General features: G+C 67.9%; 199 protein-coding genes, 3 tRNA genes, 4 pseudogenes and 3 riboswitches. Of the genes and pseudogenes, 84 read left to right on the top strand and 122 right to left on the bottom strand.

Annotated features, from left to right (window positions below; genetic code table 11):
* Positions 1–32 precede the first annotated feature (32 nt).
* Positions 33–956: an RluA family pseudouridine synthase gene (locus tag H9L17_RS15175; RefSeq protein ID WP_425507364.1), complete on the bottom strand. Its 924-nt coding sequence runs from the start codon at positions 954–956 to the stop codon at positions 33–35.
* Between the two features lie 504 nt (positions 957–1,460).
* On the opposite strand from H9L17_RS15175, the gene H9L17_RS15170 reads away from it, so the two are divergent.
* Positions 1,461–4,526: an Rne/Rng family ribonuclease gene (locus H9L17_RS15170; protein WP_187570245.1), complete on the top strand. Its 3,066-nt coding sequence runs from the start codon at positions 1,461–1,463 to the stop codon at positions 4,524–4,526.
* A 162-nt stretch (positions 4,527–4,688) separates the two neighbouring features.
* Here H9L17_RS15170 and H9L17_RS15165 read toward each other — a convergent pair whose 3' ends face one another.
* The 3 genes from H9L17_RS15165 to H9L17_RS15155 all read right to left on the bottom strand — a co-directional run bounded on the left by H9L17_RS15165 (position 4,689) and on the right by H9L17_RS15155 (position 11,198).
* A complete protein-coding gene (locus H9L17_RS15165; RefSeq protein WP_187570244.1) occupies positions 4,689–5,342 on the bottom strand; it encodes a response regulator in 654 nt (217 codons plus the stop codon).
* Between the two features lie 78 nt (positions 5,343–5,420).
* Positions 5,421–8,822, bottom strand: a complete 3,402-nt coding sequence (locus H9L17_RS15160) for a PAS-domain containing protein (protein WP_187570243.1) — start codon at positions 8,820–8,822, stop codon at positions 5,421–5,423.
* Between the two features lie 117 nt (positions 8,823–8,939).
* On the bottom strand, positions 8,940–11,198 hold the full coding sequence (locus tag H9L17_RS15155; protein ID WP_187570242.1) for a TonB-dependent receptor: 2,259 nt from the start codon (positions 11,196–11,198) through the stop codon (positions 8,940–8,942).
* Between the two features lie 155 nt (positions 11,199–11,353).
* On the opposite strand from H9L17_RS15155, the gene H9L17_RS15150 reads away from it, so the two are divergent.
* The 4 genes from H9L17_RS15150 to dinB all read left to right on the top strand — a co-directional run bounded on the left by H9L17_RS15150 (position 11,354) and on the right by dinB (position 17,057).
* Positions 11,354–12,757, top strand: a complete 1,404-nt coding sequence (locus H9L17_RS15150; RefSeq protein WP_187570241.1) for a GntP family permease — start codon at positions 11,354–11,356, stop codon at positions 12,755–12,757.
* A 140-nt stretch (positions 12,758–12,897) separates the two neighbouring features.
* Positions 12,898–14,559: a Na+/H+ antiporter gene (locus H9L17_RS15145; protein ID WP_187570240.1), complete on the top strand. Its 1,662-nt coding sequence runs from the start codon at positions 12,898–12,900 to the stop codon at positions 14,557–14,559.
* Positions 14,560–14,635: 76 nt separating this feature from the next.
* Positions 14,636–15,919: a hypothetical protein gene (locus tag H9L17_RS15140; protein WP_187570239.1), complete on the top strand. Its 1,284-nt coding sequence runs from the start codon at positions 14,636–14,638 to the stop codon at positions 15,917–15,919.
* Between the two features lie 70 nt (positions 15,920–15,989).
* Positions 15,990–17,057 carry a DNA polymerase IV gene (gene dinB / locus H9L17_RS15135; RefSeq protein ID WP_187571997.1) on the top strand — a complete coding sequence of 356 codons (1,068 nt, stop codon included), beginning with the start codon at positions 15,990–15,992 and terminating at the stop codon, positions 17,055–17,057.
* 207 nt (positions 17,058–17,264) lie between these two features.
* Here the strand turns inward: dinB and H9L17_RS15130 are convergent, their stop codons facing one another.
* Positions 17,265–19,202, bottom strand: a complete 1,938-nt coding sequence (locus H9L17_RS15130) for a CocE/NonD family hydrolase (protein ID WP_187570238.1) — start codon at positions 19,200–19,202, stop codon at positions 17,265–17,267.
* Positions 19,203–19,312: 110 nt separating this feature from the next.
* Between H9L17_RS15130 and H9L17_RS15125 the strand changes: the two genes are divergently transcribed.
* The 7 genes and pseudogenes from H9L17_RS15125 (at position 19,313) to siaD (ending at position 27,312) form a co-directional block, all read left to right on the top strand.
* Positions 19,313–20,587 carry an MFS transporter gene (locus H9L17_RS15125; RefSeq protein ID WP_187570237.1) on the top strand — a complete coding sequence of 425 codons (1,275 nt, stop codon included), beginning with the start codon at positions 19,313–19,315 and terminating at the stop codon, positions 20,585–20,587.
* Complete coding sequence (locus H9L17_RS15120; RefSeq protein WP_187570236.1) at positions 20,571–21,062, top strand: hypothetical protein; 492 nt, start codon at positions 20,571–20,573, stop codon at positions 21,060–21,062. The genes H9L17_RS15125 and H9L17_RS15120 overlap by 17 nt, the downstream gene beginning before the upstream one ends.
* A 97-nt stretch (positions 21,063–21,159) precedes the next feature.
* Positions 21,160–23,422 (top strand): annotated as a pseudogene (locus H9L17_RS15115) (Tex family protein); the annotation flags it as partial.
* Positions 23,423–23,553: 131 nt separating this feature from the next.
* A complete protein-coding gene (siaA, locus tag H9L17_RS15110) occupies positions 23,554–25,542 on the top strand; it encodes a biofilm regulation protein phosphatase SiaA (protein ID WP_187570234.1) in 1,989 nt (662 codons plus the stop codon).
* A 25-nt stretch (positions 25,543–25,567) separates the two neighbouring features.
* A complete protein-coding gene (gene siaB / locus H9L17_RS15105; protein WP_187570233.1) occupies positions 25,568–26,110 on the top strand; it encodes a biofilm regulation protein kinase SiaB in 543 nt (180 codons plus the stop codon).
* 21 nt (positions 26,111–26,131) lie between these two features.
* A complete protein-coding gene (siaC, locus tag H9L17_RS15100; protein WP_187570232.1) occupies positions 26,132–26,527 on the top strand; it encodes a biofilm regulation phosphoprotein SiaC in 396 nt (131 codons plus the stop codon).
* Entirely contained in the window at positions 26,524–27,312 is a 789-nt protein-coding gene (siaD, locus tag H9L17_RS15095) for a biofilm regulation diguanylate cyclase SiaD (protein ID WP_246455110.1), read from the top strand. Before siaC ends, siaD begins: the two co-directional genes overlap by 4 nt.
* Before the next feature lie 10 nt (positions 27,313–27,322).
* Here siaD and H9L17_RS15090 read toward each other — a convergent pair whose 3' ends face one another.
* The gene (locus tag H9L17_RS15090; protein ID WP_187570231.1) at positions 27,323–27,961 is read right to left on the bottom strand and encodes a mechanosensitive ion channel family protein; all 639 of its coding nucleotides are present in this window, start codon (positions 27,959–27,961) and stop codon (positions 27,323–27,325) included.
* An 81-nt stretch (positions 27,962–28,042) separates the two neighbouring features.
* A riboswitch (cobalamin riboswitch) is annotated at positions 28,043–28,349 on the top strand.
* 209 nt (positions 28,350–28,558) lie between these two features.
* On the opposite strand from H9L17_RS15090, the gene metE reads away from it, so the two are divergent.
* Positions 28,559–30,847 carry a 5-methyltetrahydropteroyltriglutamate--homocysteine S-methyltransferase gene (gene metE / locus H9L17_RS15085; RefSeq protein ID WP_187570230.1) on the top strand — a complete coding sequence of 763 codons (2,289 nt, stop codon included), beginning with the start codon at positions 28,559–28,561 and terminating at the stop codon, positions 30,845–30,847.
* A 133-nt stretch (positions 30,848–30,980) separates the two neighbouring features.
* On the opposite strand, the gene H9L17_RS15080 is transcribed toward metE, so the two are convergent.
* From H9L17_RS15080 to H9L17_RS15070, 3 genes are read right to left on the bottom strand one after another with little or no spacing between them, the layout of a single operon-like run.
* Entirely contained in the window at positions 30,981–31,646 is a 666-nt protein-coding gene (locus H9L17_RS15080) for an anaerobic ribonucleoside-triphosphate reductase activating protein (RefSeq protein ID WP_187570229.1), read from the bottom strand.
* Positions 31,643–31,831 (bottom strand): anaerobic ribonucleoside-triphosphate reductase, encoded by a 189-nt coding sequence (gene nrdD / locus H9L17_RS16175; protein ID WP_187570228.1) that lies wholly within the window; start codon positions 31,829–31,831, stop codon positions 31,643–31,645. Before nrdD ends, H9L17_RS15080 begins: the two co-directional genes overlap by 4 nt.
* Positions 31,828–33,609 carry a ribonucleoside triphosphate reductase gene (locus H9L17_RS15070; protein ID WP_187570227.1) on the bottom strand — a complete coding sequence of 594 codons (1,782 nt, stop codon included), beginning with the start codon at positions 33,607–33,609 and terminating at the stop codon, positions 31,828–31,830. Before H9L17_RS15070 ends, nrdD begins: the two co-directional genes overlap by 4 nt.
* A 136-nt stretch (positions 33,610–33,745) precedes the next feature.
* A riboswitch (cobalamin riboswitch) is annotated at positions 33,746–33,946 on the top strand.
* Between the two features lie 134 nt (positions 33,947–34,080).
* Here H9L17_RS15070 and H9L17_RS15065 point away from each other — a divergent pair.
* The 8 genes from H9L17_RS15065 to H9L17_RS15030 are packed head-to-tail and all read left to right on the top strand — an operon-like array spanning position 34,081 to position 40,706.
* Positions 34,081–35,595 carry a CoA-acylating methylmalonate-semialdehyde dehydrogenase gene (locus H9L17_RS15065; RefSeq protein ID WP_187571994.1) on the top strand — a complete coding sequence of 505 codons (1,515 nt, stop codon included), beginning with the start codon at positions 34,081–34,083 and terminating at the stop codon, positions 35,593–35,595.
* A gap of 11 nt (positions 35,596–35,606) precedes the next feature.
* A complete protein-coding gene (locus H9L17_RS15060) occupies positions 35,607–36,779 on the top strand; it encodes an acyl-CoA dehydrogenase family protein (RefSeq protein WP_425507430.1) in 1,173 nt (390 codons plus the stop codon).
* Complete coding sequence (locus H9L17_RS15055; RefSeq protein ID WP_187570226.1) at positions 36,776–37,573, top strand: enoyl-CoA hydratase; 798 nt, start codon at positions 36,776–36,778, stop codon at positions 37,571–37,573. The genes H9L17_RS15060 and H9L17_RS15055 overlap by 4 nt, the downstream gene beginning before the upstream one ends.
* Positions 37,570–38,736 (top strand): enoyl-CoA hydratase/isomerase family protein, encoded by a 1,167-nt coding sequence (locus H9L17_RS15050; RefSeq protein ID WP_187570225.1) that lies wholly within the window; start codon positions 37,570–37,572, stop codon positions 38,734–38,736. Before H9L17_RS15055 ends, H9L17_RS15050 begins: the two co-directional genes overlap by 4 nt.
* 13 nt (positions 38,737–38,749) lie before the next feature.
* On the top strand, positions 38,750–39,640 hold the full coding sequence (mmsB, locus tag H9L17_RS15045; RefSeq protein ID WP_187570224.1) for a 3-hydroxyisobutyrate dehydrogenase: 891 nt from the start codon (positions 38,750–38,752) through the stop codon (positions 39,638–39,640).
* Entirely contained in the window at positions 39,637–40,290 is a 654-nt protein-coding gene (locus H9L17_RS15040; RefSeq protein WP_187570223.1) for an epoxyqueuosine reductase QueH, read from the top strand. The genes mmsB and H9L17_RS15040 overlap by 4 nt, the downstream gene beginning before the upstream one ends.
* Before the next feature lie 11 nt (positions 40,291–40,301).
* Positions 40,302–40,514, top strand: a complete 213-nt coding sequence (locus H9L17_RS15035; RefSeq protein ID WP_187570222.1) for a hypothetical protein — start codon at positions 40,302–40,304, stop codon at positions 40,512–40,514.
* A gap of 9 nt (positions 40,515–40,523) precedes the next feature.
* On the top strand, positions 40,524–40,706 hold the full coding sequence (locus H9L17_RS15030; RefSeq protein ID WP_187570221.1) for an oxidoreductase-like domain-containing protein: 183 nt from the start codon (positions 40,524–40,526) through the stop codon (positions 40,704–40,706).
* Positions 40,707–40,777: 71 nt separating this feature from the next.
* Here H9L17_RS15030 and H9L17_RS15025 read toward each other — a convergent pair whose 3' ends face one another.
* Positions 40,778–41,080: a hypothetical protein gene (locus H9L17_RS15025; RefSeq protein ID WP_187570220.1), complete on the bottom strand. Its 303-nt coding sequence runs from the start codon at positions 41,078–41,080 to the stop codon at positions 40,778–40,780.
* A gap of 65 nt (positions 41,081–41,145) precedes the next feature.
* Between H9L17_RS15025 and H9L17_RS15020 the strand changes: the two genes are divergently transcribed.
* Positions 41,146–42,687: an alpha/beta hydrolase gene (locus H9L17_RS15020; RefSeq protein ID WP_187570219.1), complete on the top strand. Its 1,542-nt coding sequence runs from the start codon at positions 41,146–41,148 to the stop codon at positions 42,685–42,687.
* Between the two features lie 47 nt (positions 42,688–42,734).
* On the opposite strand, the gene H9L17_RS15015 is transcribed toward H9L17_RS15020, so the two are convergent.
* Both H9L17_RS15015 and H9L17_RS15010 read right to left on the bottom strand, forming a co-directional pair.
* Positions 42,735–43,172 (bottom strand): acyl-CoA thioesterase, encoded by a 438-nt coding sequence (locus H9L17_RS15015; RefSeq protein WP_187570218.1) that lies wholly within the window; start codon positions 43,170–43,172, stop codon positions 42,735–42,737.
* The gene (locus H9L17_RS15010; protein ID WP_187570217.1) at positions 43,162–44,208 is read right to left on the bottom strand and encodes a ribonucleotide-diphosphate reductase subunit beta; all 1,047 of its coding nucleotides are present in this window, start codon (positions 44,206–44,208) and stop codon (positions 43,162–43,164) included. Before H9L17_RS15010 ends, H9L17_RS15015 begins: the two co-directional genes overlap by 11 nt.
* 77 nt (positions 44,209–44,285) lie before the next feature.
* On the opposite strand from H9L17_RS15010, the gene H9L17_RS15005 reads away from it, so the two are divergent.
* Positions 44,286–44,630 (top strand): four helix bundle protein, encoded by a 345-nt coding sequence (locus tag H9L17_RS15005; RefSeq protein WP_187570216.1) that lies wholly within the window; start codon positions 44,286–44,288, stop codon positions 44,628–44,630.
* A 45-nt stretch (positions 44,631–44,675) separates the two neighbouring features.
* Here H9L17_RS15005 and H9L17_RS15000 read toward each other — a convergent pair whose 3' ends face one another.
* From H9L17_RS15000 to clpS, 4 genes are all read right to left on the bottom strand, one after another.
* Positions 44,676–47,063 (bottom strand): ribonucleoside-diphosphate reductase subunit alpha, encoded by a 2,388-nt coding sequence (locus tag H9L17_RS15000; protein WP_187570215.1) that lies wholly within the window; start codon positions 47,061–47,063, stop codon positions 44,676–44,678.
* A gap of 181 nt (positions 47,064–47,244) precedes the next feature.
* A riboswitch (cobalamin riboswitch) is annotated at positions 47,245–47,483 on the bottom strand.
* A gap of 16 nt (positions 47,484–47,499) precedes the next feature.
* Positions 47,500–48,207: a 4'-phosphopantetheinyl transferase family protein gene (locus H9L17_RS14995; RefSeq protein WP_187570214.1), complete on the bottom strand. Its 708-nt coding sequence runs from the start codon at positions 48,205–48,207 to the stop codon at positions 47,500–47,502.
* Between the two features lie 30 nt (positions 48,208–48,237).
* On the bottom strand, positions 48,238–50,517 hold the full coding sequence (gene clpA, locus H9L17_RS14990) for an ATP-dependent Clp protease ATP-binding subunit ClpA (RefSeq protein ID WP_187570213.1): 2,280 nt from the start codon (positions 50,515–50,517) through the stop codon (positions 48,238–48,240).
* 72 nt (positions 50,518–50,589) lie between these two features.
* A complete protein-coding gene (clpS, locus tag H9L17_RS14985; protein WP_187570212.1) occupies positions 50,590–50,919 on the bottom strand; it encodes an ATP-dependent Clp protease adapter ClpS in 330 nt (109 codons plus the stop codon).
* Between the two features lie 72 nt (positions 50,920–50,991).
* Between clpS and H9L17_RS14980 the strand changes: the two genes are divergently transcribed.
* From H9L17_RS14980 to hflD, 4 genes are read left to right on the top strand one after another with little or no spacing between them, the layout of a single operon-like run.
* A complete protein-coding gene (locus H9L17_RS14980; RefSeq protein ID WP_187570211.1) occupies positions 50,992–51,462 on the top strand; it encodes a type III secretion system chaperone family protein in 471 nt (156 codons plus the stop codon).
* Entirely contained in the window at positions 51,462–51,926 is a 465-nt protein-coding gene (locus H9L17_RS14975; RefSeq protein WP_187570210.1) for an NUDIX hydrolase, read from the top strand. Before H9L17_RS14980 ends, H9L17_RS14975 begins: the two co-directional genes overlap by 1 nt.
* Positions 51,923–53,035: a tRNA 2-thiouridine(34) synthase MnmA gene (gene mnmA, locus H9L17_RS14970; RefSeq protein WP_187570209.1), complete on the top strand. Its 1,113-nt coding sequence runs from the start codon at positions 51,923–51,925 to the stop codon at positions 53,033–53,035. The genes H9L17_RS14975 and mnmA overlap by 4 nt, the downstream gene beginning before the upstream one ends.
* A complete protein-coding gene (gene hflD, locus H9L17_RS14965; RefSeq protein ID WP_187570208.1) occupies positions 53,032–53,643 on the top strand; it encodes a high frequency lysogenization protein HflD in 612 nt (203 codons plus the stop codon). The genes mnmA and hflD overlap by 4 nt, the downstream gene beginning before the upstream one ends.
* Before the next feature lie 68 nt (positions 53,644–53,711).
* On the opposite strand, the gene H9L17_RS14960 is transcribed toward hflD, so the two are convergent.
* Positions 53,712–56,624 (bottom strand): autotransporter serine protease, encoded by a 2,913-nt coding sequence (locus H9L17_RS14960; protein ID WP_187570207.1) that lies wholly within the window; start codon positions 56,622–56,624, stop codon positions 53,712–53,714.
* Positions 56,625–56,818: 194 nt separating this feature from the next.
* On the opposite strand from H9L17_RS14960, the gene H9L17_RS14955 reads away from it, so the two are divergent.
* The 3 genes from H9L17_RS14955 (at position 56,819) to H9L17_RS14945 (ending at position 58,998) form a co-directional block, all read left to right on the top strand.
* Positions 56,819–57,994: a thiolase family protein gene (locus H9L17_RS14955; protein WP_187570206.1), complete on the top strand. Its 1,176-nt coding sequence runs from the start codon at positions 56,819–56,821 to the stop codon at positions 57,992–57,994.
* Between the two features lie 125 nt (positions 57,995–58,119).
* Positions 58,120–58,431 carry a hypothetical protein gene (locus tag H9L17_RS14950; RefSeq protein WP_187570205.1) on the top strand — a complete coding sequence of 104 codons (312 nt, stop codon included), beginning with the start codon at positions 58,120–58,122 and terminating at the stop codon, positions 58,429–58,431.
* A gap of 207 nt (positions 58,432–58,638) precedes the next feature.
* Positions 58,639–58,998: a hypothetical protein gene (locus H9L17_RS14945; RefSeq protein ID WP_187570204.1), complete on the top strand. Its 360-nt coding sequence runs from the start codon at positions 58,639–58,641 to the stop codon at positions 58,996–58,998.
* A 257-nt stretch (positions 58,999–59,255) separates the two neighbouring features.
* On the opposite strand, the gene H9L17_RS14940 is transcribed toward H9L17_RS14945, so the two are convergent.
* The 7 genes from H9L17_RS14940 to rlmD form a co-directional block, all read right to left on the bottom strand.
* A complete protein-coding gene (locus tag H9L17_RS14940) occupies positions 59,256–59,462 on the bottom strand; it encodes a cold-shock protein (protein ID WP_187570203.1) in 207 nt (68 codons plus the stop codon).
* Positions 59,463–59,580: 118 nt separating this feature from the next.
* Positions 59,581–60,834: an FAD-dependent oxidoreductase gene (locus H9L17_RS14935; protein WP_187570202.1), complete on the bottom strand. Its 1,254-nt coding sequence runs from the start codon at positions 60,832–60,834 to the stop codon at positions 59,581–59,583.
* On the bottom strand, positions 60,831–61,580 hold the full coding sequence (locus tag H9L17_RS14930; protein WP_187570201.1) for an S-methyl-5'-thioinosine phosphorylase: 750 nt from the start codon (positions 61,578–61,580) through the stop codon (positions 60,831–60,833). Before H9L17_RS14930 ends, H9L17_RS14935 begins: the two co-directional genes overlap by 4 nt.
* 135 nt (positions 61,581–61,715) lie before the next feature.
* Positions 61,716–62,273 carry a hypoxanthine-guanine phosphoribosyltransferase gene (locus tag H9L17_RS14925; protein WP_187570200.1) on the bottom strand — a complete coding sequence of 186 codons (558 nt, stop codon included), beginning with the start codon at positions 62,271–62,273 and terminating at the stop codon, positions 61,716–61,718.
* Positions 62,270–63,322, bottom strand: coding sequence for a beta-N-acetylhexosaminidase (gene nagZ, locus H9L17_RS14920; protein ID WP_187570199.1), 1,053 nt, complete (start codon positions 63,320–63,322; stop codon positions 62,270–62,272). Before nagZ ends, H9L17_RS14925 begins: the two co-directional genes overlap by 4 nt.
* Positions 63,313–63,849: a CYTH domain-containing protein gene (locus H9L17_RS14915; RefSeq protein WP_187570198.1), complete on the bottom strand. Its 537-nt coding sequence runs from the start codon at positions 63,847–63,849 to the stop codon at positions 63,313–63,315. Before H9L17_RS14915 ends, nagZ begins: the two co-directional genes overlap by 10 nt.
* A gap of 2 nt (positions 63,850–63,851) precedes the next feature.
* Positions 63,852–65,228 carry a 23S rRNA (uracil(1939)-C(5))-methyltransferase RlmD gene (gene rlmD / locus H9L17_RS14910; RefSeq protein WP_187570197.1) on the bottom strand — a complete coding sequence of 459 codons (1,377 nt, stop codon included), beginning with the start codon at positions 65,226–65,228 and terminating at the stop codon, positions 63,852–63,854.
* Between the two features lie 76 nt (positions 65,229–65,304).
* Here rlmD and H9L17_RS14905 point away from each other — a divergent pair, with 76 nt between their 5' ends.
* Positions 65,305–66,915, top strand: coding sequence for a carboxyl transferase domain-containing protein (locus H9L17_RS14905; RefSeq protein WP_187570196.1), 1,611 nt, complete (start codon positions 65,305–65,307; stop codon positions 66,913–66,915).
* Positions 66,916–66,930: 15 nt separating this feature from the next.
* On the opposite strand, the gene H9L17_RS14900 is transcribed toward H9L17_RS14905, so the two are convergent.
* The gene (locus H9L17_RS14900; protein ID WP_187570195.1) at positions 66,931–67,569 is read right to left on the bottom strand and encodes a TetR/AcrR family transcriptional regulator; all 639 of its coding nucleotides are present in this window, start codon (positions 67,567–67,569) and stop codon (positions 66,931–66,933) included.
* A 95-nt stretch (positions 67,570–67,664) separates the two neighbouring features.
* On the opposite strand from H9L17_RS14900, the gene H9L17_RS14895 reads away from it, so the two are divergent.
* From H9L17_RS14895 to H9L17_RS14880, 4 genes are all read left to right on the top strand, one after another.
* Complete coding sequence (locus tag H9L17_RS14895; protein WP_187570194.1) at positions 67,665–68,321, top strand: O-methyltransferase; 657 nt, start codon at positions 67,665–67,667, stop codon at positions 68,319–68,321.
* 163 nt (positions 68,322–68,484) lie between these two features.
* Positions 68,485–68,994, top strand: coding sequence for a bactofilin family protein (locus H9L17_RS14890; RefSeq protein WP_187570193.1), 510 nt, complete (start codon positions 68,485–68,487; stop codon positions 68,992–68,994).
* Positions 68,991–69,344: a hypothetical protein gene (locus tag H9L17_RS14885; protein WP_187570192.1), complete on the top strand. Its 354-nt coding sequence runs from the start codon at positions 68,991–68,993 to the stop codon at positions 69,342–69,344. The genes H9L17_RS14890 and H9L17_RS14885 overlap by 4 nt, the downstream gene beginning before the upstream one ends.
* A 297-nt stretch (positions 69,345–69,641) precedes the next feature.
* The gene (locus H9L17_RS14880; RefSeq protein ID WP_187570191.1) at positions 69,642–70,022 is read left to right on the top strand and encodes a hypothetical protein; all 381 of its coding nucleotides are present in this window, start codon (positions 69,642–69,644) and stop codon (positions 70,020–70,022) included.
* A 74-nt stretch (positions 70,023–70,096) separates the two neighbouring features.
* Here H9L17_RS14880 and H9L17_RS14875 read toward each other — a convergent pair whose 3' ends face one another.
* Genes H9L17_RS14875 through H9L17_RS14865 form a run of 3 tightly spaced genes read right to left on the bottom strand, consistent with a single transcriptional unit; the run spans position 70,097 to position 72,428 of the window.
* Positions 70,097–70,330 (bottom strand): DUF6587 family protein, encoded by a 234-nt coding sequence (locus H9L17_RS14875; RefSeq protein ID WP_187570190.1) that lies wholly within the window; start codon positions 70,328–70,330, stop codon positions 70,097–70,099.
* On the bottom strand, positions 70,330–72,183 hold the full coding sequence (feoB, locus tag H9L17_RS14870) for a ferrous iron transporter B (protein ID WP_187570189.1): 1,854 nt from the start codon (positions 72,181–72,183) through the stop codon (positions 70,330–70,332). Before feoB ends, H9L17_RS14875 begins: the two co-directional genes overlap by 1 nt.
* Entirely contained in the window at positions 72,180–72,428 is a 249-nt protein-coding gene (locus tag H9L17_RS14865) for a FeoA family protein (RefSeq protein ID WP_187570188.1), read from the bottom strand. Before H9L17_RS14865 ends, feoB begins: the two co-directional genes overlap by 4 nt.
* Positions 72,429–72,531: 103 nt before the next feature.
* On the opposite strand from H9L17_RS14865, the gene H9L17_RS14860 reads away from it, so the two are divergent.
* The 10 genes from H9L17_RS14860 to H9L17_RS14815 all read left to right on the top strand — a co-directional run bounded on the left by H9L17_RS14860 (position 72,532) and on the right by H9L17_RS14815 (position 81,665).
* Positions 72,532–73,332 (top strand): enoyl-CoA hydratase-related protein, encoded by an 801-nt coding sequence (locus H9L17_RS14860; RefSeq protein WP_187570187.1) that lies wholly within the window; start codon positions 72,532–72,534, stop codon positions 73,330–73,332.
* A 3-nt stretch (positions 73,333–73,335) separates the two neighbouring features.
* Positions 73,336–73,731 carry a VOC family protein gene (locus H9L17_RS14855; protein ID WP_187570186.1) on the top strand — a complete coding sequence of 132 codons (396 nt, stop codon included), beginning with the start codon at positions 73,336–73,338 and terminating at the stop codon, positions 73,729–73,731.
* On the top strand, positions 73,731–75,725 hold the full coding sequence (locus H9L17_RS14850; RefSeq protein WP_187570185.1) for an acetyl/propionyl/methylcrotonyl-CoA carboxylase subunit alpha: 1,995 nt from the start codon (positions 73,731–73,733) through the stop codon (positions 75,723–75,725). Before H9L17_RS14855 ends, H9L17_RS14850 begins: the two co-directional genes overlap by 1 nt.
* A 2-nt stretch (positions 75,726–75,727) precedes the next feature.
* The gene (locus H9L17_RS14845; RefSeq protein WP_425507362.1) at positions 75,728–76,627 is read left to right on the top strand and encodes a hydroxymethylglutaryl-CoA lyase; all 900 of its coding nucleotides are present in this window, start codon (positions 75,728–75,730) and stop codon (positions 76,625–76,627) included.
* A complete protein-coding gene (locus H9L17_RS14840) occupies positions 76,624–78,753 on the top strand; it encodes a putative bifunctional diguanylate cyclase/phosphodiesterase (RefSeq protein ID WP_187570184.1) in 2,130 nt (709 codons plus the stop codon). The genes H9L17_RS14845 and H9L17_RS14840 overlap by 4 nt, the downstream gene beginning before the upstream one ends.
* 8 nt (positions 78,754–78,761) lie before the next feature.
* A complete protein-coding gene (locus H9L17_RS14835; RefSeq protein ID WP_187570183.1) occupies positions 78,762–79,247 on the top strand; it encodes a GNAT family N-acetyltransferase in 486 nt (161 codons plus the stop codon).
* A gap of 159 nt (positions 79,248–79,406) precedes the next feature.
* The gene (locus H9L17_RS14830) at positions 79,407–80,177 is read left to right on the top strand and encodes an SDR family NAD(P)-dependent oxidoreductase (RefSeq protein ID WP_187570182.1); all 771 of its coding nucleotides are present in this window, start codon (positions 79,407–79,409) and stop codon (positions 80,175–80,177) included.
* Complete coding sequence (locus tag H9L17_RS14825) at positions 80,174–80,476, top strand: hypothetical protein (protein ID WP_187570181.1); 303 nt, start codon at positions 80,174–80,176, stop codon at positions 80,474–80,476. Before H9L17_RS14830 ends, H9L17_RS14825 begins: the two co-directional genes overlap by 4 nt.
* Positions 80,473–81,039: an elongation factor P-like protein YeiP gene (gene yeiP / locus H9L17_RS14820; RefSeq protein WP_187570180.1), complete on the top strand. Its 567-nt coding sequence runs from the start codon at positions 80,473–80,475 to the stop codon at positions 81,037–81,039. The genes H9L17_RS14825 and yeiP overlap by 4 nt, the downstream gene beginning before the upstream one ends.
* A 50-nt stretch (positions 81,040–81,089) precedes the next feature.
* The gene (locus H9L17_RS14815; protein WP_187570179.1) at positions 81,090–81,665 is read left to right on the top strand and encodes a GNAT family N-acetyltransferase; all 576 of its coding nucleotides are present in this window, start codon (positions 81,090–81,092) and stop codon (positions 81,663–81,665) included.
* Between the two features lie 6 nt (positions 81,666–81,671).
* Here H9L17_RS14815 and H9L17_RS14810 read toward each other — a convergent pair whose 3' ends face one another.
* The 3 genes from H9L17_RS14810 to H9L17_RS14800 all read right to left on the bottom strand — a co-directional run bounded on the left by H9L17_RS14810 (position 81,672) and on the right by H9L17_RS14800 (position 85,250).
* Positions 81,672–83,495 (bottom strand): DUF7844 domain-containing protein, encoded by a 1,824-nt coding sequence (locus H9L17_RS14810; RefSeq protein WP_246455109.1) that lies wholly within the window; start codon positions 83,493–83,495, stop codon positions 81,672–81,674.
* The gene (locus H9L17_RS14805; protein WP_187570178.1) at positions 83,492–83,779 is read right to left on the bottom strand and encodes a DUF2388 domain-containing protein; all 288 of its coding nucleotides are present in this window, start codon (positions 83,777–83,779) and stop codon (positions 83,492–83,494) included. Before H9L17_RS14805 ends, H9L17_RS14810 begins: the two co-directional genes overlap by 4 nt.
* A gap of 85 nt (positions 83,780–83,864) precedes the next feature.
* Positions 83,865–85,250 (bottom strand): FAD-binding oxidoreductase, encoded by a 1,386-nt coding sequence (locus tag H9L17_RS14800; protein WP_187570177.1) that lies wholly within the window; start codon positions 85,248–85,250, stop codon positions 83,865–83,867.
* Between the two features lie 169 nt (positions 85,251–85,419).
* Here H9L17_RS14800 and serA point away from each other — a divergent pair, with 169 nt between their 5' ends.
* Positions 85,420–86,661: a phosphoglycerate dehydrogenase gene (gene serA, locus H9L17_RS14795; RefSeq protein WP_187570176.1), complete on the top strand. Its 1,242-nt coding sequence runs from the start codon at positions 85,420–85,422 to the stop codon at positions 86,659–86,661.
* 64 nt (positions 86,662–86,725) lie between these two features.
* Here the strand turns inward: serA and H9L17_RS14790 are convergent, their stop codons facing one another.
* A complete protein-coding gene (locus tag H9L17_RS14790; RefSeq protein WP_246455108.1) occupies positions 86,726–87,292 on the bottom strand; it encodes an NUDIX hydrolase in 567 nt (188 codons plus the stop codon).
* Positions 87,293–87,502: 210 nt separating this feature from the next.
* Here H9L17_RS14790 and H9L17_RS14785 point away from each other — a divergent pair, with 210 nt between their 5' ends.
* From H9L17_RS14785 to yddG, 7 genes are all read left to right on the top strand, one after another.
* A complete protein-coding gene (locus H9L17_RS14785) occupies positions 87,503–88,957 on the top strand; it encodes an amino acid permease (RefSeq protein ID WP_246455107.1) in 1,455 nt (484 codons plus the stop codon).
* Between the two features lie 75 nt (positions 88,958–89,032).
* The gene (locus tag H9L17_RS14780) at positions 89,033–90,457 is read left to right on the top strand and encodes an amino acid permease (protein ID WP_187570173.1); all 1,425 of its coding nucleotides are present in this window, start codon (positions 89,033–89,035) and stop codon (positions 90,455–90,457) included.
* 61 nt (positions 90,458–90,518) lie between these two features.
* A complete protein-coding gene (locus H9L17_RS14775; protein WP_187570172.1) occupies positions 90,519–91,184 on the top strand; it encodes a class II aldolase/adducin family protein in 666 nt (221 codons plus the stop codon).
* 57 nt (positions 91,185–91,241) lie between these two features.
* Positions 91,242–91,880: a methylthioribulose 1-phosphate dehydratase gene (locus H9L17_RS14770; protein WP_187570171.1), complete on the top strand. Its 639-nt coding sequence runs from the start codon at positions 91,242–91,244 to the stop codon at positions 91,878–91,880.
* 9 nt (positions 91,881–91,889) lie between these two features.
* The gene (locus tag H9L17_RS14765; protein WP_187570170.1) at positions 91,890–92,447 is read left to right on the top strand and encodes a 1,2-dihydroxy-3-keto-5-methylthiopentene dioxygenase; all 558 of its coding nucleotides are present in this window, start codon (positions 91,890–91,892) and stop codon (positions 92,445–92,447) included.
* Between the two features lie 102 nt (positions 92,448–92,549).
* The gene (gene mtnC / locus H9L17_RS14760) at positions 92,550–93,254 is read left to right on the top strand and encodes an acireductone synthase (RefSeq protein ID WP_187570169.1); all 705 of its coding nucleotides are present in this window, start codon (positions 92,550–92,552) and stop codon (positions 93,252–93,254) included.
* Positions 93,251–94,120 (top strand): aromatic amino acid exporter YddG, encoded by an 870-nt coding sequence (gene yddG, locus H9L17_RS14755; RefSeq protein WP_187570168.1) that lies wholly within the window; start codon positions 93,251–93,253, stop codon positions 94,118–94,120. The genes mtnC and yddG overlap by 4 nt, the downstream gene beginning before the upstream one ends.
* Before the next feature lie 1,131 nt (positions 94,121–95,251).
* Here the strand turns inward: yddG and H9L17_RS16085 are convergent.
* Positions 95,252–96,427: pseudogene (locus H9L17_RS16085) on the bottom strand (calcineurin-like phosphoesterase C-terminal domain-containing protein); the annotation flags it as partial.
* Positions 96,428–96,682: 255 nt separating this feature from the next.
* Between H9L17_RS16085 and H9L17_RS14745 the strand changes: the two are divergent.
* The gene (locus H9L17_RS14745; protein WP_187570166.1) at positions 96,683–98,536 is read left to right on the top strand and encodes a sensor domain-containing diguanylate cyclase; all 1,854 of its coding nucleotides are present in this window, start codon (positions 96,683–96,685) and stop codon (positions 98,534–98,536) included.
* Positions 98,537–98,685: 149 nt separating this feature from the next.
* On the opposite strand, the gene hisIE is transcribed toward H9L17_RS14745, so the two are convergent.
* From hisIE to hisS, 11 genes are all read right to left on the bottom strand, one after another.
* Positions 98,686–99,285, bottom strand: a complete 600-nt coding sequence (gene hisIE, locus H9L17_RS14740) for a bifunctional phosphoribosyl-AMP cyclohydrolase/phosphoribosyl-ATP diphosphatase HisIE (RefSeq protein ID WP_187570165.1) — start codon at positions 99,283–99,285, stop codon at positions 98,686–98,688.
* Positions 99,282–100,052: an imidazole glycerol phosphate synthase subunit HisF gene (hisF, locus tag H9L17_RS14735; protein ID WP_187570164.1), complete on the bottom strand. Its 771-nt coding sequence runs from the start codon at positions 100,050–100,052 to the stop codon at positions 99,282–99,284. Before hisF ends, hisIE begins: the two co-directional genes overlap by 4 nt.
* On the bottom strand, positions 100,046–100,780 hold the full coding sequence (gene hisA, locus H9L17_RS14730) for a 1-(5-phosphoribosyl)-5-[(5-phosphoribosylamino)methylideneamino]imidazole-4-carboxamide isomerase (protein WP_187570163.1): 735 nt from the start codon (positions 100,778–100,780) through the stop codon (positions 100,046–100,048). Before hisA ends, hisF begins: the two co-directional genes overlap by 7 nt.
* A complete protein-coding gene (gene hisH / locus H9L17_RS14725; protein ID WP_187570162.1) occupies positions 100,777–101,382 on the bottom strand; it encodes an imidazole glycerol phosphate synthase subunit HisH in 606 nt (201 codons plus the stop codon). Before hisH ends, hisA begins: the two co-directional genes overlap by 4 nt.
* A complete protein-coding gene (gene hisB, locus H9L17_RS14720; RefSeq protein WP_187571991.1) occupies positions 101,379–102,452 on the bottom strand; it encodes a bifunctional histidinol-phosphatase/imidazoleglycerol-phosphate dehydratase HisB in 1,074 nt (357 codons plus the stop codon). The genes hisH and hisB overlap by 4 nt, the downstream gene beginning before the upstream one ends.
* A gap of 2 nt (positions 102,453–102,454) precedes the next feature.
* Positions 102,455–103,561 (bottom strand): histidinol-phosphate transaminase, encoded by a 1,107-nt coding sequence (hisC, locus tag H9L17_RS14715; RefSeq protein WP_187570161.1) that lies wholly within the window; start codon positions 103,559–103,561, stop codon positions 102,455–102,457.
* On the bottom strand, positions 103,558–104,856 hold the full coding sequence (gene hisD / locus H9L17_RS14710; protein WP_187570160.1) for a histidinol dehydrogenase: 1,299 nt from the start codon (positions 104,854–104,856) through the stop codon (positions 103,558–103,560). Before hisD ends, hisC begins: the two co-directional genes overlap by 4 nt.
* The gene (gene hisG, locus H9L17_RS14705) at positions 104,853–105,767 is read right to left on the bottom strand and encodes an ATP phosphoribosyltransferase (RefSeq protein ID WP_187570159.1); all 915 of its coding nucleotides are present in this window, start codon (positions 105,765–105,767) and stop codon (positions 104,853–104,855) included. Before hisG ends, hisD begins: the two co-directional genes overlap by 4 nt.
* 10 nt (positions 105,768–105,777) lie before the next feature.
* Positions 105,778–106,101: a YerC/YecD family TrpR-related protein gene (locus H9L17_RS14700; RefSeq protein ID WP_187570158.1), complete on the bottom strand. Its 324-nt coding sequence runs from the start codon at positions 106,099–106,101 to the stop codon at positions 105,778–105,780.
* Positions 106,102–106,273: 172 nt separating this feature from the next.
* The gene (locus H9L17_RS14695; protein WP_187570157.1) at positions 106,274–108,184 is read right to left on the bottom strand and encodes an HAL/PAL/TAL family ammonia-lyase; all 1,911 of its coding nucleotides are present in this window, start codon (positions 108,182–108,184) and stop codon (positions 106,274–106,276) included.
* Positions 108,181–109,566: a histidine--tRNA ligase gene (hisS, locus tag H9L17_RS14690; protein WP_187570156.1), complete on the bottom strand. Its 1,386-nt coding sequence runs from the start codon at positions 109,564–109,566 to the stop codon at positions 108,181–108,183. Before hisS ends, H9L17_RS14695 begins: the two co-directional genes overlap by 4 nt.
* 145 nt (positions 109,567–109,711) lie before the next feature.
* Between hisS and H9L17_RS14685 the strand changes: the two genes are divergently transcribed.
* From H9L17_RS14685 to motB, 3 genes and pseudogenes are all read left to right on the top strand, one after another.
* Positions 109,712–109,788 (top strand) — tRNA-Pro (locus H9L17_RS14685).
* Positions 109,789–109,940: 152 nt separating this feature from the next.
* On the top strand, positions 109,941–110,795 hold the full coding sequence (gene motA, locus H9L17_RS14680; protein ID WP_187570155.1) for a flagellar motor stator protein MotA: 855 nt from the start codon (positions 109,941–109,943) through the stop codon (positions 110,793–110,795).
* A gap of 3 nt (positions 110,796–110,798) precedes the next feature.
* A pseudogene (motB, locus tag H9L17_RS14675) lies at positions 110,799–111,758 on the top strand (flagellar motor protein MotB); the annotation flags it as partial.
* Positions 111,759–111,780: 22 nt separating this feature from the next.
* On the opposite strand, the gene H9L17_RS14670 reads toward motB, so the two are convergent.
* From H9L17_RS14670 to H9L17_RS14625, 10 genes are all read right to left on the bottom strand, one after another.
* A complete protein-coding gene (locus tag H9L17_RS14670; protein ID WP_187570153.1) occupies positions 111,781–113,049 on the bottom strand; it encodes a glutamate-5-semialdehyde dehydrogenase in 1,269 nt (422 codons plus the stop codon).
* Positions 113,046–114,227 carry a glutamate 5-kinase gene (proB, locus tag H9L17_RS14665; RefSeq protein ID WP_187570152.1) on the bottom strand — a complete coding sequence of 394 codons (1,182 nt, stop codon included), beginning with the start codon at positions 114,225–114,227 and terminating at the stop codon, positions 113,046–113,048. The genes H9L17_RS14670 and proB overlap by 4 nt, the downstream gene beginning before the upstream one ends.
* Before the next feature lie 3 nt (positions 114,228–114,230).
* A complete protein-coding gene (locus H9L17_RS14660) occupies positions 114,231–114,464 on the bottom strand; it encodes a YciI family protein (RefSeq protein WP_187571990.1) in 234 nt (77 codons plus the stop codon).
* Positions 114,465–114,496: 32 nt separating this feature from the next.
* Positions 114,497–115,789 (bottom strand): argininosuccinate lyase, encoded by a 1,293-nt coding sequence (gene argH / locus H9L17_RS14655; RefSeq protein ID WP_187570151.1) that lies wholly within the window; start codon positions 115,787–115,789, stop codon positions 114,497–114,499.
* Positions 115,790–115,987: 198 nt separating this feature from the next.
* A complete protein-coding gene (gene argC, locus H9L17_RS14650) occupies positions 115,988–116,935 on the bottom strand; it encodes an N-acetyl-gamma-glutamyl-phosphate reductase (protein WP_187570150.1) in 948 nt (315 codons plus the stop codon).
* The gene (locus H9L17_RS14645) at positions 116,932–118,203 is read right to left on the bottom strand and encodes an acetylglutamate kinase (RefSeq protein WP_246455238.1); all 1,272 of its coding nucleotides are present in this window, start codon (positions 118,201–118,203) and stop codon (positions 116,932–116,934) included. The genes argC and H9L17_RS14645 overlap by 4 nt, the downstream gene beginning before the upstream one ends.
* A gap of 81 nt (positions 118,204–118,284) precedes the next feature.
* Positions 118,285–119,370, bottom strand: coding sequence for an acetylornithine deacetylase (locus H9L17_RS14640; RefSeq protein WP_187570149.1), 1,086 nt, complete (start codon positions 119,368–119,370; stop codon positions 118,285–118,287).
* Positions 119,371–119,477: 107 nt separating this feature from the next.
* Positions 119,478–120,680, bottom strand: a complete 1,203-nt coding sequence (locus H9L17_RS14635; protein ID WP_187570148.1) for an argininosuccinate synthase — start codon at positions 120,678–120,680, stop codon at positions 119,478–119,480.
* Between the two features lie 103 nt (positions 120,681–120,783).
* Positions 120,784–121,791, bottom strand: coding sequence for an N-acetylornithine carbamoyltransferase (locus H9L17_RS14630; protein WP_187570147.1), 1,008 nt, complete (start codon positions 121,789–121,791; stop codon positions 120,784–120,786).
* A 242-nt stretch (positions 121,792–122,033) separates the two neighbouring features.
* Positions 122,034–122,468 (bottom strand): hypothetical protein, encoded by a 435-nt coding sequence (locus tag H9L17_RS14625; RefSeq protein WP_187570146.1) that lies wholly within the window; start codon positions 122,466–122,468, stop codon positions 122,034–122,036.
* A gap of 104 nt (positions 122,469–122,572) precedes the next feature.
* Here H9L17_RS14625 and cysS point away from each other — a divergent pair, with 104 nt between their 5' ends.
* From cysS to fdxA, 4 genes are all read left to right on the top strand, one after another.
* A complete protein-coding gene (cysS, locus tag H9L17_RS14620) occupies positions 122,573–123,964 on the top strand; it encodes a cysteine--tRNA ligase (RefSeq protein ID WP_187570145.1) in 1,392 nt (463 codons plus the stop codon).
* A 185-nt stretch (positions 123,965–124,149) separates the two neighbouring features.
* Complete coding sequence (locus H9L17_RS14615; protein ID WP_187571988.1) at positions 124,150–124,539, top strand: SufE family protein; 390 nt, start codon at positions 124,150–124,152, stop codon at positions 124,537–124,539.
* Positions 124,536–125,765, top strand: a complete 1,230-nt coding sequence (locus tag H9L17_RS14610) for an MFS transporter (protein ID WP_187570144.1) — start codon at positions 124,536–124,538, stop codon at positions 125,763–125,765. The genes H9L17_RS14615 and H9L17_RS14610 overlap by 4 nt, the downstream gene beginning before the upstream one ends.
* A 64-nt stretch (positions 125,766–125,829) precedes the next feature.
* Positions 125,830–126,153, top strand: a complete 324-nt coding sequence (fdxA, locus tag H9L17_RS14605) for a ferredoxin FdxA (protein ID WP_187570143.1) — start codon at positions 125,830–125,832, stop codon at positions 126,151–126,153.
* 182 nt (positions 126,154–126,335) lie between these two features.
* Here the strand turns inward: fdxA and H9L17_RS14600 are convergent, their stop codons facing one another.
* Both H9L17_RS14600 and dapA read right to left on the bottom strand, forming a co-directional pair.
* Positions 126,336–126,839, bottom strand: a complete 504-nt coding sequence (locus tag H9L17_RS14600) for a hypothetical protein (RefSeq protein ID WP_187570142.1) — start codon at positions 126,837–126,839, stop codon at positions 126,336–126,338.
* Between the two features lie 12 nt (positions 126,840–126,851).
* Positions 126,852–127,754: a 4-hydroxy-tetrahydrodipicolinate synthase gene (gene dapA, locus H9L17_RS14595; RefSeq protein ID WP_187571987.1), complete on the bottom strand. Its 903-nt coding sequence runs from the start codon at positions 127,752–127,754 to the stop codon at positions 126,852–126,854.
* Between the two features lie 151 nt (positions 127,755–127,905).
* On the opposite strand from dapA, the gene H9L17_RS14590 reads away from it, so the two are divergent.
* From H9L17_RS14590 to H9L17_RS16330, 5 genes are all read left to right on the top strand, one after another.
* Positions 127,906–128,469, top strand: a complete 564-nt coding sequence (locus tag H9L17_RS14590; RefSeq protein ID WP_246455106.1) for a glycine cleavage system transcriptional repressor — start codon at positions 127,906–127,908, stop codon at positions 128,467–128,469.
* Between the two features lie 5 nt (positions 128,470–128,474).
* A complete protein-coding gene (locus H9L17_RS14585; RefSeq protein ID WP_187570140.1) occupies positions 128,475–128,945 on the top strand; it encodes a peroxiredoxin in 471 nt (156 codons plus the stop codon).
* A 151-nt stretch (positions 128,946–129,096) separates the two neighbouring features.
* Positions 129,097–130,494, top strand: a complete 1,398-nt coding sequence (locus tag H9L17_RS14580; RefSeq protein WP_187570139.1) for a PhoH family protein — start codon at positions 129,097–129,099, stop codon at positions 130,492–130,494.
* Positions 130,495–130,514: 20 nt separating this feature from the next.
* The gene (locus H9L17_RS14575) at positions 130,515–131,297 is read left to right on the top strand and encodes a restriction endonuclease (RefSeq protein ID WP_223158064.1); all 783 of its coding nucleotides are present in this window, start codon (positions 130,515–130,517) and stop codon (positions 131,295–131,297) included.
* Positions 131,215–131,400 (top strand): restriction endonuclease, encoded by a 186-nt coding sequence (locus H9L17_RS16330; protein ID WP_425507429.1) that lies wholly within the window; start codon positions 131,215–131,217, stop codon positions 131,398–131,400. The genes H9L17_RS14575 and H9L17_RS16330 overlap by 83 nt, the downstream gene beginning before the upstream one ends.
* A gap of 9 nt (positions 131,401–131,409) precedes the next feature.
* Here H9L17_RS16330 and H9L17_RS14570 read toward each other — a convergent pair whose 3' ends face one another.
* Together H9L17_RS14570 and H9L17_RS14565 are read right to left on the bottom strand one after the other, a co-directional pair.
* The gene (locus tag H9L17_RS14570) at positions 131,410–131,805 is read right to left on the bottom strand and encodes a type II toxin-antitoxin system MqsA family antitoxin (RefSeq protein WP_187570138.1); all 396 of its coding nucleotides are present in this window, start codon (positions 131,803–131,805) and stop codon (positions 131,410–131,412) included.
* A gap of 2 nt (positions 131,806–131,807) precedes the next feature.
* Positions 131,808–132,110, bottom strand: coding sequence for a type II toxin-antitoxin system MqsR family toxin (locus H9L17_RS14565; protein WP_187570137.1), 303 nt, complete (start codon positions 132,108–132,110; stop codon positions 131,808–131,810).
* Positions 132,111–132,338: 228 nt separating this feature from the next.
* Between H9L17_RS14565 and H9L17_RS14560 the strand changes: the two genes are divergently transcribed.
* The 3 genes from H9L17_RS14560 to H9L17_RS14550 are packed head-to-tail and all read left to right on the top strand — an operon-like array spanning position 132,339 to position 135,212.
* A complete protein-coding gene (locus H9L17_RS14560) occupies positions 132,339–132,593 on the top strand; it encodes a helix-turn-helix domain-containing protein (protein ID WP_187570136.1) in 255 nt (84 codons plus the stop codon).
* The gene (locus H9L17_RS14555) at positions 132,593–134,326 is read left to right on the top strand and encodes a SulP family inorganic anion transporter (protein ID WP_187570135.1); all 1,734 of its coding nucleotides are present in this window, start codon (positions 132,593–132,595) and stop codon (positions 134,324–134,326) included. Before H9L17_RS14560 ends, H9L17_RS14555 begins: the two co-directional genes overlap by 1 nt.
* Positions 134,327–134,357: 31 nt before the next feature.
* Entirely contained in the window at positions 134,358–135,212 is an 855-nt protein-coding gene (locus tag H9L17_RS14550) for an alpha/beta hydrolase family protein (protein ID WP_187570134.1), read from the top strand.
* Between the two features lie 121 nt (positions 135,213–135,333).
* On the opposite strand, the gene fabB is transcribed toward H9L17_RS14550, so the two are convergent.
* Together fabB and fabA are read right to left on the bottom strand one after the other, a co-directional pair.
* The gene (fabB, locus tag H9L17_RS14545) at positions 135,334–136,542 is read right to left on the bottom strand and encodes a beta-ketoacyl-ACP synthase I (protein WP_187570133.1); all 1,209 of its coding nucleotides are present in this window, start codon (positions 136,540–136,542) and stop codon (positions 135,334–135,336) included.
* A 1-nt stretch (position 136,543) separates the two neighbouring features.
* Positions 136,544–137,059, bottom strand: a complete 516-nt coding sequence (gene fabA / locus H9L17_RS14540; RefSeq protein WP_187570132.1) for a 3-hydroxyacyl-[acyl-carrier-protein] dehydratase FabA — start codon at positions 137,057–137,059, stop codon at positions 136,544–136,546.
* Between the two features lie 196 nt (positions 137,060–137,255).
* On the opposite strand from fabA, the gene zwf reads away from it, so the two are divergent.
* From zwf to H9L17_RS14515, 5 genes are read left to right on the top strand one after another with little or no spacing between them, the layout of a single operon-like run.
* Positions 137,256–138,725, top strand: a complete 1,470-nt coding sequence (zwf, locus tag H9L17_RS14535) for a glucose-6-phosphate dehydrogenase (protein ID WP_246455105.1) — start codon at positions 137,256–137,258, stop codon at positions 138,723–138,725.
* 11 nt (positions 138,726–138,736) lie between these two features.
* Positions 138,737–139,531, top strand: a complete 795-nt coding sequence (pgl, locus tag H9L17_RS14530; protein ID WP_187570130.1) for a 6-phosphogluconolactonase — start codon at positions 138,737–138,739, stop codon at positions 139,529–139,531.
* Positions 139,531–141,363, top strand: a complete 1,833-nt coding sequence (edd, locus tag H9L17_RS14525) for a phosphogluconate dehydratase (protein ID WP_187570129.1) — start codon at positions 139,531–139,533, stop codon at positions 141,361–141,363. The genes pgl and edd overlap by 1 nt, the downstream gene beginning before the upstream one ends.
* Positions 141,360–142,373 carry a glucokinase gene (gene glk, locus H9L17_RS14520; RefSeq protein ID WP_187570128.1) on the top strand — a complete coding sequence of 338 codons (1,014 nt, stop codon included), beginning with the start codon at positions 141,360–141,362 and terminating at the stop codon, positions 142,371–142,373. Before edd ends, glk begins: the two co-directional genes overlap by 4 nt.
* A 2-nt stretch (positions 142,374–142,375) precedes the next feature.
* Positions 142,376–143,023 (top strand): bifunctional 4-hydroxy-2-oxoglutarate aldolase/2-dehydro-3-deoxy-phosphogluconate aldolase, encoded by a 648-nt coding sequence (locus tag H9L17_RS14515; RefSeq protein WP_187570127.1) that lies wholly within the window; start codon positions 142,376–142,378, stop codon positions 143,021–143,023.
* Here the strand turns inward: H9L17_RS14515 and H9L17_RS14510 are convergent.
* The 10 genes from H9L17_RS14510 to H9L17_RS14465 form a co-directional block, all read right to left on the bottom strand.
* Entirely contained in the window at positions 143,020–144,768 is a 1,749-nt protein-coding gene (locus H9L17_RS14510) for an alpha/beta hydrolase family protein (protein ID WP_187570126.1), read from the bottom strand. The genes H9L17_RS14515 and H9L17_RS14510 overlap by 4 nt on opposite strands.
* 4 nt (positions 144,769–144,772) lie before the next feature.
* Entirely contained in the window at positions 144,773–144,973 is a 201-nt protein-coding gene (locus H9L17_RS14505) for a helix-turn-helix transcriptional regulator (protein WP_187570125.1), read from the bottom strand.
* Positions 144,970–145,383 carry a hypothetical protein gene (locus H9L17_RS14500; protein WP_187570124.1) on the bottom strand — a complete coding sequence of 138 codons (414 nt, stop codon included), beginning with the start codon at positions 145,381–145,383 and terminating at the stop codon, positions 144,970–144,972. Before H9L17_RS14500 ends, H9L17_RS14505 begins: the two co-directional genes overlap by 4 nt.
* 130 nt (positions 145,384–145,513) lie before the next feature.
* Complete coding sequence (locus tag H9L17_RS14495; protein WP_187570123.1) at positions 145,514–146,683, bottom strand: metallophosphoesterase; 1,170 nt, start codon at positions 146,681–146,683, stop codon at positions 145,514–145,516.
* 118 nt (positions 146,684–146,801) lie between these two features.
* Positions 146,802–147,359, bottom strand: a complete 558-nt coding sequence (locus tag H9L17_RS14490; protein ID WP_187570122.1) for an HAAS signaling domain-containing protein — start codon at positions 147,357–147,359, stop codon at positions 146,802–146,804.
* 1 nt (position 147,360) lies between these two features.
* Positions 147,361–147,735 (bottom strand): PadR family transcriptional regulator, encoded by a 375-nt coding sequence (locus tag H9L17_RS14485; protein WP_187570121.1) that lies wholly within the window; start codon positions 147,733–147,735, stop codon positions 147,361–147,363.
* Between the two features lie 188 nt (positions 147,736–147,923).
* Positions 147,924–150,692, bottom strand: a complete 2,769-nt coding sequence (locus tag H9L17_RS14480) for a TonB-dependent receptor (protein ID WP_187570120.1) — start codon at positions 150,690–150,692, stop codon at positions 147,924–147,926.
* Positions 150,693–150,986: 294 nt separating this feature from the next.
* Complete coding sequence (locus H9L17_RS14475) at positions 150,987–151,940, bottom strand: alpha/beta hydrolase (RefSeq protein ID WP_246455237.1); 954 nt, start codon at positions 151,938–151,940, stop codon at positions 150,987–150,989.
* A 7-nt stretch (positions 151,941–151,947) separates the two neighbouring features.
* Positions 151,948–153,975, bottom strand: a complete 2,028-nt coding sequence (locus tag H9L17_RS14470; protein WP_187570118.1) for a glycoside hydrolase family 97 protein — start codon at positions 153,973–153,975, stop codon at positions 151,948–151,950.
* Positions 153,976–154,163: 188 nt separating this feature from the next.
* Complete coding sequence (locus H9L17_RS14465) at positions 154,164–155,777, bottom strand: alpha-glucosidase family protein (protein WP_187570117.1); 1,614 nt, start codon at positions 155,775–155,777, stop codon at positions 154,164–154,166.
* 146 nt (positions 155,778–155,923) lie between these two features.
* Here H9L17_RS14465 and H9L17_RS15945 point away from each other — a divergent pair, with 146 nt between their 5' ends.
* Positions 155,924–157,426: an MFS transporter gene (locus tag H9L17_RS15945; protein WP_223158063.1), complete on the top strand. Its 1,503-nt coding sequence runs from the start codon at positions 155,924–155,926 to the stop codon at positions 157,424–157,426.
* An 11-nt stretch (positions 157,427–157,437) separates the two neighbouring features.
* The gene (locus H9L17_RS15940) at positions 157,438–159,147 is read left to right on the top strand and encodes an alpha-amylase family glycosyl hydrolase (RefSeq protein ID WP_223158062.1); all 1,710 of its coding nucleotides are present in this window, start codon (positions 157,438–157,440) and stop codon (positions 159,145–159,147) included.
* Between the two features lie 140 nt (positions 159,148–159,287).
* On the opposite strand, the gene H9L17_RS14455 is transcribed toward H9L17_RS15940, so the two are convergent.
* The 33 genes from H9L17_RS14455 to H9L17_RS14295 form a co-directional block, all read right to left on the bottom strand.
* Complete coding sequence (locus tag H9L17_RS14455) at positions 159,288–160,331, bottom strand: LacI family DNA-binding transcriptional regulator (RefSeq protein ID WP_187570115.1); 1,044 nt, start codon at positions 160,329–160,331, stop codon at positions 159,288–159,290.
* 79 nt (positions 160,332–160,410) lie between these two features.
* On the bottom strand, positions 160,411–163,842 hold the full coding sequence (locus H9L17_RS14450) for an SbcC/MukB-like Walker B domain-containing protein (RefSeq protein ID WP_187570114.1): 3,432 nt from the start codon (positions 163,840–163,842) through the stop codon (positions 160,411–160,413).
* Entirely contained in the window at positions 163,829–164,455 is a 627-nt protein-coding gene (locus tag H9L17_RS14445) for a DUF4194 domain-containing protein (protein WP_187570113.1), read from the bottom strand. Before H9L17_RS14445 ends, H9L17_RS14450 begins: the two co-directional genes overlap by 14 nt.
* Positions 164,456–164,544: 89 nt before the next feature.
* Positions 164,545–165,963, bottom strand: a complete 1,419-nt coding sequence (locus H9L17_RS14440; protein WP_246455236.1) for a Wadjet anti-phage system protein JetA family protein — start codon at positions 165,961–165,963, stop codon at positions 164,545–164,547.
* Positions 165,964–166,270: 307 nt separating this feature from the next.
* A complete protein-coding gene (locus tag H9L17_RS14435) occupies positions 166,271–166,966 on the bottom strand; it encodes a sigma-70 family RNA polymerase sigma factor (RefSeq protein ID WP_187570111.1) in 696 nt (231 codons plus the stop codon).
* 15 nt (positions 166,967–166,981) lie between these two features.
* The gene (fliP, locus tag H9L17_RS14430; RefSeq protein WP_246455104.1) at positions 166,982–167,743 is read right to left on the bottom strand and encodes a flagellar type III secretion system pore protein FliP; all 762 of its coding nucleotides are present in this window, start codon (positions 167,741–167,743) and stop codon (positions 166,982–166,984) included.
* Between the two features lie 100 nt (positions 167,744–167,843).
* Positions 167,844–168,107: a hypothetical protein gene (locus tag H9L17_RS14425; protein ID WP_187572006.1), complete on the bottom strand. Its 264-nt coding sequence runs from the start codon at positions 168,105–168,107 to the stop codon at positions 167,844–167,846.
* A complete protein-coding gene (locus tag H9L17_RS14420) occupies positions 168,104–168,409 on the bottom strand; it encodes a FliM/FliN family flagellar motor switch protein (RefSeq protein ID WP_187570109.1) in 306 nt (101 codons plus the stop codon). The genes H9L17_RS14425 and H9L17_RS14420 overlap by 4 nt, the downstream gene beginning before the upstream one ends.
* A gap of 13 nt (positions 168,410–168,422) precedes the next feature.
* Positions 168,423–168,614, bottom strand: a complete 192-nt coding sequence (locus H9L17_RS14415; protein ID WP_187570108.1) for a hypothetical protein — start codon at positions 168,612–168,614, stop codon at positions 168,423–168,425.
* Positions 168,615–168,616: 2 nt separating this feature from the next.
* A complete protein-coding gene (locus tag H9L17_RS14410) occupies positions 168,617–169,153 on the bottom strand; it encodes a hypothetical protein (protein ID WP_187570107.1) in 537 nt (178 codons plus the stop codon).
* An 8-nt stretch (positions 169,154–169,161) separates the two neighbouring features.
* Positions 169,162–170,319, bottom strand: coding sequence for a flagellar basal-body rod protein FlgF (gene flgF, locus H9L17_RS14405; protein ID WP_187570106.1), 1,158 nt, complete (start codon positions 170,317–170,319; stop codon positions 169,162–169,164).
* 18 nt (positions 170,320–170,337) lie between these two features.
* Positions 170,338–170,754 carry a flagellar hook assembly protein FlgD gene (locus H9L17_RS14400; RefSeq protein WP_187570105.1) on the bottom strand — a complete coding sequence of 139 codons (417 nt, stop codon included), beginning with the start codon at positions 170,752–170,754 and terminating at the stop codon, positions 170,338–170,340.
* Entirely contained in the window at positions 170,744–171,763 is a 1,020-nt protein-coding gene (locus tag H9L17_RS14395) for a hypothetical protein (RefSeq protein WP_187570104.1), read from the bottom strand. Before H9L17_RS14395 ends, H9L17_RS14400 begins: the two co-directional genes overlap by 11 nt.
* The gene (locus H9L17_RS14390; RefSeq protein WP_187570103.1) at positions 171,756–172,205 is read right to left on the bottom strand and encodes a hypothetical protein; all 450 of its coding nucleotides are present in this window, start codon (positions 172,203–172,205) and stop codon (positions 171,756–171,758) included. Before H9L17_RS14390 ends, H9L17_RS14395 begins: the two co-directional genes overlap by 8 nt.
* The gene (locus tag H9L17_RS14385; RefSeq protein WP_187570102.1) at positions 172,202–173,521 is read right to left on the bottom strand and encodes a FliI/YscN family ATPase; all 1,320 of its coding nucleotides are present in this window, start codon (positions 173,519–173,521) and stop codon (positions 172,202–172,204) included. The genes H9L17_RS14390 and H9L17_RS14385 overlap by 4 nt, the downstream gene beginning before the upstream one ends.
* Positions 173,518–174,183, bottom strand: a complete 666-nt coding sequence (locus H9L17_RS14380; protein ID WP_187570101.1) for a FliH/SctL family protein — start codon at positions 174,181–174,183, stop codon at positions 173,518–173,520. Before H9L17_RS14380 ends, H9L17_RS14385 begins: the two co-directional genes overlap by 4 nt.
* Complete coding sequence (locus tag H9L17_RS14375; RefSeq protein ID WP_187570100.1) at positions 174,171–174,614, bottom strand: hypothetical protein; 444 nt, start codon at positions 174,612–174,614, stop codon at positions 174,171–174,173. Before H9L17_RS14375 ends, H9L17_RS14380 begins: the two co-directional genes overlap by 13 nt.
* Positions 174,611–175,987 (bottom strand): flagellar basal-body MS-ring/collar protein FliF, encoded by a 1,377-nt coding sequence (gene fliF / locus H9L17_RS14370; RefSeq protein ID WP_187570099.1) that lies wholly within the window; start codon positions 175,985–175,987, stop codon positions 174,611–174,613. Before fliF ends, H9L17_RS14375 begins: the two co-directional genes overlap by 4 nt.
* Positions 175,988–176,009: 22 nt before the next feature.
* Positions 176,010–176,312, bottom strand: a complete 303-nt coding sequence (gene fliE, locus H9L17_RS14365) for a flagellar hook-basal body complex protein FliE (protein WP_187570098.1) — start codon at positions 176,310–176,312, stop codon at positions 176,010–176,012.
* Positions 176,312–176,698, bottom strand: a complete 387-nt coding sequence (locus tag H9L17_RS14360; protein ID WP_187570097.1) for a flagellar basal body rod protein FlgC — start codon at positions 176,696–176,698, stop codon at positions 176,312–176,314. The genes fliE and H9L17_RS14360 overlap by 1 nt, the downstream gene beginning before the upstream one ends.
* A 2-nt stretch (positions 176,699–176,700) precedes the next feature.
* Positions 176,701–177,081 carry a flagellar basal body rod protein FlgB gene (locus H9L17_RS14355; protein ID WP_187570096.1) on the bottom strand — a complete coding sequence of 127 codons (381 nt, stop codon included), beginning with the start codon at positions 177,079–177,081 and terminating at the stop codon, positions 176,701–176,703.
* A gap of 7 nt (positions 177,082–177,088) precedes the next feature.
* Entirely contained in the window at positions 177,089–178,204 is a 1,116-nt protein-coding gene (locus tag H9L17_RS14350) for a flagellar basal body P-ring protein FlgI (RefSeq protein ID WP_187570095.1), read from the bottom strand.
* Positions 178,204–178,794, bottom strand: coding sequence for a flagellar basal body L-ring protein FlgH (locus H9L17_RS14345; protein ID WP_246455103.1), 591 nt, complete (start codon positions 178,792–178,794; stop codon positions 178,204–178,206). Before H9L17_RS14345 ends, H9L17_RS14350 begins: the two co-directional genes overlap by 1 nt.
* Positions 178,784–179,500 (bottom strand): flagellar basal body P-ring formation chaperone FlgA, encoded by a 717-nt coding sequence (gene flgA / locus H9L17_RS14340; protein WP_187570094.1) that lies wholly within the window; start codon positions 179,498–179,500, stop codon positions 178,784–178,786. Before flgA ends, H9L17_RS14345 begins: the two co-directional genes overlap by 11 nt.
* Positions 179,497–180,261, bottom strand: coding sequence for a flagellar basal-body rod protein FlgG (gene flgG, locus H9L17_RS14335; RefSeq protein WP_187570093.1), 765 nt, complete (start codon positions 180,259–180,261; stop codon positions 179,497–179,499). The genes flgA and flgG overlap by 4 nt, the downstream gene beginning before the upstream one ends.
* An 11-nt stretch (positions 180,262–180,272) precedes the next feature.
* Positions 180,273–180,956, bottom strand: a complete 684-nt coding sequence (locus H9L17_RS14330; RefSeq protein WP_187570092.1) for a flagellar hook-basal body protein — start codon at positions 180,954–180,956, stop codon at positions 180,273–180,275.
* 7 nt (positions 180,957–180,963) lie between these two features.
* Positions 180,964–183,015, bottom strand: coding sequence for a flagellar biosynthesis protein FlhA (locus H9L17_RS14325; RefSeq protein WP_187570091.1), 2,052 nt, complete (start codon positions 183,013–183,015; stop codon positions 180,964–180,966).
* Complete coding sequence (locus tag H9L17_RS14320; protein WP_187570090.1) at positions 183,012–184,085, bottom strand: EscU/YscU/HrcU family type III secretion system export apparatus switch protein; 1,074 nt, start codon at positions 184,083–184,085, stop codon at positions 183,012–183,014. The genes H9L17_RS14325 and H9L17_RS14320 overlap by 4 nt, the downstream gene beginning before the upstream one ends.
* A 3-nt stretch (positions 184,086–184,088) precedes the next feature.
* On the bottom strand, positions 184,089–184,856 hold the full coding sequence (locus H9L17_RS14315; protein WP_187570089.1) for a flagellar biosynthetic protein FliR: 768 nt from the start codon (positions 184,854–184,856) through the stop codon (positions 184,089–184,091).
* Position 184,857: 1 nt separating this feature from the next.
* Positions 184,858–185,121, bottom strand: coding sequence for a flagellar biosynthesis protein FliQ (gene fliQ, locus H9L17_RS14310; protein WP_187570088.1), 264 nt, complete (start codon positions 185,119–185,121; stop codon positions 184,858–184,860).
* Between the two features lie 3 nt (positions 185,122–185,124).
* Positions 185,125–186,285 (bottom strand): tetratricopeptide repeat protein, encoded by a 1,161-nt coding sequence (locus H9L17_RS14305; RefSeq protein ID WP_187570087.1) that lies wholly within the window; start codon positions 186,283–186,285, stop codon positions 185,125–185,127.
* A 194-nt stretch (positions 186,286–186,479) separates the two neighbouring features.
* Complete coding sequence (locus H9L17_RS14300) at positions 186,480–186,860, bottom strand: hypothetical protein (protein WP_187570086.1); 381 nt, start codon at positions 186,858–186,860, stop codon at positions 186,480–186,482.
* Positions 186,860–187,426: a tetratricopeptide repeat protein gene (locus tag H9L17_RS14295; RefSeq protein ID WP_187570085.1), complete on the bottom strand. Its 567-nt coding sequence runs from the start codon at positions 187,424–187,426 to the stop codon at positions 186,860–186,862. The genes H9L17_RS14300 and H9L17_RS14295 overlap by 1 nt, the downstream gene beginning before the upstream one ends.
* Before the next feature lie 146 nt (positions 187,427–187,572).
* On the opposite strand from H9L17_RS14295, the gene H9L17_RS14290 reads away from it, so the two are divergent.
* Positions 187,573–188,238: a Crp/Fnr family transcriptional regulator gene (locus H9L17_RS14290; protein ID WP_187570084.1), complete on the top strand. Its 666-nt coding sequence runs from the start codon at positions 187,573–187,575 to the stop codon at positions 188,236–188,238.
* Between the two features lie 120 nt (positions 188,239–188,358).
* Here H9L17_RS14290 and H9L17_RS14285 read toward each other — a convergent pair whose 3' ends face one another.
* Complete coding sequence (locus tag H9L17_RS14285) at positions 188,359–189,048, bottom strand: SGNH/GDSL hydrolase family protein (RefSeq protein WP_343044068.1); 690 nt, start codon at positions 189,046–189,048, stop codon at positions 188,359–188,361.
* Positions 189,049–189,203: 155 nt separating this feature from the next.
* On the bottom strand, positions 189,204–189,833 hold the full coding sequence (locus H9L17_RS14280) for a hypothetical protein (RefSeq protein WP_187570082.1): 630 nt from the start codon (positions 189,831–189,833) through the stop codon (positions 189,204–189,206).
* A gap of 325 nt (positions 189,834–190,158) precedes the next feature.
* On the opposite strand from H9L17_RS14280, the gene H9L17_RS16170 reads away from it, so the two are divergent.
* Complete coding sequence (locus H9L17_RS16170; RefSeq protein WP_281401894.1) at positions 190,159–190,281, top strand: hypothetical protein; 123 nt, start codon at positions 190,159–190,161, stop codon at positions 190,279–190,281.
* 303 nt (positions 190,282–190,584) lie between these two features.
* On the opposite strand, the gene H9L17_RS14275 is transcribed toward H9L17_RS16170, so the two are convergent.
* The 16 genes and pseudogenes from H9L17_RS14275 to H9L17_RS14200 all read right to left on the bottom strand — a co-directional run bounded on the left by H9L17_RS14275 (position 190,585) and on the right by H9L17_RS14200 (position 221,802).
* Positions 190,585–190,947: a hypothetical protein gene (locus tag H9L17_RS14275; RefSeq protein WP_187570081.1), complete on the bottom strand. Its 363-nt coding sequence runs from the start codon at positions 190,945–190,947 to the stop codon at positions 190,585–190,587.
* Entirely contained in the window at positions 190,944–194,363 is a 3,420-nt protein-coding gene (locus tag H9L17_RS14270; protein WP_187570080.1) for a LysM peptidoglycan-binding domain-containing protein, read from the bottom strand. Before H9L17_RS14270 ends, H9L17_RS14275 begins: the two co-directional genes overlap by 4 nt.
* A gap of 118 nt (positions 194,364–194,481) precedes the next feature.
* Positions 194,482–194,907: a hypothetical protein gene (locus H9L17_RS14265; protein WP_187570079.1), complete on the bottom strand. Its 426-nt coding sequence runs from the start codon at positions 194,905–194,907 to the stop codon at positions 194,482–194,484.
* A 1-nt stretch (position 194,908) separates the two neighbouring features.
* A complete protein-coding gene (locus tag H9L17_RS14260) occupies positions 194,909–195,469 on the bottom strand; it encodes a hypothetical protein (RefSeq protein ID WP_187570078.1) in 561 nt (186 codons plus the stop codon).
* A 332-nt stretch (positions 195,470–195,801) separates the two neighbouring features.
* Positions 195,802–196,458 (bottom strand): hypothetical protein, encoded by a 657-nt coding sequence (locus H9L17_RS14255; protein ID WP_187570077.1) that lies wholly within the window; start codon positions 196,456–196,458, stop codon positions 195,802–195,804.
* A 244-nt stretch (positions 196,459–196,702) separates the two neighbouring features.
* Entirely contained in the window at positions 196,703–211,888 is a 15,186-nt protein-coding gene (locus tag H9L17_RS14250; protein ID WP_187570075.1) for a putative Ig domain-containing protein, read from the bottom strand.
* Positions 211,889–212,218: 330 nt separating this feature from the next.
* Positions 212,219–212,295: transfer RNA gene (locus tag H9L17_RS14245), tRNA-Arg, on the bottom strand.
* An 83-nt stretch (positions 212,296–212,378) separates the two neighbouring features.
* Positions 212,379–212,471 (bottom strand) — tRNA-Ser (locus tag H9L17_RS14240).
* Positions 212,472–212,526: 55 nt separating this feature from the next.
* On the bottom strand, positions 212,527–212,721 hold the full coding sequence (gene csrA / locus H9L17_RS14235; protein ID WP_187570074.1) for a carbon storage regulator CsrA: 195 nt from the start codon (positions 212,719–212,721) through the stop codon (positions 212,527–212,529).
* Positions 212,722–212,857: 136 nt separating this feature from the next.
* Positions 212,858–215,517: pseudogene (gene alaS, locus H9L17_RS14230) on the bottom strand (alanine--tRNA ligase).
* Between the two features lie 361 nt (positions 215,518–215,878).
* Complete coding sequence (locus H9L17_RS14225; protein WP_187570072.1) at positions 215,879–216,238, bottom strand: putative quinol monooxygenase; 360 nt, start codon at positions 216,236–216,238, stop codon at positions 215,879–215,881.
* 33 nt (positions 216,239–216,271) lie between these two features.
* The gene (gene recX / locus H9L17_RS14220; RefSeq protein ID WP_425507360.1) at positions 216,272–216,772 is read right to left on the bottom strand and encodes a recombination regulator RecX; all 501 of its coding nucleotides are present in this window, start codon (positions 216,770–216,772) and stop codon (positions 216,272–216,274) included.
* The gene (gene recA / locus H9L17_RS14215; protein ID WP_187570071.1) at positions 216,769–217,800 is read right to left on the bottom strand and encodes a recombinase RecA; all 1,032 of its coding nucleotides are present in this window, start codon (positions 217,798–217,800) and stop codon (positions 216,769–216,771) included. The genes recX and recA overlap by 4 nt, the downstream gene beginning before the upstream one ends.
* A 151-nt stretch (positions 217,801–217,951) precedes the next feature.
* Positions 217,952–218,587, bottom strand: coding sequence for a transcriptional repressor LexA (gene lexA / locus H9L17_RS14210; RefSeq protein ID WP_187570070.1), 636 nt, complete (start codon positions 218,585–218,587; stop codon positions 217,952–217,954).
* A gap of 46 nt (positions 218,588–218,633) precedes the next feature.
* On the bottom strand, positions 218,634–219,131 hold the full coding sequence (locus tag H9L17_RS14205) for a CinA family protein (protein WP_187570068.1): 498 nt from the start codon (positions 219,129–219,131) through the stop codon (positions 218,634–218,636).
* A gap of 106 nt (positions 219,132–219,237) precedes the next feature.
* The gene (locus H9L17_RS14200) at positions 219,238–221,802 is read right to left on the bottom strand and encodes a TonB-dependent receptor (protein ID WP_223158061.1); all 2,565 of its coding nucleotides are present in this window, start codon (positions 221,800–221,802) and stop codon (positions 219,238–219,240) included.
* Positions 221,803–222,052: 250 nt separating this feature from the next.
* On the opposite strand from H9L17_RS14200, the gene mutS reads away from it, so the two are divergent.
* The 5 genes from mutS to H9L17_RS14175 all read left to right on the top strand — a co-directional run bounded on the left by mutS (position 222,053) and on the right by H9L17_RS14175 (position 227,957).
* The gene (gene mutS, locus H9L17_RS14195) at positions 222,053–224,614 is read left to right on the top strand and encodes a DNA mismatch repair protein MutS (RefSeq protein ID WP_187570066.1); all 2,562 of its coding nucleotides are present in this window, start codon (positions 222,053–222,055) and stop codon (positions 224,612–224,614) included.
* Positions 224,611–225,312, top strand: a complete 702-nt coding sequence (locus tag H9L17_RS14190) for an MOSC domain-containing protein (RefSeq protein ID WP_187570065.1) — start codon at positions 224,611–224,613, stop codon at positions 225,310–225,312. Before mutS ends, H9L17_RS14190 begins: the two co-directional genes overlap by 4 nt.
* 112 nt (positions 225,313–225,424) lie before the next feature.
* On the top strand, positions 225,425–226,939 hold the full coding sequence (locus H9L17_RS14185; protein ID WP_187570064.1) for a catalase: 1,515 nt from the start codon (positions 225,425–225,427) through the stop codon (positions 226,937–226,939).
* A 107-nt stretch (positions 226,940–227,046) separates the two neighbouring features.
* On the top strand, positions 227,047–227,661 hold the full coding sequence (locus H9L17_RS14180; protein ID WP_187570063.1) for a DUF937 domain-containing protein: 615 nt from the start codon (positions 227,047–227,049) through the stop codon (positions 227,659–227,661).
* A 119-nt stretch (positions 227,662–227,780) separates the two neighbouring features.
* The gene (locus H9L17_RS14175; RefSeq protein ID WP_187570062.1) at positions 227,781–227,957 is read left to right on the top strand and encodes a hypothetical protein; all 177 of its coding nucleotides are present in this window, start codon (positions 227,781–227,783) and stop codon (positions 227,955–227,957) included.
* Positions 227,958–228,002: 45 nt separating this feature from the next.
* On the opposite strand, the gene H9L17_RS14170 is transcribed toward H9L17_RS14175, so the two are convergent.
* Positions 228,003–229,178 carry a trans-sulfuration enzyme family protein gene (locus tag H9L17_RS14170; RefSeq protein ID WP_187570061.1) on the bottom strand — a complete coding sequence of 392 codons (1,176 nt, stop codon included), beginning with the start codon at positions 229,176–229,178 and terminating at the stop codon, positions 228,003–228,005.
* Between the two features lie 96 nt (positions 229,179–229,274).
* Here H9L17_RS14170 and H9L17_RS14165 point away from each other — a divergent pair, with 96 nt between their 5' ends.
* Positions 229,275–229,745, top strand: coding sequence for an Lrp/AsnC family transcriptional regulator (locus H9L17_RS14165; RefSeq protein ID WP_187570060.1), 471 nt, complete (start codon positions 229,275–229,277; stop codon positions 229,743–229,745).
* Positions 229,746–229,780: the final 35 nt, after the last annotated feature.

Here is a 229,780-nt window from a genome sequence, read left to right as displayed (position 1 = left end):
GGCTGCCGTAGGCAACCGGCTCGATCCCGCACCTACCCCAACCGGTTCAGCACCTCGACCAGCTCCGGCGCCAGCGGCGCGTTGAGGGAATACGGCGCCTTGCCGCCGTCCAGCGCGAACTCCAGCGTGGAGGCGTGCAGGAACAGCCGCTTCAGCCCCACCTGTTCGCGCAGGCGCCTGTTGGCCGCCTCATCGCCGTACTTGTCGTCCCCCGCCACCGGATGGCCGATGTGCTGGGCGTGGACGCGGATCTGGTGGGTGCGACCGGTTTCGATGCGGATTTCGCAGTAGCTCTGCCCGCCGCGGCGCTCCAGCGCGCGGAAATGGCTGATCGACGGCTTGCCGATGGCGTTGACCTGGACGTGGCGCTCGCCGCCCTGGCGCAGGCCGACGTGCAGCGGCGCGTCCACGCTCATCGTGCCGTCCGGCATCCGTCCCAGCAGCAGGGCCAGATAGCGTTTTTCGATGCCTGATCCATGATCTTCCCGCAGCAATCGCTGCAGTTCGGTCAGGGCCGAGCGCTTTTTCGCGAACACCAGCAGGCCCGAGGTATCCCGATCCAGTCGATGAACCAGTTCCAGACTATCGCGGGGGCGCAGCGCGCGCATGGTCTCGATCGCGCCGAAGCTGATTCCGCTGCCGCCGTGGCTGGCGACGCCGGAGGGCTTGTTGATCGCCAACAGGCGGGCATCCTCGAACACGATCGCCGCTTCGAGCGCGTCCAGCATGCCTTTTGGCGGCAAACGCCCGGCATCTTGTGGCAATTCGATGCGAACAGGCGGGATTCTGACCTCATCCCCCGCTTCCAGCTTGCGCTCGGCCTTGGCCCGCCCGCCGTTGATCCGCACCTGCCCGCTGCGTATCAATTTGTAGATCAGGCTGCGTGGCGCTCCCTTCAAATACCCCATCAGGAAGTTGTCCAACCGCTGGCCATCGCGGTCTTCGGCAATACGCACGGTGCGCGCACCGCTGCTGGGGGGGAGTCCGGCTGTGTCATCGGGAGCTGATCTGCTACACTCGGGGGGCGATGCAAGGGTTTGATTTCGCAGGAAGTGTCGGGCGTTTTACCGCCCATCCGGCCGAAAGCCGGCCTGCCTGGCGAGCCCCGCCGCAGTGACGTTGCCACCGCCCTCGGGGCGGACATGTTAACGGCTGCGCGGCAAACCCGCCCGTCGCCGGCCCCGCGCCGTGACTCCGCCCGTTGAACAACGCCCCGTGCGACGCGCCCGTCATCTGTTCAGTCTGTTCAGGTCATGTGGCGGCGGTCGCCGGCCCAGCAACACCATTACAAGGAAAAAGCGCTCCCGCGGTTCGCCGTGGTGTGGCAGCGCTGGAAAACTCGAAAGCGGCACGGTCTGCGCCCAGCGCGACCGCGCGCTAGGCGGTATCCAGAAGCGAAACGCCCCATGGCGTTCCGTGCGGCACCCATACCGGGTGTGGAGGCGCACAAGGAACGCACAATGAAGCGAATGCTTATCAACGCCACGCAGGCGGAAGAACTGCGGGTCGCCATCGTCGATGGCCAGAACCTGTACGACATCGACATCGAACAGCCGGCCCGGGACAACAAGAAGTCCAACATCTACAAGGGCCGCATCACCCGGATCGAACCTTCGCTGGAAGCGGCCTTCGTCGAATACGGCGCCGAGCGCCACGGCTTCCTGCCGCTGAAGGAAATCTCCCGCGACTACTTCCAGGCCGGCGTGGATCACCACAAGGCCGGCATCAAGGAGCTTCTGCGCGAGGGCCAGGAAGTCGTGGTGCAGGTGGACAAGGAGGAACGCGGCAACAAGGGCGCAGCCCTGACCACGTTCATCTCGCTGGCCGGCCGCTACATGGTGCTGATGCCGAACTCGCCGACCGCCGGCGGCGTCTCGCGCCGGATCGAGGGCGACGACCGCGCCGAGCTGAAGCGCGCGATGGACGCGCTGAACATCCCCGACGACATGGGCGTCATCATCCGCACCGCCGGCGTGGGCCGCGACGCGGAAGAACTGCAGTGGGACCTGGACTACCTGCTGTCGATCTGGCGCGCGATCGCCGAGGCCGCGCTGTCCAAGCCGGCCCCGTTCCTGATCTACCAGGAGTCGCGCCTGATCGTGCGCGCCCTGCGCGACTACATGCGCAGCGATATCGGCGAAATCCTCGTCGACACCCCGGAGATGTACGCCGAGGCGCTGGAGTTCGTCGAACAGGTGATGCCGCACAACAAGCGCAAGCTCAAGCACTACACCGACGACACCCCGCTGTTCAACCGCTTCCAGATCGAATCGCAGATCGAGAGCGCGTATGAGCGCACCGTGCGCCTGCCCTCCGGCGGCGCGCTGGTGATCGACCAGACCGAGGCGCTGACCGCCATCGACGTGAACTCGGCGCGCGCCACCAAGGGCGGCGACATCGAGGAAACCGCGTTCAACACCAATCTGGAAGCGGCGGAAGAAGTCGCGCGCCAGTTGCGCCTGCGCGACCTGGGCGGTCTGGTGGTGATCGACTTCATCGACATGTCGTCGAACAAGCACCAGCGCGACGTCGAGAACAAGCTGCAGAACGCGCTGAAGTACGACCGCGCGCGCGTGCAGCTCGGCCGCATCAGCCGCTTCGGCCTGATGGAGATGAGCCGCCAGCGCCTGCGCCCGTCGCTGGGCGAGGCCAGCCAGATCGTCTGCCCGCGCTGCGAAGGCCACGGCCGCATGCGCAGCATCGAATCGCTGTCGCTGTCGATCATCCGCGTCGCCGAGGAGCACGCGATGAAGGACAACACCGGGCAGGTGCTGGTGCAGGCCCCGGTGGAGATCGCCAACTTCCTGCTCAACGAGAAGCGCGGCGCGCTGCGCGAGATCGAGCAGCGCCACGACGCGCCCATCGTGATCGTCGCCGACGAACAGCTGCATTCGCCGCATTACGAAGTGACGCGCATCCGCGACAACGAGATGGGCGAGGAAACCGCCAGGCCCAGCTACCAGCGCGGCACCCCGCGCAAGCTGAACACGATCGCGCTGACCAAGGCCCAGCTCAACATCCCGCCGCCGGCCGTCACCAAGGTGCAGCCGACCCAGCCCGCGCCGCTGCGCGAGCCAAAGCCCGCCCCGCAGGAACCGGCGCAGCCGCAGCCGGCAGCGCCCACCTTCGCGAAGCCGCAGCCCGCGCCTGCTGCCAACGGCGGCGGCGTGATGGGCTGGCTGCGCGGCCTGTTCGGCGGCGCCCCTGCCGCCGCGCCCGCCCCGGCGCCGGCGCGCAATGAAGGCAACGGCCGTCGCGACGAGCGCGGCAACCGCCGCAACGAACGCGATGGGCGTGGCGGTCGCGACAACCGCCGCGACGAAGGCCGTCGCGACGACAACCGCCAACGCGACAACCGTGGCGAATCGCAGAAACAGAAACAGAAGCAGCAACAACCGCAGCAGCAGAAGCAGGCGCAGCAACAGCCGCCCAAGCAGGAACGGCAGCCGCAGCAGGAGCGGCAGCCGAACGCGCAGAAGCCGCAGGAGCAGAAGCAGGACAAGCCGCAGCAGCAGGCCCAGCAGCAGAAGCAGCCCCGGCCGCCGAAGCAGGACCGCCCGGCCGAGGCCAGCCAGCCGGCTGCCGCGGACGCCGCGGCGCTGGCCGCCGTTGCCGCGAATGCCGCAGCCACCGCGGTGACCGCGCCGCAGCCGGCCGTGGCCGCTGCTCCGGTTGCGCCCGCCGTCCCGGCCGCGCCGCTCGAAGCCGATGCCGTCGCGGCCGCACAGGTTGATGCCGGCAACGCCAACGAAAACACGTCCGGCAGCGGCGACGAAGCCTTGGGCGAAGGCGGCGGCAAGCGCCGTCGCGGCCGTCGCGGCGGTCGCCGCCGCCGTCGCGGCAACGGCGAAGCCGCCGGTGGCGCCGACGACCTGGCGCTGGATCACGACGAGGCGCTGGACGAAGTGTTGGGCACCGACGCCAGCCAGCCGGAGTTCGATTTCGACGACATCGAAACGCCGGCGGCGACCGCCGCACCGGCCGCGTCCGAACCGGTGAAGCCCGCCGTTGCTCCGGCTCCGGCCATCGTCGCCGCTCCGGCGCGCGATGAGGCCAAGGCCAGCGCGGTGACGCCGCAACAACCGGCAGCAGCGACCATCGCCGCGGCCGCACCTGCGGAGATCGTGGAAACCTCCGCGGCCGACGCGGCGCCGCTGGTCATCGAAGCCGAACCGGCGAACGCGGTGGCCGAAGCGCCGTCCGAGTCCCTGCCGCCGGTCGATGCCGCCACCGCGACCGCATCGGTGGAAGTCGCCGCCGTCGAAGCCGTGGCCGAAGCACCGGCTGCGGTCGAAGCGAAGGCCGACGCGCCCGTCGCGGTGGAAACCCCGGCCGTGGCCGCGGTGCAGGAAGCCGCGCCGCGGGCGGAAGTCGCCCAGGCCCCGGCGGCGCCCGCTCCGCAGCCCGAGCCGCCGCGCGGTCTGTTCGAAACCGCGCCGGAAGCCGAGCCCACCGCGCAGAACGTCGCCGACGTCGACGCGAAGGGCGAAGCCGGCAACGACGAAGAGGCGCAGCGCCACGCCTGATCGGCGCCTGCAACGATGCGACGATACGAGACAGCGCCGGACCTCCGGCGCTGTTTTCGTTTCGATCAACGTCAGGCAACCGGCTCAATCCGATCCGGTTGCCCCGCTCCTGGAAGCGTGCTCAGGCCGTTACGAAGCGGTATGCCGCGCCAGGCAAACCCGTCAGTGCAACGCGTGCGCGGGATCGACCAGCCCGTACTGGCTGACCAGCCGCGCCAGCGCGATGTTGTCGTGGATGCCCAGCTTCTCGAACAGCCGCGTCTTGTGGGTGTTCACGGTCTTGGCGCTCAGGCTCAGCTGCCTGGCGATGGCTTCCTGGCGCAGGCCTTGATTGAGCAGCAACGCCACTTCCAACTCGCGCGGGGTGAGCGTGTCGAACGGCGAGGCGGTTTCGCCCTGCAGTCCCGCCAGCGCCAGCCCCTGCGCGATCGAGCTCGCCAGGTATTTCCTGCCGCGCGCCACGTCGCGCACCGCGCGCAGCAGTTCGGCCGCGTCGCAGGCCTTGCCGACGTAGCCGAACGCGCCCGCTTCCAGCAGCCGGCGCGGCATCGGCCCGTCTTCGAGAACGGACACCGCGATGACCCGGGTACCGTAGTCGCCGCGGACGATGCGCTCGGTCAGCTCCAGCCCGCTCAGGCCCGGCAGGTGCAGGTCGCACAGCACCACGTCGGGCTTCAGCTTGCGGATCTGCGGCAGCGCCACTTCCGCGCTGTCGGCTTCGCCGATCACGTCGATGTCGGCCTCCCCGCCCAGGATCAGGCGGAATCCCGCGCGCACCAGCGCGTGGTCGTCGACGATGAACACCCTGATGGACATTGGCGGCTCCCCCGATCCGATGGCTACAAGGTACCGTCCGGACGCAGCGCGGCCAAGCGGGCTTTCCCGCAGAAGCGGCTAGGAAAACTCCGAGCCGCGCGCCGCCAGCATCCGGTCCAGCATCGATTTCAGCGCCAGCGGGCGCAGCGGCTTCATCAGCAGCGGCAGCCCGGCTTCCTGCGCGGCGCTGCGCACGGCGCCGGTCTGGTCGGCGCTGAGGATCAGGCAGGGCGCGGCGGGGAACTCCGCCGCGAGTCGTGCGTGCAGCGACACGCCGTCGTCGCCGCCGTCGAGGTGGTAGTCGAAGATCCACAGGTCGCACGGCGCGAACGCCAACACCGCCGCGGCGGCTTCGCCCTCGCCCACCGCCACCGCCTCGCATTCCCAGCCGCGCAGCACGCCGGCCAGCGCGTCGCGCGCCTGCGCTTCGTTGTCGACCACCAGCACGCGCAGCCCCGCCAGCCCGCGCCGCGAAGTCCGATGCGGCTGCGCCGTCGCCGCGCGCGGCACGTCGATGGCGAACGCGCTGCCGCGCGCGGGCACGCTGTGCAGCCGGATCGAAGCGTCCAGCAATTGCGCGATGCGGCGGGCGATGGCCAGGCCCAGCCCGAGCCCCTGCCCCGGCGCGCCGTCGCCGCGGCGGAACTCCTCGAAGATCTCATCGCGCCGCTCCGCTTCGATGCCGGGGCCGGTGTCGTGCACTTCGATGCGCAGCGCGTTCCCCGCCCGCCTTGCGCCCAGCAGCACGCTGCCGCGCTCGGTGTAGCGCAGCGCGTTGGCGAGAAAGTTCTGCAGCACGCGCCGCAGCAGCTGCGGATCGCTGCGCACCCAAGCGCGGGTCGGCACGAAGCGCAGGCGCAGGCCGCGCTGCCGCGCCAGCACGCGGAACTGCGCCACCAGCGGATCGAGCACGTCGGCCAGCGGGAAATCGCGCGGCTCCGGCACCAGCCCGCCGGCTTCCAGCCGCGACATGTCCAGCAGCGTGGTCAGCAGGTCGGTGGTGGAATCCAGCGCGGCGCCGATGTGCCGCGCAAGCTCCCGCTGCTCGCCGTCGCCGCGCTGTTGCAGGGTGTCGGCGAACAGGTGCGCGGCGTGCAGCGGCTGCAGCAGGTCGTGGCCGATGGCGGCGAGGAAGCGGCTCTTGGCGTCGTTGGCGTGCTCGGCCTCGTGCTTGGCCGCTTCCAGCAGCGCGGTGCGCTCGGCCACGCGCTGCTCCAGCGTTTCGTTGATGCGCTTCAACCCGCTCTCCGCCTCGCGGAACGCGGTGACGTCGGTGAACGTCGCGACGAAGCCGCCGCCCGGCATCGGGTTGCCGCGGATTTCGACGATGATGTCCTCGATGCTCCTGCCGCCGCGGAACACGCGTTCGGACAGGTGCGGCGTGCCCGTGCGCATGTGCGCTAGGCGGCGCTCCAGCGCGGCGGCGGCGCGCGCCGGGTCGATGCCGGCCACTTCGCGCAGCGCCCAGCGCGAGGCCTCGGCGATCGGCATGCCGACCCGCAGCATCCCCGGTGGATAGCCGAACAGTTCCTCATAACGGCGGTTCCACGCCACCAGCCGCAGCTCGGCATCGACCACGCTGATGCCCTGGCTCATGTTCTCCAGCGCCGCCTCCAGCACGCGCTGGTTGAAGCGCAGGTCCTGCGAGGCTTCGCCGACGATGGCGGCGACGGTGTCGAGGTCGGCGCCGCGCCGGTCGGCATCCTCGGCAAGATCGCGGCGCGCGGCGTCCAGCAGCAGCCGCGCCGAAGCGCTGCCGAGCACGGCGGCCAGTTCGTGCTCCAGCCGCGATTCGATCCGCGTCGGCACCGGGCCCGTGGCCGGTGCGTGGCGCAGCAGTTCGTCCACGCGCGCCGCCGGCAGGAAACGCCGGCCGGCATTGCGCAAGGTGGCGAGGTCGGCCCCGCGCGCCTGCCTTCGATGCGGCGCGCCGCGCAACGCGGCCAGCAGCAACGTGGCGGCGGTGCCGACGAACAGGCTCACGCCCACCGCGCGGCCCAGCCTGCTCCAGCCGGTCAAGCCGAACGCCGCGTCGGGCGCCAGCCAGGCCAGGCCGAACGGGCCGTCGCGCAGCCAAGCGGGATCGCCGCCCGTCGTCGCCACCAGCGTCGGCACCAGCATCACCCACGACCACGCGGCGAAGCCGGCCAGCACGCCGCCGGTGGCCGCGAACGCCGGCGTCTGCGTCCGCCACACCGCGAAGCCCAGCGCCGGCACCAGCGTCGCCAGCGCCGAGAACGACACCGCGCCGACGTCGGCCAGCGCCTCGTTGCCGCTGACCAGCCGGCTGTACGCCCAGCCCAGCAGCATCAGCGCGACGATGCCGGCGCGGCGCAGCAGCAGCAGGTCGCCGCGATGGTCGCCGCGCTCGCCATCGCCCTCGTCGTCGCCGATCCCGCGCGCCCACGCGCCGCGCAGCAGGCCGGGCGCGAACCAGTGGTTGCCGATCATCAGGCTCAGCGTCAGCGTGCTGACGATCACCATGCCGGTGGCCGCGCTGAGGCCGCCGAGGAACACCAGCAGCGCCACGCCGCGATGGTCCTGCGCCAGCGGCAGCGCCAGCGCGTACATGTCGGTCGGCACCGCATCGCCCAGCAGCGCGGCGCCGGCGCGCGCCAGCGCCAGCGTCGGCAGCGCGATCAGCAGCAGGTACAGCGGGAACTGCCAGCGCGCGGTGCGCACGTCGGCCTCGTCGCGGCATTCCACCACGCCGACGTGGAACTGGTGCGGCATCACGAACATCGCCAGCGCGCCCAGGATCACCAGCGGCATGAAACCACCCGCCGCCGGCATCGACGCCGCGGCCTTCGGCAGCTCCGGCAGGCCGCGCACGCCGAACCAGACGAACGCGCCCAGCGCCAGCATCGCCACCAGCTTGAACAGCGATTCGAACGCCAGCGCCAGCACCAGGCCGCGGTTGTGCTCGGCGGCGCTGACCCGACGGGTGCCGAACAGGATCGCGAACAGCGCCATCGCCAGCGCCACGTACAGCGCGCCGTCGCGCCACAGCGGCGGCGCGCCGTCGTCCGCGGTGCCGATGCCAGTGGTGACGGTGGCCAGGCTCATGGTGATCGCCTGCAGTTGCAGCGCGATGTACGGGATCAGCCCCAGCACCGCGACCAGCGTCACCGTCGCCGCCAGCCACGCGTCCTTGCCGAGCCGGGTGGCGATCAGGTCGGCCAGCGAGGTGGCGTTGCTCTCGCGCGCCAGCCGCACCAGCCGCGCCATGAACGCCATCGCCAGCGCGTAGAACAGGATCGCGCCGACGAAGGTCGGCGGCAGCGGCCAGCCGTAGCGCGCGGCCTGGGTGACGGTGCCGTAGAACGTCCACGAGGTGCAGTGCACCGCCAGCGACAGCGCGTAGACGTGCCGCCAATGCTTCGCGAACACGTCCGGATGGCGCTCGGCGTACAGGCCGGTGCCGAACAGCAGGCCCAGCCACAGCAGCGCGGCGGCCACGACTGCGGCGACGCTCAGCATGGCGCCGCCTTCAGGCATGTGCGGGTAAGCGGGTCATCGCAGGGCATTCGCGGCGAGGATAGCGCGACGGCGGGCCGAGGCCCGCCGTCGCCGTCCCGCCGGATCGGGAACCGCCGGTCAGAAGTTGTAGCGCACCGACAGGTACACGTTGCGCGGCAGGCCGTAGTACGCGGTCTGGATGTTGCCGACGCTGGCGAACTCCTGGCCTTCGACCATGTAGCTCTCGTCGGTCAGGTTGCGGATGCCGGCGCGCACCTGCCACGTGTACTGCGGCGAATCCCACACGCCGTACACGCCGACCACGCTGTAGTAGTCCTGCTTCAGCACGTCGCGGTTGTCGACCGACAGCCAGGTGGTGCCGCGATACGACAGGTCGCCGCCGATCGCCAGCCGCGAGCCGTTGGCCAGATCGAAGCCGTGCTGCACGGCCACGCGCGCGGTGACCTTCGGCGAGAACGGCACGTGGTCGTGGTTCACGTTGAGGTCGTAGCCGGCGTAGCCCGGGTCGAGGCGGAAGTCCTCGAAGCGCTTGTACTGCGCATCCAGCCAGCTGAACTGCGCGGTGATCGTGGTGGCGCTGCCGACCAGCGTGCTGCCCTCCAGCTCGATGCCCTTGATGTCCAGCTCCGCCGCGTTGAGCACCGGGAAGGTGCCCACGTCCTGCGACACGCGCGCCTGGAAATCCTTGTAGTCGCTGACGAAGGCGGTGATGCCGCCGCGCCGGCGGCCGTCGGCGGACTGCGCCTTCAGGCCGGCTTCGTAGGTCCACACGAATTCCGGGTCGTACTTCGCGTGCAGCACGTCGTAGGCGGTGTTGGCGCGGCCGTTGAAGCCGCCGGACTTGTAGCCGCGGTTGGCCGACACGTAGCCCATCAGGTGGTCGCTGAACTTCTTCTGCAGGCTGACCGACGGCGTCGTCGCCGTCCACGACGCGGAGGTCTTCGGGAACGGCACAGTGCCGTTGAGCGCGGCCAGCGCCGGGCCCCAGAAGGTGCTGGTGGTGCGCTCGTAGTCCTTCTTGTCCTTGGTCCAGCGCACGCCGGCGGCCAGCGTCCAGGTCGGCGCGAACTCCCAGTTGGCGTGCGCGAACGCGGCCGTGCTGGTGGTGGTCAGGTCGTCGCCGATCGTGCGCAGGAAGGCGATCGGACTGCCGAGGAAGGTAAACAGGTCGTCCGCGTACGCTTCCTGGTACGAGGTCACGTGCTCCTTCAGCCAGTACGCGCCGAAGGTCAGGTGCAGGGTGCTGCCGTTGTCGTAGTGCAGCTGGAACTCCTGACTCTTCTGGTCCTGGTCCAGCGCCACCAGCACGTCGCCCAGCTCGTACTTCGAGGCGTCGATGTCGATGTAGGACTCGGTCTTCAGCTTGCGGTAGGCGGTGACGCTCTTGAGTCGCCACTGCTCGCTGAGGTCCCAGTCCATCGCCAGCGAAGCACCATCGTGCTTCAGCGTCTGCCCCTTGTCCGGCGAGAACGAGGTTTCGGCGGCGTGGTCCCAGTCGCCGGTTTCGCCCGGCTGCAGCACCTTAACGCCGGCCGGCGCGATGCTGGTCTGGATCAGGGGCGCCATCGGCCGGCCCATCGACAGCGCGGCGTCCTGTTTGGTGTGGTCGAGGGCGAGCGTGGCGCTGAAGGCGTCCGACAGCTTGAACGCCAGCTTCACGCGCAGCGCCTCGGTGTCGTCGTCGTTGAAATTGTGGCCGCCGGCGCGGTTCTCCACGTAGCCATCGTTGACGATCTTGGCACCCGCAATACTGGCGGCGACGGTCTCGCTGAACTTGCCGCTGTAGTAGAAGCTGCCTTCCCGGCGCCCGTAATCGCCCAGGGTCAGTTCGGCGGCGCCGCCCTCGTGGTCGAACGGGTTCTTGGTGCTGACCTTGATCGCGCCGCCGGTGGAGTTCTTGCCGTACAGCGTGCCCTGCGGGCCGCGCAGCACTTCCACCTGGGAGACGTCGAACAGCGAGAACAGCGCGCCGTTGATGCGCGAGTAGTACACGTCGTCGACGTACAGGCCCACGCCCGGGTCGAAGGTCTGCAGCGCGTCGGGCTGGCCGATGCCGCGGATGAACGCGTTGACGCTGTTCGCCGAACCGCGGCCCTGCACGATGTTGGCGTTCGGCACCGCGCCCTGCAGGCCGTCGATGCCGCTGGCCTGCATGTCCTTCAGTTCGTCCTCGCCGAACGCGGAGACGGCGACCGGCACGTCCAGGATGGATTCGGCGCGGCGGCGCGCGGTCACGGTGACGGCGTCCAGCGTCTTCGCCTCCTGCTCGCCCGGCTTCGCCGCCGGCGCGTCCTGCGCGGCCGCGGAGCCCGCGCCGACCAGCAGCGAAACGGCCAGCGCGCCATGGATCGCCTTGCTCAATTGCTTGCGTTTCATCTGTCCCCCTCCGGGTGCTGCAGGCGGCACGATTACCACCAATGGCCGGCAAGGTAAGCGGCAACGCCTCGCGGCGGCATTGGACGTTCGGACAATGGGCCGCCCCTGCCGCCGCGCCGACACTCGCAGCCCTGATTCCGCCGCCGGGGATGGGCATGTCGTTTCTGATCGTGTTGGCCGTGCTGTGCTTCCTGATGCTGGTGGCCTACCGCGGCTACAGCGTGATCCTGTTCGCGCCGGTGGCGGCGCTGGGCGCGGTGCTGCTGACCGATCCGCAGCTGGTGGCGCCGATGTTCACCGGCCTGTTCATGGACAAGATGGTCGGCTTCCTCAAGCTGTACTTCCCGGTGTTCCTGCTCGGCGCGGTGTTCGGCAAGGTGATCGAACTGTCGGGGTTCTCCAAGGCCATCGTGCAGGCCACCATCCGGATGGTCGGCGCGCAGCGGGCGATGCTGTCCATCGTGCTGGTCTGCGCGCTGCTGACCTACGGCGGGGTGTCGCTGTTCGTGGTGGTGTTCGCGGTGTATCCGTTCGCGGCCGAGCTGTTCCGCCAGTCGAACATCCCCAAGCGGCTGATCCCCGGCACGATCGCGCTGGGCGCGTTCACCTTCACGATGGATGCGCTGCCTGGCACGCCGCAGATCCAGAACATCATTCCCACCACTTTCTTCGGCACCAACACCTGGGCCGCGCCGGTGCTGGGCACGCTGGGCGGCGTGTTCATCCTGATCGTGGGCCTGCTCTACCTCGATTGGCGGCGGCGCGTGGCCGCGCGCAACGGCGATGGCTACGGCGATGCGGCCACGCTGGTCAACGAGCCGGTGGCCTTCGCCGGCGGCCGGCTGGCGCATCCGCTGGTCGCGATCCTGCCGCTGCTGCTGGTCGGCGTGGTCAACAAGCTGCTGACGCTGTGGATTCCCGCGCATTACGGCGACAGCGCCAGCTTCGTGCCGGCGGTGATCGGCAATCCGGCGCCGGTGGTGCAGGAAGTGGCGAAGGTCGCCGCGATCTGGGCGGTGGAAGGCGCGCTGCTGGCCGGCATCGCCTGCGTGCTGCTGTTCGCGTGGAAGCCGGTCAAGGCCAGCTTCGCCGAGGGCAGCAAGTCGGCGATTTCCGGCGCGCTGCTGGCGGGCATGAACACGGCATCGGAATACGGCTTCGGTGCGGTGATCGCCGCCCTGCCCGGCTTTCTGGTGGTCGCGAACGCCCTGGGCTCGATCCCGAATCCGCTGGTCAACGAAGCGGTCACCGTCACCGCGCTGGCCGGCATCACCGGCTCGGCTTCCGGCGGAATGAGCATTGCCCTTGCGGCGATGGCCGACACCTTCATCGCCAATGCGCACGCCGCCGGCATCCCGATGGACGTGCTGCACCGCGTGGCGGCGATGGCTTCGGGCGGCATGGACACGCTGCCGCACAACGGCGCGGTCATCACGTTGCTGGCGGTCACCGGGTTGACGCACCGGCAGGCCTACAAGGACATCTTCGCGGTCACCTGCATCAAGACGCTGGCGGTGTTCGTGGTGATCGGGCTGTACTACGCATTCGGGCTGACCTGACCATCACGCCGTCATGCGTCATTCCCGATTTCGCGGGAATGACGAAGAAAAAAGTGCGTCGCAACAAAAACAGGTTGCCGCTGACACGGCTTGTACGGCAAGGTTGAGGCATCCCTTGCCGATACCTGGAGAGTTCGCCGATGCCGGTGGTGACGATGGCGCTCGTGTTCCTGCTGGCCGTGGTGGTCAGCACCTTCGTGGTGCGGCTGCTGCCGATCCGGGTGCCACTTCCGCTGCTGCAAATCGCCATCGGCGCAGTGCTGTCGCAGTTCTTCGGCTTCGAGGTGACGTTCGAGCCCTATCTGTTCCTGCTGCTGTTCATCCCGCCGCTGCTGTTCCTCGACGGCTGGCGCATCCCGAAGGGCGCGTTCCTGCACGACTGGCGCGCCATCCTCACCCTCGCCATCGGCCTGGTGGTGTTCACCGTGGCCGGCATGGGCTACTTCATCCACTGGCTGCTGCCTGCGGTACCGCTGGCGGTGGCGTTCGCGCTGGCGGCGATCCTCTCGCCCACCGACCCGGTGGCGGTGAGCGCGATGACCGCCAACGCGCCGGTGCCCTCGCGGCTGATGCACATCCTGGAAGGCGAATCGCTGCTCAACGACGCCACCGGCCTGGTCTGCTTCACCTTCGCGGTGACGGCGGTGATGACCGGACAGTTCTCGCCCACCAGCGCTTCGTGGCACTTCATGCTGGTGGCCGGCGGCGGCGTGCTGACCGGCGTGGCCGTCACCTGGGCCATCGGCCGGCTCAACCGCTTCCTGGTGCGGCGCGCGGGCGAGGAGCCCGCTCCGCAGATCCTGGTCAGCCTGCTGATCCCGTTCGCCGCCTACCTCGCCGCCGAACACCTGCACGTCTCTGGCATCCTCGCGGCGGCGGTGGCCGGCATCGCGATGCACTACGGCGAACTCTCCGACCGTCCGCTGCCGGCCACGCGCATGCAGCGCGCGGCGGTCTGGGACACCGTGCAGGCGGCGCTGAACGGCATCATCTTCGTGCTGCTGGGCGACCAGCTGCCGCGCATGCTGCGGCAGCTGCCGGACGTGGCGGCGCAGGTCGGCACGCACACGCCCTGGCATTTGCTGGGCTACATGGCCGTCATCACCCTGGCGCTGGGCGTGCTGCGCTTCGCCTGGGTGTCGATCGCCGCCTTCGCCGGCGTGACCTATGCGCGGTTCAAGGGCGAGGCGCGCACCATGCCCTCGCTGCGGCTGCGGGCGGTCGCCTCCGCCGCCGGCGTGCGCGGCGCGATCACCCTGGCCGGCATCCTGACCCTGCCGCTGCTGCTGCCGGACGGCGACGCCTTCCCCGCGCGCGACGCGGTCATCCTGATCGCGATGGGCGTGATCGTGCTGTCCCTGCTGATCGCCAGCGTCGCCCTGCCGCTGCTGGCGCGCGGACTGATCGCGGGCGATCCGGCGCTGGAAATCAGCGGCAGCCGACACGACGAAGCGCATGCGCGCGTGGCCGCTACCGAAGCCGCGATCCGCCGCATCGAGCAGGCGCTGGCCGACACTCCTGCCGACGCCGCCAACCAGGCGCTGCGCTCCGAAGCCGGCCTGCGTGTGCTGGACGTCTACCAGCGCCGGTTGGACTACGGCGACCCCAGCGGCGAAAAGCTGACCGACATCCGCCGCCTCGCCGCCGCCGAACGCTCGCTGCGCCTGAAGGCGCTGGCCGCCGAACGCGACGAGCTGTACCGCCTGTGCCGCACCCACGCCATCGAAGACGACCTGATGCGGCGGCTGGTGCGCGAGGTGGACTTGATCGAGTCCAGCCTGACGCCGCGCGCCGCGCACTAGCGTCCGCCATGACCGCGACGCGGGCGCGGCAACGCCGCGTATCGCCCGCTCAGCGCTTCGCTTAGGCTTGCATCCCATGACCGATTACACCTCTACGCCGCCCGGCGGTGCCCGCCAGCTTCCCCGCCACACCACGCCCACCTGGGAGGCGGAGTTGCTGATTTCCGGCGTGGCGGTGTTCGCCATGCTGCAGCTGCCGGGCTGGCTGGACGATGCGCTGTTCGCGCTGATGCCTCGTCTGGACCAGACCTGGTCGCAGATCGCCAAGCTGGGATACATCTACAACAAGAGCGTGGCGCTGATCCTGGCCGCAACGTTCGTGATCCACCTGCTGCTGCGCGCCCGCTGGATCGCGCTGGTCGGCATCCATTCGATCTATCCGGGGGACGTGCGCTGGGACAGGCTGCGGATGGGCCCCTTGCAGCGCGAGGTCGAACGCGAGCATCAGGAATCGACCGAAGTGGTGATCGAGCGGGCCGACAACCTCGCCACCACGGTGTTCGCCAGCGGCATCATGCTCGCGCTGGTCCTGGTGATCGTCACACTGCCGGTGACGCTGCTGACGGGCGCGGCGACGGCCCTCGCATCGTCCCTGGGCCAGGAAGACCTCGGGCTGCTGCTGTTCGGCGCGGTGTTCCTGGCGTTCCTGCTGCCCTACGTGCTCGCCATGCTGCTGGATCGCCGGTTCGGTGCGGAATGGCAACCCGACGGACGCTGGCACAAGGCCGTCACCGCGATACTGCGCCTGTACGCGAAGGCCGGCGTGAGAGCGGGCAACAACCGGATCAGGGCGCTGCTGGCGAGTAACGGCGGCGACCGGCGGGTCGGCATCCTGATCTTCCTGATCATGTTCGCCACGGCCGGATCGGTCATGGTCACGTACGGGAACATGCTCAGCGACAAGCCATTCGGCAATTACGGACTGTTCCCCGCTGCGGCGTCTCCTGCCGTGGCAGCCGCGCACTACGACGACCGGCGCAACCCTGCACGTGACCCGCTCGTCCCGTTCATCCAGTCCATGACCGTCGAAGACGCTTACGTGCAGCTGGTCGTGCCGTATGCGCCACGGCAGGACGCACCGGCGCTGCAACGCGCCTGCCCCACTGGTCGGCAATCCGGCGATGCGGCCCTGCTGGCCTGCCTGCAAGCCCTGCATGCCGTCCTGCTGGACGGAAAACCGGTCGCCGGGCTGCGCTATGAAATCGCCAGCGACGCGCGTACCGACCGCCCTGCCCTGCTGGCGATGATCGACGTCCGCGGATTGGCGCCGGGCCGGCACGAACTCCGGATCGCACGCGCGATGGCCGCGGAGAAGAGCAACGGCAATGAGGCCTACGAGGTGATCCCGTTCTGGCGCTGAGGCCGTGCCTGCGCCAGAATAAAATCACCGGGTGAGCGAAGTACTGCAGCGCAAGATCATCCACGTCGACATGGACGCGTTCTACGCGTCGGTGGAGCAGCGCGACGATCCTTCGCTGCGCGGCCAGCCGGTGGTGGTGGCGTGGCGCGGCACGCGTTCGGTGGTCTGCGCGGCCAGCTACGAGGCGCGCAAATTCGGCGTGCGCTCGGCGATGCCGGCGGTGCGCGCGGAGCGGCTATGCCCGCAGGCGGTGTTCGTGCCGCCGGACTTCGTCCGCTACAAGGCGGTGTCGAAGCAGGTGCGCGGGATCTTCGAGCGCTATACCGACCTGATCGAACCGCTGTCGCTGGACGAAGCGTACCTGGACGTCACCGCGCCGAAGCGCGACCTCGGCAGCGCCACCGCCATCGCCAGCGAGATCCGCGACGCGATCCGCGCGGAAACCCGGCTCACCGCCTCCGCCGGCATCGCGCCCAACAAGTTCCTCGCCAAGATCGCCAGCGACTGGAACAAGCCGGACGGGCAATTCGTGCTCAAGCCAGCGATGGTCGATGCCTTCCTCGCGCCGCTGCCGGTGGGCCGCCTGCCCGGCGTGGGCAAGGTGATGGAAGCGAAGCTGGCCGAACTCGGCATCGCCAGCTGCGCGGACCTGCGCACGTTCGGCGCGGAGCCGCTGGAGGCGCGCTTCGGCCGCTGGGGACGGCGGCTGCACGAACTCTCGCTGGGCATCGACGCACGCGAGGTGCAGACCGAACGCCCGACATTGCAGATTTCCAGCGAGGACACCTTCGCTACCGATCTGCCGCTGGAAGATCTGGAGCCGCACATCCGCCGCCTGGCCGCGTCCACCTGGGCCGGCTATTTGCGCGAACGCGCGCAGCATCCCGACCGCATCGCCCGCACCGTGGTGCTGAAGCTGAAGACCAGCGACTTCCGCATCCTCACCCGCAGCCTGACCGCGGCGGAGCCGCCGACCGACGAAGCGACGCTGGCGCAGACCGCCTGCGATCTGCGCCAGCGCGTGGCCCTGCCGGAAACGACGCGCTACCGGCTGGTCGGCGTGGGGCTATCCGGCTTCGCAGAGCCGGACGGCAGTCCGGAACAGGACGATCTGTTCGTAAGCAACGCAGCGCCATGAAACGCGATTCCATTCCTTCTCCCCGCTCGCGGGAGAAGGTGCCGAAGGCGGATGAGAGGCTTGCTGTTTCGGGCGGAAAGCGCCCCTCACCCGGCTAACTCACGCCATTCATGGCGTTCGCCCTTCGGGTCAGCTTCGCTGTTCGCGGGCGCTCCTGCGCCCGCAGTCGCCACCCTCTTTCCATCTGCGATGGGGAGAGGGAAAGCTTTACGGCAACGCCCCCGCCGCCACCGGCAACTCGATGAAACTGGCCTGCTGCGGCGTCGCCCAGATCCGTTGGGTCGCCCTGCGGTAGTCGCCAGGCTTGGCGAAGAAAATATTGTCGACAAAGGTCTGCGGATTGCGGTCGTACAACGGGAACAGGCTGGACTGGATCTGCACCATCAGGCGATGGCCGGGCTTCAGCACGTGATTCACGTTCGGCAGATCGAAGGTGTAGGCCAGCGGTGCGTCGACCTGCAACGCCTGCGGCTTGTCGAAGCCTTCGCGGTAGCGGCCACGGAAGATCGTCAGCGCGATCGGCAGCTGGTAGCCGGCCATCTTCGGATCGTCCGGATACTGGTCGGGATAGACGTCGATCAGCTTGACCACCCAGTCGCTGTCGCTGCCCGAGGTCGAGGCGAACAGATGCGCGATGGGCACGCCGGCCAGCGACAGCGGCGCGGTCAGCGGCGCGCTGGCATAGGTCAGCACGTCGGTGCGGCCGTCGACGAAGCGCTGGTCCTTGACCAGCCAGGTCGTCCACGTCGTGCGATCGCCCATGTCCACCGGGCGCGGCACGAACGGCACCGGCTTGGCGGGATCGGACGCGTATTCGGCGTACTGCGCGCCGCCCGCGACGGGCGTGCCGCCCAGCGTTCCATCAGCGTGCAGGTACAGCGGCGCAGACGCGTGCGGGCAGCCCTGCGCGCAGCTCTGCGGCCACGTGGCATAGGTGTCCCAGCGGTTTCTGCCCGCGTTGTAGATCCACACCGGCGGCGTCTTAACCACCGGCGCGCCGGGTTTGAGGTACTGGTCGAAGAACGGCTTGAGCACGTCGCGCCGCCATTGCAGCGCGGTGTCGCCGTCGAACTTCAAGTCGCCCAGACTGCTGCCGTCGTAATTGGCCTGGCTGTGCCGCCACGGGCCAATCACCAGATGGTTGCGACTGTTGTCGGCGTCCTTGGTTTCCCACGCGATCCAGGCGTGGTTGCCGCCGTACATGTCCTCCTGGTCCCACAGACCCTGCTCCCACATCGTGGGCACGGTGATCGCGGGCAGCTTCGCCAGCAGCTTGTCCAGCGCCTGCTGCTGCCAGTAGGCGTCGTAGGCCGGGTGCTCGGTGAGCTTGCGCCAGGCCGGCAGTTGCTCCAGCCCGGCGGCGCGCGCGTAGTCGCCGACCGAACCGGCGCGCAGGAAGCTGGTGTAGTCGTCGCCGCTGGCGCGCTCGATCTTCGCGCCCTCGCCGCGCACGGTGGTCTGGCCGGTGAGGTAGCCAAGATTGATCTGCCGATAGGCGCCATTCTGGAACCAGTCGTCGCCGATCCAGCCGTCGACCATCGGGCTTTCCGGCGCGGCCACCTTCAGTGCCGGATGCGGATCCAGCAGCGCCATCACCACGGTGAAGCCCTCATAGGACGAACCCAGCATGCCGACCCGGCCGTTGCTCTCCGGCAGATGCTTGACCAGCCAGTCGATGGTGTCCCAAGCGTCGGTGCCGTGGTCGATGCCGGTCTTGTTGAGCGGCCCGCGCGGCGGTCGGGTCATCACGTAGTCGCCTTCCGAGCCGTACTTGCCGCGCACGTCCTGGAACACGCGGATATAGCCGTCCTCGGCGAACACGCTGTCGCCCTGCGGCAGCGCATCGACCATGCGCTCCGCGTTGGGCATCCGGTTGGCGCGCTTGGCCGCGTTGTAGGGCGTGCGGGTCAGCAGGATCGGCGCGTCGTGCGCGCCCTTCGGGATCACGATGACCGTGTAGAGCTTGACGCCGTCGCGCATCGGGATCATCTCGACGCGCTTGACGAAATCGCGCTGCGGCTCCGGCGCGTTGAACTTCTTGCCGGTGATGTCCGGCGTCATCGGCGCGGTCTGCGCCAACGCGCTCCCGGCCATCGCCAGCGCCACCGCCAACCCCGTCGCGCGCACCATCGTCCGCATCCGCATCGCCCTTCCCCTCCGACTGGATCAGCGTCGGAGTGTTGCACGGCGTCCGCCGCCGGTCTGCGTGCCCGTTCGCACTTCGCCGGGCACGCGGCTTGGCATACTCTGGGCGGATGACCGACACCGCCCACGCCCCCGGCCTGTCCCGCCAACAGCTCAAGACCCTCGCGCTGGCTTCGCTCGGCGGCGCGCTGGAGTTCTACGACTTCGTGGTGTTCGTGTTCTTCGCCACCGTCATGGGGGCGCTGTTCTTTCCCGCCGACATGCCGCAGTGGCTGAAGCTGGTGCAGACCTTCGGCATCTTCGCAGCCGGCTATCTCGCGCGCCCCTTGGGCGGCGTGCTGATGGCGCACTTCGGCGACCTGTCCGGGCGCAAGCGGATGTTCATGCTGAGCATTCTGCTGATGGCGATTCCGACTCTGCTGATGGGCCTGCTGCCGACCTACGCGCAGGCCGGCGTGCTGGCGCCGATCCTGCTGCTGGTGCTGCGGATCATGCAGGGCGCGGCGATCGGCGGCGAGGCGCCGGGCGCGTGGGTGTTCGTCAGCGAGCACGTTTCACCGCGGCATCGCAACCTCGCCTGCGGCTCGCTGTCGCTGGGCCTGCTGGCCGGCATCCTGCTGGGCTCGCTGGTGGCACGCGCGATCAACGCCGCGTTCGACGAGGCGCAGTTGATGGCATGGGGCTGGCGCGTGCCGTTCGTGGTCGGCGGCATGTTCGGGCTGCTGGCGATGATCCTGCGCCGGCAGTTGCACGAAACGCCGGTGTTCGCCGAACTGCAGCAGCGCCGCGCGCTGTCGGCCGAGCTGCCGCTGAAGGCGGTGGTGCGCGACCACGCCGGCGCGGTCGCGCTGGGCATGCTGCTGACCTGGCTGCTCACCGCCGCGGTGGTGGTGACGATCCTGATGATGCCGACCTTCCTGCAAGGCATGGGCGTGAGCCGCGACGCCGCGCTGGCCGGCAACGCACTGGCGGTGCTGGCGGCGATGGCGGCCAACCTCGTCGCCGGCACACTGGCCGACCGCTTCGGCGCGGGCCGCGTGCTGGCGCTGTGGAGCCTGCTGCTGGGCGTCGCGTTCTGGTGGTTCTATCGCGAGGCGCAGGCCGGCGAGTATTCGCAATGGCACTACGCCATCGCCGGAAGCGCGGTGGGCCTGACCGCGATGATCCCGGCAATCGCGCTGGGCGGCTTCCCGGCGCGGGTGCGCTTTTCCGGGCTGTCGTTCTCCTACAACGTGGCCTACGCCATCGCCGGCGGGCTGACGCCGGTGCTGCTCAGTCTGGCGATGAAGGACAACCCGGCGGCGCCGATGCACTACATCGCCTGGATGGCGGCGATGGGCGTGGCGCTGGGCCTGTTCGTGGAATGGCGTGGGCGCAATCGATAAACCGATGAGACGCCAGCTCACGCTGTTCCTGCCGCCGGAACAGCGCGCCTTGGTCGAACCCATCCGGCAACGGCTCGATCCGCGCCAGCACGCCCTGATTCCCGCGCACGTGACGCTGTGCCGGGACGACGAACTGGCCGATTGGCCGACGCTCGAACGGCGCCTTTCGGACCTCGGCGCGTTCTCCCTTACCTTGCGCTTCGGCGCGCCGCAGGTGCTGCCCGATGGCTGCATCCTGCTGCGCCCGACGCATGGCGCGGAGCAATACCAGGATCTGCGCAGGTTCCTGCTCGGGCCGTCGGCCCCGACCCACGGCGCGCACCTCACGCTGCTGCATCCGCGTCACGCGACCGGCGCCACACCCGATCTGACCGAGGTTGCGGGCCTCACCGCGACCTTCCGCACCATCGCGCTCATCGAGCAGCGCGATTCGAATCCGTGGCAGGTGCTGCACGAGTACGGACGCGCCGCCTGACACGTTCCCGGACCGGCGGGAATCCCTGCCTGTCAAGAGTGACGCAGGCGGCCGACACCGCGAAAATGGCGGACTCCAAGTGCCAGAATCCGTTTCGATGACCCAACTGTCCGCCGCGCTCGCGCGCAAGATCGCTTCCACCATCGCCGAGGAGATCGGCGCGCAGACGCCGCAGGTGCAGGCCGCCGTCGGCCTGCTGGACGAAGGCGCGACCGTGCCCTTCATCGCCCGCTACCGCAAGGAAGTGACCGGCGGGCTGGACGACACCCAGCTGCGCAACCTGGAAACGCGGCTGACCTATCTGCGCGAGATGGAGGATCGCCGCGCGGCGATCCTGTCCAGCATCGAGGAGCAGGGCAAGCTCACCGCCGAACTGCGCGCCGACATCGAAGCCGCCGACAGCAAATCGCGGCTGGAAGATTTGTACCTGCCCTACAAACAGAAGCGCCGCACCCGCGCGCAGATCGCGCGCGAGGCCGGGCTGGAGCCGCTGGCCGACGGGCTGGTCGCCGATCCGACCCTGGTGCCGGAAGAATTCGCCGCCAGCTTCGTCGATGCCGACAAGGGCGTTGTCGATGCCAAGGCCGCGCTGGAGGGCGCGCGCGCGATCCTGATCGAGCGCTGGGGCGAGGACGCCGCGCTGCTGGGCGAACTGCGCGAGTGGCTGGCGCGCGAGGGCCTGATCCGCTCGAAGGTGGTGGAAGGCAAGGAAGCCGCCGGCGAGAAGTTCCGCGACTACTTCGACCACGCCGAGCCGCTGGCAAGGATTCCTTCGCACCGCATGCTGGCGCTGCTGCGCGGGCGGCGCGAGGAGTTCCTGCAGCTCGACCTCGATCCGGGCGCGGATGCCGAGGCCGGCCATCAGTACGCCGAGGGCCGCATCGCCCTGCACGCCGGCATCGACGTGCGCGGGCGCGCCGCCGACGCATGGCTGCGCAACGCGGTACGCCTTGCATGGCGCGCCAAGATCCACATGCACCTGCTGCTCGACCTGTTCAACCAGGCGCGCGAGAAGGCCGAAGGCGAAGCCATCGCCGTGTTCGGCGACAACCTCAAGGACCTGCTGCTGGCCGCGCCCGCCGGCCCGAAGGCGGTGCTGGGCTTGGATCCCGGCCTGCGCACCGGCGTGAAGGTGGCGGTGGTCGATGCCACCGGCAAGCTGGTCGCCACCGACACCATCTATCCGCACGAACCGCGCCGGCAGTGGGATCAATCGCTGGCGGCGCTTAAGAAGCTGTGCGTCGCGCACGGCGTGCAGCTCGTCGCCATCGGCAACGGCACCGCGTCGCGCGAAACCGACAAGCTGGCCGGCGACCTGCTCAAGCTCGTCCCCGAGCTGAAGGTGCAGAAGATCGTGGTCAGCGAGGCCGGCGCGTCGGTGTATTCGGCGTCGGAACTGGCGGCGAAGGAGTTCCCGAATCTCGACGTGTCGCTGCGCGGCGCGGTGTCCATCGCGCGCCGGTTGCAGGATCCGCTGGCCGAGTTGGTGAAGATCGAACCGAAGGCAATTGGTGTTGGCCAGTACCAGCACGACGTCGATCAATACCGCCTCGCCCGCGCGCTGGACGCGAAGGTGGAGGACTGCGTGAACGCGGTCGGCGTGGACGTGAACACCGCCTCCGGCGCGCTGCTGGCGCGCGTGTCCGGCCTGTCGGCGACCGTGGCCGAGAACATCGTCACGTACCGCGACCAGCACGGCGCGTTCCCCTCGCGCAAGGCGTTGCTGAAGGTGCCGCGTCTGGGCGACAAGACCTTCGAGCAGTGCGCGGGCTTCCTGCGCATCATGGACGGCGAGCAGCCGCTGGACGCGTCCTCGGTGCACCCGGAAGCCTATCCGGTGGTGGAACGCATCCTGGCCGCCGGCGGCAAGCAGGTGAAGCAGATCATCGGCGACAGCGCCTTCCTGCGCTCGCTGAAGCCGTCGCAGTTCACCGACGACCGCTTCGGCGAACCCACCGTGCGCGACATCCTGAAGGAACTGGAAAAACCCGGCCGCGACCCGCGCCCGGAATTCAAGGCCGCGCAGTTCGCCGACGGCGTGGAGGACATCAAGGACCTGCGTCCCGGCATGGTGCTGGAAGGCGTGGTCAGCAACGTGGCCGCGTTCGGCGCGTTCGTGGATATCGGCGTGCACCAGGACGGGCTGGTCCACATCTCCGCGCTGTCCGACCGCTACGTGAAGGACCCGCGCGAAGTGGTGAAGGCCGGCGACATCGTCAAGGTGAAGGTGCTGGAAGTGGACGTGGCGCGCAAGCGCATCGCGCTGACCCGACGCCTGGACGATCCCGTTGGGGAAGCGCGCGGCGAAGCGCGCACCGACGCGCGACGCGACGAGCGCCCCGCCCGCCGCGACGGCAACCCACCGCGCGGGCCGAAGCCGGCCGCGCCGCAGCAGCAGAAAGCGCCGTTCAACAGCGCGATGGCCGATGCGCTCAAGGGGTTGCGCCGCGGCTGATGTGGCAAAATCGGCGCCGACAGCGCAGGGAATCACATGGCCAGCAAGGGGTTGGGACTTCGCGGTAAATCCTTGCTGGCGCTGCTGGTCGCCTGCCTGCTGGCGCTGCTGCCGGCGCTGCTGATCGGCAGCAAGCTCGCCGCCGCCGCGCGCAGCCATTTCGGCCAGGCGTACGCGCGCGATTACACATTGCTCAACCGCGAGCGCATCCTCGCCCCGCTCAGCCGGGAGCTGGCGCTGTCGCAGCGGCTGGCGGATTCGCCGCTGCTGTGGCGGATGCTGCGCGACCCCAGCGCCGCCAACCGCGCCGCCTTCTTCGAGGAAGCCCGCGGCTACCAGCAGGCGCTGAGCAGCGGCACCTACTTCGTCATCAGCGCGCTCGACCTCGGCTACTACTTCAACGAGGCCGGCAAGCCGACAAGCGAGCTGCCGCGCTACCACCTGCACGCCGACGACCCGGAGGACGGCTGGTTCTTCGCCACCCTGCGCTCCGGCCAGCCGTACAACATCAACGTCAACTACGACGCCAAGCTGCGGCAGACGCGGGTGTGGATCAACGTGGTGGCGCAAGACGGCAGGCAGAAGCTCGGCATCGCCGGCAGCGGCGTGGACCTGTCGGGCTTTCTGCACGCGCTCATCAACCGCGCCGAGCCCGGCGTGGTGCCGATGATCGTCGACGCCGAAGGCGCCATCCAGGCGCACCCGGACCAGCGCCGGGTGGCGCTGAACCTCGCGCAGAAACGCGCAGGCGCGGACCAGACTCTGGCTGGCTTGCTACCGGGCACCGATCCCGCCGCGCTGTCCGCCCTGCTCCAGCGCAGCCGCGCCCAGCCCGACGTCGCCCTGCTGCAGGAAGTGCGGCAAGGGCGGGCGCACCGGCTGCTGGCGGTGAGCTTCATCCCGGAGCTGCACTGGCACGTGGTCACGCTGGTGGACCTGCAGGAAGCGCAGATCATCGGCGGCCCCTGGCTGCTGTACCTGGGGCTGGGCATGGCCGCCGTGCTGGTGGTGCTGCTGGCCGGCGTCGGCTATTCGATCGAGCGGCTGATGCTGCGTCCGCTGCGCGCGCTGCAGCGGTCGGCGGAAGCGATCGCGCAGGGACATTACGAAGCGGACCTGCCGGCGGCCGGCAAGGACGAGATCGGCGCGCTGAGCCGCGCCTTCGCCAGCATGGCCGCGCAGGTGCGCGCGCACACCAGCGAGCTGGAGGACAAGGTGCGCGAGCGCACCGCCGCGCTGGAGGCCAGTCACGCGCAGGTGGTACAAGCGCACAAGAAGATCGACGATTCGATCGACTACGCCAGCCTGATCCAGCGCACCATCCTGCCCGACCGCGAGCTGGCGCAGGTGCTGGGCGAAAACCACCACGTGCTGTGGAAGCCGCGCGACGTGGTCGGCGGCGACTTCTACGTGTTCCGCGCCGACGAACGCGGCTTCCTGCTCGGGGTGATGGACTGCGCTGGCCACGGCGTGCCGGGCGCGCTGATGACGATGCTGGCGCGCTCGGCCATCGATCATGCGTTGGGCCTGGCCGGGCTGCGCGATCCGGCCGGCATCCTGCGCCAGGCCGACGCCACCCTGCGCGAGCTGCTGGCCGATGCGCAGCTGGCGCGCGCCGTCGCCACCAATACCGACGCCGGCCTGGTGTACGTCGACCGCATCGACGGCGAACTGCTGTTCGCGGGCGCGGCCATCGGCCTGTTCCACAGCGACGGCGACACGGTCGAGCACGTGCCCGGCTCACGCCGCCCGCTCGGCGATCGCCGCCGTGGCGACTACGCCAACGTCCGCATGCCGCTGCACGCCGGCACCACCTACTGCCTGGTCACCGATGGCCTGCTCGACCAGGCCGGCGGCGAACAGGGCTTCGGGTTCGGCAGCGGGCGCTTCCGCCAGCTGCTGCAGGCCAACGCGCACCGGCCGCTGTCGGAACAGGCCGCGGCGCTCGCCGCGGCGCTGGCCGGCTACCAGGGCGACTACCCGCAGCGTGACGACATCACGGTGCTATCGTTCCGCCTCGATTGACGCCCGATTGACGATTGGAGAACGCATGCAATCGCCCGACCTGTATTCCCTGCGCGAGTTCTGCAACGCGCGCCGGATCATGCTCTGCTTCAACGGCCCGATGTCGCGTTCGCTGATCGAGGAAATCGGCAACGCCCTGCGCAACTACCTGGAGGTCAACCAGGTGCAGCCGGGCGCGGCGATGGACGTGTTCTCGGTCTACATCGAGATGACCCAGAACATCCGCCACTACGCCACCCGCATGGGCTACGGCGAGGCCGACGCCACCGCCACCGTGGTGATCGCGCAGGACGAACAGGGCCACCACCTGGTGTCCGCCGGCAACCTGCTGGAAACCGCCGACGCGCAGGCGCTGATGGCGCGCATCGACGCGCTCGGCAAGCTCGACAAGGCCGGCCTGAAGGCGCTCTACAAGGAGCAGCTGCGCGCGCCGCGCACGCCCGGCGCGTCCAGCGGCGCCGGCCTGGGCCTGATCGACATCGCCCGCAAGTCCAGCCAGACGCTGCAAGCGTCGCTGTTCGAGCGTCCCGACGGCAAGGCGTTCTTCAGCCTGACCGCCCTGATCTGACGAATGCAGCCGAATTCCCCCATGAACGACATCCGCATCGACCCCACCCAGTCTTCCCCCGCCATCCACGCCGACACGGCCGCGGGCGTCCTGCGCCTGAGCGGGGATTCCTATCCCGAAAACGCGTTCGACCTGTTCGGCCCGGTAATCGACTGGGTGGAGCGCTACCTCGCCGGCGGCGACGCGCCGCTGCGGCTGGAGCTGCGCCTGCTCTACCTCAACACCAGCAGCATCCGCGCCATGATCGACATCTTCGACCTGCTGGAAACCGCGCACGGCGAAGGCCGCGCGGTGTCCGTGCAGTGGATCTACGACCAGCGCAACGAGCGCGTGCGCGAACTGGCGGAGGAATTCGCTGAGGACTGCACCTTCCCGTTCCAGATCCTCGCCGGCACGGACGCGGACAGCGCGCCGTGAACGGCGTGCGGGTCGACATCGACGCGATGGTCGAGGCCTTGCTGGCCGATTCCACCTATGCCGGCCATCCGCTGCATTCCGCGCTGGCCGCGCTGTGGGAGCTGTACCTGACCCAGGCGCAGCGGCTGGACCGCATCGCCCGGCTGTCCGACCGCGTGCAGTTCTCCGAGCGCGTGCACGAGCGCACCCGCACCGAGCGGTTCGAGAAGCAGCTGCGGCAGCTGGAGAAGATGACCCGCATCTCCGACCGCTACCAGGACATGATGCACGAGCTGAACAGCGCGCTGCAGCAGGCGTCCACCCACGACGCCCTGACCAGCCTGCCCAACCGGCGCCTGCTCAACGACCGCCTCAAGCAGGAGGCGGCGCGCAGCAAGCGGCTGGAAACGCCGCTGTGCATCGGTCTGCTGGACATCGACCACTTCAAGCAGGTCAACGACACCTTCGGCCACGACGCCGGCGACGAGGTCCTGCGCACCGTGGCCTGCGCGACCCGCGATTCGCTGCGCGAATACGACCTGTGCGGTCGCTGGGGCGGCGAGGAATTCCTGCTCCTGCTGCCGGCCATCTCGCTGGAGGACGCCGAAGCCACCATGCAGCGGCTGACCGAGCTCCTGCACGGGCTGCGCTTCGACTGCCTCTCCGAGGAGTACCGGATCAGCGCCAGCATCGGCCTGACCGCCTACCGGCAGGACGAACGCCCGGAAGACGCGGTGGCGCGCGCGGATGCCGCCCTGCTGGAGGCCAAGCGCGGCGGCCGCAACCGGGTGACCGTGGCGGCCTGAGCGCCGCGCTCTACTCGGGCTCGGCGGCCGTGGCGCTGCCGCCCTGCATCGACATTGATCGCGTGGATCGCTCCTCGTCCGCATGCGCGCCGAGCACTGGCGGTTCGCCGGGCCAGCGCCGCACCGCGCGCTGGAAGAACTGGCTGTTGGGCACGCGCAGCTGGCTCTGGTGGCCGCCGGGATGGCGCTCCAGCAGGGTCACGTAGATCAGGTTGACGTCCACCACCTGCCCGCGCAGGCCCGGCTTCTCGCCGTTCTCCAGCAGCTCGATGTGGTCGAGCAGGCGGAACGGCCGGGTGATCAGGATCAGGAACGAGCAGAAGATGTTGGTCAGCACGCTCCACGCGGCGAAGAACGCCACCGCCGCCACCGTGGCGAAGCCGGTGAACGCGCCCCACAGCACCCCCGCCGACACGCCGAAGCGCTGCAACGACGCCAGCACCGCGGCCATCCCGATCACGAAGGTGGAGACGCGGCGCGCGCCCATCACCACCATCGGCGGCAGCTCGTAGCGCGCGGCCAGCCGGGACACCAGCCGGCGCACCAGCCAGCGCAGCGCCCACGCCACCAGCAGGATCAATGTCACTTCCAGCACGGTCGCCAGTTCGGCGAGCCACGGCTGCAACCAGTCAGGCAGTCGTTCCTTCATCGGGACATGGTAACCGCGCGCCTGCGAAAGCTCCGCCATGGCGCGCGGCGCGGGCCCGCTTGACGCCGCCGCCGGGCGGCCGTATCGTGCGCTCGTCGCGGCTTCATCGCTATATCCAGATATAGCGATGAATTAAAAGGGAAGTCCGGTGCGCATGCTCGCGCATGCAAGGCCGGCGCTGCCCCGCAGCGGTAGGTGGGAACGAACCGTCATCGGCACTGGGGCCTCAAGTCCTGGGAAGCGACGGCCAGGAAAAAGCGAGGAGTGAGCCAAGAGAAGTGAAAAGTGAGTAGGAGCGTGTTCGCGCTTCCCTCACCGCTCACTCCTCCCCACTCACTCCTCGCTCCAGCCCACGAGCCCGAAGACCTGCCCCGACCGGTCGCGCGCCACCAGCGCGCGGCCGCCCGACCTGACGCTTCGAGGGGAAGCGGATCGGATGCACGCGACGCCCTGCGCCGCGTGCGCCTGTCCGTGGCCTTTGCAGCGCCGGTTCGCCCGAGGGGGCGAAGGTCACCGGTTCGTCCGCCTGCCCGGCCCGGGACGGCGGCGCGCGCCCTCCTTCGTTCCTCATCCGCCACCGCATGAGGACAACCACCAATGAGCACCACCACGACCACCCTGGGCTTCCCCCGCATCGGCGCGAAGCGCGAGCTCAAGCGCGCGCTGGAAGCGCACTGGCGCGGCGAAATCGACGCCGCCTCGCTGCAGGCCACCGCCCGCGACCTGCGCCGACGCCACTGGACGCTGCAACGCGACGCCGGCGCCGACGTCGCGCCCTGCAACGACTTCAGCCTGTACGACCACGTGCTGGACACCGCCTTCCTGTTCGACGCCATTCCGCAGCGCTATCGCCAGCTTGCCGACGCCGATCCGCTGGCCGGCTACTTCGCGATGGCGCGCGGCCACCAGCGCGATGGCCTCGACCTGCGCGCACTGGAGATGACCAAGTGGTTCGACACCAACTACCACTACCTCGTCCCCGAACTCGACGCCGGCCAGCAATTCCGCCTGCGCGGCGACAAGCCGTTGGCCGAATACCTCGAAGCGAAGGCGCTAGACTTCGACGCGCGGCCGGTGCTGCTCGGCCCGGTGAGCTTCCTCAGACTGGCGAAGACCACCGATGGCAGCGACGCCTTGGCGCTGCTCGACCGCCTGCTGCCGGTCTATACCGAGCTGCTTGGCAGGCTGGCCGATGCCGGCGCGGCGTGGGTGCAACTGGACGAACCCGTGCTGGTGCAGGACTTGGACGACGCCACCCGCGCCGCCTTCCAGCACGCTTATGCGACGCTGGCAGCACGCAAGCGCCCGAAATTGCTGCTCGCCACCTACTTCGGCGCGCTCGGCGACAACCTGCCGCTGGCGGCATCGCTGCCGGTCGATGGCCTGCACGTCGATCTGGTGCGCGGGCTGGATCAACTCGACGCCGTGCTGAATGCGCTGCCGGACGGGCGCGTGCTGTCGGCAGGCTTGATCGATGGCCGCAACATCTGGCGCAGCAATCTCGACAACGCGCTGGTGCTGGCGCGCCACGCCCGCGACCGCGTCGGCAACGACAAGCTATGGCTAGCCCCGTCGTGCTCGCTGCTGCACGTGCCGGTCGATCTCGACCACGAAAAATCGCTGGATGCGGAACTGCACTCGTGGCTGTCGTTCGCCAAGCAGAAGGTCGGCGAACTACGCCTGCTGGCCGACGCGCTGGCCGGCAAGCCCGATGCCGAAGCGGGCCTCGCCGATGCGCGCGCGCGCATCGTCTTGCGCAAGCAATCCGCGCGCGTGCATCGCGCCGAAGTGGCCGCGCGCCTCGACGCGCTGACCGCCAGCGACGCGCAGCGCATCAGTGCCTTCCCCGCCCGCCGCGACGCGCAACAGGCGCGCTTCAAGCTGCCGCTGTTCCCCACCACCACGATCGGCTCCTTCCCGCAGACGCTGGACGTGCGCGAAGCCCGCGCCGCCAACAAATCCGGCAAGCTCTCCGACACCGATTACGAAGCCTTCCTCGAAGCTGAAACCGCCAAGTGCGTGCGCTTCCAGGAGGAGATCGGCATCGACGTGCTCGTCCACGGCGAGTTCGAGCGCAACGACATGGTGGAATACTTCGGCGAACTGCTAGACGGCTTCGCCTTCACCAAGAACGGCTGGGTGCAGAGCTACGGCAGCCGCTGCGTGAAGCCGCCGGTGATCTGGGGCGACGTGTCGCGCCCCGCGCCGATGACGGTGCGCTGGTCGCAGTACGCGCAATCGCTGACCAAGCTGCCGATGAAGGGCATGCTGACTGGCCCAGTGACGATCCTGCAGTGGTCGTTCGTGCGCGACGATCAGGAGCGCTCGCGCACCTGCCGGCAGATCGCGCTGGCCCTGCGCGACGAAGTGCGCGATCTGGAAGCCGCCGGCATCGGCATCGTCCAGATCGACGAACCGGCGCTGCGCGAAGGCCTGCCGCTGCGTCGCGCGGACTGGAAGCACTATCTGGATTGGGCGGTGGAATCCTTCCGCATCAGCGCCAGCGCCGTGCGCGACGATACCCAGATTCATACCCATATGTGCTATTCGGAGTTCAACGACATCATCGAGGCGGTGGCGGCGATGGACGCCGACGTGATCTCCATCGAGACCTCACGTTCGCGGATGGAACTGCTGGATGCGTTCGTGCAGTTCCGCTATCCGAACGAGATCGGCCCCGGCGTCTATGACATCCACTCGCCGCGCGTGCCGAACAAGCGCGAGATGGTGGAGCTGCTGGAGAAGGCGACGGCGGTGCTTGCGCCGCAGCAGCTTTGGGTCAACCCCGATTGCGGTCTGAAAACCCGTGGCTGGCCGGAAACCCGCGCGGCGTTGACGGCGTTGGTGGAAGCCGCGCGCGAGATGCGGGCCAAGGTTTCCGCGTAAGGAAAGCTGCTTTAAAGCCCCTCTCCCATTGGGAGAGGGGTTGGGGTGAGGGTTCGGCACATGCGATGCAATCAGCTCCGCCGCACCCTCATCCGCCCCTTCGGGGCACCTTCTCCCGTAGGGAGAAGGAACATCATCCGCGCCGGAAACAAAAACTCTTGAAGCCCGCGCACAACCGTTCCAAATCCACCTCATCCCCGGCAATGCGCGCGCGCCCTTCGTCGCGGCATTCCTGCAAGGCCCAATGCTTCACGCCTCGCGCCGAAAGCCCATCGGCCAAGCGATACAGCGCCTGCGCCGGATACAGCGTCGGATGCCACGTGGTGCGGCACTCATAGGCAACGCCGCTGTCCAGCACCGCATCCAGCGCCTCGAACGTCGGCCGCGCGCTGTCGCGACGGCCCGTCACCGCATCGTGATAGTCCTCGGGCGCTTTGACGTCCAGCCCGATCCAGTCCAGCAACGGCAAGACCAAGCGCAGCCGCGCCGGATACATACCGCCGGTATGTAGGCCGATGCGATAGCCCATCGCCCTCACCCGCGCGATGGCCTGCGGCAGCGCGGCCTGCGCAGTCGGCTCGCCGCCGGAAAACACCACCGCATCCAGCAAGCCCTGCCGGCGTCGCAGGAACGCTTCGACCCGTTCCCACGCAATCCCAACTTCCGCCCGCGCCGGCAGCAATTCCGGGTTGTGGCAATAGCCGCAGCGCCATGGGCAGCCTTGCAGGAACAACACCGCCGCCAGCCGACCGGGAAAGTCGATGCTGGTCAACGGCGTCATTCCGCCGACGCGGATCATGCGGCACGGCGCACCGGCGCTTCGCGGAAGAACTGCCGCTGCGCGTGTTCGCCCTGCTTGCCGATGTTGAAGCTGGACACCGGGCGGTGGTAGCCCATCACCCGCGTCCACACTTCGCAGCGCTGGCGGTCTTCGTCGCGCAGCGGCGCGGCGGTTGGGGAAGAAAGAACGGCCGGATTGTTCATGCGGAGAGCTCCTCGAAAGATGCGACATCGACGTTGGAAGGCGGCGCGGCGGCCGCCCGTTGTTCCGCCAGCAGCCGCTCGTCGCAGCGCGGGCAGAATGCGTGCTCGCCCGCCAGATAGCCGTGTACCGGGCAGATCGAGAAAGTGGGCGTGATCGTGATGTACGGCAGGCGGAAGCGGCTCAGCGCGCGCCGCACCAGTTCGCGGCAGGCGTCGCCGCTGGAAATGCGCTCGCCCATGTACAGATGCAGCACGGTGCCGCCGGTGTAGCGCGATTGCAACGCCTCCTGCCGTTCCAGCGCCTCGAACGGATCGTCGGTGAAGCCCACCGGCAGCTGCGAGGAATTGGTGTAGTACGGCTTGTCCGCGCTGCCGGCCTGCAGGATGTCCGGCCAGCGCCGCCGATCCTCTTTCGCAAAGCGATAGGTGGTGCCCTCGGCCGGCGTGGCTTCGAGGTTGTAGAGATGGCCGGCCTGCTCCTGGAACGCCACCATTCGCGCGCGCACGTGGTCGAGCAGGCGCAGCGCGAAGGCGTGGCCCCACTCGCTGGTGAGGTCGTGCGCATCGCCGGTGAAGTTGCGGATCATCTCGTTGATGCCGTTCACCCCCAGCGTAGAGAAGTGGTTGCGCAGCGTGCCGAGATAACGCTTGGTGTACGGATACAACCCGTCGTCGATGTGCCGCTGCACCACCTCGCGCTTGATCTCCAGACTGCGCCGGCCCAGTTCCAGCAGTTCATCCAGGCGCGCGAACAGCGCGGCTTCGTCGCCGCGATGCAGATAGCCCAGGCGCGCGCAATTGACCGTCACCACGCCGAGGCTGCCGGTCTGCTCGGCGCTGCCGAACAGGCCGTTGCCGCGCTTGAGCAACTCGCGCAGGTCGAGCTGCAAGCGGCAGCACATCGAACGGATCATGCCCGGGTCGAGTTCGGAATTGATGAAGTTCTGGAAGTACGGCAGGCCGTACTTGGCGGTCATCTCGAACAGGCGCTGCGCGTTCTCCGATTCCCACGGGAAATCGGCGGTGATGTTGTAGGTCGGGATCGGGAAGGTGAACACCCGCCCGCGCGCATCGCCCGCGCTCATCACTTCGATGTAGGCGCGGTTGATCATGTCCATCTCGGCCTGCAATTCGCCGTAGGCGAACGGCATCTCCTCGCCGCCGATGAACGGCGTCTGGTGCTTCAGGTCGTCCGGGCAGACCCAGTCGAAGGTGAGATTGGTGAACGGCGTCTGCGTGCCCCAGCGCGAAGGCACGTTGAGGTTGAAGATCAACTCCTGAATGCACTGGCGCACCTCGTCGTAGGACAGCCCGTCCTTGCGCACGAACGGTGCCATGTAGGTGTCGAACGAGGAAAACGCCTGCGCGCCCGCCCACTCGTTCTGCAAAGTGCCGAGGAAGTTGACGATCTGCCCCACCGCCGAGGACAGATGCTTGGGCGGGCCGGCCTCGACCTTGTTCGGCACGCCGTTGAAGCCTTCGTACAGCAGCGTGCGCAGCGACCAGCCGGCGCAGTAGCCGGCCAGCATGTCCAGATCGTGGATGTGCAGATCGGCCTCGCGGTGGGCGCGGGCGATTTCCGGCGGATAGACCTTTTCCAGCCAGTAGTTGGCGGTCACCTTGCCCGCCGCGTTCAGGATCAGCCCGCCCAGCGAATAGCCCTGATTGGCGTTGGCGTTGACCCGCCAGTCGGCGCGGGTCAGGTACTCCTCGACCGAGGCCACCGGGTCGATCCAATGGCGTCCGGGAACCGCCGCCGCCGTTCTGCTCGCTTCCATTGTCCCGCTCCATAAACACAATATGTTGTGCTATTGATCCACGAAACAACTAGATATTGAATTGATCTGGATCAAGTGCGGCGCATACGCACCGGCCCTGCGGCGGTGCAGCTTGTCCGTCGCCGCCCCCGCCGCCTACACTCGGCCGGCTACAGGTGTCCTGCCGCCAACCGGTGCGCAGGGTGAAACGGGAAGCCGGTCAGACGCCGGCGCTGCCCCCGCAACGGTAGGCGAGAAAGCCCGACACACAGCCACTGCGTCCGCGCGGGAAGGCGTCGGGGGGATGCAAACCGCATCGCTCGCAAGCCCGGAGACCGGCCAGTAGTGGACGCCTTGGCGTCCTCCTCGGGTGTTGCGGCGGGCAACCGGACGAGCTGATCGCGGCGTCCGTGCGCGCGCAATCCGCCCTGTCCCGCTCCTGCAACGCTCCCTTCGCGGGTGTGCGGCACGGAGAGATGGACAATGAACGAGATGCACCGCGTTGCGGCCAATGCCGCGACCGTCAAGCTGTTGATCGACGGCGAATTCGTCGAATCGAACACCACCCACTGGCGCGATGTGGTCAACCCGGCCACGCAGGCCGTACTGGCGCGGGTGCCGTTCGCCACCGCCGATGAAGTCGAAGCCGCCATCGCCTCGGCGCGCGAAGCGTTCAAGACGTGGCGCAAGACGCCCATCGGCACCCGCGCGCGCATCTTCCTCAAGTATCAGCAATTGATCCGCGAGCACATGGGCGAACTGGCGGCGATCCTCACCGCCGAACAGGGCAAGACCCTGCCCGACGCCGAGGGCGACGTGTTCCGCGGGCTGGAAGTGGTCGAACACGCGGCGTCCATCGGCAATCTGCAACTGGGCGAACTCGCCAACAACGTGGCCGGCGGCGTCGATACCTACACACTGCTGCAACCGCTGGGCGTGTGCGCCGGCATCACCCCGTTCAACTTCCCGGCGATGATCCCGCTGTGGATGTTCCCGATGGCGATCGCCACCGGCAATACCTTCGTGCTCAAGCCGTCCGAGCAAGACCCGATGGTGACGATGCGGCTGGTGGAATTGGCGCTGGAAGCCGGCATTCCCAAGGGCGTGCTCAACGTCGTCCACGGCGGCGAGGACGTGGTCAACGCCCTTTGCGACCATCCCGACATCAAGGCGGTGTCGTTCGTCGGTTCCACCAAGGTCGGCACGCACGTTTACAACCGCGCATCGCTGGCGGGCAAGCGCGCGCAGTGCATGATGGGCGCGAAGAACCACGCGGTGGTGCTGCCCGACGCCAACAAGGAGCAGACGCTCAACGCGATGGCCGGCGCGGCGTTCGGCGCGGCGGGGCAACGCTGCATGGCCGCGTCCACCGCCGTGCTGGTGGGCGCGGCGAAGGCATGGATTCCCGATCTGGTCGCCAAGGCGAAAACGCTCAAGGTCAACGCCGGCACCGAAGCGGGCACCGACGTCGGCCCGGTGATTTCCTGCGCCGCGCGTGCGCGCGTCGAGGCGCTGATCGCCTCCGGCATCGAACAGGGCGCGACGCTGGAACTCGACGGCCGCAACCCCGCCGTCCCCGGCTTCGAGCAAGGCAATTTCGTCGGCCCGACCATCTTCTCCGGCGTGAAGCCCGGCATGCGCATCTACGACGAGGAAATCTTCGGCCCGGTGCTGGTGATCCTCGAAGCCAAGACGCTGGACGAGGCCATCGCGCTGGTCAACGCCAACCCGAACGGCAACGGCACCGCGATCTTCACCCAGTCCGGCGCGGCGGCGCGCAAGTTCCAAGAGGACATCGACGTGGGACAGGTCGGCATCAACCTGCCGATCCCGGTGCCGGTGCCGCTGTTCTCGTTCACCGGCTCGCGCGCGTCCAAGCTCGGCGACCTTGGCCCCTACGGCAAGCAGGTGGTCGCGTTCTACACCCAGACCAAGACCGTGACGGCACGCTGGTTCGACGACGACACCGCCAGCCACGGCGTCAACACCACGATCAGTTTGAAGTGATGGCCGCCGTCATGGACATGCAGGCGTCGGCATGGCCGGCGTTGAGCGAAGACCAGCAGGCGTTCCGCGAAGCCGCGCGCGATTTCGCACAGGCCGAGCTGGCCCCGCATGCGGCGCACTGGGACGCCGAAGGCATCTTCCCGCGCGAAGCCATCGCCAAGGCCGGCGAACTCGGCTTCTGCGGGCTGTACGTCGATGAAGCCGCCGGCGGCAGCGGGCTGACCCGGCTGGACGCCGCCATCGTGTTCGAGGAACTGGCGGCGGTCGATCCGTCCACCGCCGCCTTCGTCAGCATCCACAACATGGCGACGTGGATGCTGACCGCGCACGCCCGCCCCGCCCTACGCGACACGTGGGGCGCGGCGCTGGCCAGCGGCGCGAAGCTGGCCTCGTACTGCCTGACCGAACCGGGCGCAGGTTCCGATGCGGCCTCTCTGAAAACCCGCGCCGTGCGCGACGGCGACGATTACCTGCTGACCGGCAGCAAAGCCTTCATCTCCGGCGCGGGCGCGACCGACCTGCTGGTGGTGATGGCGCGCACCGGCGAGGACGGCGCGCGCGGCATCAGCGCGTTCGCGGTACTGGCGGATGCGGCGGGGATTGCGTATGGGCGCAAGGAAGAAAAACTCGGCTGGAACAGCCAGCCCACGCGCGGCGTCGCGTTCGAGAACGTGCGCGTGCCGGCGACCAATCTGCTGGGCAACGAGGACGACGGTTTCAAGATCGCCATGAAGGGCTTGGACGGCGGCCGCATCAACATCGCCGCCTGCTCGCTGGGCGCGGCGCAGGGCGCGCTGGACGCCGCGCGCCGCTACATGGGCGAACGCCGCCAGTTCGGCAAAAAGCTGGCCGAGTTCCAAGCCTTGCAGTTCAAACTGGCCGACATGGCGACACAACTGGTCGCCGCGCGGCAGATGGTGCACACCGCCGCGCGCAAGCTCGACGCGCGCAGCGCGGACGCCACCGTGTGGTGCGCGATGGCCAAGCGCTTCGCCACCGATGCCGGTTTCGCGATCTGCAACGACGCCCTGCAACTGCACGGCGGCTACGGCTACATCCGCGAATACCCCATCGAACGCCTGCTGCGCGATTGCCGCGTGCACCAGATTCTGGAAGGCACCAACGAAATCATGCGCGTGATCGTGGCGCGCCATTTGCTCAATACAGACGAGGAATTGCGATGAACGACTACCGTAGCCGCGAGTGGACGGGCTTGAAGCTGGAAATCGACGGCCACGTCGCCATCGTCACCCTGTCCAACCCGCCGGCCAATACGTGGACGGTGCACAGCCTGAGCGCGCTGCGCGACCTCGTTGCCGCGCTGGACGCCGACCGCAGCATCTACGCGCTGGTCGTCACCGGCGAAGGTGAAAAGTTCTTCTCCGCCGGTGCCGACCTCAAGCAGTTCGCCGACGGCGACAAGGCGCTGGCGCGCGAGGCGGCGCGTCGTTTCGGCGAAGCGTTCGAGGCATTGAGCGCGTTTCGCGGCGTGTCCATCGCCGCGATCAACGGCTACGCGATGGGCGGCGGGCTGGAATGCGCGCTGGCCTGCGACCTGCGCATCATCGAAGAACAGGCGCAGGTCGCCTTGCCGGAAGCCACCGTCGGCCTGCTGCCCTGCGCGGGTGGTACGCAAAATCTGCCGCGCCTCGTCGGCGAAGGCTGGGCCAAGCGCATGATTCTGCTGGGCGAACGCATCGACGCCGCCACCGCGCTGCGCATCGGGCTGGTGGAAGACACCGTGCCAAAGGGCGAAGCGAAAGCCCGCGCATTGGCATGGGCGAAGCAGGCGGAAAAGCAAAGCCCCACCAGCGTCGCCGCCTGCAAGCGCTTGGTGCAGGCCACCCGCACGCAGCACCACGCCACCGCGCTGGTGTCCGAGCGCGAAACCTTCGTCGATCTGTTCGACAGCGCCGACCAAGGCGAAGGCGTCAACGCCTTCCTCGAAAAGCGTGCGCCGCAATGGAAGAACGCATGAACGACGACGCCATCGAAGCATCCGTTCTGTTCGCCGAACGCGACGCCGGCAACGGCAAGCGCATCGGCATCGCCACCCTCAACGCGCCAAAAACGCTCAACGGCCTGTCGCTGGAAATGGCGCGGCTGCTGGACGCGCAGCTCATCCAATGGGCAGCCGACGACGACATCGCGCTGGTCGTCCTGCAAGGCACGGGCGAAAAAGCGTTCTGCGCCGGTGGCGACCTTCAAGGCTTGTATCGCGGCATGCGCGAGCAGCAACAGCGCGACCGCTGGGAAGCCGACGCCTTCGCCGACCCGCGCGGCAACCCGCACGCCGAAACCTTCTTCGCCACCGAATACCGCCTCGACTACCGCATCCACACCTACCCGAAGCCGCTGCTGTGCTGGGGCCACGGCATCGTGATGGGCGGCGGCATCGGCCTGATGTCGGGGGCCAGCCACCGCGTGGTCAGCGAGCGCAGCAAGCTGGCGTTCCCGGAAATCACCGTCGGCCTGTTCCCCGACGTGGGCGGCAGTTGGCTGCTGCCGCGCGTGCCCGATGGCGCGGGCCTGTTCCTCGCCTTGACCGGCGCGCCGCTGGACGCCAGCGACGCCATCCACGCCGGTCTGGCCGACGTGTTGGTGCCGGAAGCGCGTCGCGGCGACGTGTTCGATGCAATAGCCGAAACCGATTGGGCCAATGATGCCGGCGCGCGTCGCGCTCAACTCCACGCGCTGCTCGCACGCTTCGCCGACACCACTGCGCCGGGGCCGTTGCAACGCCACGCCGCACGCATCCGCATCGCCTGCGCGCAGGCGACGCTGGAAGACAGCGTCGTCGCCATCGCCGCACTCGATGCCAACGACGATGCGTGGCTGCGCAACGCGCAAACCACGCTGGCCGCCGGTGCGCCGGGTTCCGCACGGCTGGGCTATGAATTGCAACAACGCGGCGCGGCGCTGCCGCTGGCCGACGTGTTCCGCCTCGAATACATCGTCGCCCTGCACTGCGCCGCGCACGGCGATTTCGCCGAAGGCATTCGCGCCCTGCTGATCGACAAGGATCGCAACCCGCACTGGCAGCCGGCCACGCTGGCCGCCGCCAGCGCCGCGTGGGCGCAGTCCTTCTTCGCCGCGCCTTGGGCGGCCCACGAACATCCACTGGCCGACCTCGGCCACTGACGGAGAACACCGCATGTCCCGCATTGCCTTCATCGGCCTCGGCCACATGGGCGGCCCGATGGCCGCCAACCTGCTCAAGGCCGGCCACGCCCTGCGCGTGTTCGATTTAGTACCCGCCGTCGTGGACGCCGCCGTCGCCGCCGGTGCGCTGGCCGCCGCCAATGCGGCGGACGCCGTGGCCGATGCCGAGGTGGTGATTTCGATGCTGCCGGCCAGCCGCCACGTCGAACGCCTTTACTTGAGCAAGGATGGCCTGCTGGCGAAGATTCCCGCCGGTGCGCTGGTCATCGATTGCAGCACCATCGCCCCCGCTTCCGCACGCAAGGTCGCCGAGGCCGCCGCTGCGCGCGGCCTTGCGATGATCGACGCGCCGGTATCGGGCGGCACCGCCGGCGCGGCGGCGGGCACGCTGACCTTCATCGTCGGCGGCGAAGCCTCCGCGCTGGAACGCGCGCGCGCCGTGCTGTCGGCAATGGGCAAAAACATCTTCCACATGGGCGATGCCGGCGCGGGCCAAGTCGCCAAGCTGTGCAACAACATGGCGCTGGGCGTGATCATGGCGGCCACCGGCGAAGCCATCGCGCTGGGCGTCGCGCACGGGCTGGACGCGAAGGCGCTGTCGCAGATGATGGCGGTCAGCACCAGCCGCAGTTGGGCCACCGAAGTCTGCAATCCGTGGCCCGGCGTGCTGGAGAACGCACCGGCCTCGCGCGGCTACACGGGCGGCTTCGGCAACGACCTGATGCTCAAGGATCTGGGGCTGGCCGCCGAAGCGGCGATGGGCACCGGCGCGTCCATCCCGCTGGGCGAACTGGCGCGCAACCTCTACGCGATGAACAGCCGGCAGGGCAACGGCGGGCTGGATTTTTCCAGCGTGGTCAAACTGATGGCGAACACACCATGAGCGGCACGCGCGAAAAGCTGACCCTGCCGAACGGCGGCGACAAACTGCTGCTGCATTCCTGCTGCGCGCCGTGTTCGGGCGAGTTGATGGAAGCCTTCGTGGAATCCGGCATCGACTACACGATCTTCTTCTACAACCCCAACATCCACCCGTTGAAGGAATACGAGCTGCGCAAGCAGGAGAACATCCGCTTCGCCGAAAAACACGGCGTTCCTTTCGTCGATGCCGACTACGATACCGACAACTGGTTCGCCCGTGCCAAGGGCATGGAGAACGAACCCGAACGCGGCATCCGCTGCACCATGTGCTTCGACATGCGCTTCGAGCGCAGCGCGCTGTACGCGCACAAGCACGGCTTCAAGGTCATGACCAGTTCGCCGGGTATTTCGCGCTGGAAAAACATGGCGCAGATCAACGACTGCGGCCACCGCGCCGCCGCGCCCTACGACGGGCTGACTTACTGGGATTACAACTGGCGCAAGGGCGGCGGCAGCAGCCGCATGATCGAGATCAGCAAACGCGAACAGTTCTACCAACAGGAATACTGCGGCTGCGTGTATTCGCTGCGCGACAGCAACCGCCACCGGGTGGCGCAGGGGCGCGGCAAGATCAAGTTCGGCGTGCTGTTCTACGGCGACGAAACCGGCTGAGCGCGGCAGGCATGGGCAAACCCGTTTTCATCGTTGCCATGACGCCGCCCGACGGTGATGCGCCCGTTGAGGTCGAAGTCAGGGCCAGCAACCGCCGGGAGGCCGAAGTGCTGGCGCGCGGGCAATTTCCGGATCATCGCCGGATCGGCAAAGTGCGGCGGATCGCCAGCCCTGCCGGCCAGCCACGCGCGTCGCCAAGCGGCAGGCGCGAAGCCGCGCGATAATGCGCAGGCATGATCCATCCCCTGCCACTCGCCGACCTCGATCCGCGTCCGCAACCACCGGAGCCGCCGTTGCCCAGCGACTGCTGCGACAGCGGCTGCGATCCCTGCGTGAACGATACCTACGCCGAGGAGCTGGCGTATTACCGGCAGGCACTGGCAGCGTGGAAATCGAGACATCCCGATAGCGAGTGACCCGGGCAGCCACCGGCAGGGAACAATCCCGCGAGCGCATTCCTGGCCTAGTCGAAGCGGGTCACGATGGCCTAGTCACCGGCACTGATTGCCGGAGTGCGGTCGGGGTCAGTCGATATGGCTTGCCGGATCGACGCAAGGTGGCCAGCACGTCCAGCTCGGTATAGCGGACGCCATGGGGGCCGCAGTTCGTCATTGACCTGCGCTTCGAGCAACTGGCCCATGCAGATGCGCCCGATCACGGCCATGCCCGTTGCATCGAGATCCGGCCGCTCCCGATGCCAGTCCACCAGAAGCAAATCCACCACATCCTGTGCGGACAACGGCGGCACGAAGGCATCGCGGGCATGGTCATGCCCCATCAACCCCTGCATGAAATATCTTGACATCAAGATATTACGCCGGAAAACTGCCCGAACCACCCCTACAGGAACGCAGCATGCGCACACCACGTGCAACGCCGGCAAGACCGTCGGCAAGATGGCTGGCGGGACTACTGGTATTCATGGCCCTTCCGATCTTCGCAGCTGCGCCGCACAAGGCCGGCGACGTCGAAAAGGAAGAACACCGGATCGACATCGCCGGCCAACAGGTGTCTTATGAAATCGGCACCCTGTACGTGCCGGAAAACCGGCGCGATCCAGCAAGCCGCCTGATCGGAGTGGGCTTCGCCCGGATCAGGGCTTCCGAACCGACCGGCGCGCCGCCCGTCTTCTGGCTGCCGGGAGGACCGGGATTGAGCGTGCTGGGTGCGTTCTCCGATCATGATGCCGCGGCCGCTTCCCGGTTGCGGCATTGGTTGACCTTCGGCACCGTCGGAGACTTGGTGGTGGTCGAACAACGCGGCTATACCCTGCGCGGCGAAATGCTGCGGGAAACCTGGGACAGCCAACCCCTGGATCAACCGGCATCCCCGCGCGCGGATGTCGAGGGCATGCGTGAATTGGCCCGGAAGGCGATCGCCGCCAATCCGGACAAGGATCTGTCCGGCTACGACATCGGCCAGTTCGCTGCGGACGTGGATGACCTGCGGCAGGCGTTGGGCTACCCGAAGATCAGCCTGTTCGGTGGCAGCTTCGGCTCGCAATGGAGCCTGGCCGTGATCCGCCTGTATCCGCAAGCAGTGGCGCGCGCGGTGCTTGCGGCGGTGGAGCCGCTGGACAACGGATACGACATGCCTTCGCAGGTCTTCGCCTCCCTTCAGCGCATTTCCCATGACGCCGACCGCGATCCGGGCCTGGCCCCCTATCTGCCCCCGGGCGGGTTGATGGCGGCGGTGCACGCCCTGCATGCACGCTTTGCGCGCGGGCCGTTGCAGGTCGATGTCCGCGACGATGCGGGCAAGATGCAACGCGTCGTCTTGGGCAGCGGCGATCTTCAACTGGCGCTGCTTTCCCACACCCAGGACGCGGAGCAATGGCCGGCATTCATTCTGTCGCTCTATCACCGGCATTACGAACAATGGGCGCGCGACACCATCGAAAATCGCCGGGCGGCACCGACCACGCTGATCGGCCCGCTCGCCGACAGCAGCCTCGGCGTCACCGCTGCGCGCGAGCACTTGCTGCGAACCGATCCGGCGCTGGAGTTGCTCGGCAGCTGGAACTTCGAGAGCAATATCGCCACGGCGCCGGACTGGCCCACTCCCGACATGGGCGACACGTTCAGGGAACCGGTACGTACCACGACACCGGTCGTGTTCGTCCATGGGGATTGGGATACCTCGACCCCGATCGACAATACCCTGGGCCTGCTGCCTTATTTCCCGAACGGCCACGCCATCCTCGTGCATCGGGCCGGGCATGACGGCGCTTTCTACCAACTGCGCGACGATCCCGCAACCAAACAGGCGGTCTACGATTTCCTCAAATCGGGCAGCACCGGGGGCCTGCCCGTGACGGTGACCCTGCCGGTGCCGGAATTCGAGCGACCGGCCTTTGCCCCTCCGCCCCAAGGCCAGAATGAACCTGGGTCGCGATAACGGCAAACGATGGCATGCGCGCCGGACTGACGTCCGGCCTGCGGTCATCAGGACGCTGCGTCGAGTATCGGATCCCTTGACGACAATCCTTGATCCGTCGGCAGCGGCGGCGCCTGCACCGGCCGCCCGCGCCCGTCCAGCGCGATCATGGTGAAGCGCCCGCGCGTGCACAGCTCGCGCTCGCCGCCCAGCAGGTCTTCGGCGATCAGTTCCACCTCCACCTGCATCGAACTGCGCCCGACCTCGACGATCCGCGCCACCACTTCCACCAATTGCCCCTGCCGGATCGGCAGGCGGAAATCCACCTGCTCCGAGCGCGCCGTCACCACCGTCCGCCGCGCGTAGCGCGAGGCGGCGATGAACGCGGCCTTGTCCATCCACGCCAGCGCCTGCCCGCCGAACAGCGTGCCCAGGTGGTTGGCGTGGTCGGGGAAGACGATTTCCTGCAACCGCGCCTCGGTGGGCCGCGCCGGCTCAGAAGGCATGGTCGAAGGCCACATCGCCCTGCACGCCGACCTGATAGGCCGACACCCGCCGCTCGAAGAAATTGGTCAGCTCCTGCACGTCCTGCAGTTCCATGAACGGCAGCGGGTTGCGCACGTCGTACTGCTTCGCCATGCCCAGTTTGGCGAAGTGGTTGTCGGCGCAGTGTTGCAGGTACTGACGCATGTCGCGGGTGGAGATGCCGGCCACGCCCCCGGACAGCACGTCTTCGGCGAACTGCACCTCGCATTCGATCGCCTCGGCCAGCATGTCGCGCACCTGCCGCTCCATCGCCGCGTCGAACAGGTCCGGCTCCTCGGCGCGGATGGTGCGCACGCATTCGAAGGCGAAGTCCATGTGGCAGCTTTCGTCGCGAAACACCCAGTTGGTGCCCGAGGACAGCCCCGGCAGCAGTCCGCGCGAACGGAAGTAATAGACGTAGGCGAAGGCGGCGAAGAAGAACAGGCCTTCGATGCAGGCGGCGAAGCAGATCTGGTTGAGCAGGAACTGGCGGCGCTGTTCGCGGGTCTCGATGCGCTTCAGGCCTTGGATCGAGTCGATCCACTTGAAGCAGAAATCCGCCTTCTTCTTGATCGACGGGATGTTCTCCACCGCCGCGAACGCCTTGAAGCGCTCCTCCGGATCCGGCAGGTAGTTGTCCAGCAGGGTCAGGTAGAACTGCACGTGCAGCGCTTCCTCGTAGAGCTGGCGCGACAGGTACATGCGCGCTTCCGGCGCGTTGAGGTGCTGGTAAAGGTTCAGCACCAGGTTGTTGGAGACGATGGAATCGCCGGTAGCGAAGAACGCCACCAGCCGGTGGATCAGGTGGCGGTCGGCCGGCGACATCTTCGAATGCAGGTCGGTGATGTCGATCTGGAAATTGATCTCGTCCACCGTCCAGGTGTTGCGGATGGCGTTGCGGTACATCTCGTAGAAGTCCGGGTAGCGCATCGGGCGGAGGGTCAGCTCGAAGCCGGGATCGAGAAGATGAGGAGTGAGCGGAGAGGAGTGAGGAGTGAGTGCTGCGATGGCTGACATAGAAATGGGATTCCTCTGATGGCATGAGTGGCGTTGTCCGGTCACGATGGACAGCGGAGGAACGTACGATGCATTACATGGAAACGACGCTATGGAAAAAGGCGATGGAATTGGCCGAACTGGCGTGCAGGAATGCCGCGCGCCTGCCAAGCGAAGAACGGTACGGAATCCGCTTGCAGATCACACGAGCCGCCGTCTCCATCGCCAGCAACATTGCGGAAGGATGGACGCGCGAGTCGAAGAACGAGCGCAGGCAATTCCTGGCAATCGCGCATGGATCATTGTCCGAACTCAACACGCAACTGCTGCTCTGTAGCCGCCTGAACTGGCTGCCGCCAGACTTGCTGACTACATCCTTTGGATTGCTCGACGAAATCAGCAGAATGCTCACTACCCTGCGCCAACGCTCCCGCCCCGCCTGACCCCGCTTCCCGCTCACTCCTCACTCCTCTTCGCTCACTCCTGCCTCACTGACAGGCTTCGCAGGCCTCCGGGTTTTCCAGCGAACAGGCCACCGCCTGCGCCGGCGTGTAGCTGGACACCGTGGTCTTGGCGATCTTCGTAGCCGGGCGCGAGCGCAGGTAGTAACAGGTCTTGATGCCCTGCTTCCACGCGTACATGTACATGGACGAGAGCGCCCCGATGTTCGGGCTTTCCATGAACAGGTTGAGCGAGGCGGACTGGTCGATGAACGCACCGCGCTCGGCGGCCATGTCGATCAGGCTGCGCATCGGCAGCTCCCACACCGTGCGGTAGACATGGCGCAGGGTCTCGGGGATCTGCGCGATGTTCTGGATCGAGCCGTCGGCCAGCTTGATCGCATCGCGCATCTCCGGCGTCCACAGGCCGAGCTGCTTGAGCTCGGCGACGAGGTAGCGGTTGATCTGCAGGAAGTCGCCGGACAGCGTCTCGCGCTTGAACAGGTTGGACACCTGCGGCTCCACGCATTCGTAGCACCCGGCGATCGAGGCGATGGTCGCGGTCGGCGCGATGGCGATCAGCAGCGAGTTGCGCAGGCCGTGCTCCTGGATGCGCGCACGCAGCGCGTCCCAGCGTTCGCCATGCTCGGGCGTCATGCCCCAGGCATCGAACTGCAGTTCGCCGACGGAGGCGCGGGTATCGGCGAACGACGCGTGCGCGCCGCGTTCGATGGCCAGCTCGCAGGAGGTGTCCAGCGCGTGGAAATAGATGGTCTCGGCGATCCGCTTCGACAGCGCGCGCGCGGCCTCGGAATCGAACGCCAACCGCTTGCGGAAGAACACGTCCTGCAGGCCCATGCAGCCCAGCCCGACCGGCCGCCAGCGCAGGTTGCCGCGGCGCGCCGGTTCGATCGGATAGAAGTTCAGGTCGATCACGCGGTCGAGCTGGCGCACCGCCAGCCGCACGGTTTCGGCGAGCTTGTCGAAATCGAAGTCGCCGTGCTCGTCCAGGTGGTTGCCGAGGTTGATCGACCCGAGGTTGCACACCGCCGTTTCCTCGGCGCTGGTGACCTCCAGGATCTCGGTGCACAGGTTGGACAGGTGGATGACGTTGCCCGCGCGCAGCGTCTGGTTGCTGGCGCGGTTGCACTTGTCCTTGAAGGTCATCCAGCCGTTGCCGGTCTCGGCCAGCGTGCGCATCATCCGCGCGTACAGCTTGCGCGCCGGGATCGTCCGCGCTGCCTTGCCCTGCGCCTCGGCCTGTACATACGCACGCTCGAAGTCCTCGCCGTGCAGGTCCACGAACTCCGGCACCACGCGCGGATCGAACAGCGACCACTCCTGGTCGGCCTCGACGCGCTTCATGAACAGGTCGGGCACCCAGTTGGCGAGGTTGAGGTTGTGGGTGCGGCGCGCGTCGTCGCCGGCGTTGTCGCGCAGTTCGAGGAAGTCCTCGACGTCGGCGTGCCAGGTTTCCAGATAGACGCAGGCCGCGCCCTTGCGCTTGCCGCCCTGGTTGACCGCCGCCACCGACGAATCCAGCGTCTTCAGCCACGGCACGATGCCGTTGGAATGGCCGTTGGTGGAACGGATCAGCGAGCCGCGCGAACGCACGCGCGAATAGCTCACGCCGATGCCGCCGCTGAACTTGGACAGTTGGGCGATCTCGCCGTACTTGCCGTAGATCGACTCCAGCGAATCCTGCGGCGAATCCAGCAGGAAGCACGAGGACAGCTGCTCGTGGCGGGTGCCAGCGTTGAACAGGGTCGGGCTGGACGGCAGGTAATCGAGGCTTCCCAGCCGCTGGTACAGCGCCAGCGCTTCCGGCACGTCCTCGCTCAAGGCGCTTGCAATGCGCAGGAAGAACTGCTGCGGCGTTTCGATCACCTTGCGGGTGTGCGGGTGGCGCAGCAGGTAGCGGTCGTACAGAGTGCGCAGGCCGAAGTAGTCGAAGTTCAGGTCGAGCGCCGGGTCGATGGCGTCGTTGAGCTTGCGCGCGTTGGCTTGCACGAAGCCGAGCAGGCGGTCGTTGATCAGGCCGACCTCATGGCCGCGCGCGACCGACTGCGAGAACGCATGGATTTCCTGCCCGGACACTTCCTTGGCGATGTAGTTCGCCAGCAGGCGCGCGGCCAGCCGGCCATATTCGGGCTCCTCGCCGATCAGCAGAGCGGCGGTGCGGATCGACAGCTCGTCGAGTTCCTGCGTGCTCGCGCCGTTGTACAGGCCGGAAATGGTGCGGGTGGCGACGCGCATCGGATCGATCGCGTGCAGCCCCTCGCAGCAGCGCTGGATGGCGCGCACGATCTTGTTCAGGTCGACCGGCTCGATGCTGCCGTTGCGCTTGGTCACGCCCATGGCGGTGGCGGTGGGCGGCGGGGTGAGGTCGAACGCGGGCGCTTCGGCCGGCGCTTCGGCGGTCAAGGACTGCGACATCTGGCGTCTCCATGCGGGATGCACGGGCCCGGCCTGTCCCTCGCAGGCGCGGATGGCATCGGAAACGTCAGGGTGGAAGCGCGGTGTCGCACGGCCTGCGACCCGGCACGGAATCCATGCGGGGCGGCCCTGCTGCACCAGCCATCTCCCCCGGAGATTCCTCGGCCGGCACCGCGCGGCGTGCTTCGCGCGGCTGTCGGCAGGTCTTCGGACTCGTGGATGCGGCGGGAACCCGTCCCGACCACCTCGGCCGCCGCTTCCCAGGGCCACCGCCCCAGTGCGAATACGCGACCTCGTCTCCACCTACCGCTGCGGGGCAGTGCCGGGTTTGGCGTGGCGTTCCGGAGAACGCGGGCCGCACCGGCTTCCCTTTTCATCCGACAGGTTGTGCCTGACGGAACCGACGACCCCAAGATACGGGGGATGCCGCCGATGGTCAATCCCGATCGGGCGCGTCCCCGGCGCTGACCGCATAGCGCCAATAGGTCGGTGCGCCGAGCGCCTCGCCGACGCGTTCGAGCCGCGTTCCGGGCATCATCGCCAGCGCCAGCGCGCCATTGCCGAAGGCCCAGCTCAGCGCCTCCGCGCCGGCCGCCTCGGCGGGTTGCGCGGTGACCGCGCGGGCGGCGCGCGGCTGCAGGCCCTCGCCGCTGCGCTTGCCGCGCGCCTCCTTCAGCGTCCACAGCGCATGGAACACGTCGGCCCGCGCCGCATCGTCGGCGTCCTGCACGCGCTGCCGCTCCTCCGCCGAGAACACGAACCTTGCCAGCGCGTTCCAGTCGCGCTCGCGCTGCGGCAGCTCGACATCGACGCCGACCGGCGCGTCGGCCAGCGCCAGGGCCAGCCAGTCGCCGCTATGGCTCAGCGAGACGTGCAGCGGCGCGGCATCGCCGTCCACGCGCAGCAGCGGGCGGCCATCGGCATGCGCATCCAGCGCGATCCGGCGCACGTCCAGCTGCAGCCACTGCGCCGCCAGCGATCGCGCCTGCCAGTGGCCGGCGAGAAACGTGTCGCGGCGCGCCGGCGAGGTGATCGCCTGCAAACGCAGGCGCTCCGTTTCGGTCAGCCACTCCGGTCCCTGCGCATCGGCCTCGGCGGCCGCCGAAGCGACGGGCAGCAGATGCAGGCGCGCGGCGGCACTCATGCGGGCAACCGCCGCACGCGAACCCCCACCTCAGTCCACCATGGCGGGCAGCAGCTTCTCGGGTTCGGCCTGCACGTCCAGCACCAGTTCGCCGTCGACGGCGTCCAGCGACACCCGGCCGCCGCCGACCAGCTTGCCGAACAGCAGTTCGTCCGCCAGCGGGCGCTTGATCCGGTCCTGGATCAGCCGCGCCATCGGGCGCGCGCCCATCAGCGGGTCGAAGCCCTGCTGGCCCAGCCATTCGCGCGCGGCCGGGGTGGCCGAGAGCGTCACCTGCTTCTCGTGCAGCAACGTTTCCAGCTCGATCAAGAACTTGTCCACCACCCGCAGGATGTGGTCGAAGCCCAGCGCCTGGAACTGCACCACCGCGTCCAGCCGGTTGCGGAACTCCGGCGTGAAGCCGCGCCGGATCGCCTCCATCGCGTCCGGGCTGTGATCCTGCTTGGTGAAGCCGATGCTGCGCCGCGCCGCTTGGGTCGCGCCGGCATTGGTGGTCATCACCACGATCACGTTGCGGAAGTTGGCCTCGCGCCCGTTGGTGTCGGTCAGCGCGCCGCGATCCATCACTTGCAGCAGGATGTTGAAGATGTCCGGATGCGCCTTCTCGATCTCGTCCAGCAACAGCACGCAGTGCGGCGTCTTGACGATCTTCTCGGTCAGCAGCCCGCCCTGGTCGAAGCCCACGTAGCCGGGAGGCGCGCCGATCAGCCGCGACACCGAATGCGGCTCCATGTATTCGCTCATGTCGAAGCGGATCAGCTCGATGCCGAGCTGCATCGCCAGCTGCCGGGTCACCTCGGTCTTGCCCACGCCGGTGGGGCCGGCGAACAGGAAGTTGCCGATCGGCTTGTCGGGATTGCCGAGGCCCGAACGCGCCAGCTTGATCGCGCTGGACAGCGTTTCGATGGCCGGATCCTGCCCGAAGATCACCATCTTCAGGTTGCGCTCCAGATGCTGCAGCACGTCCTTGTCGGAGGCGCTGACCTGCTTGGCCGGGATGCGCGCCATCTTGGCGACGATGGTTTCGATTTCCTCGACGTCGATCAGGCTCTTGCGCGTCTCCACCGGCAGCAGCCGCTGGCGCGCGCCTGCCTCGTCGATCACGTCGATGGCCTTGTCCGGCAGCAGGCGGTCGCCGATGTGCTTGACCGACAGGTCGACGGCGGCGCGGATCGCCTCGTCGGCGTAGGCCACGTCGTGGTGCGCTTCGTACTTCGGCTTCAGGCCCTTGAGGATTTCCACCGCCTCGCCCACCGTGGGCTCGACGATGTCGATCTTCTGGAAGCGACGTGCCAGCGCGCGATCCTTCTCGAACACGCCGCGGTATTCCTGGAAGGTGGTAGAGCCAATACAGCGCAGTTCGCCGTTCGCCAGCACCGGCTTGATCAGGTTGGACGCATCCATCGTGCCGCCGCTGGCCGAGCCCGCGCCGATGATGGTGTGGATCTCGTCGATGAACAGGATCGCTTCCGGCTGCTTCTTCAGCGCCGCCAGCACGCCCTTCAGGCGCTTCTCGAAATCGCCGCGGTACTTGGTGCCGGCGACCAGCGCGCCGAGGTCGAGCGCATAGATCACCGCGCCGCTCAGCACGTCCGGCACCTCGCCATCGACGATGCGCTTGGCCAGCCCTTCCGCCAGCGCGGTCTTGCCGACGCCGGATTCGCCGACGTACAGCGGGTTGTTCTTGCGGCGGCGGCACAGCACCTGGATGGTGCGCTCGATCTCGTCGGCGCGGCCCACCAGCGGGTCGATGCGACCGGCCAGCGCGGCCTCGTTGAGGTTGCTGGCGAATTCGGTCAGCGGATCGCCCTTGCCTTCGCCCTCGCCGACCTCGCTCTTGCCCTCGCCTTCCTGCGCGGGCTGGCCCGATTCCTCTTCCTGGCGGGCGATGCCGTGCGACAGGTAATTGACCACGTCCAGCCGGTGCACGTCCTGCTGGTTGAGGAAATACACGGCGTGCGAGTCCTTCTCGCCGAAGATCGCCACCAGCACGTTCGCGCCGGTCACTTCCTTCTTGCCGGAGGACTGCACGTGGTAGACCGCGCGCTGCAGCACGCGCTGGAAGCCCAGCGTGGGCTGGGTGTCGCGCGCGTCCTCGGCCGGGAGCCGGTTGACCGACACCTCGATGGCGTTTTCCAGCTCCATGCGCAGGCGCGGCAGGTCGCCGCCCACCGCGCGCAGCACGCCTTCCGCGGACGGGTTGTCCAGCAGCGCCAGCAGCAGATGCTCGACCGTCATGAACTCGTAGCGCGCCTCGCGGGTGCGCTTGTAGCACTGGCCGATGGTTTGTTCGAGATCCTTGCTGAACATGGAAACCTTGCTCCGGGTACGTCTGCTCCTATGTAGGGCGCATTCGGCTCCGGGACAAGTGCCCCGTGCGGCCTACGCCCGCTCCATCGTGCACAGCAGCGGGTGCTGGTTCAGCCTGGCGTATTCGTTGACCTGCGCCACCTTGGATTCTGCGATCTCGCGGGTGAACACGCCGCACACGCCCTGCCCGCGGGTATGCACGTGCAGCATCACCTGGGTGGCGCGCTCCAGCCCCATCGAGAAGAACTTCATCAGCACGTCGACCACGAAGTCCATCGGGGTGTAGTCGTCGTTCAGCAACAGAACGGTGTATTGCGGCGGGCGCGCCAGTTCCGGGCGCGAGGGCGCGACCACGGTTCCGTGGTCGTGGTCGCGCTGCGGCTTGTCGGACGGGTTCGGCATGGGCAAATTATACGGATCGTGCCTCGTCGCGCCGCAGGCCAGGCCCCCTTCCCCACGCCAATGGACTCTTTCATGCGCCTGCCGATCCTCGCCGCCACCGCCTGCCTGCTCTGCCTCGCCGCCCCGTCCGCTCCCGCCGGCGACGCCTCGGTCGAGGCCCGCCTGGACGCCCGCGGCATCAAGTACGAGATCGACGAGGACGGCGACTACAAGGTGGTGGTGTCCTATGAAAAGGAACAGCGCACCCAGCTGGTGTTCGTCTCCGGCGCCACCGAGTCGATCAAGGGGCTGACGGTGCGCGAGGTGTTCTCGCCGGCCGGCAAGGTGAACGAGGATGGCATAGCCGGCAAGGCGCTGGCGCTGCTGACCGAGAGCCGCACCAAGAAGATCGGCGCCTGGGAAATCGCCGGCGACGTCCTCTACTACGTGATCAAGCTGCCCGACAGCGCGGACGCGACGCAGCTGGACGCGGCCATCGACATCGTGGCCGAGATCGCCGACGACAAGGAAATCGAGCTGTCCGGCGACAAGGACGCCCTTTGATGAGCTACCGCGAAGGCCGCTTCTGGCAGCCGGACGTGACCGTCGCCACCCTGGTGGTGCGCGACGGCCGCCTGCTGTGCGTGGAAGAGCGCGCCGGCGGCCGGCTGGTGCTCAACCAGCCCGCCGGCCACCTGGAGCCCGACGAAAGCCTGCTGGACGCGGCGCTGCGCGAAACCCGCGAGGAAACCGGCTGGAACGTCCGCCTCACCCATCTGGTCGGCACCTACCAGTGGAAGGCGCCGGAAACCGATCGCCACTACCTGCGCTTCGCCTTCGCCGCCGAGCCGCTGGACGAGATCCCCGGCGCGACGCTGGACGAGGGCATCGTCCGCGCGCTGTGGCTGACGCCGGAAGAACTGCGCGCCGAAACCGAACGCCACCGCAGCCCGCTGGTCTGGCGCGCGGTCGCCGACTATCTCGGCGGCAGCCGGCATCCGCTGTCGCTGGCGCGGCAGCTGGCATGAGCGAGGCGGCGCGGGTCGTCGTCGGCGTGTCCGGCGGCGTGGATTCCTCGGTCGCCGCGCTGCTGCTGCGCGATGCCGGCGTCGATGTCACCGGGCTGTTCATGCAGAACTGGGCCGATGATGGCAGCGGCGAATGCCGCGCCGAGGAAGACCGCCGCGACGCGGTCGCGGTCTGCGGCGCGCTGGGCATCCCGATCCGCTTCCGCGATTTCTCGCGCGAATACTGGGACGGCGTGTTCCGCCATTTCCTCGACGAATACGCCGCCGGCCGCACGCCCAACCCGGACGTGCTGTGCAACCGCGAGATCAAATTCAAGCACTTCCTCGACGCCGCCCGCGAGCTGGGCGCGGACGCCATTGCGACGGGCCACTACGCGCGCGTCGATCACGACGGCCGCGTGTTCCGCCTGCTGCGCGCCATCGACCGCGGCAAGGATCAAAGCTATTTCCTGCACCAGCTCGGGCAGGCGCAGCTGTCGGCAACGCGCTTCCCGCTGGGCGAATTGCGCAAGGACGCGGTGCGCGCGCTTGCCGCCGAACACGGCCTGCGCACGGCGGAGAAGAAGGATTCCACCGGCATCTGCTTCATCGGCGAGCGCGATTTCCGCGAGTTCCTGTCGCGCTACCTGCCGGCGAAGACCGGCGAGATGCGCACGCCCGACGGCGCGCGCATCGGCGAGCATCCGGGCGTGTTCTATTTCACCCTCGGCCAGCGCGAGGGCCTGAACATCGGCGGCGTGCGCGGCCGCCCGCAGGCGCCGTGGTTCGTGGTCGGCAAGGACGTGGAGCGCAACCTGCTCTACGTCGATCAGGGCCACGACAGCCCGTGGCTGCAATCGCGTTCGCTGCGCAGCGCGGCCGCGCACTGGGTCGCCGGCGCCCCGCCCGCCGCGCGCTTTTCCTGCACCGCGCAGACCCGCTACCGCCAGCCGGACGAAGCCTGCGAGGTCGAAGTACTGGGCGACGGCGGCCTGTCGGTGCGCTTCGCGCGGCCGCAGCGCGCGGTCACGCCCGGTCAATCGGTGGTGCTCTACGATGGCGACAACTGCCTGGGCGGCGCGGTGATCGCTTCCACCGACGCGCCCGTTCCCGAGACGAATCCCGCATGAGCAATCCCTACGACGACCGCGTGCTGGCCTTGGCCGGACTGGTCCAGGCGCTGGCGCAGGTGCGCCGCATCGCCGACACCGGCCAGTCCGAAAGCCGCCAGGTGCAGGCCGCGCTGGACAGCGTGTTCCGCATCGACGCCGCCGACGCCGAAGCCGTGTACGGCAGCGCCGGCGACCTGCGCGCCGGCCTGCGCCAGCTGCGCGACTATCTGGCCGACGGCAACAAGGACGAGGCGCTGGGCAAGCTGGCGCTGGCGGTGCTGCAGCTGGAGCGCCGCTTCGTGCGCAGCGGCGGGATCACCTCGAAGGTGCAGGCCGGCCTGCGGCAATTGGCCGGCGAGGCGCAGGCGCAGGGCAGCGCCCATCCCGACGTCATTTCCGAACTGGCGCGGCTGTACGCCGACACCATCAGCACCCTGCGCCCGCGGGTGATGGTGCAGGGCAATCCGCACTACCTCGGCCAGGCCGGCGTGGTCGCCGAGATCCGCGCCCTGCTGCTGGCCGCGCTGCGCTCCGCCGTACTGTGGCGACAGCTGGGTGGGAGCCTGTGGGACTTCGTGCTCCAGCGCCGCGCGATGGCGGCGGCGATCGACGCGCGGATGGGCTGAGGCTTTTTCCCATCGCCGCCGGAAGCGCGCCATGGCGACGCGCTCCCGCGGAATCCGGTTCGCCGAAGTCAGAAGCGGTACGTGCCCCACAGCGAGGCCATGCCGCCGGCACCCGTGTTGCCGCTGCGGCGGCTGAGGTCGAAGCGGAACGTGGCCCTGCCGCCGAACGCCGCCGACAATCCCAGCCCGAACAGCCGGCTGCGTTCGCCCATGCCGATGCTCTGCAACGGTGCCCACTGCTCCAGCCCGGTGAAGCTGGCGTCGAACAGCTCGCCCCGCGAAGCCAGCGTCCGCTGCCACTCGGCGCGCGCGTCCGCCCGCAGATCGACGTCGCCGATGCGCCAGCCGCGCTCCCCGCGCAGGCCGGCGAAGCCCTGCCAGCGCTGGCTGTCCCAGGCATTGGCGCGCAGGCCGAAGCCGGTGTCGCCGCCTTCGGCGAAGCCGTCGTTGCCGATGCGCACGAACTGCGCGCCGACATACGGCGTCAGCGCGACGCCGCCGGCATCGAAGCGCCGGCCAAGTTCGCCGAACGCGGACACATAATCGCCGGACAGCTGCGTCGCCACCGTATCCCGCAGATCGCCGAGCAGCAGGTTGCGCTGCATCTGCCGCCGGAACGCGCCGGACGCCAGCTGCGCCTGCGCCTGCCACGGGCCGCGCCAGGCCACCGCGTACAGCTGCACCTCGCGCTGGTGGCCGCGGCTGCGGTCGCCCGACGCGCCCAGCCAGCCGGACTGCTCCAGCCGGTTCATCGCGATGCCGAGCACCGCATCGCGCCCCAGCCGCCAGTCGCTGCCGATCATTTCGCCGGACGCGTCCAGGCCGACGCTGTCGTAGCCCGCCTGCGCCAGCTGGCCGCTGGCGGCCAGGTCGCGATACCAGCCGCCGGCCTTCGCAGGCGCCTGCGCGAGCGCGTCGAGGCGCTGGCCCAGCGCGCGCCGGCCGGCGTCGATGGCGTCGAAGGTCATCGCGCTGGAGGCCGCGTGCAGTTCGCCGGACAGGCTGCGCAGCGAGGCGTCGGCGTTGGCGACGCTGGCCGACTGCTGCAGCGCGCCGGCCGCGTCGATGAAGGCCGCGCCGATCCCGCCAGGCGCGCTTCCGCCGAGCTGCGCGTCGATGGCCTGCATCGCCGACTCCACCCGCGCCGCCGAGGCCAGGCTGATGCCGTCCAGCCCCATGCCGGCGACGGCCTTGCTCACGTCGATGCGGTTGATGTTGAGGAAGACGTTGTTCGGATCGTAGGCCAGCGCCGCGTCGAGGAACACGTTCGGCGCGGCCTTGAGCGCGGAGAACGTGCCGCTCACGCCGCCGGTCGCGTTGAGCAGGGTTTCCTTCGCGGTCGTGGTGTAGCCGCTCTTCACGCCGAGGATCGACACCGTGCCGTTGAGCGTGGCGTTTCCGCTCACCTTCAGCGCGCTGCCCAGCCACACGCCTAGGTTGCCGCTGGACGACTGGCTGAAGTTGCCGGCGATACTGGCCGGCGTGGTCGCGCCGCCCAGGAACTTGCCGTTGTTGCCGACGTTGCCGCCGAACGCGCCGCTGGCCCAGACCGTGGCGCCGCTGGCGATGGACAGGTCGGACTTCAGCCCCTTGCGCACATCCAGCGCGCCGGCGTTGACCTGCGTCGCGCCGGTGAACTTGCCGGCCTCGGTCAATGTCAGCGTGCCGCTGCCGTTCTTGACCAGCCCGCCGCTGCCGACGATCGAATTGCGCCAGACCGAATTGCCGGAGAACGACACGCTGAAGTCGCCCCAGGCGAAATTGCTCGGTCCCATCGCCGCCTTGGTCACGTCCAGCAGGCCCCAGCCGAACACGGCGTCCACGCCCGCCGCGCCCAGGTCCTTGGCCCCGCCCAGAATCAACTGCCGCACCTGGTCGTTGCTCAGGTACGGAAACGCCGACCACACCACCGCCGCCGCGCCCGACACCTGCGGCGCGGCATAGGACGTGCCGCCGCCCTGATACAGCGAATAGCTGGCGTCGCCCACCTTCGCGGCCGGGTCGATGAAGATCGTGTTGCCCGGCGCCAGCAGGCAATAGTTCATCGCCGAACCGCACCGCTGCGAATACGAGGTGAGCTGGGTCGGGTTGTCCGGATCGAGCGCGCCCACGGTCAGCCAGCCCTTCTCCAGCTGCGCGTCGCCGGCCAGCGTCGGCAGGCGGGCGTTGTCGGACGGCTCGCCCGCGAAGCGCGCATCCTCGCCGCTGTTGCCGTTGGCGAACACCACGATGCCGCCCCGGTTGACCGTGAAATCCTTCCAGGCGGCCGCCAGCTCCTGCGTCAGCGCCGGGTCGTCCCAGTACAGCCCGCCCCAGGAATTGTTGATGATCCTGGCGCCGGCACCGGCCAGCTCGGCGTTGATCGCCTTGAAGAAATCGCCGTAGCCGTCGCCGGCGTGGATCTCGTTGCCCGCGCCGGAGCCGTCGTCGTCCGGGCGCGCGTCGCCGATGATGCGCGAGGACACGATGCCGGCGCCCTGCGCCACGCCGCCGCCCCAGCTGCCGATGCCCTTGCCGGCGGCCATCTGCGCCACCACCGTGCCGTGCCCGACCACGTCGTCGACGCCGGTGTTGTTGGTGGCGGGATCGACGTGGATGAAGCTGCTCGTCACCCGGCCGCTCAGCGCCGGGTGGTTGCGGTTGACGCCGGAATCCACCAGCCCGATGGTCACGCCCTGCCCGAGCAGGCCCGCGCCCAGCGCGCCCGCGGCATTGGTCAGCTGCAGGTGCTGGCTGTATTGCGGCAGCGATGCCGGGCCGGCCAGCGTCGGCACCGTCGGCGGATTGACCGCCAGCGACGCGTCGTTGGCGACGTTGGGCGTGAAGCTCGGGCTTGTCGGCGGCGTCACCGGCGGCGGCGTGGGCCGCACGTTGCCGCCCCCGCCTCCCCCGCCGCAGGCGGCCAGGGCCAGCGCGATGGCGCCGGGCAAAAGCGCGCGGCCCAGCCGCGGCGAGCGGTGCGAGGCTCGATTCGTGTTCATGGCATCCCCGTTGTCGTGATCCGGCGCGCCACCCCGGCGCGCCCTTCCCATGCCGACGTTGTAAGCCGCCGCCCGCCCGTCCGCAACGCCCGGCGGCGCGGTTCGAGCTGAATGCGGCAGCGCAACATGGCGATCGTTTCGCGCCATAATCGGGGTTTGCCGGCGCCGCCGGCCCCACGCATCCGGAGCTTTCCATGAGCGACGTCGTCATCGTCGGTGCCAAGCGCACCGCCATCGGTTCCTTCCTCGGCCAGTTCACCGGCACGCCCACGCCGGCGCTGGGCAGCGCCGCCATCCAGGGCGCGCTGGCGCAGGCCGGGCTGGTCGCCGACCAGGTGGACGAGGTGATCATGGGCTGCGTGCTCCCGGCCGGCCTCGGCCAGGCCCCGGCGCGCCAGGCCTCGCGCGCGGCCGGCATCCCCGACGCGGCAGGCTGCACCACCATCAACAAGGTCTGCGGCTCCGGCATGAAGGCGGTGATGCTGGCCCACGACATCGTCAAGGCCGGCTCGGCCCGCGCGGTGGTCGCCGGCGGCATGGAGTCGATGACCAACGCACCTCACCTGCTCAACGGCTCGCGCACCGGCATCCGCTACGGCAGCGCCGAAATGCTCGACCACATGGCCTACGACGGCCTGACCAATCCCTACGACGGCAAGGCAATGGGCGTGTTCGGCGACGCCGCCTGCGCCAAGTACGGCTACGACCGCGCCGCCGTCGACGCCTTCTCCGCCGAGAGCGCGCGACGCGCGCAGGCCGCGCAGGCGTCCGGCGCGTTCGACGCCGAGATCGCGCCGGTGACGGTCAAGACCCGCAAGGGAGAAGTCGTGGTCGGCAAGGACGAGGAGCCCGGCAAGATCGACCTCAACAAGATTCCCGAACTGCGTGCGGCGTTCGGCAAGGACGGCGTGCTGACCGCCGCCTCGTCCTCCAAGATTTCCGACGGCGCCGCCGCGCTGGTGGTGATGTCGGCCGAAGCCGCCGCGGCCGCCGGCGCCAGGCCGCTGGCCCGCATCGTCGCCCACGCCACCCATGCGCAGGCGCCGGAATGGTTCACCACTGCCCCGGTCGCCGCGCTGAAGAACGTGCTGGACAAGGCCGGCTGGAGCGTGGCCGACGTGGACCTGTTCGAGGTCAACGAAGCCTTCGCCTGCGTGGCGATGGCACCGATGACCGACCTCGGCATCCCGCACGACAAGCTGAACGTGAACGGCGGCGCGCTGGCGCTGGGCCACCCGATCGGCGCCTCCGGCGCCCGCCTGCTGGTGACCCTGATCCACGCCCTGCAGGCCCGCGGCGGCAAGCGCGGCGTGGCCTCCCTGTGCATCGGCGGGGGCGAGGCGACTGCGGTCGCGATCGAACTGGCATAAGGGCATTCAACGCCCGAACAAAAAAAATCCGGCCAACCGCTTGACACGCGGCTACGGCTTGTCATCATGGTGGGGCACGCATTTTCTGCGTTGCTCCAGAATTTTAACGACGAGGAAACCGTATCATGTCGATCAACAAGATCCTGCTGGCGATGGCGCTGGGCCTGGCCCTGACCGCGTGCAGCAAGTCCGAGCCGGCTGCCGACGCTGCTGCTGCCGCCGAAGCTCCGGCTGCCGACGCCCAGGCCGCTGCCGACTCCGCCGCCCAGGCTGCCGACGCTTCGGCTGACGCCGCCGCCGCTTCGGCCGACGCCGCTGCCGCTTCGGCCGACGCCGCCGCTGCTCCGGCCGACGCCGCTGCCGCCCCGGCCGAGGCCCAGGCTGCCGCCGACTCCGCCGAGCAGGCTGCGACCACGGCTGAAGAAGCCAAGAAGTAATCGAGACGGCGGAGCACATTTCGCCGAATCGTTACGCCAAAATCGGAAAAGCCGTCGGTGTCCCGGCGGCTTTTTCGTGTTCCGGCGCATCGCCGGAATTGCTACGAGTCAGTGAACGACCCGCCGGCCCGTGCCGGATCGCTAAGCGCACTGGCGTTGTCTGATCCCATCCTAGTTGCATTTCAGTCAACCCCTCAGGAGATTTCCATGAACACCAAGCTTTTCGCGCTCCTCGCCGCTGGCGTCCTCGCTCTGTCGGCCTGCAAGAAGGAAGAAGCCCCGGCCGCCGACGCCGCTGCTGACGCCGCCGCCGCCACCGCCCAGGCCGCCGACGCCGCCGCGACCGCCGCCGACAACGCCGGCGACGCCGCTGCCACCGCCGCCGACGCCGCTGGCGATGCCGCCGCTGCTGCCGGCGACGCCGCCGCTGCCGCTGGCGACGCCGCTGCCGCCGCGACCACCGACGCTGCCGCCACCGCGACCGACGCCGTCAAGGACGCCGCCGCCGACGCCGCTGGCGCCGTGAAGGATGGCGCCGCCAAGGTCGAAGAAGCCGCCAAGAAGTAATTCCAGGCTGCACAAGCGACACCCGCAAGGCCCGCCCTCACCGGCGGGCCTTGTTTTTTGTCCCGTCGGCCACGGCCGGAACGGCAGTCCGGACATCGCCCGGCTGCCGATGACGACACTGGGCGCATCGAAGGATATTTTCACCATCGCCGGAGCCACACCACAGACGCCAGCCGCGGGAGCCGGCACAAAAAAACCCCGCGCGATGCGCGGGGTTCGGAATCCTGCGGCGCTGGCCGCCGGCTGCAGGCGAGTTCTCAGACGACCGGCTTGACGCCCGCCGCCTGTGCGCCCTTGGCGCCCTGCTGCACTTCGTAGCTGACCCGCTGCCCTTCCTGCAGGCTGCGGAAGCCCTTGCTGTCGATCGCGGAGAAGTGCACGAACACGTCTGCGCTGCCGTCCTCGGGCGCGATGAAACCGAAACCCTTGGCGTCGTTGAACCACTTCACGGTGCCGTACTGCATGGATGCGAAGACCTCTTGCGAATGCGTGTGTGATGGGGCCGGATTGCGGACTGCACCGCCGCGGCTGCGGCGGCACGCGCGAGTATGCAACAACCGCGGGCGCGCGCAACGCCCGCTTTCATTCCGGAAGGTCGGCAGGCGATGCGCGTTCGAGCGCGGCCACGAAGCCCGCCTCCAGCGGATAGCGTCCCCACCAGCCGTGCTGCACGCCGGTCAGCACCCGCAGCATGTGCCCGCGCGCCAGCGGCAATCGGCCCGCCGGCAGGAACGCCAGGTCGCGCAGCGCGGCGACGCGGTCGCGCTCCGACTGGAACAGCGGCGTCAGCCAGCGGCTGTAGCGGTGGTAGGCGGCCAGATGCGCGCGGCGCTCGCGCTGGTAGGCGTCGAAGGCCGCCTCGGTCGACGCCGCTTCGCGCAATCGCGCCGCCAGCGCCAGCGCGTCCACCAGCGCCATGTTGACGCCCTGCCCCAGCTGCGGGCTCATCGCGTGCGCGGCATCGCCCAGCAGCACCGCGCGCCCGCGCCACCAGCGCTGCGGAATGGCGTCGCGGTAGGCGGCGCGCGCCAGCACGCCGACGTCGAACGCATCGCCCAGTTGCCCGTGTGCCTGCGGCCACAGCGCCTCCAGCGCACGCAGCCAGGCCTCGCGGCCTGCATCGCGCCACGCCTCGAAGCCGGCCACCGGCAGGCTCCAGAAGAAGCTCAGCTTGCGCGCCGTCTCACCCGGCATCCGCCCCACCGGCAGCATGCCGGCCATCTGCCGGGCGCGGCGGTAGCGCTGGCGCAGTTCGTCGCGCCACGGCCAGTCGCTTTCCGGCAGCAGGCACCACAGCGCGCCCCAGGGATAAGGTTTGTCGATGCGCATGCCGGTGACCGCACAGCGCAGCGTTGAAGCCGAGCCATCGGCCACCGCCAGCACGTCGAACGGCCCGTGCCAGCGGCCCTGTGCGTCGCGCAGGCGGCCGCCGTCGCAATCCAGTTCGGCGATGGCGCAGCCGGCGTGCAGCCGGATACCGGACTCGCGGCTTATGGCCGCATGCAACAGCGCGAACAACGCGCCGCGCTGCATGCCCAATCCGGTCAGGCGCGGATCGAGGTCGGCGTAGCGCATGTCCATGACGCCGCGTCCCTCGGGCGTCTCGCCATACAGCCGTGCCACTGGCACGCCGAGCGCGCGCGCATCGTCCAGCAACCCCAGCCGCCACAGCGCTTGCAAGCCGGTCGGTTGCAGCAGGAAGCCCGCGCCGACCGGGCCGGGCGCCGGCACGCGCTCGAACACCTCGACGTCGTGGCCGTCCCGCGCCAGCGCCAGCGCGAGGGCCTGCCCGCCGCTGCCGTAGCCGACGACGGCGACGCGCAGGCGGCGCGTCATCCGCCCAGCAGCGCCCGCAGCAGGCGCGCCGCGTCGTCCATCGCCGCCGCCACGTTGTCCAGCACGTCCTGCAGGGTGATGACTTCGTCCGGATTCGGCCCCGCGCCCGCCGCCCAGTTGGCGACGATGGCGAGGCAGGCGTAGTCCAGCCCCAGCTCGCGCGCCAGTCCGGCCTCCGGCATGCCGGTCATGCCGACCAGGTCGCAGCCGTCGCGGCGCATGCACGCGATTTCGGCCTTGGTTTCCAGTCGCGGCCCCTGCGTCGCGCCGTAGCAGCCACCGACGGCCATCGCGATGCCCGCGCCTACCGCGGCGGCGATGACCTGCTTGCGCAGCGCCTGCGTGTAGGGATCGCCGAAATCGACGTGCAGCACTTCGCTGCCCGGCTCCTCGCACAGCGTCGAAATGCGGCCCCAGGTGTAGTCGATGAGCTGGTCCGGGCAGGCCAGCACGCGCGGACCGAAGCGCTCGGTGATGCCGCCGACGGTGTTCAGCGCCAGCACGCGGGTCGCACCCAGCGCCTTCAGCGCAGCGAGGTTGGCGCGGTAGTTGATCCTGTGCGGCGGCAGCGAATGGCCCTCGCCGTGGCGGGCCAGGAAGGCCACGCGCTTGCCCGCATAGGTGCCGATGCGCACCGGGCCGGACGGCGCGCCGTAGGGCGTGACCGGCTGGTGGGTTTCGACGTCGGCCAGTTCGCCCAGCGCGTAGACGCCGGTGCCGCCGATGACGGCAAGTTCAATAGTCATTGCATGCTCCTGCTCAGCTCCTCCCCTTGTGCGTAGCACAGGGGGAGGTTGGGAGGGGGTCGCTCTTCGCGGAACGCCGAAAAGCACCCCTCCCCAACCCTCCCCTTCGCTGCGCGAAAGGGAGGGAGTGGAAACTCAATCCCCCAACGCGTAAATCGCCGGCAGATTGCGCCCCTGCTCGTAGTAATCCATCCCGTAGCCGAACACGTACGCATCCGGCACCCGCACGCCCACGTGGTCGGCGCAGATGCCTTCGACGCAACGGTCGTGCACCTTCTCGGCCAGCACCGCGATGCGCACCTCGGCCGCGCCCTGGTCCTCGCACCAGTGCCTCACCGCCAGCAGGGTGTGGCCCTCGTCCAGGATGTCATCGGCCAGCAGCACCTTGCGCCCCTGCATCGAGGTGGCCGGGCGGTGCAGCCAGGCCAGGCCCGACCCGCTGGTCTGGCCGCGATAGCGAGTGGCGTGCAGGTAATCGAACTCCAGGTCGAGTCCACGCTCGCCCAGCGCGAACGCCAGCTGCGCGGCGAACGGCAGCCCGCCGTTCATCACCGTGATGTACAGCGGGACTTCGCCGTCGTCGTAGGCCGGGCGGATCTCGCCGGCCATGCGTTCGATCGCCGCTTCCAGCGTGGCCTTGTCGAACACCACCTGCGCGGTGGCCAGCGCATCGGCCAGTTTCGGTGCGGTCATGCCACATCTCCCATGTTGTTCGCGCCGGACTGCACGCCGATCTCCAGCGCCGGGGCGCGTATGCCTTCCAATTTCGATTGCGCGTCGACACGGCGCGCATCCGCCAACAGTCCGTCCCAGCCCAGCGGGCCGCGCCCGATCAGGCCGATCAGCGCCATCGTGTTGAGCGCGCGGCCTTCGACCGCCGCCAGCGCCTCTTCCACCTGCGTCGGTTGCGACACCAGCACCACGTCGCAGCCGGCATCCAGATGCGCGTCGATGCGGGCCTTGATGCCGCCCACCGCACCGGCGGCGGCCATGCCGATGTCGTCGGAGAACACCACGCCGCGGAAGCCCATCTCGTTTCGCAGGATGTCGCCGATCCAGCGCGCCGAGCAGCCCGCCGGTTCCGGCGCGATCTGCGGATAGACGACGTGCGCCATCATCACCGCGTCCGCGCCGGCGTCGATCCCGGCGGCGAACGGCACAAGGTCGAGCGTGCGCAGTTCTTCCAGCGTGCGCGGATCGACGGCCGCGTCGTGGTGGGTGTCTTCCAGCACAGAACCGTGACCGGGGAAATGCTTGAGCGTGGCGGCCATGCCGGCCTCGTGCATGCCTTCGACGTAGGCGCGGGCGAACGCCGCCACCGCCTGCGGATCGGGCGAGAACGCGCGGTCGCCGACGGCGCGGTTGCCGCGCGCCAGGTCCACCACCGGCGCGAAGCTCAGATCCACGCCACTGGCGCGCACTTCGCTCGCCATCAGCCACGCATGTTCGCGCGCCAGCGACAACGCGGCGTCCGCGTCGCGCCGGTACAGCGCGTCGAAACCGTGCAGCGGCGGCAGCGCGCTGTAGCCTTCGCGGAAGCGCTGCACGCGCCCGCCTTCCTGGTCCACCGCGAGCAGCACCGGCCGCGATGCCGCCTCGCGGATCGCCTGCGACAGCTCGGCCACCTGCGCGCGCGAAGCGAAATTGCGCGCGAACAGGGTGACGCCGGCGCAGGCGTCGTGCCGCAGCCAGTCGCGCTCGCGCGCGGTGAGTTCGTGTCCGGCAACGCCGATCAGCAGCATCCCTGTTCTTCCTTCAAGTCCAGCGCCAATCGCTCGTCCTCGCGCCATTGCGAGTACGGGCGCGAGGCCAGGGCCAGATTGTAGTAGCGCTGCGCGTGGGTGGCTTCCGCGCCGGCCCAATCCGGTTTCGCGAAAGCTTCGTCGGTGGCGTCCAGCTCGATCTCCGCCACCACCAGCCCGGCGTTGTCGCCGAGGAACTCGTCCACTTCCCACAGATGGCCGGCGTGTTCGACGTAATGGCGGTTCTTCTCGATCAGCCCGCCCACGCACAGCTTCAGCAGCGCCTGCGCGTCCGCCACCGGGACGGGATATTCGAACTCCTGCCGGCTCGCGCCCAGCTCGCGCGACTTGATGTTGAGGAAGGCGGCCTCGCCCTCGATGCGCACCCGCACCGACGCCTGCATCGCGCCGGAATCGACCAGCGCGAGGTCGTTGAGATAGCCCTGCGCCATCGGCACGACCCTGTGCGCGACGGCGCGCCAAGCGTCGTTGACCGGCAGGAACTTGCGTTCGATTTCGATGCCCATGCTCAGCCCTTTTTCGGCGGATCGAACACCGCGATGGATTCGACGTGCGCGGTATGCGGGAACATGTCCATCACGCCCGCCTCGCGCAGCGTCCAGCCCGCTTCGTTGACCAGCCAGCCGGCGTCGCGGGCCAGCGAGCCGGGATGGCAGCTGACATAGACGATCCGCTTCAGGCCCTTCAGCGGCAGTTGCTTAAGCACTTCGATGGCACCGGAGCGTGCGGGGTCGAGCAGCAGCTTGTCGAAGCCGGCTTTCAGCCACGGCTGACCGGCCAAATCCTGCGCCAGATCGGCGGTGTGGAACTGCACGTTGCCCATGCCGTTGTGCTCGGCGTTCAAGCGCGCCCGCGCCACCAGACCGGCATCGCCTTCCACGCCGACCACCGCACCGTCGCCCGACGCACGCGCCAGCGGCAGGGTGAAATTGCCCAATCCGCAGAACAGATCGAGCACGCGCTCGCCCGGCTGTACGTCCAGCAGCTCCAGCGCGCGGGCGATCATCGCCTGGTTGAGCTTGGCGTTGACCTGGATGAAATCCAGCGGGCGGAACAGCAGTTCCACGTCCCACTGGGGCAGCCGGAACGCCAACTGCGGCGGCTCGCCCGCAAGCGGATGCACGGAATCCAGGCCGCCGGGTTGCAGGAAAATCGTGAATCCGTGTTCCTCGCCGAACGCAGCCAGCTTGGCCTTGTCGGCCTCCAACAGCGGTTGCAGGTGGCGGAACACCAGCGCGGTCGCCGCATCGCCGGCGATGAACTCGATTTGCGGAATGTCGCGGCGCGCGTCCATGCCATCGACCAGCGCGCCCAGCGCGGCCACCTTGAAGCCGAGCTGCGGCACCACGACGTGGCACTCGGCGATGTCGGCGACGAAACGCGGATCCTGCTCGCGGAAACCCACCAGCGTCTTGTCCTTCTTCTCCACCCGCCGCACCGAGAACCGCCCCTTGCGCCGATAGCCCCAGGCATCGCCTTGCAGCGGCGGCAGCACCGCGCCCGGCGCGACATGGCCGATGCGCTGCAGATTGTCCAGCAGCACCCGCTGCTTGTAGGCGATCTGCCGATCCTCGGCGAGGTGCTGCAACACGCAGCCGCCGCAAATGCCGAAATGCGGACAGCGCGGCGCGACCCGATCCACCGATGCCTCCAGCACCTCCAGCGTCTTCGCCTCGTCGAAATGCTTGGAGCGCGCGGTCTGCTGCACGCTGACGGTTTCGCCCGGCAGCGCGCCGGACACGAACACGGCCTTGCCGGCCTGCGCGTGGCCGTCCGGCCAACGGGCGACGCCGCGACCGTCGTGGCTGAGGTCGTGGATGGCGAGGGTCTTGGGGGTCTGGTCGAGGCGGGCCACGTGGCGGACAAGGGCTGGGTGGCCGGCCATTGTCGCAGACTGCAGCGCGAAGCCGGCGGATGCAGGCGGTATCCTTGGCGTTTTCGTGCCGCACCGGACGCTCCGCATGCCCGCGCTGACCTCGCAACTCGACACCCGCTCGCAGGACTTCCTCGACAACGCCGCCTTCCACCGCGACCTCGTGGCCGAACTCGACCGTCGGCTGGCGCGCGCGGCGAACGGCGGCGGCGAGAAGGCGCGGGCCAAGCACGTCGAACGCGGCAAGCTGCTGCCGCGCGAACGCATCGACGCCCTGCTCGACCCGGGTTCGCCGTTCCTGGAACTCGCCCCGCTGGCCGCCGAAGGCATGTACGACGATGCCGCGCCCGCCGCCGGCATGGTCTGCGGCATCGGCCGGGTGATGGGGCAGGAAGTCGTCATCGTCGCCAACGACGCCACCGTCAAGGGCGGCACCTATTTCCCGATGACGGTGAAGAAGCACCTGCGCGCGCAGGAAGTGGCGCGCGAGAACAAGCTGCCCTGCATCTACCTCGTCGATTCCGGCGGCGCGTTTTTGCCGTTGCAGGACGAGGTGTTTCCCGACAAGGAACACTTCGGCCGCATCTTCTACAACCAGGCGCGGATGTCTGCTGCGAACATCCCGCAGGTCGCGGTGGTGATGGGCAGTTGTACCGCCGGCGGCGCCTACGTGCCGGCGATGTGCGACGAATCCGTGATTGTGAAGGAACAGGGCACCATCTTCCTCGGCGGCCCGCCGCTGGTGAAGGCGGCCACCGGCGAAGTGGTGGATGCCGAAACGCTGGGCGGCGCGGACGTGCACACCAGCGTCTCCGGTGTGGCCGACCATTTCGCCGAGGACGACCGCCACGCGCTGGAAATCGCGCGCGGCATCGTCGGCACCTTCAACCGCAAAAAAGTCCTGCCGGTGGCGACGCAAGCATCGCGCGAACCGCTGTACGCCAGCGACGAGCTGTACGGCATCGTGCCGAAAGACGCGCGCCGTCCGTTCGACATCCGCGAAGTGATCGCCCGCATCACCGACGGCAGCGAACTGCAGGAGTTCAAGGCACGCTACGGCAAGACGCTGGTGACCGGCTTCGCGCATCTGCACGGCTACCCGGTGGGCATCGTCGCCAACAACGGCATCCTGTTCGCCGAATCCGCGCTCAAGGGCGCGCACTTCATCGAACTGTGCAACCAGCGCGGCATTCCGCTGGTGTTCTTGCAGAACATCACCGGCTTCATGGTCGGCCGCAAATACGAACAGGCCGGCATCGCCAAGGACGGCGCGAAGATGGTGACGGCGGTGGCGTGCAGCCATGTGCCCAAGTTCACCGTGGTGATCGGCGGCAGCTTCGGCGCGGGCAACTACGCGATGTGCGGCCGCGCCTACGGCGCGCGCTTCCTGTGGATGTGGCCGAACGCGCGGATCAGCGTGATGGGCGGCGAACAGGCCGCGAGCGTGCTGGCGACGGTGAAGCGCGATGGCATCGAGGCCAGGGGCGGCGTGTGGACGCCCGAGGAAGAAGACGCCTTCAAAGCCCCGATCCGCGAGCAGTACGAAACGCAGGGCAACCCCTACTACGCCACCGCGCGGCTGTGGGACGACGGCATCATCGACCCCGCCGATACCCGCCGGGTGCTGGGGCTGGGGTTGTCGGCCTCGCTCAACGCACCGATCGAGGATCGCACCCGCTTCGGCGTGTTCCGCATGTGACCGCCCGCGCGGCGATCAGGCCTGGCCCTTCGCCACGCGTTCCAGATAGCCGCACAGCATTTCGCCGACCGCCTTCGCCAGCGCATCCACGCTGGCGCGCGAGCGCGCCTGCTCGGACACGGTCTTGCCGGTCGCGGTCAGCACGGTGGCGACCGCATCGGCGGCCTGCCGGCGCTTGCGCGGATCGACGCCGGGTAGCGCCTCGGCCATGAACGCCGCCAGCTGCTTCTGGCCGGCGCGGCGGTGCGCCGCCGCTTCCGGCGCATCGCGATACAGGGGCGCAGCGTCGGCCAACGCGCCGCGCAGGGCCGCCTCCTCGCACTCGGAGCGGAAGAACGCCAGCACCGCCCGGCGCAGACGCTCCGGCGGCGGGCGCGCGGCGTCGGCCAGCATCTCGTGGAGCTGGCCGCCGGTCTGCGCCCATTCGTCGGCCTGCAGCCGGAACAGGATCGCCTGCTTGTTGGGGAAGTACTGGTAAAGCGAACCCACGCTGACGCCGGCCGCCTCCGCCACCCGCGCGGTGGTGAAGCGCGCCGCGCCTTCGCGCTCCAGAACGCGAACCGCCGCTTCCAGAATGGCCGCCACCAGGTGCTCCGAGCGGGACTGGCGAGGCCGCTTGCGCGGCGACACCACGGGGTTTTCGCGCTTCTTCATGGGCGGCGCTCCGGAATGCGAATTGTGAATGCGACGAATCATTCGCATTCTAGCCGCACCCCGGACGCCGTCCGCCAACCGCTGGAAATACCGCGATGAATACCCTTCTTTCCCCCCCGCTTTCGACCCTGCTGCCCCGCCTGTTCGACGAAGCCGACGCCACCCAGGAAACGCTGGAGCGCGACTTCGACCAGCTGTCGCCGGACCAGCGCCAGGCGCTGCTGCGCGGCGAGGACTGGCGCGCGCTGTACGAACGCGCCAAGGACGCCCATCTCGCCGTCTCGCGCGAGACCGGCCGCCTGCTCTACCTGCTCGCCCGCGCCAGCAACGCCCGCACGGTGGTGGAATTCGGCACCTCGTTCGGCGTGTCCACGCTGCATCTGGCCGCCGCGCTGCGCGACAACGGCGGCGGCCGGCTGATCGGCAGCGAGTTCGAGCCCGGCAAGGTGGCGCGGGCGCGCGCGAACGTGGCCGCCGCGGGTCTGGACGACCTGGTCGAGATCCGCGCGGGCGATGCGCTGGAAACGCTGGCGCGCGATCTGCCGGAAGCCATCGATCTGGTGCTGCTCGACGGCGCCAAGGCGCTGTATTCGCCCGTGCTCGACCTGCTCGAACCGCACCTGCGCCCCGGCGCGCTGATCGTCGCCGACAACGCGGACATGGCGCCGGACTACCTTGCGCGCATCCGCGGCGGGAACGGCTATCTCAGCCTGCCGTTCGATGCGGACGTGGAGCTTTCGCTCAGGCTGTGAGCGCCGTTCCGCCTGGCTCCAAAAATCGCACCCGCTTCCCTTGAAATGGGGATGTGACTTCCATCGCATTCAATGGCTTGGGCCAACTATCTTCCGTATTCAGGAAGATAGTTGCGCTAAATCGGTGGTAGCCTCGGAAATCCTTCCCCGTGGAGATCCGTGCATGGCCATCTGGAAAGACCCCGCCCCGGCCGCCAAGGCCAGCGAGCCCGCCCGCTTCGACCTCGCCTCGCCCGAACCGCCGGTCGCGACGGCCACGGAACCCGCATCGGCGCCCGCCGCTCCCACGCCGATCCGCGCGGTGGAAACCCCGGCGCGCGAGTCGGTGATCGCCGCCGACCTCGCCATCGAGGGCAAGATCGAAGGCGCCGGCCACGTCCGCATCGCCGGCAAGTTCAAGGGCGACATCAAGGTGCAGGGCAACCTGACCATCGACCAGGGCGCCAAGGTGTCCGGCGGCGTGTCGGCCAGCAAGGTGACGCTGGCCGGCGAGCTGGAAGGCAACATCGCCAGCGCGCAGCAGGTGGAACTGCTGCAGAGTGGCGCGATCAACGGCGACCTCAAGGCCGGCAGCCTGACCGTCGCCGCCGGCAGCCGCATCCGCGGCCACGTCGAATGCGGCTGGGGCAAGGACGACAAGCCGGCGAAGACGGAGAGCGGCAGCGCCGCATGAGCGCCGTGCGCCCCGGCGTGGCGGGCGCCACGCGCACCTGCCCGCACTGCAAGGCCACCATCCTGGAAAGCTCGGCGGTCTGCCCGGCCTGCCGCGGCCACCTGCGCTTCGACGCGCCGGCCAGCGACGCGGCGCAGCGTTTCGTGCCGCTGAAGGTGGAAGGCACGCTCAACGCGCCGGACGACGGCGCGTTCGAGTACACGATGGTGGTGGTGATCCGCAACGAACGCGGCGAGGAAGTCGGCCGCCACGTGGCCGGCGTCGGCGCGGTGTTCCCGGGCGAATCGCGCAGTTTCAGCGTGGCGGTGGAGGCGGTGCCGGCGTCGCCGGGCAAGCGGCGGCGGCACTGATCCGGGGGAGGCGGCAAGGTCGCCCCCCGTGCTCCGAAGTAGCCGGCGAGCCTGTCCCACCCGAGGTCCAGGCCGCAGGCCGAAAGCCGGAACCGAAAAACAATCCTTCCGGCTCAATTCCCTGGAAGCCTGATCGCTTCTTTCCAGCGCCGAAACGCGATCCGAACGTTCCCGCAGCGTTTTCTTCACGGACGCGTTCTTACACTTCGGCTGCCGCCCCGCGGCGGCGCTGGCAGTCACGCGGCCAATCTTCGCGCACCGCCAGACAGCCACTTCACACCCTCTAGGAGTCCATCGATGAATGCCAAGCTCTATGTCGCCCTGGTGGCTGCCGCACTGACGCTGTCCGCCTGCAAGAACGACACCACCACCGCGCAGAACGAAGCCGCCGAAGCCAGCGACGCCGCCCAGCAGGCGGCCGATGCCACCAGCCAGGCCGCCGACGCCGCGGCCAATGCCGCCTCCGAGGCCGCCGACGCCGCAGCCGCCGCGACCGGCGAAGCCGTCGGCGAGGCCGGCGCGGCGGTGGAGAACGCCGCCGACAACGCGAAGCAGGCCAGCGCCGACGCCGCCTCCAAAGCGGCCGATGCGACCGCGAATGCGGCCCAGGCGACCGCGGATGCCGCGCAGAAGATGGCCGACAAGGCCAAGAACGCTGCCGACGAAGCCAAGAAATAACCGCCCGGCTTCAACGCACCACACGACAAGGCCCGCGATCGCGGGCCTTGTTTTTTTGCCTCTATCGACGCCGCTCAGCCGCAGCCGTTGCAGCCGCCGCAGTCCTTGCCGCCGCCCTGCCCCGGCGGCGCGATCTTCCGCGCCAGCGCGCGCAGCCAGGCCGGCCGGCCTTCGCGCAGCAGCGGCAGCGCCAGCGCGATGCGCAGCTTCCGCGTCGCGTTCGGGAACTGCTTGCGCATCACCACCGCCGCGCTGACCAGCACCGCCAGCGCGACGATCAGGTATTGCAGCAGCAGCGAGGCGTCCATCAGCCCGCCCCGAACGCCAGCGCGATGCGGTAGGTGAGCAGCGACGCCAGGTAGGCCAGCGCGAACAGGTAGCCGGCCGCGAACGCGGTCTGCTTCCACGAATGCGTCTCGCGCTTGATCGTCGCCAGCGTGGAGATGCACTGCGGCGCGTAGATGAACCACACCAGCAGCGACAGCGCGGTCGCCAGCGTCCACTGGCCCTGGATGATCGGCGTCAGCGCCTGCACGGCGGCATCGTCGTTGGCCGCCGACAGCGCGTACACCGTCGCCAGCGAGGACACCACCACCTCGCGCGCGGCCATGCCCGGGATCAGCGCGATGCAGATCTGCCAGTTGAAGCCGATCGGCGCGAACACCGCGGTCATCCAGGTGCCGATGCGGCCGGCGAAGCTGTAGTCGATGGCCGGCCCGGTGGCATCGATCGGCGCGCCGGGGAAGCTGAGCAGGAACCACAGCAGGATGGTCAGCGCCAGGATGATGCCGCCGACGCGCTTGAGGAAGATCATCGCCCGCTCCCACAGCCCGATCCCGACATCGCGCAGGTGCGGGATGCGGTAGGACGGCAGCTCCAGCAGCAGCGGGTGCTCGCTCTTGTCGCGCCGCCACAGCTTCATCGTCCACGCCACCGCCAGCGCGCTGAGGATGCCGGCCGCGTACAGGCCGAACAGCACCAGCCCCTGCTGGTTGAACCAGCCGATCTTCTTCTGCGGGACGAACGCACCGATCAGCAGCGTGTACACCGGCAGCCGCGCCGAGCAGGTCATCAGCGGCGCGACCAGGATGGTGGCGAGGCGGTCGCGCGGATCCTGGATGGAACGCGTGGACATGATCCCCGGCACCGCGCAGGCGAAGCTGGACAACAGCGGGATGAAGCTGCGCCCGGACAGCCCCGCCGCCGCCATCATCCGGTCCAGCAGGAAGGCGGCGCGCGGCAGATAGCCGGACTCCTCCAGCGCGAGGATGAAGGCGAACAGCACCAGGATCTGCGGCAGGAACACGATCACGCCGCCGATGCCGGCGATCACGCCGTCCACCAGGAGGCTGCGCAGCGGGCCGTCCGGCAGCGCGCCGCCGACCAGTTCGCCGAACCACGCGGTGGCGGCCTCGATGCCGTCCATCATCGGCGTCGCCCAGGCGTACACCGCCTGGAAGATCAGGAACATCACCACGCCCAGCGCCACCAGGCCGAACAACGGATGCAGCAGCCAGCGGTCCAGCGCGTCGTCGATGGCGGCGGTGCGGCGCGGCATCGCCACCGCCAGCGCCAGCAGGCGGCGCACTTCCCCGTGCAGGGCGTCGTCGGACAGCGGCGCGTGCGCGTCCGGCGCCGCGCCGCCCAGCGTTTCCAGCCGCTCCAGCAGCGCGTGCGCGCCGTTGCGCCGCACCGCCACGGTTTCCACCACCGGCACGCCGAGTTCGCGCTGCAACGCGTCCACGTCGATAGCGATGCCGCGCTTGCGGGCGGCGTCCATCATGTTGAGCGCGACGATCATCGGCCGCCCCAGCGCGCGCAGCTCCAGCACGAAGCGCAGGTGCAGGCGCAGATTGGTGGCGTCGACCACGCACAGCAGCAGGTCGGGCGCGGGCTCGCCCGGATAGAAGCCGCGGATCAGGTCGCGCGTCACCGCCTCGTCCAGGCTGGCGGCGTTGAGGCTGTACGCACCCGGCAGGTCCAGCACCGCGTAGTTGCGCCCGGACGGCGCGGTCAGCCGGCCTTCCTTGCGCTCCACGGTGACGCCGGCGTAGTTGGCGACCTTCTGGCGGCTGCCCGTGAGCAGGTTGAACAGCGCGGTCTTGCCGCAGTTGGGGTTGCCGACCAGGGCGATGCGCGAAAGCGCGGCGGCGTCGCTCATGCCGCGCTCCCGTCCGCGCGCAGGCGCACCCGCGCGGCCTCGGCGCGGCGCAGCGCGAAGCGGGTGAAGCCCACCTGCACCAGCAGCGGCTCGGCGCCCAGCGGGCCGGCGGCCACCACTTCGACGTCCTCGCCGGCGACGAAGCCCAGCTCGCGCAGGCGGCGCGCGACCGCGTCGTTCGGCATGTGTTCCTCGACGATGTCGACGACGGCCGGCCGGCGTTTGGGAAGTTCGCTCAATCGCATCGACACGCCGCACCACGACAAATGGGAATTGTTCTCAATTCTAGCATTCCCGCCTGCCGGTATCATGTGCGGCATCACTCTTTCAGAGCGCGGCGGACCCGGCATGAGCGCCTCCCTGCAACTGCACCGCGACGGCGCCGTCGCCCGCCTGCGGATGACCCGCGCGCAGGTGCACAACGCCTTCGACGCCGGCCTGATCGCCGGCCTGACCGCGGCGCTGGACGAGGTGGCGGCGGACGCGTCGATCCGCGTGTTGGTGCTGGAAGCCGATGGCCCGTCGTTCTCCGCCGGCGCCGACCTCAACTGGATGCGCGGCATGGCCGCCGCCAGCGAGGCCGAGAACCGCGAGGACAGCCTCGCCCTCGCCCGCCTGATGCGCACGCTGGACGAGCTGCCCAAGCCGACCATCGCCCGCGTGCAGGGCGCGGCGTTCGGCGGCGGCGTGGGGCTGGTGGCCTGCTGCGACATCGCCATCGGCGTGCCGCAGGCGAAGTTCGGCCTGACCGAAAGCAAGCTGGGTCTGCTACCGGCGGTGATCTCGCCCTACGTCGTCGATGCCATCGGCCCGCGCAACGCGCGCCGCTACTTCGCCACCGCCGAAATCTTCGACGCCGCCGAGGCGCTGCGCATCGGCCTGCTGCATGAGGTGGTCGACACCGACGCGCTGGACGCCGCCGTGCAGCGGCAGATCGGCTTCCTGCTCAAGGCCGGGCCGGTTGCGTCGGCCGCCGCCAAGCGGCTGGTGCGCGATGTCCGCGCACACGCCGACGGCGCGAGGCACGACGCCGACAACGCCGCGCTGATCGCCCGCCTGCGCGTCTCGCCGGAGGGCCAGGAAGGGTTGTCAGCCTTCCTCGACAAGCGCAAGCCGGGCTGGCATCCCCACGACGGAACCACGGAGTAACCCATGCTCGACCACGTAGGCATCCCCGTTTCCGATTACGCACGCAGCCTCGCGTTCTACACGCAGGCCCTGGCGCCGCTGGGCATCGGCCTGGTGATGGAGGTCACGCCGGAGATGACCGGCAACGGCAGCGCCGCCGGCTTCGGCAGCGACGGCAATCCGTACTTCTGGTTCGGCGACGACGGCGCGCCGGGCGAGCATACCCACGTCGCCTTCGCCGCCGACAGCCGCGCCAGGGTCGACGCCTTCCACGCCGCCGCGCTGGCCGCGGGCGGGCGCGACAACGGCACGCCCGGCCTGCGCCCGCATTACCACGCCAATTACTACGGCGCCTTCGTGCTGGACCCGGACGGGCACAACATCGAAGCCGTCTGCCACCTGCCGGACGCCAGCGCCTGATGTTCCAGAAGATCCTGATCGCCAACCGCGGCGAGATCGCCTGCCGCGTCATCCGCACCGCGCGCCGGCTCGGCATCCGCACCGTCGCCGTGTTTTCCGAGGCCGACGGCGACGCCCAGCACGTGCGGCTGGCCGACGAGGCGCACTGCATCGGCGGCCCGCGCCCGCAGGACAGCTACCTGCGCGGCGACGCCATCCTCGACGTCGCGAAGAAGACCGGCGCGCAGGCGATCCATCCCGGCTACGGCTTCCTGTCCGAGAACGCCGACTTCGCCGACGCCGTGCAGGCCGCCGGCATTGCCTTCATCGGCCCGGCAGGCAGCTCGATGCGCAAGATGGGCAGCAAGGCCGGCGCCAAGGACCTGATGGCCGCCGCCGGCGTGCCGGTGGTGCCGGGCTACACCGGCGAGGACCAGTCGCCCGAGTTGCTGCAGCGCGAAGCCGACCGCATCGGCTACCCGCTGATGATCAAGGCCGCGCACGGCGGCGGCGGCAAGGGCATGCGCATCGTGCGCGAGGCCGGCGAGTTCGGGGCGAACCTGCAAAGCTGCCAGCGCGAGGCCGCCAGCGCCTTCGGCCGCGACCGCGTGCTTCTGGAACGCTACATCGAGCATCCGCGCCACATCGAGATCCAGATCTTCGGCGACGGCTTCGGTGCCGCCATCCATCTCGGCGAGCGCGAATGCTCGGCGCAGCGGCGCTACCAGAAAGTGCTGGAGGAATCGCCCTCGCCCTTCCTCACCCCCGAGCTGCGCGCGGCGATGGGCGCGGCGGCGGTGCAGGCGGCGCACGCGATCGACTACGCCAACGCCGGCACGGTGGAATTCATCGTCGGGCAGGACGGCGGCTTTTACTTCATGGAGATCAACACGCGACTGCAGGTCGAGCATCCGGTCACCGAGGAAGTCACCGGCCTGGACCTGGTCGAATGGCAGCTGCGCATCGCCGCCGGCGAGCAGTTGCCGCTGCGGCAGGAAGACATCGCTCAGCACGGCCACGCCATCGAGGTGCGGCTGTACGCGGAAGACCCGGACGCCGGTTTCCTACCCGGCTCCGGCACGCTGAAGACGCTGCGCCTGCCGGCGCCGTCGCGGCACGTGCGGCTCGATTCCGGCGTGGTCGAAGGCGACACCGTCACCATTTTCTACGACCCGATGATCGCCAAGCTGATCGTCTGGGACGAAGACCGCCCGCGCGCGCTGGCGCGGCTGCGCGAAGCGCTGGCCGGCTGCGCGATCAGCGGGCCGAAGTCCAACGTCGCCTTCCTCGAACGGCTGGTGCGGCATCCCGCCATCGTCGAGGCGAGCATCGACACCGGCTACCTCGACCGCCATCTCGACGAATTCCTCGCGCCCTCCGCCATCGATCCATCCCTGCTGCTGGCCGCCGCCACCGCGCAGTTGCTGGCGCAGGAATCCGACGCGCGCGCCGCTGCCGCGCATGGCAGCGATCCCACCTCGCCCTGGGCCGACGCCGACGGCTGGCGGCTGGGCCACGCCGGCGCGCGCCGGCTCGCCTTCGCCCACGGCGACGCCAGCATCGAACTGCTGGCGCACGGCCACGGCGGCGACTACCGCATCGAACGCGACGGCCAGACCCACACCATCGCCGGAGCCCGTCTCGCCGACGGCGCGCTGAGCGTTCGCATCGACGGCGCCATGCGCCGCTTCCTCGCCGCCGTGTCCGCCGACGAAGTGCTGGTGCACGACGGCGACCGGCGCCTGCGCCTGCAACCGGAACCGCTGTACCGCCGCCAGTCCGCCGGCAGCGATGCCGCCGAACACCGCATCCGCGCGCCGATGCCGGGCCGCGTGGTGCTGGTGCAGGCCAGGCCCGGCGACGCGCTGGACGCGGGCGACGTGGTGCTGGTGCTGGAGGCGATGAAGATGGAGCTGGCGCTGAAGGCCCCGCGCGCCGGCACCCTCGCCGAACTGCGCGCGCATGCCGGCGATTTCGTCGAGGCCGACGCCGTCCTCGCCACGCTGGAGCAATGACCATGGCCCTGCCCGTTGACGTGCGCATCGTCGAAGTCGGCCCGCGCGACGGCCTGCAGAACGAGAAGACCGACATCGGCACCGCCAACAAGATCGCGCTGATCGACCGGCTGTCGAAGACCGGCCTGCGCAGCATCGAGGCCACCGCCTTCGTCAGTCCGAAGTGGGTGCCGCAGATGGCCGACGCCGCCGAGGTGATGGCCGGCATCGCCCGCGCGCCCGGCGTGTCCTACCCGGTGCTGGTGCCGAACGAGGCCGGCTACGAGCGCGCCCGCGCGGCCGGCGCGGAGGAAGTGGCGGTGTTCACCGCCGCCTCCGAGGCGTTCAACCTGAAGAACACCAACGCCGGCATCGACGAATCGCTGCGCCGCTTCGCGCCGGTGCTGGCGCGGGCGAAGGCGGACGGGGTGAAGGTGCGCGGCTACGTCTCCACCGTGCTCGGCTGCCCCTACCAGGGCGAGGTACCGTTGACCGAGGTGGTGCGCGTGGCGCGTGCGCTGCACGAAATGGGCTGCTACGAAATCTCGCTGGGCGACACCATCGGCGTCGGCACGCCCGGCAAGGCGCGGGCGATGCTGAAGGCCGTCGCCGGCGAAGTTCCGATGGCCGCGCTCGCCATCCATTTCCACGACACCTGGGGCCAGGCGCTGGCCAACGCGCTGGCCTGCCTCGAAGAAGGCGTCGCCGTGGTCGACAGCGCCGTGTCCGGCGCGGGCGGCTGCCCGTACGCGAAGGGCGCCAGCGGCAACGTCGCCAGCGAGGACGTGGTGTACATGCTGCACGGCCTCGGCATCCGCACCGGCATCGACCTCGACCTGCTGGCCGACACCGGCCGCTGGCTGGCCGCCCTGCTGGGCCGCGACACCGGCAGCAAGGCCGGCAAAGCGCTGGGCGCACGATGAGCAACCAGATGCTCCATCAGAGCATGCTCGCCAACGCGTTGCCCCCGGAGGCCGCCGCGAGCGCGCCGTCCCAGCTCGCGCACCTGCTCGACGCCCGCTATCCCGGCCTGATCGAACACATCGGCCAGGCCATCGTCCTGCACGACGCGGACGGCCGGCTGCACTACATGAACCCGGCGGCACGGCAGATTTTCGGCGTGCCCGGCGACGGCGACACTCCCGGCATGGCGGACTGGAACGGCTGGCGGGTGATGGACGAGGCGGGCCGGCCGCTGCCGTTCCAGGCGCATCCCACCTCGCGCGCGCTGCGCGAGGGGCGCGCCGTGGGCAACGAGGTGATCGGCCTCTACCATCGCCGCAACCAGAAGCTGGTCTGGCTGTCGGTGACGGCGCTGCCGCAGAGCGCGCCCGATGGCAGCCATACCGGCATGGTGCTGTCGCTCAGCACCGACATCACCGAACTCCAGCGCGACAAGACCTTGTTCCATCGCGTGCAGGAACTCGCGCAGATCGGCGGCTGGCAGTGGGACCGCGGCAGCGACGCGCTCTACCTGACCGGCGAGGCGGTGCGCATCCTGTGCAGGCGCGTCCCGCCCATGACGATGCATGCGCTGCTCGACTGCCTGTGCGACGACGACCGCCAGCGCCTGCGGCAGACGCTGGACGAGATCCGCGGCGACACCGGCTTCGACCTCGAACTGGCCGGCACGGATCCCAGCGGCACGCCCTTCTGGGTGCGCATGATCGGCGAACCCGATCCGCACGATCCCGGCAGCGAACGCCTCAGCGGCACCTTGCAAGACATCACCGAGCGCAAGCGCGCCGAGGAAGCGCTGCGCGCGCAGGCGCAGACCGACGCCCTGACCGGGCTGCTGAACCGCGACGCCATCCTCGCCCACGCCCAGCAGCGCCTGCACGCGCCCAGCGGCCCCGATCTGGCGCTGCTGTACATCGACCTCGACCGCTTCAAGATCGTCAACGACGTGCTGGGCCACGACGCCGGCGACCACCTGCTGATCGAAGCGGCCAACCGCATCCGCGGCGCGGTCGGCGAGGAAGGCCTGATCGCGCGCTTCGGCGGCGACGAGTTCCTGGCCGTCTGCCGCATCGCCGACAACCCCGACCGCCCGGAGCAACTGGCGCAGCGCGTGCAGCAGGCGTTCACCGCGCCGTTCCGCATGGGCAAGGACGAGTTCAACGTCACCACCAGTATCGGTATTTCGCGCGCGCCCGCCGACGGCGACACGCCCCGGCAGCTGATCCAGAGCGCCGACATGGCGATGTACGACAGCAAGCGCCGGCTGCGCAACGGCTACCAGGCGTTCTCGCCCCGGCTCGCCAAGCGACAGCAGGAGCGGTTGCAGATCGAAACGCAGCTGCGCCGCGCGCTCGACAACGGCGAGTTCCACCTCGTCTACCAGCCGCAGGTCGACCTGCGCAGCGGCCGCATCCTGCACGCCGAGGCGCTGATGCGCTGGCGCAGCCCGCTGCTCGGCGAAGTGCGCCCGGGCCGCTTCATCGAACTGGCCGAAAGCACCGGCGAGATCGTCCGCATCGGCCACTGGGTGCTGGGCGAAGCCTGCGCGCAGATGCGCCGCTGGCAGGAACAGGGGCTGCCGATCCAGCGCATCGCGGTGAACGTGTCCTACCGCCAATTCATCGGCGAGGACCTGGTGGACAGCGTGCGCCGGATGCTGGGGGAAGCCGGCCTGCCGGGGCATGCGCTGGAACTGGAACTGACCGAGCGCGTGCTGGTGGAGGACGTGGCCGACACCAGCCGCGTGTTCGACCAGCTGCGGCAGCTGGGCGTGCGGTTGTCCATCGACGATTTCGGCGAAGGCTACAGCGCGCTCAACTATCTGCGCCGGCTGCCGATCCACGCGCTCAAGCTCAGCCACAGCTTCATGAAGGGCGTGCCGGGCGCACGCTCCGACGAGGCCATCTGCCAGACCGTCACCGGCATCGCCCGCAGCCTCGGGCTGGACATGGTCGCCGAGGGCATCGAAACCGAAGCCCAGCGCGACTTCCTGCTGCGGCTCGGGGTCAAGGTCGGGCAAGGCTTCCTGTTCGCGCCCGGCCTGCTGCCGGGAGAATTCGCCAAGCGCCTGGCCGCGCAATCCTCCTAAACACCCGCATGCACGACTTCGCCATCCGCCCCATCCAGCCCGAGGACGATACCGCTATGGCAGCGGTCATCCGCGCGGTGATGCCCGAGTTCGGCGCCACCGGCAGCGGCTTTGCCATCAACGACCCGGAAGTGGACTGGATGAGCCGCGCCTACGCGCAGCCGCGCCACGCCTATTTCGTGCTGGAGCGCGGCGGCCACGTGCTGGGCGGCGCTGGCGTGGCCCCGCTGGCCGGCGGCGACGCCGGCACCTGCGAACTGCGCAAGATGTACTTCCTACCCGAAGCGCGCGGCCTGGGCGCCGGCGCGGCGATGATGGCCCGCTGCCTGGACGCCGCCCGCGACCTCGGCTTCGCCCGCTGCTACCTGGAAACCCTGACCGGCATGGACGCGGCGATGCGGCTGTACGAACGCAGCGGCTTCAAGCGCATCTGCGGCCCGCAGGGCGCGACCGGGCATGGCGGCTGCGACGTTTTCTATTCGCTCGAGCTCTGAGCCCCTCTCCCCTCGGGAGAGGGGTTGGGGAGAGGCTTCGGGGCAAGCCTGGAATCGCCCGCGCACACCGAACCCTCATCCGCCCCTGCGGGGCGCCTTCTCCCGAAGGGAGAAGGGAGAAGCGTAAAATCGCCGGTTTCCGCCCGCAGGATCTCTTCCATGCAGCTCTCCAACGCCCGCGCCGTGGTCACCGGCGGCGTCTCCGGCCTCGGCTTCGCGGTGGCGAAGCACCTCGTCGCCCACGGCGGCAAGGTCGCCCTGTTCGACGTGAACGACGACAAGGGCGCGGCCGCCGTCGCCGAACTCGGCGACGCCAACGCGCGCTACTTCAAGACCGACGTCACCGACGAAGCCTCGGTGCAGGCCAACGTCGCCGCGGCGAAGGCGTTCCTCGGCGGGCTGAACGTCGCGGTGAACTGCGCCGGCATCCTCGGTTCCAACCGCGTGCTGGGCCGCGAGGGGGCGATGAAGCTCGCGCAGTTCCAGACCACGGTGATGGTCAACCTGGTCGGCAGCTTCAACGTCGCCAAGACCTGCGCCGAGCTGATGCAGCACAACGAGGCCGGCGCGGACGGCGAGCGCGGCGTGATCGTCAACACCGCCTCGGTCGCCGCCTACGAAGGCCAGATCGGGCAGGCCGCCTACTCCGCCTCCAAGGCCGGCGTGATCGGCATGACGCTGCCGATGGCGCGCGAACTGGCTCGCTTCGGCATCCGCGTGATGACCGTCGCGCCCGGCGTGTTCTGGACGCCGATGGTCGACGGCATGCCGGAAGACGTGCAGAAGTCGCTGGCCGCGACCATTCCCTTCCCCTCGCGCCTCGGCAGGCCGGAGGAGTTCGCCGACCTGGTCGCCAGCATCCTCGGCACAACCTACCTCAATGGCGAGACCATCCGTCTGGACGGCGCGACGCGGCTGGCGCCGAAGTGACCGACTACGGCTCGCGCGCGGAACGCCGGATCGCCGCCAAATGGCCGGCGATCCGCGCACGCGGCATGCGGCATTTCGTGCTGGTGCGCGGCGTCGCGTTCTGGGGCGGGCTGATGTTCGTGGCGATGCTGGCGATGACCGGGCTGCGGCTCGGCTTCGACCATCCGCGCTACCCGTTGCTGGCCGCCATCGCCCTGCCGCTGTGCGCCATCGGCGGGCTCGCCTGGGGCCTGCTCACCTGGTTCCTCAACGAGCGCATTTACCGTGCGCTCCAACAACAAAGCAGACAGTTCCCATGAAGGCTTACGACATCAAGAAAGGCAACGTCGTCGAACACAACGGCGGCGTGTACCAGATCCGCGACATCGAGCGCAGCAGCCCGCAGGGCCGCGGCGGCAACGTGCGCTACCGCTTCGTCATGTACGCGATCCCCGGCGGCAACAAGCTGGACGCCAGCTTCGACGGCGACGACGACCTGCGCGAAGTGGACATGAGCCGCCGCCAGGCCACCTATTCGTACAAGGACGGCGACGCCTTCGTGTTCCTCGACGACGAGGACTACACGCCGTACACGCTCGACGCCGATGCCGTGGGCGACCTGGCCGGCTACATCGTGGACGACCTGACCGGCATCTACGTGCAGCTGATCGAGGACGCGCCGGTGGCGATCCAGCTGCCGCAGTCGGTGGCGATGGAAGTGATCGAGACCCCGCCGGAGCTGAAGGGCGGCACCGCCACCAAGCGCCCGAAGCCGGCCAAGCTGAGCACCGGCATCGAGATCATGGTGCCGGAGTACATCGGCAACGGCGAGAAGGTGTGGGTCAACACCACCACCGGCGAGTTCGCCGGCCGCGCGGAATAAGCGCTCTGGCCCGTCATTCCCGCGAAGGCGGGAATGACGGGCAAAAGCACATGAACACCATCAGTCTCGCCGGCCACGGCGTCCGCCTCGATCCCTTGTCGCGCGACCAAATTGTCCCCTTGCAGGACGCGGTGGACGACGGCGACATCGGCGCGATCAACTACGTCAACGTGCCCGGCCGCGACGGCATCCCCGCGTGGGTGGAAAACGCGCTGGCGATGCGCGACGCCGGCCGCGAGCTGCCGTTCGCCATCGTCGCCGGCGAACGCGTGGTCGGCAGCACGCGCTTCTACGACATCGACCTGTCGGTGCCGACGCTCGCCATCGGCTACACCTTCCACGCGGCCTCGGTCTGGCGCAGCCACGTCAACACCGCCAACAAGCGGCTGATGCTGGGGCACGCCTTCGACGCGCTGGGTGCGCAGTCCGTGTACTTCCACACCAGCCACCTCAACCTGCGCTCGCAGGCGGCGATCGAGCGGCTGGGCGCGAAAAAGGACGGCGTCCTGCGCGCGCATCGGCGGCACAAGGACGGCACCCTGCGCGACACCCATACCTATTCGATCCTCGCGCCGGAATGGCCGGCGATCCGCGAACGGCTGGACGCGCGGATCAAAGCAGGTTGAGCGGCGTCAGCGCAGTTCCAAGCCGCCCTGCTCGCGATTGAGTGCGCGCAGGCGTTCGCCCAGCGCGGACAGGTTGCTTTCGATGCCCTGCATCGCCCGCTGCCGTTCGGCCGGCAGGGCTGCCAGCGCCGCCTGACGCAGCCGTACCCATTCGCTTCCGACCCGCGCCGAAAGCGCCCTCGCCTTCGCCTCCAGCGTGCCGCGCTCCTGCTGCGGCAGGCCGTAGCCGCTTCCGCCCAATGCGGCGGGACGCAGCAGCAGGGCTTCCTCCGCCAGCAGCGCCTGCACCTGCGTGCGCGCGGCGCGGCCCTCGGCGCGGTCGAGCAGCCTGCGCTTGATCGCGTCGCGCGCCTGCAACTCCATGCGCCGCTGCGCCGCCTGCTCCAGCAACAGCAGCGCGGCGGTCGCGCGCAGGTCGCCCTGCTCCAGCCAAGGCGCGCGGCGCTCCGGCGGCAGCGCCAGCCAGTCGTCCAGGCGCGCCTGCGGCAGCGCCAGCCGCGCGCGCGCCAGCTCGAACATCGCCTGGTAGCGCGCGCGCATCGACTCGAAGTAATAGCCCTGCCGCTGCGCTGCGTCGCGATCCTCCAGCACGGAGACGTCCGCCACGCCTTCGCGTTGTAACCGGCGCAGCAGGCCGGTCGGGGTGATGCTGCGCAGCGGCAGCGCCGCCAGCCGCGGCGCGCCTTCGCGCAGCAGCCGCCAGGTTTCCACCGCGCAGTTGTTGTCGAGGAAGGTGTAGCGCCCGTCGTAGCTCCAGTGCAGCAGCGCGGCGCGTTCCAGCACGCCGCGGATTTCGTCGCGCCCGAGCCGCAGCGGCAGCGAGCGCAGCCCGCGCAGTTCCACCGTCGTGTACTCGTCGATGACCTGGTCCAGCGGCGGCAGGAACAGCCGCGACGGATAGCGGCCGGTCAGCCCGCGCCAGCCCGACAGCTGCACGTCGCCGACGAAGGCGCGGAAGCTCAGCACGCGGTGGTATTGCAGGTCGAGCCTACAGTCCGGCCCCAACGCGCGGCCCGGCGCGCAGACCATCAGCCGCAGCATGCTGTGGCCCCAGCGGCTCATCGGCGCGTCGTTGCCTTCGGCCAGCAGGTAATCGACCGCGTACACGCGTTCGGGATCGATCCGCTCGAAGCCTGCGGCGGCGTAGTCCGCATCCGCCTGCAGGAACACCAGCCCCGGCGCGCAGGCCGCACCCGGCGGCTGCCAGCCGAAGCGGCCTGCGAAATACCGTGCCAGCGCCGGCCGCCGGCAGGCGTACTGCGGGTCGAGCAGGAACCATTCCAGGTTGACCGCCACGAACTCGCGCGGGTTGGTCAGCTCGTAGCGATCCGGGCTGCGGTCGCTCAGCGGGTTGTGGCGTGCGCGCAGGCCGAAGCGCAGCGGACGCAGCTGCCAGCCGGCGAGGTCGAGCAGGCGCGGATCGCGCGACAGGCCGCCCTGCGGCCCACGATCCAGCACGTGCGCCAGCTCGTGGATCAGCGCGGCCAGCGCCGCGCGCGCGGCCGGGTCGTCGGCGCCCGCCTGCGGCGCGCGCGCCATCCAGCCGTCGAGCAGTTCGCGGCGCAGGCCGATGTCCGCACCCCGGCTGCGGCCGTGCACCTGCGTCGGCAGATCGTCGCGCCAGCGCAGGCGCAAGTCGGCGGGCAAGGCGTCGCGCCAGGCCGGCGGCAATCGGCCCTCGCTATCGTCGATCAATTGCCGGCTTGCTGCCAGCTGCGCGTCGTCCAATCCCCGCGGCTCCACCTGCAACCGCGCCGCCGCAACCGGCAGCGCGAGGCAGGCCAGCCACGCCGCGCAGGCAAGCCGCCACGGCGGGCGGCGCGGGTTCACCGTGCCAGGATCGCCTGCGCCAGCTGCATGTCGCTGGCCGCACGGGCATCGGCACGACGCTCGCGCAGCAGCCGCAGCGCCGCTTCCAGCCGCGCGCCGCGGATGCGTCCGTCGCTGGCGACGAAGCTGGCCGCGTCCGCGCGCGCCTGCAGCACCACCTTGTCGTCGCCGGAGGTGCTGGCCGACGTGGCCGAACCGGCCGACGACGCGCTGGAGCCGAAGCTGCTGGCGACGGCCGGCGTGGCCGCGAGCAGCAGCGCGGCGATCAGGAAGGATTTCGTCATGGCGATCTCTCCGGACGGGTTCATGCGGGCGGATTCATGCATGCAGGAGCGCAAGACTAAACGCGATCGCCGCGCATGGCACCGCTTACGCGTCGAACAGCTTGCCGGGATTCATGATCCCGTTCGGGTCCAGCGCCGCCTTGATCCCACGCATCGCCGCGATTTCCGCCGCGCTGCGCGTACACCACAGATACGGCTTCTTCACCAACCCGATGCCGTGCTCGGCGGAAATGCTGCCGCCGTGGCGTTGCAGGACTTCGGCCAGCAGCTTGGTCACGCGCTCGCAGTCGGCCACGAAGTCCGCCTGCGCCACGGCATCCGGTTTCAGGATGTTGATGTGCAGGTTGCCGTCGCCGATGTGGCCGAACCAGACCACCTCGAACTGCGGGTATTCGCGGCCCAGCAGCGCCTGCGTCTCGGCGAGGAAAGCCGGCATCGCCGACACCCGCACCGACACGTCATTCTTGTACGGCACGTACTTCGCCAGGCTTTCGGTGATGCCCTCGCGCAGCCGCCACAGCTGCGCCGCCTGCGCTTCGCTGGCGCTGATGACGCCGTCGCTGACCAGCCCGTCGTTCACGCATTGCTCGAATGCGGCCAGCGCCTCGGCTTCGCTGGCTTCATCGCTGGCGAACTCGGTGACGACGTAGAACGGATGCACCTCGTCGAATGGCGCCTGCGCGCCGTGCGCCAGCACGTGCCTGAGCGCCACGTCGGTGAGGAACTCGAACGCCTGCAATTGCAGCCGCGAGCGGAACGCCGCGAACACCCGCATCAGCGCCTCGAACGACGGCAGCGCCAGCAGCATCACGTTGGTCGGCGGCGGCGGATCGGCGAGGCGCAGCGTCGCCTCAACCACGATGCCCAGCGTGCCTTCCGAGGCGATGGCGAGGTGGCGCAGGTCGTAGCCGCTGGAGTTCTTGACCAGCGCGCGGCCCAGCTCCAGCAGTTCGCCGCCGCCGGTGACCAGCTTCAGGCCGACGATCCATTCGCGGGTATTGCCGTAGCGCACCACGCGGATGCCGCCGGCGTTGGTGGCGATGTTGCCGCCGATGCTGCACGAGCCGCGCGCGGCGAAATCGACCGGGTATTGCAGGCCGCGTTCGCGCGCCGCCTCCTGCGCCAGTTGCAGCGGGATGCCGGCCTGCACGGTCAGGGTGCGGTCCACCGCATCGAAGCCCAGCACCTTGTTCATGCGTTCGAGGCTGACCACCAGCTCGCCGTCGGCAGCCACCGCGCCGCCCGACAGCCCTGTGCGCCCGCCCGATGGCACGATGGCCACGCCGTTCGCGTTCGCCCAGCGCACGATCGCCTGCACGTCCTCGACGCTGTCCGGCAGCGCGATCGCCAGCGGCGCGGGCGTCCAGCGGCGCGTCCAGTCGCGGCCGTAGTGCTCCAGCTCGGCGGGATCGGTGAGCAGGCGCAGTCCGGGCAGCGCGGCGCGGAGGGAATCGAGGCGGGTGTCGGGCATGGCGTCGGGGCTTGGTGGCGGAGGCGCGATGGGCGTCGCGGACACGGTTTCGTCCGCAACAGCCGGCGGGGCATGTCGCGCCCCGAAAATAGCATGACGCAGCGCAACAAAATCGCCTTCGTTCTGGCTATAGTCGGTTCTTCTCCATCCCCGCCGGACGCCCACCCGCATGTCGCCCAAGAAGACCTCGTTCCCGAAGCAGGACATCCGCGTGCTGCTGCTGGAGGGCGTCAGCCAGACCGCGGTCGACACCTTCAAGGCCGCCGGCTACAGCCAGATCGACTACCACGCCAAGGCGCTGCCGGAGGACGAGCTGAAGGCGCGCATCGCCGAGGCGCACATCGTCGGCCTGCGCTCGCGCACCCAGCTCACCGCCGAGGTGCTGGCCGAGGCCAAGCGGCTGGTCGCGATCGGCTGCTTCTGCATCGGCACCAACCAGGTGGACCTGGACGCCGCCGAGGTCGCCGGCATCCCGGTGTTCAACGCGCCCTACTCCAACACCCGCAGCGTCGCCGAACTGGTGGTGGCGCAGGCGGTGATGCTGATGCGCGGCATCCCGCAGAAGAACGCCGAATGCCACCGCGGCGGCTGGTCGAAGGCGGCTACCGGCAGCCACGAGGTGCGCGGCAAGACGCTGGGCATCATCGGCTACGGCCACATCGGCACCCAGGTGGGCGTGCTGGCCGAGGCGCTGGGCATGCGCGTGGTCTTCCACGACATCGAAACCAAGCTCTCGCTCGGCAACGCGCGCGCCGCGTCCGGGCTGAACGACCTGCTGGCGCGCGCCGACGTGGTGACCCTGCACGTGCCGGAAACGCCGGCAACGAAGAACATGTTCGGCGCGGCGCAGATCGCGGCGATGAAGCGCGGCGCGCATCTCATCAACGCCTCGCGCGGCACCGTGGTCGATATCGACGCGCTGGCGGCGGCGCTGGACGCCGGCCACGTCGGCGGCGCGGCGGTGGATGTGTTCCCGGTCGAACCCAAGGCCAACGGCGACGAATTCCTGTCGCCGCTGCGCGGCCGCGACAACGTGATCCTCACCCCGCACATCGGCGGCAGCACGCTGGAAGCGCAGGACAACATCGGCGTGGAAGTGGCGGCCAAGCTGGTGCGCTACAGCGACAACGGCAGCACGCTGTCGGCGGTCAACTTCCCGGAAGTGACGCTGCCCGAGCACGAGGGCAGCCTGCGCCTGCTGCATATCCACCGCAACGTGCCGGGCGTGCTGTCAAAAATCAACGAGACCTTCAGCCGCCACGCGCTGAACATCGACGGCCAGTTTTTGCGCACCGACCCGAAGGTGGGCTACGTGGTGATCGACGTCAGCGCCGACGAGGCGCAGGCGAACGCGCTGAAGGACGAGCTGGCGGCGATTCCGGGGACGCTGCGGACGCGCGTGCTTTATTGAAGCGAGGAGTGAGCGGAGAGGAGTGAGGGGTGAGTGAAAGCCGCTCTTCGCCTGTTTTCACTCCTCACTCCTCTCCGCTCACTCCTCGCCCTTCGCCCTTCGCCAGCCACTTCCGCGCCATCCGCCGCACCGACGCGTCCGTCGCCGGATCGGCCGCCAGTTCGTCGATGCGCCGCCAGGCCAGGTCCAGCGATTCCTCGCTGACAGTGTAGGCCTCGTTCTCGCCCGCGTGCACCACGTAGCGCACATCGTAATGCCAGTGCGCGGGCACCGCCTTGTGTTCGGGAATCCAGTGGCGATCCACGTCGAAGATCGCCTCGTCGACGCGCAGCCCGGTCAGCCCGGATTCCTCCTCCGCCTCGCGCAGCGCCGCCAGATACAATTCGCGCTGGCCGTCGGCATGCCCGCCCAGCTGCAGCCACAGGCCCAGCTTGCGATGGTGGGTCAGCAGCGCGCGTTCGCCGCCGCGATCCACCAGCCAGCTCGACGCGGTGAAGTGACCGGCCAGGCGCTCGCGCCGGAACGGATCCTCGGCGTCGGCCAGCAGTTCGCGGAACAGCGCCACCGCCTCCGACTCCTCCGGCCGGCGGCGGGCGTAGTCCAGCAACGCGGCGTCCAGACCTGCCTGCATGCGCAATTCCTCCGCTTGAACATGAATGGGCCGCATTATCCCCCGCCGTGACCCGCGGCGCTTGTGAAACCAAATCGCAACAAGGTAAGGTTCGGCACCGCCCGCGCCGCCCGCCGTCGCGGCCCGACCGTCTTCAATGGGGATACTTCGATGCTTTTTTGGCGCGTCAAACCGCTCGACAAGATTCTTGAAACCGCTGAAAAGAAATCGTTGAAGCGCCAACTCGGGCCAATCCAGCTGACCCTGCTGGGCATCGGTGCGGTGATCGGCACCGGCATCTTCGTGCTGACCGCGGAAGCGGCGCAGAAGTCCGGCCCGGCGATGATGCTCGCCTTCGTGATCGCGGCCGTGGTGTGCGGCCTGGCGGCGCTGGCGTATTCGGAAATCGCCTCGATGATCCCGGTGTCGGGCTCGGCCTACACCTACAGCTACGGCGTGTTCGGCGAGGTGCTGGCCTGGGTGGTCGGCTGGGCGCTGGTACTGGAATACGCGATCGGCGCGACCGCCGTGTGCGTGGGCTGGTCGGGCTACGTCAACGGCCTGCTCAACAGCGGCGTGTTCGGACTGGTCGAACCCGGCACGCTGTCGCTGCCGGCCTGGCTGCAGACCGGCTACTTCTCCGGCGGCGGCTTCAACCTACTGGCCTTCCTGATCGGCATCGGCGTCACCTGGCTGCTGGTGATCGGCACCTCCAAGAGCGCGCGCGTCAACGCGGTGCTGGTGGCGATCAAGATCGTCGCCCTGGTGGCCTTCATCGCGCTGGCCCTGCCGGCGGTGCAGAGCACCAATCTCACCCCGTTCATGCCGGTCGGCTGGGGCAACCCCACCGGCGGCGTCGGCGTGCTCGGCGCGGCGGCCTCGATCTTCTTCGCCTACGTCGGCTTCGACGCGGTCTCCACCGCCGCCGAGGAAACCAAGAACCCGAACCGCAACATCCCGATCGGCCTGATCGGCGCGCTGGCCGTGTGCACGATCTTCTACCTGCTGGTCGGCTACGGCGCGGCCGGTTCGGTCGGCGCGCAGCCGCTGATGGACGCCGCCGGCACCGTGCTCGACCCGGGCACGCCGGCCATGGCCGCCGCCTGCGCGCTGCCGGAGAACGCGCAGGCGCTGGTGTGCAGCAACGAGCCGCTGGCCCACGTGATCCGCGTGCTGGGCTTCCCGAAGATCGGCAACCTGATCGCGCTGGCCGCGGTCGTCGCGCTGCCTTCGGTCATCCTGATGATGATGTTCGGCCAGACCCGCGTGTTCTTCACGATGTCGCGCGACGGCCTGTTGCCGGAAGCGCTGTCGAAGGTCCATTCGCGCTTCCACACCCCGCACGTGATCACCTATCTGACCGGCATCGTGGTGTCGATCTGCGCCGCGCTGTTCCCGGTCGGCAAGCTGGCCGACACCTCCAACTCCGGCACGCTGCTGGCGTTCGCGATGGTGTCCATCGGCGTGCTGGTGCTGCGCAAGACCCAGCCCGACCGCCCGCGTCCGTTCCGCACCCCGCTGGCGTGGATCGTGTGCCCGCTGGCCGTGGCCGGCTGCCTGCTGCTGTTCGTGAACCTCAGCATGACCGCGAAGCTGGTGTTCGCGGCGTGGGCGGTGCTCGGCCTGATCCTGTACCGGGTCTACGGCTACAAGCGCAGCCACCTGGCACGCGAAGCCGCACAGTAACCGCACGCATGCAGGAAGGCCGGCCTCGTCGCCGGCCTTCTGCATTCGGGACGCCCCATTTTCCGGACGCACGACATGAAACAACTGTTCGCCACCAAGCATCCCCACGCCAGCCACGCCGACGCGCAGGGCCTGAGCCTGCAACGCGCGCTCGGCCCGTGGGGGCTGACCGCGCTGGGCATCGGCGCGGTGATCGGCGGCGGCATCTTCGTCATCACCGGCCAGGCCGCGGCCGACCACGCCGGCCCGGCGATCATGCTGTCGTTCGTGCTGGCCGCCATCTGCTGCACCTTCTGCGCGCTGGCCTACGCCGAGTTCGCGGCGATGGTGCCGGTGTCGGGCAGCGCCTACACCTATACCTACGCCACCCTCGGCGAACTGGCCGCGTGGTTCATCGGCTGGATGCTGGTGCTGGAATACGGCGTCTCGGCCTCGGCCGTGGCGGTCAGCTGGACCGGCTACTTCCTCAGCCTGCTCGACCACTTCGGCATCCATCTGCCAACCGCGCTGGTCAGCGCCCCGCTGGACGCCAAGCTGCAGCCGACCGGCGCCATCGCCAACCTGCCGGCGGCGGGCATCGTGCTGCTGCTGACCTGGCTGTGCTACGTCGGCATCCGCAAGTCGTCGGCGATGAACACGGTGATGGTGGCGCTGAAGACCGGCCTGATCCTGCTGGTGATCTTCGCCGGCTGGAAATACGTCGATCCGGCCAACTGGGAGCCCTTCATCCCGGCCAACGTCGGTCCGGGCAAGTACGGCTTCGAAGGCGTGCTGCGCGGCGCGGCGCTGGTGTTCTTCGCCTACATCGGCTTCGAGGCGGTGTCGGTGGCGGCGCAGGAATCGCACAAGCCGCAGCGCGACCTGCCGATCGGCATGCTGCTTTCGCTGGCGATCTGCACCGTGCTGTACATCGCGATGGCGGCGGTGATGACCGGGCTGGTGCCGTACACCCAGCTCGGCACCGACGAACCGGTGGTGACCGCGGTGGCGGCGCATCCGCAGCTCGGCTGGCTGCGCGTGATCGTCGAGATCGGCGCGCTGATCGGCCTGTCCTCGGTAGTGCTGGTGATGATCATCGGCCAGCCGCGCATCTTCATGATCATGGCGAAGGACGGCCTGCTGCCGCCGGTGTTCACCCGCATCCATCCCGAATACCGCACGCCGCACATCAACACGGTCATCACCGGCATCGGCATCGCGGTGCTGGCGGCGCTGTTTCCGCTGGACGTGCTGGGCGAGCTGACCTCGATGGGCACGCTGATCGCCTTCGCCGCGGTCTGCGCCGGCGTGCTGGTCCTGCGCCGCACCCAGCCCGACCTGCCGCGCCCGTTCCGCATCCGCGCCGCGTGGCTGGTGTGCACGGCGGGCATCCTGAGCTGCTTCGCGCTGCTGTCCACGATGACCGCGCACAACTGGTTCCTGATGCTGGTGTGGACGGCGTTCGGCTTCCTGATCTATTTCCTGTACGGCTACCGGCACAGCAAGCTGCGCCGGGCCTGATGTCTTGGCGCCCGGCGGTCGATGCGGCCGCCGGCGCCCCAGCCTCTTCCTCCGAACCGCCATGCACGACCACGAGCGCGCCGCCCGCCAGTCGCTGATCGACCACTGCCGGGCGATGAACGCCAGCGGGCTGTCGCTGAACAAGTCCGGCAACGCCAGCCTGCGCTGGGGCGAAGGCCTGCTGATCACGCCCACCGGCCGCGCCTACGACCGCCTGCTGCCGGAGGACATCGTCTATCTGGAGCTCGACGGCAGCTGCCCGCCCGGCCAGTTGCTCCCGTCCAGCGAGTGGCGCTTCCACTGCGACATCCTGCACGCCTTCCCCGCCACCAATGCGGTGGTGCACGTGCATTCCACCCATGCCACCGCGCTGGCCTGCCTGGGCGAAGGCATCCCCGCCTTCCATTACATGGTCGCGGTGGCCGGCGGCGACCGCATTCCCTGCGCGGGCTACGCCACCTTCGGCACCCGCGAGCTCTCCGACAACGTGCTGCGCGCGCTGGAAGGCGGCCTGCGCGCCTGCCTGATGGCGAATCACGGCCAGGTGACCACCGGCAAGACGCTTTCGGACGCCTACGCGCTGGCCGAGGAAGTGGAGAACCTCGCCCGGCAATACATGCTGGCGCGCACGCTGGGCCCGACCCGCAACCTGCCGCCGGAGGAAATGGCCGTGGTGCTGGAGAAGTTCAAGCACTACGGGCAGCAGCGCAAGCCTGAACAGACGTGATCGCAGCGGGCGCAATCGTCATTTAGAAAGCCGGCCCGCAGTCGCTACACTGCGCGCATGAACACCCCCGCCTTCGACCACAACCTGTACGCCGGCTGCGCCGCGCAGATCATCAGCCACACCCGCGAACTGGCCGCCAAGGGCTTCACCCCCGCCACCGCCGGCAATTTCTCGATCCGGATGGACGCCGATCACGCCGCCATCACCATTTCCGGCAAGGACAAGGGCCGCCTGACCGAAGCCGACATCATGGTGGTGGACATGGCCAACACCCCCGTCGCCACCCACCATCGCCCGTCCGCCGAGGCGGCGCTGCATACCCACCTCTACCGCCGCTATCCCGACGTCGGCGCGGTGCTGCACACCCATTCGCCGACCCAGACCATCGCCGGGCTGCTGTACGCCGACCAGGGCCGCGTGCGCCTGCGCGACTACGAGCTGTTCAAGGCCCTGCGCGGCCGTACCACCCACGAAACCGAAGTGGACCTGCCGGTGGTGCCCAATTCGCAGGACATGGACGAGCTCACCGCCAGCGTCGATGCCGCGCTGGATGCGGCCAACAACTGGGGCTACCTGATCGCCGGCCACGGCCTGTACGCCTGGGGCCGCGACATCAGCGAAGCGCGCCGGCACTTGGACGCGTTCGAATTCATGCTCGGCTGCGAGCTGGAACTGCGCCGCTTGGGCGCACGCTGAGGATCGCCGATGAGCCGTCTCCGCATCTTCGACCACGACGCGCCCGACGCGCCGCTGCTGGCCACCGCCGACCATACCGCCATCGCCGCCGAACTCGGCAAGATCGGCGTCGCCTTCGAACAGTGGGAAGCCGCGCAGCCGGTGAAACCCGGCGATCCGCCGGAGGCGATCATGGCCGCCTACCGCACCGACATCGACCGGCTGGTCGAGGCCAACGGTTTCCGCAGCGTGGACGTGGTCAGCATCGCGCCGGACAACCCGAGCCGCGAGGCGATGCGCGCCAAGTTCCTCGACGAGCACGCGCACAAGGAAGACGAGGTGCGCTTCTTCGTCGCCGGCTCCGGCCTGTTCTCGCTGCACGTCGGCGGGAAGGTGTACGAGGTGCTGTGCGAGGCCGGCGATCTCATTGCCGTGCCCGACGGCACCACGCACTGGTTCGACATGGGGCCGGAGCCGAGCTTCGTCGCGATCCGCTTCTTCACCGAGCCGGACGGCTGGGTCGGCCATTTCACCGGCAGCGACATCGCGCAGCGGTTCCCGCGTTACGAGGCCGGGCAAGCCGGCTGACCGGACGCCGTCATCCCCGCGAAGGCGGGGATCCAGCGTCTTTGGATTTCCACGAGTACACGAAAGACACGGGACTCCCGCCTGCGCGGGAGCGACGAGCGAATGCAGAAGACCACCATCCTCACCGACATCGAAGGCACCACCAGCAGCATCTCCTTCGTCAAGGACGTGCTGTTCCCCTACGCGCGCGCCAAGCTGCCGGACTTCGTGCGCCGGCACGGCCACGAGCCGGACGTGCGCCGCTGGCTGGACGCGGTGGCGATCGAAATCTCCGCCAGCGCCTGCCAGGACGCGGTGATCGTGGAGACGCTGCAGGGCTGGATCGACGAAGACCGCAAGCACACCGCGCTCAAGGCATTGCAGGGCATGGTCTGGGACGCCGGCTACCGCGACGGCGACTTCACCGCGCCGCTGTATCCGGACGTCGCGCCCGCGCTGCGCGATTGGCATGCGGCCGGGCATCCGTTGGCGGTGTATTCCTCCGGCTCGGTGCCGGCGCAGAAGCTGCTGTTCGCGCATACCGACGACGGCGACCTGACGCCGCTGTTCTCCGGCTTCTTCGATACCGAAGTCGGCGGCAAGCGCGAGGCCGGCAGCTACCGCGCCATCGCCGACCGGCTCGGGACTTCGCCCGGCGACATCCTGTTCCTGTCCGACGTGGTGGCCGAACTCGACGCCGCACGCGAGGCTGGGCTGCGCACCGCACTGCTCGACCGCCGCGAGGACTACCCGCAGCCGCGCACCGGCGCTGCCGCCAACGGTCACATGCGCGTCGAATCGTTCGCCGACATCGACGTCGCCGCGTGAGCGCGCACGCGGGCCGCCGCGCCACGATCTGCGGCCTGCTGGCGATCCTGCTGTGGGCCTCGCTGGCGCTGCTGACCACGCTGACCGCCGGCCTGCCGCCGTTCCAGGTGCTGGCGACGGTGTTCGGCATCGCCGGCCTGCTCGGCATCGCCTACGCCGCATCGCGCGGCAAGGCCGGCTGGCGCGCGCTGAAGCAGCCGTTCTCCGCGCTGGCGCTGACCACCGCCGCGCTGTTCGGCTACCACGCGTTGTACTTCATCGCGCTCAAGCGCGCGCCGGCGCTGGAAGCCAACCTGCTCAACTACCTGTGGCCGCTGCTGATCGTGGTGTTCGCCGGCTTCCTGCCCGGCGTGCGCGTGCGCGGCGGACAGTGGCTCGGCACCCTGCTGGGGCTGGTCGCCGCGGTCGTGCTGGTGACGCGCGGCAGCGGCTTTTCGATCCGCAGCGATTACCTGCCCGGCTACGCCGCCGCGCTGGGCGCCGCTGTCACCTGGGCCGCGTACTCCGTGCTCAACCGCCGCCATGCGGAGGTGCCCAGCGCCGCGCTCGCCCTGCCCTGCGTGCTGGTGTCGATCTTCGGCGCGCTCGCCCACTGCCTGACGGAAACGCACGTCGCGCCCGACGCGTCGCAATGGCTGGCCCTGGCCGGCATGGCGCTCGGCCCAACCGGTGCCGCCTTCCTGCTCTGGGACATCGGCACCAAGCGTGGCGACATCGCCCTGCTCGGCAGCCTGTCCTACCTCGCGCCGCTGCTGTCCACGCTGCTGCTGGTCATTGCGGGGAAAGCGGAGCCGCACATCTCGCAGGGCATCGCCATCGCGCTGCTTCTGCTGGGCGCGTGGCTGAGCGTGCGCAAGCCGCGCTGAGTCCTATCGCTTTTCCAGCAGCCCGGCGCGCGCCAGCGCATCGATCAGCGGCTGCCGGTTGTCGGCGGGATCGCGCGGCCAGCCGACGATGCGCTCGACCACCTTGCCGTCGCGGACGATGAAGAAGCCCGGCATCGGCCAATCGGCGGGCAATTGCGGCCATTCCTCGCTGGCGTGGATCAGCTCCGCCTGCGCCGCCGGGAAACGCCTGTTCCAGTCGCGGACGGCATCCAGATCCTCGCGTCCCGGCGGCAGCATCAGCCAATGCGCATGCGCGGCGAACACCGGCCCCAACAGCGGATCGCGGCCGATGTCCTCGGCGGCATCCGCGGAAAAATGGCAGCCGGCGGTGACGAGGATGGTCGTGCCCCGCGTATCGAGCAGCGTACGGGTCAAGGTCGCGCCGTCCGCGCTTGAACGCCAGACCGTCGGCCCGGATGCATGCGTACCGAAGGCGTTCACGATGGCCGGCATCATGGGCAATCCCGCCTGCGGATGCGCGGCGGCGTGGCGCGCGGCTTCGTCGAAACGCCGCGCCAGCAACAGGGCATCGTAGATCTGCCGCAAATCGTCGGGCTGGGCGATGCCGCGCCGCTGCATCTCCGCGACGACGGCGCGGCGCGCATCCAGGTCGCCTTCCGGCAGCAGGTCGAGCGCGCGCAGGAGATGGATCAGCTCGCGCTCGGGCAGCGCCCGCAGCGCATCCGGCTGGCGCGGCAGATCGCCGACCAGCGCAGCGATACGCTCTTGCAGCGCCTGCACATCCCCGCCTTCGGCACGCTGCATGCGATACAGCGCATCGAACCCGGTTTCGATACGTCCCGGCGCATCGGCATGGCCGCGCCATGTCGGCGGGCCGAACGGATGGCGGGACCGCACCATCTTCGCGTAGTCGGCGGCGTCGAACAGCGCCAGCACCCGCTCTATCTCGGGGGGCGTCAGTTCGGTCGCCAGATCGCGGGTATCGAATCCGACCAGTCCCTTGCTGCCGAACCGCAGGCTGGACAGGAAGCGTGCGCGCGCCAGCGGCGGCAGCGGATCGAACGGCGTGGCGCGGTCCGCATGCGTCGCGAGGTACGCGTCCAATGCCGCCTGCGAACGCAGCGGCAGCTGCGCCGAATCGGCGGCTTCCGACTCCAGCAGCCGGTACGTCGTGTTCGCACGCACCTCGCCGCGCCAGCGATCGAACGCGCGCACTTCGACGCGATGCTCGCCGGCCGCCAGCTTCGTCGGCAGCGCGCCGCGCCACAGATGCGTTGATGTTTCCGCTTCCGGCGAGCGGTCGAAGCCGCGCAGCGCTTCGGCCTCGTCGTCGCGCCGGTTCTCCGCCATGAGGTTCGGGTCGGGCTGCAGCACCTTCTTCATCGGCATCCAGTCGCCGCCGTCGACGCGGAACTCGACGCGGGTGTCGTCGTCGCCCATGTAGACGTTGGCGAACACGCCCCAGGCCGGGTACGCGCCGCGCCGCAGCACCTTCGGCGCGTGCAGGCCGATCTGGCTGTCGGCGGCGTCGCGGGCGTTGTGCCAGGCCAATGCGTAATCGCCGCCGCGCTTCACGGTCAACACCGCGTAGCCGTTCGGCGTGCCGTCGGGCATGGTGGCGTCGGGGATGCCGTCGGCGTCCTTCGCGCCCGACCAGTACGCGCCGCAGGCCGCGCCGACGTTGTATTCGTGCAGCGGCGCCTCGCCCTGCCAGCCGCTGGCCGCGCCGTGGAAGACGTGCTGCTGGGTGTGGCTGTGCGCGCTCAGCACCAGCACGTGCGGGAAGTCCTTGAGCAGCGCGAACAGGCGCGTGCGGTCGGCGTGGCGGAAAGTTTCGCGGCCATCCTTGTCGAACAGCGGGATGTGCATCGCCAGCACCAACAACCTGTCCTTCGGCAAGGTCGGCAGCCAGCGTTCGAGGAAGGCGAACTGCTCCGCGCGCAGGCCGCCGACGTAGGCCGGCTTTTGCCCCGGCAGCACGACCACGTCGTCGAACACCACGAAGTTGGCCAGCGCGGTTTCGCGCGCGCGGGTGTCCGGGCCGATGGCGCGGTGGAAGGCGCTGAGCGACGCTTCGTCGCTGGCCGCGCCCGCGTCCACGTCGTGGTTGCCGGGCGCGTACAGCCACGGCACGCCGAGCGTTTCGGTGGTGCGCTTCACCGCCGGCAACAGCGCCGGCGTGTCGTCGACCAGATCGCCCAGGGTGATGCCGAGGCGGGCCGCATGCCGTCCTTGCAGGGGCTGCACGATGTCGCGGCGGAAGTAATCGACGTCGTCGTCCGACTTCACCTGCGGATCGCCGAACACCAGCACCTGCGCCGCATCGCCCTCGACGCCGCGGGCGACGCGCCGATAGGCGATGCAGCCTGCGCCCTGCCCGCCCTGCGCGCGCGGCAGCGCCAGCGGCGCCTCCACATCGACCGGGACGCATTCCGGCGCGTCCGCCCATGCGGGCAGCGCGGCGGACAGGAGGACGGCGAGGATCAGGAATCTGCGCATCGCACGATTATGGCGCACGGGCGGCGGGCCGATGGCTGCGCCGGCAACGGCTGCTCTAGAATCGGCGACATGGGGATGTCGATGCGAAAACGGGGCGATCGCCGCTCATGGCGGTTGCTGGCCGGCTGGCTGCTGGCGCTGGCCGCCTGCCTGTGCATCGCGTTGCCCGCGTTCGCCGCCGACGCGCCGCTGCGGCTGGAGGCCGGCGAATCGAGCTTCGCGCTGACCGGCGCGATCCGCTACTGGCACGACGCGGACGCCAAGGCCGGCCCGGAACAGGCGTTCGCGCGCGCGCAGGGCGACGGCTTCGCGCCGCTGCCGGACGGCAACCCGGCGTTCGGCTTCAAGACCGGCGCGTACTGGTTCCACCTGCCGATCGAGAACCGGCAGCGCGACGAGCCGCTGTGGATCCTGGTGCAGGAATACGCGCTGAGCGACAACCTCGACCTGTACCTGCGCTATCCCGACGGCCGCGTCGAGCACACCGCCGGCGGCGACCACGTGCCGTTCGCCGACCGCTACATCCGCTACCGACATCCCAACTTCCGCCTCGACCTGCCGGCCGGCCAGCGCGTGGAGCTGCTGCTGCGGGTGCGCAGCGAGAGTTCGATGCAGGTGCCGCTGATGCTGTACACGCCCAAGGCCTTCGCCGAGCTGATGCGCGACGCGCAGTTCTCCAACGGCCTGTACTACGGCATCGTGCTGGCGCTGCTCTGCTACAACCTGGTGCTGTGGCTGATGCTGCGCGATGCCAGCTACTTCTGGTACCTGCTGCACACCGGCGCGTTCGGGCTGGTGCTGTTCACCCTCAACGGCTACGGCTTCGAATACCTGTGGCCGACCTCGGCGTGGCTGGCCGACGCCTCGATTCCTCTCTCGATTTGCCTGGCGCTGATCGGCATGCAGCTGTTCGCGCGCAGCTTCCTCGACCTGCGTACGCGCTGGCGGACCGGCGATATGGTCTGCCTTGCCGTGGTCGCGTTCTTCGCCCTGCTGGGCGTCGCCTCGACCTGGCTGCCGTACAGCGTCGCCACGCCGATCGCCTCGCGCGCGGTGCTGCTGGGCGTGGCCTGGATCATCGTCGCCACCGTGGTGATGCTGAGGCGCGGCTACCTGCCGGCACGGCTGTTCCTGATCGCCTGGGCGCTGTTCCTGACCGGCACCGCCGCCTTCACCCTGCTGGCGTTCGGGCTGGTGCCGCAGAACTTCTGGACCCAGAACGGCGTGCAGGTGGGCTCGGCGATGGAACTGCTGCTGCTCTCGCTGGCGCTGGGCCGGCGCTATGCCAGCCTGCGCGAGGAGAACGTCCGCATTGTGCAGGAAACCAACGAGAAGCTGGAGCGCGGGCTGGTCGACCGCACCCGCGAGCTGCGCACCACGATGGCGAAGCTGGGCGAGGCCAACGTCAAGCTGCGCGAATACAGCCGGCGCGACCCATTGACCGGCGCGTACAACCGTCGTCACTTCCGCGAGGCGTTCGGACAGATGCTGGAGGCGCGCGGGGAGCACGCGCGGCCGGCCATGCTGGCGATGCTGCTGCTCGACCTCGACCACTTCAAGCGCATCAACGACCGCTACGGCCATCCGGCCGGCGACGCCTGCCTGATCCATGCGGCGCGCTGCATCGAGGCGGTCGCGCGCCCGCATGCCGGATTGGTCGCGCGCTTCGGCGGCGAGGAGTTCGTGGTGGTGCTGGCCTGCGCCGACGCGCAGGAAGCATTGCAGTTCGCCGAGGCGATCCGCCTGCGCATCCACCAGACGCCGGTGTCGCACGAAGGGCATGCCATCCACCTGAGCGCCAGCATCGGCATCCACACCGTGCCGGCCGGGCGCGAAGCCGCGCAGGAAGACATCATCCGCATCGCCGACGAGGCGCTGTACCGCGCCAAGGACGACGGCCGCAACTGCGTGCGGCATTCGATCGCGACGGCCTGAGCCGAGCGCCTGCGCATCAGATCGTCGTTCCCGCGAAGGCAGACCGCTTCTGACAGACGCGTGGCTGTCCAATCCAGCTTTCTGCTTGAACCTGCTCATCGCAAGAACTGGATTCCCGCCTTCGCGGGAATGACGACAGTGCGAGCCGACTAGCTGCGGCGCAGTTGCAGGACGCGCCGAGCGTCTTCCAGCGACAGCCCGCGCGCGCGCAGCAGCACGGTCAGGTGGTAGAGCAGATCGGCGGCCTCACCCAGCAGCGCGGCATCGTCCTGCGCCACCGCCGCCAGCGCGGTTTCCACGCCCTCCTCGCCCACCTTCTGGGCGATGCGGCGGACGCCGGCCTCGAACAGCTTCGTGGTGTAGCTGCCTTCGGGGCGCTCGCGCTCGCGCTGCGCGATCAATGCGTCGAGTTCCGCCAGCCCGTCGCCCGGCGCGGAGGGGAAACAGCTCGCGCGCTGCAGATGGCAGGTCGGCCCGCGCGGATGCGCGCGCACCAGCAGCGCGTCGGCGTCGCAGTCGGCGTCGATGGAAACAAGTTCCAGCACGTGGCCGGAACTTTCGCCCTTCGTCCACAGCCGGCCCTTGCTGCGGCTGAAGAAGGTGACGTGGCCGCTGCGCAGCGTGGCGGCCAGCGCCTCGCGGTCCATGTAGCCCAGCATCAGCACGCGCAGCGTGTCCGCGTCCTGCACGATGGCCGGCAGCAGGCCGCCCTGCTTGTCCCAGGCCAATGCGTCGATGTCGATGGTCACAGCCGCACCTCGATGCCCTGCCCGCGCAGGAAACGCTTGAGTTCCGGAATCGCGATCGCGCCGGAGTGGAACACGCTGGCTGCCAGCGTTGCGTCCACGTCGGCGTCGCGGAAGGCGTCGGCGAAATGCTCCGGCATGCCCGCGCCCCCCGAAGCCACCAGCGGCACTTCGCAGACCGCACGCACCGCGCGCAGCTGCTCGATGTCGTAGCCGCCGCGCACGCCGTCGCTGCCCATGCAGTTGAGCACGATCTCGCCCGCGCCCAGTCGCTGCGCGTCCACGACCCAGTCCAGCGTGCGCTTGCCGGGCGCGCGCATCGCATCGGGCGTGCCGGTATGCGTGCGCACGTGCCACTCGCCGTCCGCCTCGCGCACGGAATCGATGCCGACCACCACGCACTGCACGCCGAAGGCGTCGGCCAACTCCGCGACCAGCGCCGGCCGCTCCAGCGCCGGCGTGTTGACCGACACCTTGTCCGCCCCCGCGCGCAGCACCGCGCGCGCATCCTCCACACAGCGAATGCCGCCGGCCACGCAGAAGGGGATGTCGATGACGCGGGCCACTCGCTCCACCCAGCCACGCTCCACGCTGCGCCCCTGCGGGCTTGCGGCGATGTCGTAGAACACCAGCTCGTCCGCGCCGGCGTCGCGGTAGCGCATCGCCAGTTCGACGATGTCGCCCATGTCCACGTGGTCGCGGAAGCGCACGCCCTTGACCACACGCCCGTCGCGCACGTCCAGGCAGGGCACGATGCGGCGGCTCAGCATGCCAGCGCCTCGCGCAGGTCGATGCGGCCTTCCAGCAGCGCCTTGCCCAGCACCGCACCCGCGCAGCCGGCGTCGCGCGCGGCCCGGATGTCGGCCACGTCGCGGATGCCGCCGCTGGCCTGCAAGCGAACCTCCGGGCAATCGCCGCACAGCTGGCGATACAGCAGCAGATTCGGGCCGGCCAGCATGCCGTCGCGGGCGATGTCGGTGCACAGCAGATTCCGCAATCCGGCGTCCGCATACCGCGACGCCAGCGCGTGCAGCGTTTCCTTCGCCGCCTGCGTCCAGCCGTGCACCGGCAGGCGCCAGACGCCGTCCGCGTCCTGCCGCGTGTCCAGCGCGAGGGTCAGCGCCTCGCCGCCGAAATCCGCCAGCCAGCCCGCCACGATGTCCGGCTCGCGCACCGCCAGCGAGCCGACCACGACGCGCGATGCGCCGGCATCGAGCAACGCCGCCACGTCCCCGCGCGAGCGCACGCCGCCGCCGGTCTGCACGCGCAATCCGGTCCGGGCCATGATGTCGCGCAGCAGCGGCAGCAGCGTGTAGCCGCCCGCCCTCGCCGCATCCAGATCGACCAGGTGCAGCCACGTCGCGCCGGCCTCCGCGTAGCGCTCCGCGAAGGCCAGCGGATCGTCGCCGTAGCGGGTCTCGTCGGCGTAGTCGCCCTGGCGCAGGCGCACCACCTTGCCGCCGCGCACGTCGATGGCGGGATAGACGGCGAAGCTCATGGCGAGGGTTCCCAAGCGAGGAAATTGGCGAGCAGCCGCGCGCCGGCTGCGGACGAACGCTCAGGATGGAACTGCGCACCGCCGACGTTGCCCCGCTGCACCATCGCCGCGAAGCGCTCGCCGTGCGTGCAGGCGGCGATGCAATCGTCCGTCACCGGCGCGGCGTAACCGTGCACGAAGTAGGCGCTGGTTTCAGCGTCGATGCCGTCCAGCAGCGGCGAAGCGCCGATCGTTTCCAGCGTGTTCCAGCCCATGTGCGGCACCCGCAATCCGGGCACGCCGCGCAGCTTGCGCACGCGACCCGGCAGCAGGCCGAGGCAGGCCACGTCGCCCTCCTCGGACGCATCGAACAACAGCTGCATGCCGAGGCAGATGCCCAGCAGCGGCACGCGCAAGGCGGGCAGCGCCTCGGCGAAGCCGCGCTCGCGCAGCAGGGCCATCGCCGGCGCCGCCGCGCCCACACCGGGCAGGACGATCCTCTGCGCATCGCCCAGGCCGGCAGCATCGCGCACGATGGCCGGCGTCGCGCCAAGGCGCTCCAGCGCGTAGCAGACCGAGCCGAAATTCGCCCCGCCCGCGTCGATGACGGCAACGCGGCTCACAGCGTGCCCTTGGTCGATGGCAGCTCCGCGCCCTCGCGCCGGATCGCCTGCCGCAGCGCGCGCGCCAGCGCCTTGAAGCAGGCTTCGATCTGGTGGTGGTCGTTCTCGCCCTGCACCTTCAGGTTGAGGTTCAGGCCGGCCGCATCGCAGAGCGAACGGAAGAAATGCGGCACCAGTTCGGTCGGCAGATCGCCCACGCGCTCGCGCCGGAACGCGCCGTCGAACACGAAGTAAGGCCGCCCGCTGAAATCCAGCGCCGCGCTGGCCAGCGCCTCGTCCATCGGCAGGGTGAAGCCGTAGCGGCCGATGCCGCGCTTGTCGCCCAGCGCCTCGCGCAGCGCCTGCCCCAGCGCGAGGCCGGTGTCCTCGACGGTGTGGTGCTCGTCAATGTGCAGGTCGCCGTCGGCACGGATCGCCAGCGCGAACCCGCCGTGCTTGCCGATCTGCTCCAGCATGTGGTCGAAGAACGGCAGGCCGGTGGACACCTGCGGCTCGGCGACGCGGTCCAGGTCGATGTCGACGCGGATCTTCGTTTCCTTCGTATCGCGCCGCACGCTCGCACGGCGCGGCGCATCGGCCAGCTCATGCGCGATGCCGGCCCAGTCCCACTCGCCGCCGAACTGCGCGGTGGCGAGCTGGAAACCGCGGATGCGCAGGTTGCGCGCGAACTCGATGTCGGTCGGCCGGTCGCCGACCATCGCCGAACGCGACCAGTCGATGCCGCGATCCTGCAGGTACGGCAGCATCATGCCGACGCCCGGCTTGCGCGTGGACTTGCCCTCGTGCGGCAGGCTGGCGTCGATCAGCACGTCGCGGAACGCGATGCCCTGGCTCTCGAACACCTGCATCATCAGCGCGTGCGGGCCGTCGAAGCTGGCCTGCGGATAGGCCGCGCCGCCCAAGCCGTCCTGGTTGCTGACGATGACGAACTCGTAGCCGGCGTCGCGCAGCTTCAGCAGCGCGGGAATGACGCCGCGCACGAAGCGGAGCTTTTCGTAGGCGTCGATCTGGAAGTCGTCCGGCTCCTCGATCAGGGTGCCGTCGCGATCCACGAACAGGACGGGGCGCAGGCTCATGCCGCCGCCTCCACGCGCGCCACGCCGAGTGCGGCCAGCACGCGCCGGCATTCCTCCGCGCTGCCGACGCTGATGCGCAGTGCGTCGTCGAGCTGCGGCATCGCGCGCATGTCGCGCACCACCACGCCGGCCGCCAGCAGCGCCGCGAAGGCGGCGTCGGCATCGGCGAAACGCGCCAGCAGGAAATTGCCGGCGGAGGGATAGACGCGCTTCACGCCGGGCGATGCGCGCAGCCCGTCGGCCAGCCGCGCGCGCGCCTCGCGCACCGCTGCCATGCGGCTGCAGGTCAGCGCCAGCGCGTGCGGCGCCAACGCCGCCAGCGCCGCTTCGACCACTGGCTGCGGCAGCGGATACGGCGCCTGGCAGCGGCGCAGCGCCTCGATCAAGGCCGGTGCGGCCAGCACGCAGCCCACCCGCGCCGCCGCCAGCGCATGCGCCTTGGACAGCGTGCGCAACACGGCGATGTTGTCGTGGTCGGCCAGCAGCGCCGTGGCGGAAGGCGCATCGGCGTATTCGACGTAGGCTTCGTCCACGATCACCAGACAGCGCCCGCGCAGGCGCTCCGCCAGCGCGGCGATGTCGGGAAGCCGAAGCAGTTCGCCGGACGGATTGCCGGGCGAGCACAGGAACAGCAGCGACGCATCCTGCCCTTCTCCGGCACGCCCCAGCGCGGCATCGCCCATCGCCCGGAGATCGGCGCACAGGCCGGCATCGCCATCGCGCAGCGGCACCCCGACGATGGCCGCGCCGTGCAGGCGCGCGCACACCGCGTACATGCCGAACACCGGCGGCGCGACCACGATGCGTCCCCGCCCCGGCGCGCAGAACGCGCGCACCAGCAGGTCGATGCCTTCGTCGCTGCCGCGCCCGACCAGCAGTTGCGCCGGTGCGACGCCGTACAGCTGCGCCAGCCGCGCGCACAGCGCCTCCGGCTGCGGCTGCGGATAGCGGCGCAGGCGGCCCTCCGCGTCGGCGGGATTGGCCCAGGCCGACTCGTTGGCGTTGAGCCAGACCGATCCCGTCAGCGCCTCGCTGCGCGCCGACTTGTAGCCGCCGAAATCGCGTAGGTCATCGCGCAGCAACGCTCGCACGGTCGCGCTCATGCCGCCCGCTCCAGCCGCAGCTCCACCGCGCGCGCATGCGCCTGCAATCCTTCGGCATGCGCCAGCACGGCCGCGCAGGGGCCGGTCGCGCGGATGCCGGCGTCCGTCGCCTCCTGCACGGTGATCGCCTTCTGGAAGCTCGCCACCGACAGCCCGCTCCACGCGCGCGCCGCGCCGCCGGTGGGCAGCACGTGGTTGCCGCCGCTGCAATAGTCGCCCAGCGCTTCCGGCGTCCAGTCGCCGAGGAAGATGCTGCCGGCGTTGCCGATGCGCTCCAGCCAGGCGCGCGGCTCGCGCACGGCCAGGATCAGGTGTTCCGGCGCGTAGGCGTCGCTGATCGCGATGGCCTGTTCGATGTCGCGCACCAGCACCAGGCGCGAAGCCTCCAACGCGCGTCGGGCGATGTCGGCGCGCGGCAGCCGCGCGAGCTGCGCATCGACTTCCAGCGCGACCGCCTCCAGCAGCGCCGCGCTGTCGGTCAGCAGCAACACCTGTGAATCCGGGCCGTGCTCGGCCTGTGACAGCAGATCGGCGGCGACGAACGCGGCGTTCGCGCCTCTATCTGCGATTACCAGCACCTCCGACGGCCCGGCCGGCATGTCGATGGCGATGCCGCCGGGGCGCTGCGCGGCCTGCCGCTTGGCTTCATCGACCCAGGCGTTGCCGGGGCCGAACAGCTTGTCGCAGCGCGGGACGCGCGCCGTGCCCTGCGCCATCGCCGCGATCGCCTGCGCGCCGCCGAGCTTGAACACGCGCACGCCTGGCGCCTGCCGCGCCGCCAGCAATACGGCGGGGTCGGCGCTGCCGTCCTTGCGCGGCGGCGTGCACAGGGTCACGTCGCGGCATCCGGCCAGTCGCGCGGGGATGCACAACATCAGCGCGGTGGAAGGCAGCGGCGCGCTGCCCGCGGGCACGTACAGGCCGACGCGCGGGATCGGACGTTGCACACGCCGGCACAGCAGGCCGGGCGCGGTTTCCACTTCGTACGGTCGCGCGATGCCGGCGCGGTGGAAGGCTTCGATGCGCGACGCCGCTTCGGCGATGGCGGCCTGCACGTTCGCCGGCACCTGTTCGCGTGCGCGGGCGAACTCGTCTTCGCCCACCTCGAAATCGTCCAGCGTCACGCCGTCGAACTTCGCGGTGAACTCGCGCAGGGCCGCGTCGCCGCGCGTCGCCACGTCGTCGAAGATCGCCTGCACGCCCGCGCGCAGCGCATCCGACACCGCCTGCACCGGGCGCTGCAGCACGGCGGCGCGCGCGCCCTCGTCCAGCGCGTTCCAGTCGATGCGCTTCATGCCAGCATCCGCTCCACCGGCAGCACCATCAGCCCGCGCGCGCCGGCACGCTTGAGATCTTCCAGCCGCTGCCAGGTCATCGCACCGTGGCAGAGCGCCTGCAAGGCCAGCGTGTCCGCACCGTCGATGGCGCACATGGTCGGCGGCTCCGCATCGGGCAGCAGTTGCAATACCTGTGGCAGCGCGTCGCGCCGGGTCTGGAACAGCAGCAGCTTGCTGTCGCGGATGCGCAGCACGCCGTCCATCCGCCGCAGCAGCAGATCGGCCAGTTCGGCGCGCACGTCGCCGAACGGCTGCACCGGGCCGGCCAGCACCGCCTCGCTGCGCATGACGTCGAGCACCGGCTTGAGCTGGTTGGCGGCCAGGGTGGCGCCGCTGGACACCAGATCGCAGATGGCGTCGGCCTGGCCGAGGCGCGGCGCGATCTCCACCGAACCGTTCAGCACCACGATGTCGGCCTCGACCCGCTGTTCGCGCAGCCAGGCGCGGAGCTGGTTGGGATAGGTGGTGGCGACGCGCTTGCCCGCGAGTTGCTGCGGCCCCTGCCAATCCCAGCCGTCGGGCACGGCCACGGCCAGGCGACAGCCGCCGAAGCCGAGCGCGCGCCATTCGCGGAACACGGCGGGCTTGCCGGTCTCGCTGCGCTCGCCGGCCTGTTCGGCCAGCACGTTGCGGCCGACGATGCCGAGGTCGCAGACGCCGTCGGCGATCAGGCCGGGGATGTCGTCGTCGCGCACCAGCAGCAGATCCACCGGCAGCGATTCGCCGTAGCAGAACAGCCGGTCGCGGCTTTCGCGCCAGCTCAGCCCGGCGGACGCCAGCAGCGCGCGCGCCGGCTCGCTCAGGCGGCCGGATTTCTGGATGGCGATGCGCAGGCGGTCGCGCACCGCCGGATTGGCGGCAGGGCTCATGGCGGTTGCTTCAGTGGGAGTCGTTGACGAGGCCGAGCCGCTCGGCGGCGGCGCGGTAACCGCCCGCGCCGCGTTCCAGGCAGCGCGCGACGCGGCCGATGGTGGTCACGCTGACCTTGGTGCGGTCGTGGATTTCGCGGTACGGGGCGCCGCGCAGCAGCTCCGGCACCACCCGCCAGCGGTCGCCCATGGCTTCCAGTTCGGCGGGGGTGCAGAGGTCTTCGAGGAAGGCGCGCACTTCATCCGCGTCTTTCAGGGAGGCGAGCACGTAGGCCAGCGCATCGATGGCGATGGCGGCGTCGTACTTCGGCAGGGGTTCTGGGCGCTGCTTCATGCGGTCGGTTGCAGGTGTGTGCGATTAAATCATCTAGTTAATGTATTAACGCGCTACTACATTAATGCAAAGAAAAAGGCGCGTCAACCGCGCCCTGCTTCACTGCAAACAATCGGCCAGCCGCCATGCCATCCGGCCCGGGAACGCCCGGACCGGATCGACGTGGCCATCGTCAGCCGGCGCGTACGGCAGCGAGGATGCTGCCGTCGGCCACCATCGCCACCGCCGCCGCCACTTCGCCATCCAGCGCGCGGTCGCGGTCCAGATACGGAATGCGCGCGCGGATCGCCGCGTGCGCGGCCGCCACCGCCCTGCCCGGCCGGAACTCGGCGGCCTGCGCCAGCTGCGCGCGCAGGGCGTCGACTTCCTCCAGGAAACCAGCGCGTTCCGCCGCGTCAGGCAACGGCCCGCCCGTCACCTTGGCGGCAAACGCCTCGGCATCGGCGCGATCCGCCAGCTCGCGCGCCGCGTTGATCATGTCGCGGCGCAGGTCCAGCGCCTGCGCGGCGGTGAACAGCTCCAGCCCCAGCACCTTGCCGAGGTCGTTCGCCATCGCCAGCACGTGCCGCGCCTCGTTGGCGCCCATCGACACGTGGTCCTCGGCGTTGGCGGAAGTCGGCACCGAGTACACGGACGCCGGCATCGCGCGGCTGGCGAGGTCGTTGACGATGGCCGCCGCGGTGTACTGCACGATCATGTGGCCGGATTCGGTGCCGTCCTCGTTGCCGATCAGGAAGGCCGGCAGGCCGTCGTTGGTGGCGGGATCGACCAGCTTGTTGAGACGGCGTTCGCTGATCGAGGCCAGCACCGGGATCGCCGCCTTCAGATAGCTCATCGCCAGCGCCAGCGGCATGCCGTGGAAATGGCCGGCGGAAATGACCTGCTCCTCCACGTGCGCGGCGTCGGCCTTGTCCGGGAACACCAGCGGGTTGTCGGTGACCGCATTGAGTTCGACGTCGAGCACGCGCTTGGCCTGTTCCAGCGCATCGCGCACCGCGCCATGCACCTGCGGGATGCAGCGCAGCGAATAGCTGTCCTGCGGCTGGTGCTTCTTGCCGCCGCGGAACGGCAGGAAGCGCCGGTAGAACTTCTCGCGGCCGTGGCGCTGCGAGAACGGCACCCAGTCCCAGCCGATGTCGAAGCCCAGCGCCTGCGACGCCGGCGTGTCCCAGCTGGTCGGCAGCCATTGGCGGAACTTCGGCACCAGGTGATAGGCGATGTCGGACAGCGTGGAGCCGTCCAGCAAACGCAGCAGGTTGGCCGCCGTCTTCACCTGCCCCGGATGCGGACGCAGCGCGTGCACCTCCGGCGCGAACGCGCCGAGGCGGCCGGCGAAGGCATCGATGGTCATCGCCGCGGCGAGGTCGGCGGTGTCCAACAGGTCTTCCAGCTGCTGCACCGCAAGCACGCCGGTCGCCAGCATCTGCGCGGTGCCGTTGTTCAGCGCCAAGCCTTCCTTGTAGGACAGCTCGACGGGCTTGAGCCCCTTGCGCGCCAGCGCGTCGGCGCCGGGCATGCGCTGCCCGTCCACGAACGCCTCGCCGCCGCCCAGCAGCACGATGGCGAGGTGCGACAGCGGCGCGAGATCGCCCGACGCGCCCACCGAACCCAGCTGCGGCACCACCGGCACGATGCCGGCGTTGAGCAGATCCGTCAGCGCCTGCAGGGTCTGCACGCGGATGCCGGAATGCCCGCGCAGCAGCGTGTTGATGCGGATGCACAGCATCGCCCGCACCACCTCCGGCGCGAACGGCTCGCCGACGCAGACCGCGTGGGTGACGATCAGGTTGCGCTGCAATTCGATGTGCGGCGACTGCCCGGACTTGGCCGCGCCCGGCAGCTCGTCGCGCAGGCGATGCGCGCCCAGCAGCTTGTCGGCGTTGCTGCCGAAGCCGGTGGAGACGCCGTAGATCGGCTCCTGCTTCTCCACCTGCGCGGCCAGGAAATCGGCGGCGCGCGCCACCCGCGCCAGCGCGTCGGCGTCCAGTTCGACGGCCGCACCGCGCGCCACCGCCACCAGCTGCGCGCGGGTCAGCGACAGGCCGTTCAGGCGCACGGTTTCCAGCTTCTCTGCGCCGCTCATCGCACGCCCTCCGCGATGCCGCCGCGCAGCTGTTCGCGTTCCACCAGCAGCGCCGAGGCCAGCTCGGCCTCCGCCACCTCGAACTGTTCGCCGCGGCGCAGATCCTTCACCGCCACCGCGCCGCGCGCGGCCTCGTCTTCGCCGCGCATCGCCACGAAGCGGATGCCGGCCTTGTCGGCGTATTGCAACTGCTTCGCCAGCTTGCGCGGCTCCAGCTGCGTCTCCACGTTCAGGCCCGCCGCGCGCAGCCGCTGCGACAGCGCCAACGCGTGCTCCAGCCCGGCGTCGTCGAGCAGCGCCACCAGCACGTCCACCGAACTCTCGGCGGTCTGCACCAGCCCGGCATCCTTCAACTGGAAGAACAAGCGGGTCAGGCCGATGGAAATGCCCACGCCCGGCAGCTTCGACTTGGTGTAGTGGCCGGCGAGGTTCTCGTAGCGCCCGCCCGAGCAGATCGAGCCGATCTGCGGATAGGCGTTCAGCGTCGTCTCGTAGACCACGCCGGTGTAGTAGTCCAGCCCGCGCGCGATCGACAGGTTCAGCGCGTAGCGCGACTCCGCCACGCCCAGCGCCTTGAGCTGCGCCAGGATCGCGCGTAGTTCCCCGCGTCCTTCCTCGAACAGCGGCGTGCCCGCACCCAGCGCGTCGAGCTTCGCCAGCGCATCAAAGTGGCCCTGCGAGCGCACCTGCGAGAACGCCATCAGCCTGTCGATGACATCACCGGACAGCCCGAAGCCCTCGCCCGCCAGCGTCGCCCGCACCGCATCGCCGCCGCGCTTGTCCAGCTTGTCCAGCTCGCGCAGCACCAGCAGCTGCGCCTCGCCCTCGATGCCCAGCCCCTCGAAATAGCCGCGCAGCAACTTGCGGTGGTTGAGCTGGATGGTGAACTCGCCGATGGCCAGGCGCTCGAACACCGCCGCGATCACCGCCGGCACCTCGGCGTCGAAGCGCGGCGACAGCGCGTCCTTGCCGATCACGTCGATGTCGCACTGGTAGAACTCGCGGAAGCGCCCGCGCTGGGCGCGCTCGCCCCGATAGACGCGCTGCATCTGGTAGCGGCGGAACGGGAACGCCAGCTCGTGCTCGTGCTCGGCCACGTAGCGCGCCAGCGGCACGGTCAGGTCGAAGCGCAGCGCCAGTTCGGGCAGGCCGTCGCCAGCCTTGTCCAGCGCGCCGGTGGACTGGACGAAATAGACCTGCCGCTCGGTCTCGCCGCCGGACTTGGTCAGCAGCACGTCGGACAGCTCCATCACCGGCGTTTCCACCGGCAGGAAGCCGAAGCGCTCGAAGGTCTGGCGGATGGTGTCCAGCATGCGCTGGAACGCGATCTGGTCGCGCGGCAACAGTTCCATCACGCCGGGCGGGGTACGCGGCTTGATCAAGGCAGACTCCGGGGGGACGCGGAAAACCGCTAGTTTAGCGGCCGCAGCCGCCCCGCCGCGGCGCCCTGCCGGCATATCGCCATGAAATGCGTCGCGGGGACTTGCCGTCGCCGCGACATCCCCCTAAAATGCGCGGCTCCGCTGTCGGGGTGTAGCTCAGTCTGGTAGAGCGCTACGTTCGGGACGTAGAGGTCGCAGGTTCGAATCCTGTCTCCCCGACCATCGATTCGCGAAAGGCCGCCGCAAGGCGGTCTTTTCGTTTGCGGATTACGACGGGATGCCGCGCCGCCCTTCCCGCCCGCGGCCGGCCGTTCAGATATTGCCGCTCCCGACGATAATGTAAGGTGCGGCTTCCCCCGGACACGCGTTCGCCCATGCTTATCATCGTCGGCTTCATCGTCGTCCTCCTCAGCGTGATCGGCGGCTTCATCGGCTCGCACGGCAAGCTGGGCGCGCTCTGGCAGCCGTACGAATTCGTGATCATCGGCGGGGCCGCGATCGGCTCGTTCCTGGTCAGCACGCCGATGAAGACGGTGAAGCAGACCGTTTCCGCCACCATCGGCGTGCTCAAGGGGCCGCGCTACCAGCGGCAGAGCTACCTGGACGCGCTCAGCCTGCTCTACGAACTGCTGAACCGCGCGCGCCGCGAGGGCTTCGTGGCGCTGGAAAGCCACATCGAGAACCCGATGGAGAGCGCGCTGTTCGCCAGCTATCCGTCGATCCGCAAGGATCACCACCTGATGGACTTCATCACCGACTGCCTGCGGCTGATGATCGGCTCCAACATCGAGCCGCACGAACTGGAACCGCTGCTGGAGCTGGAGCTGGAGAAGCACCACCACGAAGTGATGGCCCCGGCGCACGCGCTGACCAAGGTGGCGGACAGCCTGCCGGGCTTCGGCATCGTGGCGGCGGTGCTGGGCATCGTCATCACCATGGGCTCGATCGGCGGCGACATCGCCCAGGTCGGCGCGCACGTGGCCGGCGCGCTGGTCGGCACCTTCCTCGGCATCCTGCTGGCCTACGGCTTCGTCGGCCCGCTGGCGTCGGCGATCGAGGCGCGCGCGGAGCAGGATTCGCGCATCTACGAATCGGTCAAGACCGCGCTGCTGGCCAGCCTGCGCGGCTACCCGCCGAAGATCGCGCTGGAGTTCGCCCGCAAGACCGTGCCGTCCACGCTGCGGCCGGGCTTCACAGAATTCGAACAGCACATCAAAGCGCTGAAATAAGCCATGGCCGGCAAGGACGACAAACCCACGGTCATCGTCAGGCGGGTCAAGAAGATCCAGGGCGGCGGCCACCACGGCGGCTCGTGGAAAGTGGCCTACGCCGACTTCGTCACCGCGATGATGGCGTTCTTCCTGGTGATGTGGCTGGTCGGCGCGCTGACCACCAAGCAGCGCGAGGCCATTTCCGACTACTTCAAGAACCCCAGCCCGATGAAGGGCACCAGCCCCGCGCCGTCGCCGGGCATGAACGGCCCCGGCGGCGCCAGCAATTCGATGATCAAGCTGGGCGGCACGATGGAGCTGCCGAAGGGACCGGGCAAGGAGTTCACTCGCGATCCCGGCGACCAGCAGAACGAGGCGGAGAAGCGCCAGCAGGACCGGCAGCGGCTGGAACAGCTGATGCAGGACCTGAAGGAAGCCATCGACAAGAGCCAGGCGCTGGAACCGTTCAAGGACCAGCTGCTGCTGGACATCACCCCGGAAGGGCTGCGCATCCAGATCGTGGACAAGCAGAACCGGCCGATGTTCGACCTCGGCAGCGCCAAGCTGATGCCCTACACGGTGGGCATCCTCCACGAGATCGCCGGCTTCGTGAACCGCGTGCCCAACCGGGTCAGCATCGCCGGGCATACCGACACCGCCAACTACGCCAGCCGCTTCGGTTACAGCAACTGGGAACTGAGCGCCGACCGCGCCAACGCCGCGCGCCGCGCGCTGCTGGAAGGCGGGATGGACGCGGCCAAGGTGGCGCGCGTGGTCGGCTTCGGCGCGGCGGTGCTGTTCGACCGGCAGAACCCGCTCAACCCGATCAACCGCCGCATCAGCATCGTGGTGATGAGCAAGGAAGCGGAGGATGCTGCGCTGGGCCAGAGCGAAAGCCTGCCCGTACCGGTGGCCGCTGCCGCCGCGGCGCAGCCGGCCGCGTCCGCGCCCTCTCCCGCTGCGGTGGCGACGCAGGCCGCCAACTGATCGCGCGTCGCGCGGGTCAGCCCGCGCGCGATTCCGGGTGCCGCACCTGCCCCTCGCCGCGCACCACGAAGCGCTCGATGGTCAGCGCCTCCACGCCCATTGGCCCGTAGGCGTGCAGGCGGGTGGTGGAGATGCCGATTTCCGCGCCGAGGCCGAGCTGGCCGCCGTCGTTGAAGCGCGACGAGGCGTTGACCATCACCGCCGAGCTGCGCACCGCGCGCACGAAGGCGTCGGCCGCGGCGGGATCGGCGGTGGCGATGACCTCGGTGTGGTCGGAGCCGAAGCGGGCGATGTGCGCCAGCGCTTCCGGCAGGCCGGCGACCAGCTTCGCGGCGATGACCAGGTCGAGGAACTCGGCGGCGTAGTCGTCCTCCGTCGCCGGCGCGAGGGCGGCGTCGAAAGCGCGTACGCCGGCATCGCCGCGCACCTCCACCCCGCGCGCCTTCAGCGCGGCCAGCGCCCGCGGCAGGAAGGCATCGGCGACATCGCGATGCACCAGCAGGGTTTCCAGCGCGTTGCACACGCCGGGCCGCGACGCCTTGCCGTCCACCAGCAGGCCGAGCGCGAGGTCGACGTCGGCGGCGCGGTCCACGTACAGGTGGCAGACGCCCTTGTAGTGTTTGATGACCGGCACGCGCGCGTGCTCGGCGACGAAGCGGATCAGGCTCTCGCCGCCGCGCGGGATGGCGAGGTCGATCAGGTCGGTGAGTTGCAGCAGTTCCAGCACGTGCTCGCGCGCGGTGTCGGCGACCAGCGACACCGCCGCTTCCGGCAATCCGGCGTCGCGCAGCGCCGCGTGCAGGCAGGCTGCGATGGCGGCGTTGCTGGCCGCCGCCTCGGAGCCGCCGCGCAGCAGCACCGCGTTGCCGGCCTTCAGGCACAGCGCCGCGGCTTCGGCGGTCACGTTCGGGCGCGCCTCGTAGATCATCGCCACCAGTCCCAGCGGGATGCGCTGGCGTTCGATGCGGATGCCGTTGGGACGCACGTCGCTGCGGGAGACCTCGCCGAGCGGATCGGCCTGCGCGGCCACTTCGCGCAGCGCCTCGGCCATGCCGCGCACGCGCTCCGGATTCAGCGCGAGGCGATCCAGGGTCGCCTTGCCCGCGCCACCCTGTCGCGCGCGCTCCAGGTCGCCGGCATTCGCTTCGAGGATCGCGTCCTGCCCGGCCAGCAACCGGTCGGCCATGCCTTCCAGCAGCGCGTGCCGGGTCGAAGCGTCGGCGGCCGCGATGGCCGCCTGCGCCGCACGCGCGGCCTGCGCCAAATTCCGGACGTAACCGCTCATGCCGTGGTTTCTCCGTTCGTTTCGCCGTGCGGTTCGACGGCCGGATGGCCGGCAGCGTGCAGCAGGACGAGGTCGTCGCGGTGGATCATCGCTTCGTCGTAGCGGAAGCCGAGCACCGCTTCGATCTCGCGGCTGTGGCGGCCGACGATGCGCGCGCCGTCCTGCGCGCTGTACTGCGCCAGCCCGCGCGCCAATGCCGCGCCGTCGGTCGCGCGTACTTCCACCACGTCGCCGCGCCGGAAATCACCGCGCACCGCGCGCACGCCGCCCGGCAGCAGCGAGGCGCCGCGCAGCAGCGCCGCGCGCGCGCCCTCGTCGATCGCAAGCTGGCCCGCCGCCGGCGCGTGCCGCAGCCACTGCTTGCGCGCGCTCAGGCGATTGCCCTGCGCATCGACCAGGGTGCCGTGCAGGATGCCCTGCCCCAGCGCCGCCACGGCGGCGGCGTCGCGCCCGCTGAACAGCGCGGTGGCAATGCCGGCGGTGGCCGCCTTGGCCGCCGCCTCCAGCTTGGTGCGCATGCCGCCGGTGCCGAGCGCGCCGGCCTCTCCCGCCATCGCCAGCACGGCCGGCGTGACGGCTTCGACGCGAACGACGGGCCGCGCTTCCGGATCGCGCACGGGATGGCCGCTGTAGAGGCCGGCGATGTCGGTGGCGATCAGCAGCAGGTCGGCCTCGACCAGCGAGGCGATGGCCGCGGCGAGGTTGTCGTTGTCGCCCAGCTTGAGCTCGTCCACCGCCACCGTGTCGTTCTCGTTGACCACCGGCAGCGCGCCGAGGCGCAGCAGTTCCAGCAGCGCGGCGCGCGCGTTGAGGTAGCGGCGGCGGTTGCGCAGGTCGTCGTGGGTCAGCAGCACCTGCGCCACCGGGCGCTCGAAGAAGCGCTGCCACAGCGCGATCAGCTGGCCCTGCCCCAGCGCCGCCAGCGCCTGCTTGGCCGCCATCGTTGACGCGGCGTTGCCGGCCTTCGGCAGCACCGCGCGCCCGGCCGCGACCGCGCCGGACGACACGATCACCACCTCGCGCCCGGCCTGCAGGCTGGCCAGCACGAACTGCGCCAGCCCCAGCGCGAAGCGCGGGCTCAGGCCGCCACCATCGGCCGCCAGCAGGCTGCTGCCGACCTTGAGCACCGCGCGCCTCCACGGCGGCAGGGCTTGCGCGGGGAAGGCGTGGGCGTCCATGACTCAGCGCGTGTGCCACTCGTGGACGACGATGCTTGATGCGCCGTGGATCGCCAGCGGATCGGACATCGCGATCCTGCGCGCTTCCTCCACGTCGGCGATGCCGCGCAGCAGGTAGGCGCCGCCGCTGCGGTCGGCGAAACCACCGCTGGTCTCCAGCACGCCGCGCGCGCGCAGTTCGTCGAGGAAGGCGGCATGCGCGGGCAGCAGGCCGGCGTCGAAGCCGGGCCGGCGCATCACCAGCACCAGATGGCGCACGACCGCGGCGCTCACAGCGCCTCCCAGCGCGCGCGCAGCGCGTCCAGCCGCAGGTCGGCGGCGGCGCCGGGAGAGGTGCGCGCGGCCAGCGAACCCTCCGGCGTGCGTCCCTGCCCGGCCGTGTCGCTGCTCGCCGCCGCGGCCTTGTAGGCCTCGCGGAACGGCACGCCGGCGATCGCGGCTTCCACCGCCACGTCGGTGGCGTACATGCCAGAATCGATGGCCGCGCGCAGCCTGTCCTCGCGCCACTCCAGGTTCGCCAGCAGCGCCGGCAGCAACTCCAGCGCGGCCAGGCCGCGGCCGAAGCCGTGGAAGATCGCGCCCTTCGACGCCTGCAGGTCGCGGTGGTAGCCGGACGGCAGCGACAGCAGCTGTTCGATCTCAGTGCGCGCGGCGGCCACGCTGGCGTGGGTCGCGCGCATCAGTTCGATCACGTCGGGATTGCGCTTGTTCGGCATGATCGATGAGCCGGTGGTGTACTGCGCCGGCAATGCGACGAAACCGAACTCGGTGCTGGTGAACAGCGACAGGTCCCAGGCGATGCGGCGCAGGTCGAGCGTGGCACTGCCCAGCGCTTCCAGCGCGGCCAGCTCGAACTTGCCGCGCGAGAGCTGCGCGTAGATCGGCGACACCTGCATGCGCGCGAAGCCCAGCACCTGCGTGGTGTGCTCGCGGTCGAGCCGCAGGTTCACGCCGTAGCCGGCGGCGGTGCCGAGCGGATTGGCGTCGACCAGCCGCAGCGTGTCGGCGGCGCGGATCGCATCGTCGATGAAGGCCTCGGCCCAGCCCGCCCACCACATGCCGGCCGACGAAACGACGGCGCGCTGGACGTGGGTGTAGCCGGGAACCGGCAGATCCTTTTCCGCCTCGGCGCGATCCAGCGCGACCCTGGCGATCTCGCGCGAAAGTTGCGCCACCCGCGCCAGCTTCTCCTTCAGCCACAGCCGCGTCGCGACCAGCACCTGGTCGTTGCGGCTGCGGCCGGTGTGGATCTTGCGGCCTGCATCGCCCAGCCGCTCGGTCAGGCGCGCCTCGATGGCGGAATGGCCGTCCTCGTAGCGCTCGTCGAGGACGAAATCGCCGTTGCGGAAGTCCTCCGCCAGCGTCGCCAGCTCGCGCTTCAGCCCGCCCAGCTCGTCGCCGCCGAGGATGCCGATGCGGTGCAGGCCCTCCGCGTGCGCGGCGCTGGCGGCGATGTCGTGCAGGAAGAACTCGCGGTCCAGCAGCACGTCGTCGCCGGCCAGGAACGCCTGGATCTGCGCATCGACGGCGACGCCGGGTTTTTGCCAAAGCAGGTCGGACATCCACGCCTCCAAAACTTGTTTTTCCTTCTCCCTTCGGGAGACAAATCGGCAGGATTGCCGATTTGCACGGCGCCAGCCGCCCGCAGGGCGAGGCACAGGGATGTGCCGAGTGTATGTGCCCGAAGGGCGGATGAGGGTTCGGCGAACCCGGTGGCATTGCACGCGCCCCAACCTCTCCCGAAGGAGAAGAACTCAAAACTACAGCGGAACCCCGAGGAACTCGTCCAAACCAAACGCCATGTCGAGATTCTGCAACGCCTGCGTCGCCGCGCCCTTCAGCAGGTTGTCCTCGGTCGCCACCACCACCAGCCGCCGGCCGTCGCCGGACAGCGTGAAGCCGCCGATCTCGACGTGGTGCCTGCCGGCGATGCGGCTGACCCACGGCGCCTCGTCCTGCACCCGCACCAGCGGCTCGTCCGCATAGCGGTCGCGATAGCGCGCCAGCACGCCCTCGCGCGTGAACGCCCTGGTCAGGTGCAGGTTGGCGGTCAGGGTGATGCCGCGGAAATGCGGCGCGACGTGCGGCATGAACTCCACCGGATGATCGAGCTGCCGCGACACCTCGCGCTCGTGCACGTGGCCGGTCAGCGCGTACGGCATCAGGTTGTCGCGCAGCAGCTCGACGTCGTTCTTGTCGGAGGGCGTGGTGCCCGCGCCGGAGTAGCCGCTCACGCCGAAGCACTGTACCGGCCCGTCCAGCGCGCCCAGCATCGGCGCGATCGCCAGCTGCATCGCGGTAGCGTAGCAGCCCGGGTTGCTGATGCGGCGCTGGCCCGCGTAGCGCGTGCGGGTCAGCTCCGGCAGGCCGTAGTACCAGGCATCGTCGAAGCGATGATCGGCGGACAGGTCGACGATGACCGGATCGACGCCGGCGGCGTCGAACGCCTGCACGATGGCGCCGGCCTTGCCGTTGGGCAGCGCCAGCACCACAGCGTCCGCGCCGAGCGTCGGCAGTTCCTCGTGGGCGGGATTGCAGTAGCGCAGCTCGCCCGCGAAACCGTCGTTGTGCTCGGCCACGCGCTGGCCGTCCAGCTCGCGCGAGGTCACGAACGCCAGCTCGAAGCGCGGATGCGCCGCGAACAGCCGGATCAGCTCCGCGCCGGTGTAGCCGCGCGCGCCGACCAGACCGACCTTGAACGTGTTCACTTCGGCTCCTCCAGCGTCGCCGGCCGCTGCGCGCACAGCGCCACGTAGCGTTCGATGCGGGAGAAATCGGCGTCGCCGTACCAGTACACCTTCCACTTCTCCCGCTTGATGCAGCCGTCGGATTCGGCGTAGTAGAACGCGTTGACCGGGTTGCCGTGGCGCGAACGCCAGAACAGCGCCGGGTTCTGCTCGCGCATCACCTGCCAGACCGCGCGGCCCAGGCCCTCCCCCTGCGCCTCGTCCAGCACCGCGAACTTGTCCAGGTACACGCCCGCGTCCTCCTGGGTGAGGATCACCGCCGCGCGGTAGTGCTCGCTGACGTAGGCGCGATGCAGCTTCGTCGTGTCGAAGTAATCCGGCAGCAGCTTGCGCCCGAACGCGGATTCGATCAGCCCGCGCAGCCGCGGCAGGTCGAACGCGCTCCAGTCGCCGGCCTCCAGCACGCGCTCGCCGCGCCGCACCAGCGTGCCCGAGCCCTTGTGGGTGAACAGTTCCTTCGCCAGTTCGTCCGGCCGGGTGATCGACACCGACGACGCCTGCGGCAGCCCGTCCAGCAGGTCCTTGATCTGCTCGATCTTCACCCGCATGCCGCCTTCGATCCACGGCTGCTGCATCAGGTGCTCGTATTCGGTGGACAGGTTGATCGAATCGATCACCTTGCCGTCGGCGTCCAGCAGCCCGCCGGTGCCGGTCAGGAACACGATCTTGTACGGCTGCAGCACCTGCACCAGTTCGTTGGCGGCGAAGTCGGCGTTGACGTTGAGGATCTGCCCGCCGACGGTTTCGCCCAGCGAGGCGATCACCGGGATCGAACCGGACTGCAGGCTGGCCTGGATCGGCGCCAGGTCGACGCGCTTCACTTCGCCCACCAGTCCGTAGCGCTCGCGGTCGAGGTAATCGGCCTCGAACACCCCGCTGACGATGCTGGTGGCGCGCGCATCGGCGGCCTGCAAGGCTTCCACCAGCTTCAGGTTCTGCGCATGGAACACGCGGCGCACGATGGCGAGCGCTTCCGGCGAGGTCACGCGCAGGCCGTCGATGGTCTGCTTGACGATGCCGGCGGCGGCCAGCTCCACGTCGAGCTGCGGGCCGGCGCCGTGGATGACGATGGGCGTCAGGCCCACGTCCTGCAGGAACGCCAGCGAGGACACCAGCGCGTCGAGATCGTCGCGCAGCACCGCGCCGCCCACCTTGACCACGGCGAAGCGCGCCGCGTCGAGCTGCGAGAAGCGCTTGAGGTACTGACTGATTTCCTTCGCGCTGCCCATGCTGGACAGCAGCCGCACGATGGTCTGGCGGGTCTGCGGGTCGTGGATGGCCTGCGGGTTGAGGGTCGGGGTCACGGGGGATCAGGTTCCAAGGATGCGGGTGATGGACTCGGCGTAGCGCTGCAGCTGGTCGAGCAGCACGAACTCGCCGGCGGTGTGCGCCTGCGCGATGTCGCCGGGGCCGTAGACGAAGGCGGTCAGGCCGGCTTGCGAGAACAGCGAGGCTTCGGTCCAGAAGTCGACGGCGTTGCCGATCGGCAGGCCGAGGCTCCCGGCGAGGGCGTGCGCCGCCTGCCGGCGTTCCTCGGCGGTGGTGGCGTCGCCGCCGGGCAGCGACGGGCCGCGGAAGGTTTCCTCGTAACGCTCCAGCGCGCCGATCGCGGCGCAGGCTTCGAGGCGCGCATGCAGCGTATCGATGTCGTGCGACGGCAGCGGCCGGAAGCCGAAGCGCACCTCGGCGCTGGGTGCGATCACGTTCGCCTTGATGCCGCCCTCGACCTTGCCGATGTTGAAGCGCAGCCCGGCCAGTCCGCCGAAACGCGCCTCCGCCTCGCCCTCGACCAGCGCCAGCGCGTTCGCGCCCCAGCGCATCGCCTGGTGCAGCGCGTTGGCGTTCATCGCGTTGGCGCCGGACGCGTGTCCGGCCTCGCCCTTGAACTTCAGCAGCACCGAACTGATCCCGCGATGCGCCAGCACCGCTTCGCAGCGGGTCGGCTCGGCGATGATCGCTTCGGAAAAGCCATGATTGCCGGACAGGAAGGCGGCGATGCAGCGCGGATCGTTGGCTTCTTCGTCGGACGAAAACAGGAACGCGGCATCGCCCGAAGTCGCGTTGGCCGCGGCGATCAGCCCGGCCGCCGCGCCCTTGATGTCGCAGGCACCGAGACCGATGGCGCGGTCCTGCATCACCCGCAGCGCGAACGGATCGGCGTCCCACGCCTCGGACGACGGCACCGTGTCCAGATGCACGTTGAACACGCGGCGCGGATTGCCGCGCACGGCCAGCAGCGAGACCGCGCCGTCGCCGTGATCGGCGACGTCGATGCGGAAGTCCGGCAGCTGCGCGCGGATGTAGTCGAAGATGCCGCCGGTGCCGATCAGGCGCGGCGGGTTGCGGGTGTCGAAGGACACCAGCGCTTCGAGGTGGCGGAGAAGGTCATCAAGCATGTACAAGTTCGCTCTTGCTCGTCATCCCCGCGAAGGCGGGGATCCAGCTCTTGGCTGTGACTTGAAAATCCAGACGCTGGATTCCCGCCTTCGCGGGAATGACAGCCTCAGCGGTTCACCTCGGCCCACAACGTGCTGCTCATCCCGAACAGCTTGATGAAGCCCTCGGCCTCTTCCACGCCCCAGTCCGCGCTCTGCGCGTAGGTGGCGCCCTTGCTGTTGAGGAGGTGCTTCGAGCGCACCGCGATGGCGTCGACGCGCCCGCCGTTGGTGCGCAGCACGACCTCGCCGTTGACGGTGCGCTGCGAGGACGCCAGGAACGCCTCCAGGTCTGCCTTCAGCGGATCGTGGAAGAAGCCCTCGTAGACCAGCTCCACCCACTTGCGCCCCACCTCGGGCTTGAAGCGGTTCTGCTGCTTGGACAGCACCGCCTCCTCCAGCGCGCGATGCGCCGCCAGCAGCGCGGCCAGGCCCGGTGCCTCGAACACGATCCGCCCCTTCAGGCCGATGGTGGTGTCGCCGGTGTACATGCCGCGGCCGACGCCGTACTGGGCGAACATGGTGTTGAGCTTGGCCAGGATCTTCTCGCCCGGCAGGTCGTGGCCGTCCAGCGCCACCGCCTCGCCGTTCTCGAAGCGCAGCGTCGCTTCCAGCGCCTCCGCCGGCCAGTGCTCGCGGCGCGCGCACCAGCCGCGTGCGCCCTCGCCCGGCGCTTCCCAGGCGTCGATCTCGCCGCCGGACATGGTCACGCCCAGCAGGTTCTCGTTGATGGTGTAGGCCTTCTGCTTGGCGCGCACGCCGAAGCCGCGCTCCTCCAGGTAGGCCTGTTCGTAGGCGCGGGTCTGAGTGTGCTGTTTCTGGATTTCGCGGATCGGCGCGACGATGCGGTAATCGCCGCTCGCCTTCACCGCCAAGTCGAAGCGCACCTGGTCGTTGCCCATGCCGGTGCAGCCGTGGGCGATGGCGTTGGTGCCGAGTTCCTTCGCCCGCGCCAGTGCGGCATCGACGATCAGGTAGCGGTCCGACACCAGCAGCGGGTACTGGCCCTGGTAGCCCTCGCCGGCCCAGACGAACGGCTTGACGAAGCCGCTCCAGATCGCCGGGCCGCCGTCGACGGTGACGTGCGAGGCCACGCCCAGTTCGGCCGCGCGCGCCTCGATGGTGGCGCGCTCCTCGGCGTCCACGCCGCCGGTGTCGGCGAACACGGTGTGCACGTTCCAGCCCTGCTCCTTCAGGTAGGGCACGCAGAAGCTGGTGTCGAGGCCGCCGGAGAAGGCGAGGACGATGTCTCGGGAATCGTTGGGGGTCATGGGGGCGAGGAGTGAGTGGAGAGGAGTGAGAAGTGAGGGAGGGCAAGGGTGGTGGGGAAGAAGCGAGGTTGCGAGCTTTCGCTCACTCCTCACTCCTCTCCGCTCACTCCTGCCTCATCAGTGCGGCCATCACCGCCTTCTGCACGTGCAGGCGGTTCTCGGCCTCGTCGATGGCGATGCAGCGGGGCGAATCCATCACCGCGTCGGTCGCCTTGACGTTGCGGCGCAGCGGCAGGCAGTGCGAGAACACGCCGTTGTCGGTCAGCGCCATCTTGGCTTCGTCGACGATGAAGTGCTTGTACCGGTCGCGGATGGGCTTTTCCGGCGCCCAGTTGCCGAAGTACGGCAGCGCGCCCCAGCTCTTGGCATAGACCACGTCGGCGCCGCGGTAGGCGCTTTCGATGTCGTGGCTGACCTGGAACGAGCCGCCGGACTCGGCGACGTTGTCGTTCGCCCAGCCGATGTAGCGCTCGTCCAGCACATACTCCGGCGTCGGGCACAGCAGGGTCACGTCCATGCCCATGCGGGTGGCGATGGTCAGCGCGGAGTTGGCGACGGCGGTGTTGAGCGGCTTCGGGTGGTACGTCCAGGTCAGCACGTATTTCCGGCCGCGCAGGTCGCTGGTGCCGAAGTGCTCCTGCAGGGCCAGCGCATGCGCCAGTTCCTGGCAGGGATGGGTGATGGTCTCCATGTTGATGACCGGCACCGTGGAGTACTTCGCGAACGCCTTGAGCACGCGGTCCTCGCGGTCCACCGACCAGTCGACGAACTTCGGGAACGCGCGCACGCCGATCAGGTCCACGTAGCGCGCCAGCACCCGCGCCACCTCGGCGATGTGCTCCTCGGTGTCGCCGTCCATCACCGTGCCGAGGTCGAACTCGATCGGCCACGCGTCCTTGCCGGGCTGCAGCACGATGGCGTGGCCGCCGAGCTGGAACGCGCCCAGCTCGAAGCTGGTGCGGGTGCGCATCGACGGGTTGAAGAACACCAGCGCGATCGAGCGCCCCTTCAGCGCGTCGCCGAGCTTGTTCCGCTTGAACGCGGCGGCCTGCGCCAGCAGGGCGTCGAGGTCGGCGCGGCTCCAGTCCTGGGTGTTGAGGAAGTGCTTCATGGGCGGCAATGGCTCGGTGGGGAAAATTTCGGGGGCCGGAAACGCAAAAACCCAGCCGGGGGCTGGGTTCGGAGGTGAAGCACGATGACGCGATCCGGATTACCCAGCGGGATGTGAGGGTTCCGGTCGGCGCGCGCGCGACGTCATGCCGGAGGCCATCCGGGCGGTGTCAGCGTGGCGCGTGGCGAGGTGGGCGTGCATCGGGGCGCATGCTCGCATGCCGGGCGGGCCGGCGCAAGCGATCAGTCGAAGGGGTGCGGGGAAATCGAGATGCGGATGCGCAGGCGGTTGCCGGGGTCGCGGTCCATGCGGGTGCGGAACTTGCTGCCGCGGTACATGTAGTCGACGTCGTAGGCGATGGTGCGGCGGTGCTCCTTCGCCACCGGTTCCATCCGGCAGTTCTGCCCCTGCGTGGGCGCCGCCTTGTTGCGCACCGCGTTCATCACCCGCGCCAGCGTCGCGCTGATGGCCGGCTCGCGCGAGTCGCAGACCTGTTCCATGCTGGTGGTGCGCAGGATCTGGTAGACCGGGCGCACCGACAGCACCTGCGCGTAGTCGTAGCGCACGTTCTCGACCGGCAGCACGATCTCGCGCGGCGGCTCCTGCGCGGACGCCGGCGCCACCGCGAGCAGGCTCGCAGGCAGGCACAGCGCGGCAAGGCATCGGGACAGGCACATAACGAAAGTTTATCGGGATGCCGCCATGAGCGCCTGAATCGTCGCTGTCGCGGCGGCCCGCCCGGCCGCCCCGCTACAATGGCGCACCCCACGCATCCGCCGCCATGACGCCGTCTTCCAGCCCGCTGAGCCTCTACAACACCCTGAGCCGCCGGGTCGAGCCGTTCGCGCCGCTCGTGCCCGATTGCCCGACGATGTACGTCTGCGGCCCCACCGTCTACAACTACGTGCATATCGGCAACGCGCGCGGGCCGGTGGTGTTCGGCGTGCTGGCCGCGCTGCTGCGCCGCCGCTTCGGCGGCCTGCGCTACGCGCGCAACATCACCGACGTGGACGACAAGATCAACGCGGCGGCGAAGGCGCTGGGCGCGCCGATCACCGCGATCACCGACAAGTACGCCGCCGCCTACCGCGAGGACATGGCGGCGCTGGGTGTGACCGGCGAGTTCGCGCCCGACATCGAGCCCGAGGCCACGAAGCACATCGCGCAGATCGTCGCGATGATCGAGCGCCTGGTCGCTGACGGCCACGCCTACGCGGCGGAAGGCCACGTGCTGTTCTCGGTGGCGAGCTTCGACGGCTACGGCAAGCTCTCGCGCCGCGACACCGAGGACATGCTGGCCGGCGCGCGCATCGAGGTCGCCCCGTACAAGCGCGATCCCGGCGACTTCGTGCTTTGGAAGCCCTCGACCGACGACCTGCCCGGTTGGGAGTCTCCCTGGGGCCGCGGCCGTCCCGGCTGGCACATCGAATGCTCGGCGATGGCCGAGGCGCACCTGGGGCCGACCATCGACATCCACGCCGGCGGCGTCGACCTGCAGTTCCCGCACCACGAGAACGAGGTCGCGCAGAGCGAGTGCGCCCACGGCGGCGCGGTCTTCGCGCGCTGGTGGCTGCACAACGGCATGCTCAATTTCGGCGGCGCCAAGATGGCGAAGTCGGTGGGCAACATCCAGCGCGTGCACGACCTGGTGCGCGCGCATCCGCCGGAAGCGCTGCGCTACGCGCTGCTGAGCGCGCATTACCGGCAGCCGCTGGAGTGGTCGGACGGACTGATCGAACAGAGCGTGCGCACACTGGACCGGCTGTACGGGACGCTGCGCGACCTCGGCGACGTCGAGGCCGACGCCGCGATTCCCGCCAGCGTCGAAGCCGCGCTGGACGACGACCTCAACACGCCGGCGGCGCTGGCCGAAATCGCCCGCATCGCAGGCGAGGCGCGCAAGGCCGCATCGAACGAGGAAAAGGCTGCGCTGAAGTCGCAGCTGCTGGGCGCGGGCCGCGTGCTCGGCCTGCTGCAGCAGGCGCCGGCGGCCTGGTTCGCGCGCGGCGCCGGCAGCGACGACGACGCGCGCATCCAGGCGCTGATCGACGAACGCATCGAAGCGAAGAAGTCGCGCGACTTCGCCCGCGCCGACGCGATCCGCGACCAGCTGGCCGGCGAAGGTATCCTGCTGGAAGACACGCCGCAGGGCGTGCGCTGGAAGCGCGCTTGATTTTCCTTCTCCCACCGGGAGAAGGTGCCCGCAGGGCGGATGAGGGTTCGGCGAAGCCGGCGACACCGCACACGCCAGAACCCACCCTCAATCCCTCTCCCGAGGGGAGTAGAGGCTAGAACAGGAACAACAGTGACCGATTCCCCCTCCCCCTCGAACCCACCGCCGCCGACGCGCAGGCCGCCATCGCCGACGAATTCGGCTTCTTCGGCGACTGGTCGGAGCGCTACCAGTACCTGATCGACCTCGGCCGCAAGCTGCCCGCATTCCCGGACGCGTGGAAGACCGAGGAGCACCGCCTGCACGGCTGCCAGTCGCTGGTGTGGATCGTGGCCGAGGGCGACGCCGACCGGCTGGTGTTCCACGCGGCCAGCGACTCGGCCATCGTCTCGGGGCTGGTGTACCTGGCGCTGCGCGTCTACTCGGGACGCGGCGCGGCGGAAATCCTCGCCACCGAACCGGACTACATCGGCCACATCGGCCTGGCCAAGCACCTGTCGCCGACCCGCAGCAACGGGCTGGCCGCGCTGCTGGCCTTCATCCGCGAGCGCGCCCGCGCCGTCCTGCCGGGATGAGCGCCGAACAGGCTTCGCCGCTGGCCAGCACCGGCTTCCGCTGGCTGCTGCTGTACCGCATCTGCACCCTGCTCTCCTACCAGGTGGTCGCGGTGACGGTGGGCTGGCACATCTACGAGATCACCGGAAGTCCGCTGGCGCTGGGCCTGGTGGGGCTGGCGGAAGTGGTGCCGTACTTCTGCATCGCGCCGTTCTCCGGCTACCTGGTCGACCACCTGCCGCGGCGCAAGCTGGGCGCGGCGGCCTGCGTGCTGCTCGCGATCAACGCCGGCGTGCTGGCGCTGATCGCCGCCGACGTGCTGCCGCTGCACGGCACCTGGCCGATCTACTTGGCGGTGGCGGTGGGCGGCATCGGCCGCTCCTTCCTCGGCCCGGTCTACAACGCGCTGTTCGCGCGGGTGCTCAAGCGCGAGCAGTTCGGACGCGGCGCCAGCCTCGGCAGCGTGGTGTTCCAGACCGGGCTGGTGCTGGGCCCGGCAATGGGCGGCGTGCTGGTCGGCGCGCTGGGCAATCCGGTGGCCTATGCGGTCGGCACCGCCTTCGCTCTGCTGGCCGCCGGCACGCTGCTGTCGATGCCGGTGACCGAACCCGCGCTGCCGCAGCAGCGCGGCCCGATCTTCGCCAGCATCGCCGAGGGCGCGCGCTTCGTCGCCGGCAACCAGATCATGCTCGGGGCGATGGCGCTGGACATGTTCTCGGTGCTGCTGGGCGGCGCGGTGTCGATGCTGCCGGCCTTCATCAAGGACATCCTGCTCGCCGGCCCGGAGGCGCTGGGCATCCTGCGCGCGGCGCCGGCGGTTGGCTCCATCGCGATCGCATTGTGGCTGACCCGCCACCCGCTGCAGCGCCACGCCGGCCGCGTGCTGCTGATCGCGGTGGCGAGCTTCGGCCTGTGCACGATGGCGTTCGCGCTGTCGCGCCACCTGTGGCTGTCGGCGGTGCTGCTGGTGCTGTACGGCGTCTGCGACGGCGTCTCGGTGGTGATGCGCTCGACCATCATGCAGCTGGTGACGCCGGACGAGATGCGCGGCCGGGTATCGTCGATCAACGGCATCTTCGTCAGCTCCTCGAACGAGCTGGGCGCGTTCTACGACGGCGTGATGGCCCGGCTGCTGGGGCTGGTGCCGGCGATGCTCGTCGGCGGCTTCGTCACCCTCGGCGTGGTCGGCGTGACCGCGAGGCTGGCCCCGCGCCTGCGCCGGCTGGATCTTCGCGAACTGCACTGATCCCCGCGCCGCCGCGCGCGTTAAACTATGCGCGCCGCACCACCTCGCTCACGGATTCCGCGTCATGCCCTTCGTCGTCACCGAAAACTGCATCAAGTGCAAGCACACCGACTGCGTGGAAGTGTGCCCGGTGGACTGTTTCCACGAAGGGCCGAACTTCCTGGTGATCGACCCGGACGAATGCATCGACTGCACCCTGTGCGAGCCGGAATGCCCGGTGGGCGCGATCTTCCCGGAGGAGGACGTTCCCGCGGGCCAGGAAGTCTTCGTCGGCCTGAACGCCGAGCTGGCGAAGGAATGGCCGGTGCTGACCGTGCGCAAGGATCCGCCGCCGGACGCGGCGGAATGGGACGGCAAGCCGAACAAGCTGCCGCTGCTGGAGCGCTGATCCGGCCATAACCCGGCGAAAACGAAAGGGCACCTTGCGGTGCCCTTTTGCATGCTGCGGGATGTACTTGTTGATCCCCGGAAACGCGCCCCTGCGTCGGGCGCGAAGGGGGTATGGAAGCCAAGACCCGGGCCCCAAGGCTTGCAAGCAAACCTTGGGGCAATTTCAGGCCGAGCCTGGAATCACGGCGCGATGGCCGCCTTCAGCGCCGCGATCAGCTTGCCCGCCGCTTCGCCGCTTGGCGGCAGGCCGCGCGGGTCCACCGCGGAGACGTAGGAACCGTCGCCGGCCTTGGTCACGCGCACCAGGAACTTGGCGTCCATGTAGTCGACGTCGTAGGTGCCGAGGATCTCGGCCTTGCTGGCGATCTGCACGCCGGAGGTGGCGGCCAGCACTTCGCCGACCTTGGCGAACACGGCGTCGCGCTCGCCCGCGGCGGTGAAGCCCAGTGCGGCCGGCTTGGCGGCGGCGCCGGACGCGGTGACGCTGCTGCCCGCGCTGGGCAGCGCCATCGCCTTGTCGGCGGCGGGGCGATCCAGGTCCGGCGGCACTTCCAGCGGGCGCGCTTCGGCGCTCTGCGTGTACAGCTCGTTCTTCTTCTTGAACCAGTGGCAGCCGGACAGGCCGGTCGCCAGCAGGACGGCGACGAGCGGGGCGGCCGTGGTCACGCGGAAAGTGCGATGCATCTGGATCTCCTGTCAGGCCGCGTGGGCGCGGCTGCGTTCTTCGAGTTGGTGGACGACCGCGTGCAGGCGCCGGGCCTGGTCGGCATGCGCGGATGATAGCGGTTGCAGCGGCAGGCGCAGGCCGTGGCCGATGCCGTCCAGCGCCAGCAGCGCCTTCACCGGGATCGGGTTCGGTTCCGCGCCGAGGAAGTGGTAGAGCTCGGCCAGCGCGTCGTCCAGCGCCTGCGCGCCGGCCGCATCGCCGCCAAGGGCGAGATCGCACAGCCGGCGAAACGTGGCCGGCACGACGTTCGAGGCCACCGATACCACGCCGTCGGCCCCGGCCAGCATCGCCCGCGCCGCGGTGGGATCGTCGCCGCTGAGCACCGCGAAGCCTTCGCGCCGGAACGGCAGCAGCGCCTGCATGCGCTCGGCGTCGGCGCGCGCTTCCTTGATGCCAATGATGTCCGAGTGCAGCGACAGCTCGCCGGCGGTTTCCGGCAGCAGGTCGCAGCCGGTGCGGCCGGGCACGTTGTACAGCACCACCGGCAGCCCGCCCTCGTCGGCTACCGCGCGGAAATGCGCCAGCAGGCCGGCCTGGGTGGGCCGCACATAGGGCGGCGTGACCACCAGCGCGGCGTCCGCGCCCAGCGCGGCCACGCGGCGGTTGAACAAGATGGTCTTGGCGGTGTTGGACTGGCCGGTGCCGGCCAACACCGGCATGCGGCCCGCGTAGAACGCCACCGCGCTGGACAGCAGGCGGTCGTATTCCTCGTCGAACAGCGCGGCGGCCTCGCCGGTGGAGCCAGCCACCACCACCGCCTGCGTGCCCGCGTCCAGCTGCGCCTGCAGCAGGCGCTCCCAGGCGGGGAAATCGATGTCGCCGGCAGCCGTGAACGGCGTCGCCAGGGCGGTGATGCTGCCGGAAAGTCGCAAGGGGGAAGGCTCGGGCAAGGCGCGGCGCGGGGCGCGGCGCAAGGTGGGGATGACCTTGATCTTACTTGCGGCTCGAAAGCGCCGGCAAGTATGCTGGCGGCCATGCGGCCATGCGCTGGCGGCATTTCCCACCGTTCCGGAATTCCCCGCTTTGAGCAAGACCGCCGCTCCCCGGCCCCAGCCGAACGAAAACCACCTGCTGATCAATGCGTACACCACGCATCCGCAGTCGCCGCTGCTGGCGGTCACCCGCCGCATCGCCGACTCCGGCTGCAACCTGGTCGACACGCGGCTGGCGACGGTGGGGCGCGATGTCTCGGTCACCGCGCTGGTCACCGGCTCGTGGGACGCCGTGGCCAAGCTCGAGACCATGCTGACCAAGCTGGAGCGCGAGGAAGGCCTGAAGCTGGTCTGGTACCGCACCGGCCCCAAGCCGCTGCAATCCAGCCTGCTGCCCTACGTGGTCGAGGTGATCGCCGCCGACAAGCCGGGCATCCTGTTCCAGCTGGCCGACTTCTTCGACCACCAAGGCATCACCATCGAGAGCCTGCACTGCTCGCGCTACCGGGCGATGCAGACCGGGGCCGACATGTTCTCCGCGCAGCTGACCATCGGCGTGCCGGCGGACATGCACATCGCCGCGCTGCGCGACGATTTCCTCGAGTTCTGCGACCACCTGAACCTCGACGCGATCATGGATCCGATGAAATACTGACGTCGATGATCGACACCGGCGACCGCATCCCCGACCTGCCCCTTTCGCTCTCCAGCGACAAGCCCGCCACGCTCGGCGACTACGCCGGCAACTGGCTGGTGCTGTACTTCTATCCCAAGGATTCCACCCCCGGCTGCACCACCGAGGGGCTGGACTTCAACGCCCTGCTGCCGAAGTTCAAGCGCGCCGATGCGGTGGTGCTGGGCGTGTCGAAGGATTCGCTCAAGTCGCACCGGAACTTCTGCGCCAAGCAGGGCTTCAAGTTCGATCTGGTCAGCGATACAGACGGCGCCGTATGCGACGCGTTCGGCGTCGTCCAGCCGAAGAAGCTCTATGGCCGCGAATACGTCGGCATCGTCCGCAGCACCTTCCTGATCGACCCCGCCGGCACGGTCCGCCAGAAATGGCAGCCGGTGAAGGTCCCCGGCCACGCGCAGGCCGTGTTCGACGCATTGAAGGCCGAACAAGCCAAGTGACCGGCCCTGCTTTCACCCCGTCCGGCCCGGCGCAGCGCGCCGGGCGTTCGTCGTCGCGCGCGCCGGTGGCGCGCAAACCGCTCCTCCTCACCCACTGCCCCGCTTCGCGGGACGCGGTGGCCCGCTGCTGTCCGACCGAAGGGATTTCCGCATGACCCGGAGCAAGCGCATCTACGTCCTCGACACCAACGTGCTGATGCACGACCCCACCGCGCTGTTCAAGTTCGAGGAACACGATGTCTACCTGCCGATGCAGGTGATGGAGGAACTGGACAACGGCAAGAAAGGCACGTCCGAAGCCAGCCGCAACGCGCGCCAGGTCAGCCGCTTCCTCAACGAACTGATCGAAGCGCACGGCAGCGCCGACGTGCACAACGGCATCGCGCTGGTGCGCCCACAGGGCCTGCAGCTGCGCGGCGCGGAGAGCGTCGGCAAGCTGCGCTTCCAGACCGGCGACTTCGACGCCGGCAAGCGCTTCGGCACGGTCATCCCGGACAACAACATCCTCGGCGCGATCCTGGTGCTGAAGCAGTCCGAGCCGGAGACGCCGGTGGTGTTCGTGTCCAAGGACATCAACCTGCGGATCAAGGCCTCGATCGCCGGCATCGTCAGCGAGGACTACGAGAACGACCGCGCGCTTGACGATTTCAGCCTGCTCTACACCGGCGCCACACAGCTGCCCGAGGACTTCTGGCAGCGCCACGGCAAGGACCTGAAGTCGTGGACCGACAAGGGCCGCACCTACTACGAGATCACCCGCACCGACGACGAGGACTGGCATCCCAACCAGTTCGCCTTTCTGCCGGGCGACGAGCAGTCCGAACTAAAGGTGGTCAAGACCGACGGTGACAAGGTGACGCTGCGCATCGTCGACGACTTCCGCCACAGCCAGCACTCGGTCTGGGGCATCACCGCGCGCAACCGCGAGCAGAACTTCGCCCTCAACGCGCTGATGGATCCGGACATCGATTTCGTCTCCCTGCTCGGCACCGCCGGCACCGGCAAGACCCTGCTGGCGCTGGCGGCGGGCCTTGCGCAGACGATGGACCAGCAGCGCTACCGCGAGATCATCATGACCCGCGCCACCGTCAGCGTCGGCGAGGACATCGGCTTCCTGCCTGGCACCGAGGAGGAAAAGATGACCCCGTGGATGGGCGCGCTGACCGACAACCTGGAAGTGCTGACCCACAACCAGGAAGGCGGCAGCTGGGGCCGCGCGGCGACCAACGACCTGCTGGCCTCGCGCATCAAGATCCGCTCGATGAATTTCATGCGCGGGCGCACGTTCCTGTCGCGCTACCTGATTCTGGACGAGGCGCAGAACCTCACGCCCAAGCAGATGAAGACCCTGATCACCCGCGCCGGCCCGGGCACCAAGATCGTCTGCCTCGGCAACGTCGAACAGATCGACACGCCCTACCTCACCGAAACCACCTCCGGCCTGACCTACGCGGTGGATCGTTTCAAGAACTGGCTGCACAGCGCGCACGTGACGCTGCGGCGCGGGGAGCGGTCGCGGCTGGCGGATTATGCGTCTGAAGTTCTTTGAGAAGTTCTACGGAACAGACCATGGCATCGCAGAAGAAATCCGAAGGCGCACAATTCATCAATTGGTTTGGCCCGCTGCTTGATGCCTTGCGAAAGCTGGGCGGTTCAGGCACGCCTGATGAAGTAGTCGATCAGATCGCTATTGATCTGAACGTATCCGACAAGGCTCAAAACGAGCTGATTCCCTCCGGACAACCTCGCTTCAAGAATCAAGTTGCATGGGCGAGGTTCTATCTGACCCGCGACGGATATCTCGACTCTTCGAAGCGGGGCGTCTGGAGCCTGACTGAAAAAGGGCAAAAATCGTCCCTGAGCCACGAGCAGTCCAGAGAAATCTTCCTGCGTTGGGTAAAAATCGATCAAGAGCGCAGACGCGGTAGCCGCTCCAAAGAAAAGATCGAACCCACTTCGGAAGTTGCAAGCACACAGGAATCGCCAGCAAGTGACTACCGAAGCGAGGCGCTTAAACGCCTCACCGCCTTGCCATCAGCGGGTTTTGAACGACTCTCTCAACGCTTGTTGAGAGAAGCAGGGTTCACGCAGGTTGTCGTCACCGGCAAGAGCAATGATGGCGGCATCGACGGTTATGGCACTTTGCAGATCAATCCACTCGTCACCTTCAAAGTGCTGTTTCAATGCAAACGCTACACCTCAGCATCGGTCACGCCATCGCAAGTTCGTGACTTCCGGGGGAGCGATGGCTGGCCGCGCCGACAAAGGCATCATCCTGACAACCGGGACGTTCACCACAGAAGCACGACGGGAAGCCAATCGCGATGGCGTCCCGCCCATCGAACTGATTGATGGCGACAAGCTGATCGACATGCTTGCGCACTTGGAACTAGGGCTTCGTCCCGTCACGACCTATGAACTGGACGGCAATTTTTTCAAGGAGTTCGAAACGTAGCGACGCTTGCTACCTGATCTCGTCCAACAACTCCGGGTGTTTCTCCAGCACCCGCAGCAGCTTCACCAGCGCCAGCGGCGGCTTCGTCCTGCCGGTTTCGTAGCGCGAAAACGCATTCACGCCGCCGCCGAAAATATCCGCCGCCTGCCGCTGGTCGAGGTCGAGCTTCCTGCGCATGCCGGCGATATAGGCCGGATCGACGAGGGTGGCGTTGACCCGGCGCTGGAACTCGCCGATCAGCCGGCTGTAGCGATCGCCATGTACCGGCTCCAGCACGGCCTCCCCGCACACGGGGCAATAATCGGCCGTCACCGCTGGAATCGTGGTGGTCTGGCCTTTGTAGGTATAAGGCTCGTCGCGGGTGTCGTGCACCAGTTCCGCCGCGCCGCATTCGGGGCAAATCATGGTCATAGTTCCTTGAAGGAAACGATCAATACGTCGTCCACCACGGTGAGCTTCAGATAGACCGCAATGCCCGCTGCCGTTCGCCCGTGATAGACGTCCTGCCAGACGCGGTGGTTCGCGTGCGAGGTCATGCTCTTGTAGAAATCGCGCGGCGTCAGCGCCATCACCACCTCGCACATGCCCGCCACGTCCACGACACCGATGTCCCGCCCCGCCCGATAGGCTTTGAACGTAGCCCGCACCTTCCCGGCTGCAATCAGCGCCTTGACCACCGACAACCTGCGATGCGGCGTTCCTTTCTGCATGACCACTATAACCTTCCAGGTTAATTTTGCAAGTAGGTTATTTACACCCTTTTGCCCGAACCCAGTCTTGGCCGCAGCGCACTACCAGTCAGTCGGATTGATCCGCGATCCATGATCGTCCTTTCCTGATTACAAAGGATGTAAATAACATCAAAAATCAATCTTCATGATTGCATTGACAATCTTTCGTCGCAGAAAATTAGGCCATCCGGACTACCGCATAGCCCTATGATCTCCGCCGCCCAACTCCGTGCCGCCCGCGCCCTGCTCGGCATCGACCAGCGCACGCTGGCGTCGATGGCCGGCGTGTCCCTGCCCACTATCCAGCGGATGGAGGCGAGCAAGGACGAACACGTGCGCGGGGTCGTCTCCACGCTGGCCAAGATCGTCGCCGCGCTGGAAGCCGCCGGCATCGAGCTGATCGGCAACGGCCAGCCCAGCCAGGGGAGCGGGCGCGGCGTGCGGTTGAAGGAGCCGCGCTGATGGCCGCGCGGCCGCACTTCGACCGCCGCGCCTACCTGCGGATGTTCGAGCCGAAACTGTTCACGGTGCTGCGCGAAGGCTATTCGCTGCGCACCTTCAAGGCCGATGCCGTCGCCGGGCTGACCGTCGCCATCGTCGCGCTGCCGCTGGCGATGGCGCTGGCGATCGCCTCCGGCACCACGCCGGAGAAAGGGCTGCACACGGCGATCATCGCCGGCTTCCTGATCTCGGCACTGGGCGGCTCGCGGGTGCAGATCGGCGGGCCGACGGCGGCGTTCATCCCGGTGGTGTTCCTGGTCATCCAGAAGTACGGCTACGGCGGGTTGATCCTGTGCACGCTGCTGGCCGGGCTGATGCTGATCGCCGCCGGCCTGCTGCGGCTGGGCACGCTGATGAAGTACATGCCGCAGCCGGTGGTCACCGGCTTCACCGCCGGCATCGCGGTGAGCATCTTCTCCAGCCAGGTGAAGGACATGCTGGGGTTGAGCATCGACAAGCTGCCGGCGGAGTTCCTGCCGCGCTGGGAATCCTTCGCCGCGCATATCGGCACCACCCGACCGGCGGCGGTGGCGATGACCGTACTGGGGCTGGCGGTGGTCGTGGGGCTGCGCAAGTGGAAGCCGAAGTGGCCGGGTTTCCTGATCGCGCTGCTCGCCTGCACCCTCGCCTGCGCCGTGTTCGCGCTGCCCGCCGAAACCATCGGCAGCCGCTTCGGCGAATTGCCCTCGGCGCTGCCCGGCTTCGACTTCCCGCATATCCCGTTCGAGCGCACCTTCGAACTGCTGCCCAGCTCCTTCACCATCGCCTTCCTCGCCGGCGTGGAATCCCTGCTGTCGGCGGTGGTGGCCGACGGCATGACCGGCGGGCGGCACCGTTCCAACGGCGAACTGGTGGCGCAGGGCGTCGCCAACGTCGGCTCGGCGCTGTTCGGCGGCCTGCCGGCCACCGGCGCGATCGCGCGCACCGCCACCAACATCCGCGCCGGCGGCAGCACGCCGGTGGCGGGGATGCTGCACGCCGGCTTCCTGCTGCTGTTCATGCTGGCGCTGGCCCCGCTGATGCACTACGTGCCGCTGGCTGCATTGGCGGCGGTGCTGCTGGTGGTCGCATGGAACATGGCCGAAGTGGAGAACTTCCGCAACACGCTGTCCGCGCCCTGGGGCGACCGGCTGGTGCTGCTGCTGACCTTCTTCCTGACCGTGTTCCTCGACCTGACCGTGGCGATCCAGGCCGGCATCGTGCTGGCCGCGTTCGTGTTCATGTATCGGATGTCGGAAGCGGTGGAGGTCAGTTCCGGCGTGCGCGACGCGCTTGGTGAGAGCGGCGAAGACGACCTGCACGGCGACGATCCCGCGCGCGCCGCCGACCTCGATCAGCGCGCGATGCTGCCGAAGGGCGTGGAGGCCTACCAGATCGGCGGCCCGCTGTTCTTCGGCGCGGCCAACCGGCTGGACAACCTGCTCGACCAGTTCTTCGAACCGCCGAAGGCGCTGATCCTGCGCATGCGGCTGGTGCCGGTGATCGACGCCAGCGGCGTGCACGCGTTGAAGAAGCTGGCCGGGCGCTGCCACCGCAAGGGCATCGTGCTGATCGTCTCCGGGCTGCAGGAGCAGCCGAACCGGGTGATCGCCGACATGCGGCTGGAGGAAGCGCCGTGCGAGCTGCACTTCGTCTCCAACTTCGAGCGCGCGGTCAGGCTGGCGAAAACGCTGGTGGACAAGCCGGCGGACTGACGCTCCGGCGATGCTTCGGCACAATGGCCGGATGCAGACGTCCTCCGCTGTCCCGTCGATCGAGGCTCGGGTGCTGCCGGTCGTCACCGGCGACGGCCACTGCGCCGAACTGATCGCGCGCATCCCCGACGCCCCGCGCATGCGCCTGCTGTGGATGGCCGGGATGGGCGTACCGGCGCGGCACTTCATTCCCCTCGCCGATGCGCTGGCGGCGCGCGGCGTGGCGACGTTCCTGCACGAGTGGCGCGGGATCGGTTCCAGCAGCCTGCGCGCATCGCGCGGGTGCGACTGGGGCTATCGCGAACTGCTGGCCGACATCGCGGCGAGCGAGGCCGTGGCCGAGGCGCAGGCGCCCGGCCTGCATCGCGTCCTCGGCGGGCACAGCCTGGGCGGCCAACTGGCCTGTTGCCGACTTGGCCTGCAGCCTGACGCCGCCGAAGCCGTGTGGCTGGTCGCCAGCGGCTCGCCCTACTGGCGCGCGTTCCCGCTGCGCACCGGCCTGGGCATGCCGCTGGTATGCCGCTTCCTGCCGTGGCTGGCGCGGCGCAACGGCTACATGCCCGGCCGCAAAATCGGCTTCGGCGGCAACGAGGCCGTCGGCGTGATCGAGGACTGGGCGCGCAGCGGCCTGAGCGGACGCTACGCCGCGTGCGGCATCGACGCCGATCTGGAAGCCGGCATGGCCCGCTTCGCCGGCGACGTGCGCCGGGTGAATTTCACGGACGACTGGCTGGCGCCGGCGTCTTCGGGCGAATACCTCGCCGGCAAGCTGCACGGCGCGCGCGTGCAGGCGCTGGACATGGATGCCGCGACGCTCGGCGCCGTGGCCGACCACTATGCGTGGATGAAGGCGCCGGACGCGGTGGCGGCGTTCCTCGTTCCCTGAGGGCTACTTTGCCGCTACCCCGCCATTCCCGCGGAGTCCAGCGACTTCGATTTTCGACAGGGAATCAGGGAACAGCGAAGACGCTGGATGCCCGCCTGCGCGGGCATGACGGCATGGAGCCTCAGGGCCTTGCGAACACCAGCGCCGCGTTCGTCCCGCCGAAACCGAAGCTGTTCGACATCACCACGTCGAGCTTGGCATCGCGGCTTTCGCGCACGATCGGGAAGCCTTCCGCGCCGGGGTCGAGGTCGTCGATGTTGGCGGAGCCGGCGATGAAGCCGTCCCGCAGCATCAGCAGCGAGTAGATCGCCTCGTGTACGCTGGCCGCGCCCAGCGAGTGGCCGCTCAGCGCCTTGGTCGAGGACAGCGGCGGCACCGCGTCGCCGAACACTTCGCGCACCGCGTTGAGTTCGACGATGTCGCCCAGCGGCGTGGAGGTGCCGTGGGTGTTGAGGTAATCGACCGGGCGGTTCACGCCTTCCAGCGCCATGCGCATGCAGCGCACCGCGCCCTCGCCGCTCGGCGCCACCATGTCGGCGCCGTCGGAGGTGACGCCGTAACCCACGAGTTCCGCGTGAATATGCGCGCCGCGCGCCACGGCGTGATCCCAGTCCTCCAGCACCAGCATGCCGCCGCCGCTGCCGATGACGAAGCCGTCGCGGCCCGCGTCGTAGGGGCGCGAGGCCTTCTGCGGTTCATCGTTGCGGCCGGACGACAGCGCGCCCATCGCGTCGAACATCACCGTCATCGTCCAGTCCAGGTCCTCGCCGCCACCGGCGAACACGATGTCCTGCGCGCCGTGGCGGATCAGGTCGGCGGCCGCACCGATGCAGTGCGCGGAGGTCGCGCAAGCGGCGCTGATCGAATAGCTCAGGCCCTTGATGTGGAAGGCGGTGGCGAGGTTGGCCGACACCGTGGAGCACATCGTGCGCGGCACCATGTACGGGCCGACCTTGCGCACGCCGCGGTCGCGCAGGATGTCGGCGGTCTCCACCTGCCAGCGGCTGGAGCCGCCGCCGGAGCCGGCGATCAGGCCGGTGCGCGGGTCGCTGACCTGTTCGTCGGTCAAGCCGGCATCGGCGATGGCGTCGCGCAGGGCGATGTAGGTATAGGCGGCGGCATCGCTCATGAAACGCTTGAGCTTGCGATCGATGGCGGCGTCGAGATCGATGTCCACCGCGCCGCCGATCTGGCTGCGCAGGCCGCGCTCCACCGAATCGGGCAGCGTGCGGATGCCGGAGCGGCCCTCGCGCAGCGCGCGCGAGACGCTGTCCAGGTCGTTGCCGAGGCAGGAAGTGATGCCCATGCCGGTGATGGCGACGCGACGCATGTCAGAAGCTCTCCGTCGAGGTGAACAGGCCCACGCGCAGGTCCTTGGCGGTGTAGATCTCGCGGCCGTCGACCAGCGTGCGGGCGTCGGCCTGCGCCACCACCAGCTTGCGGTTGATGACGCGGGTGACGTCGATCTCGTAGGTCACCGTCTTGGCGGTGGGCAGCACCTGGCCGGTGAACTTCACCTCGCCGCAGCCCAGCGCGCGGCCGCGGCCGGGGGCGCCCAGCCAGGTCAGGTAGAAGCCGACCAGCTGCCACATCGCATCCAGCCCGAGGCAGCCGGGCATCACCGGATCGCCGAGGAAGTGGCACTGGAAGAACCAGAGGTCCGGATGAATGTCGAGTTCGGCGCGCACGAAGCCTTTCCCGTGGCTGCCGCCGTCGTCGCTGATCTCGACGATGCGGTCGAACATCAGCATCGGATCGGCCGGCAGGCGGGCGACGCTGTTCGGGAACAATTCGCCGCGTGCGCTGGCCAGCAGCTGTTCGCGGGTGAACGATGAAGCGCGGGTCATGGACTGGCCCAAGTGGAGTAAAGGCTCGATTCTACGCATGGGCGCGCGACATACCTAGGCGTACTGCCTGAACAGCGGCGTGCGCGGCGGGTTTTCCGGATCCTCCGGGTAAAACGAAGTGAAATCGTGTGCACTGCAACATCTGCCCCGGAAAGCGTATTAAGCTCCGATGGAACCCTCACTCCGGAATGTCTCCGTGTCGCAAGCCACGCCCGCTTCCCTGTTGACCGTGTTCGGCGCCACCGGCGATCTCGCCCGGCGCATGCTGCTGCCCTCGCTCTACAGCCTGCAGGCCGAACGCCTGCTGCCGGACGGCATGCGCATCCTCGGCACCGCACGCAGCGAGCTGGATCGGGAGGGCTTCGCCAAACTCGTCGCCGACAGCATCCACGAGCGCATTCCCGCCGCCGAGCGCAACGACGACGCATTGCGCGGCCTGATCGAACGACTCGACTACTGCCCCGCCAGCGCCGACGACGCCGCCTCGATGCAGGCGCTGGCCGGCAGGGTGGAAGCGCTGCGCAACGGCGACGTGCTCTACCACATGAGCACCGCGCCGAAGTTCTACGGCCCCGCCTGCCAGGCGCTGGCCGCCAACGGCGTCGCCGGGCCGGGCACCCGGGTGATGCTGGAGAAGCCGATCGGCAAGGACCTGGCCTCTGCCATTGCCATCAATGACAGCGTTGCCATGGCCTTCGACGAGGAGCGCATCTACCGCACCGACCACTACCTCGGCAAGGAAGGCGTGCAAAATCTCATTGCGCTGCGCTTCGGCAATTCGCTGTTCGAGCCGCTGTGGAGCGCGCGCCACATCGAGCAGGTGCAGATCACGGTGGGCGAGACCGTGGGCGTGGAAGGCCGCGGCGACTACTACGACGAGTCCGGCGCGCTGCGCGACATGCTGCAGAACCACCTGCTGCAGCTGCTGTGCCTGGTGGCGATGGAGCCGCCGGCGCGCTTCGACCCCACCGCCGTGCGCAACGAGAAGATCAAGGTGCTGCGTTCGCTGCGCCCGATCGACCGCGGCAACGTCGCCACCGAATCGGTGATCGGCCAGTACACCGCCGGCGCCAGCGAAGGCAAGGTGGTGCCGGGCTACGCCGAGGAGCTGGGCCGCGCCAGCCGCACCGAAACCTTCGTCGCCCTGCGCGCGCACGTGGACAACTGGCGCTGGTCCGGCGTGCCGTTCTACCTGCGCACCGGCAAGCGCCTGCCCTCGCGCAGCACCGAGATCTACATCCAGTTCCGCAAGGTGCCGTATTCGATCTTCGGCGGCCCGGCGGCGACCGACATGCAGCCCAACGGCCTGCTGATCAAGCTGCAGCCGGAAGAACGCATCGAGCTCGACCTGATGAGCAAGACGCCGGGACTGGATCGCCACGGCCTGCGCCTGTCGCAGGTAGCGCTGGACCTGGACTTCCACGAAGAATTCCTCAACGCCCGCAAGCGCATCGCCTACGAGCGCCTGTACCTGGACGCGATCGAAGGCAACGGCACGCTGTTCGTGCGCCGCGACGAGACCGAGGCCGCGTGGCAGTGGGTCGATGCCATCGCCGACGGCTGGCGCGCCACCGGCATGGTGCCCAAGCCCTATCCCGCCGGAACGTGGGGGCCGAGCGCGTCGGTGTCGCTGATCGACCGCAGCGGCCACAGCTGGCGCGAATGAGGACGGCGGCGATGGGCTGGATCGAACGCGACTACGCCGATGCCGCCACGCTGGTGGCCGGCGTCGCCGCGACGTTCGAAGCCGCCTGCCATGAGGCCATCGCGCAGCGCGGCAGTGCGTTCCTCGCGCTGGCCGGGGGGCGCACGCCGCTGCCGGTGTACGCGCATCTGGCGAACGCGCAACTCGGCGGCAGCATCACGGCGATTCCCACCGACGAACGCTGCGTGCCGCACGACCACGCGGCCTGCAATCTGCGCAATCTGCGCGACGCCTTTGCTCTTGCTCGTCATTCCCGCGAAGGCGGGAATCCAGCTCTTGCTGTTGCCTCGAAATATCAAAAGCTGGATTCCCGCCTTCGCGGGAATGACGATGCTCTTTCTGTCCACATCGACGTGCAGCCGTTGACGGCACCCGATGGCGACATCGAAGCCTCGCTGGCAAAGACGCGCGCATGGCTCGCCGCCCACCCCGAACCGTTCGACGCCGTCCTCCTCGGCATGGGCGCCGACGGCCACTTCGCCTCGCTGTTCCCCGGCGCGGCCAACCTCGCCGACGGCCTGGCGATGGACAGCGGCACCGACGCCATCGCCACCCTGCCCGACCCGCTGCCGCCGGAAGCCCCGTTCGCGCGCATCAGCCTGACCCTGCCGCGCCTGCTGCGCGCGCGCGCCGTCCACCTGGTCGTCACCGGGCAGGACAAGCGCGCGATCCTGCGCCGCGCCCAGCAGGAACCGCACGCGCCCTATCCAGTCGCCACGCTGCTGCACGCAGCCGCCAGCCCCATCCACATCCACTGGAGTCCCTGATGTCCACCGCCGCGCTGCATCCCGCCGTCGAACGCGTCACCGCCCGCATCGCCGAGCGCAGCAGGCCGACGCGCACCGGCTACCTCGCCCGGATGGACGCGGCGCGCGCGCAGGGGCCTTACCGCTACAAGCTCTCCTGCGGCAACCTCGCCCACGCCTTCGCCGCCTCCGGCGAGGACAAGCCGACGCTGCGCGGCGGGCGCAGCGGCAACATCGGCATCGTGACCGCCTACAATGACATGCTCAGCGCGCACCAGCCGCTGGAGCAGTACCCGACGCTGATCCGCATGGCCGCGCGCAACGCCGGCGGCAGCGCGCAGGTGGCCGGCGGCGTGCCGGCGATGTGCGACGGCGTCACGCAGGGCCGCGACGGCATGGAGCTGTCGCTGTTCTCGCGCGACGTGATCGCGATGGCCACCGCCGTCTCGCTCTCGCACGACGCCTTCGACGCGGTGCTGTGCCTGGGCGTGTGCGACAAGATCGTGCCCGGGCTGCTGATCGGCGCCCTGAGCTTCGGCCACCTGCCGGTGATCTTCGTGCCCGCCGGGCCGATGCCGTCCGGCATCTCCAACAAGCAGAAGGCCGAGGTGCGGCAGCGCTACGCGCTCGGGCAGGCCACGCAGGACGAGCTGATGGACGCCGAAGCCGCGTCCTACCATTCGCCCGGCACCTGCACCTTCTACGGCACCGCCAATTCCAACCAGATGCTGATGGAAGTGATGGGCCTGCACCTGCCCGGCACCGCCTTCGTGCCGCCGAACACGCCGCTGCGCGACGCGCTGACCGTGGCCGCCGCGGAGCAGGCGCTGCGCATCACCGCGCTCGGCGATGCGTATCGCCCGCTGGCGCACACCATCGACGAGAAGGCCATCGTCAACGCGATGGTCGGGCTGGCCGCCACCGGCGGCTCCACCAACCACACCCTGCACCTGGTCGCGGTGGCGCGCGCCGCCGGTATCGTGATCGACTGGAACGACCTCGACGAACTCTCCAAGGCGACGCCGCTGTTGGCGCGCGTGTATCCGAACGGCTCGGCCGACGTAAACCATTTCGAGGCCGCCGGCGGCATGGGCTTCGTGATCTCGCAACTGCTCAACGCCGGCCTGCTGCACGAGGACATCCTCTGCGTGCACGGCGGCGGCATGCGCCAGCAGGCGCAGCAGCCCTATCTGGACGACCTCACCCTGCGCTGGCGCGACCCGCCAGCGCAGTCGCGCGACGCCGACATCGTGCGTCCCATCGAAGCGCCGTTCGACAGCGAGGGCGGCCTGCGCTGCCTGCAGGGCAACCTCGGCCGCGCGGTGGTGAAGATTTCCGCGGTCGCGCCGCAGTACCGCCGCCACGAAGCGCCGGCCAGGATCTTCGAATCGCAGGATGCGCTGCTGGCCGCGTTCAAGGCCGGCAAGCTGGAAGGCGATTTCATCGCCGTGGTGCGCGGCCAGGGCCCGCGCGCCAACGGCATGCCGGAGCTGCACAAGCTCACGCCCACGCTGGCGGCGTTGCAGGATCGCGGCCAGCGCGTCGCCCTGCTCACCGACGGCCGCATGTCCGGCGCTTCGGGCAAGGTGCTGGCGGCGATCCACGTCACCCCGGAAGCCGCCGACGGCGGCGCGCTGGCGAAGCTGCGCGAAGGCGACACGATCCGCATCGACGCCGAGGCCGGCGCCATGGACGCGCTGGTCGATGCCGCCGAATGGAACGCGCGCGAAGCCGCCCTGCCCGATCTGTCCGGCAACCAGTTCGGCACCGGCCGCGAACTGCTCGGCATGATGCGCGGCAGCGTCGGCTCCGCCGAACACGGCGCCTGCTCGCTGTTCGGAAACGACGCATGAGCCCGTCCAGCCTCGCCCTGGTCGGCGACATCGGCGGCACCAACGCGCGTTTCGCGCTGGTCGACCTGGCCGCGCCGAAGATCGAGCTGCGCGAATCGAAGTCGCTGCCCAACGCCGATTTCGCCAGCCTGCAACACGCCATCGAGCACTACCTCGCCGGCGTCTCCGAGAAGCCCGAGCGCGCCGCGCTGGCGGTGGCCTGTCCGGTCGGCAGCGACGAGATCCGCCTGACCAACCGCGCCTGGTCGTTTTCCCGCAGCGAACTGCAGCGCACGCTGGGCCTGTCCGAACTGCGCATGCTCAACGATTTCGGTGCGGTCGCCTGGGCGATCCCCGCGCTCGACACCGACCACCTGCTGACCCTGCACGGCAAGCTGGAAACCCCGCTGCGCGGCCCGGTCAGCGTGCTCGGCCCCGGCACCGGCCTCGGCGTGGCGCTGCTGGTCGGCTCCGACGCAAACGGCTGGCACGTGGTGGAAACCGAGGGCGGCCACGTCGGCTTCTCGCCGATCGGCGACGAGGAGCGCGCGATCTCCGCGTGGCTCACCGCCCAGCACGGCCGCACCTCGACCGAACGCCTGCTGTGCGGCAAGGGCCTGTCCGAGATCGACGCGGTGCTGCGCGGCGTCGGCGCGATCCTGCCAGGCCAGTTGCCGCAGCCCGGCGAAACCACCCTGCGCGCGCCCGTCCTGCGCGATCCCGCCGAGATCGTGGCCGCCGCGCTGGACGGCCACGACCAGGCCGCGCGCCGTACGCTGGCGCGGTTCTGCGCCGTGCTCGGCAGCGTGGCCGGCGACTGCGCGCTGATCCACGGCGCGCGCAGCGTGGTCATCGCCGGCGGCATCGTCCCGCGCTTCGTCCCGTTCCTGCGCAGCAGCGCCTTCCGCGAGCGCTTCCTCGCCAAGGGCCGGCTGACGCCGATGCTGGAATCGCTGCCGATCCACGTCATCACCCATCCCCATCCCGGCCTGCTCGGCGCCGCCTGCGCGCTGCGCGCCACGGAGCTTTGACCATGTTCGACACCGACCGCCACAACCAGCTCGTCGATGCCGTGTTCGCCCGCGCGCCGGTCGTGCCGGTGATCACCATCGAGCGCATCGAGGACGCGCTGCCGCTGTGCCGCGCGCTGGCCGACAACGGCCTGCCGGTGCTGGAAGTGACCCTGCGCACCGCCTGCGCGCTGGATGCCATCGCCCTGCTCGCGCGCGAACTGCCGCAGGCCTGCGTCGGCGCCGGCACCGTGCTGTGCGAAGCCGACCTGCGCAAGGTCGAAGCGGCCGGCGCGCAGTTCGCCATTTCCCCCGGCGTCACCGACGCGCTGTACGACGCCGCGAAACGATGCGCCACGCCGCTGATCCCCGGCATAGCGACGGCCGGCGAACTGATGCGCGGCCTGGAACACGGCTGGCAGCGCTTCAAGTTCTTCCCCGCCGAAGCCAGCGGCGGCGTGGCCGCGCTCAAGGGCTTCGCCGGTCCACTGCCGATGGCGCGCTTCTGCCCGACCGGCGGGATAGATATTGCAAAAGCGCCGAGCTATCTCGCGCTGCCCAACGTCGCCTGCGTGGGCGGTTCGTGGATGCTGCCGAACGATGCCATCAAGGCCGGCGATTGGGAACGCATCGGCCGGCTGGCGCGCGAGGCGGCGACGCTGAAGCGTTAATCCGGAGACGCCGGAGTCCGAGCCGGATAGCGCTCGACGATCCAGCCGGACACGGCATCCAATGCGAGGGGCGACATCGTTTCCTCGATGGCCGCGTACTCGCCCAGTCCGCCAGTGCGCGCGGTCTGGAACAGATGGTTCAAGCCCGCCAGTTCGCGCGTGGCCGCATCGCGATTCGATGCCGTTGCCGCGCGGATGCCCTCCAGGTTCTGCCGCGGCAATACCTGCCGATCCAGCGCGCCGTTCAGGGCGAGGATCGGCCCGGGGAACCGCGCCAGGGCCTGTGCCGGGTCGTGACGCACGAACCAACGGAACCATGGATCCAATGCCTGCTTCCGCATCGCGTCGCGCGACGCAGGTGGCAGCTTGGCCGCTTCGTCCAGCAGCGCATCCAGCGCGGAACGCGCGGCGGCCTCGTCCAGCGTGCTGCCCGCGATACGCATCGCTCCGGCCTGGAGCGCTTCGGACGCCTCCTGCTCCGCCGCGCTCCGGCCCTGCGCCTGCGCCAGCGCCTTGCGTTGCGCTTCCAGCATCGCGGCGATCGGCACGCCCGGCGCGGCCAGCAGGACCATCCAGGCCACCTTCGGGTTGTCCAGCGCCGCGAGTGGGCCGACGATGCCGCCCTCGCTGTGGCCGATGAAGCCGATCGCATTCGCGTCGATGCCTGGCTGCGCCGCCAACCACGCGAACGCGGCATTGGCGTCGTTCGCGAAGTCGGCGGAAGTCGCCCCGGCATGCCGCCCCGTGGATCGGCCGACACCGCGATCGTCGTAGCGCAGCACCGCGACGCCGCGGCGCGCGAGGTGGTCGGCCAGCACCGCAAATGGTTTGTGCCCGAACGCGGATTCGTCCCGATCCTGCGGCCCCGAGCCGGTGATCAGGATGGCGGCCGGGAACGGGCCATCACCATCGGGCAGGCTCAACGTGGCCGACAGCGTCACGCCCGGCGCGACGATCCCCGGAATGCTCGCGTCGAGGTCGCGATAGGGAAACGGCGATCGCGGCGTCTGCGGGCGGCGCGGCGCGACGGCCTCCGCGGACGATCCCGTCCTGCGGAAACGGCTTCGGCTGCCATCCGTCCAGCGTCCGGACAGCTCCTCGCCCTCGATCCGTCCGGCGAAGCTCACGCCCGCCGTGGGCAAGGTGAAACGGATCCGGTCGCCGTCCCTCGCCAATGCCGTGACGGGCATCGCCTTCGCCAGCATGTCGGGCGCATCGAACGTCGCCACCGTTCCGCCGTTGCCGGTGCCGACGCGCAGCGCCATCCGCATTTCGACGCCGTTGCGGAGCGTGGTGCCTTCCCACGCGCCATCCAGACCTTGCACCAGCGGCGCCGCGGCGAACGGACCGCGCGCGAACGCCAGCGGAAACGCGGCACCCTGCCGGAACGTACCGACGAAGTGGTTTCCCTCGGGCTCCCACGTACCCTCGTAACGGATGCCCTTGGCCGGCAGGGAAAACCGCAGCCCATCGTCACCGACCGACAGCTCGGACAGCGGCATTCCCTGCCCGGGCGCCTGGTCCAGGCTTTCGAGTTGTCCCTGCCACAGGCCGCTCGCATCCTTGCCGATGGTGAGCTGCAGCCGCAACCGCCGCTTGCCGGCATCCAGCGTGCCGTGCCACGGCCCGATCCACGGTTCCCGCGCCGATGCGGAAACCGGAGGCGATGCGCCCCGGGCAAAAGAGGGCGCGCAGGCGAAGCCGGCCAGCGCAAGAAGGCCGGCCCGAAGCAGGAAGCGAAGCATCCGATTACTCCCGGGATGGATTGACGAAAACCGACTCGATCGGCAAACCGAACAGGTCGGCGATCCGGAACGCCAGCGGCAGCGAAGGCTCGTGCCGCCCCGTCTCGATGGCGTTGACGCTCTGGCGCGAAATGTCCAGCCGCTGCGCCAGGTCCTGCTGGCTCCAGTCGCGTTCGGCGCGCAGCACCTTGAGCCGGTTCTTCATGGCTGCTCCGCAGCGCGGCGGTCGCGCCGCTCAAGCCAGAACCGGGCGATGCCCCAGGCGCAGGCCCACGCGACGAAGGCGAGGAAGATCGGCACGTGCCCGATCAAACCGCCGAACTGCAGCATCCCCAGCACGCTGGAGAGCGACAGCACCGCACCCAGCGCCAGCAGCATGGACAGCACCGAGCGGTTGCGCACGTATTCGTCCGTTTCCTCGCGCAAGTACAAGCCCAGCAGCGCGATCATGGCGACGACCGGCAGCGCCGACGCCACCGCCATCGCCACCACCAGCACGCGTGGCGGCGAGAAGGCATGGGTCATCGCGGTATTGGCCGCGATCAATCCCAGATACGCAGCGGCCACGGTCCAGGTGCGACGGGTATAGCGCTGTGCGGCGGGCGTCCGATGCATGGCAAGACTCCTTTCCAATATGACAAGAAAACTTTACATATTCAGAATTCAGAATGTCAAGACATCTTTACAAAAAGACGTGAATTCTTGTCTTTCTAGCTCTGTTGCAGGCGCCCGGCATTCGGAGCGCTCACAGCGCCGCGCGGCTTCCGTCCTCGCGCACGCGCCATGCCTTCCCGCCCTCCAGCCACAGACCTTCCGAACTGCGTGGCGGCAGCGTGGAGCGATGGTCGAGCGGATGCTTGACGTCGATGGCGAACACCCGCCCCTCGAAAAAGGGCTTCACGCGCCAGTGCAGCGTGTGGCCCACCACGACGGACACCGCATCGAATCGGGCCAGCGTCTTCTCCACCTGCTGCTGGGTCAGATCGTCGTCCTTGAAGTAGCCGCGATACCACGACGGCCCGGTCTTGGGATCGATCAGGAAATCCTCGCTGCCGGGCCGCTGCTTCGGATACCAGATCCGGCGGTAGTTCGCGCGCACGATGCGGTTGATGTCGTCCAGCGACCAAGGCTTGTCCGCCAGCGCCGGATGCAGACCGCCATGCACGAACAGGATGCCGTTGATGACTTCGGCCGTGTTCTTGCTGGCCAGCCAGCGCCCGAGGAAGGCATCGTCGCCGAACAACTCGGCCTGCCGACGTCCCAGGATCGCGGCGACGTTGAAGTACTTCTCGTGGCTCGACTGGAAGTTGCCCTGCAGGCTTTTGATCTCGTGGTTGCCGAGGATGTAGTGCACCCGTCCTCCGGCCCTCGCCGCGTCCTGCTCCAGCTTGTAGATCAGCCACAGCACCTGCGTCACCGACGCGCCGCGATCGACGAAATCGCCGAGCAGCACCAGGTGCCCGTTACCGAACGTCCAGTTCAGGCCGGCGTCGATCACCTTGGACCGGATCAGGAAATCACGGAACGCCCTGTAGTTGCCCTCGATGTCGGAGACCGCGAGGATCGGCCTGTCGTCGCGATAGCGGATCGGCGGCGTGACGAATCGCGGCGTCGCCTGCACGCTGAAACGGCTCTTGTCGAGCGGAACGGCGACCTCCACCCGGAACGGCTCGTCCGGCGCATGCCGCTGCTCCTCCACGCGGAAGCCCTGCTTGGCATCGCCTTGTATGGTCTTCGACACCCAGACATCGCCCTGCCGGAACACGTGCGGCCCCTCGCCGCCCGACTTGTAGGCGGCCTCGGTCTGCCCGTAGTAGAAATCCGCGCCGTGCCAGAGGCCGAAGCCGGCGGCGAGCACCGCCAGCACCAGCAGCACGACGAGGAAATGCCCCACATACGCCAATACGGTTTTCATGGTCTGCTCTCTTTTTTCAGGACGAGCGAGGCCGGACAGCCGCGCAGGCCGCCATGCATCGTTCGCGGGATCGGGGAACGGGCGGCGTTACCGCCCTTGGAAAAGGATTTCGATCAGGTCAGGACAAGCCTCGCCGCAGCACGCGCAGCACCCGGCGCGTCAGCTCCGCGCACCATGCCGATGCCAGCAGGGCGATCGGCACCAACCAGTAGCCCAGCAATTCCTTCGCCTCCGGGTACGGCGCCCCCGACCAGGCGACGGCGACGGAATTGCCGCCATTGGCCGACCACGCACCGACCAGCGACGGCTGCCACAGCTTCGCCAGCGCCAGCAGCAGGAGGGCGGCGGCGATGGAATAGCCGAACGCGCCCATCGAGTAGTACAGGCCGTGCGTCACCGTCTGCCTGACCCGCTGGATGACGCGGAACCCCGCCGGCGGCGGCGCGCCGGTGCGGATGTGGGCCACGTATTGCGCCGCCAACGCTTCCGGCGGGCCGAAGCCCTCCAGCAATGCGGCGACGTCGAGGTGCTCGCCGCGCGCCTCGGCCTGCTCCACGACATCGTGGATGTGGCTTTCGATTTCCCGGACGACCTCGTCGGCCTCGGCCTTGTCCAACGGGCCGAGCTGCGAGGAAAGCGCACGCATGTACGCGTGGATCGGATGACGCGTCGTCATGTCAGCTTCCTTGATTGGGGGATTCGTTGCCGGCCGCGGTGGCCAGCAGGGCATCGATGTCGGCGACCGACTGCCGCCACGCCTGCACGAGCGCAGCGAGCTTCTGCTCGCCCCTGGCGGTGAGCCGGTAGTACTTGCGGGGCCGGCTTTCGCCTTCCTGCACCCAGTTCGCATCCACCAGTCCGTCGCGCTTGAGGCGATCCAGCAGCGGATACAGCGTGCCTTCCGTGATGGCGGTAGTGGGAAAGCGCTGCAGGTGGCGCAGCAGGGCCAGGCCGTATACCGGTTCAGCCCGCAGCGCCGCCAGGATCACCAGTTCGAGCGCGCCCTTGCGCAGCTGTATCTGCCACTTCTCCTGCGAATCGTCGTTTTCCATGCGGTTACCTTGCCAAGGACAATACTTTGCAATGAAAAGTATGCTGCTTGACATGAATTCCGCTGTCAAGCCTCCCGCGAGCGTCACGCTCCGATCGCTTCCCCACTCGCCTGGATATCGCCACGCAAAAGAAAAACCCCGCCGGCTCGCACCGGCGGGGTTGGCATGTTGCCCAGGGAGAACGTCGGTCAGAACCGGTAGCTGGCGCCCAGCAGCAGGGTGCGGCCCCACTTTATGTATTCCAGCGGGCGGTCCTTGGTGCCGGCATAGGTGCGGTAGGCCTCGTCGCCCAGGTTGCTGGCCTGCAGGAGCAGGCTCAGGCCCTTGAACGCGCTGCTTTCGCCGAAGGTGTAGCTGACCTGCGCGTCGGTGATGTTCTCGCCGACCACGTAACGCAGCGTGCGGTTGCCGTCGAAGTTGCCGATCTCGCCGATGAAGTCCGAGCGGCGGCGGTTGTTGACGCGGAACTCGAAGCCGTTGCGCTCGTAATAGGCGGTCAGGTTGTAGACGCGCTTGGACAGGCCCGGCAGGCTGATCGGATCGCTGCCCACGCTGCTGGCGCTTTCCGGGTCGAGTATCTTGATGCTGCTGTCGTTGAAGCTGGCGCTGGCGACCACGCCAAAGCCCTGCAAGGCATCGCCGAACACCATGTCCAGCGGCAGCGACGCGGTCAGTTCCACGCCCTGCAGCTTGCCGCCCTTGCCGTTCAACGGCTCGCTGTAGGTGCCGAACTGCTGCACCGGCGGCTTGCCTTCCTGCGGAACATAGCTCGCGACTTCAGCCGAGTAGTCGTAACCGTCCCGGGACTGCGTATAGATGTAGCTGCGCAGATCCTTGTAGAAGTACGCGGCGGCGATGTAGGCCTTGCTGCCGAAATATTTCTCCCAGGAGATGTCGAAGGCATTGGCGCGCCATGGATCGAGCATGGCGTTGCCCGAGCTGCCACCCGGTTTGCCCGTGTTTTCATCCACGCCGAAGTCGAGCGAAGCGCGCATCTGGTCGACGCGCGGACGGGCCACCTGCCGCGCCAGACCCACGCGAAGCGTCTGGTCGTCCGCCAGCGAGAACGCCAGATTCATGCTGGGCAGCACGTCGGTGTACGTCTTGCCCTTGGTGTAAGGGCTCACGATATTGGGCGGGAGGAACGCACGGCCATCGGACGATTGGTCGACATGCTGGATTTGCAGACCGATGTTTCCGCGTACCGGCACCGATCCCCAGGTGGTATCGATATTGCCTTTCGCATAGCCGGTCGTGATCGTTTCATTCACGATCCAGGTCTTCGCGATCAGGTAACCCGCCGCGTCCTCGCTGGGAACGAAGGTCATGTAGCGCGACACCGCGCCCGGCACGTTCCACGACGGAATCATGCCGATGCCGGCGAAACCGAGGTCGACCAGCCCGTATTGCAGGTCGGATTCGATGGTCGTGTCACCCTGCGAACCGACGTTGATGTTGCCTTCCGGCTGGTGCTTCTCCTTCTTTCGGTCAGCGTAGTTCAGGCCGACGTCGATGCTGGAGAACAGGTTGTCCATGCCGCCCGACGCGGGGAAATTGGCGTCGAGGCGGAACCCCTTCAGCTCGTCCTCGACCTTCGGCACCTTGCCGTAGCCGGAGCCGTAGATCGTGTTGCGCAGGAACAGCTTGGAGGGGTCCGAATAGTCGAGCGTCGGCACCATCTGCGAGAAGCCGTCCTCGGAAATCGACAGGTCGATCGAGTCCAGCGCGGGCGGCGGCGCGATCTGCGCGTTGTTCTCCAGACTCAGCTCGTCGCGCTTGGCCCTCGACCAGCTCAGGTCGGCGGTGAGCTTGACCCCGTTGTCCATGAAGAATTCGTTGCGCCAACCGACGGCGCTGATGGTGTCCTTCCGATGGTTGTACATGCCGCGCACCAGCGGATAGACGTTCTGGACGGTACCGCCGGTGAAAGTGTCGTTGCCGTTCGCCATCGCGCCGTCGACGTTCAAGCCGGGATCGTAGCCACCGTTCCAGCCGCTCAGGTTGACTTCGAACTGGTTGGCCGTACTTTCCTGCTTCGCCTGCGAATGGAACACGTCGAGCGTGCTGATCCATCCGTCCTTGGCGCGCACTTCCAGCGTGCCCATCACGCCGTCGCGCTTGGTGTAACCCGTGCGGCGCAGCGCCTTGATGCCATCGGAATAGTAGGTGCCGGCATCAACGCCCGGACGCCAGTTCTCGCCGATGGCCTGCCACGGCTCGTACAGGCCCACCTGGTTTTCCTGGATCGGCGTGTCGGAATGCGAATAGCCGATCGAATAGCCGATCGTGCGGTCCGCCGACTGGCCGATGTAGCTGGCGTTGAAGCGGTTGCCGGTGGCGCCTTCGTTGGCCGCAGACCCCAGCGAGTTGCGCTGCCAGCGGCCGCTGAGCGCGATCACCGGCTTGTCGTAATCGAGCGGGCGCACGGTGCGCATGTCCATGGTGCCGGACAGGCCCTGCCCCACCAGCGCGGCGTCGGGCGTCTTGTACACGGTGACGCCGGCCATCAGCTCGGACGGATACTGGTCGAACTCGACGCTGCGATTGTCGCCGGTGCTGACCAACTCGCGACCGTTGAGCAGGGTGGTGGCGAAGTCGGGCGACAGGCCGCGCACGCTGATGACCTGCGCGCGGCCGGCCACGCGCTGCGCCGCCAGGCCCGGCAGGCGCGCGATGGATTCGGCGATGCTCACGTCGGGCAGCTTGCCGATGTCTTCGGCGGACACGGCCTCGACGATGGACGTGGCGTCCTTCTTGATGTCGATGGCGCGCTCGATGCCGCCGCGGATGCCGGTCACCACGACGGTGTCGAGGTTCTTGGCGTCGTCCTTCTTCTTCGCGCTGGCCGGCGCGTCCTGCGGATTCGCTTGCGCATCCTGTGCGGAGGCCTGCGCGGCCAACATCATCGCCGCCGTGGCCAGCGCCACGCTCAGCAGGTTTCGCTTCAACTGCACCATTTTCCCCTCCAGGAATGGTTTTCGGAATCGACCGGGCTGTCGCCGCCCGCTTCTTCATGCCTGCGCAATGCGAATTGCATGAACGCTGCGATGGTAGTCGCGCAATCGAGCGGTGGACGATGCTGCATACGTATTCATTGCAGCAACCAATGAAAATCCTGAAACCCGCGCCAAGGCTTGCTTTCATGGAGACGAGAAAGCGCCGCCGCCACGCCATCGGCGCGACGCGAGCAAGGGCGCCGCGCGTGTTTTCCGCGACGCAGCACGTGCCGGCGCATCGCGCCGTTTCGGCCTCTAGCGCATGCCGGGCGCCGTCCGTTCGGCATAGGCCCAGCGCAGGAATGCGGGCAACATGCGCGCCCAGCTCGCCTGGTCGTGCTTTCCTCCATCGAGCAGGAACAAGGTCGCGTCGCCGCGCCCTGTTCCGCCGGCGTCTTCCCCGCCGTAGCCGAACTGGCCAAGTCCCTTGTGCAGCGTGCCGTCCCGGCTCGTCCAGCCGTCGATCAGGTCGCGCGTGTCGTCGAGCACGTCGGCGACGCCGTCGCCATCGCGATCGCTGGTGTCCTCGTCGCTGCCGACGGCGAAGAACAGCTGCGGTTTGTTCGCTGGTGCGCCTTCGGCGACCAGCGCATGCACGATGCGGGTGGACTGCACGGCGTTCGCATCGTACGCATCGGTCGATAGCCAGAGCGACGGCGAGAACGCACCGGCGCGGCCGAACAGTTCCGGATACTGCCAACCGATGCCGAACGCGCTCACCGCACCCAGCGACCACCCGAGGATCGCGCGGCCTTCGGGGCTTGCAATGGTGCGATAGCGCGCATCGACCAGCGGCACCAGCGTTTGCGTGAGCCATCGCGCGTAGATCCACGCATTCGCGCCGACCGTGCCGTATTTCGTCGGCACGGCGATGGCCTTCTCCTTGGCGCGATCGAACAGTCCATAGCCCGCCATCCGATCCGGCGGCATGTCGATGGCGACCACGATGATCCGGCGGATCGCATGCATGCGATCCAGCCGTCCCAGCGTGGCTTGCAGACCGACGGCTTCCATGTCCTGCCCATCGTTGACGTAAAGCACGTCGTAGCGGGCCTGCGTGGCGTCGTAATCCGGCGGCAGGTAGGCGCGCACGCGGATGGATTCATCTGACAGGCCCGGCGCGGCGATCTTTAGCGTTTCGACGCGCGACGCCTGCGCCTGCGTGCATGCGCAGGCAAGCAGCAGGCACAACGCGGCGGCGAAACGCATCAGCACGTCATGGTTCCAGCGGCACGAAACGAATCGCCGCGCCACCACCGCCGGCCAGCCACAGCGACAGCGCATCGCCACGCGCCACCGCCTTGTCCTCGCGCACGAAGCGGAAGCGCGCATCGCCATGCCAATCCGCGCCTTCGCCGTCGCGGTAGATCTCGGCGCGATAACGCTTGCCGGTATCGAGGAAGTCCAGCTTGAGTTGCAGCGTGCGCGGGTTGCGGTCGTTCATCGCGCCGAGGAACCACAGCGGCGCACCACGCTGCTTGCGGGCGATGGCGACGTATTCGCCCACTTCGCCGGCCAGCACGTGGCTTTCGTCCCAATCCACCGCCACGTCCTTGATGAACTGGAAGGCATCGGCATGTTGCGCGTAGTGTTCGGGCAGATCGGCGGCCATCTGGATCGGGCTGTAGATACCGACGTACAGCGCCAATTGGCGCGCCAGCGTGCTCTGGATTTCCTGCCCGTGGCGACCGGTCAGGCTGAGCACGCCGGGCGTGTAGTCCATCGGGCCGGCCAGCATGCGGGTGAACACCAGCGTCACTTCGTGTTCCGGCGGATTCGGCGGGTTGGCCCAGGCGTTGTATTCCATGCCGCGCGCGCCTTCGCGCGAGACCCAGTTCGGGTAGGTGCGGCGCAGGCCGGTGTCCTTGATCGGTTCGTGCGAGTTGATGGCGATGTGCCGCTTGGCCGCCGCCTCCAGCACGCGCAGGTTGTGGTGGCTCATCCACTGGCCTTCGTGCCATTCGCGCAGCACCGGGCCGTTCGCCGCGTCCTGCCGTTCGATCTGGCCGGCGTCGCAGACGTAGCCGGTTTTCACCACGTCGATGCCGTTGCGCGCGTCGAGTGCGAACGCCGCATCGAGCTGCCGCTCGTAGTGGCTGACCGCGCAGCCGGTTTCGTGGTGGCCGATCAGGTGGACGCCCTTGCCGGCGGCGTACTTCGCCAAACCCACAAGATCGAAATCCGCCGCGGGCTTGGTGAAGTCGAAGTCCCAGCCGTTGGCGAACCAGTCACCGTCCCAGCCGGGATTCCAGCCTTCCACCAGCACGCCGCGAAAGCCGTTGGCGGCGGCGAAGTCGATGTAGCGCTTCGTGTTCTCCGTGGTCGCACCGTGCTTGGGACCGGTGGCCCAGCTCTGCTCATCAAGATGCAGCGACCACCACACGCCGACGTATTTCGCGGGCGTGAACCAGCTCACGTCGCCCAGCTTGTTGGGTTCGTTGAGGTTGAGGATCAGGTTCGATTCCACCAACCCGCCAGCGCTGTCGCTGATGGCAATCGTGCGCCACGGCGTCACGAAGGGCGTGGCGCGCACCACCGGCGTCGGGCTGCCGGGTGTCAGCGCGGCGCGCAGGACGTTGCCTTCGCGCATCAGGTTCATGCCGGCGTAGTCCACCAGCGCGGCCTCGTGCAGGCTGAGGTGCAGGCCGTCGTCGGTGCGCAGGGTGATCGGCGTCTGCGCGATGCCGACTTCGGCCAGCGGCGTGCGGTGGTAGAGGTATTCCTCGCGGTTCCATTGCAGCGCGGGAATCCACCAGGCGGTGGCTGGGCGCGCGACGGCGAATTCGGTCAGCTCCTGCACGATTTGCGCCTCGCGCAGCGCGGGCTGCGCCGGCACGTCGTAGCGGAAGCCCACGCCGTCGTCGAAGACGCGGAACACCACGTCGAAGCGGCGGTGGTCGTGGTTCTTTTCGATGAGGCTGGCGCGCAGTTCGTTGTAATGCTCGCGCACGTAGCGGCGCTCGCCCCACGGTTGTTCCCACGTGTTGTCGAAGCTGCGTGCAGCCTGCTTTTCCAGCGTGAGGTTGCGCAGCAGCTGGCGACCGTTACGGAAAACGAAGCCCAGATGCGAATCGGCGATCACCGGCTTGCCGTCGCGCTGAACGCGGTAGGCGAGCCGTCCATCGCCGTCCAAGTCCAGTTCCACTTTCAGCCTGCCGTCGGGTGAGGTCACGCTGGTGACGGTTTCGGCGTGGGCAAGCGGGGATAGCAACAACCCGGCAGCCAGAAGCGCCCTGCTCGTCATTCCCGCGAAAGCGGGCCGCTTCTGACAGACGAATGTCTGTCCAATCCAGCTCTTGATCTTGAAAGGCAGAAAAGCTGGATTCCCGCCTTCGCGGGAATGACAGCGTTGAGAATGCCCTCTTTCGCGGGAATGACGGCCTTGGGGTTTTACGCTTTCACGGGAATGACGAGCAATGGCATTCATTTGCTTCACTCCAGTGTGCCGAACGCAATGCCGCGCGGCGGCAGATGCAGCGTCCCGCTTTCCAGCTTGGCCGCCTGCGGGCCGGGGGCATCGAGCAAGGCGGTGCCGGCAAACGCGGGCCATGACACCGGCGCATCCGACAGGTTGAACGCCACCAGCAGGCGCTGGCCCTCGGCCTCGCGCACGAAGGCCAGCACGTCGTCCGGCGCGTCCACGAAGGCGATGGAGCCGCGCACCAGCGCCGGTTGCGCCTTGCGCCAGCGCAGGAAGGCTCGGGTCGCGTTCAGCACCGACGCCGCGTCGTGCTGCTGCGCCTCCACGCTGCGTTCGCGATGCGCCGCCGGCACCGGCAACCATGGCTCGCCCGCGCTGAAGCCGGCGTTCGCGCCGTCGCCGCTCCACGGCATCGGCGTGCGGCAGCCGTCGCGGCCCTTGAAGTTCGGCCAGAAGGTCTTGCCGTAGGGATCCTGCAATTTTTCGAAAGGCACGTCCGCCTCCGGCAGGCCCAGTTCCTCGCCCTGGTACAGGCAGACCGAGCCGCGCAGCGAGCACACCAGCGCCACCAGCTGCTTCGCCAGCGCCGCGTCCGCCGCCTCGCCGCCCCAGCGGGTGACCGCGCGGCGCACGTCGTGGTTGGAGATGGCCCAGCAAGGCCAGCCCTCGGTCATTTTCGCTTCCAGCGCCTCCACCGTCTGCCGGATGTAGGCGGCGCTGCATTCCTCGGTCAGCAGCTCGAAGCTGTAGCCCATGTGCAGGCGGCGGTCGTTGCAATACTCGGCGGTGGTCGCCAGCGAATCTTCCGAGGAGATCTCGCCCAGCGCGCCAGCGTCGGAATAGCGGTCGAGCAGTGCGCGCACGTCCTCCAGCAGGCCGAGGTTTTCCGGCTGCGTGTTGTTGTGGATGTGGTACTGGAACGCATACGGATTGTCCGGGCTGAAGCCGCGCCCGGTGCGTAGTTCTGGCGGCTTCGCCGGGTTGTCGCGCAGTTGCGCGTCGTGGAACGGGAAGTTGATCGAGTCGAGGCGGAAGCCGTCGACGCCGCGATCCAGCCAGAACTTCAGATTGTCCAACTGCGCCGCGCGCACCTGCGGATTGTGGAAGTTCAGATCGGGCTGCGAGGACAAAAAGTTGTGCAGGTAGTACTGGCCGCGACGCGGTTCCCACGTCCACGCCACGCCGCCGAAGATCGACAGCCAGTTGTTGGGCGGGGTGCCGTCGGGCTTGGCGTCGGCCCAGACGAACCAGTCGGCCTTCGGATTGTCGCGGCTGGCGCGGCTTTCGCGGAACCACGGGTGTTCGACCGAGCAGTGGCTGAGCACCTGGTCGATCATCACCTTCAGGCCCAGCGCATGCGCCTTCGCCAGCAGGCGATCGAAGTCTTCCAGCGTGCCGAACAGCGGATCGACGCCGCGAAAGTCGGCGATGTCGTAGCCGAAGTCGGCCATCGGCGAGGTGAAGAACGGCGACACCCAGATCGCGTCGACGCCGAGCGAGGCGATGTAGTCCAGACGCTCGACGATGCCCGGCAGATCGCCCACGCCGTCGCCGTCGGTATCGAGGAAGCTGCGCGGATAGACCTGGTAGATCACCGCGCCGCGCCACCACTGTTGTCCCGCCATGTCCGCCCCGTGTCCCTCGCGTCCACCGGACTATGCCCGCGCCGAAGCGCCCGGCGCGCGTGAATACGTTTACAGGCATGCCCGGCCGTGGCCTGGGGTATATGTAACGACGCCGCAGGGGACGGCCACGAAAACCAGGGGTATGCATGCACGCCAACGGCACCACCGTAACCGCGCAACCGAAGCCGCAGCTCTCGTTCTGGCAGATATGGAACATGTGCTTCGGCTTCCTCGGCATCCAGTTCGGCTTCGCGCTGCAGAACGCCAACGTCAGCCGCATCTTCCAGACGCTGGGCGCGGGCATGGACGACATCCCGGTGTTGTGGGTGGCCGCGCCGCTGACCGGCCTGCTGGTACAGCCGCTGATCGGCTACCTGTCCGACCGCACGTGGACGCCGCTGGGTCGACGCCGCCCCTACTTCCTCGCCGGCGCGGTGCTCGCCTCGCTCGCCCTGCTCGCCTTCCCCAACGTGCCCGCGTTGTGGATCGCCGCCGGCATGCTGTGGGTGCTGGACGCCTCGATCAACGTGGCGATGGAGCCGTTCCGCGCCTTCGTCGGCGACCAGCTGCCGCCGGTGCAGCGGCCCAGCGGCTATGCGATGCAGAGCTTCTTCATCGGCGTCGGCTCGGTGGTCGCCAGCCTGTTGCCGTACCTGCTGGAAAAATGCGGCGTCGCCAACACCGCGCCCGACGGGCAGATCCCCGACACCGTGCGCTACGCCTTCTACGCCGGCGGCGCGGTGCTGCTGGGCGCGATCGGCTGGACGGTGCTGCGCACGCGCGAGTATCCGCCGGAGGCCATCGCCGGTTGGGACGAAGCCCCTGCACTGGCACGCCGCGACGGCGACGTCGCGCTGCTGCGCGCGCTGTCCGTCACGGCCATCCTCGCGGGCGCGCTGCTGGCGGCGGTGGTGGAAGGCCGCGCGCTGGACAAGGCGCTGTACATCCTCGCCGGGCTGTTGGCCGGCTTCGGCCTCGCCTTCCTCGTGCGCACCTTCCTGCGCGCCGACAACGCCTTCACGCGCATCCTCGACGACGTGCGCGACATGCCGCCGGCGATGGCACAGCTGGCGGTGGTGCAATTCTTCTCGTGGTTCGCGCTGTTCGCGATGTGGATCTATACCACGGCGGCGGTGGCGGAGACGCATTTCGGCAGCACCGATCCCACCTCCGCCGCCTACAACTCCGGCGCGAACTGGGTCGGCGTGCTGTTCGCCGCCTACAACGGCTTCGCCGCGCTGGCGGCCATCGCAATCCCGTGGATGGCGCGCCGCTTCGGCCTGCGCGTCAGCCACCTGTTCAACGCCGTGCTGGGCGGGCTGGGGCTGCTGTCGATGACGGTGATCCGCGACCCGCACTGGCTGCTGCTGTCGATGGTGGGCGTGGGCTTCGCCTGGGCGTCGATCCTCTCGCTGCCCTACGCGATGCTGTCCGACGCCGTGCCCGCCGCGAAGATGGGCACCTACATGGGCATCTTCAATTTCTTCATCGTGATTCCGCAGCTGGTCGCCGCCAGCCTGCTGGGCTTCCTGCTGAAAACCCTGCTGGGCGGGCATCCGATCAACGCGCTCGCCATCGGCGGCGTCAGCATGATCGTGGCCGGCCTGTGCGTGCTGCGGGTGCGCCTGCCCGCCGCCAAGACCGCCTGAGGACCGTTTCGATGCGCGCAACCCTGGCCCTGTCCACCCTCGCCGCCTGCCTGCTCGCCGCCTGCAACGGCACCTCGCCGCCGACCGCGAAGACGACGCCGAAGGATTACTACGGCACGCTGGAGCCGTTCGCCGCCAACGCGGTGTACTTCGTGATGACCGACCGCTTCGTCAACGGCGATCCGTCCAACGACCACCGCGAACAGGGCACCTTCGACATTCCGCTGCCGCCCTGCAACGGCGTGAGCGGCAACATCGGCTACCTCGGCGGCGACTTCAAGGGTCTTGCCGAACATCTCGATTACATCCGCGAGATGGGCTTTTCCTCGGTGTGGATCACGCCCATCGTGGACAACCCGGACGAACCCTTCACCGGCGGCACCGCGCCCACCTGCGGCGGCAGCCTCGCCGACAAGGGCAAGACCGGCTACCACGGCTATTGGGGCATGAACTTCTACAAGGTCGATGAACACTTGCCCAGCGCCGATCTGGATTTCCGTGGCTTGGCCGATGCGATGCACGCCAAGGGCATGAAGCTGGTGCTGGACATCGTCGGCAATCACGGCTCGCCCGCATGGGGCATGAGCAGCGATCAGCCCAAGTTCGGCAAGGTGTACGACAAGGACGGCGTGCTAATCGCCGATCACCAGAACCTGCCGCCGCAACAACTCGATCCGGCGCACAACCCGCTGCACCGTTTCTACAACACCATCGGCCCGGTCGATGGCGACAACTACGCCAGCGGCAACCTCGCGCAACTCTCCGACTTGAACGAGCACAACCCGGCGGTGCTGGACTATCTGGCCGGCGCTTACGAACAGTGGATCGAACAGGGCGCGGACGCCTTCCGCATCGACACCATCGGCTGGATGCCGGATGCGTTCTGGCAGCAGTTCACCACCCGCATCCGCGCCAAGCATCCGGGCTTCTTCATGTTCGGCGAAGCCTTCGACTACGACGCAGGCCGCATCGCCACCCACACCCTGCCCAGCCACGGCGAAACCAGCGTGCTGGATTTCCCGATGAAGCAGGCAATGGAGGAAGCGTTCGGCCGCAAGCAGGCCGGCTTCGAGCGGCTCGCCCCGTCGCTGCACCTGACCGGCGGGCCGTATGCGAATCCCTATGACCTCGCCACGTTCTACGACAACCACGACATGCCGCGCATGGACGCCAGCGACACCGGCTTCATCGACGCGCACAACTGGCTGTTCACCGCCCGCGGCATCCCGGTGGTCTATTACGGCTCGGAGATGGGCTTCATGCGCGGCCGCCCGGAGCACGGCGGCAATCGCAACTACTTCGGCACCGAGGGCATTGAAGCGGCCAAGGCCAGCCCGATTCGCGCGGCCTTATCGCGGATCGCCAAGGTGCGCGCGGCGGCGCCGGCGCTGCAGCGCGGGTTGCAGCTCGACGTGGAACTGGCCGGCAATCGCGCGGCGTTCTATCGCGTCTATCAACATGGCGATACGCAGCAAATCGCGCTGGTGTTGTTGAACAAAGGCGATGCGCCCGAGCGATTCGCGATCGACAAGATGCTGCAAGCCGGGCGCTGGACGTCGGCGCTGGATGGCGGAGTGGTCGAGGTCGCGGCGGGCGGCAAGCTGGAGGCGAGCGTGCCGGCGCACGGCGTACAGGTCTATCTGCTCGATGCTGCCGCCACCGAACCGGCGCTCGTAGCCGCGTTGGATGTGGCGATGGCGGGGGCACGGTTGCCGCGCTAGCAGCGGTGCCCGCGCATCCACGGCGCGCGGGCCCGCTTCAATCCGTCATGCCCGCCCAGGCGGGCATCCAGCTCTGCAATTGCCTGCACCAAACATCTGGACTCCTGCCTTTGCGGAAGCGACGAGCAAACGCAGCGGCATCACCCGCCGCTGGACGCCCGCACTTCCAGTACCGGCTGCAGCATCACGCTCTGCGCCGGCTGCTCGCGCACCAGTTGCAGCAGCGTCTGCACCAGCAGTTCACCGGCCTTAGAAGTGTCCTGCACCACCGTGGTCAGCGGCGGGTTGGCGTAACAGGCCATGGAGGTGCCGTCGAAGCCCACCACCGCCACGTCCTCGGGAATGCGCAGGCCCGCCTGCTTCAGTGCATGCATCGCACCGATCGCAATCAGGTCGCTGGCGGCGAACACCGCGTCGAACGGCAGCCCGCGCGCCAGCAACGCATTGGCGGCATCGACGCCGGCTTGCTCGGTGCTGTCGGCGTCCACCTGCAATTCCGGCAGCATCGCCAGCCCCGCTTCGCGCAGCGCCGCGTCGCAGCCTTGGTAACGGGCGAAGAACTCGGGGAAGCGCGATGAGGCATCGCCCAGAAACGCGACGCGGCGACGCCCGCGCTCCACCAGATGGCGGCCGGCCAGCGCACCGCCGGCGAGGTTGTCGCAGCCGATGGAAATCCCCGGCTGGCCCTGCTCCACCTGCCCCCAACGCACGAAATGCGTGCCCTGCTCCACCAGCCGCGCCAGCTTGCTCTCGTAGGCGAGGTAGTCGCCGTAGCCGAGCAGGATCAGGCCATCGGCCTTCATGCTGTCCTCGTAGTCGGCGTGCCAGTCGTCCGAGAGCTGCTGGAACGACACCAGCAGGTCGTGGCCGTGGCGGGCGCAGGCGCGGGTGATCGAACCGAGCATCGACAGGAAGAACGGGTTGATGTGCGAATCGTCCTGCGTCGGATCCTCGAACAACAGCAGCGCCAGCGTGCCGGCGCGCTGGGTGCGCAGGCTGGAGGCGTGGCGATCGACCTTGTAGTTCAGCTCGCGCACCGCCTGCTCGACCCGCCGGCGCGTCTCGGCATTCACCAGCGGACTGCCGGCCAGCACGCGCGACACCGTCGCCTGCGACACGCCCGCGCGATGGGCGATGTCGAGCGAGGTGATCCGGGTCTTCTTGCGGGAGCGTTGATCCTGCATCGAGCGAGTGTAGCAATGCCACCGCAGCGCCTGCTTCCGGCGGCACGGGCAGTTTTCGCCCGCACCGGATCGGAACCGATCAGGCGATGGCCTGCTCGCGCTCGATGCGCCCGGTTTCCGCCGCCAGCAGTTCCGGGTGCAGGTCGAATTGGTCGGACAGCAGCAGCGCGCGTGCGGCCTCGGTGACTTCGATGCGTTCGGCTTGCAGCAGGTCGCCGTCGCGGAACAGTTCGATGTAGCTGTCCAGCACACCGGACAGGGTGCCTTGCGCGGTGTCCGGCGCGGCCAGCACCAGTTGCAGGCCCAGCGAGCGCAGATAGCCGGTGATGGCGCGCGCGTTCTGCGCGTCGATCTTGTCGCCGAACTCGTCGAGCAGAATCAGCCCCAGCCCGCCCGGCTGCGCCTCGCTCTTGCCGTAGGCCGCCGCCAGCGCCGCGCCGGCGATCACGTACAGCGGCGCGCGGTGTTCGCCGCCGGAGCCGGAGCGCATGCGCTCGCTGAGGCTGCCAATCACGCGGTCGTCCTGCCTGATCTGCACCTCGAAGCGGAAGAAGCGGCGGTAGTCGTCCAGCGGCGAGTTGGCGACGTGCGCGGCGGCCTTGTCCTCGACCAATGCACGGAAGGCGTCCGGCACCTGCCCTGCGCTTTCGAACAGCGTGTCCTCGCCGCCGATGTCGGCGGCGCGCTGGATGAAGCGGTGCAGGTCGCGGAACTCCGGCAGCACATCAAAGTGGAACTGGTAGCGCTCGTTGTTGGAGAACGCGGGGCTGGCGCGTAGGGTGCGGTTGAGCGTGGCGATCTGGGTCTTGAGGCGGCTGAAATTGTCGTACAGCGTGGACGCGACGCCGGTGCGGAAGGTGTCCACGGCGGTGGCGTAGGCCTGCCGCGCTTCTTCTTCGTACTGCACCAGTTCGGTGTCGCGCAGCTGCGCCAGTTCGCGTTGCAGCAGGCCGCGCGCGGGCCGCCAGGCGGTGGCGTCGAAGTCCAGTTCGATGCCGTGATCGCGGGCGTACTGCGCCAGTCCGCTCCAAGCGTCGGGCAGCAGCCGCGCCAGCTGCGCGTCGCTGTCCTTGGCGCGTTCGTCGCAGCGGCGCGCGCGTTCTTCCAGCGACGGGTATTTCTCGTCCATTTCTTCGCGCTGGCGTTCGACCCGGTTGGGATCGACGTCGGGATCGGCGAAGGCGTCCACCGCGCGGCGCGCGATCAGCGCTTCCTGCTGGCGCAGGCCGTCGAGCAGGCCGCAGCTGCGGTCGAGGTTGGACGCGGCGACCGCTTCCTGCCCGACCAGTGCGTCGGCGCGCGTTTCGCATTCACCCAGTTGCGCGTTGAGTTCGCGCACCTGTTCCGACAGCCGCAACAGATCCGGGTCGAGCACGGCGCGGCGGCTTTCCTGCGCGCTGCGGTAGCGTTCTGCCACCTGCCGGTGTTCCAGCACGCGCTCGTGCAGCGATTGCGCCACCGCGTCGGCGTCGGCCAGCCGCGCCAGTCCGCGCTGGCTGTCGTCGGCGTGACGCAGCTGCGGCTCGATCTCACGCAGCGCGCGCTCGGCATGTTCGATTTCATCGTGCAGCACGCGCAGGCGCGCGCGGTTGTCGGACGCACCGATGCGCAGATCGCCGGCAGCAGGCAGGCGCAGGCGTTCGATGCTGCCGCCGCGCGCAAGCGAACCGTCGCGGGTCAACCCTTGGCGGCTGCGCACCAATTCGGCGTCGGTTTCGACGCAGCGCAGTTCGCCGAGTTGGCGGCGCAGGAAGGCCAGTGCGTCGGCGTTGAGACCGTCCAGCAGCGCGGCGACGCTACCGGCAGCGGGCTCATCCGCACCACGCGAGTTGCGCGCATGGCTGGACAGCGCCAGCTTCACGCCATACACCGAGCGTCCGCCGGACAGGCTGCGATACAGCTTGACCGCGCGCTCCTCGTCCTTGTCGGGGATCAGCAGCGCTTCGACGTTGCTGCGCAGATAGGCTTCGATGGCGGGTTGCCATGCGGTGTCCGTGATGCGCACCAGATCGCAAACCGGGCGCGCGTCGATGCCGGCGTCGCGCAGGTAGCTCATCAGGCGCGCCGTGTCCGGATGCAGTTCGGCTTGGCCGGCGGCGAGACGCTTCTGGTTCTGGCGCGCGGCGGCCAGCGCGTCGCGGGCCTTGTCATGGGCGGCATGCAGCGCGCGGGCATGGCGATCCACCCGTTCGCGCAGCGGTGCGGCGGCGCGCAGGGCTTGGCGTGCGCGGGCGAACAGGTCTTCCGGCGTCCATGGCAATGCGTCTTCGGCGGCAAGCGCCGACAGTTCGGCATGCCAGTCGTCCCAGTCGGCGCGGGCGGCGGTCAACGCATCGTGATCGAGATCGTCGAGCGCCAGCGCGTCGAGCTGGCGGTATTGCTCGCGGACGAAACCGACTTCGCGCAGCAGGTCTTTCTTCAACTGCGCGAGGCGGTCGCGGTCGCGGCCCGCCAGTTCGTCGAGCTGCGCCTGCTCGCCGTAACCGACGCTGCCCTGCAAGCGGGCATTCGCGCGCGTCTGTTCCTCGCGCAACGTGTCGCGTTCGACGCGGGTGTCGGCGAGGCGGCGACGGGTATCGGCCAGCGCGTTTTCCGCATCGGTGACGGCGCTCTCGGCCTGATCGAGTTGCTCGCTATAGAGATCGCGCGCGTACTCGGCGGCCAGCGCGCGCGCGGACGCGGCGCGGGTGGCCTGCGCGGCGATCTTCTCGTATTGGCGCTCCACGCCTTCGGCGGCGTCGATGCGCTGCCTGACCTGTTCGATCTTCTCCTTGATCTGGCGGAAACTCTCCAGCAGCGCGCGAAAGCGGGCGATGTCGGTGGGCCGGTCTTCGGCCACCAGCGTGCGCACAAACAGATCGACGTCCTCGACGCGTTGCAGGTTCAGCGCGTTGAGGAAGGCCTTGCGGTAGGCGTTGAGGTCGGGGCTGGCCGAGGGGCCGGCACGCAGGCGCAGCAGCAGGTCGCGCAGGAAGCGCTCGGCGTTGGGATGCAACTGCGGCGTTTCGCCCGCGTCCTTGCAGCGGCGGGTGATGTGCTCGCGGAAGGTGTTCCACGCCAGCGGCAGTTCCTTGCCGTTGATGCGTTCCAGATGCTCGTCCAGTTCCAGCGCCACGTTCGGCAGCAGGTACAGGCCGTGGACGCGATGTTCGGGTTCGTCTGCCGATGCGCCGAGCGCGATACCGACGGTCAGCGGCGTGCCGGTGTCGGTATCGCGGAACACCAGCGAGATGTAGGTGGTCGCGGTGCGGCGCTTGCGGCCTTCGTCGCCGGTGCGGAACACGCCGAGGCAGTAGTCGCGGATGGTGCGCGCGCGGTGGCTCCCGCCGGCCTGCGCATTGAAGCGAATGCGACTGCGGTCGCCGCCCAGCAGCACGATCTGCAAGGCGTCGAGCAGCGCGCTTTTGCCCGCGCCGTTGGGCGCGATGATGGCGCTGGTGGCGTCCAGCCGCAGGCTCTGTGCCTCGAACAGGAAGAACTGGACGAGGTGGACGCACTCAAGCTGCTGCATCGTCGTCCTCCGCTTCGGCGTCGCCCGCTTCGTCGCGGTTGTGTTGATCCAGCCGTTGCAGCCACTGTTCGCCGACGATTTCGACGATGGCCGGGCGCACGCGCAGATGGAACGGCTGCGGGTCGTCGCTTTCCGAATCCACCAAGCGGCACACGCCCCAGCGTTTGAGCGTGCGCGCCAACGCGCGCAGCGTGCCGACGTCGGGCATCGCGCGGCCGGTCAGCGCTTGCCAGCTTTCCTGCAACTCGGGCAGTTCCACCACCACTTCGCCGTGGTCTTCGATCAGGCCTTGGCGCATGGCTTCGTCGTAGCGTTGGCGCAGCACCAGCAGGGCCAGCGTTTCGTCCAGCGTCACCGTTGCGCCTTCGCCATGCGACGGCAGCGCCACCACGTAGCGGTAGTGCGGGTTGCGCTCCACGCGGATGCCCAGCGGCTCCAGCGCGGCGACGAAATCGGCGAGGTGATCCTCGACCAAGTGGTAGGCCACGCGCGAGCGCGGATCGGCGGCATACAGTACCTGCTCGGTGGCGAGGCGGTAGGCGGCGCGCTCGAAGTCCTGCACGGTGTAGGTGCCGTTGGACAGTTGGCTGAGGGTGTTCCAGCTGCGTTTCATTGAGGGATTCGAAAATGAGGGTCGTCTGTAGGAGCGCCTTCAGGCGCGACTAGGAGCTGCGGATGCCCCGGTCGCGCCTGAAGGCGCTCCTACAAGGGCGGAGAGGATGATGTGCCGATGCGTTGGATGCGGAAGCGCGGGCCGCGCAGGTAATCGTTGTCGCGGGTGTCGCCGGCGTCGAGCAGTTCCACGCGGAAGCCGCGCAGCAGCCGGCCCAGCGGGTCTTCGCGGCGCAGGCCGCCGATGCGGTTGCCGCGCAGCGCCAGTGTGAGCAGGGTCTGGTAGGCGCGTAGGTCTTCGATGCCAGCAATGCCGAGCTGCGCGGAGTCGATCATTGCGCCGTGGTGCAGATGGCGGCCGACGTAGCGCGCCATGTCCTCGGCGTTGACCAGCCGCGCGCGCTTCATCTTGCGCAGCAGCGACAGCCGCGCTAGTTGCTCCGGCGTGGGCGGTTCGGTGGCGTTGGCGCTGCGCGGGATCGGCGCGGGCTTGCGCTGCGGCGGACGCAGGCGGGTTTCGTCCATCAGCGGACCGGGCGCGACCAGCAGGCGCAGCGCGTCGGCAGGCGCCGACAGCACGCCGCGGCAGGCGCGGCGCAGCAGCACGTCGAGCTTGTCGGGCGCGCGCAGGCGGTAGTCGAGGAAGGCCAGCGCGCGGCGGTTGGCCTGGCGGATGTCCTCGTCGAGCCGGGCGAGGTATTCGTCGATGCGCTCCAGTTCGCGCAGACGGCCAAGGCTGCGCGACAGACGCTGCTGCGCGCGGGCTTCGTCGCCGCCGGTGACGTGCTCGCGGTACCACGCCACCAGCGCCTCGCGCGGCGCACCGGCATCTAGCTGCTGCGCCATCGCCAGGATCGAACTGCGCCGCGCCATCGGGTGGTCGGCGCGATGCAGTTCGGCGTAGTCGCCGATGAACAGCTGGCCGACGTAGCGTTCGAACCATTGCCTTGCGAACTGCGCAGTGGTTTCCGCCTTGCTCAGTTCCGGCATCAGGTCGCGCACCTGCAGGCTCATCGAGGCCAGCGACACCAGCAGCCGGCGCGCCTGGTCGGCGGCTTCGTCGAGGATGCCGCCGTCCATGCGGCCGTCGGCCACCTGCTGCAACTGCAATTCCACCGAGCGCATCTTGGCCGACACAAAGGTCGGGCCGTGTTCGCTGAACTCCACCAGCGTGGACAGCAGCTGCGCCACCATCGGCGGCATCGTCACCATCTCGCGCGCGCCGATGCGCTCCTGGCGCAGCCAGCCGGCGGCGCGGAAGCGGTCGTGGATGGCGCTGGCGCGCACGTTCAGCGGCGCGTCCGGGGCCTGGCCGTCCTCGTCTTCCCAGGGATCGTCGGCGAGCAGATAGCGCTCGATCGCGGCGGTGATCTCGCGGCGCGGGAAGCCGTGGCTGGGCGGCACCGGTGCGTCCGGACCGAAGAACTCGTCGAACAGCCGGCACAGCAGCGACCAGTAGTTGCGGCGGTTGGCCGAGGCCAGCGGGCCGAAGATGCCCGCCGGTACCACCTCGAACAAGGGCGCACTTCCCTGCATTTCTCTCCTGTCCATGCCTGCCCTGTGTAGCCGCCTTGTAGCGATTGCCTGTTCGGTTCTCATGGAAGCGAAAACAAGAAAGCCAACCATAGGGTTGGCTTTCCAATTGACATGCTTTTGCTCCAACGCATGCAGCCATCGAGCAACCAAGCGACCGACTGGCCTGATTGGGGCGCCAGATCGACCCGAGGCGATCACCCACCCAAGGCCTTATCTTCGACCTTCTCTTACAAGACCCAATGCTAGCACCTTGACATAGACGCTGCAGCAGCCAGACCGACTATACAGCGCCCCGAAATCCGTCCAACAAAGGCGAGCTTCTCAATCTGGCTATTCCACTTTTATGCAGCTGCGAAATTCTGCCCTTTGTGACACCAAGCAATCTCGCAATCTCGACGAACGGCATGTGCTGCAGATAATGCAATCCGATCACCTGCCCTTCCTTTTCGGGAAGTTTCCGGATCGCCTCCCGCAACCGGCCGCCCACCCTGTCCACGTCAATCTGACGCTCGACGGGTTGCATCTGGTCTACGAAATCGGATTCGCCAATAACATCGAGGAAGTGTCCGATGGCCAGCCCCGAAACCAGTGAGACGAAATGATCGAGTTGATCCGCGCCGTCCCGCTCATTCAGAGAGTCCAGACGATCTTCCCGCCTCCCCTGCCATGCCCCTGCCTGGCGGTTTTCGGCAAGGAACATACGCAGCCCATTGAACACCGAACCCCGCACCCTTGGCTTTGCGTATGCGATGAAGTCGATGCCGCGTGCATGGTCAAAGCGCTCCATCGCCTCGAGCAACCCGATGACAGCATTCTGTGAGTAGTCCGCCCAATCCATTTGCGCGATCTTCACGCGACGGAACACATCGCCCGCAACAGCGCGCGCCCATGCCGAATATTTAGCAAAAAGAAGCTGATGCGCGGCGCGGTCGTTCGATTCGCGCAACCTTCCCCATAACTCCAGCTCTTCCCCCAAGCAAGCCATGCGGGGCTAGCTCGAATAGCTGCTCAGCAACGCCCGGGAGATCAGGACCCAGCCATCGACCAGGATGAACAGCAATATCTTGATCGGCAAACTGATCGTGCCCGGCGGCACCATGATCATGCCCAGCGCCATAAGGATGGCAGCCACTACGATATCGACCAGGAGAAAGGGCAGAAAGATCACGAATCCGATCTGGAATGCCGTCTTCAGCTCGCTGAGCAGGAACGCTGGCGCGAGGTGGGTGAGCTTGATATCGTCGATCGTCTTCGGGCGCGGCGCGTGGGCCATTTCGAGCACGGCCACCAAGTCCGACTCGCGCGTCTGCCGGACCATGAAGGCTCGAACCGGAATCGCACCCGTATCCAGCGCTTCTTTCGTGGTGATCTTCTCCTGCAGATAGGGCTGGACTGCCCCGCTGTTCACTGCGTCGACCACCGGCGCCATGGAAAACACGGTCAGAAAGATCGCCAAAGTCACCAGCACGCTGTTCGGCGGCGTCTGCGGCAATCCCAGCGCATGCCTGAGCAGCGACAGCACGATGATGATGCGAGTGAACGAGGTCAGCCCGATCAAAAGTATCGGGACGACCGAAAGCATGCTCAGCAGGAGGAAGGTGCGCACGACGGGTGAATAGTCCTGCCGCGCCGCATCCCTCAATGCATCCACCCCCTGCGAAGGCTGTGCGAACGCATCGGGAATGAAGAAAACGACGATCAGCAGAAAAATCGCAACCGTCCACCAGCGCGCGCCGCTACCGACCGCCTTCACGCTTGCCTCTCCGACGCGGTCAAGCCAGCCGAGGCCGACGATTCGACCAGCAAATATTCCTGCTCGCCGTCCCGGATGCGGTAGAGCACCGTTTTCCGGCTTACGACGAGACGCTCCAGAACCGCCAACTTCCTCGCATCGTTGGAAGACGTGGCCCGCCCCCCATCCAACGACCCAGCCAGCCCGCGCGCCTGGCGTACCAAGCCAGGCCATAGAACGCGGCCAGCAACAGCAGCGCCGCCGCCAGCACACCACCGGCCTCCGGCAACGACACGACGGCATCCGGGCGGAAAGGAATCGCATCTGACTTCACCGTTCCCGCCGGTGCACCGCCCGCAATGAGCGTAGAGCGGATCGAGATCATGACAACTCGGTGATGCGAATCCCGAAGCATTCATCGACGGCAACGAGTTCGCCGCGCGCCACCGCTTTTCCGTTCAACTTCAGCGTCACGGGCGTCTCCAGATCCTCATTCATCGTCAGGACCTCGCCTTTCCTGAGTGCGTAGAGTTGATCCACCGTCAGGGAAACGGTACCGATCATCGCCGACAGCGAAACCGGCAAATGGCCAACCAGATTCATATCCTTGCCGACGATCGCCGAACCGGTGGGTTCCGTAGTCGGAGCTTCAGGAAATTCGATCGCGTGTACAGTCGTGGTGTTCATGGCATTCCAGGGATCAGGCGGATTCGATCTGCAAGGCAAGCGAAGTCCCGTTCCTGCAGGGACTGCCGCGGGCAATGCGTTTTCCATCAGGAGTGACCAGATGGAACAGATTCTTGAGAGGAGTACGCGATACCAGCACCTCGCCGACGCGTAGTCCGCTGGTGTCGTTGACGGTGGCTGGGCCGAGATCGACGACCACATCCAAGATCATCGTCTCCTGGCCAAGCGCGGCTTCTTTCCGATCCAGTGGCGCTGCCGTCCTGCTCGGTGGGGGCACAGCACATCGCACAGACCGCTGTCCAGCCAAAGCAGCGCGTCAAAGCCCCAGCCAACCAGATTGACGTAAAGACCGCCGAACTTCGCCTCGCGCATTTTCACTGAAGGCATTTCGCCGACCGCGAGATCAATGGAGCCGTCACCCGTCAAACGGGCAGCAAGCGACTGAAGCGCACGCTCTCCGACTCTGCGCCCCAGGCCAAGACGATCCTCGACGCTGGCGTTGGCGAGCAGTCCGCCAAGCGCATTGAGCATGCGCAGCCTTACCCCGAGATGGAGCGTTCCGGCTGCACAGGCCGCCATCTTCCAATGCCACCCGGCCGCGCCCGACAGGGAATCGTCATCAGCAGGCTCGATCTTGAACGCGTCCGGGGCAACACTCCATTCTTCCGACCAAAGCCGAACCTGCGCCTGCAGCGCATCGAGCAGCTCACGACGCCGTGCCGCGCCGAGCCAGCGAATCCGCATCGGGCGCATCAACCGCCCCGCGAGCTGTTGTACAACTGCTCGATCATTTCGTTGCTGACGGTCATCACCCGCGAACTGGCCTGATAGCCGCGCTGGATGATGATCATGTCCGCGAACTCCTGATTGAGGTCGACGTTCGACATCTCCAGGCTGCTGCCGGCGATGCGCCCCAGACCGCCGGCACCGGGCCGCCCGATCTCGCGACCGACGACGCTGGCACCTGCGACCAGGCGTCCGCCAACCATGTCGAGCGTGCTGTCGCTCGGAAACGACGCCAACGCGATCTGCGGACCCTGGCGCTTTTCCGACGAGGAATAAACAAGCTGCATGACGCCTTCGTCGTCGAAAGACAGGCTGGTGACGCCAAGCAGCGGATGGCCGTCGGGCGCTTGCGCCTTCAGACTCGCGGCGATTCCGGTCAACCGGGTGGCGCCGTCGAAGGCGCCGGGCGTACCGAAATTGAGCGTTACGGCCTGAGCGACACCGCCATAGGAAAGATTCAGGGTCAATGCGTTGAAAGCGGCAACCGGAGTCCCGTCCGTTCCGAAACGCACCTCGCCGCTACCGACGGTTGCACCGGTTTCGTCCACGACCGATACGAGATAGCTGCCGGCGGTCACGGTACCATTGTCGGTCAACGTCGCGGTGAGCGTATGCACACCCCCCGTCGTGTCGTAAATCTGGATGGAACCGACATTCGTGGTCGCCGTGCCCGGCACGATATTGCCGCTCATCCGGACGGCACCCGTCGCTTGCGGCTGTAGCGTGCGGTAATCGTCGAGATCGATGGCCTGCAAGTTCCCCTGTACATCGATCGCCATGACTTCATAGCCCGTTGCGGTATCGATCAGGCGACCGGCCTCGTCGAAACGGAATTGACCGGCGCGGGTGTAAAAGAAACGTCCCTGTTCGTCACGCAGGATGAAATAGCCGCTTCCATCGATCGCCAGGTCGGTCGACGTACCTGTCTGTCGGATATCTCCCGCATTGGCGCGCACGCCCTCACCACCGATGCGCGTACCGCGTCCGCCGTTGACGTTCTCGAAGAACGAATCGCTTCCGCGGAAACCCGGCGTGTTCATGTTCGCCACATTGTTGCTGACGGTATCGAGGCTCTTGGAGAAGCTGAAAAGCCCGGACAAACTGTTGAAGAGTGCATGGAACATGTCGCTTGACTCCAGTGGCTATTTCGCGAGGGTGATTTGGGAAAGCCTGACGTTCGAGAGCACTTGGCCTGAAGTGGTCTGCACGGATAATTCCGGCCCGGAATTGGTGAACCCCACGGCAATCACCGCTCCGGTATCGATGACCGTACCGTCGCCAACGAGCGACACCGTCTTGCCGAGCAGGCTCAATGCCTGGGAAGACGATTGCATGACCAGCAGCCCTTCGGTATTGGCGGTCGTCTGGCGCACCTGCTCCAGGTTCGAGAACTGCGCCAGCTGCGCCAGAAACTCGCGGTTGTCGACCGGTTCGAGCGGATCCTGGAATTGCAGCTGCGACAGGAACAGCTTGATGAAGCTTTCCTGATCAATGCTGTTCTGTTTGCTTGTTTCCGTGCTTTGAGCGTTGAGAACGCTCCCTATCGCATCAACGGCCATCGCCTTTCCGCTCCATGTGTTGTGAATAGCCAGCCGCCGCCCAGGCTTCGCGTCCGTTGACCACGATGCGGCCCAGCGAAATTCCCTGACCTGCCGAAAATGCACGCAGCGAGGCAACCAGACTGGGCATCTCGTCTGCTTCGAGAGAGAAATCACGCACCCATGCGGTGGCGTTCTCACTCTCAGTCGCGCCTGCATTCCAGCGCAACAATCGTTGAGCCCAATGGACCCATGCACCCTTGTTCCAGCTTCCGATGACAGCCTGGGCGTATGGATCGGCGCCATCCGCACCATTGCCGGCGATCAAAAGCATCGCTCCGCCATGCGCGGGAACGACCGGCAGGTTTTCCTGCAATACGGGCCATACTCTTTCGCCTGCAGAACCGATCAATGGGGCTTTTCCCTCACCTGCACTTGGCCCATCGGCCGCAGCGGCGAATGTGTTCCCATCCATCTGGAATGGCAGGGAATTTCCGCTCCGATAGGAAAGACCCATCCCTGCCTGCAAGCGCCAAGGACGGAGAACCCACTCCTCGCACTCCGGACCAGTCCGCATTTGCATTTGCGGCGCGTCCTGAATCGACACCAGCGCACCACTTCCTGCGAACGAGCCATCGCTTCCCTTTTCGTATCCGGCTTCCTGCTCGGCGAAGTGTGCTTCCACGGCCACAGTCTGAATCGATGGCGTAACGGTTCCGGCATCGACGACTGACCACAAATCCGGACTGCGGGCACCAGCCACCGTGTCGTCCATCACGACCTCGATGACTCCTGCACACTCGCCCTCGGCCACCATGCCCTCCGGCTTTCCGAATTCGCCATTCAAGACAGGCAAGATGGGGGCATGCCCAGGTGCGTCCCCATACTGCAAACGCGCGGCATCTGCGGCCTCGCTGTCCCTCTCCCGAGCGTTAGATTCCAGAAACCTGCAAAAATCCTGCGCAGGTTTCCGCTGCCCGGATTCGATCGGGACCGGAACAGTGGCGGGATTTACACGTACGTCAATCATTGGAATCCGCCTTCCTGGAAATCAGCAGATCGCCCAGTTGATCGAACATCCGTTTCTCGCCGATCTCCATGACAAGGCGACTTTCCGCAAACGCCCGCTCACGGACAACGCGCGACGCGGTTGCCGCTTCACGCCATTGGCTAGCGGCGTTTTCCGTGCGTTGCCGACAATCCTCGAGATCGCTTTTCGCGGCATCACGGCGCGCCATCGTCTCCTGTTCGTTCTCCAGCGCAAAGCCGTACAGGCCGATATCGACGCTGCCCCCGGAAAGGGAACGCGCCTTCCAGGATTCCGCCTCTTCAACGGCTTCCTGCGCCGAATCGAGCGTCCGCGAGGCCTCCTTCGCTTCGGCAAGCCGCTGGCGCATACTGTCGGCAGCCATCGATTCCCGGAATTCCCTGAAGCGGACAAGCTTCCGCATCTTGTCGAGCCGTCGATTCATGCCGTGGCCTCCATTGCCCGACGCAACTTGCCGAGCGTCTCCATCCGCGGAGTGGCTTCACCCGGAGCCTGCGAAAGCACGGCATCCAGCAGGGGTTTCCTGTCCACCGCGGTGTCCAGCAGCGGGTTCACGCCACGCTGATGCGCCCCCAGCTCGATCAGGTCGCGGGAACTCTCGTAGGTGGCGATCAACCGTTTGATCTCGCGCGCTACGGCCTGCTCGTCCTTGGAAGCCAGTTGCCCCATCAATCTGCTGGTGCTTTGCAGCATGTCGATGGCCGGCAGATGGCCGCGTGCCGCTAGCTCGCGGGTCAGCACGATATGGCCGTCGAGAATGGCGCGCATGTGGTCGGTGACGGGTTCGTTCATGTCGTCGCCCTCGACCAGCACGCTGTAGATGGCCGAGATCGACCCGCCTCGCGCGAGCCGTCCGCATCGCTCGAGCAGACGCGGGAGCTGTGCGAAGACCGATGGCGTATAGCCGCGGAAGGTCGGTGGTTCTCCGGTGGCCAGGCCAATCTCACGCTGTGCCATCGCAAAACGCGTCATCGAATCCACGATCAGGAGCACCGATTTCCCCTGGTCGCGAAAATACTCGGCCACGGCGTGTGCCGCGTGCACCGCATGCGTGCGGACCAGCGCGGGCTGGTCCGCGGTCGCCGCGATCACCACGGAACGACGAAGCCCGTCCTCGCCCAAGGCATGCGACAGGAAATCGCCAACTTCCCGCCCCCGCTCCCCAACCAGGGCCAATACGGTGACATCGGCGCGCACATGGCGCGCCATCATGCCAAGCAGCGTGCTCTTGCCCACGCCGCTGCCGGCGAACACGCCCATCCTCTGACCGACGCCCATCGTCAGCAGTCCATCCACGCCCCGAATGCCTGTTTCCAGCACATCGGAGATCGCCGCGCGTTCCAAGGGATTGATCGGCTCGCGGTGCAACGGATAGTGCTTTGACAGATGCAGCTCGCCTTTCGCATCCAGCGGCCGTCCGAACGCATCCACGACGCGTCCCAGCAGCGCGTCTCCCACGGGAACGCGCAATGCCCTGCCGGTCGCACGAATCCGGCTGCCTGGCGAAATGCCGTGCACGTTTCCGTAAGGCATCAGCAACACGCGCCCCTGCCGAAAGCCAACCACTTCCGCCTGAATTGCCTCCCTGCCATCGCACGGCATCAATTCGCAGAGTTCGCCGAGGCGCGCATCGGGACCTATCGATTCGATTACCAGCCCATTGAACGCTTCCAGACGCCCAAGACGCTGCACCATCTCCGCTTCCCCGAGCTTTTCAATGAGCCGGTTCGCCAGCTTCATGCCGACGCGCTCCGGTGCTCGCGCAAGCCAGTGAGAAATGCCTGCTGGATCGCATCGAGACGGGCATCCAATCCACAATCGAACTGCCCCCTGGCCGTTTCGATGATGCACTGCCCGGACGCAAGCCTGCGATCGGCTTCGACCGGAAGAGGAAGCGCCGCAAGATCCAGCAGTTCCAGATCGCCTTCGCTGACCCGCAACGTTGCCGGCGGATCGCCGAATTCGCGGATCACAGCCAAGCAGTGCGTCTGCAGAAGCGAGCGATCCGCTGCAGAAGCCCCCAACAGACGCACCAGCGCCGCGTAGGCCGCCTCCACCGCCACGTCCTCACTGCCTTTTCCGAAATTCCCGATGGCATCGGCGACGCCCTCGCACAGCCGCCGCAGCGCACTTTCCCGTTCCTGCAGCTTCCGCGTTTCGTCGGCATGTTCCCGCTCCAAACGCTGGGCGATTTTCTCCACGCGCCGGTCGATCTCGCGCGCGGCATCCTTCATCCCTTCGTCGAAGCCGCGGTCACGAGCTTCGTCGTAGGCGGTCTGGAGCATCTTTTTTGCATCATCCTCCCGCTCGATCGGTTCGCGGGGAATGGGCTGCACAACGGCAGCACCCAGCCGGACTGGCTGGGTGGGGATCCGCAGGGTTTCCGGCGTCAGGCGACGCATTGTTCCTCCTGCAGCTCGTCGGCTTCCGCAAGAATGGCTTCACGGAGCTTTTCGGGAAGCTTTGGAATCCGCTTCAACTCGTTCCGCACTTGCAGCGAGACCGGCGCATCCAGCATCGCCACCAGGAAGTGCGTGTCGATGGCGGGATTCGCCGCGAAGACGCGAGCAATCCAGTCTGCGGGAAGCCGCTCCGCCAACTTCGACAAGGTTTCCACCGGAAGCGTCGATTGCGCCGTCAAGCCCTGCATGTCTCCTGCAAGCGCGCGTCCGACGAGCTCGGGATCGCGCCAACCATGCCGAATGACTTCGGCGATGAGTGGTTGCAAGACCTGCATCGAAGCCGGCGGCAAGCCCACCGTCAGCGCCCTGCGCTCGCGCTCGTCCAGGGATGCGAGATACAGCGCCACCTTGCGCAGGCCGATGGCGCTCATGCGGCATCCCCGCCTTCGGCAAGCCACTTGCGCATTTTTGCCAGGATGGCGTCGCGTTCCTCGGGCCGATGCCGCTTGGGCGGCGGCTGCACCAGCCGCGACAGCCACCATCCGCACAGCAGGCATGCCCCGCCGACCAGCACCAGCCAGAATGCCGGCGGAATCCGCAGCTGGTTGGATTTGGCGGGAATGGCTACCGGATCCCGGGCATCCAGAGACGAGGCGGCCTTCACGGACGCCACATCGCCATCGAGGCCTTCTTCGGCCTGCACCATCGGCGTGACTTCAAGGACATCGCCACGTTCCGGATCGAGACCGGCAGCCGCCGTGACGAGACGCCGCAAACGCCCAAGATCGAACGAGCTCAGAGTCGAAGGCACCAGCACGGCCACGGAGATGCGTTCGATGCGACCGGGCGCTTTCACCAGCTCTTCCCGTTCGCTTCCGTGCGCATAGTCGACTTCTTCCTGATTCGACGTCGCCGGCGCCTCGCCGGTTCCGCTCGTTCCGCCACCGGTCCGCGTCACCCGCTTGTGCTTCACCAAGCCGTTACCGCCGTCGCCTTGCGCAATCACCCGCTCGCTGACGCGATGGACTTTGTCGAAGTTCAGCTGCACATCCACCGAGACCCGGAAGTTCTGCAACCGGAAAACCGAACCCAGCAGATCGTTGACGTTTTCCCGGATGCGCTTCTCGAACGCGTTCCGCTCTTCGTCCTGATCCCACGCGCCGTCCTCTCCCGAGTTCCCGCCTTGCAATACGCCGCCAGGACCCAGCACCACGACCGCGGATGGCGACAATCCTTCCACTGCGGACGCCACCAGATTGCGTATGCCGCGCGCTTGCGCCGACGTCAGAGATTCTCCCGCCGCCAGCCCGACGACGACCGACGCCTTGGAGCTGTCGTCCTGCCCGACGAACAGGCCGGGACGCTGGATGGTCAGATGCACGCGCACCGATTGCACACCCGGAAGCGCGGCGATGCTGCGCTCCAGCTCGCCCTGCACGGCGCGCTGGTAGTTGACGCGCTGGGCGAACTCGGTGACGCCGAAATCGGAATCGTTGAACAGCTCGAAGCCGACGTGCCCGCCGCTCGGCACGCCTTCCGACACCAGCTTCATCCGCGTGTCGTAGACCTGATCGGCGGGCACTTCGATGCTGCGCCCGCCGTCGGCGAAGCGGTAAGGCACCTTCCAATCCTTCAATGATTTCGCGATTTCCGCGGCATCCGTTTCCCTTAGCCCACCAAACAGCAACTGGTAGTCCGGGGACAGCACCCACCACAGCGCCATGGCAGCACCGGCCACGATCACCAGCGCGCCCGCGATGAACCCTGCCCGCGCAGCCGTCCCCAGTCCCTTGAAGAGTTCCATCAACTTCATTTTCCTGCTCGCCTCAAAGCTGCATGCGCATCAATTCTTGATACGCCTCGACCACGCGGTTCCTGACTTCGACCATGAACATCAACTGCATGCGCGCGTGTTCGAGCGAAATCATCACGTCATGCACCGGAACGTCCTGGCCGGCGGCCATTGCCCGCAGTCCCGAATCCGCGCTCCGCAGGCTGTCGTCCAGCCTGGCCACACCGTCGCCCACCCACTGGCCGAAATCGGCAGCAGGCGAGTTCGACGCGCTCGTTGCCTCCGAAAGAGAGGTCATTGCGGATGGCGCGATCGCGCCGATGGCATCGATCTGCATCATTTCGCTCCGATCTCGAACGCCTTGGCCACCATGCCGCGCAGCAGGTTGAATGCACGCACGTTCGCTTCGTAGCCGCGGCTGGCCGTCATCAGGGACGTCATTTCCTCCACCAGATCGATGTCCGGGTAGCGCACCATGCCCTCCGCATCGGCCAGGGGGTGGGCCGGATCGTGGACAGCCCGCGTGGCTGCGGGCGAATCCAACAGTTGCGCATGCGCTCCGCCGAGATGGCCGGAAAATGCCCCGGCGGTTGCACGGGTGGCGGTGGCGTTCGCCGGCAACGGCACGTTGGACGACGCGATGTTGCGGCTCGCGGCCTCCATGCGCAGCCGCTCGTAGGCCAGCCCGACGCGGGTCGCTTCCATGATGGATTCAACCGACATGTTCAGTTCTTCCCTGCAATGGCCAGGCGCATCAGGCCGAAGCGGCGGCTCAATGCCTCGCTCAACGCCTGATAGCCGAGGTTGGCCGAGGCCGCATCGGCCACCTGTTCGTCGAGCTGGATCGACGCACCTTCATGGTCGGGGATTGCCGCATGCGGCACCGCATAGGCGGCATCGGCAAGCGCCTGCCCCAGCGATGGCCCAAGGTCCGCGCCCTGCCCTGCAGCCTGGGTCAGCAGGGCCTGGCTGGCGCCGAAATCCAACCGCATGGCGCGTGCGCCCGGCATATTCGCGCTGGCGATGTTCTGCGCCGCCATTTCCGCCCGAAGCTGCTGCATCCCGAGGGCGAGACGCACGGATTCGATGGTGAGATCTTTGCTCATGTGGTTCCTACTGGATGATCAGTTCGCCGTCGAGCGCGCCGGCGGCCTTGATGGACTGGAGTACGGCGATCACGTCGCGGGTGGGCAAGCGGATGGCGCGCAATGCGGAAATCAGGTCGGCCACCGTGGCCCCTTCCGGCACGTTGACGACCGGAGCCGGTTCCTCGCTCGCCTCGATCCGGCTATCCGGAACCACCGCCGTGCGTACCCCGTCGCCGGAGCGCCCGAACACGGCACCCGGTTGCGACACCTGGTACAGGGTCTTGATTTCGACGCGCAGGTCGCCTTGAGAAACGCTGACCTGTCCAAGCCGGACGTCGCCGCCCGCAACGACCGTTCCGGTCCTTTCGTTGACCACCACGCGCGCCTTGCGCACGGGTTCCACGGCGATGTTTTCGAGCCGGGCGATCTCCGCCACCAGGTCGCCAGGAGGCGCCGGATAGCCCACGCTGATGCGCCCCGCGTGTTCCGCTCGCGCATCGATGCCCGGCGCCGCGGCACGCAGCGCCTGCACGATGCGGCTGGCAAGCGTGAAGTCGGGCTGGTTCAGGACGATGCTCAAGTGCCGGCCGTCCCCGCCCACCTGGATGGGAGGCGCCTGCTCGACGGTCGCACCGGCGGGAATCACCCCTGCCGTCGGATGGTTCTTCTGCAAGGATGCGGCCGGCGCTTCGAACTGGTAGCCGCCTACCGCGATCGCACCCTGCGCAACCGCGTAGACGCGCCCGTCCGGGCCGCTCAGCGGCGCGAGCAACAGCGTCCCCCCGCTCAGGCTTCGCGCATCGCCAGCCGAAGCGACCTGCACGTCCAGCGTTTGCCCAGGTTCCGCAAACGCCGGGAGCTTGGAGGTGATGACGACCGCCGCCACGTTCCGGCTTGCAAGATCGTCCAGCTCGACGTTGACGCCGTATGCACGCATCGTGTTGGCCACGGATTGCAGAGTCGCGCGATTGCGAGCCGAATCGCCGGAACCCGCCAGACCGAATACCAGCCCATAGCCGGTCAACGGGTTGTCGCGCACGCCCGCCACCCGGGCCAGATCCTTCAGGCGCACCGGTCTCGGAGACTGGGCGGCGGCGCTCGCAGCCGCAATCAGCGCCAACAGCAGGAAGATCGTCCGCATCACAGCAGGCCCAGCCATCGGAAAATGCGCGACACCAGGCCGCGGCGCTGCGCTTCGCTCACGATGCCGACGCCGGCCAGGGAAACGTCCGCCTCGGCCAGGCGACTCGACCAGACGATATTGCCGGCGGCGATGTCTTCGGGCCGCACTACGCCGCTCAGGTTGATGCGCTGCTGTTCGCCGTTCACCAGCAGGGTCTGCCCGCCGCTGACGCGCAGCAGGCCATTGGGTTCGACGTCCGTTACGCGCACGCTCAGCTGTGCCCGCAGTTCCCCGATACGCCTCGTTTCGGCAGCGCCGGCGGTCTTGCCCTTGGCGGCGAAGTTTGCGTCATAGGTCGTGGAAGGCGAATGCAACCCGATCCCGATGTCGGTGCCCCGATCGGTATCGGTGCCCGCCTGTGAGCGCGCACGGCTGGTTTCCGACACGTACACCGTCAGCACATCGCCCACGCGATAGGCGCGCCGGTCGGCCGCCGGGCCGCGGAAAGTCGCGGGATCGATCAGGCTCTGGCCGTGCGCGCCGGACGGCAACCATCCCAACGCGAGCAGCAGCGCCATCGCCACGAAATTGCGGACTTCAGTTTTCAAGCGTCACCACCTCGGGAGAGACTACGCGCGCGCGGATCGGGCTCGTGGCGCTGGCGGGCAACACGGGGATCGTCTGTCCCGCATCGCCATCGGCAAGCGCCTGGGCAGGTACGGACAGCCGCACCGCGCCGCGGGTCGCCAGGACACGCACGGTCTGCCTGGCGCTGATCATCGGCACCGGCTCGAAATCCGAAACCAGCACCGGATCGCCCTCACGCACCGCTCGACGCAGGCGCATGCCCTCCAGCGAAGCGGAATCCGCCGTCCGCTGGCCCTGTTGCCTTGCCAAATCCATCAACCCCGTGCGGTAGACGAGCTTTTCTGCCGGCTCGCCGCGGCCGAATCCATCCGCATAGAGCTCGCCGCGTACCGGCGCAGTCACCGCAAACCACACCGTAGCGGTGGTCTGCCGGCTTCCTACCCGGACCTGCACGGGCACGCCGACGCGCGAACGCAGCCACGGACCTTCCCAATGGGTCACCGACACTTTCGGAACGCTCCCGGAGGTCACTGGAAAGTCGAGCCCTCCGACCCGCCCTGCCACCGCCAGTTCGACCTGCACGCCGGCTTCGGATGCCTTGGCAAGAAGTGCGGTGCGCGCGGCGTCCACCAGATCCGCGGCGGGCACATGCACGCCGTTCGCCGCGCCGCACGGCAAGGCGGAGAGACAAAGCGCAAGACCAAGCGGGCGCTGCAGTTCCATCATCGGCGCAGGTTGTTGATGGTTTCCAGAACCTGGTCCGATGCCTGCAGGACGCGCGCGTTCAACTGGTAGGCGCGTTGCGCCATCACCAGCGACGTCATCTCGTCGATCAGATCGACGTTCGCCATTTCCAGGTATCCCTGCTGGAGCCTGCCGAAACCGGGGTCGCCGGCTCGCCCGAAGCTCGCGGCGCCGGAAGCGTCGGTCGGCACGAAATTGTTTTCGCCGATCGCCTGCAAGGCATCGGGCGAAGCGAACCCCGCAAGTTCGAGCACGCCCAGTTCCGTGCGCTCGGCATCGTTCCCCAGCTTCGCCGTGATTTCGCCGGTGTCCGAGATGCGCAACTCGGCCGCATCCTGCGGAATCCGTATTCCCTGCGCAAGGCGAAGCCCTCCGACCGACACCAGGTAGCCGTCCGCATCGACGCGGAACTGGCCGGCGCGGGTATAGACGCGTTCGCCCAACGCGTTCTCCAGCTCGAAGAAGCCGGCGCCGTCGATCGCGAGATCCGTGGCGTTGCGGGTCGGGCGAATTTCGCCCTCGCTGAATACCGGCAGCGTCGCCTGGACGCGCGCGCCGCCCCCCACGCCATGCATCGCATGCGACGTGGACTCCAATACCCCCGCATGGGCGATTTCGGCGAAGCTGACGCGGCTTTTCTTGAAGCCAGGCGTCTGCATGTTGGCGACATTGTTGGAAATGGCGTCGATCTGCTCCTGCTGGCTGCGCAGTCCGGTCGCCGAGATGTAAAGCGCGTCGATCATGTGTCCTCCCGTCAGTTCTCGCCAATCCGGCCCACGCCGGTTTCCATGGCTTTGTCGTAGATGGAAATCGCCCGCTGCACGGATTCCACGTGCCGGACCAGCTCCATCAGGCGGATGGTTTCGGCTGCCGCGTCGACGTTGGAACTTTCGACGGCGCTCTGCTCGACCTTTCCATGCCATTCGGCAAACTCGCCGTCGTAGCGGAACCCGCCTCCATCCAGCGCGATCAATCTTTCGGGCTCCTGCACATCGACCAGACGAAGGCTGCCGAGCGATTCGCCCCCGCTCCAGAGTTCGCCGGTCGAATCCACGCGAACGCTCTTTCCGTCCAGCGCAATCGGCGCACCGGCCGTGCTCTGCACGCGATCGCCGCGCGCGTTCACCAGCATCCCGTCGACATCCAGCCGGAATTGCCCGGAACGCACCAGCACCGGTGCACCATCCCGCTCGACCACGAAAAACCCCTTGCCCCGCAGCGCAAGGTCGAGGGCGCTGCCGGTCTGCTTCAACGGTCCGTCCGACAGATCACGCGCCATCGCCGGTCGCTCGGACTGGAGAAGGGCTCCAAAACCGGACAAGGCCTTTTCCGCCCGGAAGCCGGGCGTGTTGATGTTGGCAACGTTGTGGCTGATCGCGTTCAACGTGGCGATGTCGTCGCCCAGGGCACGCGCAACGGACTGGATCGGGTCTGTCATGGCATCCTCATGCGGCCGTCGCCGTAACGGCAGCGAACGAGCGGACCGTCGTGGTAGAAGGCACCTCGTTCAGGCCAACGACGGAGACGTAAGGCAGCGAGCGCTGCAACATGCCGCGCAAGGGGCGGCGGATCGACGACGGGCACAGCAGCACCGGCTGCAGGCTGCGCCCCATCATCGCCTCGGCTTGCCTCGCCAGGCTCTTCATGAAGCCGTCCAGCGTCGCCATGTCGCCGAACACCGAACCTTTGGCGGTGCCGTTGCGCAGATTCCCGAGCAACGTGCGCTCGATCTCCGGAGCCAGCGTAAGCACGTGCAGTTCGCCCGCCGGATCGCTCAGGCGCTGGCAGATGCTGCTACCGAGACGTTCCCTGACGCGTTCGGCCAGTTCTTCCGGCGCTTTCGTGGTCTTGCCGGCGTCGACCAGCACTTCCAGCACCGACTCCATGTTGCGCACGCTGACCTGCTCGCGCAGCAGCATTTGCAACACCTTCTGGATGTCCGAATAGGTCAGCACGTTCGGCACCAGTTCGTCGATGAGCGAGGCATGCTGATCGCGCAGCCGGTTGACCAGGCGTTCCGTCTCGCTCCGGGTGAGCAGCTCCGGAGCGTGCCGCTTGGCAATCTCGCTGAAGTGTGTCATCAACACGGTATCGGGATCGACCAGCGTGTATCCGGCGCTGCGGGCGAACTGCCTGGACTCCTTGCCGATCCAGAGCGCAGGCAATCCATAGGCTGGATCACGGGTTTCGACGCCGTCCAACTTGGCCCGCTGGCCGCCCGGATTGATCGCGAGGATGCGGTCCACCTGCAGTTCGCTGCGGCCTACGCGATTGCCTTGAACCAGGATTTCGTACGCGTCCTCGCGCAATTCCGCCTTCGCCGCGAGTTGGACCTGCGGCACGATGAAGCCGAAGTCCTGCGCGAACTGCCTGCGCAGGTTCGCCACGCGATCGCCGAAGTCGGATTCGGGCGCAAGAAAGGTGCCCGCCAGCGCGCTGCCGAAACCGATTTCGATCGGATCGATCTTCATCAACTGCTGGAGATCGTCCTTCACCGGGCGCTCGACCGCCGGCGCAGGCATGTCCTCCACCGGCGCACCGCTCTTGCGCGCCGCGAGGATGCCGATACCCACGACCCCAGCGAGCACCAGCAGGACGGGCAGCGCCGGAAAGCCGGGCAGCACCAGCAACACCACCAGCGCGGCGGCCGCCACCGCCAGCGCCTTTGGATTGGAAAACACCTGGCGCGGAATTTCCTTGCCGAGCTGATTGTCCGAAGCGGCACGGGTGATGATGATGCCGGTCGCCACCGCAATCACCAGCGACGGAATCTGGGTGACGATGCCGTCGCCGATGGTGAGCAGCGTGAAGCGCTGAACCGCCTCGCCCCACGGCATGCCCAGTTGGGCAATGCCAACGGCCAAGCCGGCCGTGATGTTGATCAGGATGATGATGATGCCGGCGATGGCATCGCCCTTCACGAATTTGGTGGCGCCGTCCATGGCGCCGTAGAAGCTCGATTCCTTTTCCAGCTGGGCGCGGCGGCGGCGCGCTTCGTGCTCGTCGATCAGCCCCATGTTCATGTCGGCATCGATGCTCATCTGCTTGCCGGGCATGCTGTCCAGAGTGAACCGGGCGGCCACCTCCGCCACGCGTTGCGCGCCGTTGGTGACGACCACGTACTGGACGACCACCAGGATCAGGAACACGACGATGCCGACGACATAGTTGCCGCCCACCACGAAGCTGCCGATCGCATTGATCACCCGACCCGCATTGGCGCCCTCCAGGATCAGGCGGGTCGCCGACACGTTCAGCGCCAGCCGGAACAGGGTCGCCAGCAGCAGGATGGTCGGGAACGTCGAGAACTTGAGCGGCGTTTCGGTGAAGAAAGTCGCCAACAGGATCAACAGCGCCAGGGTGATGTTGATGACCAGCAGGAAATCCAGCAGCACCGACGGGATCGGCGCGAACAGCACCATCAGGATGCTGATCATCAGGATCACCAGCGCAAGATCGCGCCGGCCCGACCAGACCTGGGACAGCAGCTCCCTCATGCCGGGCGCTCCCCATTGCGCCGGGCGAACAACCAGCGATAGATCGGGGCCAGTTCCGCGTAGCGCATCTCGGGCACGGGCGCGTCGAGATCGCACTCGCGGTAAAGCGCACGCGTCAGCGCCGGCTTCCGCAGGATGGGAACGCCATGCCGACGCGCCACCTCGCGGATCCTTCGGCTCATGAAACCCGCGCCCTTCGCCAGCACCACCGGCGCGCGCATCGAAGCCGGCTGGTAGCGCAGCGCCACGGCGTAGTGGGTGGGATTGGTCAACACGAAGTCGGCCTCGGCGACCCGCGGTATCGAGCGCGCCTTCTTCAGCAGGTCGCGGATCAGCCGCTTCTGCTTGGACTTGATTTCCGGATCACCGTCGCGTCGCTTGTGCTCGTCGCGCAGCTCGCGCCGGCTCATGCGCATTTTCCGCATGTACTCGCGGCGGGTCATGAACAGGTCGACCACCGCCAACAGGGACAGGATCATCAGCACGTAGATCGAGGTCCGCACGAACGCCGACTGCAGAAGCGAAGGCAAGCGCTGCGGGGACGTTGCCGCGGCGCTTTCGGTGAATCCGCGCATCTGCCGGAACATCGCATAGGCCAGCACGGCAAGCAGGCCCAGCTTCAGCGCCATCTTGCCCAGCTCCCACAGCATGCGCATCGAGAACAGGCGCTTCAGCGCCTGCGCCGGATTCATGCGGTTGAAATCGGGCTTGATCGGATGCGCGCTGAACACCGGCCCCGTCTGCGCGACGTTGGCGACCACCGCCACCACGACCAGCGCCAGCGCCAACGGCGACAACGACCGCCACACCGGCGCCCATGCCGCTCCCAACCATGCGGCCAATTCGCCGCCCGGCATCGGCCTGCCTCCCGCCAGCAGCAGGGTGCCCCGCATGGCTTCGGCCAATGCATGCGCGATCCAGGCACCCGTCAGCGCGAGCGTCGCCGCGAACACGATCAGCACGGCGGTACCGATGACATCGGAACTCTTGGACACTTCCCCACGCCGGCGCGCCTCCTCGAGGCGGTAATGCGTAGGCTGCTCGGTCTTGTCCTGGTCTTCGGCCGCCATCGTTCAGGTTCCGAACAAGGCGGGAAGACGGACCAGCGCATCCTGATAGAGGCGGCCGATCAGGGTAGGTGCATAGGCAAGCGTCAACGCCAGCAACAGCATGGCGACCGCCACCTTCAGCGGAAGAGCCAGGAAATACACGTTGGCCTGCGGCATCGAGCGAGTCGCATAGGCCACCGCGAGATCGACCGCGAACAGGCCGACGACAAGCGGCGCCACCACCACCAGGCCCAGCGCGAAGCTGCCGCTCACCATCGACAGGAACGCCACCGGCTCCAGATGCAGCCCGATCATGCCCAGCGGCAGGACGCGCACGCTCACGGCAAGCAGGCGGAACAGCTCGACGTGCAGGTCCAGAGTGAAGAACAGCACGGTCGCCGCCAGCAGGAGCAGGCTTCCCAGCAAGGATTCGGGTTCGTGCTGTCCGGTCGGATTGAGCAGAGAAGCCGCGCTCAGGCCCGCCTGCATGTCGGCCAGGCGGGCCGCCATGCCGATTCCCGCCTGCGGGAGCAGAATCGCGAGCCCGAACGTCATCCCGATCAAAAGCTCGCTCGCGCCGGCCAGCAGCAGGCCACCGCTCTCGCCCCAATACGGCATGGGCTTCGCCAGCGGCATGGCCATGACCGTCAGACCTGCCACCGCCAGCAGCAATACCATGCGGACCATTGGCGGCGCCCAGGCCATCGGCGATACCGCAGGAACCGCCAGCACCGGCGCATAGCGCAGGGTGGCGAATCCGAGCAGCAGCACGGTGGCCTCGATGGTCGTCACGTCAGAATGCCGCCGCCGTTTCGAACATGCGCCGAGTCAGTTCCACCATCACGGAGAGCATCCAGCCGCCCAGCATCACGCACACCAGCACCACCACGATCAGCTTCGGCACGAAGGTGAGGGTCATCTCCTGGATTTGCGTCACCACTTGCAGGATCGACACGATCAACCCCACGGCCAATGCCGCCAGCAGGAACGGAAGCGATACCTTCACCGCCGCGAACAGCATCTCGGCCATCAACTGCATGGCGGTATCCGCGTCCATGGCTCAGCGCGCATCCGCCTTGAACCGCTCGCGCAGAAGGCGCGAAAGCTCGGCCAGTTCCATGCCCTCGGGCAGGTCGGCCGGCTGCACCAGGTTGCCAAGCAAACGCAGCCCCTCATCTCCGCGTCCCTCCGCATCGAGCAACAGCGTCTGCGCGTACAGCGCGGTGGGGCACTGCGGATTGAGTCGCAGAGCGCGCCGGATGGCCAGCTCGGCCTCGTCGTTGCGCCCGCGCAGGACATGGATCAGCGCCAGCCCACCATGCGAGTCGGCGAAATTGCGATCCAGATCGTAGGCGCGCTGATAGCTCGCTTCGGCTGCATCGATCTCGCCTTCCAGCAGGTCCACCCATGCCAGCGCATGCCACGTGCCGATATGGTCCGGCATCGCCTCGGTGGCATCCCGCAGCAACGCCCTGGCTTCGCCAAGACGGCGCTGCTGCATGCGTACCTGCCCCAGGCCCGACAAGCAGCGTCCGGAATTGGAATGCTGGGCCAATGCATTTGCGAAATGCGTTTCCGACTCATCCAGCGCCCGCCGCCAGAGGGCGACAGTGCCGGCAACCAGCAAGGCTTCGTGCTGGCCGGCCGGGTGCGCTGCAAGACAGGCCATCGCCGCCGCATAGCCCGCTTCGGTATCGCCCTGGTCGAGCAATGCAAGCGAACGGACGCCCTGTGCGGTCGCATGGGCAGGCGCTCGCGCAAGCGCACGATCCAGCCGCTCCAGCGCCTGCGGGAAATCTTCGTCCATCATCGCCACGCGCGCGGCCAATACGTCCAGTTCCACGTCGTCGCCAAATCGCTCTTGCGCATCGGCCAAAGTCACGCGTGCGGCTTGCGTATCGCGCAGGCACAGCTGCGCGAACGCCAAGTCATGCCACAGGGCCGCATTCGCATGTCCTTCGCCGATCAAACTACCCAGCCATTGCGCGGCGTCGGCATAACGTCCCTGCATCAGGCCAGCACGCGCCAGGCGGAAACGGATCGCCGCATCGACCTGCGCTTGCTGCGGCAGTGTTTCCAGCAGCATTACCGCCTGCCCGACGTCGCCCACTTCGACGAGTGCATCGAACAAATCGCAAGCCAAGAGAACATTCGCAGGATCGATTGCAAGGAAACCCCGCAACTGCGCGATGCGCTGATTCCTTTCATCCGTACTTTCCATAAAGCAAAACCACCCCATCCCCGTCCATTGCACGAGGTCAGCACCGATCGTGGGAATACCCCTGTCGCGAACGCGGAGCGATGCGAACCGCTTATTGCGATTCGCCCCCTAGCCCACGTTGGGCGGCGAGTGTGGAGAGAGCCGCCTTCAGCGTCAACGGTAATTTTTCCGTTCCTGGCCGCCCACTCGGAGAATCAACGTTTTAGCGCTTCAATCAGCTGGACGAACTCAGCTTCTCCGTCAGCGCCCTGCCCCTCAAGCGCGCTGGTAATCGATTCCAGCATTGCCTGCCATTCCGGATGCTCGCGCAGCTCCGGCCCAAACTCCCAGAGCAGGACGGTACGAACCATCCGGGGCCGCACCTTGCGCACCGCATCCGCATCGCGCACATCGACCGATTGGACGATTTCAGCCATCTGCCTGCGCAGGGCCGCCACATCCTTGCGCGGTGCGGGCATAGCCGCCCTTTCCGCAAACGCATCCGGTTTGCCCTGCGCCCGCGCATTGCGCTGCCCAGCTTCCGTCCGCAGCGCCGCGATAATGCTTTGGGCAGAGCCGAGCTTGTCGATGGTCATCAGGGATCGGTCTTACCGTAAGCGGACAGATAGAGCGGCGCCGCACTCATGGTGGTTTCCACGCCAGCAGGGAACGCCCCATCCTCAGTCGGCGCCATGAGGTTGGCGAGCAACCGCTGCATATCGCCGGCCAATGGGAGAATCTCCTGTTCGCAAGCCAACCCGGTCTGGAGTGCTTCAACAGCACCCGAAACGTCATCATCCACCATGGCGATCAACCCCTTCGCATAGGAGGCCAACGCCGTTCCGGACGGCAGATCGGCCAGTGGCGCGAGCGTGGATTTCGCCAATGCACCATCACCCTTCACGAGATAAAGCTGTCCCAACTGGAAACGCGCGATCGGAAAGTCGGGAGCCAAAGCCACGGCACGAGCAAACCCTTCTTCCGCCCTGTCCACCATTCCCAGCTGCATGTGTTCCGCCGCCAGAAGGTAGTGCCCATAGGGATGCACGGGGTTGCGGTCGACCAGGATCTTGAGCAACGAAACGGCGTCGGCATTATGCTCGCGGTTCATGGCGTCAAGCGCGGCGCGCAACAATTCGGCATCGTCGAGGTTTTCGTACACCGGGCATCCTCTTAAAATGATGGTTCGGCCCCATCGGCCGCGACCGGACGAGCCTGTCTTCCACAGAGTCCCGGACGGTCGCGGAAAGTTTAGCAAGCGCCCGCCCATCCTCCCCAAGAACCAACGCATGCACTTACCTGCCGGCCATGGAAGCCAAGCCCCTTATGCAAGAACAGCTCGCAGGATCGGCCCTTCACCTTCCGCCCAGCCTACAGGCGGAACTGCTGCGCCAAGGCGAAATCCGCCACTACGCCGCCGGCGACATCCTGTTCCATGAGGGCGACGAGGCGGACCATCTTTTCCTCCTGCTCTCTGGGCAACTCAAGGCCTATTCGTCTGGCGACAACGACCAGGAAGTCGTCTACAGCGTCCTGAAACCCGGCGAACTGTTGGGCGAATTGATGCTGGACGGAGGACCCCGCTCGACTTCCGTCAAGGCCATCACCGACGCGACCTGCAAAACCCTCGATGGGAAAACCGCGGCCGCACTGTTGCACAACGCTCCGGATTTCGGCGAATACCTCGTGCACAGACTGATCGGCCGGGTACGCCGCCTGACCCGGCAGAATCGCAGCTTGGTGCTGCAGGACGTTTATGAGCGCGTCGCCTCGCTCCTGGAAGAGCACACCTTCATGAATGGCGATGTACGGACCGTTCCCCGCATCCTGACTTACCAGGAAATCGCCAACCGCGTCGGCGCCAGCCGTGAGATGGTAGGCAACATCATGCGGAATCTCATCCGCGGCGGCTTCATCGTCAAGAATAACGATCGGCAGATGGCGATCGTCAGGAGGCTGCCTAAGAAATGGTGAACAACTGGCTTTCCGATATTCTCCGATAAATCGTCGGACAGCCGCATTCCCCGTTTATTCCGCGCTGGACGGCACCTGCCGATGAGCCGTCTCGCAAGACGGCCCCCGGCAGAGCAACGCTCAATGCAGGTAGCAGTTGGGAATGAAAGAAGTCCCGCCGCACACGTCTTGCAGCCACCTCTTTGCCATCAGGATCGCTCCTTGGGCGTTCGGATGGGCACCGTCTACCGTGTAGGCGCCCGGATCGGGCCATACCGTGGCGAGATCGACCAATCGGATCTTTTCACTGTGCCGCGAATTGTAATAGGTCACCGCCGTACGAATCGTCTGGTTGACGCGCACCCTGTTCTGCTCCGCCAGCCCCCCCCCCATTGGCGCCCATACCCGGGTCGTATTCGATACCGGAGGATATGTGAGCGCAATGATTTTTTTCGCGCTCATCGCCTCATAAAGCGACAGCAGGCAATTCCCCAATTCCGGCAATGACACGCCATAAGCATTGACGTCATTGATTCCAATCAGAACGCTCACCACTCCTTCGGCCCTGCGAACCACCCTGTCATTGACTTGAGCAAGCAGGCCGCGAGCCTGCCCGGTCCAAGGTCCTGAACTGAATGCCTCCTGGGTAGTACACGTTTCCCCTCCCCGGCCAGAGTTATCCCCGGTCGTCACGCGATAAAAAGTCGCGGGATTCAAATAGGTGGCGTAACTTTGATCGTGGAGAAGCTGATAATTCATATCGCAATATTCGTAATTCGTACTCTGGCACGGCGTTCGCCGGGTATACGAATCCCCTGTCGCAAGCACCATGGTCTTGCTCTGAGCCACAACCGCCGTTGAGGTAACGGAAATAACCAAACCCACCAAGCACGCAAAAATCCTCACAAGCACCACCTCCCTTTTGGTCAACCATCAATCAAATACGCAAGTACCGCCTTTGAAGTTCGCCACCCTAGCCTTCCCAGTCAAGCAGATGGTTCCAAAAGAGAACCCGCCCGTTCGCCACCTTCGCGAAATGCGCTCGATGGCAAATTACCGAACGTCGTCGTGCACATGTGCGTGCCAGCCAGGTTCTGGCAGCGGTACGTCACCAGCATCCCGGCGCTGTAGTAGCCGCTGCCGCCCAAGGCCGTGCTGTAGTACACGGTCGACAGCGCCGTCAGCGCCGGATCGGGCGCGTCCTTGAACCAGGTCTGCCCCGTCCGCCCCAGCTCGCTCACCTGCAGCACGCGGCCATCGACGTCGTAGGTCGTCTTGGTCTGGTGCGAACGCCAGCCGCTTACGTCGACTTCATATTCCGTTTGCTCACCCATCTTCGGATTGCCGACCAGGTAACTCCTGATCGTCCCCGGCGCGAAATACTCCGTCAGCTCGGTCTCCCGCCCCGCCGCGTCGTAGTGCAGCGCGTACGACTCCACGTCCGAGTTCGCCTGCTTTCCCGCCACCACGATCTGACCGTTCACCAAGGCGCCGTTCACCACCTGCACCCGGTTCTCCGCGTCGTAGCTGAACCACAGCGTCTGCACGTTCGGCACCTTCGGCGCCGGCGTGCCGCCTCCCGGCAGATTGGTTTTGAATAGATCACCCGCCGACATCAGCGTCGGCGGGGAGACACCAAGAGTTCAAACGAGATGAGCCAAACGAGCAGAAAGCTCACTCCGACCCTAAGTTTCCCGACCCCGTTTTCGGGTTTCAACCCATCTTACGCGTTATCTCAAACTCGGATTTCGCCCACATCCATCCTCTTCATCAACTTCTCAAGAACCGTTGTAAAGAAATTAATCTGCTGCTTTCGATCACTTGGAAAGCCACCCGATTGAAGCGAACGAAATTCATCTGGGCACAAGTCAGCCAGCAGAAACCACCCATGTCCTTGGCTCAGGATCGACGCCTCCGACACTTCCCCCCCCTGCTGGCGACATGAAAATTCTCGCCCAGGAAAGGTTGATAAGTGAACGCTATCAAGATGCTGCCGTTATCCACCACCGTACAGGAAAAACCATCAGTGCGAATCTTATGTCGCAATTCAAACCGGTGCCTTGACAGGAAGTCACCGTATTCAATGCCAGCGAGCGTCTCTCCAAGTTGCATATCGTTGGTCATCACGGCTTTACTATCACCCATTGACCGCCTTTCTTGACATAACCCATCGCTCGGAATGCATCGCTATTGAGCATCTCGATTTCCTTATAAGTTGCACTGGTAGGCCATTTCAGCAAAACAGGGGTCGGAGTCGACTTTCTCGGGCTTCTCCTAAAAACTAAACTCTAAAAACTCAACTCCGACCCCTGTTTTTACAGCGTCACACCATGAGTTCAAGCGAGATGAGCCAAATGAGAAGAAAGTTCACTCTGGCCCGATTTCTCCCCTCGCACGCTCGTCTTCCACTAAAAACAAATTTTGCAGATCACCGCTGACATCAACATCATCCACGATCAAATTAACTACCCCATCAATACCATCAACACGATTAACTCCATCAATTATTCCAAATACATTGGCGACAGTATCAACAGAAACCTGCCGCATCACCTCAAAAAAAACCTCTCTCTCACTATAATTTAATCCACGAAATAACGTAAGCGCACGCCCCCAATACAAATCTGAAGCCTCGCTAATAATTGTCGACCCAAAGAGATCCTGATAGATCTTATTATTTTCCAAGACAACATGACTATAGATTTTAGACGCAAATTCCTGCGGAGTCATGGATATACCTTTTCAAATGCGCCAGGGTAGGAATTTTTGTTCATCGAAATGAGTCGCCGCAATTGAGAATTTGGAATATCAGGATAAACCCTTCGAAGCTCGCCAATGTCACGCGCCAAGACTGCCCTCGGCGTAAGCAGGCCAGCTGTGCTTCTAGAGACAATACCATTAGGCCCCCTGATCGTATGACCCACTTTAGGCACCAACATTGCAGGAGCAGTATTGGGATTGTAGCCAGGGATCATCTCCTTTAACAAAGCCTTTTGGCCGACATGATGTGCATCTAAGCCGGGTGCCGCCCCTCTAATTTCGTTGTATAGGCCAACAGTGTATTTCTCACTAACTGAAGCAACCGGACTCCTAAACCCCTTAATCGCTCCAAGCCCGTTCATGCTGAACACAGGAGCCCGCTCAAGGATGATTGGATTCTGGAATCGAAGCGCCGTATTCAGAACTCGGGAAGTCTCCGCGTAACGCGCAACCCCACCCAACGCCACTCCCGTCAGGCCAGCGACTACCGTCTGTTTCCACGAATAACCGGATTGCCCTGCCTGCCCTCCCGTGACCCAATGCGTCACCATGCCAGTGCTCTGCTGGATGGCATCGAACGATACGCCAGCAGCGCCACCGCCCATCATGTTGCCAAGATAGCCGGAGCCCAAACGCCCCCCGACATACCCGAGCAAGCGCCCACTTCCATAGAGGCTAGCGACGCTGCCCACGCCATCCAGTACGGTCGCCGTCCAGAAGTTGGCTTGCGACAACTCGCCGTTCGCGTAGTTGGTCAATCTCTCGTCATGTCGCTTCAGGAACCCCAAAGAAGCAAAGTTCCACAACTCGTATCCTGTCGAACGGATCGCGTAACTCACCGCATCAAGGCTGCTCGTATGGCCAGCCGCGATGGCGGCGTCAACAGATGCATCATCAATACCGATGATGCTGGCATTGGTGATGGCCTGCTGACGCTGCGGCATGGAGAGGATCACATCTTCATGCTCAAGCTGAGACTGCAATGCATCATGGAATGGCCGCCATTCCTCGGCAGCCCACGCTCTTTGGATTGAATCGTCCAACGCCAGTGGCGGCGCACCGACACCCACACGGGTATAGGCGCCAAATTCCCGGTTTGACAGATGCGTCAAGAACGCCAATACGTTCGCTTCACGCTCGTTGGCTGGAGTACGGGAAGCCAAAGCATCCAGTGCCTGCCAACTCTGGTCTGCTTCGATCTGGTCAGCGGTCTGGTCATAGCCATACTCTCGCGCCATTTCAGCAATATCGTTGTAGCTCGCCGGGCCCATCGCCGTCCCGTTCCGTGCGGCATCGGCCACGATGCTTTGAGCATCGCGAACCATCGCAACACCCTTCGCTTCCAAGGCCATCCTGTCGAGTGCCGCCTGCGCGCGTTCCTCCATCTGCGCGTTCATGCGTGCCTGGAACGCATCCAACTGCTTCTGCGCATCGCGAAGCTGCGAACGACGCACTCTTGCACTCGCCAACGCATTGCCGAACGCATCCGCCGCGATGTTGCCGTAGTCCACCGCATCATCGAACCCGAATGCTCTCCTGGCATGCAGCGACACCACTCCGCCCACCATGTGGTTGGCGAAGTCATCGAGCATGTTGCCGTTGCCGAGGAACGGGTTCTCCGGCAACGTGGACAGGCGATCATTGATGCCTGCCGAGACCACGCTACTCACCGCATTCGCTGCAACACCGCGCCAACTGAAGCTGCCGCCACCCACGATCTGCCCGGCCGCATTCGCGCCGGCATTGGCGACGGCCAAGCCCGCCACCTTGCCCCATTCGCCTTTATTGGCAGCCGCGCCAATCGTGCCGAACCGCGCTGCAATTCCACCCGTGATGGCACCGGTCACCGCGCCTGCTGCCACGCTGCGCCAACTGAAGGTCGCCGCCCCCATCGCGCTGCCCACTGCCAGGCTGGCGGCGGCACCTGCCGCACCGGCCACGGCGCCGACCACCGCGCCACCGAGCGCTGTCAACGATGCGGTTCCCCCCGCAACCGCAATCGCACTACCACTCAGCGCGGCGGCACCCGTCGCCATGGCGCCGCCGGTGACGACCGCACCATTGGCAGCCATGACCGCGCTGGTCAGCGCCCCGGCCGTATAGATCGTCACCACGATCGCCACCACCACCATCACGATCTTCGCCAACGCGCCGCAATGGCTCTTCGGCGGCGGCGTGATGTAAGGCAGGCTCGGTGTCGTCGAGCCTTGGATCGCGTTCGGGTCGAACGGCTTGAACGTCGTCGCGTCGTTCGCCGTCGTCTTCACCGACGGCACCTTCAGCGTCGAGCCCACCACCAGCTCCGCGTCCGTCACCGCGTTCGCCGCCGCTAGCACGTACCACAGGCTGCCGTTGCCGTAGACCCGCTGCGCGATGCTCTGCAGCGTGTCGCCCTCCAGCACCATCGCGGGCTCCGTGCCCATCTGGCTGCTGTCGAACGCCGTCAGCTGGCTCGCCGCGTCGATCTTCCCGTCTTCGCCCAGCGTCGCCATCTGCTGGCCGTTCACGTACACGTAGTGCTGCGGCGATCCGTTGTCGCGACGCGTCAGGATGCCCCCCGACGCATCGAAACTGAAACTCCGCACCTGCGTCGGCACCGACTGGCCAGGCGTGCTCTGGGTGATCTTCACCCGGCGGCCCATCTGGTCGTAGATGCTGGCGGTGACCGTCCGCTTGTAGTTGGGGTCCGTGCTGGTCCCCGTGACCGTCTTCTCCAGGTACGTCTCGCGCTTCGCATACTCCGTGGTGTACGTGTGCGTGTAGGTGCCGCTGCCGGTCTGGTAGCGGTACGTCACCAGCATCCCGGCGCTGTTGTAGCCGCTGCCGCCCGAGGCCGTGCTGTAGTACACGGTCGACAGCGCCGTCAGCGCCGGATCGGGCGCGCCCCTGAACCAGGTCTGCCCCGTCCGACCCAGCTCGCTCACCTGCAGCACGCGGCCATCGACGTCGTAGGTCGTCTTGGTCTGGTGCGAACGCCAGCCGCTTACGTCGACTTCATACTCCGTTTGCTCACCCATCTTCGGGTTGCCGACCAGGTAACTCCTGATCGTCCCCGGCGCGAAATACTCCGTCAGCTCGGTCTCCCGCCCCGCCGCGTCGTAGGTGTGCTTCGCCACCACCCCGGTGGTCTGGCCCACGTTCACCGCCGCGTATTCCAGCTCCAACTGGCCGCGCAGCGTGTACGTCGACTGCGCCACCTGCGTGGCGCCCCACGACGTCACCGTCGTCCGGCTCACCGCATGGCCCGCCGCGTCGTAGTGCAGCGCGTACGACTCCACGTCCGAGTTCGCCTGCTTCCCCGCCACCACGATCTGACCGTTCACCAACGCGCCGTTCACCACCTGCACCCGGTTCTCCGCGTCGTAGCTGAACCACAGCGTCTGCACGTTCGGCACCTTCGGCGCCGGGCCGCTGGCTGTTATTAATGCTTGGAAAGAACGTCCGTCGATCTCAATATCGACGGAGGAGGGAAATTATCCCTGACACCATTATTGATATACGAATTCAATTGAAAGCGCAATCTTTCAACTCGTCCACCAATTGATCCCAACGCCCCCTTACAAAGGCCGTAATAGCTTTTTGAGCTTCGTCACCATCGTGAAAGCCCGTCAGCGTGACGCCAAGCTTGAGCAGAATGATGAAGCCCATGAACTCTTTAGGATTACCGTCCAATCTGCATAGCTCTCGAAAAGCCTTAGGATCGTTGAATAGATCAATACCAAGTATGGATACATTCGCATCTGGCAGAAAATACACCTCCGCCACCCCATACGATGAAACCGTAGCTCCAAATCCGTCATATCGAACAACGGTTTCTCCCAGCCGACTCTTCTCCTGCGATCTAGGTTCACCCAAATCTGACACGATCTCGTCATAAGTTGCGCCGAATTTGATACTACCCGCCGACACGTATGGCTCTATCACATTCATTTCATGGACCCTTTTTCAAATATCCTTTTCCATACGCATATTCAAGCATCTCTCGCGTTGCCGCGTTGTATTTTGTTGTGACACCGGAACTTTGGACAGACACACGGCGTATATCCCAAATTTCCTTTGCCATAGCGCCACGAAAATTTCCGACATCAATCAACTGCTTAACCTCAGATCGATATATCGCGCCCGCGAGGCCCTGACTACCGTGACTAGAGGTCAAAAAGTGATCCGCATAGTCCATCTGAATCGCTGGACCGCCGTAGGTTGTATATGGACTGACACTATCAGCTGGCGCATGGTGACGCTCTATCACCCCTCGCTCAGCAGAAAGCCGGCCATAGGCTCCACCACTGTATGTCCGTCCGGCTACCGCCGCTTCTTCTAGCGAGAAGTTTCCAACGATTTTTATTGGAATTGGATTCGAGTACAGAGTTCCCGGCGAAGGAAGTTCAAACTTGAGGTGATAGCTACCGTATTTCGCAAGCCCAGCGCCTGCCGCAAAATTCGCCAGCAGAGCACCGCCCATCTCCGCTTGGTTCTGATACGGCAACAGCAAGTCGATGTTGTATGGCGTCGTAGCGCGGAAGTCATCGAAGGCCCCCGCTGGAGCCACCGTAGCCTCGGCCATTGCAAAAACAGGGGTCGGAGTCGACTTTCTCGGGCTTCTCCTAAAAACTCAACTCTAAAAACTCAACTCCGACCCCTGTTTTTGTCAGGGTGAACGAAAAACAGAGGCCGGAGTCAACTTTCCGGGGCTTCCCCTAAAAACTCGACTCCGACCCCTGTTTTTCCTAGATGCCTTGACCAGTAGCCGGATTTAGCCCTTGCCGGTCCCGCCGATGCCAGACGGTAGCAACTCGATGTCAGCCGCTCTAGAAGAGTTTGCAACTACGAGTAGGAGCGTTTATTGATCTCCCACCATTCTAAAAATGGCCCCCAATCAAACCAACTCACAGTAGTTCCCTCGTGTGGCTGCGTCAGCCTTTCGTTGCAGAAATTGATGCCAACAATGTCGCTAACTTTCTGAAGCGCGGAGTCACGCAGCTCATAAAACTGCGTGCTGTTCATTGAATAGTCGGCCGCGTACGAATCAGTAGAGAACCGAACTAATGGAAATACCTCGCCTGGGTTGGCATAGGTTTCATAGTTGGCGAGCGCTATTCTCTTTGCGCCAAGATCCGACGCGACAAGATTTTCCATCATTACCGTTCTGTAATCGCTGTAATTCTTCCGAAGCCATACAAAAAGCTCCAAGGCTCGATAGCGCACGTAACTGTGTTTATCTTGAATTAGCGCACGAACTCTCGGGACAAGCTTTTCATAGAACGTGACAGGGAAGATGGATGGTTTGTTCTTCTCCAGGAGCGCCCCAAGGAAAAGAAATGCCAAAGACAAGTCCTCTTGCCGGTCAGAGGAGAAGCAGTTTTCAAGCGCAGACACCAGCTCCGAATCGACGTTCAATTTCTGAATATCTGCGTCCATCAGGGGAGAGCCAGGCGACGTCACCTTGGCTGCCAAGTTTCTCAGCTCTTGTTCGGGGGTCATGAATTAGTCTCGAATCCTCGGAGGAATTACGCGGTGCTCCCAACGTCCAAACAGGAACTCTTTATCAAGCTGGGTCACGAAGTCTGCGTGCAATTCTTAGGAATATATAGCTGAGTCCAGCGCCGCCCTTTACGCCACCCTGCCATGCCTGCAGCCAGCTTACCTCAAATATCGCCAGCTGATCCGCATTATTCCCCATGCCTTGATATTGAACAACTCTTCGCATCAAGTGAATTCATTGGCTTCATATCACTAAAGAACTCACCCGGTCCTCGCTGCCCAAACCGTGAGATTGATAATAGATTCCTGGCTTCACTTCACCAAAGTTACGATAAAGAACGAATCCAGCTTCGATGCGCTGATTCGATCGGCGACATGAGGCTGATAGAAGGGCCGGCCTCCGGAATTTCCAGGACCGCCCTGTTTGCAACCGACGGCACCCCCCAATTCTCAAGCGCCTGCATCCCCTGAATTCAAGCGCTCTAGGAGCGGCGATTCGACGCCAATCATCTGGATCTCCATTCGGCGCTGGCTCGGGAATCATTCCCTGAAGCGCGGGATGCGTGGCCCACATGTCGAAGTTGTTCTCGAACTTGCTGAACACCTGAGCATTGGGCGACCACCTGCTGACTTCATTGAGGAACTCTTCCCTCATGCGGGCAATTTCCTGAGGATTGGCACCCGCCGTTCCAGAAGAAGATGAAGCGCCCCCCCCTATTACACCGACACCATTCGCACCGGCAGATTCGCCGTTGAAAAGAAGACGCGGCTCCAGGAGTTCTATTCTTTCAGGCTCGACCTTCAACACTTCAGGCTCGATTGCGACTTTTGTGATCTCGAGTGAGTTGTCCCGACTCTTAGCACTTCTCTCCTGCGCCACACTTGCCAGCGCATTTCCGAACGCATCCGCCACGATGGCGCCGTAGTCAATGTCATCATTGAAACCCATTGAACGACGAACATGCAGACTGACAACACCACCGACCATGCCACCGACAAAAGCGCTACCTGCCTCCTCAAGATTTTTTGTCAGGAATGGGGTGACGCTCCTTGATATCCCGCTACTGATTGCACTGGCTGCCACGCTTCTCCAGCTGAAATGCGTCTCCATTCCCGCTACGCGCTGGGTCACTTGATTACCTAGATTCCCCAGCACACCGGATACCGCCCCTTGGGCGAACTTGCCTCCGCCGAAGACATCGGCGACCTTCCCGACTACCGTGCCATTTGCCAAACCGGCCGTCAGGGCCGCCGTCATTCCGTCCGCCGCCACCCGGCGCCAGCTGAAGGTCGTCGCCCCAAGCGCGCTACCGATGCCTTGGGCGACCGTACTGGCCGCCGCACCGACCACGAAACTGGCCGCCATCGCGCCACCCACCGTCGCGCCGGCAAACGCGCCTGTTGTGATGGCCGCGCCCCCGAAGAAGCCGGACATGGCCGGGGCCAACATGGGCGCGTAGACCGCGACCACGACCGCCACTGCGACCATCAATACCGCCATGACACCACTGCAATGCTTCTTCGGCGGCGGCGTGATGTACGGCAGACTCGGCGTCGTCGAGCCCTGGATCGCGTTCGGATCGAACGGCTTGAACGTCGTCGCGTCGTTCGCCGTCGTCTTCACCGACGGCACCTTCAGCGTCGACCCCACCACCAGCTCCGCGTCCGTCACCGCGTTCGCCGCCGCCAGCACGTACCACAGGCTGCCATTGCCGTAGACCCGCTGCGCGATGCTCTGCAGCGTGTCGCCCTCCAGCACCATCGCAGGCTCCGTGCCCATCTGGCTGCTGTCGAACGCCGTCAGCTGGCTCGCCGCGTCGATCTTCCCGTCTTCGCCCAGCGTCGCCACCTGCTGGCCGTTCACGTACACGTAGTGCTGCGGCGATCCGTTGTCGCGACGCGTCAGAATGCCCCCCGACGCATCGAAACTGAAACTCCGCACCTGCGTCGGCACTGACTGGCCTGGCGTGCTCTGGGTGATCTTCACCCGGCGGCCCATCTGGTCGTAGATGCTGGTGGTGACCGTCCGCTTGTAGTTGGGGTCCGTACTGGTCCCCGTGACCGTCTTCTCCAGGTACGTCTCGCGCTTCGCATACTCCGTGGTGTACGTGTGCGTGTAGGTGCCGCTGCCGGTCTGGTAGCGGTACGTCACCAGCATCCCGGCGCTGTTGTAGCCGCTGCCGCCCGAGGCCGTGCTGTAGAACACGGTCGACAGCGTCGTCAGCGCCGGATCGGGCGCGCCCCTGAACCAGGTCTGCCCCGTCCGACCCAGCTCGCTCACCTGCAACGCTCGGCCATCGGCGTCGTAGGTCGTCCTGGTCTGGTGCGAACGCCAGCCGCTCACGTCGACTTCATATTCCGTTTGCTCACCCATCTTCGGGTTGCCGACCAGGTAACTCCTGATCGTCCCAGGCGCGAAATACTCCGTCAGCTCGATCTCGCGCCCCGCCGCGTCGTAGGTGTGCTTCGCCACCACCCCGGTGGTCTGGCCCACGTTCACCGCCGCGTATTCCAGCTCCAACTGGCCGCGCAGCGTGTACGTCGACTGCGCCACCTGCGTGGCGCCCGTCGACGTCACCGTCGTCCGGCTCACCGCATGGCCCGCCGCGTCGTAGTGCAGCGCGTACGACTCCACGTCCGAGTTCGCCTGCTTCCCCGCCACCACGATCTGACCGTTCACCAACGCGCCGTTCACCACCTGCACCCGGTTCTCCGCGTCGTAGCTGAACCACAGCGTCTGCACGTTCGGCACCTTCGGCGCCGGCGGATTGCCGCCGCCACCGCCACCACCGCCCGGCGGATCGCCCGGATCGGTGGGGTCATCCGGCAGCCGCATCATCACGGCCTGCTGGTCGAGCTCCACCTGCAACGCGCCGGCTGACAGCATCCCGTACAGATCGTTGGACGTCTGCGAGGCCAGCGTCTCCTGCCGCACGTAAGGCCGCTCCAACCCGCCGAGCGGGTCTTCCATGGTCCCCGTCGCGTGGTAGGTGAAGCTCGCACTCACGCTCTGGCCGCGGCCGTCGCTGGCCGTCACCGTGATCCGGTAGTCCTTGCCGTACTTGCCTCCAGGGGGCGAACCGCTGAATGTCCGCGTCGCCGCATCGAAATGGATCAGCGACGACGACGGCGACACGCTGTGCGTGTAGGTCAGCGTATCCCCGTCCGGGTCCACGAACGTGTCCGCTGCGAACGTGTAGTACAGCCCGAAATCGGACGGCTGGTCTTCCAGCGGACGGTTCACGTACGGCGCGTGGTTCGTCGCCGGTGCGGACGACACCGTCACGGTGAAGGTGTCGCTCACCGAAGCACCCGACGGATCCTTTGCGGTGACGGTGACGCTCCAGCTCCCCGCCGCCGTCGGCGCGCCGCTGAACGTGCGCGTGGATGCAGTGAAACTCACCCCCGGCGGCATTCCGCTGGCCGTGTAGGTCAGCGCATTGCCGTCCGGGTCGCTGAAGGTGTTGGCCGGGAACGCGTAGCTCCACGCCTGGCCGGCGCTGGCGCTCTGATCCGGAATGGGCGCGGACACCACCGGCGCGCGGTTCAGCGGCGCACCGATGGTCAGGGTGAAGGTGTCGGACACCGCACCACCGCGTCCATCGCGGGCCCAGACTCTCAGCTGCAGGCTGCCCTGTGCGGGCGGCGTACCGGTGAAGGTGCGCGTGGCCGCATTGAAGCTCAGCCAACTGGGCAACGGCTGCTCCGTCCAGTACGAGCCGCCGCCGCCCGGCGGGTCTTCGGGATCGTCCGGCGGCAGCATCATGAGCTTCGCCTGACTGCCGCCGCCCGCCTGGATGCCATTGACCAGCACCCATTGCCAGGCATCGTAGGTCAACGCATCGCCGTTGGGATCGGTGAAGGTGTTGGCCGGCAGGGTGTAACTCCAGGCGCTGCCTGCGTTCGCCGTCCGATCCGGGATGGCATTGGAGACCACCGGCGCCTGGTTTGCCGCTGCGATGGTCACGACGAAGGTATCGCTCACCGTCGCGCCCGACGGATCGCGCGCCGTCACCGTCACGTTCCAGCTGCCCGCCGTCGTCGGCGTGCCGCTGAACTTGCGGGTACTGGCCGTGAAGCTCACGCCCGGCGGCATCCCGCTGGCCGTGTAGGTCAGCGCATTGCCGTCCGGATCACTGAAGGCGTTGGCCGGGAACACGTAGTTCCACGCCTGGCCGACTGTGCCGCCCTGGTCCGGGATGGGGCTGGACACCACCGGCGCGCGGTTGGGGATCGGATTGATGGTCAGCGTGAACGTGTCGGAGACTGCGCCGCCGCGTCCATCGCGAGCCCAGACCCTCAGCTGCAGGCTGCCCTGCGCGGGCGGCGTACCGGTGAAGGTGCGCGTGGCCGCATTGAAGCTCAGCCAGCTGGGCAGCGGCTGCTCCGTCCAGTACGAACCGCCGCCGCCCGGCGGGTCTTCGGGATCGTCCGGCGGCAGCATCATGAGCGTCGCCTGACTGCCGCCGCCCGCCTGGATGCCATTGACCAGCACCCATTGCCAGGCATCGTAGGTCAACGCATCGCCGTTGGGATCGGTGAAAGTATTGGCCGGGAGGGTGTAACTCCATGCCTGACCGGTCGTGGCGGTCTGGTCCGGGATGGCATTGGACACCACCGGCGCCTGGTTTGCCGCCGCGATGGTCACGACGAAGGTATCGCTCACCGTCGCGCCCGACGGATCGCGCGCCGTCACCGTCACGTTCCAGCTGCCCGCCGTCGTCGGCGTGCCGCTGAACTTGCGGGTACTGGCGGTGAAGCTCACTCCCGGCGGCATCCCGCTGGCCGTGTAGGTCAGCGCATTGCCGTCCGGGTCGCTGAAGGTGTTGGCCGGGAAAACGTAACTCCACGCCTGACCAGCGGTGCCACCTTGGTCCGGGATGGGACTGGACACCACCGGCGCGCGGTTGGGAACCGGATTGATGGTCAGCGTGAACGTGTCGGACACCGCACCGCCGCGTCCATCGCGGGCCCAGACCCTCAGTTGCAGACTGCCCTGCGCGGGCGGCGTGCCGGTGAAGGTGCGCGTAGCCGCATTGAAGCTCAGCCAGCTGGGGAGCGGCTGCTCCGTCCAGTACGAACCGCCGCCGCCCGGCGGGTCTTCGGGATCGTCCGGCGGCAGCATCATGAGCGTCGCCTGGCTGCCACCGCCCGCCTGGATGCCATTGACCAGCACCCATTGCCAGGCATCGTAGGTCAGCGGATCGCCGTTGGGATCGGTGAAGGTGTTGGCCGGAAGGGTGTAACTCCATGCCTGACCGGTCGTGGCGGTCTGGTCCGGGATGGCGTTGGACACCACCGGCGCCTGGTTGGGAACCGCAATGACGGTGACGGTAAAGGTATCGCTGACCGTACCTCCCCGCGGGTCCTGCGCCGTCACGGTGATGTTCCAGCTGCCGAGCGTCGAGAGCGTGCCGCTGAAGGTGCGGCTGGCGGCGTCGAAGTGGAGCCACTGCGGCAGGGCGCCGGTGCTGTAAGTGAGTGCGCCACCGTCCGGATCGTTGAAGGTGTTCGCCGGGACGACGAAGCTCCAGTTGCCTCCCGTCGCCTGCGCGTTCTGATCCGGAATCGGATTGGTGACCACCGGAACCTGATTGGGTCCCAGAACGGTAAGCGTGAAGGTATCGCTGACGCTCAAGTCGCCATCGCTGGCAGTGACCGTGATCGACCAGCTGCCGGAGGTAGGCGCCACGCCGCTGAAAGTGCGCGTATCCGGATTGAAGATCGCCCACGGTGGCCTTCCGCTGACCTCGAAGCTCAGCGCTTGTCCATTGCGGTCGCTGAAGGTGCCGGCCGGCACGGTATAGCTCCACGCCTGGCTGGCATTGGCCGTCTGGTCGGGGATGGGACTGGACACCGTCGGCGCCGCATTGGGCGTGGTGACGATGAAGGTGTCCGTAACATTGGCGCCCTGCGGGTCCTGCGCAATGACGGTGATGCTCCAGCTGCCCACCTCCTTCGGAGTGCCGCTGAATTTGCGCGTACTAGCGTCGAACGCCATCCACGCCGGCATGCCGCTGGCGGTATAGGTCAGCGCGCTGCCGTCGGGATCGGTGAAGGTGGTCGGCGGGAAGGTGTAACTCCAGGCACCGCCGGTGGCGGGAGCTGCCTGGTCCGGGATCGGGTTGGACACCACCGGAGAGCGGTTCGAGGACGTGCCGATGGCGACCGTGAAGGTGTCGCTGACGCTCAAGCTGCCGTCACTGGCGGTGACGGTGATCGCCCAACTGCCCGAGGCTGGGCTGGTGCCGCTGAACGTGCGGGTGGCGGGATCGAAGGTGATCCATGAAGGCTTCCCGTCGACGCTGCATATCAGTTCCTGGCCGTTGCGATCCGCGAACGTGTTGGCCGGAATGGTGTAGCGCCAGACCTGATTGGCGTTCACCGTCTGGTCCGGAATGGGGCTGGATACGGTCGGCGCCACATTCGGGGTGGTGACGTTGAACGTATCGGTGACACTGGCGCCCTTTGCATCCTGGGCGATGACCGTGATACTCCAGCTGCCCGCCTCCTGCGGCACGCCGCTGAAGGTGCGGGTGGCCGCATCGAAGTGCAGCCAGTCCGGCAGCCCGGTGGCGCTGTAGGTCAGCGCGCCGCCTTCGGGATCGGTGAAGGTGTTGGCTGGGACAACAAAGCTCCAGTTGCTTCCGTTGGCTGGCGCCGTCTGGTCGGGGATCGGCGCGGCGACCACGGGCGCCTGGTTGGTGGGGTCCAGCGGCGCGGCATTGGTGCCATAGGCGCTGTTGGCCACAACCCGGCGGCGGTTGCCCACCGCGTCGTAGTCGTAGCTCAGATCCAGCGTGTATTTCCCGCCGGCCGCCATGTCCTGGTTGGTGACCCGGATGATGCGGTTGTGGCTGTCGTAGGTGGTGCGGGTGATGGTGTGCACCTGGTTGCCGGCGCCATCCACCGTCTGCGTGGCTTCCAGGGTCCGGTTCCCGGACGCGTCGTACTCGTAGTAGTAGGTGATCGGGCCATCGGTGACGCGCATCACCAGGCCGTTGGCGTAGTACTCGGTACGCCGGTTCACCGGCATCTGGGTCAGGTCGGTGTCCGGCGGCAAGTCGGGCCAATCCTCCGGCGGCAGCTGCTGCCGCATCGGCATGACGTACCCGCTTCCCTCCCCGCCCTGCATCGCCATCACCCCCATGGGCTGGAAGCCGGTGACCGCCGTCAGCAGCCCGCTGCGCGCGTCGTAGGCGTAGTCGTAATTGGATCCGCCCATGTCGACGTGGTCGGTAAGGCGGCCGAAGTAGTCGTAGACCCAGGTGTTGCTGTCCGACGCGATCGTTTCACGGATCTTGCGCCCCTGCGCGTCGTAGGCGCTGGCCCGCACCACCCCGGCCTTGGTCTGGCTGCGCACCAGCAGACCGCGGCTGTCGTAGTCGTACTTGATCCAGCTGCCGGTGGCATCGGTCGTCTGCAGCCGCCCACCGTTCTGGTCGAGCAGATAGGACTGCAGGACCGTCTTGGCGCGCGCGCTCCCGTTCGGCAGGAAGTCGCCCTGCGCCACCGCATGATCGAGCTTGTCGTAATCGACGTAGGTCAGGTAGCCCACCGCATCCTGGGCCGCCACTTCACGGCCGAGCACGTCGTAGCCCTTGCGGGACACCCCGCCGGTCGCGTCCGTGACCCGCACCTGCTGGCCCGCCGCATCGTACTCGTAGCGCCGCACGTGGCCATTGGCGTCCTGCGTCGCGATCAGCCGGCCCAGCGCGTCGTACATCCACCGCGTTTCCGGCGCCTGCCAGCGTTCGGCGCCGGTTTCGTCGATGACCTTGACGCTGGGCGCGGTCTGCCGGATGACCTGGTCCCGGTCGTTGTAGGCGTACTGGGTGACGTTGCCGAGCGGATCGGTCTGGACGAGCACGTTGCCCCAGCGATCCAGACTGACGCTGACCTGCGCGGTCGCGCTGGCATCCACCTTCCAGGACGGCAGGACCTGGCCGATCACCCGGCCCAGCTTGTCGTTCTTCGTCAGGTAGACCGCGGTCGCCGCCGCCCCGTCGTTCGTCCACGGCCGCTCTTCGCGCACCTGGTGCCCGGCCAGATCGTAGAAGTAGCTGCGGTTGGCGCCGGTGTCCGCGTTCGAGGCAACGACCCGACCCGCCTTGTCGTAGACGTAGCGCGCCGAGGTCGCGGCCGACGCCAGGGCGGCGGCGGTCGCGCCCTGCGCGGTGATTTCGCCGAAGGCGTTGTAGGCCACCGCGCTCTGCGCATCGGTGAGCGCTGCGCCGCCGCCCGCCGGCGTGCGCGTGGTGACGGACGTGAGCTGCCGGCCGATGGCGTCGTAGCTGGCGACGGTATGCACCGTCATGTTGCCGCTGGCGCCGGTCAGCGTGTACCAGGCATCCACGACGTTGTCCGCGGCGTCGTAGCGGCTGTACCAGAACGTACCGACGGCATCCCGGGTGGCGACCGCGCGCCCCTGCCGGTCGTAGCGCACGGTGGTCACGGCGTTCGCCGCATCGCCCGCGTTCGGCGCACCGCTGGCCGGGTCGCCGCCGGCATAGCGCACCACCCGCAGCGCGTTGCCGAAGGCGTCGTAGTCCATCGTGGTATAGGGCGCGGCGTCGACGTACAGGGCCGCGCTGGACAGATCCAGGTTCGCGTTGCCCGCGAGCAGGCTCTGCCAGTCGCTGCGCAGCACCTTGTGTTCGGTTTCGGTCGTCGAGAGGGTGCGGCCGAGCGCATCGTAGGCGATGCCGCTGACCTTCACGCCATCGACCGTGGTGGTGAGCAGGCGCCCCTCGGCGTCATAGCCGAACGCCGTATCGACCATGCGCCGCTCGTTGGCGCCCGCAGCGGTCTGGTACAGGTGCGACGCGCTTTCCTTGACCTTGCGTCCGAGCAGGTCGTAGCTCCAGAGCGTGCTGCGATCGTAGCCGGTGGCCGCATTGCCCACCGCGGGCAGCGGCGGCAGGGTGCCGGTCGTCAACCCGGCCGTCTCGATCTTCCGCGCGAACTCGATCTGGAGTTCCACCCGGCCCAACGCATCGTATTGCCAGGCGGTGACGTAGCCTTCGGCATCGACGGTGCGGATCCGCCGCCCCAGCTCGTCGTAGTAGTGGAAGGTGTCCGCCCAGATCGCATCGGCCTGGTCGGGCGTGCCTTCCAGCAGCTGCCGCTCCTTGACCAGGTTGCCGTAGGCGTCGTACTCGAACCGCGTCGTCGGCGTGCCCGTCGCCAGCGTGCCATCGGCCATGTAATAGGCGACGGACGGCTGGGTGATCGCGCTCTTGCGGCCCAGCCGGTCGTAGGTGGTGGTCAGCGTGCGGTCGTCGGCGCTGGCGGTCAACACGCCCGATCCCGCCATCTGCGCCCGCGTGATCGCCTGGCCCGCCGTCCAGCCCGTCAACTTGGCGGTATTGAGCTTGTTGGCATAACGCGTCAGCCCGGTCTGCTCGCCGTAGGCGTCGTAGGCATACGCGGTCACGTAGCCGGCTTCGTCGATGTCGTAGGCCAGCCGGCCCAGGCTGTCGTACACCTTGTAGCTGTAGTTGCCGCGCACGTCCTTCTGGACCACCGCGCGATCAAGCGCATCGTAGGCCACGCGCACGTCGGGCTGGACACCGGTGGCCGCCAGGACGCCGTTGTCGTCCAGCTGCCAGGCATCCGGGAAGAGCGTCCGGCTCTGCCGGCCGCGCACGTCGTACTCGTAAGTGACGGTGCGTTCTTCCGCCGTCCCGGCGTTCTCCGTCACCGTCAGCACCTGGCCCAGCGCGTCGTAGGTGCGCCGGGTCACGATGGACGTCGTGCTCACCACGACGTTGCCGCTCGCGTCGTAGCGGGCGACGGCGACGGCGGGCGAGCGCTCCGCCGTCATCCTGCCGGCCGCATCGTATTCGTAGGTCCAGACCGCGCCCAGCTTGTTGGTGACGCTGGTGCGGCGGCCGGCCGCGTCGTAGCCGTAGGACTCGGTCTTGTTCAGCGCGTCCGTCGTGCCGGTCAGGCGACCGGCATTGTCGTAGGCGTAACCGGTGCGCTGGACGTTGGCCTGCCCGGCCACCAGGGCGGCCACCGCCGCCTCCGTCACCGTGGCGATCGTCACCGGCGTGGCATAGGCATGCGTCGAGACGACCCGGTCCGCACCATCGTAGCGCTGCTCGGTCACCGCGCCGGCATCGTCCACCGAGAACCGCAGCCGCCCCGCCCCGTCGTAGGCATAGCGGGTCAGGCGCTGCTGGTCGGCGGCATTGCCGCCTGCCGTCGCGAGCGCACTGGCGACCTGCGCGGCCATCTGTCCGGCCACGTAGGGGATCGTCACCGCATAGGCGACGTCGGCGGTCTTCAGGCCGGAGGCGTCATAGCGGCGCTCGCTGACCACCGCGCCCGCATCGCTTCGGGTCAGCGCATAGACCACGCGCCCCGCGGCGTCGTAGACGTACTGGCTCGCCCGCGCGGCGCTCTCGTTGGCGCTGGCAAAGCCGGTGAAGTCGCTCACGGCCGCCGTGCCGGCGCGCAGCTTGGTCAGGACCGTCGACGTGGTAAACGCCGCCCCATACGCCAAGCTCTGCTGCACCCGTCCGGCGCTGTCGTAGCGGGTTTCGGTCAGGCTGCCCGCTGCGTCCAGCGTGAAGCGCACCCGGTTGTCGCGGTCGAACACCTGGTAGCCGAGGCGATCCGCCGCATTGTTCAGGAGCGACTCGCTCGTCACCAGCGCCTGCAGCGCACCGGTCGTCGGCGCCGCGGCAAGGGCCGCCAGCGCGCCGGCGCTGAGCGCCTTGGCGTATTCGCGGGTCAGGACCGCATTGCCGTTCTTGTCGTAAACCGTCTCGACGAGCGCGCCGGCGGCATCCACCACGAAGCGCAACCGGCCCGCCTCGTCGTAGGCGTACCGCGTCAGGTTGCCCAGCGCGTCCGTGCGGGTGACCAGATTGTCGTTCGCGTCGTACGCGTAGCGGGTGATGAGATTGAGCTTGCCGGTGCCCGGATCGACGGTTTCGGCGACGCGACGGTTCAGCGCGTCGTAGGCGTACTGCACCGTCGTGGCCGCGCTGGTGCCATAGCCTTCGGTGACCGTCAGCACTCGACCGGCGGCGTCGTAGGACGTCACCGTGCGCAGGTTCAACCCGTTCGGATCCCGGGCGACCTGGGTCAGGCGCCCCTCGCGGTCGTAGCTCATCCGGGTGAGCCGGCCGCTGGCGTCGGTCACGTCCAGCCGCCGCCCCTGTCCGTCGTAGGTATACGTCGTGGTCAGATTGAGCTTGCCGGCCCCCGGATCCTCCACCCGGGTCAGCTGGCGACCGATCGCATCGTAGGTGTATTGCACCTTGCGGCCGCTGGCGTCCGTCGCCTCCGTCAGCAATCCGCGAACGTCGTAGACGTTGCCCGTGCTGTTGCCCAGCGGATCGAGAACCGAGACGACCGCACCGTTCCTGTCGTAGGTCGTGGTGGCCGTGGCCGTGCCGCCGCCCGGCAATGCCTGGCTCACGGTCACGGTCTGCCCGAACCGGTTGTGCACGGTGGTGACGGACACGCCCTCCGGCGTGGTCACCACCAGGCTGCGCGCACTGTCGCTATGGGCATAGGTCGTGACGTAACCCCGCGCATCGGCCTGGCTCACCACGCGGTCGAAGGCGTCGTAGACCGTACTCGTGCTTTCCAGCTGCCCGGACACGGTTCGGCTCATGCCGACCTGGCGCCCCCGCCTGTCGTAGGTCAGCGTGGTGACGCTGCCAAGCGCGTCGGTGACGGTCGCCACGCGGCCGAACGCGTCGAACGTCTGGGTCGTGGTGCGCGCCAGCGCGGTGCCATCGGCCTCGGTGCGGGAGTTCATCTGGCCACGCGGGTTGTAGGCGTACCGCGTCGTGCTGGCCTGGCCAGTACCGTAGGCCGTGGTCTGTTCCGCCAGTTCGCCGAAGGCGTTGTAGCTCATCGCCGTCTGCACGCCCTCGGCGTCGGTCAGCCGCGTCAGCAGGCCGCGTCGGTCGTACGCGTACTGGCGGCGGGCATCGGTCGCCGCCACGAAGCTCAGGGTGGAGATCGCGCTCTGGACGCTGGCCCGGACGCCCGGCTGGGCGATGGCGATGCGCCCGGTGTAGACCAGCACCTCGCCGACCTGGCCGAAGGCCGTGTAGCGGGTTTCGGTCACCTCGCCCTGCGCGTTGGCGATGCCATTGGCCTTGACGCCGCGCACGACGAAGGTCTGCCGCCCCTGCGCATCGTAAAAATAGAAGGTCTTGGCGCCGCTGGCGTCGACGGTTTCGGTACGCCGGCCCAGCAGGTCGTAGCTATGCCGCAGGCCATACTGGGCATAGGCGCTCTCGCGCTGCGCCTCGCTCAGGCTTGGATCATCCAGGCTCTTGCCGAGCATCGCCGCCGCGTCGGCCGCCTGCTGGCCGCTCATCTCGCCGGTCACCTGGCCGAACACGTCGTAGCGGAGATAATTCTCCCGCACTTCGCTCGTGCCCTGCCCCGCCTCCGTCCGCACGAGCCGGCCCGCCTCGTCGTAGCTGTAGCGGGTCACCGTGCCTTCGGGATTGAGCTCGACGACCACCTGGCCCAACCCATTGAAGCTGCGCTGGGTCAACCGGTACGGTTCGGCCGGCGGGCTCTTCATTGCGCTGGTCCGCAGGGTCGCCAGCGTCTCGCTGCCCGTCAGCCCCGTCAGCTTCTTGGCGTAGGCCTTGACGACGCGCTGGTTGTTCTTCTCGTCGTAGAGGAACTCGGTCAGATACCCTTCGGCATCCACCAGGCCGACCTGGTTGCCGCGCCCGTCGTAGAGCAGGTGTTCGACCTGGTCGTTGGCCGCATCCGCGAGCGGACGCAACTGGTCCAAGGTGCCGTTTTGCCAGTACGCATTGTTGGTGCGGGTGGCGTAGCGCTTCGTCAGCGCCAGACGGCCGGCCGCATCGTAGATCATCTCGACCAGGAAGCCGCCCGCATCCAGCGTCGCCACCAGTCGGTCGGTGACGTCGTAGAAGAACCGCTTCACCCGCGAGGCGCCGTCTCCGCTTTCCGTGCTCGACAGCAACCGGCCCGCGCCATCATAGGCGTAGCTCGTCACCAGCCCGGCGGCATCGGTCTCGCTCGCCAGGCGGCCCGCCGCATCGTACGCGCGCGTCGCCGTGCGATCGTTCGCCGCGTCGGTCTGAACCCAGGCCTGGGTCCCCGACAGCGCCGGTGCCCCGGCCGCATAGACCAGTTCGTCCTTGACCACCGCCCCTGCGGAATACCACCCCGTCGTCGCCACCCGGTTGGCATAGGACACGCTGCCGCTGACGCGGCCGATGGCGTCGTAGAGCGTCTTCGTGACCGCGCCGGTCGCATCCACCGCCGCGCTCAGGCGGCCGGCGGCATCGTAGAAGAAGTAGGTAAGTCCGCCGGTTGCGTCCTGCACGGCACGCAGACGCCCGGTCGCGTCGTAGACGCTTTGCGCCGTTCGCGTCACCTGCGCGCCCGCAACCGTCCCCGCCTCGCTCAGCGACAGCAGCAGGCCCGCGGCATTGCGCACCTCAGTGCGCACCAAGCCGCTGTCGAGCGTCGTGACCACCCGACGCGACGAGTCCACGTAGGCAACGGTGGTCGTGACGGTGTTGGCGTCGTCGTTGGCCGCGGTCTCGCTGCTGCGGCGGATCGTGCTCAGCAGCCGCCCCAGTCCGTCGTACACGTAATCCACGACCTCGCTGCCGCCCGGCGCCACGCCCGCCACCGTGCGTCCCACGCCATGCACCGCCACCTGCTGGCGCAGCAAGCCCTGGGCGTCGTACGTGTAGCGCGTGATCGAGGTGGCATCGTCCAGGACGCCTGCACCGCTCGAGGAGGAGACGGTCGCGTAGTCCGTGCGCTGGGACAGCCGCCCCTGTGCGTCATAGCTGAAGTCGGTCCGGGCGGTCTGCCCACGCCCGGCCGTCGCCCAGTCCGTCATCTCGGTCAACGTCGGCACGCCGGACACCGGCAGCCCGCTGGTGTCGTACATCGCGCCCACGAAGCTGCGCGTCATCGACGCCAGGCCCTGCGCCACGCCCGAGGCGTTGTACTGGGTTTCCGTCACCCGACCGGCGGCATCGATCACGAAGCGCAGCAGACGCGGATTGGTGGTGTCGTAAACGTACCGCGTGACCAACGCGTCGCCCGGCACGTTGACGGTGCCGGCGTGAGTCGGGTCCAACCCGTCCGCATCCGGCACCGTGTAGCGCGCTTCGGTCAGGACTCGATTCTCGCTGCTGTACGTGCGCACGACCGTGTTGCCGAGCAGGTCGCGCTGCAGGATCACGTTGCCGTTGGCGTCGTATTGGTACACCGTGTCCAGCGTGGACATCGCCCCCGCATACGCGGCCTGGCGGATGCGCACCACGTTGCCGGCGGCGTCGTAGCTGTAGTCGGTCACGGCACGCTGGCCGCCGACCGCCGGCTCCAGCACCGCGGTCAACTGGCCCGCCGCATCGTACTGGTAGGTCCAGCTCCGGCCGGCGGCATCGGTGACGGTCGTGGCCCCCGCCGAGTACGCATAGGTCAGCGACTGGGCGGACCCATCGGCCACCCCGCCCTGGGTGACGCTGGCGATGCGTCCGGAGGCATCGTAGGTATAGGCCACCGTGATGCCGTCGCTGGTGGCGACGCCGGTGATCCGCAACGAACTGGCGTCGGCGTAGGTGTACGCGACCCGATACGACTTGCCGTCGTTGTTCGCCGGAGCGCCGGCATCCCAGGTATTGTCCAGCGCGCTCTCGGGCGTCAGGTCGGTCTGCACCCAGCTCAGCCGCCCGGCCGCGTCGTAGCCGTAGCTCACCTGGCCCTTGGTCACCAGCACGCCACCGACATCGCGCTCGGACGTGCCCAGGCTGATCAGCCGGTTCTGGTCGTCGTAGCCGAACGTCAGCGTCTCGCCGTTCGTGCCGGTGACGCTCTGCAACAGCGTGCCGCTGTAGCTCAGCGTATAGGTCGCCTTCGTCGCCAGGTCGACGATCTTCTCCAGCTTCCCGGCCACCGCCAGACTGCTTGCGGTGTAGGTTTCCTGCACCTGCGTGCCGCCTTCCGTCCACAGCCACTTCGCCGACGATCCCGACCCCGACAGCACGATCGTGTCGTGGGCGCCCTCGCCCTGCGACGAGACGTAGGCGCTCCGCGCCGCATCCCACGTGTAGGTCACCACGCTGCCATCCGCCGTGGCCCGCTCCACCGTGCTGCCCACGGTGTTCTTGGTCCCGGATGCCAGGCGCACGGTGCGCTCGTAGCCCGTCTGCCAGCCATCCGTGCCCGTCTGGGCGAAGCTGCCCTGGCTGTTGTAGGTGCGCACCAACCCGGTTGCGAAGCCGTGGCCGAACAGGCTCTCGTCCCAACCGGTCAGAACCAGGTTGCCGGTCGCCAGGTTGACGTACTGGTCCGTCCGGCTGCCGCCGATCGACGGGCCACCGCCGGCCAACCCCAGCTGCGCCAGCGACGTCGTGAACAAGCCCAGACCATTGCCCGAGACGACTGCAACCATGACAACCCCTTCTGCTCGCCCCGGACCATTCCGTGGCCATCTCCACGTCAATCCCGGTACGGGCAAAAAGGTTTAGGCGAACAAGAACCCCCGCATCGCAACCAGCAACTAGACCAGGGACATACCAACCAAAGCGGGCACGCCCAACATCAGCAAATGATCAAGCAGCCTGCACACTCGCGCAGTTCACGGATCGATGTTCCATGACCGCGAGGGTGTAAGCCGATATCGATGAACAGCCAGACTGGGTGCGGAATTGACACGCACGAAATCGCGCAAACAAAAGGGCCAACCGGAAAAATCCGTTGGCCCTTCTTTCAGCTTTTATGGTGGCGCGCCCGGAAGGATTCGAACCTCCGACCCCCAAGTTCGTAGCCTGGTGCTCTATCCAACTGAGCTACGGGCGCAGAAGCGGAATTATGCAGAACCGCTTGGTGCACGTCAACGGAAAATTTCCGGTTCGGTGCGGGTGTTTCGCGTTTCGCCGCGATGGCGGAGACTGAGGGATTCGAACCCTCGATGGAGCTTTTGACCCCATACTCCCTTAGCAGGGGAGCCCCTTCGGCCTCTCGGGCAAGTCTCCGTGAGGCGAAACGCGAGCCGGCAAGGATACAGAACGAAAGGCGATCCGGCAAACCTCAGGAGGTTTTTTCTTCGTCCCTCGGCTCCTCGCCGCCCTGGATGCGCTGGTAGATCTCCTCGCGGTGCACGGCCACGTCCTTGGGCGCGGTGATGCCGATCCGCACCTGGTTGCCCTTCACGCCGAGCACGGTGACGGTGATCGCATCGCCGATCATCAGGGTTTCACCTACTCGCCTGGTCAAGATCAACATCGCAACTCCCCTGTCGCTGCAGCCATATGTGTACCTGCCGGTCGCAGGTGCGGATTTTCCGAACAGTCGGCCCGATCATACTTGCCGGACTTCGCATTCCACAAGCCAACTTCAGGCACAACGGCCCGGTCGATGCTCAAGCCTGCAATTTCTGCCGCACCCAGGCCGGCACGTTGTCCAAGGCGGCCAGCAGCGCCGGCCCGTCCTCGCCACCGCCCTGCGCCATGTCCGGACGGCCGCCGCCCTTGCCGTTGGTCTGGCGGGCGACGTCGCCCAGCACGTCGCCGGCCTTGACCTTGCCCAGCGCCGCGCCGCTGACGCCGGCGACCAGCGCGGCCTTGCCGGCGTCGGTGCCCGCGAGCACGACAACGGCATCGCCCAGCTGCTGCTTGAGCCGGTCCATCGCGTCGCGCAGGGCCTTGGCATCGAAGCCTTCCAGCCGCGCCGCGAGCACCTTGATGCCGGCGACGTCCTGCGCCTGCCCGGCGAGGTCGCCGGTGGCGCTGGACGCGGCCTTGGCCTTGAGCGCCTCGACTTCGCGCTCCAGCTTCTTCTGGCGATCCAGCAATGCATGCAGCTTGCCGGCCAGGTCGGCGGGGTTGCCGCCGAGCAGATGCGCGGCCTCGTGCAGGCGCTGTTCTTCCTCGGCCACGTAGTCCAACGCGCCCTGCCCGGTCACCGCCTCGATGCGGCGCACGCCGGCGGACACGCCGCCCTCGGAGACGATCTTGAACAGGCCGATGTCGCCGGTGCGGCCGACGTGGGTGCCGCCGCAGAGTTCGGTGGAAGTCGGGCCGAAGCGCAGCACGCGCACGCGCTCGCCGTACTTCTCGCCGAACAGCGCCATCGCGCCGAAATCCAGCGCTTCCTGCATGCCCATGTGGCGCACTTCGCCCTCGTGGTTGGCGCGCACCTCGGCGTTGACGCGGCGCTCGACCTCGGCCAGCTCTTCCGCCGTCATCGGTTGGAAGTGAGAGAAGTCGAAGCGCAGACGATCCGGCGCGACCAGCGAGCCCTTCTGCTGGACGTGGGTGCCCAGCACGTCGCGCAGGGCCGCGTGCAGCAGGTGGGTGGCGCTGTGGTTGAGCACCACCGCGCCGCGACGGGCGGCGTCCACAGCGCCGGCCAGCACGTCGCCCTTCCCGAGCGAGCCGGACTGCAGCTTGCCGAGGTGGCCGTGGAACTGGCCGGCCAGCTTGAGCGTGTCGGCCACCGCGAACTGCCCACCGTTCGCCGACAGCGTGCCGGTATCGCCGACCTGGCCACCGGATTCGCCGTAGAACGGGGTGCGGTCGAGCAGGACGATGGCCTCGTCGCCGGCGGCGATGGCATCGACCGGCTTGCCGTCCTTGAGCAGCGCGACCACGGTCAGGCCGTCGGCGGCCAGTGTTTCGTAGCCGAGGAACTGGGTCGGCGCGAGCTGCGATACGAGTTCCGCCGGCAGCTGCACGCCGCCGCCGAACTTGCCGGCGGCGCGGGCGGTTTCCTTCTGGTGCTCCATGGCGGCGTCGAAGCCGGCCACATCCACCGACATGCCGCGCTCGCGCGCCATATCCTGGGTGAGGTCGAGCGGGAAGCCGTAGGTGTCGTACAGGCGGAAGGCGTCGGCGCCGGGGATGGTCTTGTCGCTGACGCGAGCGGCCACGTCGTCGAAAATCTTCATGCCCGAGTCGAGCGTTTCTGCGAAGCGCTCCTCTTCAGCCTTGAGCGCGCGCTCGGCGGTGGCGCGGCCTTCGCGCAGCACCGGGTAGGCGTCGCCCATCAGCGCGTCCAGCGTCGCCACCAGCTTGTGGAAGAACGGCTCGCGCACGCCCAGCATCCAGCCGTGGCGCAGGGCGCGGCGGATGATCCGGCGCAGCACGTAGCCGCGGCCTTCGTTCGAGGGCAGCACGCCGTCCACGATCAGGAAGGCGCAGGCGCGGATGTGGTCGGCGATCACGCGCAGCGACTTGTTTTCCAGGTCGGCGGTGCCGGTCAGCTCGGCGGCGCGCTGGATGAGCGTCTGGAACAGGTCGATTTCGTAATTGGAATGGACGTGCTGCAGGATCGCGGTGATGCGCTCCAGCCCCATGCCGGTGTCCACGCAGGGCGCGGGCAGCGGCGTCAGGGTGCCGTCCGCGGCGCGGTCGAACTGCATGAACACGTTGTTCCAGATTTCGATGTAGCGGTCGCCGTCCTCGTCCGGCGAGCCGGGGGGCCGCCGAAGTGCTCCGGGCCGTGGTCGTAGAAGATTTCCGAGCAGGGGCCGCAGGGGCCGGTGTCGGCCATCTGCCAAAAGTTGTCGGAGGCGAACGGCGCGCCCTTGTTGTCGCCGATGCGGATGATGCGCTCCGGCGGCAGGCCGATCTGGTTCAGCCAGATGTCGTAGGCCTCGTCGTCGGTGTGATAGACGGTGGCGAGCAGGCGCTCCTTCGGCAGCTTCCAGACCTCGGTGAGCAATTCCCAAGCCCAGGCGATGGCTTCCTTCTTGAAGTAGTCGCCGAACGACCAGTTGCCGAGCATCTCGAAGAAGGTGTGGTGGCGCGCGGTGTAGCCCACCGAATCGAGGTCGTTGTGCTTGCCGCCCGCGCGCAGGCAGCGCTGCACGTCCGCCGCGCGCACGTAGCTGCGCTTTTCCGCGCCGAGGAACACGTCCTTGAACTGCACCATGCCGGAGTTGGTGAACAGCAGGGTCGGATCGTTGCCCGGCACCAATGGCGCGGACGGGACGATGGTGTGGCCCTTGGAGGCGAAGAAATCGAGGAAGTCGCGGCGGATGTCGGAGGTGGTCTTGGCTGGCGGGCTTTGGGCGATCATATGCATGCGGGCATCGGGAGTGGCGGGCAGCGCTGCGCCCGCGAACCGCTGAAGATGCGGCCGCGAAACCGAGTTGGCAACCCAATCGGGCCAGTTTACAGGCGATGGCGGGAGGCTGTCCGGAGATGGGTGCCCCAAAGCGGCAAGTCGACGGTATGGCGCCTACCCCGCACCTGACGCGCTCGCTGCTTCAAGCCTGCACCCGACTCTGACCTCGGGGCTCACATCCATGTTTCCGCTCAGACGGTACGACCGTGTCCGCAGGCTCATGCTCACCTGTGGCTCATTCGAATGAGCTGGCGACAGGGCAGCGACTGACCAACGCCCGTTACGCCCAGGCGGCAGCACCTAATCAGGGCGTTTACGAAACGACGCCAGCCTGCGGGGCGAGACCATTGTTGGCGCGCAGGTCCTCGACGCTCTGCTCCGAGAGCCAGACCAGCGTGTTGAGGTAGTCGTCAAGACAGGCGAGGAGCGGCGCGCGCGGTCCCTTCCGCCAGGCATCCGACGAATAGAACGCATTCTGCTGCGCTTCCAGGTGGGCCCTGTCGTTGTAGGCCCGGATCAGGTAGAAGCTTTCGTGCTCGTGGTCCGAGCGACCGAACGCCACGACATCCATGCCGCTTTCCCGCACCAGCGGCAGCGCATCCCGGAATGCCGCCACGAACCGCCCGGCGGAACCGGCTTTCAGCTTGTAGGTGCGGATTTCGACGAGTTTCATCCGGCGGCCCGGCTTAGTTTCAGTGGGTGGAACTTATTCGGCGTCCAATGCCGCGCGCACCTGCTCCATTCCGAAGCCGCGCCGCAGCAGGAAATCCGCCGCCTTGCGTTGGGCATCGCGATCTCCGGCCAGCGCCTGCGGATGGCGACGGCGCAGCAGGTCGCGAGCGCTTTCCGTCCAGTCGCCCTCGAAGCCGTCCATCGCGGCAGATACGACCTCGCTGCCGAGGCCGTGCGTGCCCAGTTCGGCACGGATATAGGCCGGACCGTAGCCGCTGCCGGCGCGGCTGCGCACCAGCGATTCCGCGAACCGGGCGTCATCCTGCCAGCCGGCATCGGCCAGCTTGTCGATGACGGAAGCAGCTTCCTCGCGCTCCACTCCCCGCTGCTGGAGCTTGCGAGCAAGCTCCAGCCGGGAATGCTCGCGCCGGGTCAGCAGGCCCAGCGCGCGCTGGACGGGCGTAGGTTCCGGGCGGCGGCGACGCTTCGGCGCTGACGAGGACACCGCATCGTCGCCGCCGCCGGATTCGCTCACTCGTCGTCGCCGGCGCCTTCGTCGCGGCCGGCGTCCTCGGGCACGAACTTCTCGCGCAGCGCGGCTTCCAGCTTCTGCGCAGAGGCCGGGTTTTCCTTGAGGTACTGGCGGGCGTTTTCCTTGCCCTGGCCGATGCGCTCGCCGTCGTAGCTGTACCAGGCACCGGCTTTTTCGACCAGCTTGGCGTCCACGCCCATGTCGATCAGTTCGCCTTCGCGGCTGATGCCTTCGCCGTACAGGATTTCGGTGATGACCTGCTTGAACGGGGGCGCCAGCTTGTTCTTGACCACCTTGATGCGGGTCTGGTTGCCGATGACCTCGTCGCCCTTCTTGATGCTGCCGATGCGACGGATGTCCAGGCGCACCGAGGCGTAGAACTTCAGCGCGTTGCCGCCGGTGGTCACTTCATTGCTCTGGCCAGGCATCATGATTCCGATCTTCTGGCGCAGCTGGTTGATGAAGATGACCAGGGTATTGCTGCGCTTGATGTTGCCGGTCAGCTTGCGCAGGGCTTGGCTCATCAGGCGGGCCTGCAGGCCGGGGAGCTGGTCGCCCATCTCGCCTTCGATTTCGGCCTTCGGGGTCAGCGCGGCCACCGAGTCCACCACCACCATGTCCACGGCGTTGGAGCGCACCAGCATGTCGGCGATTTCCAGCGCCTGTTCGCCGGTATCCGGCTGCGACAGGTAGAGGTCGTCGAGGTTCACGCCCAGCTTCTGCGCGTAGATCGGGTCGAGCGCGTGCTCGGCGTCGATGAAGGCGCAGGTGCCGCCCTGCTTCTGGCATTCGGCGATGGCCTGCAGGGTCAGGGTGGTCTTGCCGGAGGATTCCGGCCCGTAGATTTCCACCACGCGGCCCTTGGGCAAGCCGCCGATGCCCAGCGCGATGTCCAGCATCAGCGAACCGGTGCCGACGGTTTCCACCGCTTCCACGGTGCGGTCGCCCATGCGCATCACCGAGCCCTTGCCGAACTGCTTCTCGATCTGGCCCAGGGCGGCCGCAAGCGCGCGCTTCTTGTTCTCGTCCATCGTGGTGCTCCTCAAGTCGGTGATCTCTGGAATGGGGTCAGGCTAGACGGGGTGGGTCGCACAGGCTGCGACAGCGCAGGCCGGCATCGAAAAAATCGCACGGGATGCCCGGCCGCGGCATCGGGAAACCGCCCGGCCGGGCCTCGGCGGCTTACGCATTCGGACGCACCAGGCCGCAGTACAACCCTTCGATGGCGAAGTCCTGCCCCGGCTGCACCTCGATCGGCGCGTAGTCCGGGTTGCGCGGCAGCAGGCGAACCCGGCCCTGCCCGATCTTCAGCAGCTTGACGGTGATCTCGTCGTCGATGCGGGCGATCACGACCTGGCCGTTGCGCGCCTCGGAGGTGCGATGCACGCCGATCAGGTCGCCGTCGAAGATGCCCTCGTCGCGCATGGAATCGCCCTTCACCTTGAGCAGGTAGTCGGGCGTGGGCGAGAACAGGGCGCGGTCCATCAGCACCATGCGGTCGCTGCCGATGTCGGCGCCGATCGGCACGCCGGCGGCCACCTGGCCCAGCACCGGCAGTTGCAGGGTGTCGTCGTTGGCGGGCAGGTCGAGTTGGCGCGGGCCGTCCGGCAGTTGCAGCAGGCGCAGGCTGCGGGCGCGGCCGGGGCTGCGCTCGACCACGCCGGCCGCCTCCAGCGCCTCCAGATGGTATTGCGCGGCACGCACGCCCTTGAAGCCGAAGGCGCGGGCGATTTCCGCCTGCGAGGGAGCGAAGCCTTCGGCCTCGATGCGCTCGGCGATGAAGGCGTGGATGGCGCGCTGGGTATCGGTCAGATCCATGGTTAGTAGTAATACTACTAACAACCCTGTCCGTCAACAGCGGAAATCAGCCCAGCTGCCACTCCAGCCCGCGCAGCGCCGCCGCGACGGTCTGCCGACGCACCGCGTCGCGGTCGCCCTCGAAATGGAACACCTCGGCGCGGGCGTAGCCGCCGCGCCGCTTCCAGCCGACCCAGACCGTGCCGACCGGCTTGTCCTCGTTGCCGCCGCCGGGGCCGGCGATGCCGGTCACCGCGACGGCGATCGTCGCGCCGGAATGCACCAGCGCGCCGGACACCATTTCCACCACGGTCTCGCGGCTGACCGCGCCGAACTGCTCCAGCGTCTGCGGGCGCACGCCCAGCAGCGCCTGCTTGGCCTCGTAGCTGTAGGCGACCATGCCGCAGTCGAACCAGGCCGAGGAGCCGGGTACGTCGGTCATGCACTTGGCGATCCAGCCGCCGGTGCAGCTCTCGGCGGTGACCAGCATGTGCCGCAGCGCCAGCAGGCGCTGCCCGGTGGCCGCGGACAGCGCATCGAGCTCGGCATCGGTGGGGGCGTTCATCGGCGGACCCGGCGTGGACGTGTGCGCGTTGTAGCGCATCCGGCGCGGAAAACAAAACCGGCCCGCGAGTGGGCCGGTCGGAAGCACGGGCTTTCAGCCGAAAAAATCAGAAGCGGAACCGCAGCGTCGCTCCGTACATGCGCGGCGCGCCGAGGAAGGCGTTGTAGGTGTTCTTGGGGTTGCCCGGCTCGGGCGTGCCCAGCGCCTGCAGAGGGCCGTCGAAGCCGACCTGCACGTAGTCCTGGTCGAACAGGTTCAGCGCCCACAGTTCCAGCTGCCACTTGCGGTCGCGGGCGCCGATGCCGAGGCGCGCGTTCACCACCGTGTAGGCGTCCTGCATCTTCTCGACGTCGAGGTCGGAGCCGGTGTTGTACTTGGACATATACTTGCCGCCGATGTTGAAGCGGCCTTCCAGGCTCGATCCGATGTCCCACTCGTAGGTCGCCGACAACGAGCCGGAGAACTTCGGCGCGAAGCTCATCTGCGCGCCCGGCAACTTGTACAGCGCGCCGATGGACGGGCACTGGGCCGTAGTTGCGCCTGGTCCGACGAAATCGCAGCCCGGGATGTCGTCGCCGTACTTGGTGTCGGCGTACATCATGCCGGCCTGCAGCATCAGCGCGGGCGTGGCCTGCCACAGCAGTTCGGCGTCCAGGCCCTTCGACACCACCTCGGGGATCGAGCGCACCACGAAGCTGGTGCCGAGGAAGCTGTTGAGCTGGAAGTCGCTGTAGGTCTGGTGGAATAGCGCCGCGTTGAGCAGCAGGTTGCCGCCGGCCCAGGTGGTCTTGGCGCCCAGCTCCCAACTGTCGACGAATTCGCCGGGGAACGAGGTGTCGTCGACCGGCGTGATGCCGGAGCCTCCGCTGGACAGGCCGTTGGAAGACTGCACACGATCCAGGTTGAAGCCGCCGGCCTTGTAGCCGCGCGCGTACGACAGGTAGGTCATCGCATGCTCGTTCCAGCGGTACGCCGCCTTCAGCGTGCCCGACCATTCGTTCTCGCTGCGGGACTGGTCGGTGACGCGGCCCGCGTGCATCACGTTGGCCCACGGCAAGCAGCCGTAGCCGACGATGTTGTTGAGCAGGGCCTGCTGGTTGGCCGAGGGCAGCGACGCGAACGGCACGCCGCGGGCGGTCAGCGCGGCGGCGATGCGGCCGATGGCGGCGGGGCTGACGCCGTTCGGGCCGAAGAACGACGCGCAGCCCGCGCTGCCGTTGGGATTGCTGTAGGCCGAATGCAGGTCCTTGGTCTCGCGGGTGTAGCGCAGGCCCAGGGTGACGTCGAGCGCGTCGCTGGCGTGCCAGGTGTTGTTGGTGAACAGCGCGGTGCTCTTGGCCTCCTGCATGTAGTGGTCCAGCGCGCCCAGCCCGGCGAAGACGGTGCCGAACGGCCGGCCGGTGGCGTCGGCCATGAAGGTCGCGGCGTTCGGCAGCGACGCCAGCGCCGGGTTGATCATCGACAGCAGGCCGATCGACAGGTAGGGCTCGTAGGCCGCGCCGATCCGGTAGCTTTCGGTGCGCTCGATGGTTTCCTTGCTGTAGAACGCGCCGAACAGCCAGTCCACCTTGTCGGTGGCGCCGGCCAGATGGAACTCCTGGCTGAAGGTCTTGAACCGGCTGTAGGACTCGCCCTCCTCCGGGTTCATGTAGATCAGGTCGGCGGTGCTGAAGTCGAAGTCGCGGCCGTTGACGGCGTCCCAGTCGCGGCCGGCGGTGATCGAGGAGAAACGGGCGCCGCCCAGCGCGTCCAGGTCGACGTTGACTTCGCCCTGCACGCCCCTGTCGCTGATCTTCTGCGCGGTGCTGCGGTTGCTGTAGGCCGTGCGCGCCCACGGATCGGCAGGCCGGGCGATGGCGTTGCCGCCGCCCAGCTTGTCGATCAGCGCCGAGGTTTCGCCGCTGACCAACTGCACCGCCGTGCAGCAGTTCTCGTCGCGGCGGGTGGAGTCCGCCGACAGCACGATCTCCACGTTGTCCGCGGGCGCGAGCAGGAATTTGAGCCGGAAGGTGTCGAAATCCTGGTCGTAGTCGCGGTCTTCCGTGCGCGGGCCGGCGCCGGTGACCACCCTCATCCAGCCGTCGCGGTTGCGGTGCGCGGCGTACACGCGCAGCGCGGCGTAGTCGCCCAGCGGCGTGTTGAACGAACCCGCCAGCCCCAGCGCGCCGTAGTTGCCGAACGTCACCTCGCCCTCGGCCTCGCGCTCGAAGCCCGGCTTGCGGGTGATCACGTTGATGACGCCGGACGAGGTGTTCTTGCCGAACAGCGTGCCCTGCGGGCCCTTCAGCACCTCGACGCGCTCCAACTCGCCCAGGTCGCCGAAGCCCACCGAATTGCGCGGGCGGTACACGCCGTCGATGACCACGCCGACCGACGACTCCAGCCCGACGTTGTCGCCCACCGTGCCGATGCCGCGGATGCGCGCGGTGGTGATCGCCTCGCTCTGCGTGCTGGTCACGGTCAGGCCCGGCACCAGCACCTGCAGATCCTTGATGTCGCGCACGCCGGTGTCCTGCAGGGTCTGCTGCGACAGCGCGGTGACCGCCACCGGCACGTCCTGCATGACCTCCTCGCGCTTCTGCGCGGTGACCACCAGCGTATCGAGCGTCTTCGCCTCCTTCTGCGGGGCGAACGGCGCCGCATCCTGCGCCAGCGCAGGCAGGGCGAACATGGAAACCAGTCCGGCGACGACGGCCGCGGACAGCGAACTGCGTTGCGCTTGCTTGCGAAGCATGACCTTCCCCCACTCGTGGCTGCGACGAGACCGAAATTTTTTGTGGACGCCCAAGGCACCTGCGCCGTCGGCCACGTGGGGGAATGGCCGCGCGAGGTCGCCGCCAGCATACCCGGCCGGCGCCGCGGCAACCAGCCGGCCGGCCGCTTCGGGCAAACTATCCGGCCCACACCAGTCAGACCGCCGGATGACCGCAGAACACACGCCCCTGATGAAGCAGTTCTTCGCCGCCAAGGCGGAGCATCCGGACGTGCTGCTGTTCTTCCGCATGGGCGACTTCTACGAGCTGTTCTACGACGACGCCCGCAAGGCGGCGCGGCTGCTCGACATCACCCTGACCCAGCGCGGCAACTCCGCCGGCCAGCCGATCCCGATGGCCGGGGTGCCGCACCACGCCTACGAAAGCTATCTGGCGCGGCTGGTGGCGCTGGGCGAATCGGTGGCGATCTGCGAGCAGATCGGCGATCCGGCCGCGTCCAAGGGGCTGGTGGAACGCAAGGTGGTGCGCATCGTCACCCCCGGCACGGTCACCGACGAGGCGCTGCTGGACGAGCGCCGCGACACCCTGCTGCTGGCGATCTCGCGCGGCAGGCACGGCTACGGGCTGGCTTGGGCCGACCTCGCCAGCGGCCGGCTGCGGGCGAACGAAGTGAGCGGCGAGGACGCGCTGGAAGCCGAGCTGGCCCGCCTGCAACCGGCGGAAACGCTGGTGCCCGACGAAGAAAACTGGCCCGCCTGCGTACTGGAAGCGCGCGGCCTGCGCCGGCGCGCGCCGTGGCTGTTCGACGCCGATTCCGGCCGCCGCCAGTTGCTGCAGTTCTTCGGCGTGCACGACCTCACCGCCTTCGGCATCGACGAGCGCCCGCTGGCGATCGCCGCCGCCGCCGCGCTGCTGGGCTACGTCGAGGAAACCCAGAAGCAGCGCCTGCCGCACCTGCGCGCGATCGCGCTGGAAACCAGCGACGAGGCCATCGCCATGAACGCAGCCACGCGCCGCCACCTGGAGCTGGATTCGCGCATCGACGGCGACGTCAAGGCCACCCTGCTGGGCGTGCTGGATTCCACCGTCAGCCCGATGGGCGGCCGCCTGCTGCGGCGCTGGCTGCACCGCCCGCTGCGCGACCGCCGCACGGTCGGCGAGCGCCACCACGCGGTGCAGACGCTGATCGAGCACCGCGCCGACGAGCTGCTGCGCGAATCCTTCCGCAGCCTCGGCGACATGGAGCGCATCCTCTCGCGCGTGGCCCTGCGCAGCGCGCGTCCGCGCGATCTTTCCACCCTGCGCGACGGCCTTTCGCTGCTGCCCGCCGTGCGCGAGATCCTGGCGCCGCTGGACTCCCCGCGCCTGCAGGCGCTGCATGCCGAGCTCGGCGAACACGACGCCACCGCGCATGCCCTGCGTTCCGCCATCGTCGCCCAGCCGCCGCTGCTGGCGCGCGACGGCGGCGTGATCGCGGAAGGCTACGACGTCGAACTCGACGAGCTGCGCCGGCTGTCCACCCACGCCGACCAGTTCCTGATCGACCTCGAGGCGCGCGAGCGCGAGGCCACCGGCATCGCCAACCTCAAGGTCGGCTACAACCGCGTGCACGGCTACTTCATCGAGATCAGCAAGGGCCAGAGCGACAAGGCGCCCGTGCACTACACCCGCCGCCAGACCCTGACCGGCGCTGAGCGCTACATCACCGAGGAGCTGAAGAGCTTCGAGGACAAGGTGCTGTCCGCGCGCGAACGTTCGCTGGCGCGCGAGAAGCTGCTGTACGACGGCGTGCTCGACCTGCTCAACGAGGTGCTGGAATCGCTGCGCCGCTGCGCGCTGGCGCTGAGCGAACTCGACGTGCTGGCCTGCTTCGCCGAACGCGCGCTGGCGCTGGACTGGAGCATGCCTGCGCTGCGCGAGGAACCCGGCATCGCCATCGAGCGCGGCCGGCATCCGGTGGTAGAAGCGCTGCGCGACGCGCCGTTCGAGCCGAACGATCTTGTCTTCGACGACGCGACGCGGATGTACGTCATCACCGGCCCGAACATGGGCGGCAAGAGCACCTTCATGCGCCAGAACGCGCTGATCGTGCTGCTGGCCTGCATCGGCAGCTTCGTGCCTGCAGCCAAGGCGACGCTCGGCCCGATCGACCGCATCCTGACCCGCATCGGCGCGGGCGACGACCTGGCGCGCGGGCAATCGACCTTCATGGTCGAGATGAGCGAGACCGCCTACATCCTGCACCACGCCACCGCGCAGTCGCTGGTGCTGATGGACGAGATCGGGCGCGGCACGTCGACCTACGACGGCCTGGCATTGGCCGATGCAGTGGCGCGGCAGTTGGCGGCAAGCAATCGCAGCTACACGCTGTTCGCCACGCACTACTTCGAGCTGACCGCGCTGGCCGAACCAGGCAGCGGCATCGCCAACCTGCATCTGGATGCGGTCGAGCACGGCGACGCGCTGGTGTTCATGCACGCGGTGCGTCCCGGCCCCGCCAACCGCAGCTTCGGCCTGCAAGTCGCGGCGCTGGCCGGCCTGCCGAAAGCCGCGCTGCAACAGGCGCGCGCGCGGCTGGCCGAACTGGAATCACAGAATCGCGATGCACCCGCCACGCCGATGAGCGCGCCGGCCCTCGACCAGCCGCAGCAGTTCGGCCTGTTCGCGCCGCAGTCGGCCGCGCTGGACGCGCTGGCCGGCATCGACCCGGACGAGCTCACGCCCAAGCAGGCGCTGGAAGCGCTGTACCGGCTGAAGACGCTGACGTGAGCAGCACGCCGGCCGTGCGGGTGGATGCGCTGCTCGCCGGCAAGGCGCGCGCCTACACGCGGCCCGGCACGCTGAGCGGGATCGACAAGCGGCCGCTGGCCGGCGAGGTGCGCATCGGCGAACTCGGGATCGCCGGCGACGAACAGGGCGATCCGCGCGTCCACGGCGGCCCGGACAAGGCCGTGCACCACTACGCCTTCGACCATTACGCGGCCTGGCGCGACGACCTCGGCGCGCTGCCATTGCTGCAAACACCGGGCGCGTTCGGCGAGAACATCAGCACGCAGGGGCTGACCGAAGCCGACGTCTGCCTCGGCGACCGCTTCGCGCTGGGCGATGCGCTGCTGGAAATCAGCCAGGGCCGGCAGCCGTGCTGGAAGCTCAACGACCGCTTCGACGTGCCGGACATGGCCCGCCGCGTGCAGGCCACCGGCCGCACCGGCTGGTACTACCGCGTGCTGCGCCCCGGCAGCGCGCGCGCCGGCGATGCGCTGGCGCTGGCGGAGCGCCCGTATCCTGGCTGGACGCTGCAACGCCTGGCCGCGCTGCTGTACGGGCGCACGCTCGATCCCGCCCTGCTGGAACCCGCGCTGCGCCTGCCGCTGGTGCCCTCGTGGCGCAAGCTGATCGAACGCCGCCTGCAACAGGGCGCGGTCGAGGACTGGAGCCGCCGGATCGACGGGCCGGCATCGGATTGATCGACGGCGCGGCATCGATAGCCGGACATGATCGGTTCGATCCCATCAATCGATTTCCATTGATCGATCGCAGCTCCTAATGTGGGTGCATCACCCGCCACCGGAGCCCGCCATGAGCAAGCCGACCGACACGCCGACCCACCTGACCACCGACTTCGGCGCGCCCGTGCCGGACAACCAGAACAGCATGACCGCGGGCCCGCGCGGCCCGCTGCTGGCGCAGGACGTATGGCTCAACGAAAAGCTGGCCAACTTCGTGCGCGAAGTGATCCCGGAGCGGCGCATGCACGCCAAGGGCTCCGGCGCGTTCGGCACCTTCACCGTCACGAACGACATCACGAAATACACGCGCGCCAAGATTTTCAGCGCAGTCGGCAAGAAGACCGAACTGTTCGCCCGCTTCACCACCGTCGCCGGCGAACGCGGCGCGGCCGACGCCGAGCGCGACATTCGCGGCTTCGCGCTGAAGTTCTACACCGAGGAAGGCAACTGGGACATGGTGGGCAACAACACGCCGGTGTTCTTCATCCGCGACCCGCTCAAGTTCCCCGACCTCAACAAGGCGGTGAAGCGCTGCCCGCACACCAACCTGCGCAGCGCCACCTACAACTGGGACTACTGGACGCTGCTGCCCGAAGCGTTGCACCAGGTCACCGTGGTGATGAGCGACCGCGGCATCCCCGCAAGCTACCGCCACATGCACGGCTTCGGCTCGCACACCTACAGCTTCTGGAACGACGCCGGCGAGCGCTTCTGGGTGAAGTTCCATTTCCGCACCCGGCAGGGCATCAGGAACCTCACCGACGCCGAAGCCGCCGAACTGATCGGCCATGACCGCGAAACCCACCAGCGCGACCTGTTCGACGCCATCGAGCGCGGCGACTTCCCGAAGTGGACGATGTACGTGCAGGTGATGCCGGAGGCCGACGCCGAGAAAGTGCCCTATCACCCGTTCGACCTGACCAAGGTGTGGCCGCACGCGGACTACCCGCTGATCGAAGTCGGCGAGTTCGAGCTGAACCGCAACCCGGAGAACTTCTTCGCCGACGTGGAGCAGAGCGCGTTCGCGCCGGGCAACCTCGTGCCGGGCATCGGCGTCTCGCCCGACAGGATGCTGCAGGCGCGCCTGTTCAACTATGCCGACGCGCAGCGCTACCGCCTCGGCACCAACTACCAGCAGATCCCGGTCAACGCCGCGCGCTGCCCGGTGCACAGCAACCACCGCGACGGCATCGGCCGCGTCGACGGCAACTACGGCAGCCGGCCACACTACGAGCCCAACAGCTTCCACCAGTGGCAGCAGCAGCCGCAGTACCGCGAGCCGCCGCTGAAGATCGACGGCAACGCCGACCACTGGGATTTCCGTCAGGACGACGCCGACTACTACAAGCAGCCCGGCGACCTGTTCCGCCTGATGACGCCGGCGCAGCAGCAGGCGTTGTTCGACAACACCGCCCGCGCGATGGGCGATGCGCCGGACTTCATCAAGCAGCGCCATGTCGATAACTGCACGAAGGCCGATCCGGCCTACGGCGCGGGCGTGGCCGCCGCGCTGCGCAAGCTCGGCTGGCTCGCGGGCGCCACCTCGCCGAACAGTCTGGGCGAGGAAACGCCGCCGGCGGCGTAACGGGCAGCCCGGTTGGGAAAGAACGCCGGCAGGCTCGCCCCTGCCGGCGTTTTCGTTGCGGGTTACCCTAGCCGCACCATCCATCCCGCACCGCGCAGGAGCCCAGCATGCCGTCCCTGACCGACGATCTCGTTTCCCAGCTGTCCGGCCCCGCCCTCCAGCAGATCAGCCAGCAGCTCGGCGCCAGCCCCGCGCAGACCTCCGGCGCCATCGCCGCCGCCCTGCCGATGATCCTCGGCGCGATGGGCCGCAACACCGCTCAGCCCGGCGGCGCGGAAGCGCTGTTCGGCGCGCTCGGCCGCGACCACAACACCGGCGGCGGTCTCGGCGACCTTCTCGGCGCGGTGTTGGGCGGCCAGCAGGACCGGCAGACCGACGGCCTCGGCCAGCTCGGCCACATCTTCGGCGGCCAGCTGCCGCGCGCGGAGAGCGGCCTCGGCCAGGCCACCGGCCTCGGCAGCGACAAGGCGCAGATGCTGCTGAAGATCCTCGCCCCCATCGTGATGGCCTACCTGGCGAAGCGGATGTTCGGCGGCCAGCCGCAGGCGGCCTCGCCGCAGGTGCTGGGCGACATCCTCGGGCAGGAGCACGCGCAGGTACGGCAGGCCGGCGGCCCCGGCGGCGGGCTGCTGGGCGCGGTGCTGGACCAGGACGGCGACGGGGAGCTGGGGCTGGGCGATCTGTTGAAGATCGGCGGCGGGTTGCTGGGCGGCGGGCGCTGAGCAATAGCAGCTAATAAAACGCCCTACGCCGCAGAACGCTCGTTTGAAGCCGCCGCCAAACCGGCGCGGCTTCGGCGCTTCACCCGATACGACGCTCGGCAATCCTCACTGGAGACACCATGCACGCAAGTTCCGAATTCTTCGTCGGCTGGGGCACGCTGTCCCTCATCAACGCCGGCCTGGCCCAGTCGAAGGGCCGCAGCGGCCTGGGCTGGTGGTTCGGCTCGCTGTTCGTCGGACCGCTGGCGACGCTTCTGATCGTCGCGCTGCCGGCGGTTCCGAACCGGATGGTCTGACGTCCGATGCAGGCCGCCCTCAGGGGCGGCCTGTCTATATTGGCATCACGCCTTCGCCGCGGCCTCCAGCGCCTGCGCGAGATCTGCCCAAAGGTCTTCCACGTCCTCGATGCCCACCGACAGCCGCAGCAGCCCCGGCGTGATGCCGGTCGCGGCCTTCACCTTGTCGTCCACCATGCGGTGGGTCAGGCCGGCGGGATGCTGGATCAGGGTGTCCACCGAGCCCAAGCTCACCGCCGCGGTCATCACCTTCACCGAGGCCATCGCCTTGGCCGCCGCCTCGTGGCCGCCGCGCAGCTCGAACGCCATCAGGCAGCCCGGCCCGCACATCTGCGTGCCGACGAGGTGCGCGCCATGCGCGCCCGCCAACCCCGGATAGAAGACCTTCGCCACCGCCGGATGCTCCTGCAGGCGCCGGGCCAGCACCTGCGCATTGGCCTGTGCCGCTTCCACGCGCAGCTTCAGCGTCGGCAGGCCGCGGTGCAGCAGGTAGGCGGCCAGCGGGTGCAGCAGCGCGCCGGTGGCGGCGCGAACGGTGCGCAGCGGCGCGGCGCGGGCTTCGTCGCAGCAGACCACGCCGGCGATCACGTCGCCGTGGCCGCCGAGGAACTTGGTGGCGCTGTGCAGGACGTAGGTCGCGCCGAGTTCGGCCGGACGCTGCAGCACCGGGGTGGCGAAGGTGGAATCCACCAGCACCGGCACGTCGCCGGCCGCTTCGACCACCGCCTTGATGTCCACCAGGTTGAGGGTGGGATTGGCCGGGGTTTCGATCACTACCAGCGCGGTGTCCGGGCGGCGGCGCGCGGCGATTTCATCGGCCTGCACGAACTCGGCTTCCAGCCCGCACATGCCGGTCGCCAGCAGATGGTCGGCGGTGCCGTACAGCGGGCGCACCACCAGCACGTGCTTGCCGTGCTGGGCGCGATCCAGCAGCACCGCGGTCATCGCGGCCATGCCGGAGGCGTAGGCCACGCAGGCCCGGGTGCTTTCCAGCGAGGCGATGGCGTTCTCGGCGCGGGCCACGGTGGGGTTGTGCAGGCGCGCGTAGATCGGGTTGGCGGCGCTGGCGTGGCCGCCGACCAGCGCATCGAAGCTGGCGCTGCCGACGTCGAGATCGGCGATGGGATAGGTAGTGGACAGGTCCAGCGGCGGCGCGTGCACGCAGAGGTCGCCGAAATCCTCGCGGCCGGCGTGGACGGCGGTGGTCTGGAAACGGTGCATGGCGGCCTCGGATGCGGTGGGATGCGGCTATCCTAGAACCCCGTTCGGCACGAAACCGTCGTACCGAACGATATTTCGCCAACGCCGCCTACCGCCATGCTCGACCGAATCGACTACGCCCTGCTCCGCCTGCTGCGGAAGAATGCGCGCCTGCCCAACAAGGATCTGGCCGAGAAAACCGGCATCGCGCCGTCCACCGCGCTGGAACGGGTGCGGCGGATGCGCGAGGCGAAGATCCTGCTGGGCTACCACGCGGAGATCGCGCCCGAAGCCATCGGCGTGGGCTTGCAGGCGATGGTGTCGGTGCGGCTGGCGCGGCATTCGCGCGCACTGGTCGACGGCTTCCATCGCCACCTGCTGGGCCTGCCGGAAGTGCTGGCCTGCTACCACGTGGCCGGGGCGGACGATTTCCTCGCCCACGTCGGCGTGCGCGACAGCGAGCATCTGCGCCAGTTCACGCTGAGTGCGCTGACCGAGCGCGAGGAAGTGGCGCACATCGAGACGCGCCTGATCTTCGAGTTCCAGCGCAACGTGGAATTGCCGGCGCACGGCGACCTGCCGGCATAGCCCGCAGGCGCATGCATGCCGGGCTCCCCACTGTT

Source organism: Thermomonas brevis (genome assembly GCF_014395425.1).
Lineage (GTDB): Bacteria > Pseudomonadota > Gammaproteobacteria > Xanthomonadales > Xanthomonadaceae > Thermomonas > Thermomonas brevis.
Note: the sequence above shows the minus strand (reverse complement) of the source record. Positions and strands in the feature narration are given on the sequence as shown.

Coding starts and splice junctions, on each gene's coding strand:
- mtnC (WP_187570169.1), top strand. CDS start 92,550: ATGCAGAAGACCACCATCCTCACCGACATCGAAGGCACCACCAGCAGC.
- H9L17_RS14385 (WP_187570102.1), bottom strand. CDS start 173,521: ATGAAGCTGGCGAACCGGCTCATTGAAAAGCTCGGGGAAGCGGAGATG.
- fabB (WP_187570133.1), bottom strand. CDS start 136,542: ATGCGTCGCGTCGCCATCACCGGCATGGGCATCACTTCCTGCCTCGGC.
- H9L17_RS14505 (WP_187570125.1), bottom strand. CDS start 144,973: ATGAAGAACCGGCTCAAGGTGCTGCGCGCCGAACGCGACTGGAGCCAG.
- dinB (WP_187571997.1), top strand. CDS start 15,990: ATGGACGCGTTCTACGCGTCGGTGGAGCAGCGCGACGATCCTTCGCTG.
- H9L17_RS14330 (WP_187570092.1), bottom strand. CDS start 180,956: ATGACAGACCCGATCCAGTCCGTTGCGCGTGCCCTGGGCGACGACATC.
- H9L17_RS15150 (WP_187570241.1), top strand. CDS start 11,354: ATGTCGTTTCTGATCGTGTTGGCCGTGCTGTGCTTCCTGATGCTGGTG.
- H9L17_RS14585 (WP_187570140.1), top strand. CDS start 128,475: ATGATCGACACCGGCGACCGCATCCCCGACCTGCCCCTTTCGCTCTCC.
- H9L17_RS14420 (WP_187570109.1), bottom strand. CDS start 168,409: ATGAACACCACGACTGTACACGCGATCGAATTTCCTGAAGCTCCGACT.
- siaB (WP_187570233.1), top strand. CDS start 25,568: ATGCAATCGCCCGACCTGTATTCCCTGCGCGAGTTCTGCAACGCGCGC.
- H9L17_RS14305 (WP_187570087.1), bottom strand. CDS start 186,285: ATGGAAAGTACGGATGAAAGGAATCAGCGCATCGCGCAGTTGCGGGGT.
- H9L17_RS15065 (WP_187571994.1), top strand. CDS start 34,081: ATGCACCGCGTTGCGGCCAATGCCGCGACCGTCAAGCTGTTGATCGAC.
- H9L17_RS14465 (WP_187570117.1), bottom strand. CDS start 155,777: ATGGCGGGACAACAGTGGTGGCGCGGCGCGGTGATCTACCAGGTCTAT.
- H9L17_RS14855 (WP_187570186.1), top strand. CDS start 73,336: ATGCTCGACCACGTAGGCATCCCCGTTTCCGATTACGCACGCAGCCTC.
- H9L17_RS15080 (WP_187570229.1), bottom strand. CDS start 31,646: ATGATCCGCGTCGGCGGAATGACGCCGTTGACCAGCATCGACTTTCCC.
- H9L17_RS14890 (WP_187570193.1), top strand. CDS start 68,485: ATGGCCATCTGGAAAGACCCCGCCCCGGCCGCCAAGGCCAGCGAGCCC.
- cysS (WP_187570145.1), top strand. CDS start 122,573: ATGACGCCGTCTTCCAGCCCGCTGAGCCTCTACAACACCCTGAGCCGC.
- lexA (WP_187570070.1), bottom strand. CDS start 218,587: ATGGATCTGACCGATACCCAGCGCGCCATCCACGCCTTCATCGCCGAG.
- H9L17_RS14885 (WP_187570192.1), top strand. CDS start 68,991: ATGAGCGCCGTGCGCCCCGGCGTGGCGGGCGCCACGCGCACCTGCCCG.
- H9L17_RS14570 (WP_187570138.1), bottom strand. CDS start 131,805: ATGATTTGCCCCGAATGCGGCGCGGCGGAACTGGTGCACGACACCCGC.
- csrA (WP_187570074.1), bottom strand. CDS start 212,721: ATGTTGATCTTGACCAGGCGAGTAGGTGAAACCCTGATGATCGGCGAT.
- H9L17_RS14255 (WP_187570077.1), bottom strand. CDS start 196,458: ATGACCCCCGAACAAGAGCTGAGAAACTTGGCAGCCAAGGTGACGTCG.
- flgG (WP_187570093.1), bottom strand. CDS start 180,261: ATGATCGACGCGCTTTACATCTCGGCGACCGGACTGCGCAGCCAGCAG.
- H9L17_RS15945 (WP_223158063.1), top strand. CDS start 155,924: ATGCACGCCAACGGCACCACCGTAACCGCGCAACCGAAGCCGCAGCTC.
- fdxA (WP_187570143.1), top strand. CDS start 125,830: ATGCCCTTCGTCGTCACCGAAAACTGCATCAAGTGCAAGCACACCGAC.
- H9L17_RS14995 (WP_187570214.1), bottom strand. CDS start 48,207: ATGAGTGCCGCCGCGCGCCTGCATCTGCTGCCCGTCGCTTCGGCGGCC.
- H9L17_RS14290 (WP_187570084.1), top strand. CDS start 187,573: ATGGAAGCCAAGCCCCTTATGCAAGAACAGCTCGCAGGATCGGCCCTT.
- H9L17_RS14510 (WP_187570126.1), bottom strand. CDS start 144,768: ATGCTTCGCTTCCTGCTTCGGGCCGGCCTTCTTGCGCTGGCCGGCTTC.
- H9L17_RS14555 (WP_187570135.1), top strand. CDS start 132,593: ATGGCCGCGCGGCCGCACTTCGACCGCCGCGCCTACCTGCGGATGTTC.
- hisC (WP_187570161.1), bottom strand. CDS start 103,561: ATGAGCGCGACCGTGCGAGCGTTGCTGCGCGATGACCTACGCGATTTC.
- flgF (WP_187570106.1), bottom strand. CDS start 170,319: ATGTTCCATGCACTCTTCAACAGTTTGTCCGGGCTTTTCAGCTTCTCC.
- H9L17_RS15130 (WP_187570238.1), bottom strand. CDS start 19,202: ATGCGGATGCGGACGATGGTGCGCGCGACGGGGTTGGCGGTGGCGCTG.
- H9L17_RS15005 (WP_187570216.1), top strand. CDS start 44,286: ATGGAAACGACGCTATGGAAAAAGGCGATGGAATTGGCCGAACTGGCG.
- H9L17_RS14835 (WP_187570183.1), top strand. CDS start 78,762: ATGCACGACTTCGCCATCCGCCCCATCCAGCCCGAGGACGATACCGCT.
- H9L17_RS15055 (WP_187570226.1), top strand. CDS start 36,776: ATGAACGACTACCGTAGCCGCGAGTGGACGGGCTTGAAGCTGGAAATC.
- H9L17_RS15050 (WP_187570225.1), top strand. CDS start 37,570: ATGAACGACGACGCCATCGAAGCATCCGTTCTGTTCGCCGAACGCGAC.
- H9L17_RS14580 (WP_187570139.1), top strand. CDS start 129,097: ATGACCCGGAGCAAGCGCATCTACGTCCTCGACACCAACGTGCTGATG.
- mmsB (WP_187570224.1), top strand. CDS start 38,750: ATGTCCCGCATTGCCTTCATCGGCCTCGGCCACATGGGCGGCCCGATG.
- H9L17_RS15160 (WP_187570243.1), bottom strand. CDS start 8,822: ATGCTGAGCGTCGCCGCAGTCGTGGCCGCCGCGCTGCTGTGGCTGGGC.
- H9L17_RS15025 (WP_187570220.1), bottom strand. CDS start 41,080: ATGCAGGGGTTGATGGGGCATGACCATGCCCGCGATGCCTTCGTGCCG.
- H9L17_RS14575 (WP_223158064.1), top strand. CDS start 130,515: ATGGCATCGCAGAAGAAATCCGAAGGCGCACAATTCATCAATTGGTTT.
- pgl (WP_187570130.1), top strand. CDS start 138,737: ATGGGCTGGATCGAACGCGACTACGCCGATGCCGCCACGCTGGTGGCC.
- mutS (WP_187570066.1), top strand. CDS start 222,053: ATGACCGCAGAACACACGCCCCTGATGAAGCAGTTCTTCGCCGCCAAG.
- H9L17_RS14280 (WP_187570082.1), bottom strand. CDS start 189,833: ATGTCGGCGGGTGATCTATTCAAAACCAATCTGCCGGGAGGCGGCACG.
- H9L17_RS15140 (WP_187570239.1), top strand. CDS start 14,636: ATGACCGATTACACCTCTACGCCGCCCGGCGGTGCCCGCCAGCTTCCC.
- H9L17_RS14180 (WP_187570063.1), top strand. CDS start 227,047: ATGCCGTCCCTGACCGACGATCTCGTTTCCCAGCTGTCCGGCCCCGCC.
- H9L17_RS14860 (WP_187570187.1), top strand. CDS start 72,532: ATGAGCGCCTCCCTGCAACTGCACCGCGACGGCGCCGTCGCCCGCCTG.
- serA (WP_187570176.1), top strand. CDS start 85,420: ATGTCGCCCAAGAAGACCTCGTTCCCGAAGCAGGACATCCGCGTGCTG.
- H9L17_RS14905 (WP_187570196.1), top strand. CDS start 65,305: ATGCCCGCGCTGACCTCGCAACTCGACACCCGCTCGCAGGACTTCCTC.
- H9L17_RS14380 (WP_187570101.1), bottom strand. CDS start 174,183: ATGCGTCGCCTGACGCCGGAAACCCTGCGGATCCCCACCCAGCCAGTC.
- H9L17_RS14805 (WP_187570178.1), bottom strand. CDS start 83,779: ATGACGAAATCCTTCCTGATCGCCGCGCTGCTGCTCGCGGCCACGCCG.
- H9L17_RS14560 (WP_187570136.1), top strand. CDS start 132,339: ATGATCTCCGCCGCCCAACTCCGTGCCGCCCGCGCCCTGCTCGGCATC.
- H9L17_RS14515 (WP_187570127.1), top strand. CDS start 142,376: ATGTTCGACACCGACCGCCACAACCAGCTCGTCGATGCCGTGTTCGCC.
- H9L17_RS15125 (WP_187570237.1), top strand. CDS start 19,313: ATGACCGACACCGCCCACGCCCCCGGCCTGTCCCGCCAACAGCTCAAG.
- H9L17_RS14765 (WP_187570170.1), top strand. CDS start 91,890: ATGAGCCGTCTCCGCATCTTCGACCACGACGCGCCCGACGCGCCGCTG.
- H9L17_RS14635 (WP_187570148.1), bottom strand. CDS start 120,680: ATGACCCCCAACGATTCCCGAGACATCGTCCTCGCCTTCTCCGGCGGC.
- H9L17_RS14410 (WP_187570107.1), bottom strand. CDS start 169,153: ATGCGGATTCGCTGGCTCGGCGCGGCACGGCGTCGTGAGCTGCTCGAT.
- H9L17_RS14780 (WP_187570173.1), top strand. CDS start 89,033: ATGAAACAACTGTTCGCCACCAAGCATCCCCACGCCAGCCACGCCGAC.
- hisF (WP_187570164.1), bottom strand. CDS start 100,052: ATGCTGAGCCGCCGCATCGTGCCCTGCCTGGACGTGCGCGACGGGCGT.
- H9L17_RS14935 (WP_187570202.1), bottom strand. CDS start 60,834: ATGACGCGCCGCCTGCGCGTCGCCGTCGTCGGCTACGGCAGCGGCGGG.
- siaA (WP_187570234.1), top strand. CDS start 23,554: ATGGCCAGCAAGGGGTTGGGACTTCGCGGTAAATCCTTGCTGGCGCTG.
- H9L17_RS14400 (WP_187570105.1), bottom strand. CDS start 170,754: ATGGCCGTTGATGCGATAGGGAGCGTTCTCAACGCTCAAAGCACGGAA.
- H9L17_RS14930 (WP_187570201.1), bottom strand. CDS start 61,580: ATGACTATTGAACTTGCCGTCATCGGCGGCACCGGCGTCTACGCGCTG.
- H9L17_RS14865 (WP_187570188.1), bottom strand. CDS start 72,428: ATGCGATTGAGCGAACTTCCCAAACGCCGGCCGGCCGTCGTCGACATC.
- H9L17_RS14285 (WP_343044068.1), bottom strand. CDS start 189,048: ATGGTGCTTGCGACAGGGGATTCGTATACCCGGCGAACGCCGTGCCAG.
- H9L17_RS14350 (WP_187570095.1), bottom strand. CDS start 178,204: ATGCGGACGATCTTCCTGCTGTTGGCGCTGATTGCGGCTGCGAGCGCC.
- H9L17_RS15060 (WP_425507430.1), top strand. CDS start 35,607: ATGGACATGCAGGCGTCGGCATGGCCGGCGTTGAGCGAAGACCAGCAG.
- H9L17_RS14770 (WP_187570171.1), top strand. CDS start 91,242: ATGAACACCCCCGCCTTCGACCACAACCTGTACGCCGGCTGCGCCGCG.
- H9L17_RS15035 (WP_187570222.1), top strand. CDS start 40,302: ATGGGCAAACCCGTTTTCATCGTTGCCATGACGCCGCCCGACGGTGAT.
- H9L17_RS14975 (WP_187570210.1), top strand. CDS start 51,462: ATGAGCTACCGCGAAGGCCGCTTCTGGCAGCCGGACGTGACCGTCGCC.
- H9L17_RS14660 (WP_187571990.1), bottom strand. CDS start 114,464: ATGCGCCGGCCCGGCTTCGACGCCGGCCTGCTGCCCGCGCATGCCGCC.
- H9L17_RS14670 (WP_187570153.1), bottom strand. CDS start 113,049: ATGAGCGGTTACGTCCGGAATTTGGCGCAGGCCGCGCGTGCGGCGCAG.
- H9L17_RS15090 (WP_187570231.1), bottom strand. CDS start 27,961: ATGAAGGAACGACTGCCTGACTGGTTGCAGCCGTGGCTCGCCGAACTG.
- H9L17_RS14695 (WP_187570157.1), bottom strand. CDS start 108,184: ATGAGCGGCGCAGAGAAGCTGGAAACCGTGCGCCTGAACGGCCTGTCG.
- H9L17_RS14250 (WP_187570075.1), bottom strand. CDS start 211,888: ATGGTTGCAGTCGTCTCGGGCAATGGTCTGGGCTTGTTCACGACGTCG.
- fliQ (WP_187570088.1), bottom strand. CDS start 185,121: ATGGACGCGGATACCGCCATGCAGTTGATGGCCGAGATGCTGTTCGCG.
- H9L17_RS15020 (WP_187570219.1), top strand. CDS start 41,146: ATGCGCACACCACGTGCAACGCCGGCAAGACCGTCGGCAAGATGGCTG.
- H9L17_RS14850 (WP_187570185.1), top strand. CDS start 73,731: ATGTTCCAGAAGATCCTGATCGCCAACCGCGGCGAGATCGCCTGCCGC.
- H9L17_RS14355 (WP_187570096.1), bottom strand. CDS start 177,081: ATGAGCAAAGATCTCACCATCGAATCCGTGCGTCTCGCCCTCGGGATG.
- proB (WP_187570152.1), bottom strand. CDS start 114,227: ATGGACGCCCACGCCTTCCCCGCGCAAGCCCTGCCGCCGTGGAGGCGC.
- H9L17_RS14320 (WP_187570090.1), bottom strand. CDS start 184,085: ATGGCGGCCGAAGACCAGGACAAGACCGAGCAGCCTACGCATTACCGC.
- H9L17_RS14485 (WP_187570121.1), bottom strand. CDS start 147,735: ATGGAAAACGACGATTCGCAGGAGAAGTGGCAGATACAGCTGCGCAAG.
- H9L17_RS14630 (WP_187570147.1), bottom strand. CDS start 121,791: ATGAAGCACTTCCTCAACACCCAGGACTGGAGCCGCGCCGACCTCGAC.
- H9L17_RS15070 (WP_187570227.1), bottom strand. CDS start 33,609: ATGGAAGCGAGCAGAACGGCGGCGGCGGTTCCCGGACGCCATTGGATC.
- edd (WP_187570129.1), top strand. CDS start 139,531: ATGTCCACCGCCGCGCTGCATCCCGCCGTCGAACGCGTCACCGCCCGC.
- fabA (WP_187570132.1), bottom strand. CDS start 137,059: ATGACCCGCGCTTCATCGTTCACCCGCGAACAGCTGCTGGCCAGCGCA.
- H9L17_RS14875 (WP_187570190.1), bottom strand. CDS start 70,330: ATGGACGCCTCGCTGCTGCTGCAATACCTGATCGTCGCGCTGGCGGTG.
- mnmA (WP_187570209.1), top strand. CDS start 51,923: ATGAGCGAGGCGGCGCGGGTCGTCGTCGGCGTGTCCGGCGGCGTGGAT.
- H9L17_RS14495 (WP_187570123.1), bottom strand. CDS start 146,683: ATGAAAACCGTATTGGCGTATGTGGGGCATTTCCTCGTCGTGCTGCTG.
- H9L17_RS14200 (WP_223158061.1), bottom strand. CDS start 221,802: ATGTTCGCCCTGCCTGCGCTGGCGCAGGATGCGGCGCCGTTCGCCCCG.
- H9L17_RS14895 (WP_187570194.1), top strand. CDS start 67,665: ATGAATACCCTTCTTTCCCCCCCGCTTTCGACCCTGCTGCCCCGCCTG.
- H9L17_RS15940 (WP_223158062.1), top strand. CDS start 157,438: ATGCGCGCAACCCTGGCCCTGTCCACCCTCGCCGCCTGCCTGCTCGCC.
- fliE (WP_187570098.1), bottom strand. CDS start 176,312: ATGCAGATCGATGCCATCGGCGCGATCGCGCCATCCGCAATGACCTCT.
- glk (WP_187570128.1), top strand. CDS start 141,360: ATGAGCCCGTCCAGCCTCGCCCTGGTCGGCGACATCGGCGGCACCAAC.
- H9L17_RS14475 (WP_246455237.1), bottom strand. CDS start 151,940: ATGCGTTTCGCCGCCGCGTTGTGCCTGCTGCTTGCCTGCGCATGCACG.
- motA (WP_187570155.1), top strand. CDS start 109,941: ATGCTTATCATCGTCGGCTTCATCGTCGTCCTCCTCAGCGTGATCGGC.
- H9L17_RS14425 (WP_187572006.1), bottom strand. CDS start 168,107: ATGATCTCGATCCGCTCTACGCTCATTGCGGGCGGTGCACCGGCGGGA.
- H9L17_RS14745 (WP_187570166.1), top strand. CDS start 96,683: ATGCGAAAACGGGGCGATCGCCGCTCATGGCGGTTGCTGGCCGGCTGG.
- rlmD (WP_187570197.1), bottom strand. CDS start 65,228: ATGGCCGGCCACCCAGCCCTTGTCCGCCACGTGGCCCGCCTCGACCAG.
- H9L17_RS14500 (WP_187570124.1), bottom strand. CDS start 145,383: ATGCATCGGACGCCCGCCGCACAGCGCTATACCCGTCGCACCTGGACC.
- H9L17_RS14925 (WP_187570200.1), bottom strand. CDS start 62,273: ATGACCGCACCGAAACTGGCCGATGCGCTGGCCACCGCGCAGGTGGTG.
- H9L17_RS14550 (WP_187570134.1), top strand. CDS start 134,358: ATGCAGACGTCCTCCGCTGTCCCGTCGATCGAGGCTCGGGTGCTGCCG.
- H9L17_RS14880 (WP_187570191.1), top strand. CDS start 69,642: ATGAATGCCAAGCTCTATGTCGCCCTGGTGGCTGCCGCACTGACGCTG.
- H9L17_RS14800 (WP_187570177.1), bottom strand. CDS start 85,250: ATGCCCGACACCCGCCTCGATTCCCTCCGCGCCGCGCTGCCCGGACTG.
- feoB (WP_187570189.1), bottom strand. CDS start 72,183: ATGAGCGACGCCGCCGCGCTTTCGCGCATCGCCCTGGTCGGCAACCCC.
- argH (WP_187570151.1), bottom strand. CDS start 115,789: ATGTCCGACCTGCTTTGGCAAAAACCCGGCGTCGCCGTCGATGCGCAG.
- H9L17_RS14455 (WP_187570115.1), bottom strand. CDS start 160,331: ATGCAGGATCAACGCTCCCGCAAGAAGACCCGGATCACCTCGCTCGAC.
- H9L17_RS15040 (WP_187570223.1), top strand. CDS start 39,637: ATGAGCGGCACGCGCGAAAAGCTGACCCTGCCGAACGGCGGCGACAAA.
- H9L17_RS14815 (WP_187570179.1), top strand. CDS start 81,090: ATGAACACCATCAGTCTCGCCGGCCACGGCGTCCGCCTCGATCCCTTG.
- H9L17_RS14640 (WP_187570149.1), bottom strand. CDS start 119,370: ATGCTTGATGACCTTCTCCGCCACCTCGAAGCGCTGGTGTCCTTCGAC.
- H9L17_RS14565 (WP_187570137.1), bottom strand. CDS start 132,110: ATGCAGAAAGGAACGCCGCATCGCAGGTTGTCGGTGGTCAAGGCGCTG.
- H9L17_RS14265 (WP_187570079.1), bottom strand. CDS start 194,907: ATGAATGTGATAGAGCCATACGTGTCGGCGGGTAGTATCAAATTCGGC.
- H9L17_RS14185 (WP_187570064.1), top strand. CDS start 225,425: ATGAGCAAGCCGACCGACACGCCGACCCACCTGACCACCGACTTCGGC.
- H9L17_RS14490 (WP_187570122.1), bottom strand. CDS start 147,359: ATGACGACGCGTCATCCGATCCACGCGTACATGCGTGCGCTTTCCTCG.
- H9L17_RS14600 (WP_187570142.1), bottom strand. CDS start 126,839: ATGCATCGCACTTTCCGCGTGACCACGGCCGCCCCGCTCGTCGCCGTC.
- H9L17_RS15155 (WP_187570242.1), bottom strand. CDS start 11,198: ATGAAACGCAAGCAATTGAGCAAGGCGATCCATGGCGCGCTGGCCGTT.
- H9L17_RS14645 (WP_246455238.1), bottom strand. CDS start 118,203: ATGGGCAGCGCGAAGGAAATCAGTCAGTACCTCAAGCGCTTCTCGCAG.
- H9L17_RS14375 (WP_187570100.1), bottom strand. CDS start 174,614: ATGAGCGCCATCGGCCTGCGCAAGGTGGCGCTGTATCTCGCATCCCTG.
- H9L17_RS15165 (WP_187570244.1), bottom strand. CDS start 5,342: ATGTCCATCAGGGTGTTCATCGTCGACGACCACGCGCTGGTGCGCGCG.
- hisA (WP_187570163.1), bottom strand. CDS start 100,780: ATGAGCTTCGCCGTCTATCCCGCCATCGACGTGCGCGGCGGCAAGGTG.
- H9L17_RS14915 (WP_187570198.1), bottom strand. CDS start 63,849: ATGGGCATCGAAATCGAACGCAAGTTCCTGCCGGTCAACGACGCTTGG.
- H9L17_RS15000 (WP_187570215.1), bottom strand. CDS start 47,063: ATGTCGCAGTCCTTGACCGCCGAAGCGCCGGCCGAAGCGCCCGCGTTC.
- H9L17_RS14205 (WP_187570068.1), bottom strand. CDS start 219,131: ATGAACGCCCCCACCGATGCCGAGCTCGATGCGCTGTCCGCGGCCACC.
- H9L17_RS14775 (WP_187570172.1), top strand. CDS start 90,519: ATGCACGACCACGAGCGCGCCGCCCGCCAGTCGCTGATCGACCACTGC.
- nrdD (WP_187570228.1), bottom strand. CDS start 31,831: ATGAACAATCCGGCCGTTCTTTCTTCCCCAACCGCCGCGCCGCTGCGC.
- H9L17_RS14175 (WP_187570062.1), top strand. CDS start 227,781: ATGCACGCAAGTTCCGAATTCTTCGTCGGCTGGGGCACGCTGTCCCTC.
- siaC (WP_187570232.1), top strand. CDS start 26,132: ATGAACGACATCCGCATCGACCCCACCCAGTCTTCCCCCGCCATCCAC.
- H9L17_RS14830 (WP_187570182.1), top strand. CDS start 79,407: ATGCAGCTCTCCAACGCCCGCGCCGTGGTCACCGGCGGCGTCTCCGGC.
- hflD (WP_187570208.1), top strand. CDS start 53,032: ATGAGCAATCCCTACGACGACCGCGTGCTGGCCTTGGCCGGACTGGTC.
- H9L17_RS14625 (WP_187570146.1), bottom strand. CDS start 122,468: ATGTGCCTGTCCCGATGCCTTGCCGCGCTGTGCCTGCCTGCGAGCCTG.
- H9L17_RS15145 (WP_187570240.1), top strand. CDS start 12,898: ATGCCGGTGGTGACGATGGCGCTCGTGTTCCTGCTGGCCGTGGTGGTC.
- H9L17_RS14790 (WP_246455108.1), bottom strand. CDS start 87,292: ATGCAGGCAGGTCTGGACGCCGCGTTGCTGGACTACGCCCGCCGCCGG.
- recA (WP_187570071.1), bottom strand. CDS start 217,800: ATGGACGAGAACAAGAAGCGCGCGCTTGCGGCCGCCCTGGGCCAGATC.
- H9L17_RS14275 (WP_187570081.1), bottom strand. CDS start 190,947: ATGACTCCGCAGGAATTTGCGTCTAAAATCTATAGTCATGTTGTCTTG.
- H9L17_RS14390 (WP_187570103.1), bottom strand. CDS start 172,205: ATGAATCGACGGCTCGACAAGATGCGGAAGCTTGTCCGCTTCAGGGAA.
- hisG (WP_187570159.1), bottom strand. CDS start 105,767: ATGAGCCCTGCCGCCAATCCGGCGGTGCGCGACCGCCTGCGCATCGCC.
- H9L17_RS15030 (WP_187570221.1), top strand. CDS start 40,524: ATGATCCATCCCCTGCCACTCGCCGACCTCGATCCGCGTCCGCAACCA.
- nagZ (WP_187570199.1), bottom strand. CDS start 63,322: ATGCTGCTGATCGGCGTTGCCGGACACGAACTCACCGCGCGCGAGCGC.
- clpA (WP_187570213.1), bottom strand. CDS start 50,517: ATGTTCAGCAAGGATCTCGAACAAACCATCGGCCAGTGCTACAAGCGC.
- yeiP (WP_187570180.1), top strand. CDS start 80,473: ATGAAGGCTTACGACATCAAGAAAGGCAACGTCGTCGAACACAACGGC.
- H9L17_RS14225 (WP_187570072.1), bottom strand. CDS start 216,238: ATGAAACTCGTCGAAATCCGCACCTACAAGCTGAAAGCCGGTTCCGCC.
- H9L17_RS14300 (WP_187570086.1), bottom strand. CDS start 186,860: ATGACCATCGACAAGCTCGGCTCTGCCCAAAGCATTATCGCGGCGCTG.
- H9L17_RS16170 (WP_281401894.1), top strand. CDS start 190,159: ATGAAAATTCTCGCCCAGGAAAGGTTGATAAGTGAACGCTATCAAGAT.
- flgA (WP_187570094.1), bottom strand. CDS start 179,500: ATGATGGAACTGCAGCGCCCGCTTGGTCTTGCGCTTTGTCTCTCCGCC.
- H9L17_RS14360 (WP_187570097.1), bottom strand. CDS start 176,698: ATGTCGGTTGAATCCATCATGGAAGCGACCCGCGTCGGGCTGGCCTAC.
- H9L17_RS14395 (WP_187570104.1), bottom strand. CDS start 171,763: ATGATTGACGTACGTGTAAATCCCGCCACTGTTCCGGTCCCGATCGAA.
- H9L17_RS14960 (WP_187570207.1), bottom strand. CDS start 56,624: ATGAACACGAATCGAGCCTCGCACCGCTCGCCGCGGCTGGGCCGCGCG.
- H9L17_RS14450 (WP_187570114.1), bottom strand. CDS start 163,842: ATGCAGCAGCTTGAGTGCGTCCACCTCGTCCAGTTCTTCCTGTTCGAG.
- H9L17_RS14900 (WP_187570195.1), bottom strand. CDS start 67,569: ATGAAGAAGCGCGAAAACCCCGTGGTGTCGCCGCGCAAGCGGCCTCGC.
- H9L17_RS14840 (WP_187570184.1), top strand. CDS start 76,624: ATGAGCAACCAGATGCTCCATCAGAGCATGCTCGCCAACGCGTTGCCC.
- metE (WP_187570230.1), top strand. CDS start 28,559: ATGAGCACCACCACGACCACCCTGGGCTTCCCCCGCATCGGCGCGAAG.
- H9L17_RS14955 (WP_187570206.1), top strand. CDS start 56,819: ATGAGCGACGTCGTCATCGTCGGTGCCAAGCGCACCGCCATCGGTTCC.
- H9L17_RS14325 (WP_187570091.1), bottom strand. CDS start 183,015: ATGAGGGAGCTGCTGTCCCAGGTCTGGTCGGGCCGGCGCGATCTTGCG.
- H9L17_RS15010 (WP_187570217.1), bottom strand. CDS start 44,208: ATGTCAGCCATCGCAGCACTCACTCCTCACTCCTCTCCGCTCACTCCT.
- H9L17_RS14950 (WP_187570205.1), top strand. CDS start 58,120: ATGTCGATCAACAAGATCCTGCTGGCGATGGCGCTGGGCCTGGCCCTG.
- H9L17_RS14980 (WP_187570211.1), top strand. CDS start 50,992: ATGCGCCTGCCGATCCTCGCCGCCACCGCCTGCCTGCTCTGCCTCGCC.
- hisD (WP_187570160.1), bottom strand. CDS start 104,856: ATGAAGCGCATCGACTGGAACGCGCTGGACGAGGGCGCGCGCGCCGCC.
- H9L17_RS14480 (WP_187570120.1), bottom strand. CDS start 150,692: ATGGTGCAGTTGAAGCGAAACCTGCTGAGCGTGGCGCTGGCCACGGCG.
- H9L17_RS14700 (WP_187570158.1), bottom strand. CDS start 106,101: ATGAAGCAGCGCCCAGAACCCCTGCCGAAGTACGACGCCGCCATCGCC.
- H9L17_RS14610 (WP_187570144.1), top strand. CDS start 124,536: ATGAGCGCCGAACAGGCTTCGCCGCTGGCCAGCACCGGCTTCCGCTGG.
- H9L17_RS14945 (WP_187570204.1), top strand. CDS start 58,639: ATGAACACCAAGCTTTTCGCGCTCCTCGCCGCTGGCGTCCTCGCTCTG.
- H9L17_RS15015 (WP_187570218.1), bottom strand. CDS start 43,172: ATGCCTTCTGAGCCGGCGCGGCCCACCGAGGCGCGGTTGCAGGAAATC.
- H9L17_RS14940 (WP_187570203.1), bottom strand. CDS start 59,462: ATGCAGTACGGCACCGTGAAGTGGTTCAACGACGCCAAGGGTTTCGGT.
- fliF (WP_187570099.1), bottom strand. CDS start 175,987: ATGGAACTCTTCAAGGGACTGGGGACGGCTGCGCGGGCAGGGTTCATC.
- H9L17_RS15170 (WP_187570245.1), top strand. CDS start 1,461: ATGAAGCGAATGCTTATCAACGCCACGCAGGCGGAAGAACTGCGGGTC.
- clpS (WP_187570212.1), bottom strand. CDS start 50,919: ATGCCGAACCCGTCCGACAAGCCGCAGCGCGACCACGACCACGGAACC.
- H9L17_RS14470 (WP_187570118.1), bottom strand. CDS start 153,975: ATGACGAGCAGGGCGCTTCTGGCTGCCGGGTTGTTGCTATCCCCGCTT.
- H9L17_RS14165 (WP_187570060.1), top strand. CDS start 229,275: ATGCTCGACCGAATCGACTACGCCCTGCTCCGCCTGCTGCGGAAGAAT.
- H9L17_RS14845 (WP_425507362.1), top strand. CDS start 75,728: ATGGCCCTGCCCGTTGACGTGCGCATCGTCGAAGTCGGCCCGCGCGAC.
- H9L17_RS14445 (WP_187570113.1), bottom strand. CDS start 164,455: ATGAAACGCAGCTGGAACACCCTCAGCCAACTGTCCAACGGCACCTAC.
- H9L17_RS14170 (WP_187570061.1), bottom strand. CDS start 229,178: ATGCACCGTTTCCAGACCACCGCCGTCCACGCCGGCCGCGAGGATTTC.